Source organism: Ramlibacter sp. Leaf400, assembly GCF_001424545.1.
In the GTDB taxonomy this organism is placed as follows: domain Bacteria; phylum Pseudomonadota; class Gammaproteobacteria; order Burkholderiales; family Burkholderiaceae_C; genus Ramlibacter.
This window is the reverse complement of record NZ_LMQL01000011.1, coordinates 110,663-335,234: the sequence shown is the minus strand read 5'-3', so window position 1 is coordinate 335,234 and position 224,572 is coordinate 110,663. Positions and strand designations below refer to the sequence as shown.

Sequence of the window (224,572 nt, the reverse complement as noted above, 5' to 3'; positions counted from 1 at the left end):
CCGCCAGTTGATGCGCGACTACCTGGACAAGCACGGGGTCGACTACGCACCGGGTCCGCTCAGGACCAAGAAGGAACGCAGGAAGGCGGCTTGAGGGCGGGCGGTTTCCCGTTTCGGACAAGGCGCAGTGCGTGCAGGGGCCGCTCCCCCACGACCGGTAGCAGTGGCGTCAAATTGAAATCCGCAACGCGTGCGGCCAGCGGGCGACCACCGGCTTGAATTACAATCCGGTTAACATCATTGCGCTCCCATGGAGAACAAGACCGCCAGGCTCACCGTCCTGATCGATCCGGCCAAGAAGGCCGCATTCGAGAAGCTCTGCTACTCGCAGGACATGACGCCGTCCCAGGTGATGCGTCGCCTGATCCGCGAGTTCATGGACCACCAGGCCCCGGCCCCGTCCCCCGCCCGCAAGGCTCCCGCGCGCAAGCAGCCCGCGGCGCGCAAGCGCGTCGGCTGAGCCGCGCCTCTTCCCCTCTCCCCTCAGATCCGGCCGTCATCGGCCTGTCACCTCCGGGCGCTGTACTGGCAACTCCGCAAAGGAGGTTCGCCATGCTGCTGCAGAAGACCGACAAGGCGCGCCGGGAACTCGATCCCGGCATGCGCACGCTGGGCCTGCGCGAGCGCAGCCTGCTGCTGTTGGCCGACGGCCGCAAGTCCCTGTCCGACTTCGGGCCGTTGTTCGCCGGTGAGGGCGAACGCATCGTGCTCGACCTGGTCCGCCAGGGTTACCTGGAGCCGGTGCGCGCGACCTGGTGAGTTCAGGCCGGCCGGATGCCGTCGGCGGTGAGCCGCAGCACGCGGTCGGCGCGGATCGCCGCGGCCTGCGAGTGCGTCACCAGCACCAGCGAGGCCTGCTCCGAGCGCGTGCGCTCGATCAGCACGTCCAGCACCTGTTCGGCCGTCGACGGGTCGAGGTTGCCGGTGGGCTCGTCTGCCAGCAGCAGGGGCGGCGAGTGGACCAGCGCGCGCGCGATCGCCACGCGCTGCAGCTGCCCGCCGCTGAGCTGCTGCGGCAGCCGCGGCCCCAGTCCGGCCAGGCCCACGGCGTCCAGCATCGCCTGCACGCGTTGCGCGTCCGGGCGTCCGAGCAGCAGCAAAGGCAGGCCGACGTTCTGCGCCACGTCCAGGTGCGGCAGCACGTGGAAGGCCTGGAACACGAAGCCCACCTGGCTGCGCCGCAGCAGCGCGCGGCGGGTGTCGTCCAGCGCGGCCAGGTCGTGCCCGGCCAGCGCGATGCGGCCCTCGTTCCAGTCGTCCAGGCCGGCCAGGCAGTTGAGCAGCGTGGACTTGCCCACGCCCGATTCGCCCACGATGGCGACGAACTCCCCGCGTTCGACCTGCAGCGACACGTTGCGGAACACGTGCACGTCGCCGTAGTGCTTGCCCAGCCCCTCGACCGTCACCAGCGGCGCGGCGTCGCTCACCGAAGCACCTCGAGCGCCAGGGCCACCACCTGTTCGCGGGCATCGGGTGCGTCGCAGGCGATCACGCGGCGTTCCATGCCGCGCAGCCAGGTGAGCTGCCGCTTGGCCAGCTGGCGGGTGGCGAAGATGCCCCGGTCGCGCAGTTCGGCCGGCGGCCAGCCTTCGTCCAGCGCCTGCCAGGCTTGGCGGTAGCCCACGGCCCGCATGCTGGGCAGGCCGGGATGCAGGTCCCCCCGCGCGCGCAGGCGCCGCACCTCGTCCAGGAAGCCCGCGGCCAGCATCGCATCGAAGCGATCGGCGACACGCTGGTGCAGCCAGGCGCGGTCGGTCGGCTCCAGCGAGAGCAGGGCTGCGGGGCGCAGGCCGCCGGCGGAGGCGCCGCGCTGGAATTCGCTGAGCGGCCGGCCCGTGCCGCGCCAGACCTCCAGCGCGCGCTGGATGCGCTGGCTGTCGTTGGGCGACAGGCGCGCCGCAGTGGCGGAATCGGCCTGTGCCAGGTCGGCATGCAGCGCCGGCCAGCCGCGCTGCTGCGCCTCGGCCTCGATCTGGCGGCGAAGGTCCGGATCGGCCGGCGGCATGGCATCCAGGCCTTCGAACAGCGCCTTGAAGTACAGCATGGTGCCGCCCACCAGCAGCGCGACGCGGCCGCGCGCGTTGATCTCGCCGACCAGGCGCTGGGCGTCGGCGGCGAACTCCGCGGCGCTGTAGGCCTGCGTGGGGTCGCGGATGTCGATCAGGTGATGCGCAACGGCGGCGCGTTCGGCCGCCGTGGGCTTGGCCGTGCCGATGTCCATGCCGCGGTAGACCAGGGCGGAGTCGACGCTGACGATCTCGCAGGGGATGCGTGCGGCCAGGGCCAGCGCGGCTCCCGTCTTGCCCGAGGCGGTGGGGCCGGCAAGGGCCAGCAGGCGGGGGGCGGTCGGCATCGCGGCCGAGCCTAGCAGAACGACCGCGAGCCGCGCCGCGCGTGGTCAGCGCAGGCTGAACAGCTGCCGGATCGCCTCGCGGTAGCGGCCCTGGCCCACCCACATGGTGCTGTGGTGCGAGCCGCCTTCCACCAGCAGGAAGTGCTTCTTGCCCGTGGCCGCCTCGAACAGGCGCTGGCCGAGCTCGGAGCGGATCAGCGTGTCGTTGGTGCCGTGCACCACCAGCAGCGGCGAACCGATCCTGCCGACCTTGTCGATCGAGGAGAAGCGCTGCGTGATCAGCGGCCCGATCGGCAGCCAGCCCCACTTGAAGCTGCTGGCCACGTCGGGGATGGAGGTGAAGGTGCCTTCGACGATGGTGCCGCGCTCGTCCTCCACGCGGGAGGCCAGGTCGATGGCGACCGCGCCGCCCAGAGAATGGCCGAACACGTAGCGCGGCCGGTCCGGGAACCGTTCGCCCAGCCAGTCCCAGGCGCGGCGGGCGTCCTCGTAGGCCATCTCTTCCGAAGGCAGGCCGGGGCTGCTCTTGCCGAAGCCGCGGTAGTCGATGGCCAGCACGGAAAAGCCCATGTCCTGCATGCGGCGCATGCGGCCCGACGAGCCCATCACGTTCCAGCGGGCGCCGTGCAGGTACAGCATCACGGGCGTATGGGGCCCCGCGTTGTCGGCCTCCAGCCAGAGCGCGTGCAGCCTGGCCGGCTGGCCGGTCACCCGGGAGTTGAACTCGATCCAGACGTCCTCCATGCCCTCGGCGTAGCTGGCGCTGCCGCCCCAGGCGCGGTCACTGGGCTGGAAGATCCATTCGCGCTGCTTCTCGTCGAGCGTGGAGCAGCCGACCGCGGTGGTGATGGCCAGCACGATGCTGGCGGAGACGGCGAGGAGTCGGCGGACCATGGCCATGGCAGAGTCGCGACGAAGCGTCGAAGTTCCGCGGTTTACGTTTTCAGCGACCGCGCAGGAACAGCGAATCCAGCTCCCGCACCGACAGCTGCCGCCAGGTGGGGCGGCCGTGGTTGCACTGGTCGGAGCGCTCGGTCTGCTCCATCTGGCGCAGCAGCGCGTCCATTTCCTCCAGCGTGAGCCGGCGGTTGGCGCGCACGGCGCCGTGGCAGGCCATGGTGCCCAGCAGTTCGTTTCGCGCCCGCTGCACCACCGTGCTGGCGTCGTGCTGCGACAGCTCGGCCAGCACGCTGCGCGCCAGTTCCACCGGGTCGCCGTGCGCCAGCGTGGTGGGCACGGCGCGCACGGCCAGCGTCTTGGAGGAGAACGGCGTGATCTCCAGGCCGAGCGTCTGCAGCGCGTCGGCGCAGGCTTCGGCGGTGGCGACCTCCTGCGGCGTCGCGGCGAAGGTGGCGGGGATCAGCAGCGGCTGGCGCGAGATGGCCTGCGCGCCGGCATCGCCGTCCAGCTGGGCCTTGAGCCGCTCGTAGACGATGCGCTCGTGCGCCGCGTGCATGTCGACGATCACCAGGCCGTGGCGGTTCTGGGCCAGGACGTAGATGCCGTGGAGCTGGGCGAGGGCGCGGCCCAGAGGCAGGTCGTCGTCGGGCGCGGCTCCCGTTCTGGCTGAGCTTGCCGAAGCCCCGGTGCCCAAGCCATCGAGAGGCTCCGGCCGAACGGGTGCAGCGAAGAATTGGTCGATGGCCTCGGGCCGAGCGGAGGAGGGCGCCGGCCCCGGTTGCCACAGCGCGCCCAGTTCCGACACCCGGTGCCCCACCGGCGCGTCAAAGGCCATGCGCGGCTGCGTCCACGAGGGCGCTGCCGGGGAGAACGGCTCCGGCGCGAGCGAAGCTGGTGCGACCTCCGCCGCCTGTCCCGCGCGCGGAGCCGCCAGCGCCGCTTCCACCGCGCGCCGCACGGCCTGGTGCACCTCGCGGCTCTCGCGGAAGCGCACCTCGATCTTGGTCGGGTGCACGTTCACGTCGACGCGGGTCGGGTCGATCTCCACGTACAGCGCGTACACCGGCTGCCGCTGGCCGTGCAGCACGTCCTCGTACGCGCTGCGGGCCGCATGCGTCAGCACCTTGTCGCGCACGTAGCGGCCGTTGACGTAAGAGAACTGCTGGTCGGCGCGCGCGCGGGCCGCGTCGGGGATGCCGGCGCGGCCGGTCACGCGCACCGGGCCGGCGGCGTAGTCCACCGCGATGCTGCTGGAAAGGAAATCGTCGCCCAGCACGTCGGCCAGGCGCTGGTCGCGCGTGCCGGGGCGCCACTGCTCCACCAGCCGGCCCTCGTGCCACACGGCAAAGCCGATCTCCGGCCGCGCCAGCGCATGGCGGCGCACCGCCTCGATGCAATGGGCGAGTTCGGTGGCATCGGTCTTGAGGAACTTGCGGCGCGCCGGCGTGCTGAAGAACAGCTCCTTGACTTCCACCGTGGTGCCGGTGGCGCGCGCGGCGGGTCGCAGCTCGCCGCTGCGCGCATCCAGCAGGAAGGCACTGGCCTGGCCCGGGCAGCGCGAGAGCAGGCTCATCTCCGACACCGAGGCGATGGCGGCCAGCGCCTCGCCGCGGAAACCCATGGTGCCCACCGATTCCAGGTCGGCCAGGCTGCCGATCTTGCTGGTGGCGTGGCGGCGCAGGGCGATGGGCAGTTCCTCGCGCGGGATGCCGCCGCCGTCGTCCTCGACGCTGACCAGCCGCACGCCGCCCGCGAGCAGCCGCACCGTCACCTGCGTGGCGCCGGCGTCGAGCGCGTTGTCGACCAGTTCACGGACGACGGACGCGGGTCTTTCCACCACCTCGCCGGCCGCGATCTGGCTGATAAGCTCATCGGGCAGCTCCCGGATGGGCCGGCGCGGATGGTCCGAATGGAGCACGGCGTTCACGAGCGGCATTCTAGGTGGCCCCCGATAATCGCCCCCCAATGGAACTAGTCTCCTTCCTCATCGACTTCATCCTGCACGTGGATGTCCACCTCGAGACGTTCGTGCGCAACTACGGTGCGTGGGTTTACGCGCTCCTGTTCATCATCGTCTTCGTCGAGACCGGCGTGGTGGTCATGCCGTTCCTGCCGGGCGACTCGCTGCTGTTCGTGGCCGGCGCGCTGGCGGGCCTGGGCTTCATGGACTACGGCACCACCTGCCTGGTGCTGGTGGCCGCGGCCGTGCTGGGCGACCAGTCCAACTACATGATCGGCCGCTACCTGGGGCCCAAGGTTTTCCAGTGGGAACAGTCGCGCTTCTTCAACCGGCGCGCCTTCGACCAGGCCCACGCTTTCTACGAGAAGTACGGCGGCATCACCATCATCCTGGCCCGCTTCGCGCCGTTCCTGCGCACCTTCGCGCCCTTCGTGGCGGGGGTGGCGGAGATGACTCGCACCAAGTTCAGCTCGTACAACGTGGTGGGCGCGCTGATCTGGGTGTTCGGCATCGTCACCGCGGGCTATTTCCTCGGCGGCCTGCCGTGGGTCAAGGCCAATCTGGACAAGATCATCTGGGCGATGATCATCATTCCGGGATTGGTGGTGCTGGCGGGTGCGTGGAAGGCCCGCCGCTCCGAGGCGGCCCGGCTGGCCTGACGCCTGGGTTCGTCGTCCTCGCGAAGGCGGGGACCCAGGGCTTCCCGACAGTCCGTGGAAGCGGATGCACTGGATTCCCGCCTCCGCGGGAATGACGGGAAAAAAGCGCGGGAATGTCGGGACGCTACTGCCCCGCGGTCAGCTTGTGCACCAGGTCGGCCGTCGTGTTGGCCTTGTACTTGCGCATCAGGCGCGCGCGGTAGATCTCCACCGTGCGGTGGCTGATGACCAGCGCCTTGCCGATCTCCTTGGACGTCATGCCGTCCAGCAGCCGCGCCGCCACCTCGCGCTCGCGCGCCGTCAGTTCCGCCTTCACCGGCCGCTGCGAACTCAGGTCCTCGAACGACCAGATGCCCGACTCGTGCGGCGCGTCGCGGTTGAGCGCGCGGCCGGTCACGTGGCACCAGAACACCTCGCCGCTGGCCCGCTTCATGATGCGGTCGTCGGCGTAGTGGCCCTTGGCATTGAGGATGGGCGCCATGCGCGCGCCCAGCCGTTCGTATTCGTCGGCGCTGGGGTAGAGCGTCATGAACGACTGCCCGATGAGCACCTCGCGCGAGAAACCGAACATCTCGCACAGCTGGCGGTTGCAATCGACAATCGAGCGGTTGCGCGAGAGGCACAGGCCGATGGGGGCCATGTCGAATGCCTGCCGGTAATCGACGTCCATCGGGCTAACCTTTACGAGTAACTACGTAACGCATTAAGTAGTATCGTACCCCGGTTTTCCGGCGCTCCGCCGGCCTGCAAGAGGAGACCTCCCCCGTGAACAAGCTCTTTCCCAACGCCGCGGCCGCGCTCGACGGCGTGGTGCGCAGCGGCCAGCTGATGGCCGTGGGCGGCTTCGGCCTGTGCGGCATCCCCGAGGCGCTGATCGACGCCTTGCGCGACAGCGGCGTCAAGGACCTGACCGTCATTTCCAACAACGCGGGCGTCGACGACTTCGGCCTGGGCAAGCTGCTCACCACGCGCCAGATCAAGAAGATGGTCTCGTCGTACGTGGGCGAGAACAAGGAGTTCGAGCGCCAGTACCTGGCCGGTGAACTGGAGCTGGAATTCACGCCCCAGGGCACGCTGGCCGAGAAGCTGCGCGCGGGCGGCGCCGGCATCCCGGCTTTCTTCACCAAGACCGGTGTCGGCACCATCGTCGCGGAAGGCAAGGAGCTGCGCGAGTTCGACGGCGAAACCTACGTCATGGAGCGCTCGCTGGTGCCCGACGTCGCGCTGGTCAAGGCCGCGGTCGCCGACAAGAGCGGCAACCTGCGCTTCAACCTCACCGCGCGCAACTTCAACCCCGCCTGCGCGATGGCCGGCAAGGTCTGCATCGTGGAAGTGGAGAAGATCGTGGAAGTGGGCGAGCTCGCCCCGGACGACATCCACCTGCCCGGCATCTACGTGCACCGCCTGGTGCTCAATGCCACCCCGGAAAAGCGCATCGAGAAGCGCACCACCCGCCCCGCCTGAGGAGATCGACATGCCCTGGACCCAAGACCAGATGGCCGCGCGCGCGGCGCAGGAACTCGAGGACGGCTTCTACGTGAACCTCGGCATCGGCATCCCCACGCTGGTGGCCAACTTCACCGGCGACAAGGAGGTGTGGCTGCAGTCGGAGAACGGCATGCTGGGCATCGGCCCGTTCCCCACCGAAGCCGAGGTCGACGCCGACCTCATCAACGCCGGCAAGCAGACCGTCACCACCATCAAGGGCTCGTCGATCTTCGGCAGCCACGACAGCTTCGCCATGATCCGCGGCGGCAAGATCAACCTCTCGATCCTGGGCGCCATGCAGGTCAGCGAGAAGGGCGACCTGGCCAACTGGATGATCCCCGGCAAGATGGTCAAGGGCATGGGCGGCGCAATGGACCTGGTGGCCGGCGTCAAGCGCGTCATCGTGCTGATGGAGCACGTCGCGAAGAAGAAGGACGGCACCGAGGACATGAAGGTGCTGCCCCAGTGCACCCTGCCGCTCACCGGCGTGGGCGTGGTCGACCGCATCATCACCGACCTGGGCGTCATGGACGTCACGCCCAAGGGCCTCAAGGTGGTCGAGCTGGCGCCCGGCGTGAGCTTCGAGCAGATCCAGTCCAAGACCGGCGTCAAGCTGCAGCAGTAGCGCTGCACTCCTTCACCGCGCTCACAACTCGCAACCCGCTGCCGGCCGTGGCTGACAGCGGGTTGTGCTTTTGGCTGGCTTGCTCAGCCGTGTCGAGGCTCGACCATCCGGCCAGCGATGCCGACGGTTCGGCGTGCGGGAGGTGTCATGCATTCCAAGAAAGCCCTGATGGCCGCCCTCGCGGCGCTGGCGGCCGGCCCCGCGCTGGCCTGCTTCACGGTCTACGACCGCAACAACCTGGTGGTCTATAACGCGCTGGAGGCGCCGGTGGACATGAGCAGGCCGCTGCACGAGACCCTGCCGCAGAAGTACCCCGGCGGGCACCTGGTGTTCGACAACACCGCCGACTGCCCGACCGCCGCGCCCCAGCGCCAGATGCGCGTGGCGTCCACGCCCGGCCGCTCGCCGCTGCTGATGGACATCGCCACCGCCGAGAAGCTCGGGCTCAAGCACACGGTCATCGCCGACGGCGTGGCCATGGTCCCGGACCGGCCCGACAACATGCAACCCGGCGTGGTGCTGGCCGAATCGGGCCTGCCCGCCGCGGCCGGCCCCGACACCCGGATGATGGGTGCCGGCCCGGCCCGCCCGAACACCGCGACCCAGGGGCCCGCCGCCCGAGCGGGTCAGCGCAACAGCCCGGTCATCACCGAGATGCACAACCCGCCGCTGACGGCAGTCCAGCCCGGCCCCTACCGCGCGCGCTGAACGGTAGACGAACTCAGCCGAAGCGACGGCTGAGGTAACGCGAGCCGGCCTCGCCGAAGCGCCAAGGCAAGTCCATCGCCTTGCTGATGCCGATGCGCGGCCCGGCGACCACCTCCACCCCATGCGGCGGCGCGATCACCTGGAAGGGCTTGCGGTCCAGGCGGTGGCCGTTGAGCGCATGCGTGATGCCCAGCGCTTCCCCCACCCGGCCCGGACCGGAGCAGAGCAGCCGCGGGTCTTCCAGCCCGCGCCTCTCGCGCATCAACGCCAGGCCTTCGGTGGGTTCGATCGCGCGGATCAGCACCCCCGCGCCGTGCCCGGCTTCGCGGCAGACGAAGTTCAGGCACCAGTGGATGCCGTACGAGCGGTAGACGTAGGCGCGCCCCGGCGGGCCGAACATCGAGGCATTGCGCGCGGTCGGCCCCGAGAAGCTGTGCGAGGCCGGGTCCTCGCGGTCGTAGGCCTCGGTCTCCACGATGCGCCCGCCCACGCCATTGACCAGCAGCACGGCGCCGATCAGGGCGCGTGCGACCTCGTGGGAGTCGCCGGCGAAATCTGCGGGCGCCAGCGTGGCGTGCCTAGACAAGCAGCCGCCCTCCGCCGAGGGCCGTGGCCAGCGCATGGACGAGAGCGAGCTCCTTCATGCCGAGCGTGGCGGCCTTGACGTGCCGCCAGTTGCTCTCGTAAAGGGACAACGCTTCCTGCGGGCTGACTTCCTCCACGCCCTGCAACTGCCAAGCGAGTTTGTTCAGCTGCGGGTAGTCGGCCAGGCGGATGCGGTCGGGCAGGGTGGTTGCCGCAGTGGGGGCGTGCGGGTCCAGGAGGTTCACTTGCAATCCCAGCGCGGCTGCGGCTGCGGCCCAGGCCCCGATCGTCACGCTGGGTTCGCCTCGTTCGATGCGGTGCAGCGTCACGCGCGACAGGCCCGCGGCCTCGGCCGCCGCCGTGGCCGAGATCCGCTGCTCCTTGCGGTGCTGCCGCAGCCGCTCGCCCATGCGCGCGAGTTGCGCGGAAGTGGCGGCGGCTAGCGGCGGAGGAAGGGATGGCATGTTTCTCATTTTGGTCAAAAACACATATTTGTCAAGAATGAGAAACAAAGTATCGCCCTTCCAACTCTGGCTGCGTGGGCGAGTCAGCCGAAAACGCACAGACGAGGCCAGCACTTTACTGTATAAATTGACAGTACTTTCTGCCCTTCCCATTCCCTGCTTTTCCACCCATGCAGTCCGCTGCGGTCCTGGCCATCCCCCACGTCTGGCGCGTGCCCGACCTCGCGCACGAGGAGAGCGTGCTCGCCAGCGGCCACCCGGTGCTGGACGAGCAGCTCCCCGGCGGCGGCTGGCCGGTGGGGAGCCTGGTCGAGCTGATCCAGGCCCGGCCCGAGGCCCATGTCTGGCAGCTGGTGCTGCCGGCGCTGGCGCAGGCCACCGGGGAGAAGGCGGGGCCCGTCGTGCTGGTCGGCGCGCCGCATCCGCCCTTCGGTCCCGCGCTGGCGGCGCAGGGCCTGTCGGCCGAAAGGCTGCTGTGGATCCGCACCGACAAGGCCGCGGCGCGCCTGTGGGCGAGCGAGCAGGCGCTGCGCTGCGCCGACGTGGTGGGACTGGTTGCCTGGCTGCCGCAGGCGCGCGCGCAGGAGTTGCGCCGCCTGCACCTTGCCGCGCGCCAGCACCGCAAGCTGCTGTTCGTGCTGCGCGGCCTGCCGGTGCTGGCCCAGGCCAGCCCGTCGCCGCTGCGGCTACTGCTGGAAGGGGTGGAGGACCTGCAGGTGCGCATCGTCAAGCGCAAGGGGCCGCCGCTGGAGCAGCCGCTGCACCTGCCCGCCATCCCCGCCCGCCTGCAGGCCCTGCTGAACTCTCGCCGGCGCAGCGTGGAGCTGCCCGTTCCCGTCATCGAAAGGAGATCGCATGTACTGGATCGCCTTGTCACCGAATCTTGAAAACGAACGGCTGGCCTGGAGCTGGTGGGCGCTGCGCTTCACGCCCCGCGTGGCCTGGGTCGAGGAGACGCTGCTGCTGGAAGCCTCGTCCAGCCTGCGTCTGTTCGGCGGCCGCAGGGGCCTGCTGGAACTGCTGCTGTCCTCGCCGGACGACCTCGGCGCGGCCACCTGGGCGGTCGGCCCCACGTCGCTGGTGGCGCTGGCGCTGCTGCGGTGCAAGCAGCGCGACGTGCCCGCGCCCAGGCCCTGGCCCGAAAGCCTTCCGCTGGACCTGCTGAGCGCCGCGCTGCCGCACGTCGCGCTGCTCGAACGCACCGGCATCCGCACCTGGGGCCAGCTGCGGGCGCTGCCGCGCGGCGGCCTGTCGCGGCGCTTCGGCGCCGGGCTGCTTGCCGCGCTGGATGCCGCTTTCGGCGAGCGCCCCGAGCAGTACGCCTGGGAGGTGCTGCCCGAGGTCTTCGACATGAACGTGGAACTGGCCAGCCTGGCCACCACCGCCCCCGACCTGATGCTCGCCGCCGAGCACCTGCTGCGCCGCCTGCAGCAATGGCTGCAGGCCCGCAACCGCGGCGTGCTGGCGCTGGAACTGGAATGGACGCTGGACCTGCGCCGCCTGAACGGCGTGCGGCTGCCGCCGAAGGAGCAGCTGCAGGTTCGCACCGCCCAGCCCACCCAGGAGATGGCGCACCTGCGCCGCCTGGTGCGCGAACACCTGGACCGGGCCTCGCTGGCGGCGCCGGCCAACCACCTGCGGCTGCGGTCGATCGAGACGCTGCCCTGGGCCGGTGCCACCACCTCGCTGCTGCCGCAGGACCGCGTGGAAGGCGAGCGCCTGCACCAGCTGGTGGAGCGCCTGTCGGTGCGCCTGGGCGAGGAGTGCGTGCTGGTGCCGCAGGCGCAGGAAGACCACCGCCCCGAATCCAAGCAGGCCTGGGTGGCCGCACGCGGCCATGAGGCCACGGCCTGCGCCGATGCGGACGCGCTCTATCCGACGTGGCTGCTGCCCCAGCCCGTGAAGCTGAAGATGAAGGGCGAGACGCCGTGCTTCGGCGGACCGCTGCGCCGGCTGGCGCGCATGTACCGGGTGGAAACCTCGTGGTGGGACGCATCGGGCCCGGCGCTGCGCGACTACTTCATCGCCCGCAGCCCGCAGGCCGGCCTGGTGTGGGTCTACCGCGAGCGACCGCCCAACCTGGCGCAGGACCTCGCGGCCTCCGGCCAGTTCGACTGGTACCTGCAGGGCCTGTATGCCTGAGACGCAAATCAAGCCCAAGCCGTTGCTGGACGAGGAGCGGCTGCCGCCCGTGCTGGGCAGCGGCCCGGACGTGCTGCCGCGCTACGTGGAGCTGCACTGTCTGTCCAACTTCAGCTTCCAGCGCGGCGCCTCGCATCCGCAGGAGCTGGTGCGGCGGGCCTACGACCTGGGCTACGAAGCGCTGGCCATCACCGACGAATGCTCGGTGGCCGGCGTGGTGCGCGCGGGGTCGGGGCTGCGCGACTACCTGGAATTCATCGAGCGACTGGAAGAGGCCTACCCCGACCAGCCGCGCAAGCGCCCCTTCCGCCTGCTGTACGGCGCCGAGTTCGATTTCGGCGAGGGCCGCCTCGTCGCCCTGGCGCGCAACCTGCACGGCTGGGGCGGCCTGTGCGAGTTCATCACCGCCGCCCGCACCACCGCGCCCAAGGGCAGCTACAGCGTGGGCTGGGACACCAGCGACCTGCGGCTGCTGCAAGGCTGCGAAGTGCTCTTCGTGCCTCGGCGCACGCCGGGGCAGCCGGTGGATGCGGGAGCGTTGACCGAGCGGCTCACCCGCCTCAGGCAGCTGTATGGCGACAGCCTCTGGCTGGCCGTCAACCTGCCGCACCTGCTGGACGACGACCTCTGGCTGGCCGACCTGCGCCAGGCCGGCGAACGCAGCGGCGTGCCCCTGGTCGCCACCGGCGACGTGCACATGCACGCGCGATCGCGCAAGCGCCTGCAGGACGTGATCACCGCCGTGCGACTGGGCCGGCCGGTCGACCAGTGCGGCCTGGCGCTGCAGGCCAATGCCGAACGCCACCTGCGCCAGCGCAAGCGCCTGGCCGAGCTGTACCCGCGCGAACTGCTGGACCGCACCTGGAAGCTCGCGCAGCGCTGCGACTTCCAGCTGGAGGAGATCCGCTACGACTACCCGCTGGAGACGGTGCCGCCCGGCATGACGCCCCTGCAGCAGCTGCGGCGCCTCACCTACGAAGGCGCGCAGGCCCGCTACCCCGAGGGCATCCCCGACCGCGTGAAGGAGCTGCTGGAAAAGGAACTGCCGCTGATCGAGCGCTGCCGCTACGAGATGTTCTTCCTCACGGTGCACGACATCGTGAAGTTCGCCGAATCGCGCAGCATCCTGTGCCAGGGCCGCGGCTCGGCCGCCAACTCGGTGGTGTGCTTCTGCCTGGGCATCACCGCCATGGACCCGATGCTGTCCAAGCCGCTGCTGGAGCGCTTCATCAGCGACGACCGCCGCAACGAGCCGCCCGACATCGACGTGGACTTCGAGCACGAGCGGCGCGAGGAGGTGATCCAGTACATCTACGGCAAGTACGGCCGCGAGCGCGCCGCCATCGCCGCGGTGGTCATCAGCTACCGCATGCGCAGCGCCATCCGCGACGTGGGCAAGGCGCTGGGCGTGGGCGAGCCGCTGGTGGACGCCTTCGCCAAGGACCACTTCTGGTTCGACCACGAGCTGGCCACGCACAAGCTGCAGGACCTCGCGACGACGTGCGGCGTGACGCTGCATCCGCACCAGGCCGCCCTGTGGCTGGAACTCACCGAACAGCTCATGGGCTTTCCCCGCCACCTGTCGCAGCACGTCGGGGGCTTCGTGCTCACGCAGACCCGGCTGACCCGCCTGGTGCCGGTGGAGAACGCCAGCATGAAAGACCGCTCCATCATCCAGTGGGACAAGGACGACCTGGAGGACATGGGCCTGATGAAGGTGGACGTGCTGGCGCTGGGCATGCTCACCGCCATCCGCCGCTGCATCGACCTGGTGGCGCTGCGGCGCGGCGCGCCCTTCACCCGCTACGACATCCCCGACGAAGACCCGGCCACCTACGAAATGGTGCGCCGCGCCGACACGGTGGGCGTGTTCCAGATCGAGAGCCGCGCGCAGATGTCGATGCTGCCGCGCCTGAAGCCGCGCACCTTCTACGACCTGGTGGTGGAGGTGGCCATCGTGCGGCCCGGCCCCATCACCGGCGGCATGGTCCATCCCTACCTGAAGGCGCGCGAGCGCCAGTCCCGCAATGAGGAGATCGTCTACGAGCGTTCCCGCTACGACACCGGCGAGCCGCGGCTGAAGAAGGCGCTGGAGCGCACGCTGGGCATCCCGATCTTCCAGGAACAGGTGATGGAGATCTCCATGATCTGCGCCGGCTTCTCGGCCACCGAGGCGGATGCGCTGCGCCGCGCCATGGCCGCCTGGAAGCGCAAGGGCGGGGTGGACAAGTTCGAGGCGCGCCTGAAGGGCGGCATGAAGGTCAACGGCTACAGCGACGAATTCGCCTCGCGCATCTACGAGCAGGTGAAGGGCTTCGGCGACTACGGCTTCCCCGAAAGCCACGCCTACAGCTTCGCCCTGCTGGCCTACAAGAGCAGCTGGCTCAAGTGCCACGAGCCGGCCTGCTTCCTGGCCGCGATGCTCAACTCGCAGCCCATGGGCTTCTACGGGCCCTCGCAGCTGATCCAGGATGCGCAGCGCCACGGCGTGCAGGTGCTGCCGCCGGACGTGTCCTCCAGCGACTGGGACTGCACGCTCGAAGGCGCGATGGACGCCCCCGCGGTGCGGCTGGGCCTGCGCCTGGTGGGGAGCCTGCGGGAGGAGGCCGCGCGCCGCATCCCCACGGCCCGGGAACAGGGCGCCTTCGCCGACACCGAGGACCTGGCCCTGCGCGCCAACCTGGACGTGCAGGACCTCGCCGCCCTGGCCGCCGGCGACGCCCTGCAGTCCCTGGCCGGCCACCGCCGCCAGCAGGTGTGGGAGGCCTCGGCCCAGCGCCGCGCGCCCGAGCTGCTGCAGCAGGCGCCGATCCGCGAGGAGCCTCTGGCGCTGCCGGAAGCCCACGAAGGCGAGGAGATCGTCTTCGACTACGCCTCGATGGGGCTCACCTTGCGGCGCCATCCGCTGGCGCTGCTGCGGCCCAAGCTGTCGCGGCTGCGCTACCGCACCGCCGAACAGCTGGGCCAGCTGCCCGACGGCCGGCGCGCCTCGGCCTGCGGCATGGTCACCGTGCGCCAGCAGCCCGCCACCGCGGGCGGCACCATCTTCGTGACGCTGGAGGACGAGACCGGCCCGGTCAACGTGATCGTCTGGAAGCGGGTGCGCGAGGAACAGCGCGAACCGCTGCTGCATGCTCGGCTGCTGGCGGTGCACGGCACCTGGCAGCGCGACGAGGCCAGCGGCGGACGGGTCTGCCACCTGCTGGCCGAGCGCCTGGAGGACCTCACGCCCCTGCTGGGCCGCCTGGGCCGCGACAGCCGCAGCCGCGACTTCCACTGAAACCACGGCCGAGCCTTCCACGCGACCGCGTCCGACATCCGCCTTTCGCGGCCTCGCGCAGGATGTCGCCCTGGAGCCCTGCCATGCTGGAAAAACTGCCCGAAGCCCTTGGCCACGCGCTGCGCGACCTTCGCGCCGGGCTGGACAAGATCGTCTTCAACACCTGCGGCATGCGCTCCGGGCTGGGCATGATCCAGGTGACCAGCCTGGCCTTTGCCGACCATGCGCCCATCCCCGAGCGCTACACCGCCGACGGCGAAGGCCTGTCGCCGCCGATCGACTGGACCGGCGTGCCCGCGGGCGCGCACAGCCTGGTGCTCATCGTCGAGGACGCCGACGCCCCCAAGTCCGACCCGCTGGTCCATGCCATCGTGGTCGACCTGCCGCCGCAGGACGGCTCGATGCACGAAGGCGCGCTCAAGAGCCCGGGCCACGCCGGCGAGGACGACGTGCACTCGGGCCGCAACTCCTACTTCATGGCCGGCTGGATCCCGCCCGACCCTCCGCGCGGGCACGGGCAGCACCGCTACGCCTTCCAGCTTTTCGCGCTGGGCCAGGGCAAGCCGTTCAGCGGCAAGCCCACGCGCGGCGAGGTGCTCAAGGCGATCCAGGAGCGCGGCCTGGCCGGCGGCCTGCTGGTGGGCACGTACACGCGGCCCGACGGCAGCATCAAGGCCGGCGAACCCGCTTCGACCGCCCCGCGCATCGCGGGCTGATGTCCCCGCCCTTGGCGCCGCTTGCGCATGTGTTACGGGTGGTTCCCCGTCGTCGCCCGTGCGTCCTGCGGCGTGTATGGTGGTCGGATCGGCCCCAGGGCCTCACCTTGGAGATGCCATGAACAGAGCAGTACTCGCGGCCGCTGCGGCCGCCTTGATCTCAAGCACGCCGGTGTTCGCGCAGACGTCCGGCCTCGTCAGCATCGAACTGACCGAGGTGTCGTCCAACATGGCCGAGCGGCTGAAGGTGGACGAAGCCAAGATCCCCATGAGCATCATGGTGCCGCCCGAGGTGGCGGCCGAAGCGTGCGGCGTCTCGCCCGGTGCGCCTTCTCCCCAGGTCGCGCGGCGCGGCGACGGCTGCATGGCGCGCAAGTCCACCCCGTTCCTGGACAAGCTGATCACCTCGCGCATGGAAGCGGACGATCCCTCGGCCATGGGCGGCCCGCCCGCGAAGGGTCCCGACGCCGCCAGCCCGCGCTAAGCCGGCCGGCCCGCGGCCTGCGCCTCGGCGCCCGAGCGGGCCTGCAGCAGGCCGACGATCACCAGCACCGGCAGGCCGAGCTCGAGCGGCTCCTCGATGACGGCCTGCAGCGCGTAGACCGATCGGCTGCTGCTCACGCCGAACGACTCGGACAGCACGCCCAGCGAACGGTCCAGCAGCTTGGTGCCCACCAGCACGGCCCCCGCCGTCACCGCGGTGATGGCGGCCGCGCTGGAGCGACGGAAAGCCTGCAGCAACTGCCGGCCGTGCCGCCGCAGCAGGTAGAGCCCGGCGGCCGCCAGCACCCCCACCACGGCCAGTGCGCCCAGCTTGTGCGCGAGCGGCGCGTCGCCCAGGTAGAAGCGCGACTTCAGGATGCTCATGCCCGTCAGCTCGATGTGCCAGTCCAGCTCGCGCGCCGCGCACGCCAGCAGCAGCAGGGCCAGGGCGAGGGCGCTGCCGCGCGTCGTTCGGTCGAACGCGAAGCGGACCAGCGCGACCACGGCGGCGACGACGAACAGCACCGCGGTCGACATCTCGATCGGGCCGTGCTCGGCGGTCCAGTGCAGGATGGCCTCGGCCGGCGCGAAGACCCACACGGCCACCGCCAAGACCAGCATGGCCAGCACGAGCAGGGGCGAGAACGTGGGGCGGTTCAGGGCCGACATCGGGGAAGCCTTGTTGGGGAAGGGTTGCGACATCGGTGCGGCCGGCTTGGACCGTCGTGCGATTCGCTGGGGGCTGGAGCGGGCGATGGGAATCGAACCCACGTCTTGAGCTTGGGAAGCTCAGGTCCTGCCATTGAACGACGCCCGCGGTTCAGCTGCGCATTTTAACTGGATGGGCAAGCGGACGAACGAAGGTGGGCCTACTTCCTGCGTCGTCCCGCGCCTGGTCAGGTTCAACGCACATCCACGCGTTAGACGGCTTCCGGGCTGGCGAACTAGTCGACGTTCAGTGCTGGACGCAGTCTTGGGTGCAGTTTTCGTCGATGAGCGGGCCGGCTGAAGCGATCTGGAGCGGGAAGCGAACTTGCAACCGGCCAGACGGCGTGCACGCGTTCGTGAGGGCAAGTCATGAATGGGAAGGTGCTCACGGAAGCGGACATTCGCACCGACCCGAAGCATGGCGAACCCAACTTGTCGGGCGTCGCGCGCGCAAGATCGCCGCCGCTGCGCCCCGCCAATGGCGCAGCCATGGCACCATGCGTGCAATTCCTGGAGCCGACACGATGGAATCCCTCAGCCTGTCAAACCACGGTCTTGCACATTGGTTGAAGGTCATGGTGCTCGCCATCCTCACCCTTTATCGCGCCGCCATGGCGCTCCTGGCGACGGGCACCCTCTTTCTCATCTGTGCGAGCAGTGCCTGGGCTGCCGCGGGCGACCTGGATTCCACGTTCGGCGGCGACGGCAAGGTGACGACGCCTTTCTTCACCGAAGCCAACGACAGCGCGACCGTGTATGCGATTGCGGTGCAGCCCGATGGCAAGATCGTCGCGGCGGGCAGCGCTTCGCGCTCTCAACAAAGCGGCGCCGGCAGTGGCAGCGAGTTCGCACTCGCCCGCTACAACACCGACGGCAGCCTGGACACCAGCTTCAGCGGCGATGGCAAGGTGACCAAGGATATCGCCGGCGGCCAGGACTACGCATACGGCGTCGTGGTGCAGCCCGACGGCAAGATCGTTGCAGTGGGCTCTGCCAACGTGAACGCAGCGAGCTTTTACACCCGTTTCACGCTGGTTCGCTTCAACCCCGACGGTAGCCCGGACAGCGGTTTCGGCACGGCCGGCGTCGTGAGCACCGATTTCTTCGGCACGGAAAACGTAGCCACCTCGGTAGCGCTCCAGGCCGACGGCCGGATCGTGGTGGCGGGGAGCGCCCACGATGGGATCGGCAGGCGCTTCGCGCTGGCGCGGTACAACGTCGATGGCAGCCTGGACGCCAGCTTCGGCACAGGCGGCAAGGTGACCACGAGTTTCTTCGGCTTCGATGACGGGGCCACGGCGGTCGCGGTGCAAGCGAACGGCAAGATCGTGGCGGTCGGCAGCGCCTACCCCGGGGGCGCCAACAATCAATTTGCGGTGGCGCGCTACAACGCCGACGGCAGCCTGGATGCGAGCTTCGGGACCGGCGGCAAGGTGACGACCGACTTTTTCGGCCGGAACGACCTTGGCCATGCACTCCTCTTGCAGAGCGACGACAAGATCGTGGCCGCAGGCATGGCCTATCCGGTCGTGGGCGGCATCGACGAATATGCGCTGGCCCGCTACAACCCCGACGGCAGCCTTGACAACAGCTTCAGCGGCGACGGCAAGACAACGCTGGTTTTTTCCAGCGCTTATCTCAGGCGCCTGGCAGCGGCTCTTCAGCAAGACGGAAAGATCGTCGCCGTGAGCTGGGGCGTCGATGGGTCGACCGGATTCGACGTATTTTCGCTGGCCCGATTCAACAGCGACGGCGGGCTCGACCTGGACTTCGGGGCCGGAGGCAAGGTGACCACCAACGTCCTGGGGTCCCAGAACCAGGCGTATGCGCTCGCGGTCCAGGCCGACGGCAAGATCGTGGCCGCAGGTTCGGCGTTCGATCCCAGCCGTTCCCACAGTGTCTTCGCGCTGACCCGATACGACGCCGGCGCTGGCGGTTCTCCCGCGGCGGCGCTCTCGTCGCTCCTGGTCGATCCGGGCAGCGTGGTGGGCGGCGTGTCCTCGGCCGGGACCGTGACTCTGACCGCGGCAGCGCCGGCGGGAGGGGCACTCGTCGCCCTTGCCGACGACTCGCCGGCGGCCACCGTACCAGCCAGCGTGAGAGTGCCGGAGGGCGCCACGACGGCGACCTTCAGCGTTGCAACCACGGCGGTGGCGACCAGTACCACTGCGACGTTGACGGGGACCTACAACGGGGTGAGCCGTGCGAGGACCTTGACCATCACCCCGACGACGACGGCGCCGCCGCCGCCGGCGCAGCCCGCGCTCTCCGGCCTGGTCGTCAGCCCGACGAGCGTGACCGGCGGCAGCGCGTCGGTCGCGACGGTGACGTTGACCGGTGCTGCCCCGGCCGGCGGCGCGACGGTCACGCTTGCCGCCAGTTCGCCGGCGACCGTCATTCCCGGCAGCGTCACGGTGCCGGCCGGAGCGACGGCGGCGGCCGTCACCATCACCACGAGCACGGTCGCCGCGCCGAGCGCGTCGACGATCACCGGGTCTTACGGCGGGGCCACGCGAACGGCAACGCTGACCGTGAACCCGGCTCCTGCCGGCGCGACGCTGACGGTGCGGGCCACGGGCCGCAGTGGCGAGAGTGTGGTGTCGAGCCCGGCGGGAATCAATGCGAAGGTCGGGACGACGGCCTCGGCGAGCTTCGCGGTGAACACCGTGGTCACGTTGCGCGCAAGTAACAATCGCGACGTGATCTGGTCCGGCAGCTGTTCCAGCGGCGGCAACAAGGCGAAGAGCTGCACGTTCACGATCAAAGCCAATTCATCGGTGACGGGCAACGTGCAGTAGGGAGGCGAACACCACGCTGCTGCGCTACTCCACGGAGATGCCCGAGCGGCGCACGACTTCGCGCCAGCGGCTGAAGTCCGCCTTCATGAGAGCCGAGACCTTGGGGCCGGAGCGACCAGAGACCTGTCCAGGGTGAAGGCCGAGCCCTGCCATTGAACGACGCCCGCGGTTCAGCTCGGGTTTTTACGCGGCTTTGCCGGTCGGAATGGAAGGGGCCAGGTTCGGTGTGGCAGGCCGAAACTCGTGGAAACGTTCGTCGAGTGACACAATCGCGGGACCTGAACGTTCGCGATCGATGGCAATGATTTCCGTGCCACCGTGCAACGAGGGGAAGTGAGGAAGAGGGACGAATTTTCCGCGAAGGAGCTTGTCCATCATGACCCTCCCGAATCGCAGCGCCTGGGCGAGCCTGCGCGCGCTGTTCGTCACCCTGGCCACGTCGCTGTCGATCGCCGGCGCCTTCGCCCAGTCGCCGACTTTCGCAAGAACGGACTATCCCTTCATCGGGCACCAGGTCGTCGGTGACTTCAATGGTGACGGATTGCCTGACCTGGCAGGGCAAGCCTATCTGGTCCAGGCCGTCGCGGTTCGTTTGAACAACAACAACGGGACGTTCGGCCCGGTGGTCGAATACCCCGTGCCCGTTGCCGCCCAGGCCGTTGCGGCCGGTGACTTCAATGGCGACGGCAGGCTGGATCTCGTCGTCACCCACAACGACCCGAACATCAGTCTCTCCTTGCTGGCGGGCAATGGCGACGGCACCTTCGCCGCGCCGGTGAGCTTCCCGAACACCTCCGGCTTCGACTCGCCGGACATCGTTGCAGCGGACGTCAACAACGACGGAAGGCTCGACCTCCTCATCGCCCACAATGCCGCCTGCTTCACCGCACCTTGCGTGATCGCCGAAACGATCTCCGTGATGCTGGGCAACGGCAACGGCACCTTCCAGCCTTCGCGCGAGATCGTCGTCGGCCGGGGAACCGGCCCCATCGCCGTCGGCGACTTCAACCGCGACGGCTTCAAGGACCTGGCGATCGCCGGCAGCAATGCGCAGGTCTTCCGACTCTTCGGCGTCGGCGACGGAACCTTTGTCCAACAACCCACATTGACGCTGCTCGCCGACACCGGCTTCGTCATCGGTACCGACATCGATGTCGCCGACTTCAACCGCGACGGCATCGAGGACCTGGTGGTGGCCATCGCCACCAATGGCAGCCGGACGGCCGTCCTGTTCGGCAACGGCGACGGCACGTTCCGCACCCCCCTGATCCTCACGGATCCCAATCTCAATATTCCCCAGTACCAGGCCGTCGCCGACTACAACGGCGACGGTTTCCTGGACCTGGCGCTCAGCATGGGAAACGGCCTCCAGGGTTTGATGAACATACGCAACGGCAATGGCGACGGCACGTTCCAGGCGCCGGTGGCCTTTGCCGTGCCGGGCCCGCTGTCGAGTGCCGGTGGTGCCCACATCGTTGCAGCGGACCTCAACGGCGACGGCAAGCCGGACATCGTGCTGGGCCAGGCCGGCGCCTTCCCGGGTTTGCTGGTCCTGGTCAACTCCACGGGCGTCCCAGCCCCTGCGACGCCCGCGGCGCCGACGCTGATCTCCCCGGCAGCCGACGCAACGCCTGGGCAACCGGTGAGTTTCGACTGGACCGACGTGGCCAATGCGACGAGCTACCAGATCCAGGTGGACGACAGCTCGACCTTCTCGGCGCCCTTCAGGGCGGACCAGACCGTCGGCACCTCCCAGGTGAGCATCGGCGGGCTGCCCGCGCAACGCTTGTGGTGGCGCGTGCGGGCGCGCAATTCGGCCGGCGTGTTCGGCCCGTTCTCCAGTGCACGGCGCTTCACGCCGCGGGCCGCGGCGACAGGCCCGGCAACGCTCCAGGCGATCGCGCTCAGCCCGACGAGTGTCGTCGGCGGCACCACCGCGCAGGCCACCGCGACGCTGACGGCCGCTGCGCCCCCGGGCGGAGCGGTCGTGACGCTCTCCAGCAGCAACCTGAGCGTGGCCACGCTTCCTGCAAGCGCCACCGTGGCCGCTGGCGCCACCAGCGTCACGATCACGGTCAGCACGGTGCCGGTCGCCGCGCCGACCCTGGCGACCATCACCGCGGCCTTCGGCGGGGCCACCCGCAGCGCGACGCTGACGGTGACGCCACCGCCGCCACCTCCACCGCCGTTGGGACCGGCTTCCCTGTCCGTGTCCCCCGCGACGGTCGACGGCGGCGCCAGCGCGGTCGGCACGATCTTCCTGTCGTCGGGGGCTCCCGCCGGCGGGCTGGTCGTCGCGCTCACGAGCTCGGACACCACCGCGGCGACCGTCCCGGCAGCGACGACCATCTTCCTGAGCAGCGGCACCTTCCCGATCACGACGCTGGCCGGCGCGACGAACAGGACGACGACCATCACCGCCTCGGCCAACGGTGTCGTGCGGACGGCGACGCTCACCGTGCTCGGCACCGCTGCGCCGCCCTTGCTCTCGGCGCTGACGGTCAACCCGACCAGCGTGACCGGCGGAACCTCCGCGCAAGGCACGGTCAGCCTGACGTCGGCGGCGCCCGCGGGCGGGTTCGCCGTGTCCCTGTCGAGCAGCAACGCCGCGGCGGCGGTGCCGGCCAGCGTGGCTGTGGCGCAGGGGGCGACGAGCGCAAGCTTCGCGATCCCCACCAGCACCGTCACGTTCCCGACGCCGTTGACGCTCACGGCGAGCGCAGCGGGGGTGACGCGAACCGCGTCCCTGACGGTGACGGCTGCGGCGCAGACAGCCACGGTGACGGTGACGGCGACGGGGCGCAGCGGTGAACGGGTCCTGTCGAGTCCGGCCGGTATCAGCGTCAGCGTCGGCAGCAGCGGTTCGTCCTCCTTCACCTCGGGAACCGCGCTCGTGCTGAGCGTCTCGAATGGCCGCGACGCGATCTGGTCCGGAGCGTGTTCCAGCGGCGGCAACAAGACCAGGACGTGTACGTTCACGGTCAACGGCAATGCGTCCGTGGGGGCCAACGTGCAGTAGGCAACTGGCACCTCCCTGCGTTCCGGCCCCTCGGGAAAGCCGCGTAAAATCGCGAGCTGAACCGCGGGCGTCGTTCAAATGTCCCCGAGAATTCCAGACTCCCCCATTTCGCGCCGCGTGGCGTTCCGCGCGGCAGTCGCTGGACTGCTCTTCTGGCTGCCGTGCGCATCGCTTGCCACCGGGCCGGGTTCCACCCCCGTCGCCCGCTGGGGCGACACCCTCGCCGCCTTCGAGCGCTCCGACCGCACCTCGCGCCCCGCCCCCGGCGGCGTGCTGTTCGTCGGCAGTTCCTCTATCCGCCTCTGGCCGCGCATCACCGACGACTTCCGGCAGGTGACGGTGATCAACCGGGGCTTCGGCGGCTCCACGATGGCCGACTGCAGCCAGCTGGCGCGTCAGCTGGTGGTGCAGTACCGGCCGCGGCACGTGATCGTCTACGCCGGCGACAACGACCTGGCCGAGGGCCGCACGCCGCGGCAGGTGCTGGAGAGCTTCCAGGACTTCGTGAACATCGTGCGCTCGGAGCTGCCGGACGCGCGCATCAGCTACATCTCGGTCAAGCCCAGCCCCCTGCGCGAGCCGCTGCTGGACAAGGCGCGCGAGGTCAACGGGCTGATCTCGCGCTACCTGCAGGAGCAGCTGCCCAACGCCAGCTACATCGACGTGTTCACCGCCATGCTGGACGGCGACGGCCGGCCCCGCACCGACCTGTACGGCCCCGACCGCCTGCACATGAACGCAACCGGCTACGCGCTGTGGCGGCAGCTGGTCACCACGCACATCCTGGCGGCGCAAGCCGGGCCCGAAACTATCGCGCCTGCCGTCGGCCCGCCGGCACGCTGACGCCCACCGGCCGCTGCTCCCACCACAGCGTGAGGCGCCCGGCGCCCCACAGGGCGGTGAGGGCCACCGCCAGCAGCGGCAGGTCGATGTGCCAGGGCCGCGTGGTCACGCCGCCGAACAGGCTCAGCACCAGCAGCACGATGACCAGGTGCGCGCAGAACACGGCCAGCGAGGCCGAGCCCATCATCTCCAGCGGTCGCAGGCGCGGCAGCGCGCGGGCCAGCGCGGGCCCGAAGCGCAGCGTCAGGACCAGCAGGGCCGCCAGGTTCAGCAGCCGCAGCGGCCCGAGCTGCCACTTGTCGAACAGCAGGTTCATGCGCTCGTCCGCGCCGAAGGGCGCCTGGCCCTCGACGTGGCGCCACACGAAGCCGATCAGCCCGACGAGCACCGCCACGACCACGACGGCGGGCGGGAAGCGCAGCGACGGCGGATCGTCCTGGTGGCGCGAGGCGCCCAGCCACAGCCCCAGCACCCACGGCAGCTGCCAGGCGAAGCCGTTGAAGGCGCCGGTCTCGGCGTAGGGCACCGGCAGCTTCGTGACGAGGGCCGCGGCGTGGTACAGGCGCTCGGCCAGCCCGAACTGCGCCAGCACCCACAGCGTGACGCTGCCCGCCAGCACCCAGAACCAGCCGTAGCGCATGCCCAGCACGAAGGCCCAGGGGCTGGCCAGCATGAACAGCACGTACATCGGCAGGATGTCCAGCAGCGGCGGCTGGTAGATCAGCAGCAGCCCGCCCGCCAACGCCTGCACCGGGTGCTGCAGGTAGTAGCTCATCAGGTTCTTGACCGCCGGCTCGTCCACCTTGATCCCGATGACCGCGATGACGGTGAACAGGAACAGCAGGGTGGCGGCATGGCAGGCATAGACCAGCAGGGCGCGGCGCCAGAAGGCCCGGCGCGTGGCGGGGATGCCCTGGATGACGGCCAGGCGGCCGTACACCAGGCCGGCCATGTAGCCCGAGAGCAGCACGAACCCTTCGGCGGCCGACACGTAGCCGAAGGGCTGGCCCAGCGGATCGGTCAGACGCGTGGGCAGGTGCGTCAGCGTCATCAGCAGGAGCATCAGCCCGCGCAGGGCGTCGATCTCCCAGCGGCGGCGGGTGGGGGAGTGGTTCTCGGCCATGGGCCGCCCATGGTGGGGCGGCGGCGGGTCGCGTGTTGTAGGACGCGGCTGTGCAAGCAAAGGGGCAGTGGCGGGCGCTCGACGGTCCACTCCGTCATTCCCGCGGAGGCGGGAATCCAGTGCGTCCGCCTTCAGCGGACTGCCGGAAGCCCTGGATTCCCGCCTTCGCGGGAATGACGGGGGCGGGGAGCGGGAATGACGGGGGCTTCTTGTCCCTACGCCACCACCTTCACACTCACCCCCGGATCCTTCTTCAGCACCTCCACCCCCACGCTGCGCTCGTGCCGCGTGAGCATCAGGTCGCAGAAGGCCCCCGGCATGCCCAGGCGCTCGATGCGCAGCCAGTCGATGAAGGGGGGCAGCCGCGGCGTGCGAAGGCTCACGCTCTTGGTCTCGCCGTCGAACTCCAGCCCCAGGCAGGCCTGGATCACGGCGAAGGGGGCGGCGGCGGCCCAGGCCTGGGGCGAGCAGGCCACGGGGTACAGCGTGGGGCCGGCGTCCTGCCGCCGCGGGAAACCGCAGAACAGCTCGGGCAGGCGGTGCAGGTCGAAGTGCAGGCTCGACTCGAACATCGCGGCCATCAGCTTCATCGCGTCCTCGGTGCGGCCGTAGCGCGCCAGGCCCATGGCGGCGATGGCGTTGTCGTGCGGCCAGATCGAGCCGTTGTGGTAGGACATCGGGTTGTAGCGGGCCTCGCCCTCGGCGATGGTGCGCACGCCCCAGCCGCTGAAGAACGCGGGGCCGAGCAGGCCGTCGGCGATGCGCTGGGCGTGCTCGGGCGCGGCGATGCCGCTCCACAGGCAGTGGCCCACGTTGGAGGCCAGCACCTCGCAGCGCCGCTTGTCGCCGTCCAGCGCCAGCGCGTAGCTGCCGCGCTCCTCGGACCAGAAGGCCGACTGGAAGCGCACGGCCAGGTTCTGCGCTTCCTGGGCCAGGCGCTGGGCCAGCACCGTGTCGCCGAAGGCCTCGGCCATCTCCGACAGGGCCAGCTTGCCCTGGTAGACGTAGCCCTGTACCTCGCACAGCGCGATGGGCGCATCGGCCATGCGGCCGTCGCGGTGGAACACCGAGTCGTGCGAGTCCTTCCAGCCCTGCTGCGTGAGGCCGTCGGCGCTCTTGCGCGCGTACTCGACGAAGCTGTCGCCGTCGGCGTCGCCGTACTGGTCGATCCAGCGCACCGCCGCCATCAGGTTGGGCCAGAGCCGCTGCACCGTGGCGCGGTCGCCGGTGCGCCGCCAGTAGGCGCCGGCCAGCACCAGGAAGAGCGGCGTGGCATCGACCGTGCCGTAGTACTGGCCGAAGGGGATCTCGCGCGTGCGCGCCATCTCGCTGGAGCGCGCCTCGTGCAGGATCTTGCCCGGCTCGGCGTCGCGCTCGCGGTCGATGCCGGTGGCCTGGGTGACGGCGAGGAACTCCAGCACGCCGCGGGCCATCGACGGGTCCAGCCACAGGTATTCGAGCGCGGTGAGGATGCCGTCGCGCCCGAACGTGGTGGAGTACCAGGGCACGCCGGCGAAGGGGTAGGGCCCGCTCTTGAGCTGCGTGGTGAGCATGGCCAGGTCCGACACCGAGCGGTCCAGCCACAGGTTGACCAGCGGGTTGGACGAGCGCACGTGGCAGGCGGCCTCGCTCACCTGGCGGCGGGCGGCGTTGTTGGCGCGGAAGGCGTCGATGTAGCTGGCCAGCGGCTGCACCGGCTCGCCCTCGCGCTCGCACGCCACGGTGAAGTAGAAGTGGCGCTCCTCGCCGGGCTTGAGCTGCAGGTCGAAGCGCGCGCGGTGCGGCTCCAGCGCCTGCGGCGGCGGATCGAAGCGCAGGCGGGTGCGGCGGTGCGTGGCGTCCAGCCCGTGGTAGGGCAGGGTGACGCAGTCGGCCGTCACCTCGGGGGGCAGCCGCTCGCCGCGGCGCTGCCGCTCCATGCCGCGCACCTCGAACAGGTCGACGAAGTCGGCGTCGAAGGCCAGCTCGATGCGCACGTTCGCGGGCCGGGTGCCGTGGTGGCTCACGCGCAGGTGCTCGTAGCAGGCGCCCTGCCACAGCAGCTTGGCGCGAAAGAGGTGCAGCTCGCCCTTGGGCAGCACCACCTCGCCGCGCTCCGTCAGGTCCGGGTTCATCAGGTCGATGGCCAGCAGGCTGTTGGCCTCCTGGATCGACGAGCCCAGGTACAGCGGCCGGGCGCCGTTGATGGTGAGCTCCTGGTAGGCCAGGTAGCGCGTGTCCTCGTGGTACAGCCCTTCCTGGCCCGGGGCCAGCACCGAGATGTCGCCGGTGCGGTCGAACATCGCGAAGCAGTGGTCGCTCTTGATGGTCTGGGGGTGTTCTTCGGGCTTGGCGAAAGTGGCCAGCACGTACCACTTGTCGTCGACCCGGATCTTGCGTTCCGCCATGTGTTTTCCTCCTTGCCGTTTCAGGCCGCCTGCCGCTGGTGGATCAGCCCGCGGTACAGCGCCGCATAAGAGGCCGCCATCACCGGCGCGGCGAAGCGGCGCTCGAACTGTTCGCGGCAGGCGCGACGGTCGATCTCGTCAACGCGCCGTGCCGCCGCGATGGCCTGCTCCTGGTCGCGCACGATGAAGCCGGTCACGCCATGGTCCAGCAGCTCCGGCACCGAGCCGTGGCCGTAGGCGATCACCGGCGTGCCGCAGGCCAGCGCCTCGATGATCACCAGCCCGAAGGGTTCGGGCCAGTCGATCGGTGTCAGCAGCGCCCGGGCGTTGCCGATGAAGTCGTTCTTCTCCGCGTCGTCGATCTCGCCGACGAAGGTGATGAGCGGGTGGTCGAGCATGGGCTCGATCGCCTGCTCCCAGTAGGCACGGTCGGTGTCGTCCACCTTGGCCGCGATGTGAAGGGGCGTGTTGCAGGCCAGGGCGATCTCGATCGCGCGGTCGCAGCGCTTTTCCGGCGAGATGCGGCCGACGAAGGCGAAGTAGTCCTGCGCCTGCGGATGGAAGTGGTACAGGCCCAGCGGCAGGCCGTGGTGCACGGTGGCGCTCCAGTGGGCGCGCGGCAGCGGGTCGCGCTGCGCCGTCGAGATGGACACCAGGGGGTGCTGGTGGAAGTGCCTGAACAGCGGCTGCAGGTCCGGCAGGTCCAGCCGGCCGTGCAGCGTGGTCAGGCTGGGCGTTTCGCAGCGCACCGCCATCGGAAGGTGCAGCGAATCGATGTGGAAATGCATGACGTCGAAGGTGCGGCTGAGCTCGAACACCCGGTCGACTTCCAGCGTGTGCCAGATCACGGGATCGGGTTTGGCCGGGTGCAGCCGCAGCGAACGGTCGACCACGGGCACCAGCCGCGCTCGGGTGCGGGAGTCGCCGCTCGCGAACAGGGTGACGTCATGGCCGAGGTCGATCAATGCTTCCGTCAGGTAGTGCACCACTCGCTCGGTGCCGCCATAAGCCCGGGGCGGCACGCTTTCGTAAAGGGGGGCGACTTGTGCGATTCTCATGAGCTGCCGCGGTGCGGCTTCCTCCAACGCTTCGGTGGGCAACGCTACCAAGCAAGGCGACTGTTCGGTGTAGGAGAAGGCTCTCAGCGGCTGCGGGAGCGGGCGCGGCTCCTGTATCGGGCACCAAGGTGGCCCAGCGGGAAGGATTCCACCAAAAGAAAAAGGCCCCGCACTGCGGGGCCTCTTTTGCTGGTCGCCTGTACTTACGGCCGCGTCACGGTCAGGGACATGAAGTGCCGCGTGGCCATGGCGTCGATCGCGACGGACATGTTGGTGCCGGGCAGGTTGCGGATGTAAACCGCGCTGATCGTCTGGCCGGACAGGTTCGAGGGGCCTTCGGCCCGGGAGCGCAGGCCCGGGATCGGGTTGTTCAGCTGGACCGTGTCGATGCGACCGTTGTCGGTGCCGCTGCTGGTGAGCTGTCGCGTCACCGAAGTTTCCGTCGAGGCCGTCACCGTGATGGAGTTGCGGGCAGGCGCACCGGCGAACAGCACGGGTTGGCCGCCGCTCGTCGAGGTCGGCTGGTACAGCTGCGCGATATCCCAGAACTTCGAGATCGACCCCACCGCCTGCGTGTCATTCCTCTGCGGTCGCGTGAGGACGAAATTCGTCTTCAGGAAGCCCGAAGCGGTGTTGCCGGTCGGGTTGTAGGTGCCGAACAGCGTCAGCGCACCGTTGGGTCCGCGGAAGCCGTAGACGAGACCGGTCGTCTGGCCGTAGTTCAGCACCAGGGCGTCACCGGATTGCTGCAGCGAAGCGGCTTCGTCGGTATCGACGACGCAGCTGCTGAAGTTGTTCTGCGCCACGTCGTAGTCGCACACGGTGACCTTGCCGTCGGCGGCGATGTCCATCTCGCCGATCCAGTGCTCGCCTTGCTGCGTTTCGTTGATCCCGCTTTCCAGGAACTCCCATTTGCCCTGCACGGAGGCGAAGCTGTGGGCCTGCACGGGGAAGATGTAGCCGATGCGCTCGCCGTCGCGGATCGCGCCGGCGCCCGACGGGCCGATGACGACGGTCGTCGGCACCGAGCCGTTGGCGAGGAACTCGCAGGGCTGCGTCGAGTTCGCGGTGAGGGTGACCACCTCTTCGCCTGCCGTAAGCGACATGGCGCCGAAGTCGATGTCGACCACGTCAGTCGCGCCAACGTAGTCGAGCAGGCGGTACTTGCCGCTCAGCGCCTGGGGGCAGCCGGCCAGGCTGCCCTTGCTGACGTTGGCCACGACTTCGGTCAGCGTCACCGGTGCCGTCGAGCCCACGGTGCTGGCCACCTGGCTCACCACCTGGGGCAGGGAGGCGACGCTGAGCGTGGTGCCGATCTGGTCGAGCAGCTTGTCGTAGTCGTTGCCGCCGCTGAGGTTGCCGGGGGTCGCGGCGACCAGGGCGGCCTTGAACGGATCGACGCCGCTCAGGTCCACGCCCGCGGCCGTGCCGATGGCCGCCAGGATGTCGGTGGTGGCCTGCGTCAGCGCCGCGGCCGTGACGGCCGTGCCGGTGCCGAAGTTGGTGAACAGGTCCGACGGCAGGGTGCCGCCCGCGCGGGCCAGGATCAGCTCCGTGAGCGGGGTGACGTTGGCGGTCGCCGTCGTCGTCGAGCCGTTGGTGGTGCCGGCTTCGGCCACGGAGTGCAGCGTCACCGCCACGCCGTTGGCGGTGCCGGTCACCTTCACGATGCAGGGCAGGGCGCCGTCGGTGACGGTCACGGTGTAGCTGCCCGCGTCATTGGTCGTCGCCGAGCCGGTGCCGGCCGCGCATTTCACGTCGACCGCGCTGTTGGCCAGGGCCAGGCCGGTGGCGGCCACGCCGGACAGGACCACCCCGGACTGCGCCGGGGTGGCGGTGGCGCTGTCGCCGCCGCCGCCGCCACCACCGCAGGCCGCCACGAGGGCGGCCACCGAGACGGCCACGGCCGTCAAACCTAGTGCTTTGATATTCATTCGAGTCCTCTGCAAAGTCGTTGCGCCGACCACGCGGGTTGGCATGCCATACCGGGTTACGAGACGTTTCCGGCAGCACGCGAGGATCGTTGAAAACCGATGAACTCAGCCATCCCCCATTTGGGGTACCGGGGTCCGAGCCGCGATTCCTGCACGGCCTCGTGGATCAAGTGCAGCAGCGGGTCACCCATTTGGGCGTAGACGAGGTCCGCAGGGATCACTCGTAGACCGCGTTGTGCGGCAGGTGCAGCAGCAGCCGAACCAGCTCCGGCTGTCGATTGGTCGACGTCTTCTGGTAGATCGACTGCAGCTGCTTGCGCACGGTCTCGTGCTGCGTGCCCTGCGCGTCCGCGATCTGCTTGAGCGACAGGCCTTCGGCCAGCAGGGTGGCGATGCGGCACTCGGCGGGCGTGAGGCCGAACACCGCGTACAGCAGGCCCGTGTCCACCGGCGGCGCGGACGACGGGTGGTAGAAGAGCAGCATCACCACGGGCCGCAGCCCGAAGGTGCCCATCACGCTGCCGGGCGACAGCATGCTGTAGAAGGCATAGAGCGCATCGCCCGCGCGGCGCGTGCCCTCGGTGATGCGCAGCGACCGGAACTTCGAGCCCGAGGGCTGGTGCGCCGCGTCGGCGGCTTCGGTGGCATCGGACTGCGCCGTCTTGCGCACCTGCTCCAGGTCGGCGCAGCCCTGGAGCAACTGCTCGAGGTGGGGCTGGGGCAGGCGCAGCCGGCCGTCCTCGATCGTCACCAGCCGCGTGTCGTGCAGCAGGTCGCGCGCGGACTCGTTGGTGTGCATCACGTGGCCGTCCGCCGTCATCAGGATCACCGGCTGGCGCAGCTTGTTCACCAGCATGTGGCCCACCAGCGCCTGGCTCGAATACACGAAGTTCTGCAGGCCGATGCGGCAGGCGCGCTGCAGGTGCGGCATCAGCCGGTCCATGAACGCCAGCGCCTCGCCCGTCAGCGGGCCCTGCGACTGGCTGCTCAGCGTGGCCAGGACGACGGTGGCCTCGCCCGTGTCGACCAGCTTGGTGCCGCTCATGTAGCGGCGGTCGTAGGGCAGCAGGAACTCCTGGTAGAACGGGTGGGTGGCCACCACCGATTCGTCCAGGATCTCGTGGCAGTGGGTCCAGTCGCCCGGGCCGCGCTCCAGGATCACCGGCAGGCGTGGGTCCAGGGTCCGGTAGTGCTGCATGTACGCCAGCTCGCCCTGCACCGGGAGGTTGGCGCCGTCGCTGTACGAGAGGGTGCCATGGCGCTTGTCCAGGGCCAGCATGTGGACCGACTTGACGCCGATGGCCTGCTGCAGTTGCTCGTAGACGCGGCGCCAGTGCTGGGGGTTCTCGACGGCGTCGTAGACGAGACCGATCAGGTGGTGGAAAGACTGATCCGACAAATCCATCTTGGCACTGTTCGTTCTGCTTGGCGCGCGACCCGGCGCGCCGAAGCCCGGCAGTGTAGCGTTGGCATGCCTACGGAAAAGCCTGATCCGCCCCCGGGCCGGATGTGATAGCGGCGCCCTGGGGCGCCGTTTTTGCCGTTGCGCCGGTCGATGCCGGCCTTCTTCAGGTCTCGGTCCGCTGCCGGGGCGTCGAAGGCGTGGGGGACATCGGGTCGCGGCTGTCCTGCGGCCGTGCCGTGCCGGTGCGCGGGCCACCGTCGGTGGGGTACTGCGGGCCGGCGCCGGCCGGGCGTGCACCGCCAGCGCTGCCGCCGCCCGGGCCCGGGTAGGCGCCGCCGCTGGCCGCACCGCCCGCGTAGCCGCCGCCGGACGGGGCGCCACCCTGGTAGCCGCCGGCGACGCTGGCGCCCTGGTAGCTGCCGGCCGAGCTTGCGGCCGATTGACTGCCCGTCACGCTGGCCGCCTGCTGGCGCGCCATGTCGCTGCCCGCCTCGACCGCGTGGGCCAGCTGCGGGCCCTTCTCCTGCGCCTTCGCGTACCACTTGCTCAGGATCTGGCCGGCCGTCTCGCGGCCGCCCAGGCCGAAGGCCAGGCCCAGGCCCAGCGCGATGGCGCCGACGAAGGCCATGAACAGCGTGTTGACCAGCTCGGTCGCGATGCCGATCTGGTTGACCGCGACGACGATGGCGAAGGCCCACACCAGCGCCGAGGCGATCTTGGCCAGCAGGTTGGCGTTGGACAGGCCCGCCTCGCCGGCCGCGCCCCGCACCAGGTTGCTCAGCGCACGGGCGGCCAGGCCACCGATCACCAGCACCACCAGCGCCACGACCACGTTGGGCAGCCACAGGAGCAGCTCGCGCAGCACTTCCGACACCGCGGGCAGGCCCAGCGCGTCGAACGCCACCACCGCCGCGATCAGGCGGACGAACCACTTGGCCACCAGGCCGATCATTCCCGCGGAGTCGATCGCCTGCGAGCGTCCGTGCGCGCCGGCGGGCTGCGGGCCGGCGTTCATCTTGCTCACGAAGCCCGCGAACCCGGACTTGACCGCCAGGTCGTTGAAGCGCACGGCGCGAAGGACCGCGGCCACGCCCTTCTCGACCAGCGAGGAGAGCAGCCAGCCGACCACGAGGATGACGGCGAAACCGATGATCTTGGGAATGGCCGACAGGAACATGGCCAGGGCAGCGGCCAACGACGTCATCATCGCTGCGCTCCAGTCTGATACGGCGGTGGGCATGGGATGAACTCCGGTGTAGGGGATGCGCTGCAATTTGTTCCTCGGCCGCACGGGGCGAGGTCGGCGCAGGACAGCGACTGGTGTAGGAGGGGGCTCCGCGACGGTGGGGCGACCGAAAACGGCTGAGGCACTCGAGCCTCAGCCGCCGCTACTCGTCATTCCCGCGGAGGCGGGAATCCAGTGCTTCCGCCTTTCTGCGCCTGTGTGAGGGAAGCCCTGGATCCCCGCCTTCGCGGGGATGACGGTCGCGGCTTCCGCGGGCGGCGTGCCTACTTCAGCACGTCCCCCAGGCAGAGGTACTTGATCTCCAGGTACTCGTCCATCCCGTGGTGCGACCCCTCGCGCCCCAGCCCCGACTGCTTCACCCCACCGAAGGGCACGTGCTCCGTGGCGATGATCCCGACGTTGATGCCCACCATGCCGTACTCCAGCGCTTCGCCCACGCGGAAGATGCGGCCCACGTCGCGGCTGTAGAAGTAGCTGGCCAGGCCGAACTCGGTGTTGTTGGCCGCCTCGATGGCTTCCTGCTCCGTCTTGAACCGGAACACCGGCGCCAGCGGCCCGAACGTCTCCTCCTTGGCGCAGAGCATGTCGCCCTTCGCCTCCGAGATCACCGTCGGCTGGAAGAACTGGCCTTGCAGTTTGGAGCCGCCCACCACGACCTTGCCGCCCTTGGCCCTGGCGTCGTCCACGTGGCGCTGCACCTTGTCCAGCGCGGCCGGCTCGATCAGCGGGCCCTGCACCACGCCGTCCTCGAAGCCGTTGCCGACCTTCATCGCCCGGACCTTGGCCGCGAACTTCTCGACGAAGGCGTCGTACACGCCGTCCTGGACGTAGAGGCGGTTGGCGCAAACGCAGGTCTGGCCGGCGTTGCGGTACTTGCTGGCGATGGCGCCTTCCACCGCCGAATCGATGTCGGCGTCGTCGAACACGATGAAGGGCGCGTTGCCGCCCAGCTCCAGGCTCAGCTTCTTGACCGTGGGCGCGCTCTGCGCCATCAGGATGCGGCCGACCTCGGTGGAGCCGGTGAAGCTGATGTGGCGCACCGTGTCGCTGGCGCAGAACACCTTGCCGACGGCGATGCTGTTGGCGCCGTCGGCCGTGAGCACGTTGAGCACGCCCGCCGGGATGCCGGCGCGCACGGCCAGCTCGGCGGCGGCCAGGGCGGTGAGCGGCGTCAGCTCGGCCGGCTTGATCACCACCGGGCAGCCGGCCGCCAGCGCCGGCGCGACCTTGCGCGTGATCATGGCCAGCGGGAAGTTCCAGGGCGTGATGGCCGCGCACACGCCGATCGGCTGGCGGATCACCATCAGGCGCCGGTTGTTGTCGAAGGGCGGCAGGGTTTCGCCGTTGACCCGCTTGGCCTCCTCGGCGAACCACTCCACGAAGCTGGCGCCGTAGGCCACCTCGCCCTTGGCCTCGGCGAAGGGCTTGCCCTGCTCGGCGGTCATCAGGCGGCCCAGGTCCTCCTGGTTGGCCATCAGCAGGTCGAACCACTTGCGAAGCAGGATGCTGCGCTCCTTGCCGGTCTTGCCGCGCCAGGCTGGCCAGGCGGCGTTGGCGGCGGCGATGGCCTGCTCGGCCTCCCCGGGGCCCAGGTTGGCGACATCGGCCAGCTTGCGGCCGGTGGCGGGGTCGTTCACGTCGAAGCGGGCGGGGCCCTTGAGCCAGCGGCCGTCGATCAGGGCGTCGGTCTTGAGCAGGGTGGCGTCGTTCAGGGCGGCCAGGGGCGAAGTCTTCATGTCCATCGTCGTCTCCGGGAGGAAGGCGCCCGCGGTCCCGGGCGCAGTGAAAGGATTCTGAACCCCGCCGCAGGGGAGCAAAAGGGCCCGAAACCTATAATCGGCGGCTTCGCCGAGCGCAGCCTGCGCCCCCGGCACCCAGCCCCCGCCGGGCCCTTTCGCCGGCCCCCCGCACCATGACCCAGAAGCCGCACGCCACCGTCGCCGAAATCCGCAAGACCTTCCTGGACTTCTTCGCCAGCAAGGGCCACACGGTGGTCGAGTCCAGCCCGCTCGTGCCGGGCAACGACCCCACCCTGATGTTCACCAACTCGGGCATGGTGCAGTTCAAGGACGTGTTCCTGGGCTCCGACAAGCGCCCGTACGTGCGCGCGGCCTCGGTGCAGGCGTGCCTGCGCGCCGGCGGCAAGCACAACGACCTGGAGAACGTGGGCTACACGGCGCGGCACCACACCTTCTTCGAGATGCTGGGCAACTGGAGCTTCGGCGACTACTTCAAGCGCGAGTCGCTGAAGTGGGGCTGGGAGTTGCTGACCGAGGTCTACAAGCTGCCCAGGGAGCGCCTCTGGGCCACGGTGTACGAAGAGGACGACGAGGCCTACGACATCTGGACCAAGGAGATCGGCCTGCCCGCCGAGCGCGTGGTTCGCATCGGCGACAACAAGGGCGCGCGCTACGCCAGCGACAACTTCTGGATGATGGCCGACACCGGCCCCTGCGGCCCCTGCTCGGAGATCTTCTACGACCACGGCCCGGAGGTCGCGGGCGGCCCGCCCGGATCGCCCGACGCCGACGGCGACCGCTACATCGAGATCTGGAACCACGTGTTCATGCAGTTCGACATGCAGCCCGACGGCAGCGTGAAGAACCTGCCCGCGCCCTGCGTGGACACCGGCATGGGCCTGGAGCGCCTGGCCGCCGTGCTGCAGCATGTGCACAGCAACTACGAGATCGACCTGTTCGACACGCTGATCCGGGCCGCCGCGCGCGAGACCGGCATCCAGGACCTGGAGACCCCGTCGCTGCGCGTGATCGCCGACCACATCCGCGCCACCGCCTTCCTGGTGAGCGACGGCGTGATCCCCAGCAACGAAGGCCGCGGCTACGTGCAGCGCCGCATCATCCGCCGCGGCATCCGCCACGGCTACAAGCTGGGGCGCAAGCAGCCCTTCTTCCACAAGATGGTGCCCGACCTGGTCCAGCTGATGGGCGCCGCCTACCCGCGCCTGAAGGCCGAGGAAAAGCGCATCACCGAGGTGCTCAAGGCCGAGGAGGAGCGCTTCTTCGAGACGCTGGAAAACGGCATGGAGATCCTGGACGCCGCCCTGCCGGAAGGCGCCAAGGTCCTGCCGGGCGAGGTGGCGTTCAAGCTGCACGACACCTACGGCTTCCCGCTCGACCTGACGCAGGACGTCTGCCGCGAGCGCGGCGTGACGGTGGACGCGGCCGGCTTCGACGCCGCCATGGACAAGCAGAAGGCCGCCGGCCGCGCCGCCGGCAAGTTCAAGATGGACCGGATGCTGGAGTACACCGGCTCGGGCCATCCCTTCACCGGCTACGAGAAGCTGGAGGAGCCCGCCACGGTGGTGGCCCTCTACAAGGACGGCACGCCGGCGCAGGAACTGGCCGAGGGCGACGTCGGCGTCGTGGTGCTGGACACCACGCCGTTCTACGCCGAGAGCGGCGGCCAGGTGGGCGACTGCGGCGTGCTCGCGGCCGAGGGCCTGCAGTTCGGCGTGGAGGACACGCAGAAGATCAAGGCCGACGTGTACGGCCACCATGGCGCCCTCACGCAGGGAAAACTGAAGGTCGGTGACAAGGTGCTGGCGCGGGTCGACGTCGCGCGCCGCCAGTCCACCATGCGCAACCACAGCGTGACCCACCTGATGCACAAGGCCCTGCGCGAGGTGCTGGGCACGCACGTGCAGCAGAAGGGCTCGCTGGTCGACGCCGACAAGACGCGCTTCGACTTCACGCACAACACGCCGGTCAGCGAGGACCAGGTGCGCGAGATCGAGCGCCGCGTCAACGCCGAGATCCTGGAGAACCAGCCCACGCAGGCCCGAACCATGGAGATCGAGGCGGCCAAGGCCACCGGCGCGGTGATGCTGTTCGGCGAGAAGTACGGCGACTCGGTGCGCGTGCTGGACATCGGCTCCAGCCGCGAGCTGTGCGGCGGCACCCACGTGCAGCGCACCGGCGACATCGGCCTGTTCAAGATCGTCAGCGAAGGCGGCGTGGCCGCGGGCGTGCGCCGCGTGGAAGCGGTGACCGGCGCCAACGCGCTGGCCTACCTGCAGCAGGTCGAGTCGACGGTGCAGAGCGCCGCGGCCGCTCTCAAGGCGCCGGTGCCCGAGCTGCAGGCCCGCATCGGCCAGGTGCTGGAGCAGGTGCGCTCGCTGGAAAAGGAAGTCTCGCAGCTCAAGGGCAAGCTGGCCTCCTCGCAGGGCGACGAGCTGGTGAACCAGGCGGTGGACGTCAAGGGCATGAAGGTGCTGGCCGCCACCTTGCAGGGAGCGGATGCCAGGACGCTGCGCGACACCATGGACAAGCTCAAGGACAAGCTCAAGACCGCGGCCATCGTGCTGGCGGCGGTGGACGGCGGCAAGGTGCAGCTGGCCGCGGGCGTGACCGCGGACCGCATGGGCCAGGTCAAGGCCGGCGAGCTGGTGAACTTCGTCGCGCAGCAGGTCGGCGGCAAGGGCGGCGGCAAGCCCGACATGGCCATGGCCGGCGGCACCGACGCGAGCAAGCTGCCCGGCGCGCTGAAGTCGGTGCAGCAATGGGTGGCGGACCGGGCCTGATGCGGCGGCGCGTCGTCCTGGGCGCCGCGGCGGCGCTCGCGCTGCCGCTGGCGCGGGCCGCGCAGATCGAGCGCTCGCCCGGCGCGCTGCCCGCGTTCCAGGCGCCCGACATCGAGGCCGCCCGGGCCGCGGTCCCCACGCCGGGACGGGCCACGGTCGTCAACTTCTGGGCCACCTGGTGCCCGCCCTGCCGTACCGAGATGCCGCTGCTGCTGCAGCTGACCGAGCTCTACGGCGACAAGCTGTCGCTGCTGCTGGTGAACTTCAAGGAGCGGCCGGCCACGGTGCAGCGCTACATGAAGGACGCCGGCTGGGCCCGGCCCGTGCTGTTCGATGCGATGGGCGAGGGCGCGGCGGCCTGGGGCGTGAAGACCTTCCCCACCACCTTCGGCTTCGATGCGCAGGGGCGCGCGAAGTGGCGGGTGCGGGGCGAGTACGACTGGAGCAGCGCGGAAGCGGGGCGCCTGGTCGAGGGGCTCTGGCAGGGCTGATTGCTTCGAACACGGAAGCACTGGATTCCCGCCTTCGCGGGAATGTCGAACAAAGATTCCCGCCTTCGCGGGAATGACGAACAAAGATTCCCGCCTTCGCGGGAATGACGACCCAATGAACAACCGACGCGATTTCCTCCTGACGACCTCGGCGGCCGCCGCCGCGTCGGCCCTGGCGCCTCTCTCCGCCCTGGCGCAGGAGCGCCGCTTCGCGCCGCAACCGGCCGGCTGGCGGACCTTCGAGGTGAGCAAGCGCGTCGAGCCGGCGCTGGCGCAGGGCGCGTCGCAGGTGTGGATCCCGATCCCGTCGGTGGACACGGGCTGGCAGCGCTCGCTGGAGAGCCGCATCAGCACCAACGGCCGCGCCGAGCGTGCGGCCGACGGCGTGGACGGCGCGCGCATGCTGCGCGTGTCCTTCGATGCTTCGGTCCCCCAGCCCTTCGTGGAGCTCACCACCCGCGTGCAGACACGCGACCGCGCGGTCGACTGGTCCGCGCGCGCACCGGCACGCGAGGACGCCGCCACGCTGGCGCATGCGCTGCGGCCCACGGCGCTGATCCCCACCGACGGCATCGTGCGCGACACCGCCCGCAAGGTGGTCGGCGACGCGCGCAGCGACGCCGACAAGGTGCGGCGCATCTACGACTGGGTCGTCGGCAACTCCTGGCGCGAACCCAGCGTGCGCGGCTGCGGCGAAGGCGACATCAAGACCATGCTGGAGAACGGCGACCTGGGCGGCAAGTGCGCGGACATCAACGCGCTGTTCGTCGGGCTGTGCCGCTCGACCGGCGTGCCAGCGCGCGACGTCTACGGCCTGCGGCTGGCGCCCTCGGCCTTCGGCTACAAGGAACTGGGCAGCAACCCCGCCAACCTGAAGGCTTCGCAGCATTGCCGCGCCGAGGTGTTCCTGCAGGCCCACGGCTGGGTGGCCATGGACCCGGCCGACGTCGCCAAGGTGATGCGGCAGGAGACGCCCGAGTGGATCAAGACCGTGCGCCACCCCGTCGTGGCGCCGGTGTACCAGGGCCTGTACGGCGGCTGGGAAGGCAACTGGGTCGCCTACAACACCGCGCACGACGTGGTGCTGCCCGGCTCGCGCCATGGGCGCCTGGGGTTCCTGATGTACCCGGTGGCCGAGGACGCGCAGGGGCGCTTCGACTCGTACGCGCCGGACGATTTCCGCTACCAGATCTCGGCGCGGGAACTGGAGGCCTGAGCCTTTCCGTCATCCCCGCGCAGGCGGGGATCTAGTGCTTGCGCCTTGGATGAGTTCGAGTTGAAAGCACGGGATTGCCGCCTTCGCGGGAATGACGGTTGAGGTGGCGGTGCCCGCTGGCGGCCCCACGGCGCCACCCGCCGAGGTAACCTCGGCCTGGTGATGCACCTTATCGGCCGCTTCTTCTCGGCGATCCACGCGATCATCGCCCTGATGTTCACGGGCGCCGCGATCGCCCTGATCCTGACCTCGCTGGGCGTGGCCTCGTCCGCGCTCCATGCCGGCTTCGACCAGGACACGGCGCAGGAGGTGATCGAGGCGCTGGGGCTGCTGGCCGCCGCCGTGGTGGCGCTGCAGTTCGCGCAGACCATCGCCGAGGAGGAGATCGTGCGCAGCGCGGACATCAGCGCGCCGACGCGCGTGCGGCGCTTTACCTCGCGATTCCTGGTGGTGGTGGTGGTCGCCCTGGCCATCGAGGGCCTGGTGGCCACCTTCAAGGCCATCCGCGAGGACTTGTCCCAGCTGACCTACGCCGCCGCCCTGGTGGCCGCCACCGGCGTGCTGCTGGCCTCCTGGGGCGTGTTCATCCGCCTGAACCGCGCGGCCGAGGAACTGGAGCCCGAGGCGATGGCGAAGGCCAAGCGCGAGGACCGCAAGCTCGAGTGAGTCCCGTCATTCCCGCGGAGGCGGGAATGCAGGTGAATCTCGTCATTCCCGCGGAGGCGGGAATCCAGCGCAGCGCGCCTGCGGATGCGGGTTGGAGGCGGAAGCCCTGGATTCCCGCCTTCGCGGGAATGACGGCTCAACGCACCACTTTCCCGTCGGCCGTGATCGTCACCAGGTCGATGGTCCGCACCGAATCGCGCACGCCGGCGCGCAGGTTGATGCGGAAGCCCCCGATGTCGTAGTCGCCCATCCCGGCCATGGCCTTCTGCAGGGCGGCGCGGTCGGCGTTGCGACCGGCACGCCGCACCGACTCGCCCAGCGCCTTGGCCGCGATGAAGCCTTCCAGGCCCTCGTACGAGGCGGTCTGGTCCGAGTTGTCGATCGCCGTCAGGTACTCCTTGACGATGGGCGTGGCCGAGCTGCGCGGCGAGGGCACGACCTGCGAGACCACCACGCCGCTGATCTCCTTGCCCAGCGCGGCGAAGAGCGGATCGATGCCCACCACCGAGAAGTTCATGAACGCGCCCACGTAGCCGGTCTTGCGCATCTTGCGGATGAAGGCGGCGGTGGTGCTGAACAGCGACACCTGGATGATGGCGTGCGGCTGCACCTTGGCCAGCTGCGCCACCGCGGCGTCGACCCGGTCGCTGTTGACCGGCACGATGGCCGAGCCCACCAGCGGGGGCAGCTTCAACTCCTGCAGCGCCTGGTTGACGGCGGCCAGGCCGGCCCGGCCCATGGCGTCGTCCTCGGCCACCACGGCGATGCGGTTCTGGCCGAGGGTGGCGCAGTGCCGCACCATCTTGAAGGCCTCGTCCGCGAGGCTGGGGCGCACGTGGAAGACGTGGTTGACGGACGGATCGCGCAGCGCGTCGGAGGCGGCGAAGGGCGCGAACAGCAGCGCGCCCTGCTCGCGAGCGACCGCGGCGCCGGCTTCGCTGGTGCCGGTGCCCACGAAGCCGAACAGCAGGTCGGCACCGTCGGCCAGCAGCTTCTTCGCGTTGGCCGCGGCCCTGGCCGGGTCGTAGCCGTCGTCCACCTGGCGCAGTTCGAAGGTCCAGCCCGGATTGTTCTTCGCCCCGTTGAACGCGTCGAAGTACAGCTTGGCGCCGGCCGCGAAGGCCAGGCCGATCTGGTCGCCCGCGCCGGTGAGCGGCACCGACTGGCCCAGCACTATCCTGCGGCGCGCCTGCGCCCACGAGGGGGTGGCGGCCAGCAGGGCGAGCGCGCCCATGGCGCCCAGGGCCTGGCGGCGGTCGTTCTTCATCATCTCGGAATCCTCCTCGTCTCTTTCTGCAAGTCCGGTGCCACCGCGCGTCACGCGCGGGTGAACACCACGTCCCACACGCCGTGCCCGAGCCGCAGGCCGCGGTTCTCGAACTTGGTCAGCGGGCGATAGTCGGGCCGCGGCGCGAAGCCTTCGGCGCTATTGCGCAGCCGCGGCTCGTCGCCCAGCACCTGCAGCATCTGCAGCGCGTACGGCTCCCAGTCGGTGGCGCAGTGGATGTAGCCGCCGGGGCGCAGGCGGTCCGCGATCCTGGCCACCAGGGGCGGCTGGATCAGGCGGCGCTTGTTGTGGCGCAGCTTGTGCCAGGGGTCGGGGAAGAAGACATGCACGCCGTCCAGCGTCGCCGGACGCAGCATGCGGTCGAGCACTTCCACCGCGTCGTGCTGCACGATGCGGATGTTCTCCAGCCCGAGTTCGCCGATGCGCTTGAGGAGCGCGCCGACGCCCGGCTCGTGCACCTCGCAGCACAGGAAATTCTTGTGCGGCATCAGCCCGGCGATGTGGGCCGTGGCCTCGCCCATGCCGAAGCCGATCTCCAGGATGGTGGGCGCGTCGCGGCCGAAGGCGGCGGCGAGGTCCAGCGGCACGGGCTGGAAGGGCACGAGGAAGCGCGGGCCCAATTGCTCGAACGCGCGCGCCTGGCCGGTCGTCGTGCGGCCGGCGCGGCGAACGAAGCTGCGGATGGTGCGGGGATGCGGGACGCCTTCGGGCGTGCCGGCGGCGGGAGGCGGGCCGGGTTCAGTCACCCCTGGATTGTAGAAAGGGCCAGCGGGCCACCCAGGCGGCCAGGGCGGCGGCCACGGCTCCCGTCTGGGGCGGCAATCCGAGCACCGCGGCGGCTTCGTTCAGGGCCCGAAGCGGCTCGGCCAGGTCCAGCGGCTGGGCGCCGTTCTGCTTGGACAGCTTCTCGCCGTTGGCCCCCAGCACCAGCGGCGCGTGCAGGTAGGACGGCGTGGCGACCCCGAGCGCGCGCTGCAGCAGCAGCTGGCGCGCGGTGTTGTCGGCCAGGTCCTCGCCGCGCACCACGTGCGTGATGCCCTGGTCGGCATCGTCCACCACCACGGCCAGCTGGTAGGCCCAGAGGCCGTCGGCGCGCAGCAGCACGAAATCACCGACCTCGTGCGAAACGTCCTGCTGCCGTGGCCCCAGGCGGCGGTCCTGCCAGTGCACCACGCCGTCCGGCACGCGAAGGCGCCAGGCGCGCGCCGGCCGGCCGTGCAGGCCGTCGCGGCAGGTGCCGGGGTAGGGCGCCTCCTGGCCGCGCACGCGGGGCCGGCCCTGGGCCGCCAGCGCCTGCTCGATGTCCTTGCGCGAGCAGGCGCAGGGGTAGGCCCGGCCTTGCGCCACCAGCCGGTCCAGCGCCGAGCGGTAGAGGGCACTGCGCGCGGACTGCCACACCGGGGGCGCGTCGGACACCAGCCCGCAGCGCGCGAGCTGCTCCAGGATCAGGCGATCGGCGCCGGGCACGCAGCGCGGCGTGTCCACGTCCTCGATGCGCACGCCCCAGACGCCGCCGTGCCGGCGCGCGTCGAGCCAGCTGGCCAGCGCGGCCACCAGCGATCCCGCATGCAACGGACCGGTGGGCGAGGGCGCGAAGCGCCCGCGGTACGGCGCGCCCATGGTTGGCGAACTCAGGCCGCGGCCAGCGCCAGCTCCAGGCCCGAGACGAAGGCGTTCTCGACGCGGTGGCCCAGGCACCAGTCGCCGCAGGCGCCCAGGCCGATGTGCGCGTCCCACAGGTGCGACTGGCCCAGCGGCGCCAGCGTCTTGGCATGGCGCCAGCGCCGCACCTCGGTGTGGTTGGGCCGGGCGCGGATGCCGGTCACTTCGGCGAAGGCCTTGAGCAGCTTGGCCTCGACGCGCTGTTCGTCGTCGCCCAGGTGCTCGGTCGACCAGGCGGGGCTGGCCTGCACGGTCCAGCGCTCGACCGCGCCGCGTTGCGGCTTGGACGATTCGCGCGCCAGCCAGGCGATGCGGTGGTGCGTGCTCAGTGCGGCGTTCCACTGCGGGCCCAGGTGCGGCAGGCCGGGTTGCACCGCCTGCGGGAAGGCCAGCATCAGCGTCCAGCAGGGCGCGATGTCGACCGCGCGCAGCTTCTGCACGAAGGCCGGCGCCAGGCGCGAGCGCTCCAGCAGGGCGGCGGCCTGCGGCGCCGGGATGGCGAGCAGCACCGCGTCGAAGCCGGGGTGCACCCGCAGCGCGTCGCCGGCGCCGCTGGTTCGCAACTGCCAGCGCTTGGGGTCGAGCGCGTCGGTCTCGATGCGCTCGACCTGCGTGTCGAACTCGACCCGGCCGCCGGCCTTCAGCGGTTCGGCCCACTCGCGCGGCAGCGCATCCATGGACGGCGTGCCGACCCAGTGCCGCTCCGGCTTGGGCAAGGAGGCCTCGGCCACCCGGCCGAGCGGGTCCAGCACGCGGACGGCGTTGGCGCTCCAGGGACGGAAGGACTGCGGCGCCGTGTCCAGCGCCTGCTGGAAGCGCGTGTCGCGCACGGTGAAGTACTGGGCGCCGGCGTCGAAGCTGCCGAAAGTGCTCTGGCGGCTGGTCATGCGCCCGCCCACGGTGCCGGACTGCTCCAGCAGCGTCACCTCGTGGCCGGCCTCGCGCAGGGTGCGGGCGCAGCTGATGCCGGCCAGGCCGGCGCCGACGACGGCGAAGCGTCGGGGGGTGGAAGTCTTCGTCGCGCGGGGGGTGGGCATCGCGCGCATTGTGGCATCAGCCCGTCAGCGCGCTGGTGTGGCGGTCCAACAGGGCGTGGCGGGTGGCCGGGCTCTCCAGCTGCTGCAGCCACCAGCGCAGCCCGCGGCCGGGGCCCAGCGGACCGGTTTCGCGCCACGCGTAGCTGGGACGCAGCAGCCGCGGCGGCCGCTGCACCTGCTTGGCCACCAGCCGCCCCGTCTCCAGGTAGGGGCGGGCCATGGGCTCGGGCAGGAAGCCGGCGCCCAGGCCGCGCAGCTGCGCGTCGAGCTTGGCGACCATGGTGGGCACGGTGAAGACCTCCTGGCCGGCCAGCAGGCCCAGGGTGAGGCCGGTGCCCTGCTGCACCGAGTCGGCCACCGCCACCGCACGGTACTTCTGCATGGTCTCGTCACTGATCGGCTCGGGCAACGCCGCCACCGGGTGGTGCGGCGCGACGGCGAACACGAAGCCGATCTCCTCGAGCGGCCGCGCGTGCAGCCCGCTGGCCGTGCCGTGCTCCACCATGGACACGCCCAGCGCCAGGTCGGCGCCGCCGCTGGTGAGCGCCGCCAGCGTGCCGGAGAGCGCCTCGTCGCGCAGCCGCAGCCGGGTGTGGGGCGCCACCTCGAAGAAGGCCTGCGCCAGCTCCATCACCGTGCCGCAGGAGACGATGGCATCCACCGCGATCGTGAGCTGAGACTCCCAGCCGGTGGCGACGCGGCGCACGCGGCTGGCCACGGCGTCAACTTCCCCCAGCAGCCGCTCGCCTTCGCGCAGCAGTTCGGCGCCGGCCTCGGTGAGCCGCGCCTGGCGCGAGGCGCGGTCGAAGAGCAGGGCGTCCAGGGCGTCCTCGACCTGACGCACCCGGTAGGTGACCGCGCTGGGCACCAGCCCCATCTCGCGCGCCGCGCCGGCGAAGCTGCCGGTGCGCGCCACCGTCTGCAGCAGCGAAAGCGCTTCGGGGGTGAGGACTTCGCGGGGGGTGGGCATGCTTCTCGTCGTCATTCCCGCGGAGGCGGGAATCCAGTGCTTCCGTGTCTGATGGGCTGAGCGCCGCCGCGCTGCGGTGGGTCCCCGCCTGCGCGGGGACGACGGGCGTTCAGTTTTTTTGAATGATGCCATCAAAGCGCGCCGGTGCATGACGCAGGTCAGGCCCCCTACATTGACTCCATCGACGACGTGATCCAGCCAAGGAGCCCAACATGCTGACCCTCCGCAAGTCCCAGGAACGCGGCCACGCCGACCACGGCTGGCTCGACTCCCACCACAGCTTTTCCTTCGCCAACTACCACGACCCCGAGCACATGGGCTGGGGCAACCTGCGCGTCATCAACGAGGACCGGATCGCCCCCGGCACCGGCTTCGGCACCCATGGCCACCGCGACATGGAGATCATCAGCTACGTGCTCCAGGGCAACCTGGCGCACCAGGACAGCATGGGCAACGTCAAGGGCATCCCGCCCGGGGACGTGCAGCGGATGAGCGCGGGCACCGGCGTGCGGCACAGCGAGTTCAACCACGCGGAAGGCCAGACCACGCACTTCCTGCAGATCTGGATCGAACCCGACGTGCGCGGCATCCCGCCCAGCTACGAGCAGAAGACCTTCGCCGACGAGGAAAAGCGCGGCCGGCTGCGCCTGGTGGCTTCGCCCGATGGCGCCGAAGGCTCGGTCAAGGTGCATGCCAGCGCACGGCTCTACGCCGGCCTGTTCGACGGCGACGAATCCGCCGAACTGCAGCTGGCCAGCGGCCGCAAGGGCTACGTGCACCTGGTGCGCGGCGAGCTGCAGGTCAATGGCAAGCCGCTGCGTGCAGGCGACGCCGCCCTGCTCGACAATGAAACCCGGGTGCGCCTGGACCAGGGTCGCGACGCCGAAGTGCTGGTGTTCGACCTGGAGCCCTGACGACCCCGGAGCCGGCGGGAACCGTTTCCGCCGGCTGACTTCCAACCATTCCCATCACCATCCGTTCGGAGAAACGACCATGAGCACCACCAGTACCAGCCCCTACGGCACCAACACCGCCCTCGCCGGCACCACCGGCACGCAGGACGTGGCCACCCTCGTCGGGCGCATCCTGCTGTCCTGGCTGTTCATCCCGTCGGGTTTCTCCAAGATCGCGGGCTTCGCCGGCGTGACGGGCTACATCGCCTCCAAGGGCATCCCGCTGCCCGAGGTCTGCGCCGCCATCGCCATCGTGGCGGAACTGGGCCTGGGCCTGCTGCTGCTGGTCGGCCTGAAGGCGCGCTGGGCCGCGCTGGGCCTGGCGGTCTTCCTGGCCGTCATCACGCCGCTGTTCCACAACTTCTGGGCCATGCCCGAGGCGCAGCAGATGATGCAGAAGCAGGCCTTCTGGAAGAACCTCGCCGTGCTGGGCGGCCTGCTGTTCGTCTACGCGTTCGGCCCCGGCGCCTGGAGCATCGACGGCCGCAAGCGCGTCTGATCGAAGGGCGGGTGCCGGCCGCGAACGCCGGCGCCGCGCCCGGGATTTCTCTTCTTCCACCCCCTTCAGAAGTCACCCGCCACCATGGCCAACATCGCAGTCGTCTACCACTCGGGCTACGGCCACACCCAGCGCCAGGCGCAAGCCGTGGCGGAGGGCGCGGGCGCCCAGCTGATCGCCATCGACGCCGACGGCAACCTGCCCGAAGGCGCCTGGGAGCAGCTGGCCGGGGCGGACGCCATCGTGTTCGGCTCGCCCACCTACATGGGCGGCCCGAGCTGGCAGTTCAAGAAGTTCGCGGACGCCTCGTCCAAGCCCTGGTACGCCTCGGCCTGGAAGGACAAGCTGTTCGCCGGCTTCACCAACAGCGCCAGCACGATCGGCGACAAGACGAGCACGCTGAACTACTTCATCACCCTGGCCATGCAGCACGGCGGCGTGTGGGTGGGCACCGGCATGATGCCCGCCAACGCCAAGGCGTCGACCCGCGACGACCTCAACTGGCTGGGCGTGTGGAGCGGCGCCGCGTCGGTGTCGCCTTCGGACGCCTCGCCCAAGGACATGTTCGAGGGCGACCTGCGGTTCGCCGAGGCCTTCGGGCAGCGCGTCGCGCAGACGGCCGCCCGCTGGACACGCAAGTAGGAAGGAGCCCACCATGGCCGCGCAGCAGCTCTCCGGACACGAGAAGGACCTGGGGGGCGGATTCAAGGTCCGCCGCCTGCTGCCGGCCGCGCGCCGGCGCAGCGTCGGGCCCTTCGTCTTCTTCGACCATTTCGGCCCGGTGACCGAGCACCCGGGCGAGCTGCACGACGTGCGGCCGCACCCGCACATCGGCCTGGCCACGGTGACCTACCTGTTCGAGGGCGCGATGATGCACCGCGACAGCCTGGGCACCGAGCAGCTGATCGAGCCCGGCGCGGTCAACTGGATGACGGCCGGCCGCGGCATCGTGCATTCCGAGCGCAAGCCCGACCACCTTCGCGACCGCAGCTTCGTCAACCACGGCCTGCAGCTGTGGGTGGCGCTGCCCGAGGAGAAGGAAGAGGTCGAGCCGTCCTTCGTGCACGCGGCGGCGGCCGACATCCCCGAAGTCGCCTTCGGGCCCGCGAAGGCGCGCGTGCTGGTGGGCGAGGCGCTGGGCGTGCGTTCGCCGGTGCAGCCGGCGTCGCCCACGCTCTATCTCGACTTCGCGCTGCCCGGCGGCGTGCTGGAGCTGCCGCCCCTGGCGCCGGAACTGGCGGTCTACCCGATCTCGGGCGAGCTGCGCCTGGACGGCGAGGCGATGACGGCGCACCAGATGCTGGTGCTGGAGCCGGGGCGCAGCGTCCGCATCGAGGCGGCCGGCCCGGCGCGCTTCGTCGTGGTCGGCGGCGAGACCGTCGGCCCGCGGTTCATGTACTGGAACTTCGTCTCCAGCCGCAAGGAGCGCATCCTGCAGGCCAGCGACGACTGGGCCGCGCAACGCTTCGATGCGGTGCCCGGGGAGACGGAGTTCATCCCGCTGCCCGCGACGCGCTTCACGCCGCCCGAGCCGATGTCCTGAGCACGGCTCCTATGATGCCGGCATGAACCTGCTCGCCATCCTGTCCCTGGCCGACTGGCTGGCCGCTATCTGGTTCGTGGCCGTGTGGGTGGCCTACGCCTGGTTCTCGCGCCGCGCGAGCCGCAGCGGCTCGACGCTGCTGGCCACCACCAACCGCTGGCGCACCCGCTGGATGCTTCAGGCCACCTCGCGCGACCCGCGCGTGCTGGACGGCATCATCATCCAGAGCCTCTCGTCCAGCCCCTCGTTCTTCGCCTCCGCCACGCTGATCATCATCGGCGGCCTGCTGGCCCTGCTGGGCACCACCGACAAGGCCGCCGAGTTCGTGCGCGAGATCCCGTTCGCCGCCCGCACCACGATGCTGGTGTTCGAGATCAAGGTGCTGTCCGTGATGGCGATCTTCGTGTTCGCCTTCTTCCGCTTCACCTGGTCGATGCGGCAGTACACCTTCGCCGCGCTGGTGCTGGGCTCGATGCCCGAGCCGCGCGCCTTCACGGAGGGCCATGCCGACCGCGAGCACGTGGCCACGCGCGCCGGCAAGCTGGTCGGGATGGCCGCGGAGACCTTCAACGACGGCATCCGCGCCTACTACTTCTCTTTCGCCGCGCTGGCCTGGTTCTTCTCGCCGCTGGCCTTCGCCATCGCGGCGGCGGTGGTGGCCGGCGTGCTGTACGCGCGCGAGTTCAACTCGCACGTGCTGCACGTGCTGCGCGACTAGCCGGCAGGGCCGGTCGTGCCCGGAACGCTGCCCCGCCTCAGGGCCTGCTCGCGGGCCGCAGCAGGACCAGCGTGCCGCCGTCCGCCGTGGCCAGCACGGTGCCGTCGTCCGCGACGGCGATCACCGTCTGCAGCACGCCGGGCCCCGGGCCCGAGAGCCGGTCGTTCAGGTCCAGCATGCCGGTGGCCTCGGTCCACACGAAGGCGTGCGGCACGCCGGTGGCGGTTTCGGCGTTGCCGCCGACCAGCCCGGACGCATTGATCGCCGAGGCGGCGGACGCGCGGCCGCCCAGGGTGCCCAGCGCGCGCATCGCGCCGTCCCGCCAGAGGAAGGCCACCGAGGCGCCGTCCGCCGTGTCGGCCGTGCCCACCACCCAGCCCGAGGCATTGAGCGCGTTGGCCGTCGCGGTCGCACCGCCCAGCGTGCCGAGGTCGCGCATGCCCGTTCCTTGCGTCCAGAGGAAGGCGCGCTCGTTGCCTTGGGCATCGCTGGACTGCCCGGCCACCTGGTCCGCGTCGTTCAGTCCCGCCGGTGCGGACGCCGCGCCGCCCAGCGTGCCCAGGTCCAGCACGTCGGCCGCGCCGGCGCGCCAGAAGGCCGCGTGGACCTGGTCGCCGGGGGCATCCGAAACACCGGCGACGGCGCCGGCCGTGTTGATGAACAGGCCCGTCGAGTTGGCCGGCGGCGCCGGGTCGAGCTCGGCCAGCCCCTGCGGCAGGAACGCTCCGGGCGTCCAGCGGATGGCCGATCCGGGGAGGTTGCGCCGGGCGCTCAGGTTGCCGGTGATGACGCCGCCCGCATTGATCGCCTGGGCGGTCGAGGAGATGTCCGGCGGCGAGCCGAGCCGGGTGTTGGTCGTCGTCTGCGTGCGGGCCTCCCAGCGGAAGAGGTCGGTGTTCGACTCCGACTGGAAGTGGCCCGCCACCTGGCCGGCTTCGTTCACGGCGACGGCGGTGGCCGCCGTGTCCACCAGCTCGTGGACGGCCTGGCCGTCGAAGAAGCGGGCCCGGGGACCCTGGTCGGTAGGGGCGGTGAACGCGAGCAGGCCCGTGCCGGGGCTCAAGCCCTGCCTCGTGGCGCGGCCGTCGGGGTCCGTGAAAGCGACGCTCCAGCGGGGCAGGGTGGCCGCAGCCGTCGCCGGCGGTGGGGTCGGGCCGGAGGCCGTCGGCCCCGTGCCGGACGCCGGGGCGCCGGAACCCGCCGCATCAGGGTTCGAGGTGGCGACGTCGGAACTGCTGCCTCCGCAGGCCACGAGGACGATCGCGAGCAGCAAAGCCCATCTTCTCCGGGGGCGAGCACCCGGAACGATGGAATCCGGACGGATGGTCTGGTCCATGGGACCCTCCTGGCCGCCTGCTCCGTGGGCGCCATGGCCGCGCAGGCGACGGCCGGGGCGCTACGGTCGCTGCGGGCGCAGCGGCGCGCCTGCAACTCCATCCCATTCTGGTGCCGTGGCTTTCCGGTGGACCGCGCGGGTGGTAACCAGGCTGGCGAAGCTGTGACGGCGCCTCGCTGTGCCGGCCGGGCGGCTCAGTCGCGCGCCGGCTTGAGCGAGGCGTCCAGCACCTCGCGCTGGTCGAACACGAAGCACTCGCCTCGGAAGTGGGCGCCGCCGGCTTCCTCGAAGTACTTGAGGATGCCGCCCTCCAGTTGCCACACGTGCTGGACGCCCGCTTCACGCATCGAGAGCGCCGCCTTCTCGCAGCGGATGCCGCCGGTGCAGAAGCTCACCACGGTCTTGCCCTCCAGCTCGCCCTTGCGCGCCTGCAGCTGCGCGGGGAAATCGCTGAACTTGCCCAGGCGCCAGTCGATGGCACCTTCGAAGCTGCCGTGGTCGACCTCGAAGGCGTTGCGCGTGTCCAGCATCACCACCGGCCGGCCTTCGTCGTCGTGGCCCTGGTCCAGCCAGCGGGCCAGGGTGGGGGCGTCCACCGCCGGTGCGCGCCCCTCGTGCGGCACGATCGCCGGCCGGTCCATGCGGATGATCTCGCGCTTGACCTTGACCAGGAGCTTGCGGAACGGCACCAGCGCCGACCAGCTCCGCTTGGCCTCGAAGGCCCGGAGCCCCGGCTGCGCGCGCAGCACCGCCAGGAAATCGTCGACCGCCGCCTCGCGGCCCGCCAGGAACAGGTTGACGCCTTCGTGCGCGACCAGCGCCGTGCCGCGCAGCCCACCCGGGGCCGCGGCAGCGTGAAGCACGTCACGCAGGCCCTGCGGATCGGGCACGTGCGTGAATTGGTAGCCGGAGATGTTGAGCACGTCGTCCACGGGGGCGATTCTAGGGAGCCGAGTCCTGGATTCTGGCTCCCCGCCTTCGCGGGGATGACCGCGGCCCTGCCGCGGCCACTTTCCTACAATCGAGCGCATGTTCGTCCACCTGCGCCTGCACTCCGAGTTCTCCGTCGTCGACGGCACCAACCGCATCGACGATGTCGTGAAGGCGGCGGCGGCCGACGGCCAGCCCGCGCTGGCCATCACCGACCTGAACAACCTGTTCGGCGCGATCAAGTTCTACAAGGCCGCGCGCGGCGCCGGCGTCAAGCCGCTGATCGGCGCCGAGCTGTTCGTGCAGGGCCTGGGCACCGACGCCAACGCGCTGTCGCGCCTGCTGGTGCTGGTGCAGAACCGCACCGGCTACCTGAACCTGTGCGAGCTGCTGGCCCGCGCGTGGACCCGCAACGTGGTGCGCGCGCAGGGCGTGTGCAAGCTGGAGTGGCTGCGCGAGCTGGGCGAGGGCCTGATCGTGCTGTCGGGCGCGCAGGCCGGCCCGGTCGGCCAGGCGCTGGTGCAGGGCGACGCCTCGCGCGCCAGCCAGGTGGCGCTGGAGCTGGCTTCGGTGTTCCCGCACCGCTTCTACGTGGAGATCCAGCGCGCCGGCCGGCCCGAGGACGAGCCGCACGTGGCGGCGGCGGTGCAGCTGGCCGCCAACCTCAAGTTGCCGGTGGTCGCCACCCATCCCGTGCAGTTCACGGTGCCCGACGACTACGAGGCGCACGAGGCGCGCGTCTGCATTTCCGAAGGCGAGATCCTGGGCAACCAGCGGCGCGTGCGCCGGTTCACCCAGGAGCAGTACTTCAAGAGCGCCGAGCAGATGGAGGCGCTGTTCGCTGACGTGCCCTCGGCCGTGGCCAACACGCAGGAGATCGCGCGGCGCTGCAACCTGGTGCTGGAGCTGGGCAAGCCGCGGCTGCCCAACTTTCCCACGCCCGACGGCATGCCGATCGAGGACTACTTCCGGCTGGCCTCGCACGAGGGCCTGAAGGAGCGCATGGCGTACCTGTACCCGGACCCGGCGCTGCGCGACAAGGAGATGCCGCGCTACGTCCAACGGCTGGAGTTCGAGATCAACACCATCCTGAAGATGGGGTTCCCGGGCTACTTCCTGATCGTGGGCGACTTCATCAACTGGGCCAAGGGCAACGGCTGCCCGGTGGGCCCGGGCCGCGGCTCGGGTGCCGGCTCGCTGGTGGCGTACGCGCTGAAGATCACCGACCTGGACCCGCTGCAGTACAACCTGCTGTTCGAGCGTTTCCTCAACCCCGAGCGGGTGTCGATGCCCGACTTCGACATCGACTTCTGCCAGAGCAACCGCGACCGGGTGATCGAGTACGTCAAGCAGAAGTACGGCCGCGATGCGGTGAGCCAGATCGCCACCTTCGGCACCATGGCCGCGCGCGCGGCCATCCGCGACGTGGGCCGCGTGCTGGACATGAGCTACACGTTCTGCGACGGCATCAGCAAGCTCATCCCCAACAAGCCCGGCCAGCACATCACCATCGACGGCGCGATCAAGGTCGAGCCCATCCTGGCCGAGCGCCTGGAGAAGGAGGACGAGGTCAAGACGCTGCTGGGCCTGGCCCAGAAGCTCGAGGGCCTGACCCGCAACGTCGGCATGCACGCCGGCGGCGTGCTGATCGCGCCGGGCAAGCTGACCGACTTCACGCCGCTGTACCAGCAGCCCGGCAGCGAGTCGGCCGTGAGCCAGTACGACAAGGACGACGTGGAGGCGGCCGGCCTGGTGAAGTTCGACTTCCTGGGACTGGCCACGCTCACCATCCTGGAGATCGCCCGCGAGTTCATCCAGAAGCGCCACAAGGGCCGCGAGGACTTCGCGTTCGAGAACATCCCGCTCAACGACGCGGCCACGTACAGGCTGTTCGCCGACGGCAAGACCGAGGCGGTGTTCCAGTTCGAATCGCGCGGCATGCAGGGCATGCTGCGGGACGCCCGGCCCACGCGGCTGGAGGACCTGATCGCGCTGAACGCGCTGTACCGCCCGGGGCCGATGGACCTGATCCCCAGCTTCGTGGCGCGCAAGCACGGCCGCGAGGAGGTGGAGTACCCGCATCCGCTGGTGGCCGAGATGCTCTCCGAGACCTACGGGATCATGGTCTACCAGGAGCAGGTGATGCAGACGGCGCAGATCCTGGGCGGCTACACGCTCGGCGGCGCCGACCTGTTGCGCCGCGCGATGGGCAAGAAGAAGGCCGAGGAGATGGCCCAGCACCGGGAGATCTTCCGCGCCGGTGCGGCCAAGAACGCCATCCCCACGGAGAAGGCCGACGAGATCTTCGACCTGATGGAGAAGTTCGCGGGCTACGGCTTCAACAAGTCGCACGCCGCCGCCTACTCCCTGCTGGCCTACCACACGGGCTGGCTGAAGGTGCACTACACGGCCGAGTTCTTCTGCGCGAACATGACCGTGGAAATGGACGACACCGACAAGCTCAAGGTGTTGTTCGAGGACGCGGTCAAGAACTTCGGACTGTCGTTCGAGCCGCCGGACGTGAACCGCGGCTTCTACCGCTTCGAGCCGATCTCGGACAAGGTGATCCGCTACGGCCTGGGCGCCGTCAAGGGCACGGGCCAGCAGGCGATCGAGGCCATCGTGCGGGCGCGCGAGGAGGGCGGCGCCTTCAAGAGCCTGTACGACTTCTGCGTGCGGGTGGACCGCACCCGCATCAACAAGCGCACGGTGGAAGCCCTGATCAAGGCCGGTGCCTTCGATGCGCTGCACCGCAACCGCGCGGAGCTGGTCGCCTCGATCGACCGCGCCTTCGACTTCGCCAGCGCCTGCGAGGCCAATGCCAACCAGGGCGGCCTGTTCGACATGGGCGATTCGCATGCGGCCAGCACGCAGGAGCCGCCGCTGGTGGAGGCCATGCCCTGGCGCGTGAAGGAGCAGCTCACGCTGGAGAAGACGGCGGTCGGCTTCTACCTTTCGGGCCACCTGTTCGACGAGGTCGCGGCCGAGGTGCGGCGCTTCGCCCGCACGCCGATCGGCGACCTGATCGACAGCCGCGAGCCGCAATTGCTGGCCGGGATCATCACGGACTTCCGCGTGATCAACGGGCAGCGGGGCAAGCTGGCCCTCTTCAAGCTGGACGACAAGAGCGGCACCCTCGAGGCCACGGCCGACGAGAACGTGATCAACACACACCGCAACCTGCTCAAGGACGACGAGCTGGTGATCGTGCAGGCGCGCCTGCAGCCGGACCGCTTCTCGGGCGGGTTCCGGTTGTCGATCCAGCAGGCCTGGGACCTGGCGACGGCGCGTTGCCGGTTCGGCAAGTTCCTGCGCGTGGCGGTCAATGGCAAGGCGCCGGACGTTCAGCGGCTGGTGCGGGAGTTTCCGGCCAGGAGGGAGCAGACGGAGCAGGGGGAGCTTGTTCGCGGGCTTCCGGTGCGACTGGCGGTTCGGCGGGATCAGGCGGTGGCGGAGTTGCAGCTGGGGGAGGCTGCTCGGTTCTTTCCGAGTGATGCGGCGCTGGCGAGCTGGATGGCGCAGGCTGATCAGGGGTTGGCGCAGATCGTTTACGACTGAGTGCTCGTTTTTTTTGCCGCATTGCTGTTCGTGGCCTGCGGCAGGGGGTCCCCGGCGGGGGGCTCATGCTGTGCCTCTCCGCCTGCTTCGCTTTCGCTCGCAGTGCTGCGCGCGTCGCTTGAGTGGTGCGGGCCCTCGCGGAAAAACTCACTGCGCGCTGCGATGCAGCGCTCCGTTCAGACAGTTTCCGCGAGTCAGTGGTTGATCGACGAGCTTCGCCGCTTGCCGCGGCTCGCAGGGCCCGCACCACTGCGCGACGCTCGGCACAGAAATCACCCCCCGCCGGGGACCCCCTGCCGCTGGAAGCGGTGGTGGTTTATTCGGTAGGGCCTAGTCCCAGCAGCGGTTCCCAATCGAGCACCGGGGGTGCCCCCACCCCAGCCCTCCCCCGGAGGGGGAGGGAGCAATACCCCGCGCTCCTTGTCCTCTGCGCCGTTTGGTCCGGGCGAGCCCTTGCCTTTTTCCCTCCCCCTCCGGGGGAGGGCAGGGTGGGGGCGCCCCGGAGCCGAAGCAAGCAGCGCAGTTTGGGTTTGAACCTGCCCACCCCCGCACCCTGCTCCCACGCGGCAGGCGGTGCCTGGCCCGGGCGATTTGTGGGACGAGCCGGGCTTTCCGCGGCCCGGCCGTTGCGAGCCGAAGGCGAGCTTGAAATGAACAACTGACTCGCGGCAGCTGTCTGAACGGAGCGCTGCATCGCAGCGCGCAGTGAGTTCTGCCGCGCAGGCCGGGCCGCGGAATGCCCTGCGAGTTGCGAGCGCGTAGCGCGAGCCAACCGGCCCACCATGAGCCCGGGCCAGGCACCGCCTGCCGCGCGGGCGCGCTGCCAAAACACGCGCCCACAAGACCGCCTACCTCTTCGGCTTCATCTCCACCGGAAAGTCGCTCACATACCTCCCATCCACATCCGCCGGAATCCGCTCACTCCGCTCGATGGCTCGCACCGCGGCCTCATCCCACGCCGCGTTCCCGCTGGAGCGGCTCAGCTTCGCGCTGAGGATCTCGCCGGTCGGCGACACCCGCACCTGCACCACGGCCACCGGATTCCCCGCGATGGTGTCCACCCCACCCGGAAACACCACGTTGCGCTGGAACAGCGCCGACAGCCGACCCGCGTAGCTCGCGCTCGGCCCCGACGAACGCAGGGCGGTGCCCGTGGACTCGCGCGGGCCCGTGGCGCCGGCCATCCCCGCCATGCGCTTCATGTTCTCCTCGCGCATCTGCGCCATGCGCTTGTCCTCTTCCTGCTGCTTGCGCGTGCGGGCCTGTTCTTCCTTGCGCTTCTCGTCGGCCTTGCGCGCCTGCTCCTTACGGGCTTCTTCCTTGCGCGCCTCTTCCTGCTGGCGCTTGCGCTCGGCCAACTGCTTCTGCCGCTCGGCCTCCTCGCGCCGGGCCTTGGCCTCGGCCTCCTTGCGCTCGCGCTCCTTTTCCAGCGCGATCTCGGCGTCGCGCTCCGCCTGGGTGGGCTGTTGCGGCTGCGGCGGGGCAGGAGGTGGGGGCGGCGGGGCGGGCGGGGCCTCGACCGGCTTGGGCGCGGCCTGTTGTGGCGCGTTGGCCCAGAGCTCGGCCTCGGCCGTGACCACGGGGTCGTCGCGCTTCCATTTCACGCCCCAGCTCAGGCCGAGCGCGAGGACCGCGTGGGCCAGCAGCGCCAGCCCGATGGACCGCGTCAGCCCGCCTTCGGTGGGCGGCGTGAATTCAGGACGTTCGGTGGCCTGCATCGTGCCTTCAGCGGGACATCTGGACCGACAGGCCCACGCGCTGCACGCCCGCGCGCTGCAGCGTGTCCATCACCATCACGACCGATTCGTACTTGACGCTGCGGTCGGCGCTGATGACGACCGCGACCGACTCGTTCGGCTGCCCGGCCTGGGCGGCGACCACGGACGCCGCGAGTTCGGCGATCGACAGCGACCGCGACTGGTCGCCCGACTTGAGCACCAGCTTCTCGTCCTTGCCGATCACCACTTCCAGCTTGCGGTCGGGCGAGCGCTTGGCCTTGCCCACGGTGGGCAGGTCGATCAGGCTGGGCGTGATCAGGGGCGCGGTGACCATGAAGATGATCAAGAGCACCAGCATGACGTCGATGAACGGGACCATGTTGATCTCGTTGATGGTGCGGCGGCCCCGGCCGCGGGAGGCGACGGCGGGCATGTCAGAACCTCGACTGCCCGGCCGCCGGGGCGGCGGCCACGGCGCCCAGGTTGCGCTGCAGGATGTTGGAGAACTCCTCGATGAAGGTCTCCAGGCGGATGGCCACCCGGTCGATGTCGCGGGCGAAGCGGTTGTAGGCGACCACCGCCGGGATGGCGGCGAACAGGCCGATGGCCGTGGCCACCAGCGCCTCGGCGATGCCCGGCGCCACCGTGGCCAGCGTGACCTGCTGCAGGCTGGCCAGGCCGGTGAAGGCGTGCATGATGCCCCACACCGTGCCGAACAGCCCCACGTACGGCGAGACCGACCCGACCGAGGCCAGGAAGGACAGGTGCGATTCGACCGCGTCGACCTCGCGCTGGTAGCTGGCGCGCATGGCCCGGCGGGCGCCGTCCAGCACGGTGCCCGGGTCCTGGATGCGGCGCTCGCGCAGCTTCTGGTATTCGCGCATGCCGCTGGCGAAGATGCGCTCCATCGGCCCGGCATTCTTGGCGTTCTGCGCGGCGCTGGCGAATAGCTCGTTCAGGCTGGTGCCCGACCAGAATTCGCGCTCGAAGTCCTCGTTCAGGGACTTCACGCGCTTGAGGGAAAACAGCTTGCCGAAGATGGCGGCCCAGCTGGCGACGGACACCGCCACCAGCAGCGCCATCACGAGTTGCACCACCCAGCTGGCGCCCAGCACCAGCTGGAGGATGGAAAGGTCCTGGTTCATCTGTTCAATGCCTCGAGAATGACGGCCGGGATTCTGGCAGGCCGCAAGGTGGCCGCGTCGACCCAGCCGATGCGGATGATGCCTTCGGCCAGCACGCGGCCGGTGGTGGGTTGAAGAGCTTGCTGGGCGATGGTCATCGAGGCGCGGCCAGTCTCTTGGAGCTGGGCCGTGGCCAGAAGTTCGTCGTCCAGGCGGGCGGGGGACAGGTAGCGCACCTTCGTCTCGGAGACGATGAAGATGCCGCCGGTCTGCTCGCGCAGCCGGTGTTGCTCGATGCCCAGCGAGCGCAGCCACTCGGTGCGGGCGCGCTCGAAGAACTTCAGGTAGTTGGCGTAGAAGACGATGCCGCCGGCATCGGTGTCCTCCCAGTAGACGCGGATCGGGAAGCCGAACGCCATCAGGGCGCCATCTCCCTGAGGCGGTGCACCGCCTCCTGCAGGTGCTCCATGCTGCTGGCGGTGGAAAAGCGCACGAAGCGGCGGGTCTCGGCGCTGCCGAAGTCGCGGCCCGGGGTGACGGCGACGTGGGCGCGCTCCATCGCCGCGAAGGCGAACTCCCAGCTGCCCCGCAGGTCCAGCGCGCGGCACCAGTCGGAGCAGTCGGCCCAGGCGTAGAACGCGCCGTCGGGCACCACCGGCACCGGCAGGCCCAGGCCGTTCAGGGCGGGGATGAACCAGTCGCGGCGTGCCTTGAATTCGGCGCGGCGCCGCTGGTATTCGGCCAGGCTCTCCGGCTCGAAGCAGGCGAGGGCCGCGTACTGCGAGACGGTGCTGGGGCAGATGAAGAGGTTCTGCGCCAGTCGCTCGAGCACCGGCACCAGCTCCTGCGGCGCGACGATCCAGCCCAGGCGCCAGCCGGTCATGCTGAAGTACTTGGAGAAGCTGTTGATGCTGATGACCTGGTCGTCCAGCGCCAGCGCCGACTGGCCGAAGCGCTCGTCGTGGCTCAGCCCCAGGTAGATCTCGTCGACGATGGTGACGCCTCCGCGCGAGCGCACCACGTCGTGGATGCGGCGCAGTTCCTGCGGCTCGATCGAGGTGCCGGTGGGATTGGACGGCGAGGCCAGCAGCACGCCGCGCGTGAGCTCGTTCCAGTTCGCCTCCACGGCCGCGGCCGACAGCTGGAAGCGCTCGGCCGCGCTGGCCGGCACAAGCACGGCGCGGCCGTCGGCGGCGCTGACGAAATGCCGGTTGCAGGGGTAGCTCGGGTCCGGCATCAGGATCTCGTCGCCGGCATCGACCAGGGCCAGGCAGGCCAGCTGCAGCGCCGCCGACGCGCCCGCCGTCACGACGATGCGCGAGGCGGGGACCTCCAGGCCGAAGCGCTGGCGATACCAGCCGCTGATCTTCTCGCGCAGCGCGTCCAGGCCGGTGGCGTGCGTGTACTGGGTGCGGCCGGCGCGCATGGCGCGTTCGGCGGCCTCGCGCACCAGCGGCGGCGCGGTGAAGTCCGGCTCGCCGATGTTGAGGAACACCATCGGCCGGTCGCTGCGCGCGACCTCGCGCGCCAGCTGGTGGGCGGCCTTGGCCACCTCCATGACGTAGAAAGGTTCGATGCGCTCGGCCCGCTGGGCAATCTTCATGGGCGCGCCTTGCCGGAGGCCTTGTCCGCCTCGACCTCGGCCGGGCGCAGGCCGGGCGCCAGGCCGTTGAGCACGGCGTTCACGTACTTGTGGCCGTCGGTGCCGCCGAACTCCTTGGCGAGCTCGACGCACTCGTTGATCACCACGCGCCAGGGCACGTCGGGCGCGTTCTGGAACTCGTAGACGCCGATCCACATCACGGCACGCTCGATCGGGGAGATCTCCTGCAGCTTGCGGTCCAGCAGCGGGACGATCAGCGCGTCGAGCGCCTCGGCGTTCTCGATGCAGCCGTGCAGCAGGGCGTCGTAGTGGACCGAGTCGGCCTTGTGGAAGCCGGCCAGGTCGCGGGTGAAGTGGTCGATGGCCTGGGCCTCGTTGTGGCCGACCAGGTGCTGGTAGAGCGCCTGCAGCGCGAACTCGCGCGCGCGCGAGCGGGCCGACTTGGCCGAGGCCTTGCGGGCGCCGGTGGCGGTGCGGCCGGGCGCCTTGGCGGGGGGGATGCGGTCTTCTTCCATCACACGCCGGCCATCAGGTTGGCCATCTCCACCACGACGCGCGCGGCGTCCACGCCCTTGTCGCTCTGGCGGGCGACGGCCTGCTCGAGGTTCTCGGTGGTCAGGATGACGTTGGCGACCGGCAGCTTGTGGTCCAGCGACACGCGGGTCACGCCGGCGGCCGACTCGTTGGCCACCAGCTCGAAGTGGTAGGTCTCGCCGCGGATCACGCAGCCCAGCGCCACCAGCGCGTGGTAGCGCCGCTTGCCGGCCAGCGCCTGCAGCGCCAGCGGGATCTCCAGCGCGCCCGGCACGAACACCTGGTCGATGTCCTCGGCCTCCACGCCCAGCCGGACCAGTTCGCCCCGGCAGGCCTGCGACAGCGCGTTGGTGATGCTCTCGTTGAAGCGGGCCTGCACGATGCCGATGCGCAGGCCCTTGCCCTGCAGCCCCTGCGCCTTGCCCTTTTCTGCGCCAAACATGAAGTGTTCCTAGTGTTGGGTGGGGGCCAGGTGCCCCGTGATCTCGAGGCCGTAGCCGGCCATGCTGGGCAGGCGGCGCGGCGTGCCCAGCAGCGTCATGCGGTGCACGCCGCAGTCGCGCAGGATCTGCGCGCCGATGCCGTAGGTGCGAAGGTCCATGCGGCCGCGCTCGGGGGCCTGCGCCGCGCGCGCCGTCCCCTCGAACTGCGCGAGCAGCTGGCCGGCCGATTCGCCGCAGTTGAGCAGCACGGCCACGCCCTTGCCGGCGCGCGCGATGTGTTCCAGGCTGGCGTCCAGGCTCCAGGAGTGCATCGACCGCCCGGTCTCCAGGGCGTCCAGCACCGACAGCGGCTCGTGCACGCGCACGCACACCGGTTCGTCGGGGCTCCATTCGCCCAGCACCAGGGCCAGGTGCAGGCCCTGGCTGGGCTTGTCCTGCCAGGCGTGGGCGGTGAAGCGGCCCCATGCGGTGTCCAGCGGGCGGGTGCCCACCTTCTCGACCAGCGACTCGTTGCGGCTGCGGTACTCGATCAGGTCGGCGATGGTGCCGATCTTCAGGCCGTGCTCGGCGGCGAACACCTGCAGGTCCGGCAGGCGGGCCATGGTGCCGTCGTCCTTCATGATCTCGCAGATCACGGCGGCGGGCGTCAGGCCCGCCATCGCGGCCAGGTCGCAGCCGGCTTCGGTGTGCCCGGCGCGCATCAGCACGCCGCCGTCCACCGCCTGCAGCGGGAAGATGTGGCCCGGTTGCACCAGGTCCTCGGACCGCGCTTCGCGCGCCACCGCGGCCTGCACCGTGCGGGCGCGGTCGGCGGCCGAGATCCCGGTGGTGACGCCTTGCGCCGCCTCGATGGAGACGGTGAAGGCGGTGCCCATCTTGGTGCCGTTGCGCGCCACCATGGGCGGCAGGCGCAGGCGCTCGCAGCGCTCGCGGGTGAGCGTCAGGCAGATCAGGCCGCGGCCGAAGCGCGCCATGAAGTTGATGGCCTCCGGCGTGACGTGTTCGGCCGCCAGCACCAGGTCGCCCTCGTTCTCGCGGTCTTCCTCGTCGACCAGGATCACCATGCGGCCGGCCTTGAGCTCGGCGACGATTTCCTGGACCGGCGCGATGTCGCCTCCGGGCTTCATGCCGCCACCTTCGTGGCGCCGGCGCCCAGCATGCGTTCGACGTAGCGGGCGATGAGATCGATTTCCAGGTTGACGCGGCTGCCGGCCTGGAGGGCGTGAAGGGCGGTGTTCTGCACGGTGTGCGGGATCAGGTTGATGCTCAGTTCGCAGCCTTGGGCGGCGTCGCGGACCGAATTGACGGTGAGGCTCACCCCGTTGACGGTGACGGAGCCCTTGTAGGCCAGGTACCGGGCGAGGGAGCCGGGGGCGAGGACGCGCAGCTCGTGGCTCTCGCCCACGGGGGCGAAGTGGCTCACGGTGCCGATGCCGTCGACGTGGCCGGCCACGATGTGGCCGCCCAGGCGGTCGTGGGCGCGCAAGGCTTTCTCGAGGTTGATCGGGCCGGGCTCGGCCAGGCCGCTGGTCTTGTCCAGCGATTCGGCGGAGACGTCGACGGTGAAGTGGCCCTGGGCGGGGTCGAGGCTGGTGACGGTCATGCAGGCGCCGTTGAGCGCGATGCTGTCGCCCAGGCCCACGTCCTCCAGGTAGCCGGCGGGTGCCTCGACGGTGACGCGCTTGCCGTGCTCGCGGCTGGCGCCGAGGTCTCGGACGGCGGCGATGCGCCCCACGCCGGTGATGATTCCGGTGAACATCCGCGCATTTTCGCAGGGAACGCGCGGGGGCCCCGGACCCAGCCCCCTAAAAGCGGTCGCGGCCGGTCACGCGGGCCACCACGCGCAGGTCGACGCCCACCGATTCGGTGGAGACGAACTGCAGCGGCAGGGCCTGGTCCAGGGCGGAAAGCGGCCCGAATCCGGCGATCGGCTGGCCCAGCCCGATCAGCTTGGGCGCCAGGTACAGGAGCAGTTCGTCGACCAGTCCTTCGCGCACCAGCGACCCATTGAGCTTGTGGCCGGCCTCCACGTGGAGCTCGTTCACCTCCCGCATCGCCAGGTCCCGCAGCAGCGCCGCCAGGTCCACCTTGCCGCCCGGGCCGGGGAGGGCGATGACCTCGGCGCCGCGGTCCTCCAGCGCCTGCCACTTCGGCGAGCGGGGCTGGGCGGTGTAGATCCACAGCGGTCGCCCGGGCACGAAGAGGCGCGCGGTGAGCGGCAGCTCCAGCCGGCTGTCCACCAGCGCCAGCGGCGGCTGGCGGGGGGTGGGCGCCAGGCGGACGTCCAGCCGGGGGTCGTCCTGCAGCACCGTGCCGATGCCGGTGAGCAGGGCGCCGGCGCGGGCCCGCCAGGCGTGGCCGTCGGCGCGGGCGCCCTCCGAGGTGATCCACTGGCTGGTGCCGTCCTCCAGGCCGGTGCGGCCGTCCAGCGAGGCGGCCACCTTGAGCCGCACCCAGGGCGTGCCGCGCACCATGCGGCTGAAGAAGCCCAGGTTCAGCTCGCGCGCCTCGGCGGCGCCGGGGCCGGTCTCCACCTCGATGCCGGCCGCCCGCAGCCGCTCGAAGCCGCGGCCGCCCACCAGCGGGTTGGGGTCGCCGACGCTGGCGACCACCTTGCGGATGCCGGCGGTGACCAGCGCCTCGCAGCAGGGGCCGGTGCGCCCGTGGTGGGCGCAGGGCTCCAGCGTGACGTAGGCCGTGGCGCCCCGGACCTCGCGGCCGGCCGCGGCCGCGTCGCGCAGGGCCACGATCTCCGCATGCGGCCCGCCGGCCTCCTGGGTGTGCCCCTGCCCGAGCACGGCGCCGTCGGGGCCGACCAGCACGCACCCGACGCGCGGATTGGGCTCGGACAGGCCCACGGACCGGTGCGCGAGGTCCAGCGCCTGGCGGATGGGGGCATGCGGCGTCGTCATCGGCCGATTCTCGGGGATGCCACGCCCCCGTGCCATTCGCCCGCCACAGCCAACCGGTCATCGGTCTGGGGATGCGGGGCCCCGACGGCTGAGCTAACTTCGGTGCCCGGACCACTAGGAGGGGCGATGCCGCGCACGAGGAATTTGGGCTTCACGCTCATCGAATTGATGATCACCGTGGCGATCATCGCGATCCTCGCGTCCGTGGCCTATCCGTCCTACACCAGCCACACGCGCAAGGCCGCGCGCCGCGCCGCCCAGGCCCAGATGATGGACATCGCCAACCGGCAGCAGCAGTACCTGCTGGCGAACCGGGCCTACGCCACCGCCGTCGCCGACCTGGGCTACTCGATGCCCGCGGAAGTCACCGGCAAGTACACGGCGGGCATCGCCACCAACACCACCGTCTCCCCGGCCACCACGGTGCCGGCGTTCACCGTCACCTTCACGGCGGCCGGGTCCCAGGCCAGCGACGGCAACCTGACCCTGACCAGCGACGGCACCAAGGGGCCGACCGGCAAATGGTGACGCGCCGCCCCCCCGTCGCGCAGCGCGGCGCGACCCTCATCGAGGTGCTGGTCAGCATGGTGATCATCGCCTTCGGCCTGCTCGGCATGGCCGGCCTGCAGGTGCGAATGCAGGTCTCGGAGCTGGAGTCCTACCAGCGCAGCCAGGCGCTGCTGCTGCTCAACGACATGGCCAACCGCATCGCGTCCAACCGCAACAACGCGGTTTCGTACGTCACCGGCACCAGCGCCGTCGGCACCGGGATGTCCTGCCCGACGTCGACCAGCAGCCCGGCGGCGATCGACGCCCGCGAGTGGTGCCTGGCCCTGCAGGGCGCCAGCGTCACGCAGGGCTCGGCCAACAAGGGCGCGATGGTCGGCGGGCGCGGCTGCGTGCAGCAGCTGAGCGCCAACGAATACATGGTGACCGTGGCCTGGCAGGGGCTGACCGGCATGGCCGCGCCGCCTTCATCCGTGGCCTGCGGCGCCGGCGAGTACAACGGCTCGCAGTGCAGCGACGACAAATGCCGGCGCGCAGTCACCACCCTGGTCCGGATCGCCCCGCTGACATGAACACGCGCAACCTCCGTCAAGCCGGCTTCACCCTGGTGGAGCTCATGGTCGGGCTGGCGCTCGGCCTGTTCATCCTGCTCGCGCTGCTGACGCTGCTGGCCAACGTGAGCCGCAGCAACAGCGAGTTGAGCAAGACCAACCGCATGATCGAGAACGGCCGGCTCTCGGTGCACCTGATGCAGTCGGACATCACGCACGCGGGCTTCTGGGGCGGGCTCGTGCCGCAGTTCGACGACCTGACCTCCAGCGTCGTGCCCACCCTGGCCTCGGCCGGTGGCCAGGTGCCCACCGCGCTGCCCGACCCGTGCGCGCCCGACTGGACCAGCAACGAGTACAAGGCCAACGTGATGGGCGTGCCCGTGGCCGCCTACGAGGTCTCCGGTGCGTTCAGCCGCACCGCGGCCGGTTCCGCGCCGGTGTGCAGCGGGATCGTCACCACCCCCGTCGCGGCCACCGACGTGCTGGTGGTGCGCCATGCCGAGCCCTGCATGGCCTCGGCCACCGGCAGCGACGAGTGCGGCCCGGTGCCCGCGTCCACCAACGATGTCTACTTCCAGGCGAGCCGCTGCTCCACGGCCCCCGGCGCCTTCCTCCTGGAGCCGGCCACCACCGGCGCGGCGGGCTTCGGGCTGCTCCAGCGCGACTGCACCGCGGCGGCGCCGGTCTACAAGTACGCCTCCACCCTCTACTACGTGAAGCTGGTCAACGGCGTGCCCACGCTGATGATGTCCCGGGTGAGCAACGGCACCCAGGGCGCCGCGCAGGCCCTGATCGAGAACGTCGAGGCCTTCGTCGTCGAGTTCGGCATCGACAACCGCAGCGACACCGGGGCGGCGCCGAACTTCACCTCCGCGGTGACCTGGACCGGCACCGGCTACGCCTCGCCGGCCAACCGGGGCGACGGCAATGCCGACACCTACGTGCGCTGCACCACCAGCACCCCGTGCACGGCCGCGACGCTGATGAACGCGGTGTCGGTCAAGATCCACGTGCTGGTGCGCACCGACGAGCCCACTGCGGGCGTCACCGACGGCAACCAGTACGAGCTGGGCGCCTCCGCCGACAAGCTGACGCTGGCCGCCGCCAACGACGGCTACCGCCGCCAGCTGTTCACCCAGACCATCCGCCTGCCCAACGTCTCGGGCCGCAGGGAGACGCCATGAACCGCCGTTCGCAGCGAGGCGCCACGCTGGTGGTGTCGCTGATCATGCTGGCGGTGATCACCATGATCGTGATCGCCGGCTTCACCCTCAGCAACGCCAACCTCAAAGCGGTGGGCAACATGCAGATGCAGCAGGAGGCGGTGGCGGCCGGCAACCGCGCCATCGAGGTGGTGGTGGGCTCGGCTTTCACCAGCGCCCCTGTCGCACAGTCCATCAACGTGGACATCAACAACGACGGTACTCCCGACTACACCGTGGCGGTGGCGGCGCCCACCTGCGTCAAGGCGGTGATCGCCTCGACGGCGCCGCCCAGCGGCATCGGCCTGAGCATGGGGTCGAGCAGCGGCACCACCTGGCACACCGACTGGGACGTGGAGGCGACCGTCGACGACGGCGCCACGGGCGCCCGGGCCACGGTGCACCAGGGTGTGCGGGTGCTCCTGGTGGACAGCGAAAAAACGGCGGTCTGTCCGTGATCCCGCAGAGGGGGAGAAAAAAATGACGAGGTTCATCGCCACCGCGCTCCTGGCCCTGATGGCCCTGCTGCGTCCGCTCGGGGCCGCGGCGGAGGACATCGACCTGTTCGTGGGCAACAACGCGGGCGGCGCCGCTGCGCCGAACGTGCTGATCATCCTGGACAACACGGCCAACTGGAACAACGCCTTCGCCAACGAGAAGTCGGCGCTGGTCACGCTGTTCAACAGCCTGCCCGTGAACGCCGACGGCACCGCCAAGTTCAACGTGGGCCTGATGATGTTCTCCGAAACCGATCCCGGGGACTCGAACACAGACGGTGGCTACGTCCGCGCGGCCGTTCGACCGATGAACACCGCCAATCGGGCGCTGTACGCCTCCATGATCAACGCCTTTGACAAGAACGACGACAAGTCGAACGGCGGGAAGGCGTCCCTCGTCATGATGGAGGCCTATCGCTACCTCAAGGGTGAACGCGCCTATGCCAGCCCTGGCAAGAACAAGACGGACTACGCCGGCAACGGCAGCTCTACCCACGGCAAGGCGGTGGACCGGGCCGTTTGGGCGCTCAGCGGCAATGCCTTGGGGTCCTCCAACGGCACGACCTACACCTCGCCGATCAATGCCGAGGTCTGCCCCAAGACCTACATCATCTACCTGAGCAACGGCACTCCGTCGGAAAACACCAGCGACCTGGAGGCATCGCGCATCGCCCTGCGCGATGCCAACGGCGATACCAACCAGATCAGCCTGAACCCCGCCGGCTCGCAGGACAGCTACGTCGACGAATGGGCGCGGTGGTTCAAGAGAAGCTCCATCGGCGCCGCGGTCTACACGCTGGACGTCGACCGGGTCACCAACGGCCAGGGCCCGGGCTGGTCGGCCGCGCTCAAGAGCATGGCCGGACAGAGCGGCGGCAAGTACTTCGCCATCTCCAGCGACGGCTCGGCCGTGCTGGAGACGCTGCAGAACATCTTCTCGGAGATCCAGTCGGTCAACAGCGTGTTCGCCTCCGTCTCGCTGCCCATCAGCGTGAACACCCAGGGCACCTTCCTGAACCAGGTCTTCATCGGGGTGTTCCGGCCGGAGCAGGATTCGCTGCCGCGCTGGTCGGGCAACCTCAAGCAGTACAAGATCGGCCTGAACGACGGGGTGCTGCGCCTGCAGGACGCGGCCAGCGAACCGGCGATCAACACCACCACCGGCTTCATCACCGAGTGTGCTCGCAGCTACTGGTCGCCCACCGCGCTGGACTCCGAATGGGCGAGCCTGCCCAAGGGGGACTGCATCACGATCGCCAACTCCCAGCGGTCCAACTATCCCGACGGCAACGTGGTCGACAAGGGCGGGCAGGCCTACAAGCTGAGGAACACGACCACCGCGCGCAACGCGTTGACCTGCAGCGGCGCCACTTGCACGGGCGCGGTTCCGTTCAACACCACCAACGTCACGCAGGCCATGCTGAATGCCAGCAGCGGCACGGAGCACACCACGCTGGTGGACTGGGCGCTGGGCACCACCGTGCCGCCGCTCGACGCGGCACTGGACAGCCTCAACGCCTCCGGCAAGCGCCTTTCCATGCACGGCGACGTGGTGCACTCGCGGCCGGTCGCCGTGAACTTCGGCAGCCAGACCTCGCCGAGCGTGATGGTGTTCTACGGCGGCAACGACGGCTGGCTGCGTGCCGTCAACGGCAACCGCTCGGCCGACATCGGCACCGGCACCTTCGCCGTGACGGCGGGCAGCGAAGCCTGGTCCTTCATGCCCACCGAGTTCCTTCCCAAGATCAAGCGCCTGTACAACAACACGCCGGCGGTGCAGTACCCGGGCACCACCGTGCCGGGGGCGACGGCCAAGGAATACGGCATGGACGGCCCGATCACGGCCTTCAACGGCACCGTGTCGGGCGTGAACAAGACCTGGCTGTATTCCACGATGCGCCGCGGTGGCCGTTCGATCTATGCCTTCGACGTGACCAGTTCGGCCACCACGCCCAAGAGCCCGACCTTCAAGTGGCGGGCGGGCTGCACCGCCACCGGCACCTGCTTCCCGACCGAGCTGTCGGGCATCGGGCAGACCTGGTCGTCGGTGAAGACCTTCAAGCACGCCAGCTACCTGAGCGGCGCCAAGCCCCTGCTGATCTTCGGCGGCGGCTACGACACCTGCGAGGACTTCGACGCAGGCACCGCCGGGGGCGCCAACCACAACTGCACGTCCTCGTCCAAGGGCCACTACGTCTACGTGCTGGACGCCGACACCGGCGACCACGTCGCCACTTTCGACACCGGCGAGACCCGCGGGATCATCGCCGACGTGCTGGTCGTGCCCGACGCCACCGGCAATGCCCGGTACGCCTATGCCGCCGACCTGGGCGGCAACGTGTACCGGATCAACTTCGCCGGCGCGTCCACCTCGTGGAGCATGTCCAAGATCGCGTCACTGGGCTGCGCCGTCCCGGGCACCTGCACCCCGAACCGCAAGTTCATGTTCGAGCCCAGCGTGATCGAGAACCTCGATGGCAGCTTCAACATCTACCTGGGCTCGGGCGACCGCGAGAAGCCGGTCGTCGCCTACGCATCGTCCAACGCGGTGAGCAACCGGTTTTTCGGGTTCACCGACAAGCCGACGGTCGCCGCCGCCACCTATCCCGGCAACACCGACGGCTGCGGTTCCAACATCATCTGCCTCGGCTCGCTGTTGGGGATCACCGGCAACAACCCGCCGTCGGAAGCTGCGCTCGCGGCGAAGAAGGGCTGGTACATCAACCTCGATTCGACCGAGCAGGTGGTGACCTCCGCGATCACCATCTTCGGCGTGGTCACTTTCAGCACGCACCAGCCCCAGGTCAACACCACGGACAACACCTGCGATTCCGACCTGGGCACCACGCGCGTCTACAACGTCAACTACAAGAACGCGGCTTCGGAGAACGGCACCAACAACCTTTTCCAGGACGTGGCCGGTGACGGCCTGCCGCCCTCGGCCGTGGCCGGGCAGGTGACGCTGGACAACGGCCAGACCGTGCCGTTCTGCATCGGCTGCAGCGCGGATTCGCCCCTGGAAGTGGTGCAGAAGAGCGGTGGCACGAGCAGCAGCCGGCCCAAGTCGCGCCTGTACTGGTACATCAAGAAGTGATGATGCGACCCGGTCACCCGCCGCGCCGGCATGCCGGCTTCACGCTGATCGAGCTGATGGTGACGCTCACCGTGCTGGCTGTCGTGGCCATGATCGCGGCGCCTTCCTTCCAGCAGGCGGCGCTGAGCAGCCGGCTGACCTCGTATGCGAATGCCTTTTCCGCCAGCCTGAAGCTGGCGCGGTCCGAGGCCATCAAGCGCAATGCCACCGTCACGATGTGCCGCTCGGCCGACGGCACCAGCTGCGCAGGCAGCGGCAGCTGGGAGCAGGGCTGGATCGTGTTCAACGACGCCAACGCCAATTCGACGGTGGACGGCACGGAAACCCGCTTCGCCTACGAACCGGCGGCCAGCTCGGACTACAGCATCACCAGCGCCGGCGGCGTGTATGCCCTGAGCTTCAAGGGTTCCGGCATGAGCGCAACCACGGAGACGGTCACGCTGTGCCGGGCCAACCCCACGCCGGGCACCCAGAAGCGCACCATCGGCATCGACGCGACCGGTCGCACCAGCGTCGCCCGCGTGAACGACGCCACCGCCTGCCCCTGACCTCGCGCAGGCGGCCTAGTCAGGTCGCAGGAGCGGGGGCGCCTCCAGGCCCGCAGCGGCAGGGTCGCGCGGCTACCGTGGGCAGATGCCCGCTCCCGGTGCGTCCCGCCTCGATCGCCGCCCTTGCGCCGGCTTCTCGCTCACGGAGTCGCTGGTCATCGTCGGCCTGTGCGCGCTGGCGGCGGCCATCGCCGTGCCGGCCTTCCAGTCCGCCACCAATTCCATGCGGCTGGCCTCCATCACCAATGCCTTTGTCGGCCACCTGCACCTGACCCGCGCCGAGGCGATCAAGCGCAATTCGCGGGTCGTGATGTGCAAGTCGTCCAGCCGGGCCGCCTGTGCGGCGTCCGGCGGCTGGGAGCAGGGCTGGATCGTCTTCCACGACGCCAACAACAACGGCGCGCTCGATGCCGGCGAAGCCGTGCTGGACGGCTACGCCACGCTGCCGGCTGGCTTCCGCCTGAGCGGCAACGGCCCGGTGGCCGCCTACCTGTCGTACACCGGCATGGGCTGGACCCGGTCGGCTTCGGGCGCCTTCCAGGCCGGCACGCTGACGCTGTGCCGCGAGGGCGACCCGTCGCTGCAGGGGCGGGAGATCGTGATCAACATCCTGGGCCGGCCCAGGATCCGCAAGACGACCCTGCCGGCCTGCTAGCCGCGCGCGCCTAGCGCCGGATCTCGTCGACGACGGTCTTGAACTCGTCGATGTCCTCGAAGCTGCGGTAGACGCTGGCAAAGCGCACGTAGCCCACCTTGTCCAGCTTCTTGAGCTCGCGCATCACCAGTTCGCCGATGCGGGCGGAGGGCACCTCGCGCACCCCCAGGTTCAGCAGCTTCTCCTCGATGCGCTCGACGGCGCTGTCGATCTGCTCGGTGCTCACCGGGCGCTTGCGCAGCGCCAGGTTGAGCGAGCCGAGCAGCTTGCCGCGCTCGTAGTCGATGCGGCGGCCGTCCTTCTTGACGACCGCCGGGAAGCTCACTTCCGGCCGCTCGTAGGTGGTGAAGCGTTTTTCGCAGTGCGCGCACTGGCGCCGGCGGCGGATGAAGTCCCCGTCTTCGGACACCCGGGTTTCGACCACCTGGGTGTCGGCGTTGTTGCAGAAGGGGCACTTCATCGGGTGCGGCTACTTGTAGACCGGGAAGCGGCGGGTGAGGGCGTTCACCTTTTCGCGGACCGCGGCGATGTTGTTCGCGTCGCGCGGCTTGTCCAGGACATCCGCGATCAGGTGGGCCGTCTGGCGTGCTTCATCTTCCTTGAACCCGCGCGTGGTCAGGGCCGGCGTGCCGATGCGCACGCCGCTGGTGACCATGGGCTTCTCGGGATCATTGGGGATGGCGTTCTTGTTGATCGTCATGTGGGCGTCGCCCAGCACGGCCTCGGCTTCCTTGCCGGTGATGCCCTTGGCGCGCAGATCGACCAGCATCACGTGGCTCTCGGTGCGGCCGCTGACGATGCGCAGCCCGCGCTCGACCAGCGTCTCGGCGACGACGCGGGCGTTCTTGACCACCTGCTCCTGGTAGGCCTTGAACTCGGGCGTCAGCGCTTCCTTGAAGGCGACCGCCTTGGCGGCGATCACGTGCATCAGCGGGCCGCCCTGCAGACCGGGGAAGATGGCGCTGTTGATCGCCTTCTCGTGTTCGGCCTTCATCAGGATGATGCCGCCGCGCGGGCCGCGCAGGCTCTTGTGCGTGGTGGAGGTCACCACGTCGGCGTGGGGCACCGGGTTGGGGTAGACGCCGGCGGCGATCAGGCCGGCGTAGTGGGCCATGTCCACCATGAAGATCGCGCCGACTTCCTTGGCCACGCGGGCGAAGCGTTCGAAGTCGATGCGCAGGGCATAGGCCGAGGCGCCCGCGATGATCAGCTTGGGCCGCGTCTCGCGCGCCTTGCGCTCCATGGCGTCGTAGTCGATCTCCTCGCGGGCGTCCAGGCCGTAGCTGACGACGTTGAACCACTTGCCGCTCATGTTCAGCGCCATGCCGTGGGTGAGGTGGCCGCCTTCGGCCAGGCTCATGCCCATGATGGTGTCGCCCGGCTTGAGGAAGGCCAGGAACACGGCCTCGTTGGCCTGGGCGCCGGAGTGCGGCTGCACGTTGGCGGCGTCGGAGCCGAAGAGCTGCTTGACGCGGTTGATGGCCAGCTGCTCGGCCACGTCGACGAACTCGCAGCCGCCGTAGTAGCGCTTGCCGGGGTAGCCCTCGGCGTACTTGTTGGTCAGCTGGGTGCCCTGGGCGGCCATGACGGCGGGCGAGGCGTAGTTCTCGCTCGCGATCAGCTCGATGTGTTCTTCCTGGCGGCGGTTCTCGGCGGTGATGGCCGCCCAGATCTCGGGGTCGGTTTGCTCGATGAGGATGTTGCGGTGGTACATGCGGCAGTCCTTACAGACGTGTGGTCCCTGTGATGCACAAGGGCTGCCCAGGCGAACGGCGGATCGCGGGGGAAGGGGCGGCGCCGTGGCGCCATCGCGCGCGGCTCGAGCCGCTTTCCCTCGCGGTACGCTTCCCAGTGGTGTCCCACGTCAGCGCGGGCTGCCCGCTCGGGGCGCCGCGCCTATCGCCAGTCGCGTACGGGGGAAAGTGTAGCCGAGGGCCCGCCTCAGGGCAGCGAGAAGGCCGCGGCGACCTTCTCGGGGTCGGCCGGGCCCTGCGCCGGCCCGGGCGTGGCCGGCAGGGGAGCGACGGTGCGGATGGCCGGGGTCGCCGGGGTGACCAGGGGAACGGGGCGGCCGGACGCGACCTGCTGCAGGCGGCCGTGCTCGGCCAGCACCTTTTCGGCGTAGCCGCCGTCATCGGGCAGGTGGGCGGCGCCCACGTAGAACTTCAGCCCGGCGTGCAGCGAGCCGGCGCGCTGGATGCATTCCTGCAGCACCTTGACGCCCACGCGCAGGTTGGTCACCGGGTCGAAAGCGGCCAGCTTGCCGCCGAACACCTCGTACTTGTCGCTGTGCACGCCGGTCATGACCTGCATCAGGCCCTGGGCGCCCACCGGGCTCTGCGCGAAGGGGTTGAAGCCGGATTCCACGGCCATGACGGCCAGGATCAGGGTGGGGTCGAGCTTGGTGCGCCGGCCGATCTCGTAGGCCTCGGCCACCAGCGCGCTCAGCGGCTCGGGGGCCACGCGGTACTTCTTGCTCAGCCAGTAGGCGACGGCGGCCTGCTGCTTGGGCAGGTCCTTGGGATTGGCGGCCGTGGCGCGGTCGATCGCGTCCAGCTCGGGCACCAGGCCCAGGGCCGCCACCTGGCGGGCCTGCAGCCAGCCCATGAGCTGGGCTTCGCCGGCCTGGCGCAGGTCGGGCCGCGCCGCCAGCGTGGACAGGGCAAGGACGACCGCCACGCCGAGCAGGGCGAGGCCGTTGTGGGTGATCTCGAAGAAACCTTCGCCGACGTCGGCGGTGAAGGTACGCAGGCCCTGGGCCAGCATGGCGGTGCCTCGCACCACTTCTCCTGACGCTGTCATAGCACTTCCTTTCTACGCGCGGGGCCGGGCGGGGACGCTCTCGCGAGCGGCTGGGCCGTCAGGCTCCTCGTTTGGATTGGTACGCCATCGAATGACCGGGGGCTCCTCTCAGGGCCTGCAACAGTGATTCGACTTCGCCGGGTTCGGCAGCGGTTCGGGGGTTGGTCCCTAGGTCAGCACTGGGACGGGCGGATTCTAGGAGCCTGCCAAATAACGAGTCAAGAATAAAGATGTCAGCGCTTATGCAATTTATTGCTGTTTGAAGCCAAAATTTACACCCTGGCTCGGCAGTAGGGCGGTCGGACGGGAGCGTCCACTGTCGTCGGACACTTCGGACAACATGCCGGCCGGTTGTCAAGGCAACTGGCTAAATCACGTCGCCGACAGTCATTGAAAACCAGCGCTTGAAAAGATCGGGGTATCTACCTAACGTGGAGGCACCCGAGCGATCGGGCCCTTGTACCGGGATGTTTGTGCTTCGGCACCCCGTCCCGGTCTATCCTGGGGGCAATCTCTTGCTCCCGGTGCCGTTGGGACCTTCATCCTCCCACGGTACGCCCAGACGGCCGGACTCGCGCCGCCGTCAAGCCCGGCAGACCGGCTTCAGGTCGTCTGCCGGGCTTTCTGTTTTCCGTCGCCGGAACGGTGTTTTGCGCCGCGGCCGGCGCCCGCGCGAATCGCGGCGAGAATACGCGCCGGCCCCCGCGATGCGAGGGCGTGTTTTTTTCAGACCAACGAAGTGACCCAAGCCAGTCTCAAATCCTCCGACACCCACGCGCTGGACACCCTCACCGGCGGCGCCTTCTCGGCGCCCACCTCGGGAGAGCGGGCGGCCCGCGTGCGCGAATGGCTCGCCGCCAATCCCAGCGCCGAGCAGATGCAGGAGGTGTACCGGGAGCTGAGCGCCCGCGACAAGGGTGCCGCCAGGGCGGTGCGCGAGAAGCTCGACGAGCTCAAGCGCGCCCGTGGCCAGGAGGCCATCGCCGCCGAGTGGGCGCAGAAGGCCCAGGCGCTGCTGGAGCCGCCGCGGCTGAACATCGCCGACGCCATGGCCTGGCAGCGCGACGCCGCCAAGGCCGGCGCCCCGCTCAGCCGCGAGCCGCTGGCCGGCCTGAAGGCGAAGCTGGGCGATCGCATCAAGGGCATCGAGGACCTCCAGCACCGGGTGCAGGTGCAGCGCGAGGCCGCGGTGCTGCTGGCCCAGCGCATCGAGGTGCTCTCCACCAAGTCCTGGCGCGACGCACAGGCGGCGGCCGATTCGCTGCGCGCCGACGTGCCCGAATGGCAGGCCCAGGCGCAGGCGCTGGTGGAAGACACCAACTGGGCCAGCGTGGATGCGCGCTTCCCGCCGCTGCTGGACGCCTCGCGCTCCCAGCTGCAGGTGGTCTGGGACGCCTTCCAGAGCGCACTGGCCCAGGCGATCGCGGCCGACGCCGACGCGGCCGCGCCGCTGCCCCCGGTGCCGGTTTGGGCCGATGAACTGCGCAGCGCGCGCGGCGTGCCCGTCGAGGCGCCGCCCGCACGGCCGGCCAGGCCCAAGGTCGACCCGGAACTCAAGGCCAAGGCCGCCGAGGCGGTGGCCGCGGCGATCACCCGGCTGGAGCAGGAAGTCGCCCAGGGCCATGGCAAGGGCAGCGCCAGCGCCGGCGCCGCCCTGCGTTCCGCGCTCAAGGAGCACGGCAAGCTGATCGACGACAAGCTGGAGAACCAGGCCCATGCGCTGCTGGCGTCGGCCGGCGAGCTGGAAGGCTGGCAGCGCTGGCGCGCGGACCAGCTGCGCCAGGAGCTGGTGGCCAAGGCGGAAGCGCTGTTCGAGACCGAGCGACCGGCTGGAACCCGTGCGCCGGCCCCTGCCCGGGGCAAGGCTCCCGCCGAGGCTGCTGCACCCGTCGAGGCCGCTGCTCCCATCGAGGGTGCTCCCACGGAGACCGTTCCCACGGAGGCGGCCGCAGCCCCCATCGAGGCTGCTGCGCCGGCCGAGGCTGCAGCTGCTGCCGATGTCGCTGGCCCGACCGAGGCCGCAGCGTCCACCGAGGCCGCGGCCCCCGTGGAGGCCTCGGTCCCCACCGAATCCGCAGCTCCGGCTGAAGCCGCGACGCCCGCCGCTGCCCCCGCGGAACCGGCCGCCCCGGCCGGACCGGCCATCCGCAAGCCCAAGTACGGCGGCCGAAAGATGCAGGAACAGTTGCGTTCGCTGCGGGAGCAGTGGAAGCAGGTCGACCAGGGCGGCCCGCCCAACCACGCGCTGTGGAAGCGTTTCGACGAGGCCTGCAACGAGGCCTACAAGGTGGTCGAGGCCTGGCTGGACAAGATGAAGTCGGAGGCGGCCGACCACCGCAACCAGCGCCTGGCGCTGATCGCGGAACTGCAGGCCTGGGCCGGGCAGAACACCGGCGCGCCGGGCGGCGACTGGAAGTCGTTCAACCGCGCCATCCACCAGTTCGAGACCCGCTGGCGCGAAGCGGGCCACCTGAGCGAGAAGGCCTTCGCCGAGATGCAGCCGCAGTGGAAGCAGGCGCTGCAGGCCGCCGAGGCGCCGCTGGCCGCGGTGCAGAAGCAGAGCCTGGAGCGTCGCCACGCGATGATCGACGAGGCCAAGGCGCTGGGCGCCGCGCCGCAGCTGCGCATCGACGCGGTCAAGGCGCTGCAGCAGCGCTGGCAGGCCGAGGCGCAGACGGTGCCGCTGGACCGCAAGCACGAGCAGAAGCTGTGGGACGCGTTCCGCAAGCCGATCGACGAAGCCTTCAACCGCAAGACCGAGGAGCGCGAACGCGCCGCGTCGGCGCTGAGCGATCGGGATCGCGCGGTGCTGGAAGCGTCCAAGGCGCTGGAAGCCGCCAATGCCGGCGGCGACGCGCACAAGATCCGTGCCGCCATGGCGCAACTCGACGCCGCGCTGAGGGGCCAGGCGCAAGCCCAGGCCGACAAGGCCCGGGCCGATGCCCAGCCGGCCGAGTCGGCGCCCGCCGCCGCCGCGGAGGCCGCCCCGGCCGCTGCTGAAGGCGCCGAGGCCTCGGCCGAAGCGGAAACCGCCGCCGAAGGCACGGAGGCAGCGGAGCCCACGCCGGCGCCCGCCCCTGCGAAGGCGCCGCCCAAGCCGGTCATCGCCATGCGCGGCGACGACCGTCCGGGGATGCGCAAGACCGAGCCGGCGGCGCCCGGCCGCGGCGGCAAGTTCGGCGACCGGCGCGGCGCGCCCGGTGCCGGCGGCTTCGGTGGCCGCGGCCCCGGTGCCGGAGACCGGATGGGCCGGGACTCGCGCGGCAGCGGCCGCTTCGGCGACCGCGCGCCGGAAGACCGCGGCCCGCGCCTGGGCGACGTGGCCTTCCGCGCCCAGCGCGACGCGCTGGAGCACGCGCAGCAGACGCTGCGCAAGCTGGCCGCGCAGGCCCACGGCGAGGCGCTGACCCAGCTGCTCTCGGCCTGGGAGGAGCGCTCCGCCGAACAGGTGCCCAGCCAGAGCGAGCTGGGCCGCGCGGTCACGCCGGCGGTCCGTGGTAGCTGGGTCAAGGCCCTGCAGTCCGCGCCTTCGGGCGATGCGGGCGATGCGTTGCTGCGGCTGGAGATCGCGGCCGAAGTGCCGACGCCGGCCGACCAGCTGGACGCGCGACGCCGGATGCAGCTGCACCTGCTGACGCGCCGCAACGATCCTTCGCCCGCGCAGACCTGGGGCGAGGACACGGCGCGCGTGCTGGCCACCGCCCACCAAGAGGGCGCGGCGCGCCGCCTGCAGAACGTGCTGAAGGTGCTGCTGCGCTGATGCGCTGATGCGAAGCGGTGGCTAGGCCGCCGGCTGGAAGAAGCCGTCGAACAGCGCCAGCAGCGCCGGGAAACCGGCGCCGAAGGCGCTTCGGTTGACGAAGTAGGCTTCCCCGGCCACCGCGAAGAACTCGCCGATGTTCTCGGCGCCGTAGGGGTCGAGCCAGGTCGGTTCGCCGCCGAAGCGCTCGGCGATCACCACCTGTTCGCGAAAGCGCTCGTACTCGGCCTGCATCGCCGACCGCCAGGCCTTGCGCAGCCGCGCCGGCATCGGCGGGCAGCCGTCCGGTTGACCGTCGCGCATGTCGATCTTGTGGATGAACTCGTGGACGACCACGTTGTAGCCCTGGGCGGCGGCCTCGCCGGCCTGCTGCACGTCCTGCCAGCTGAGCATCACCGGGCCGCGCTCCATCGCCTCGCCGGCCAGCACCTCCTCCCACTCGTGCACCACGCCCACCTCGTCCTGCGAGGTGCGCCGGGCCACCACCTGGTCGGCGTGCACGACGATGCCGACGAAGTCGTCGTACCAGTCCAGGCCCAGGTGCAGCACGGGCAGCACGGCCTGCGCCGCGATCGCGACCGCCATCGCGTCGGTGATGGCCAGGCCCTGCGCGCCGTGGAATTCCTTGTCCTGCAGGAAGCGGGCGGCCAGCTCGCGCAGGCGCGCCAGTTCCGCTTGGGGACGCTCGCGCAGGAAGGGGTAGGCCGAGAGCACGTCCTGCCAGAGCGGCTCGGGGATGGGGCGCGTCGCGCGCCGGCGCCACCAGCCGAACATCAGGCCAGCGGAACGCGACGCGCGCGGCCTTCGACGGAAAGCCGCAGCGCTTGGGCGCGCGGAGGTTGCGCCTGCAGGTCCCAGTCGGTCAGGACCACGCGCCGAAGGCCGTCGCCCAGGTCGTGTTCGGCCGGGCGGTGCGTGTGGCCGTGGACCAGCACGGTCGCGCGCGCTGCGGCCAGCCAGGCCCGGGCCGCGTCGGTGTCGACGTCGGCGTAGGTCGCGCCCGAACGCTTGCGGCCCTCGCTCTTCGCGCGCAGCGAGCGGGCCAGGGCCTGCCGTTCGGCGAGGGGCCGCGCCAGGAGGGCGCGCTGCCATTTCGGGTCGCGCACCTGCTCGCGAAAGCGCAGGTACTCGACGTCGCCCAGGCACAGGGCGTCGGCGTGGCTGAGCAGCCAGCGTTGCCCGCCGAACGCGAGCACGGTGGGATCCGGTAGCAGCTGCACGCCGGTGGCCTGGGCGAAGGCCTCGCCCACCAGGAAGTCGCGGTTGCCGTGCATGAAGAAGACCGGGCGTGCGGCCGACGCGGCCCGCAGCACGGCGGCGCAGTCGGCGGAAAAGCCCGGCACCTGCAGCACGTCGTCGCCCGGCCAGGCCTCGAACAGGTCCCCGAGGATGACGATCGCATCGGCGCCGGGCGAGGCCAGGTAGCGCCGCCAGGCCTCGAAGGTGGCGGGTTCGCTGTCCTGCAGGTGCAGGTCGGAGATCAGGTCGACCGAGCGCCAGGAGGGCTCGGCCGCGAGTTCGTGGACGGGCGGCAGCGCCACCGGGCGGCGCGTCAGCCGGCCACGACGGCCTTCTCGATGACGACGTCCTGCTGCGGCACGTCGTCATGGAAGCCCTTGCGACCGGTCTTCACGCCCTTGATGCGGTCGACGATGTCCTGCCCGGCGACCACCTTGCCGAACACCGCGTAGCCCCAGCCCTGCGGGCTCGGCGAGGAGTGGTTGAGGAAGTCGTTGTTGGCCACGTTGATGAAGAACTGCGCCGTGGCGGAGTGGGGCGCGTTGGTGCGCGCCATGGCCACGGTGTACTCGTTGTTCTTCAGGCCGTTGGAGGCTTCGTTCTCGATCGGCGCGTCGGTGGGCTTCTGGGTCATGCCGGGCTGGAAGCCGCCGCCCTGGACCATGAAGTTGCCGATCACGCGGTGGAAGATCGTGCCGTCGTAGTGGCCCTTGCGGACGTAGTTCAGGAAGTTCTCGACCGACTTGGGCGCCTTGTCCTGGTCCAGCTCGAGGGTGATGGTGCCGTAGCCGGCGATCTGCAGGTCGACCTTGGGATTGGCCATGTTGTTGTTTCCTTTACTTGGCTGGCGTGACCGACTTGATCACGACCGGCGTGGTGGGGACGTTCTGGTGCGGCCCGCGCGAGCCCGTGGCCACACCCTTGATCTTGTCGACCACGTCCATGCCGGAAACCACCTTGCCGAAGACGGCGTAGCCGTGTCCGTCCGGCATCGGGGCGTTCAGGTTGGGGTTGTCGACCACGTTGATGAAGAATTGCGCCGTCGCCGAGTTCGGGTTGGCGGTGCGTGCCATCGCGAGCGTGCCGCGATCGTTCTTCAGCTCCGGACGAGTCTCCAGGGGGATCGGCGTGCGGGTGGGTTTCTGCTGCATGTCCTGGCTGAAGCCTCCGCCCTGGATCATGAAGCCGTCCATCACGCGGTGGAAGATGGTCCCCTCGTAGTGCTTGTCGCGCACGTACTGGAGGAAGTTCTCGACCGTCTTGGGCGCCTTGTCGGGATAGACCTCGACGACGAAATCGCCGGCGCTGGTGCTGAACTTCACCCGGGGTGCTTCCTGCGCCCAGGCGGCGCCGCAGGCGGCCAGGCCGAGGACGAGGGCTGCCGCCGCGCGGCGCGTCACTGCTGGGATCAACCGATCACTCCTTCGTAAAAGATCTTCCACTGCCCCCCGGTGCGCATCCAGTACTGGCGCTTGACCGCGCCCGTGCGCGCGCCCTGGGGGACCTCGCCAAAGGTTACCACCATGGTGTCGGACGAGTCGGTCCAGCGCAGGAAGGACACGTCCTTGAGCTGCACCTCGCGCCCGCGTGTTCGCTGCAATTCGGTGCGCAGCTGCGGCGTCCATTCGGCCACGCTCTTGCCGGCCGCCACCGAGTCGGGCGTGTAGAAGGTCAGGACCCGGTTGACGTCGCCGCTGGAGCGCGCGGCCCGCCACGCGGCCAGGGCCTCGCCGAAAGGCCGGGCCTCGGCCTGCAGCTGCTGCGGCGCCACCCATTGCAGCGCCGACGCGATCACCACCGGCGTGCTGCGCACCTCGACCGTGCGGATGATGCGTTCCAGGTCCGGGTTGGCCAGCACCACGCAGCCGTCGGTGGCCTTGGGCGCGCGCGAGAACTGGTTGGGCGGCGTGCCGTGCAGCCAGATGCCGCTGCCGGTCTTGCCACGGCGCGCGTCGTAGGGGTTGGGGTAGTTGATCGGCAGCGCGCCGACGCCGTAGAAATCCTTCAGCGTCTTCGGGTCGAGGTTGCTGGTGACGTAGTAGACGCCCAGCGGCGTGCGCAGGTCGCCTTCGGCGTTCTTCTCGATGCCCGACTTGCCCACCGAGATGTAGTAGTCGGCCAGGAGCTTCAGGCCCGAGGCGGTGTTCTCGAACAGGTACAGGCGCGCGCGCGAGGTGTCGACCGCGATCGCATGGCGGCTGCGCGGCGACAGCTGCAGGAACTGCGCGGGCACGGTGCCCGGCAGCGGGCGCTCGCGCAGCGCGCGGATGCGCAGCTGCGATTCCTCGCGCAGTTCGGCCAGCAGCTGCGCGCCGGCTGCGCCGGCCGCCTCGGGCACGTCGCCCAGCCCGCGCACGGGCCGCGCACGCGAGGCCAGCAGGTCGCCGTAGACCAGCTGCGCCAGCTGGAAGTTGGGGTGGTCGCGCACCAGCGTCTCGGCCTCGGCCAGCGCCTCGCGCACCTGGCCGGCGCCGACGCGGCGGTAGACCGAAAGCAGGCGCGCCTCGGCCTGGCCGTCCTGCACGACCGGGCGCGCGGCCGGGGGGCGGTCCTTGGGCTTGCGCGGAGCCGAGTTCGCGGCGCCGGACCAGGCCAGCGCCAGGCAGGCGCAGGCGGCGAGCACCCGGAGGGGGCGCGACCGGAGGGACGGGAGGCGAAGGTTCAAGACTGCGGGACCTTGGGCGCCCAGGGCGCGTCGCGCTGCGGCGTCAGGCGCCGGCGTTCTCGCGCACGATCAGCCAGCGGTCGCCGACCTTGTGCAGCTCCAGCGTCTTGCGGCCGGTGACGTTCAGGCTGTCGGCACTGTAGGCCTGGCGGAACCGGGCCGTGGCCTTGTCGCCCTCGACGCTGACCGACAGGTCGGACAGGCGCACCGAGATGCGCGACTTGCCGACGATGCGGTCGCGGCGCTCTTCTTCCCAGGCCTTGCGCGACTGGTTGCCGGGCGGATCGAACGCCTTGCCGTAGGCGCCCAGGTAGGCGCCCATGTCCTTGGACGACCAGGCCGTGGCCCAGGCGTTGACGGCGGTCTCGACCTCGCGCGCGGCGCCGGCGGAGGCGGCCGGGGCGGCAGCAGGGGCGGGCGCCGCCGCGGGTGCCTTTGCAACCGTGGCCGGCGCGGAAGCCGCAGCCGCGGGAGCGGCGGCAGGAGCCGGTGCGGGCGCAGCCGCCGCGGCCTTGGCCACCGTGGTCGCGGGCGCCGGGGCAGCGGCGGGCGCGGGTGCCGGGGTGGGAGCCTTGGCCACGGTCGTGGCCGGCGCTGCAGCCGGTGCGGCCGCGGCCGGCGAGCCGGGCTTGACGCCGCGCGCGCCCGGCGCGAACAGCTCGCGGATCAGCGCCAGCTTGGGCTGCACCGCGGTGTTGCCGGCATCGAGCTGCAGCGCCTTGCTGTAGGCCTGGCTGGCCAGCTTGGCGTACACGTCGCCCAGGTTCTCATGCGCCGTGGCGTAGCTCGGGTTGGTGCGGATGGCCATCTCGAGCGCGGCGCGCGCCTTGTCGAACTGGCTCTGGCCCGCGTACAGCACCGCGAGGTTGTTGTACGGCTCGGGCAGCTCGGGGTAGTCCTCGGTGAGCTTGACGAAGGCGGTGATGGCGTCGTTGGCGCGGCCGGACTCGGTGAGGATGACGCCGCGCAGGAAGCGCATCTGCGGGTCGCGCGGCTTGGCGGCCAGGTACTGGTCGGCCTTGGCGAGCGCGTCGGCATGCCGGCCGTTGCGCAGCAGCTGGCCCACGTCGCCGTAGTCGTCGGCCTGCGCGAACGCGGGCACCGCCAGCGCGGCCACCAGGGCGATCAGGCGCAGCGAGCGCGGAAGATGGGGGCGTGCGAGCGACATGGGAGCCTCGATAAAGCGCGTGCAGGGCGGCCCGGACAGGGCTATATACTGCGGGCCGATTGTACCGGGCACCTCGACCGCAAGCCCGGGAAAAAGACTCCCACAAGCGACCCCGACCTCGCGCCGCCCAAGCAGCGCAGGTGCTCTTCGAAGATCCATGAGCCTGCGCATCTACAACACGCTGACGCGTGCCTTGGAGGACTTCGCCCCGCTGGAAGCGGGCCACGTGCGCATGTACGTGTGCGGCATCACCGTCTACGACCTGTGCCACGTCGGCCATGCCCGCGCCAACGTCGCTTTCGACATCGTGCAGCGCTGGCTCAAGGCGTCCGGGCTGCGCGTCACCTTCGTGCGCAACATCACGGACATCGACGACAAGATCATCCGCCGCGCGGTGGAGAACGGTGAGCCGGTGCGCCAGCTCACCGACCGCATGACGGCCGAGATGTACCGCGACTTCGACGCCCTGGGCATCGAGCGGCCCACGCACGACCCGCGCGCCACCGACTACGTGCCCCAGATGCTGGACATCGTGCGGCGCCTGGAAGGCAAGGGCCTGGCCTACCGCAGCGGCGGCGACGTCAACTACGCCGTGCGGCGCTTCCCCGGCTACGGCAAGCTCTCCGGCAAGTCGCTCGACGAGCTGCACGCGGGCGAGCGCGTCGCGGTGCTGGAAGGCAAGGAGGATCCGCTGGACTTCGTGCTGTGGAAGGCCGCCAAGCCCACGGAGCCGGCCGATGCGCAATGGGACAGCGACTACGGGCCCGGCCGCCCGGGCTGGCACATCGAGTGCTCGGCCATGTCCTGCGCATTCCTGGGCGAGACGTTCGACATCCACGGCGGCGGCGCCGACCTCACTTTCCCGCACCACGAGAACGAGATCGCCCAGAGCGAGGGCGCCCACGACAAGCCGCTGGCCCGCTTCTGGATGCACAACGGCTTCGTCAACATCGACAACGAGAAGATGTCCAAATCGCTGGGCAACTTCTTCACCATCCGCGACGTGCTGCAGAAGTTCGACGCGGAGACGATCCGTTTCTTCATCGTCCGCGCCCACTACCGCAGTCCGCTGAACTACAGCGACGTCCACCTGGACGACGCCCGCGGCGCGCTGCGGCGGCTGTACACGGCGCTGGGCTCGACCGCCCCGGCCGACGTGGGCATCGACTGGGCCGACCCCTACGCCGCCCGCTTCAAGGCCGCGATGGACAACGACTTCGCCACGCCCGAGGCGGTGGCCGTGCTGTTCGACCTGGCCGCGGAGGTGAACCGCAGCCGCTCTGCCCGGCACGCCGGCCTGCTCAGGGCGCTGGGCGGTTGCCTGGGCCTGCTGCAGGGCGACCCGCAGGCCTTCCTGCGCAGCGGCGCGACGCTGGACGAAACCACGATCCTGCAGCGCATCGAAGAGCGCGCCGCCGCCAAGAAGGCCCGCGACTTCGCGGCCGCCGACCGCATCCGCGCCGAGCTGCTGGCCCAGGGCATCGTGCTCAAGGATTCGCCCACCGGCACCACCTGGGAGGCGGCAACGTGAGCGACGCCGGCGGCTCGCCCGTCGAATTCGCGCGCCCGGACTACTGGCCGGACGCCTGCAAGCACCTGTCCAAGCGCGACCGGGTGATGAAGCGCCTGATCCCGCAGTTCGGCGACGCCTGCCTGCAGTCGCGCGGCGACGCCTTCACCACGCTGGCGCGCAGCATCGTGGGCCAGCAGATCTCGGTGAAGGCGGCGCAGACGGTGTGGGACCGCTTCGCCCACCTGCCGCGCAAGATGACGGCGGCCAACGTGCTCAAGCTCAAGGTCGACGACATGCAGGCCGCGGGCCTGTCGGCGCGCAAGATCGAGTACCTGGTCGACCTGGCGCTGCACTTCGACTCGGGCGCCATCCACGTGAACTCGTGGAAGGAGATGACCGACGAGGAGATCATCACGGAGCTGGTGGGCATCCGCGGCATCGGCCGCTGGACCGCCGAGATGTTCCTCATCTTCCACCTGATGCGGCCCAACGTCCTGCCGCTGGACGACATCGGACTGATCAACGGCATCAGCCGCAACTACTTCTCGGGCGACCCCGTCAGCCGCAGCGAGGCACGCGAGGTGGCTCAGGCGTGGGAGCCGTTCTGCAGCGTCGCCACTTGGTATATTTGGCGGTCGCTCGACCCGCTGCCCGTCGAATACTGACGGGCCAGAAGAAGCAAAAGATAGGAGCCATCCCCTTGGCCAAGAAGACCTTCCTCGATTTCGAGCAGCCGATCGCCGAACTCGAGACCAAGATCGACGAGCTGCGTTACGTCCAGACCGAATCCGCGGTCGACATCTCCGAGGAGATCGACCAGCTCTCGCGCAAGAGCCTGCAGCTCACCAAGGACATCTACAGCCAGCTCTCGCCGTGGCAGATCACCAAGATCGCGCGCCACCCGGAGCGGCCCTACACGATGGACTACGTCGGCGAGCTCTTCACCGACTTCATCGAACTGCACGGCGACCGGCACTTCGCCGACGACCTCTCCATCGTGGGCGGGCTGGCCCGCTTCAACGGCAGCCCCTGCGTGGTGCTGGGCCACCAGAAGGGCCGCGACACCAAGGAGCGCGCGGCGCGCAACTTCGGCATGAGCCGGCCCGAGGGCTACCGCAAGGCCCTGCGCCTGATGAAGACGGCTGAGAAGTTCAAGCTGCCGGTGTTCACCTTCGTCGACACGCCCGGCGCCTATCCCGGCATCGACGCCGAGGAGCGTGGCCAGTCCGAGGCGATCGGCCGCAACATCTACGAGATGGCCCAGCTGGAAGTGCCCATCATCACCACGGTGATCGGCGAGGGCGGCTCCGGCGGCGCGCTGGCCATCGCGGTGGCCGACCAGGTGCTGATGCTGCAGTACTCGATCTACTCGGTGATCAGCCCCGAAGGCTGCGCGTCCATCCTCTGGAAGACGTCGGACAAGGCGCAGGACGCCGCCGACGCCATGGGCATCACCGCGCACCGGCTCAAGGCCATGGGCCTGGTCGACAAGATCGTCAACGAGCCGGTGGGCGGCGCGCACCGCGACCACAAGCAGATGGCCGCCTTCCTCAAGCGCGCCTTGAACGACGCCTGGCGCCAGGTCGCGGACCTCAAGTCGCGCGAGCTGCTGGACCGGCGCTACGAGCGGCTGCAAAGCTATGGCCGCTTCACCGACACCAAGGCCGAGTCCCGCTGAAGCGGGGGCCGACGTTGTCCTGGCGCCCCTGGGGGCGCTGAATCCCCCGCTCCCCCTGGGCGTCGCCTTCAGCGGCGGCGCCGATTCCTCGGTGCTGCTGGCCGCCGCCGCGCGGCTGTGGCCGGGCGCGGTGCAGGCGATCCACGTTCACCACGGGCTGCAGGCGGCGGCCGATGCCTTCACCGAACACTGCGAGCGGGCCTGCGCGGGCCTGGGCGTCCCCCTGCACGTGCGGCGGCTCGATGCGCGGCACGCGCCCGGCGAGAGCCCGGAAGACGCCGCGCGCCGTGCGCGCTACGAGGCGCTGGCCGCGTCGGCGCAGGAACAGGGCCTCGCCTGCGTGCTGCTCGCCCAGCATGCCGACGACCAGGCCGAGACCCTGCTGCTGGCCCTGAGCCGCGGCGCCGGCCTGCCCGGGCTGGCCGCGATGCCGGCGCGCTTCGAGCGGCACGGCGTGGCCTTCCTGCGTCCGCTGCTGGGCGTGCCTGGTTCCGAGCTGCGCCGCTGGGCTCGCGAGCAGTCCATCGTTTTCGTCGAGGACCCGACGAACGCCGACACGCGCTACACGCGCAACCGCATCCGCCACGAGCTGCTGCCCGCGCTGGAGAGCGCCTTCCCGTCGTTCCGCGAGACCTTTGCCCGCTCCGCCCGCCACGCGGCGCAGGCCAAGGGCCTGCTCGATGAAGTCGCGGCGACGGACCTGGCCGCCATGGACGGCGAACCGGACATCGCGCAGCTGCAAGCCCTGTCGCCCGCGCGCCAGGCCAACCTGCTTCGCCACTGGCTGAAGACGTTGCACGCCCAGCAGCCCAGCGCCGCGCAGCTCGATGAGTTGCTCGCCCAGGTGGCCGACTGCACCACGCGCGGCCACCGACTGCAATTGAAGGTGGGCACCGGGCACGTCCTCCGGGATGGTCCCCGGTTGCGCTTTGCGCCCGGCTGACCGAAGAATGCCGGGCACAACCACCAGGAGACAGACGATGGGCATTTCCCGGCGCACGGCTCTCAGACGGATCGGCGGCGTCTCCGCCGCGTTCGTGGCCTTCCCCTCACTGGCGCAGCAAGGCTGGCCGAACAAGCCGATCCGCTACATCGTGCCGTTCGCGCCGGGGGGCACCACCGACATCCTGGCGCGCATCGCCTCCGAGCGGCTCACGCCGGTGCTGGGGCAGCCGGTGGTGGTGGAGAACAAGGCGGGGCAGGGCGGCTCCATCGGCGCGGCCGAACTGGCCAAGGCGGCGCCCGACGGCTACACCATCGGCGGCGGCACCATCAGCTCGCACGCGATCAACGCGTCGCTGTACTCCAGGCTGTCGTACGACCCGGTCACCAGTTTCGCGCCGATCACGCTGTACGCGACCCAGCCCAACGTGCTGCTGGTGCACCCCAGCGTGCCGGCGCAGTCGCTGGCCGACTTCATCAAGCTGCTCAAGGCCAATCCGGAGAAATACTCGTTTGGTTCTGCCGGCAGCGGCACCTCGCAGCACATCTCGGGCGAGCTGTTCAAGAGCATGGCCGGCGTGAAGATGCAGCACGTCCCGTACAAGGGCAGCGGCCCGATGATGACGGACCTCCTGGGCGGCAACCTGCTGGCGGCGGTGGACAACATCGCCACCGCGATCCCGCACATGAAGGCCGGCAAGCTGCGCCCGCTGGCCGTCACCACCGTGACGCGATCGCAGGCCGCGCCGGACGTGCCGACCTTCGCCGAGCAGGGCCTGCAAGGCTATGAGCTCAGCTCGTGGCAGGCCGTGTTCGCGCCGGCGGGAACGCCCCAGGCCATCGTCGATCGGCTGCACGCGGAGATCAGCAGGTTCCTCAAGACGCCCGAGATCCAGAAGCGCTTCGCCGACCTCGGGCTCGACCCCAGCGGCATGCCGCCGCAGGAGCTGGCCGCCCTGATCAAGGCCGACGTGCCGCGCCTGGGCAAGGTGGTGCGGGACAGCGGCGCCAGGGCGGACTGAAGGCCGCGCGCCGCGCGATCGGCGCGCCATGGCAGAGCTGCCGCTTCCGCGGCAGTTAAAATGCGGGATTCCCCTAGGTGGCCGAAGCCGGCGCAACGCCGGCCTGGCCCTTCTTTTCGCATCTTCCATGGCATTGATCGTTCACAAGTACGGCGGCACGTCGATGGGCTCCACCGAGCGCATCCGCAACGTTGCCAAGCGTGTCGCCAAATGGGTGCGGGCCGGCCACCAGCTGGTGGTGGTGCCCAGCGCCATGAGCGGCGAGACCAACCGCCTGCTCGGCCTGGCCAAGGAGCTGGCGCCCGCCAAGCCGGGTGACGCCTACCTGCGCGAGCTGGACATGCTGGGCTCCACCGGCGAGCAGGTGTCGGTCGGACTGCTGTCCATCGCGCTGCAGGCCGAAGGCATGGAGGCCGTCAGCTACGCCGGCTGGCAGGTGCCCATCCGCACCAATGGCGCCTACACCAAGGCGCGCATCGAATCCATCGACGACAAGAAGGTCCGCGGGGACCTCGAGGCCGGCAAGGTGGTCATCATCACCGGCTTCCAGGGCGTGGACGACGGCGGCAACATCACCACCCTGGGCCGCGGCGGCAGCGACACCTCGGCGGTGGCCGTGGCCGCCGCGATGAAGGCGGCCGAGTGCCTGATCTACACCGACGTGGACGGCGTCTACACGACCGACCCGCGCGTGGTGCCGGAGGCGCGCCGCCTGCACACGGTGAGCTTCGAGGAGATGCTGGAGATGGCCTCCATGGGCTCCAAGGTGCTGCAGATCCGCTCGGTGGAGTTCGCCGGCAAGTACAAGGTGCCGCTGCGCGTGCTCTCGAGCTTCACCCCCTGGGACATCCCGATCGAGGAAGAGGCCAAGTCCGGCACCCTGATCACATTCGAGGAAGACGAACAAATGGAACAAGCCGTCGTTTCAGGCATCGCGTTCAACCGCGACGAGGCCAAGGTGTCGATCCTGGGCGTGCCCGACAGGCCGGGCATCGCCTACAACATCCTGGGCGCGGTGGCCGACGCCAACATCGAGGTCGACGTCATCATCCAGAACATCTCCAAGGAAGGGAAGACCGACTTCAGCTTCACCGTGCACCGCAACGACTATGCGCGCACGGTGGACCTGCTCAAGTCCAAGGTCCTGCCGACCCTGGGCACCGACACCATCGAGGGCGACACCCGCATCTGCAAGGTGAGCATCGTGGGCATCGGCATGCGCAGCCACGTGGGCATCGCCAGCAAGATGTTCCGCGCGCTGTCCGAGGAGGGCATCAACATCCAGATGATCTCCACCAGCGAGATCAAGACCTCGGTCGTGATCGACGAGAAGTACATGGAGCTGGCCGTGCGCGCGCTGCACCGCGCGTTCGACCTGGATCAGCCGGCGACCTGAAAGGGCTACCGCACTCGACTGCAGAGTGAAATGCTTGGGGCATAATGCCCCTCTTGCTGGAGACGTGACCGAGAGGCCGAAGGTGCTCCCCTGCTAAGGGAGTATGCGGTGTAGAGCCGCATCGAGGGTTCGAATCCCTCCGTCTCCGCCAGACAGTAAGCAGTGACGCGCCGCAAGGCGCGTTTTCTGCTTTTACATACCCAAAAGCATGCCCAATGCTTGGGGCAGCCCCCTGCTGGGACGTGGCTTGGGTCGGCGAAAACGGCCTAGGTGCTCTCGGAGCCGGCGCGCAGAGTCCGGCCAAGGTACTGCGCAGCATTACTGGTTGCGAACGTTGTGCCTCGTCCGCGGCAGGCCCCCCGCCACCACCGGAACTCCCCGCCAGGCGCAATCCAGCGACCCCACCGTACCCCCACCCCTCGAAATGGCTGGATGGGACCCAATGCATGGGCGAACACGGATTGGCGGGCGGAACTATCAACAACTGGATTTGCATGTCCAACTTTGGATCAGCAGGCATTTTGCTGACCGCGTGGACATCGGGCTCCCGCGTTAGTCGGCCATCGAACGCGCGCCAGCCACTCGGGGCACCGCTATGGGGTCTCCGGAGCACCGGTGGTACAAACGCAGATCGACGCCGGTCGCGCGTCGGCCTTGGTGCGTAGAAGGGGGAAACAGCAGTGCGCAGGCGGTCTTCACCATGAACCGGTCCGGCTTCACAGCCGCCCAGCTCGCGGCTATCAATCACGTTGCCGGCAATCTTCAGCTCATCGCGTGCGCCGGCTCTGGTAAGACAGAGGTCGTCGCGCAGCTTGTCGTGAGCTTGCTACGCCCGTTGGCCGACGGCGGCGCGGGATGCAGGCCAGAGAACATCGTGGCGTTCACCTTCACGGAGAAGGCGGCCGCCGAACTGAAGGAGCGAATTCACGCCCGCTGCCATGAACATCTTGGCGACGTCACCGGTTTGGCCGAGATGTACGTCGGCACGATCCACGGCTACTGCCTCGAGCTGCTGAAGTCCGAGGTGCCGGTGTTCATGAAGTACGAGGTGCTCAACGAAGTGCAGCAGTCACTGTTCGTCGATCGGCACTCGAAGGTCTCTGGGCTCACCCAGTGCACCACACTTACCGGTCAGCCGCTCAAGCGATACACGGACACGCGCCATTTCATCGCGGCGATGGGGATTCTTCGCGAAGATGTGACTGTGGCGCCCGAGCAGCTCGTCGGCAACTCGGTCGTTGCACAGCTCCCTGCCTACGAAGGCCTGCTGCGCCAGCGGGCCTATTTGGACTACTCCGGCATCCTGAAGGGCGCTGTCGACGAGCTGGAGGGAAATCCCGGGCTTCGGGAACGGTTGGCCGCCCGCGTCAGGCACGTGATCGTCGATGAATACCAGGACGTCAATCCGGTCCAGGAGGCGGTTGTCGCAGCACTGAACCGACTTGGCGCCGACGTCTGCGTGGTCGGCGACGATGACCAGACTGTCTACCAGTGGCGCGGCAGCGACGTCCGCAACATACTGACCTTCGGAGAACGATATTCCCGGGTCGATCAAGTGCGCTTGGAGGAGAACTTCCGCTCCAGCGAAGGCGTGGTGGCTGTCGCGCGCGATTTCATTCGCCAGATCGTTCGCCGCCTGCCGAAGGAGATGAAGCCCACAGAGGCGCAGGTATACGAAGCTGGCGACATCACCGCGTTGCCCTTCGATACGCCCCAGGATGAAGCCCGGCACATTGCCCGTACCTGCCAAGCACTGCGTGGCGTCGCGGTGCGCGAGGACAGGAACGAGCGCGGCGTCTCGTGGTCCGACATGGCCATCCTGCTCCGGTCGGTGCGGCGGGACGGTGACCCGTTCATCGCGGCGCTGGACGAAGCGCAGGTGCCGTATGTGATCACGGGCATGGACAATCTGTTCCAGACCGCAGAAGCGGAAGCGGCGCGTCAGCTTTTCTATTTCTTGGCGGGCGACGTGGATGCCGCCACAGTTCGCGCCGCATGGCAGGATGCCGATCTGGGTATCTTGCCCGCCGCACTCGATCGGGCGGTCGGTTTAGCCGCGCAGGCCCGGGTGGATATGCCGCGGGCCGACATTGGCCAGTTCAAGGTCTACAACCTTCAGCGCCAGTTCATCGCGTTCATTGAGAACACTGGTCTGCGTGAGGAGCAGGTTCCTGGCGCGCGCGGCGAGGTGGTGTTCTACAACTTGGGCAAGTTCAGCCAAGCGATCTCGGATTTCGAGAGCATCCACTTCCATTCGAAGCCGGTCGAGAAGTACGTCAGCTTCGCCGGCTTCCTGCGCTACCACGCCGAGAGCGCCTACCCCGAAGGATGGCAGGAAAACACGTTCGTTAGCCCCGACGCGGTGCGGATCATGACGGTGCACCAAGCCAAGGGGTTGCAGTGGCCAGTCGTCTTCGTCCCGCAACTGGTGCGCAACCGCTTTCCGTCGCGCGCAGCCGGCGGCCGCACGGCTTGGCATCTCATCCCAGAGGCCGCATTTGATAACGCGGCCCGCTATCGCGGCGGGCTAGATGATGAGCGCCGGTTGTTCTACGTCGCGGTCACGCGGGCGCAGAAGTTCCTCCATTTGAGCTGGGCGCCGCATGCCGGCAACAAGACGGCGCAGGCGCCGTCTGAATTCTTTACCGAGGTCCTGGCGTCGAAGTACGTCAAGCGCCGGCCTCCTGACTACACCGCGCGCAAGCGCCTGGATCCGCGGCCGAAATCGTCGGTGGCCAACGTTACGCTCTCGTTCTCGGACCTGAAGTACTTCTTCGAGTGCCCTTACCAGTTCAAGCTGCGAATCTTGTACGGCTTCAATGCGCCACTGGATGAAGCGCTGGGCTTCGGTAAGTCGTTGCACGATGCGTTGGCCGAAGTGCATGCCCGCGCACTCCACGGAGAAGACGTGGATCCCGGCGAAGCAGCCACGCTCGTCATGCGCCATCTGCGCGCGCCGTACGCCTACCCTGCGCTGCGCGTCAAGCTCGAGCAGGCTGCTCGCCGAGTAATCGAGGCCTACATCCGCAAGAACGCCGCGGAGTTCAAGAACCTTGAGTTTTCCGAGAAAGCGATCGAGATCGCGCTGGGGGACGGCGTGTCGGTGGCTGGCCGCATCGATCTGGTCCGCAGAATCGACAGCGGCGAAGTGACCATTGTGGACCTGAAGTCGAACGACCGCGCGCAGGCAGAGGCCGTCACTGAGACGCAACTGCACATCTACGCGCTGGGGTATCAGGAACTGACTGGACGGCCGGCTGACTACGTGGAGATCTACGAGCTCGACGAGCAGAAGCAGAAGCGGCGCTCCGTGGACGACGACTTCATCGGTGATGTGAAAAGGGACGTGCGCGCCGCCGCGCAAGCGCTGCGCCAGAACGATTTGCCGCCTCGACCCAGCGCCAAGACTTGCGCCCAGTGCGACTACTGCAACCTGTGTTCCGCCTCGGCGGCGAAATAACCAAGACGAAGAAGAGGATGGGGATGAACCTGAAGCGAGTGGTGCTTGACCTGCTGATGCCCGAGCAGCTCAAAGAGCTGTGTGCTGAACTCGAACTGGAAGCCGATCGCCGATCTCGAGAATCGATGGTGGCCACTCTGGCCAGCGCGAAGCGAGCGAAGCCCGAGACGTTGGTCGAGGGCCTCACTGTCGCGCAATTGCGAGACGCTTTAGGTCAGTTTGAGCAGCCCACTCAGGGCAAGCGCGATGAACTCGTGCAGCGCCTGATGGCGGCAGGCGGGCGCGCCTGGCCGGTGCCGGGCTCGCGCGAGCTTGAGGCTGGCGACTTAAAGAGCGAGACCGCGGCAGCCCGCGTTGGACGTGCCGGCTTGGACGCGACCGAGCAGTACCGCCATCCGGACCAGGTAGTGCAGCGCCCCGACGCCGGCCTGCAGGACCAATTTCAAGCGCGGAAGCCGCCGAAGACCTACCGATACGACAGCTCTCTGGATCCGGCACTCTCGTGGGATCAGCAGCGCGAACGGGACTTAGGTGAATGGCTGCTGGGACTCATCGTGCGTGCGGGCAAGGAGGGGGAGAAGTCGGTCTTCTCGGAGCCGAAGGAGTGGAAGGGCGGAGGCGTTCGCATCACATCCACTGCAGATGCCGCCCAGATGCTGCAGCAGATCAGCAAACCGTTCCTGAACTGGGCAGGCAAGGCCGAGCGACACCAAATCCAGATCCCGACATCACCACTGTTCGTGCACGAACGGCATTCGACAAAGGCGATCCTCGACGGCATTCGACACCGCAAGGCGAGAGGACAGACGTTGGACCTATTCGGGGACTCAGGGATGGACATCCGCGAGAACCTCGAGGCATACGAGCACAAGGGGCCGTGGCAGAACCGCATGGTTCTTGGAGACTCGTTAGCAGTGATGAACTCGCTGCTCGAGTTCGAAGGCATGGCCGGCCAAGTGCAGATGATCTACATCGACCCGCCATATGGGGTGAAGTTCGGCAGCAATTTCCAGCCCTTCGTGCGGAAGAAGGAGGTCAAGCACGGCGCGGATGACGAGATGACGCGGGAACCAGAGATGGTGAAGGCGTACCGCGACACATGGGAACTGGGGCTGCATTCATATTTGACATACCTGCGCGATCGATTGCTGGTGGCGCGGGAGCTGCTGCACCAAAGCGGCAGCGTTTTTGTGCAGATTTCAGATGACAACGTGCACCACGTCCGTGAAGTGCTGGACGAGATCTTTGGGGCATCAAACTTCCGGGCGCTGATCGCCTTCAAGAAGACGGCTGGCCTTGGCACGCAGGGCCTTGCGTCAGTTGCGGACTATCTGCTTTGGTACGCGCGCGATATCTCGCTTCTCAAGGAGCGCACCCTGTACGAGCGGCAAGACTTCAGCGACGACCCAAACTATGTGTGGCTGATGAACGCCGCGGGTGACAAGCGCCGGATTACCGCCGAAGAGGCTGCCGCTGATTCGCTCCCGACAGGTTGGCGACTCTTTCGCCATCAAATCTTCCTTGCAGCGGGGCGAACCGAGAGTTGCATTTACGACCTGGAGTTCGGCGGGGCTTCGTTCAAGCCGACGGCCGGGGCAAGTTGGAAAACCAACACTGCTGGAGCAAAGCGACTGATCGAGTTGAAGCGTTTGACCAAAAACGGCAACACGGTGAACTACGTGCGCTTCGCCGACGACTTCGGCTTCCAACCGCTGAACAACTTCTGGCCGGATGGTGCCTCCGGGGTCGGCATGCAGAAGGTTTACGTCGTTCAAACCAATACGAAGATCATCCAACGGTGCCTTCTTATGAGCACCGATCCAGGAGACTTGGTGCTGGACCCGACCTGTGGCTCCGGCACGACAGCGTTCGTCGCGGAGCAATGGGGGCGACGCTGGATCACGATGGATACGTCGCGCGTGCCGCTCGCACTGGCGCGCCAACGGCTGCTGACTGCCACGTTTCCTTACTACGAGCTCAAGTCTCCGCAGGTCGGCCCCTCCGGCGGGTTCGTCTACAAACGAAAGCAGAACCGCAAGGGCGAAGAGATTGGCGGACTTGTTCCGCACGTCACGCTGAAATCCCTTGCCAAGGATGAGCCCGCTGTCATGGAGGTGCTGGTGGACCGCCCCGAAGAAGTGGGCGGCGTAACCCGTGTGGCCGGCCCTTTCGTCTTCGAGGCCGCTATAGCCCCAGTGCAACCGCTCGAGTCGGCGGGCGACGGCGAGGCTGTGGTTCCAGACGACGACGTGTCAACCCATATCCAGCGGATGACCGAGGTGTTGCGCCAGTCCAAGACGCTGCGGCTTCCTGGCAACCGGGAACTCACATTGGCAGGTGTGCGCAGCACCGTGGAGACAGAGTACCTGCATGCGGAGGCGAAGGAGGGTGATAGGCGCGTGGCAATTGTCTTTGGCCCGCCTGACGGCGCGGTATCGGCGTCGCTTGTCTACGAGGCCGGACGTGAAGCGCATTACTTGAAGTACGACCGACTCTACTTCTTCGGCTTTGCGGTCGAGCCCAATGCGCGGGCAATGATCGAAGACGAGAAGAAGTTGCGCATCCCTGCGGCATACGTGGCCGTGACGCCTGACGTGGCGATGTCGGATCTACTAAAGACGACACGCGCTTCGCAGATTTTCTCCGTCACGGGCCTTCCCGACGCGACGATACGCTCCCTGAGGAAGAGAGGCCCGGAGGGCCAGCCGCTGTACGAGGTGGAGCTACGTGGCCTCGACCTGTTCGACCCTGAGTCACTCGACACCGATTCGGTCGGGGGTGAGAACGTACCTTGCTGGATGCTCGACACCGACTACGACGGCCTTTCGTTCTACGCAACTCAGGTCTTCTTCCCGAGGACCAGCGCCTGGGATAATCTGCAGCGCTCTCTGAAGGGCAGCTTCGAGGAATCGATCTGGTCACACTTGGCGGGCACGGTCAGCGAGCCATTCGCCCTGGGTGATCGAAGGCAGGTGGCCGTGAAGGTGATCGATGAGCGCGGCAATGAACTGATGCGCGTGCTCGACGTCACGGAGTAGCGGGCGATGACTCAGCAGATCAACGCCGTCTCCAACCCGATCATCAACTCCCCTTACCAGGAGCCGCGCCGCCACTGGCACATCGAAGAGGGGCAGCCGCCATCACTTCAGGATGGACGACGTCCGGCGAGCTACTTCCTACGCGTACCTCAAGGCGCGGCCCGAGGCCGGCGCGGTGCGGGCCAGGATGAGATGTTTGACGAGGACTTGAAAGGTAACGAGTACCTTCTGGACCTTGCCAATCTGCTCCGTCAACGGGTTCAGGAGTGGCGCGATCGTCAATACCAGGGTGCAACCAAAGTCACCCGGGAGCTGATTGAGTTGTGGCGCGCGCCGGACCGGCTGCACCCGCTGTTTTACGCGCAGCTCGAGGCCGCGGAGGCGGCGATCTTCCTCATTGAAGGGCCCGCCGATTTGCTCCAAGGCATTGATGTGCCCGTCGACGAGCCCGGACCGGCAGCCAAGAAAGACGGCTTCAAGGCCTTCCAACGAGTCGCGTTGAAGATGGCGACCGGGTCTGGCAAGACCACGGTGATGGGCATGCTCGCCGCGTGGTCCATTCTCAATAAGGTTGCCGACCCGCAGAATGCGGCCTACTCAGACACGGTTCTGATCGTCTGTCCGAACGTTACGATCCGGGACCGTCTGCAGGAACTCGATCCCGCGCGCGACGAGCTTTCGCTTTACCGTATGCGGGACTTGGTCTCGGCGCACCGGATGCCTGAGCTGCGCCGGGGCGAGGTGTTTGTGACCAACTGGCACAACCTCGAGCGGCGCGAGATGCGTGAAGTGAACGGCCAAGGTGCGCGCGTCGTTAAGCGCGGGCAGCCCGTGGACAAGATCCGCACCATCAAGGTAACGGCTGCGGCTACTGCAGAGAATATCCGCCATCAGGCCACCGTCGGCGCGTTCGAAGTTCTAGGCGTCGAGAGTAAGCGCGACGGCACCCTCAAGGCGGTAACCGTCAGGGAGACCCAGTACCTGGAAAGTGATGCCGCCTTCCTTAAGCGCGTGCTCGGTGGCCGGAAGGGACGTAGCTCGGCCATCCTAGTCATGAACGATGAGGCGCACCACGCTTACCGACGGGGCAGCATCGAGCAGGCCGATCCATTCGGTGAGGAGGACGAGACAACAGAAGCCAACGTCCGTGAGGCCACGGTTTGGATCGAGGGCTTGGATCGCATCAACAAGGCGCTCGGCGGGCGTGGCAATGGCATCCGGCTCTGCGTGGATCTTTCCGCCACTCCCTTCTATATTCAGGGCAGCGGCAACGAGGTCGGGAAGCCATTCCCATGGGTGGTATCTGACTTCAGCCTGCTCGAGGCTATCGAGGCCGGGCTCGTGAAGGTTCCGCAATTGCCGACAGAAGACGGCTCGGGAGAGGAAGTGCCGCGCTACTTCAACGTTTGGCGTTGGGTGCAGAAGCAGGCGCAGGGGGACGGTCTGATCGGTCCAGTGACGGTGGCCGAGGTCATGCGCTACGCCACTGCTCCCATTGTCACATTGGCCTCTAGCTGGCGGGAGACACTGGCCACCTGGCGTCGGCACTTCGCCGAAGGAAACCGGCGCCACGACGTGCCTCCCGTGTTCATCATTGTCTGTCGCGACACGACTATTGCCAAGTCGATGTACGCCTGGCTCGCTGAAGGCGATGCGCAGCACGGAGCTGGTGTGCCCGAGTTCCGCAATGCGCCTGGCGCTGAGATGACGATCCGCATCGATAGCAAGGTGGGCGAAGATATCGCCGCCGGTGGCACGAGCGACGAGACGCGGCGCCTGCGCTTCGTGCTGGAGACGATTGGCAAGACCGAATGGCCCGGGCGTAAGGTTCCGGAGGAGTACGCGGCGCTCGTTGAGCGCCACAACCGGAAGGCGCTTGAGGATGAGGGAAGCGGCCTCGTGGCGATCAACCCGGACGTGCCGCCGGGACGTAACGTGCGTTGCATCATCTCGGTGGCCATGCTCTCTGAAGGCTGGGACGCAACGACTGTCACGCACGTCGTCGGTCTGCGGCCATTCGGATCGCAGTTGCTGTGCGAACAGGTCGTGGGGCGCGCGTTGCGGCGGACGTCATACACCGTTGTGCCTGAAACGGGGCTATTCGCGGAGGAAACGGCGCAGATCTTCGGCGTACCCTTCGAGCTGATCCCGTTCAAGGTGGAGGGCGGCAAGCCGCAGCCCCCGTCGCCGCCAGCGAATCACGTCTACGCCGAGGCGGATCGTGCCGAGTACGAAATTGAGATCCCAGTCGTTGAGGGTTACCAGGACCCGGGAATCGTGCAGATCAAGGTGAACTGGGATCGCGTGGGCGAACTGGTGCTCGACTCCGAAGAGGTGCCTGACGACGTTCTGCTGCGGGGCCTGACGACACACGACGGGCGGCTGATCGCCTTTGGACCGGGGGCCCCGGCGCGCGTCAATCTGCAGGCGTGGCGCGCGGGCGTGCGTGTGCAGCAGGTTGCGTTCGAGTTGGCCAAAGTGCTGGCCCGGAAGTGGCAGGAAGATCGTGGAGACGCGATACCGACTCATCGACTCTTCCCGCAGACGCTGGACGTGGCAACCCGTTTCATTGCAGGGCACGTCACGCCGGTAGGGTCGAGAGCGAAGCAGGACTTGGCTATCAATCCGTACTTCGTGAAGGCGGTCGCGATGCTGGTCAACGCGATGGAGGCGGTCGATCGGGGTGGCGCCAGTCAGGAGAAAGCGGTGTTCGCTCCGGGAGCTGCCGGTATGCGCTCTACCCGCATGGTGGACTTCCACACCGGCAAGCCGCTGCACGATGTTCGTCGCTGCCATCTCAATGCGGCGGTGTTCGACTCCGACTGGGAGCGCCAAGCGGCCGAAGTGCTCGGCTCGCATCCAGCTGTTGTCTCGTGGGTCAAGAATGACAGACTCGGGCTCGTGATTCCTTACCGAAAGGAAGGTACGCCCAGGAAGTACCTCCCCGATTTCGTTGTCGAACTGGTGAATGGGGATCTGCTTGTGGTCGAAATCAAGGGGCAGATCGGCGATGCGATGATCAAGAAGGCGGCGGCGGAACGCTGGTGCACGGCTGTCAGCAACAGCACTCGGTTCGGGCGCTGGTCTTACCGGCTTTGCTTCGGCTCGGGTGACCTGAAGTCCTCACTCGACAAATTCGCGTCGAGCGTCGGCGCAATGCCGGCCTGACTCTTGGCGGCAGCGCAGCTCCCGCAGTTGGGCGGGGCTACGCCTGCCCTGGGCGCGGACCTATATCGAAGGGCGAGGGCGCAAACTTGTGACTGCAGACCTCAGCGATCTCGCGTGCCTTGCGCATGAAAGGATCGTTGAGGCCAGACCAGTTCGCACCAACGCAGTCCAGGTCGGGAGTGTCCGGAGCGATTTTGTGCGCGATCGATCGTGCATTGAAGATTAACCCGTGCCCTGAAGAAATCGGGCCCGCCTCAAGCACTACGCGGCGGCTAGCGATGACGAGGAGGAAGCGGTGAAACCTACCGCTATCACGGACGTCGGCATCACAGTAGTAGGTTGCCTTGACCGCGATCCGCGGTACGAATCGAACCCAAAGCTTCGGGTCGGTTCCGAGAAAAAATGCGAGTAGCTGGTCGGTTTGGTCGATGTGCGGCATGGCGGCTGCTCCAAGGGTGGGCCCTGAAAGGTACAAGTCCGCTGCGCAACCGGAGAAATCCTTGTGGCCTTGCGGGCGAGCGTGTTTTTCGCTAGCGAGCAAATGGGGCGCTGCGCGCGGCGGGCACGCCCTGAAGCCATTACCACGACAATTTGCGCAGGAAGCTGCCTGTGCGGCCAATGCTCGCGGGCAACGGCGAGCACGCGCCGTTCTCGCACTCGGACTGGATCTTCGAGATCAAGTACGACGGCTACCGCATGCTGGCGGAGTTCGTGGCAGGGCAGGTTCGGCTGCGCACGCGGCAGGGCCAGAACTGCACCAGTCTGGTTTCCAGAGACCACTCTCGTGCCTTGAGCACGTTCGAAGGCGGCCCTTTCCGTGTAAACGGCGGTGTGTGCGTTCTTGACGACCTCGGGCGCTCAGCCTTCAACCGCCTCCAGGCCCGCGCGCGGAGAAAGTGCCGCTACCCCTGGCGGGACCCGGTGACCTACTGCATTTTGACCTTCTGCATGCGGGGCGTGCGCTGTTGACCTTGCCCCTGGTGCTGTGGAAGGGGCTGCTCGGAAGGGGCTGCTCGCGCAGCTATTCACGCCCAAGCCGACTCACGATCTGCTGGTCGTCGAGAGCATTCCAGACTGCTGGCCCGGACCTCTATTCGGCAGCGTTGAAGCTGGAACTGGAGGGACTTGTCGCCGAGCGGTGCGACAGCTCCTACCTGCCCGGTGAACGATCCCACAGGTGGCGCAAGCTGAAAGACCCGGCGCGGTACCGGCGGAGCGCTTCGCGAGCAAGCGGCAACGGCTGACCTGACCTGTCCATTGTCTGGTGTGGCGCCAAGCCAGAGCTTGCGGTGGATGCTGTATGAACGTACAGTGTCAACCATGGACGAGAGAACCTACACCGTTGCCCTCCTGGCAGAAGGCGTGCCGGCCAGCGAGAGGATTGCCGCCGAATTGCGCTTCATCGGGGCGCTAGAACGGGCCCTGGGCGCTCCGGAGACCGTCGCCGACACCTACAACGCGTGGATTGCCGCCAGCGAGTCCCAGGCTGACGAGATCGACAAGCACACCGCCGAGTTGGCCGTCCGCTGGCCCCAGGTCTACCAAGCAGCGGCGCAGGCCGGCCTCCGTGGAGTGAAGGGCGTCCAAGAGGCCCATTTCGAGCTGCGGCTCGCGCGTGGCGCGTGAGTGTTCGCCAAGGTGCACTTCGGGTACCGCGACGGGGTGCCACTGGCAAGCGGCCATGCTGCCCCACCGGTCTACGGCAAGATGATCAGTGAGCGCGTCCGCGGTATCCAGGCGGTCAAGCTGTGGCCACACAACTTCCCCATGAACGCCAGGACGAAGCATAGCGAGCCGTTGGCGGCGCTGTGGCGCCCCGAGGCCAGTTGCTTTCTCGAAATGGAGTTCGGGCTGACCGGGCTGGTGCGCATGGCGAAGGGGCAATCGGTTGCCCAGCGCTGGCATGAAGTTCGCTGACAGCGAGCGCGAGCGCGGTCAGGCGCGAACGCAGCGCGGATAGCAGCGTCCTGCTCTCGAAGTGGGCAAGGCTCGGCTCCGTGCGAGACTTCAGTCCATGACAGCCCCGAGCGACGAAACTCCTGTCGCCACCCGCGCGCTAGACCAGCCACCCGCCCGCCCCGACCTCGAAGTCGGCGTGGAGGTCCGCCGAATTCGCAAGTACCTACGCCACTACAGCGCCCGGTCGGTGGTGGCCTTGGCGCTTGACGAGCTGTGGACCGATCGCGGCTCGAAGATGGAGAACCTGCGTTCGGCACCTTGGATCACGCTGCTGCTGGTGAAGTGGGCGCTGCAAGATCGCACGATCAGCATGAAAGTCGGCCAGCGTATGCCCGCGGCGGTTTTTGATGCGCTGCGGCAGCAACTCTGGGAACTGCCCGCATGGCGTGGACGCCCGGACCGACCGCTTCGCCTTGCCGCCATGATTCGCCCCATGCTGCAGCAGCAGCTTGAATATCAGCGGGCGCACGGCTGGGGCTTCTTGCGCTGGCCTGCCCTGATCGCGCGGTTGCCGGTTGGTGCCAGATTGGCGCAGCATTTCCGGGAGACGCTGGGTATGGACCCAGACACCTACATCGACCTGTCATTCGCCCTGTACGCGAGCGTGGTGAATGGCGAGCAGTCCATCCCGAGCCACTACTTGTACCCCCTGCGTCAAAATTACGGTGGTGCGGTCGACCGCCTGCTGGAATTATTTGTGCGTGATCTGCCAGCGCTGCGGGATGAACTGCAGAAGCCAGAGGCGCAACAGGTCCGCGGTCGCGCGGAACTTTACGAGTTCGCCTACTTGCGCCGCTTCCCATTCGTGCGGCTGAAATCTGGTGTCATCACGTGTTGGCACCCTATGGTGCTCGCACGTGGACTGGAGGACGCCGTTCACCTGCGGCTGTCGGACCGCGGCGAACAGTACACCCGGCCATTCAGCCGCCTGTTCGAGGCCTACGCGACCGAGTTGGCGGTGGAAGCTGCTCCGCAGGTTGTCACCGAGGTCGAGTACGAGGGCGCGATGGGAAGTGAGGCACCGAAAGTCGAGGCCGTCATCCAGGAGGACGGGTGCAACGTGCTGGTGGAAGCGAAGATGGCTCTTTTTGCTGACCCCGTTCTAGTCACGGACGATGCGGACACGATGTACCGAAAAACGAAGCGGGTGTACGAGGCCGTGCACCAAGGCTGGAAGGTAACGCGCGCGCTGGGCCAGTCTACAAACCCCTTCCACCGTGCTGGCGTGGTCAACTATCTTCTGGTGGTCACCAGCCGACAACTGCACCTGGGTCACGGTGGCAACCTGACCAACCTTTATCCCACCGACAAGTTGGACTACCCCGATGAGAACGCGGCCGCGCGGCTGCCGCTGAACAACGTGTTCATCCTGTCCATCGAGGAGTTCGAACGCACGATGGGTGCGGTTCAAGCCGGCGACGTGAAGCTGCCGGACCTGCTGCGCAAGGCCGCCCGTGACAACGGCGATCCAGTCGAGGGCCGGATGTACTTCTCCCACTACCTGGAGCAGCACGTCAAACGGTACCAGACGCCGGTGCTTATTGCTGACGCAGTGGAGCGGTCGAAGGAGAGGCTGGCGGCAATGAAGGACGCTTGACTCGATCCAGTAGAGGACGAGGCTGGAACAGGGACAAGTGCACTGGCCCCGCGCTCACCACCACGACGTGAGCCCGAAGGCGCGCACGCGCTCCATCGGCGAACCCGGGAGAACGGCGGACGCGCAGGTCCGGGGCTGCTATGCACTTCCCTCGGGCACCGCGGTGCACTCGAGCGCGACTGAACTTGCGCGATTCGCCTGACACCGATCAGCGCGTCGTGACGCGCTGGGACTTCATGGCACGCTGGGCTTTCGTAGGTTTTGGTGGTGATCCCCCCGCCCGGCCTAGCAAGGAACTTTCCCGAATGAGGGGAGGAAGGCACCATCAAAACCAACGAAACGTGGGCGGCAGTGGTGGACGAACGCTGCCCCGCGGTTGTGCGTGGTCGCACGACGATTCCGATATCGACCTGAGAGCTCGTGGATTGCGCCGATCTTCAAGGGCCGCGATGCTACAGCGGGCAACGTAAATGTGCGTTGGCCGGCTATGACATGACCTTTGACTGAGTGCCGAAGAAGTGAAAGCAGATGCTGAGCGGCCAACCCGCAAGCTAGGATTCGCGTACTTTGCCGATGGAAATTCTCTCGTGGGTCGCAACAAGTTCCTCTTCTCGCCGTCTGCCCGGCTTTATCAGCAGTCGGAAAACTTGGCCAGCTTTCTGCTGGAGAGCTATTTAGACGACGATGCCCCCTTGGCCGAGCCGGCGGCTGTTCTAGTCAGGACTGAAGCATCGCGACTGACAGATGAGTGCGCCCGCAAGAGAGCGGTTGAAGTTGCATGGAACCACTTGGTGGCAGTCGGAAGCGCCCTTGACCCCCGGTCAGTCGTACCAGGGCTGCTTGAGGCAATCGAGCAGTACTACTATGGCATGGGCCCGATCAAGGATGCCGTTCCGTGGCTCGGCCCAGCCTTGAAGACGGCGACGAGCGTGATATGGGCGAATCAGACCGTCATAGGGCCCAGCACGAAGGCGCACAACCAAGTCCGGCGGCTGGTGGCGGCTGCTGCCGCGTGGGAACAACTGGCCCTCTATGACGCACAGGCGCGCGCACTAGAACTTGGCCCGGCGGAATTTCTTCCCTCGGGAATCCGGGTAGTGCGGGAGGAGGACAGAGAAGTTAGGAAAGCATGGAGAGCCTCGGCGCTCGCACGCGGCCTTGCACACCGAACCTTGCAGAACTCCAGAGACGTAATTTGGAACGACGTCAGCCAATTCATGGAAGCGGTGGCCGCAGTGCTGGGTGGCGAGCAGCCTTCTCGCATCCCCCTATTCCAGGGCACGGTCTTTGAGCAGATCGAACCTCAGCCGAATTTCTGGCTTGGTCTTTCTGTCCGCCTTCATCTGTTGGCGCACGCTATGCAGTTTCGTCGCCTAGGCCGACCCGACAGCACGCCCGGGATTTCGCTCTTCGAGCCCTTCGCGTCCACGTCCAGCTTCATCGGCGAGGATCCAGAGACAGTCAATGCCGCCGTCCGAGCAATGTTTTGGCAGCGTGAGTGGCATAGAGGACGCTTGGCGAGGCGCGATTCCCTATCCAATATGGTCGTGGAGAGACCAGCGATGCGGATTGACGATCGGACCTTTGCGGTCGCAATGACGCACATTGGCGATTCAATCAATGGCTTCGTTGAGCATTCGGTCCTTGGCTACACAGGATATGGCGGCGTGCCGGTGTCGCAAGAGGCTTTCCGGCGGTTTGTGTCCCAGCCGTTCGAAGACCGTGTTATCGCGTACTTCAGCGAGCGAGGCTGGAAGGCCGACCACATCTCGGAGGGCGGCGCATGGTCAGGAGCTAGGCTCTGCCACTTGGCTGGCCAGCGGATTCCGGGTGAAGTCGACGTACTCGCGAAACACCCCCGGGCTCGTATGGCGATCTTGGTCGAGTGCAAGGTGCTTGCGTTGCCATTCAACGCCACGAAGCTCTTGAACGTGGCGCAGAAGCTCGGTCACGTCGATGCGGAGGGCTTCCACCGGAAATTGGAGATGAAGGCCGAATGGCTGCGAGGTACACCAGACTTTGCCGACGTCCAAGTGATACCGATGCTGGTTGTTGACGATTGGGCATTTCTTGGAAGTACCGGACCTAATCCAGTGGTTGACGTGGACGCTTTGCCAGGACTAATTGATGAGTGCGGGCGCCATGGATGACGACCCGCGTTAAGTGAGAAGGGGCTAGCTCCGGACATTCTGGTCCCGAAACCAATGCGGACCGCCGCGCATTTTTGCCCGGGGCCATCATCCGCACCAGTTTGTGGAACACTGCCATGAGCAGCGGTCAAGAAGAAGGAAGCAGAAAGAATGCAGGCGAACGAGTTGGAACTCAGGTCGGTGGAGACACTGCGGGCGGAAACGTTCATCGTCCCCGCTTACCAGCGTGGTTACCGCTGGACTCGGCAGCAGGTGGTTGAATTGCTGGAGGACGTCTGGGAGTTCGCGCGAAGGGGGGGAAGGGCTCGTGGCGAGTTCTACTGCCTCCAACCGGTGGTAGTCGCGGCGAGTCCCGAGGGAGGATGGGAAGTTGTTGACGGTCAGCAGCGGCTGACCACGTTGCATCTGCTGCTCTCACATTTCAATGAAAGAAAGGCAGAGAAGTACCGGTACAAGTCTTTCGAGATGTCCTACAAAACCAGGCCTGCCAGCGCCAAGTTCCTCCAACGTGTCCGCCCGGAGGATGCCGCGGAAAACATCGACTTTTTCTACATGGCCGAGGCTGCAGCCGCGATTGAGGCATGGTTCGAGGAGCGCTCCAGCATTGTCGAGGATTGCGAGTCGACGTTCCGAAATGACGTCAAGGTGATCTGGTACGAAATCACCGGCGACGTTAGGCCTACCGACGTGTTCCGACGGCTGAACGTGGGCAAGATACCGCTCGCAGACGCTGAGCTGGTGAAAGCTCTCTTTCTGCGGGCGAGCAACTTCAAGGGTGAAGACGGGCGGCTGCAGCAGATGCGGCAACTGCAGATCGCCTCTGAGTGGGATGCGATCGAACGGCGCTTACAAGACGACGATTTCTGGTACTTCCTGACCAACTCCTCTCGCGAGTCAAACCGCATCGACCTTATTCTCCGGCTTTGCGCAGATTCTCAGCCTGCAGCGAAGGGCTCGGCACCTTGGAACGAGGATTCCATCTTTCACGCATTCGATCACCGGCTCCGGCGCGAGGGCTCCAATGCATGGCAGGAGTGGGCACAAGTCAAGCGGGTGTTTCTCACCCTGGTCGAGTGGTTTGAAGATCCGGTGCTGCATCACCTGGTCGGCTTCGTGGCCACCCAGTCGAGGGTTCGTTCGCATGACGCGGTCTTGGAAGTGACTCAACTGGCCGAAAGGGCGGGGAGTAAGCAGGAATTTCGCGCGTTGCTAAAGCAGGGAATTCGCGCGCTGCTCTTTCGACGCTCTTGGAAGTCAGGCTCTGGCGAACCCCTGCGCGACTTTATCCGTGAGGACCTCGCCGGCCTAGAGTACTCGCCCGACCGCGTACGGATACGTGCCGTACTACTCCTCTTCAACCTTGTCACGCTGATGGCAAGCGGATCGAACATGCGTTTCCCGTTCGGCGCCTACAAGCGTGAGAGATGGGACATCGAGCATATCCGCTCCGTGGCTTCTCGGATGCCCGAGCGTGTCGATGAACAGAAGGCTTGGCTCGCGAGGGTAGTCGACTTCTTCGGGGGGGCTAACCGCGGGAACCTGCTAATCGACCGCGCAGACGCCCTTGTCCGGGCCGAGAAGTTCGATGGCCCGGCGTTCCGCGACCTGTTTGAGAAGCTCCGCGAGCAGCATGATCCCGGACAGGACGTGGACGTGGATAACAGTATCGGCAACCTCACGCTGCTCGATGCGGAGACTAATCGAAGTTACGGCAACGCAATGTTCCCACTTAAAAGACGGCGTGTGATCGAGCGCGACAGGACCGGCGGCTTCGTTCCCCTGTGCACCAAGAACGCCTTTCTCAAGTACTACAGCACGGACGTGGATCGCATGCTGATGTGGAATAAGACGGACAGCCAAGCACATGCCGAGGCCATAGTGGAGCGACTGGCCACGTTTTTCGAGGAAGGGCATTTGGCGTGAGCAACGGCCAACAGCATACTTTTGCAAGCCTGATGGTTGACGTGGATTTCATCGAGATTCCCATCCTCCAGCGCGACTACGCACAGGGCTCCCAGGCGGCTGCGGAGATCCGGGATGCCTTCCTCGACAACTTGCGCAGCGCGCTCACCGGTACCGCCGCGCCGCTCGACTTGGATTTCATTTACGGCAGCATCCAGGGTAGGACGCTGTCCTTGCTTGACGGCCAGCAGCGGCTCACGACTCTTTTTTTGCTCCATTGGTATCTCGCCCATCGTGACGGCGAGGCCGAGGACTTCCGGCGGCGGTGGGTTTCGGCTTCGGAGGGGCGCTCTCGCTTTTCTTACGCCACGCGCCCGAGTGCAACTGAGTTCTTCGACGCGATTGCAACACGATCGTTTTCGCTTCCGACCGCGGGACGACTGTCTGAGACACTGCAGGACGAGAAGTGGTTCTTCGACACATGGTTGCGGGACCCAACCGTACGCTCCGCGTGCGTCATGCTTGACGCCATCGATCACTATTTCGGCGAACACACGGGGCTATACGGCAAGCTCGTCGACGAGCGGCTAATAACGTTCCACTTTCTTGAGCTCCGTAACTTCGGCTTGTCCGACGACCTCTACATCAAGATGAACGCTCGGGGCAAGCCACTCACGCCCTTCGAAAATCTGAAGGCGTGGCTGGTGGAGCGCGTCGCTGGAAAGCCGTGGGCGAACGACTTCGATACCAAGCTGGACCAGTCCTGGACAGACTTCTTCTGGACCTTGGCGCGCCGCGGGGGGGCGCAGCATCGAGCGACGTTTGACGAGCTGTTCCTGCGATTTTTCTATGTCGCGGCATTTCTCCAGGCATGCGAGATGGTGCCCGGAAGCTTTTACGCACTGCCCGCGGACGGCAGGAACTGGATCACTACGTTACGTGACGTGCCTGCGCAAATACCGCTGCGTGAGCTCGAATCGCACGGAGCCCTGTCCGCTGACGCGCTGGGCGATCTGATGTGTTCGCTGGATCACTTCGCGAGCAAAGAAGGAGCACATCACGTCCCGCTTTTGCGGAGTGTATTGGTCCAACGGCCGGAGTACGACGACCTATTGAAGCTTCACGCTCTAATCGTCTTCCGGCGGAAGGTCGCCAATTCGCAACCTGACCTCTCGCTAGCACCCGCGCAACTCGACGCATGGCTTCGAGTGACTACCAATCTCATCCGCAACAGCCGCATCGAGGAGCCGGGGGCCGCCGTGCAGGCTGTGAGAGGGTTGACGACGCTATCGGGCCATGCGCTGTCGCTGTACGAGCATTTATCGCAAGGCGTGCCGGCCGGCCTTGGATTCTCGCGTGAGCAGGTGGAGGAGGAGGTACGCAAAGCGGCGTTGATCGTGGCGGATCCATCTTGGGAGCCATTGCTCCTGCGCGCCGAAAGTCACTGGTATCTCCAGGGGCGCATTGGCTTTCTCTTAGAACTCGCTTCCGTTTCGGCGTCGGCTCCCCCGGATCCGTCAAGCTTCGAAAAGTACGCGTCGGCTTTGGCCGATGTTCTCACCAGGGAAAATTTGACGTCGCGCGACTTCATCCTCCAACGCGCTCTGCTCTCGTTGTACGACTTCATGCCTGCGGCATCCGGCGGCAACCACACGTTCTGCATTGCCAATGCCACGTCGTACCGCGATCGGCTTGAAAACTGGCTGCCTGTCGTCCAAGACAAGCGCTTTCGTCAACTGCTGGACGTCGTCGTGCGTCGTGGGGCGGACGCGCTCCCGCACTTGGTAGAGAACAGTGGCGCCTCTGACTGGCGCGCCTACCTGATTTCGAATCCTGCGTTGATGAGTTATTGCGGCGCTCGAATGGTCCGCCACTCCGGAGCGGGCGACATCTTGCTATTGACGAAGACACGGCTTACCGGCTTCCACGCCGAACTTCGTAGCCTCGCTCTCAATGAGGAACTCCGGCGGCGGCTCAAGCAAGGCGAACTCGACGGCGTACAGGACGTGCGCTACCGTGATGTTCATGGTGACGACCGGCCCGAGCTAATCCTTCGCGCAGGCGCCGATTACAGGATCAGTTGGTCTGGCGGCATCTGGAAGTGCTCTCGCGAGACAGGCGAGGCTGCGCCATTGCCGGAGGCTGTCGTGGCCATCGCCGCGGGCTACGCAGCCTGAGAGGATCTCATCCATCGGTAGGGCCTGCGTCTACCTTGACGAGAACACCGGCCGTTAACGCCGGGGCCGCGGGCACCCACGCCCGAACAGACCAAGGTGCCGAGCGAGATATTCCAGATGCTTGATCCTTTTGGCGGCTGCGCGGTGCGCCCCCCGGACGGCCTTGGTCTCCTGGCCATGAGTGGTTCTGGTCGCGGCGCACTTCTCGAGGCCGGCCTGCGTACGTGGCCCGGTGGACTTGCCCCCGTGAAACTTGCACACCAGCTTGCCCTTCATGGCGGGCGCCCGACACTGGTTCCCGGTTCGCTTCGAGCGGGCTTGACATTGCGCGCAGGTGATGCGGTCACCCATGGTGGTCATCACGGCGGATCTAGGTGTTGGTGGGATGGACATGGCGGTGAACAGTTCCAAGGGGAGCGGCGGCGAGCCGCGGGTGCTTTTTTCGCAGGACCTCATGGACGCGGCGCGCTGCAGGGTGGTTTCGTAGGTTTTGATAGTTACCCCCTACTGCGTTTTGCGTCAGTCTCGACCTTTCCGTGCCGCTACAAGGGTGGGGGGCGCCATCAAAACCTACAAAAGGTCGGCCGAGATGCCGGCGGCGATCAAGTACCTGGTCGTCGGCCGGCCACCGCCGGGCTTCCGGTCATCGTGCTCGATCAGCCAGCCGAGTTCCACGAGCGCGTCCAGGGCGGCCTGCATCTGTTCATCTCGCCCTAACCCCGACCAACATTTCTGCTTCAGCGTCCGGCGGCTGAAGCCAGTTGCAATGGCGCCGTTGAGCAGCTTCTCGGCGAGCACGCGTGCCGCGCCGTAGTCGTGGCCGTACATCGAGCCGTACACCCGGTGTGCGTGCGCCTTCAAGTAGCTGGCGAAGCCGATGGCCCTCTCGGTGCAGCAACGGCATACCTTCCCCGGCTGGCAGTCCAGCAGATGGAAAAGGAGCGCGAGTGCGGGTACCAGACTGCGGTACTTCGCGAAATGGCTTTGCCGCGACGAGTCCAGCCTGCCCGACTTCACCAGTTTTTCGTTGGCCAAGTACCAGACGTTGAACGTCTGCTGGGCATCTCCCGCGAAGTGAACCATCGTCGGCTGGTCCCCGGCTTCGCCATTCACGTGCATCGTGTTGCCGGTCGCGCGGTGCAGGTCGTCCATGGCTCGGTGGTAATTGCCCATGGCTTGAGCGTCGGGTGACCGGTCCACCAACTGAAATTCGCCAGTGCAGTCCGGCCACACCAGGAGCTGGAACCGCTGCAGTAGCCCGTCGCTCTTTTCTCCCCGCTGCGCCTCACGCACGTACGACTTCATCAATTCCGGCTGGAAGCCACCGAACATCGTTAACGAGTAGCGGGGCAGCACGATCGCGCCGCGACCGATTCGGTCGAAGCTGTACCCGGAGTTGCCGCCCCAACCGGTTAGGAAGAAGCCACGGGCGGCCTCTTGACCGGGCGCGTCGAGCCCCCGTAGCAGACCCGACAGCTCGTCTGCCAGGGCGAGAACGCCGCGAGGGTTGTCCGCCAAGATCTGGCCGAGGGCCTGGTAGGTCGTATCGTGCACCACAATGCGCTGTAGCTTCGGCTCGGGCGGCGGGCCGACGGGCGCCTCACCGGCCTTGTCTTTCTTCCACGCCTCGAACGCCTTGTCGTACTGCGCCTTCTCGGCTTTGTAAAGCTTGTACTCCAGCCCGAATTTTTCGCGCGCACGCTCTTCGAGGTGCCGCAGCGGAACGTGGGCGACCTGCATGGCGGGCGTCTTCTTCGTCCCGGGGTCGCCGACGATGGCTCCCCAGAGTGCCGGGAACACGGTCCACGTTTCGTCCTTGGCCATCGGCCAGATGCCGAGCCGGTTTCCCACGATTGCTCCGGCGGCGGTGAGCATCGACACGGCGAGGTAGTCAGCTGGGCACTGCAGGCGTTCAGCCGCGTCGACAACCGCTGGGGCGATGGCTCTCGGGAGAAGGTCGGCCGACAGATGCGGAACGGGCTTGAGCGCGGGCGGCAGCTTCTGGGGCCCAGCCGGCGGTGAAGCTGTCGGCGGGGCCGATTGGTTTTCTACGAGGTCACGCAAGGCGTGCCAGTCGCGCCCGGTGCAACTGTCGTGGAAGCACTTGAATCCGAGTCGCCCTTCCTGGCCGCGGTAGACGGCAGATTTCTTGGGCCCGTGCGCCGGGTCAAAGGGGCAGCGGTCCAGGTGGAGCCACTCATTGCCGTCGGTCTTCCGCTCGAGGGTGAACGGAATGCCCAGCTTCGCCATGAACGCGTCAAGGTCAAATCCCGCGCCCGCCGCCATCGATCGGGCTTCACCGTTCTGCAGCCAGGTCGGCATCGGCCCAAGCGGCCACGGCCGCGAGGACGGGCCGGCGAGTTGCATGAGTGCTTCTGACGGAACGACCCGACTTTGCTCGGGCACGCGGAGCACCCTTGCCCGCCGGTGGGGCGTGGCAGGCGTGTCGGCCCCCTTGTTTGCGACCGTGCCGTACAGCTTGATGATCCGCCCGGCGTTACCCATCGACTTGTCGATCTTGACGCTGCCGGTGCTGAACTTGACGTCGAGCGAATGCAACCCAGCCTCGACGAGCCTGCGCGATTCGTCATCGTTCGGCAGATCGATCGAGTACAGCAGGTGTACGCCGTTGCCAGAGGCGCATTCGATCGGATCAGGCCATCCGCGGGCAGAGAGATATGCCTTGATAGTTTTGCCGAGCTCCTCGGCTTCTCGCAATTGCGCGTCAGTGGCCGATGTGTCGGCGGGCCTGGCGGGATCGAGGTCGATCGGGAAGAACTCGCGTTTCTCTATCGAGCTGTTGCCAACGAGGCCGGTCGGCGACCGCTCCAACTGGTTTACCGCGGCATGGTTGTGGTCGTTTCGAATCGGGTTGAGGTTGACGTACACCGCCCGCCCGCCGGCATTCCGCTCCAAGGCGAGGGCGATCATCTCGCCCAGGTGCGCTCGATCGAAGAGCCCCGCGTCGACAAACGTCCGGCCCTGCCTCTTGTGCAGGAGGCGGAGCTCGAAGCGGCTGCGGTTACCCCAGAGAAGATCGATCGCGCGCCGAATTTCCTGCGCCTCTGGCACCGCCGCCAGCGAAGCCTCTCCATACTCGTGCTCAATCATCACGAACTCCCGAGGCATCGTCCCAGTCGGGCGCGCTTTTCTCGGCGACTTTCAATCGCTCCACGATGTGATCGAGCTCGCCCACGTTCTCCTTCCGAGTAATCAGGTACCCACGCGTGGCCGGCAAGCCGCCACAGGCGTCGTGGCCACCACAGTATGGAGAAAGCCTGATCGGCAGATCGGCAATCACAAAGCCAGCTGCAACGAGTGCGAGGCGCTGGTCCGGCTCCACGTGGGAGTAGCTCTCGTTCAGCAGAAACTCCGCCCCTGTGCTGCTGACGCATAGACTGCATTTTTCTAGGTAGACAATGTCAAGCAACCTTTCGCAGAACTTGAGCTTCGCCTTGCGTCGGTAAATCGGCTGAAGCTCTGCAGCGTCGAAGAACAGAACGGCCCGGCGCTCTCGAACCAGCACCTCCAGGCATCGGTGATCCTCAGGCTGTCGAAAACGGCGTGCAGTGCGACTCGAGGTCGTGTGAAGCCCGAAGTACGTGTAGTTCTCGTAGAAACGGGCTGGATGGGCCGCTTCGATCAAGATGTAATCTCGCTTGATCGCCCCACAGGAGGCGCGGTACGGCGGGCCGTAGCGAAGAAGCTTTCTCACTTCACGGCCCCCTTCCTGGGATAAGGTGCTTGCGCGAAACCGGCTGGATCGCTGGCCCAGCGGCGCACTTCACCAAGGCGCCAAGCCGTGATGTTGGCCGAGACCTTCACCGGAGCGGGAAACTTGCCTGATCGGCACTTTCGCCAGTGGGTGGGCGCTGACCAGGGAACGAGCCCGCTCGAAATGAGCAGGGCCAGGCGGACAAGAGCGTCGTCGGGGAGATGGTCAATCCCCGGTGCTTGCAGTGAACTCACGTTGCACCCTCATGGAAATTCATGAGGCATTGTTGGATGCAGACGGCCCGCTACGCGCGCCTGCAGCTAGCACTGCGCGATCGCCCTGCTAGCAAACCGCGCGGCTCACTTTTGTCGTTGAGCGCGATACAGGGTGATCTGCCTGCGCGCCCAAGAAGGAGCGCGACCGAGGCCCCGAATTGCTTTCACTGCGTCGGCTGCGCAGAGGTCGAGCCGCCCTGGGTACCGGGGGAGGTTCTTGTCCAGCCAAGCGAAGAGGAGCTGCTGCTTCTCGTCTGCTTGCGCTCTCGCGCGCTCCCGCGACTTCCCCTGGTTGGCCAGCGCGCGCATTGACTTCGCATGATCAATCGTGAAAACGACCAGTTCGAAAAGAACTTCAGTTGTGATCTGGCGGCGCAAGGCTTCGTCGATCTCCTGCTCTTGCAGCACGTGCCGGTAGAGCCGGGTCGCGACGTTCCGCGCCTTACCGTCCCCTCCATGATTGCCGCCGACGTCATCGCGAAGAATCGCAGAGCTACGACTGGTCATGCTGCATCCCTCCGCAGGCTGGCAACCTTGGTGCTGGCGAGAGCACTCGGGCGGTCCAGGAAGTTCGCCCACTCGGTCATCATCTGGCGGCGCTTCTCGAGCAAGTCGGTGCGTTCGTACGCTTCCTTCACCCGATCGCCGACGGCGTGGCCTGACGCTGCCTTCCGAATGTCGTCGGGGTACCTCGTGCGCTCGGCTGCCCAGTCGCGGAAAGTGCTCCTGAACCCATGTGGCACCGCGTCGACAGGCAATTCGCCCCGTTCGCGCATTCCCCGCATGAGCTGGGAAAGAGCCATGTCGGAGAGAGGACCGCCGCGCGGACTCGGGAAGATCACATCCTGGCCGGCAATGCGAGGCACCGCCTTCAAAAGCTCGATCGCCTGCCGAGGCAGTGGAACGCGGTGCTCCTGCCTGGTCTTGGTATGGGCGGCAGGGATGATCCAGAGCTTTTGGCCGAAGTCGATCTCCTGCCAGCACGCAGCCCGCACCGAGCCAGACCGCACCGCGGTCACGATCAAGAATTCCAGGGCTCGCGCGCTGATGCTGTCATTCGCCCTCAGCTTCGGCATGAAGTCGCCCACCAGCGAGTAGGGCAGGGCCGGGTGGTGGGTGGCTTCCTGCAGCTTGCGCGGGGAGGGCAGTTGGGTGTCGAGGTAGCCCTTCCAGGTTGCCGGGTTGTTGCCGGTGCGGTACTCGTTGACCGTCGCGTAATCAAGGACCGCCTTCAAGCGGCCGAGCAGTCGGTTTGCGGTTTCGCTCTTGACGTACCAGAGCTTGCCCGGCTCTCCGTCTGGGCACTCGGTCTGCTGCAGCAGCACATCGAGCACATCGCGCATGGTGACTTCGGCGACGAGCATCTGGCCGATCACCGGGTACGCGTACGTCTGAAGCGTCGCAGCCCACTGCTTTCGGTGCTTGTCGTTCGAGTAGTCCCGGCTGTGGGCCTCCATGTAGGCTTCGGCGCATTCCGTGAAGGTCTTGCTCCTGGCGGCTGCCGCGATTGCAGCACTGCGCTGCGCGCGCTTCTTGGCGCGGAGATCGACACCCTGGCGGGCTTCAGCGACCAACTTCTTGGCCGCTTCGCGCGCCTCGGCCAAGGAAACTTGCGGGTAGGGGCCCAAGCCAACCACCTGCCGCTGCCCGGCAACCCGAACGCGCAGAACCCAGGAACGTGGCGTGGGCGCACCCATCTGCGCAGGCGCCCGAATCTGCAGCAGCAGACCCGCCACACCCCCCACAGCGTGCCAGCCGACCATCCGGAGTCGATTTACTTCGACCGGGCTGAGCAGTTTCGCGATCTTGGGCATAGCGCACCCACCTACATATCCAAACATGCATTGTCGCGTTGCGTGCCATGATTCACCGTGACGCAACGGTCTCACCTGTTTCAGAGGGAAAAAACGAGAGTTCGATGCGTAGTGGAGCTTCCTGACCCCCTACATGGGCGGACTCCGTCTCCGCCAGCAACCCCAAGAAAGCGGCCTTCCGGCCGCTTCTTTCTTTTCAGGCGCCGTTGCGCCTACGGGCGCCGCCGGATCCGCGCCGCCACCTGCTCGAGCATCTCCGCAGCCCTGGCATCCGACCCGACGGGCCACGTCTCCACCAGAACGGCGCAACGCTCCCTCTCGATGGCGATGATCTCGGCCGCGATCAGGTTCACCTGCTCGTTGCCGTAGGGCGGGGGGCCGCCTACCGGTTGATGGGTTGCCCCGGCGTTCTCCTGCTGGACAGCGCGGGCTGCAGCTTCGTCCTCGGCGTGGCGCCGCCAGCGTTCGTTGGCGGCCTTGGTGTGCTGCGTGTCCATGATGGCGCCTCCTGGGCTGCTGCTCGCAGCCGGCTCGTCAACGCGAGTGTGCGCGCCTGGCGGCTCTTGCGCAGCGCGGGCACAAAAAGTTTCCAGTGGCCGCGCCGCGCTCGCCTTGCCTCAGCGCAGAGGGGCTAGATTTCCCTGCAGTCCTGCACTGGAGAACGCCATGGCCCTGACCACTGAACGGCGTGCCGCGCTCGCCTTCGCCTGCCTGCTTCTCCTCGTCGGCGCGGGCGTGCTGGCGTGGTTCCTCCTCGCGTCGGCCCGCGCCACCGCCTACGAGATCCGCACCGGGGACGCGGTCTCGGGCCTCATCGCGGGGGCGCCCGTCGAGTTCCATGGGGTCGAAGTCGGCCACGTCACGAACGTCGCGCTGCTCGGGCCGGCGGCGGTGCGCATCCGCATCGAGGTCGACCGCAAGACCCCCATCAGTTCGGCCACGGTGGCCATGGTGTCCAGCCGCGGCCTCGCGGCCCGGGGCTTCACCGGCTACGTCTACATCAGCCTGGACGACCGGGGTCCCGCCGGCGCGCCGCTGCACCGCGCCGGCGACGGTCCGGCGGTGATCGCCACCGGGCCTTCGCAATCGGCCAGCCTGGACACCGTCATCGTCGACATGAACCGGGCCGTGCAGGCCACGTATGCCACGCTGCGCGAAGCCCTGGACGCCGAGACGGTCGCCGACCTCAAGCAGACCACGCGCTCGCTTCGCCGGCTGACCGAGACCCTGGCCGCCGACCGCGGCCGGCTGGAAGCGATCCTGGCGAGCACGGAGGCCACGAGCCGCCGCCTGCCCGCGCTGCTGGACCGGGGCAACGCGCTGGCGGCCCGGCTGGAGTCCGAAACGCTGCCGCGCACCGTGCTCACGCTGGAGGCGATCGACCGCGCGTCGACTTCGATCGGCGGGCGCATGGAAACCTTCATGGACCGGACGCAGCAGGCCGGCAGCCGCATCGAGCCGCTGCTGGTCACCAGCGGCGAAGTGGCCCGTTCGCTGCAGGCCGACCTGCTGCCCCAGGCCGACCGGACGCTGCGGCGCCTGGAGCGGCTGTCGCTCACTCTGGACGAGACGGCCACCACGCTGCGCCGGGATCCTTCGGTGCTGCTGCGGGGGCCGTCGCCACCCGCGCTCGGCCCTGGCGAGGAGCAGTGACCGTGCGGCGTGTTGCCGCAAGGCGGGCGCGATTCGCGATGACGTTTGCGGTCGTGGCCCTGGCGGGTTGCCTTCGTGCGCCGCCGGCGCAGGTCCACCTGGCCCTGCTGGACAGGGTGCCCACGGAGGTGGTCCGGGCCGCGCCCCTCGCGCAGGCGCTGCTGGTGCACCGGCCCGAGGCCCGGCCGCTGCTGGACACGGTGCAGATCGCCTACCGCACGCGTCCGCACGAGGTGGCCTACTTCGCGCTGAACCGCTGGGCCGAACGACCCACGGAGATGCTGCACCCGCTGCTCGTGCGCACCCTGGAGCGCGGCGGCCGCTTCGCCGCGGTGCTGGTTCCGCCCGGCGGCGGGAACGCCCGGTTCTCGCTGCGGACCGAGGTCGTCGAGCTGGTGCAGGACTTCAGCGTGGCGCCGCCGGTGCTGCGCCTGGCGATCGGCGTGCGCCTGACGGAGGAGCCCGGTGGCAAGGTGCTGGTCGCCCGCGAGATCCGCCGCACGCAGGCCATGGAGCGGGGCACGCCGGCGGCCGGCGTGGCCGCCGCGAATCAGGCGGTCTCCGATGCGCTGGCGGAGCTGGCGCGGCTGGTGGCGGAGTCCACCTCGTAGCGTCCGGGCAGCATGCGCCGCAGCGAGTCGTCGCGCAGCACGAAGTGGTGCCGCAGCGCCGCGGCCGCGTGCACGGCGACCAGCAGCGCGAAGGCGTAGGCGAGCCACTGGTGGACGGCCACCCAGGCGTGGAAGTGCTGTTCGTTGACCGGCACCAGCGCGGGCAGGTCGAACAGGCCGAGCACGCTCACCGGGTAGCCGCCGGCCGAGGACATCAGCCAGCCGCTGAGGGGGATGGCGACCATGAAGCCGTACAGGCACAGGTGGGCCAAGCGGGCCGCGAACCGCTGCCACTCGGGCAGCCCCGCGGCCAGGTGCGGCAGCGGGTTGGCCGCGCGCCAGGCCAGGCGCAGGGCAACCGCGATCAGCGCGGCGACGCCCACGGCCTTGTGCAGCAGGATCCAGGTGATCTTCGTGCGATCGAAACCGACATCGGGAAGCCCGACCATCCAGACGCCCGAGACGAACAGCGCGAGCAAGGCGAGGGCCATCGCCCAGTGCAGGACGATGGCCACCCAGCCGTAGCGTGTCGCGGTGTTCATGAAGGCGGCGGGTTGCGGCCGGTCCATGGATCGCAGGATAGGGGAGGCGGGGAGGGCGGCAAGGACAGCCGTGGCCAGGACGCCGATCCCGCGCAAGAGAGATCAGGGAAGCACTGGATCCCGCCTTCGCGGGAATGACGGGGTCCGTGCGTGCGACCGTCAGTTCGCGGTGCGCCAGATCTCCGGCGTGATCACTTCCGGACAGGGCGATTGCCGCACGTCCGTGGCGATCGACTTGAGCGCGGCGGCGGCCTGGCGGATCGGGGCGTCGTTGGCACCGTCGTTGTTGTGGGCGCGGGCCATGGCCGCCATCCCGCAGAACGACCAGGCCTGGGCGTTGGCGGGATCGCTCTGGGCTCGCTGCAGGTAGCCCTGGGCGATGGGCTCGAACTTCCTGTAGTCGCCGCTGCTGGCGGGCGCGGCGGTCCGCGTGCCGGTGTTGCCCGCGGCGGCGGGCGCGGCGCTCACCAGCGACAGCTTCGTGCCCGGCTGGCCGCTGCCCGGCTTGAAGGCTTCCAGCGTCTTCGCGTCCACGACCTTCAGGCCGTAGCGGATGTTGTTGGTGGGGTTGGTGAACTCGTAGACGCCGGGGCCGGTGCTGCGGTACTCCGACTGCTTGTTCGGCTCGACCACCGTCAGCGAGTTGCCGCCGAACCGGACGTCGATGGAGTAGCCGGTGCCGGTGCTGTAGGTGCCGCTGGTCTGGGCCAGAGCGGCCCCGGCGGCCAGGGCGATCGTCGCCACGCAGGCGATGCGGTGGATGGAGCGCATGGTCTTTCCTCTTCGAGTGGTGCGCCGCCCCCTCGGCGGCCCCGCCACTCTAGCCTCAGCCGGTGCGCCCGCCGGATCGGCCGTTTGGGGGACCGCGTGCACAAAAGCAAAGAGCCGCCCTCGGGCGGCTCTTGAGCGTGGCGCGATCGAACGCGCCGTGACTATGCTTTGCGCGAGCTGTTGGTCAGCGCCAGCGTTGCATGCTTGAGCGGCTGGGTCGCGGCCACCTTGCCGGTGACGCCCTGGCTGCCGGTTCGCCCGGCGATGCCGGGCGGCAGCTGCAGGCCATACGAGGCCGCCGTGACCGCCAGGATCACCGGCATGCGCTGGAGCATCGAACTGGTCTTGCGTTCTTGCATCGAACTCCTCTTGTGTTTCTGAGCCCTCGAGTATCGGCCGGGATCGTGGCGGTCTCGTGACGAAATGCTGCGCTCTACAGCAGCTCGCGGCGCGGGCCGACGCTGCTGTCGGAGCTGTCCGACAGCAGCGTCGCGTCACGTCATGTCACGCCGGCCAGTCGCGCGTTCACCTGCTTCCAGGCCGCGAGCTGGCGCAGCAGAACGGGCACCACCATCGCGGCGCCCACCAGCGTCACGATCAGGCCGGGCGCGATCAGCAGCAGCGCCGCGGCCACGCAGACCAGCTGCTCCCAGCGCTTCATCTCCACCAGGAAGAACTTGCTCAGCGCCGCGGCCAGCACGGTGATGCCCAGCACGCAGCCGATGAACGTCACGCTGAAGTCGTACCAGGTGAAGCCCTTGGCCACCAGCAGGAGCGACGGCGAGAACACGAACACGAAGGGCACCAGCACCTTGGCCAGGCCGAGCCGGAAGGCCATGTTCCCGGTGCGGAAGGGATCGCCGCCGGCCATGCCCGCCGCGGCGTACGCGGCCAGTGCCACCGGCGGCGTGATGTCCGCCAGCACGCCGTAATAGAAGACGAAGAAGTGCGCCACCAGCGGCTCCACGCCCAGCTGCACCAGCGTGGGCGCGGCCACCGTGACCATGATGATGTAGTTGGCCGTGGTCGGGATGCCGCAGCCCATGAGGATGCAGACCACGCCCGTCATCACCAGCGCCGCGAACAGCGTCAGCGAGCGGGTGTCGGCCAGGAAGGCGGGCACCACGGTCGACAGGCCGCCCGCGATGGTCTGCGCCCAGGCGGTGATGATGTAGCTGATCTTGAAGCCCACGCCGGTGAGCGTTACGACGCCGATCACGATGCCCACCGTGGCCGCGGCGGCGCCGACCGCCAGCGCGTACTTGGCGCCGGTCTCGAAGGCCTCCACCAGCACGCCGTGGCGGATGCGGCCGGTGACGCCGGCGAACTTCCACGCGGCCAGCGCCAGCACGGTGCCGGCGGCGAAGATCGCCAGCTTGATCTCCTCGCCGCTGGAGCCGAAGTCGCCGAAGGCGATCAGCGCCAGCAGCGCATGCAGCACCACCAGCATCGCCCAGTTCTTGATGCCGTTGCCGCTGACCTGGGTGGTCAGGCCGACGATGGCGCAGGAGGCGATGCCGGTGAAAGCCGCCAGGTACGGCGTGCGTCCGGACACCAGGATCCAGATCAGCAGCACCAGCGGGATCAGCGTGGGCCAGCGCTGGCGCAGCGATTGGCGCAGCCTGGGCATCTCCTCCTCGGTGAGCCCTCGCAGCCCGAATCGCTTGGCCTCGAAGTGCACCTGCATGAACACGCCGAAGAAGTGCATGAAGGCGGGGATGACGGCGGCCGCGATGATGGTCTGGTAGGAGACGTCCAGGAACTCGATCATCAGGAAGGCCGCGGCGCCCAGCACCGGCGGCGTGATCTGGCCGCCGGTGGAGGAGGCCGCTTCCACCGCGCCGGCGAACTCTCGCTTGTAGCCCACGCGGATCATCGCGGGGATGGTGAGCGAGCCCACCGTCACGGCGTTGGCCACCGAGGAGCCCGAGAGCATGCCGAACATCGCCGAGCCGAACACGCTGACCTTGGCCGGGCCGCCGGCGTAGCGGCCGGCCACGGTGGAGGCGATGTCCAGGAACAGCTGCCCCAGCCCGATGCGCGTGGCCATCACCCCGAACAGCACGAAGTGGAAGACGTAGGTCGCCACCACGCCCACCGCCACGCCGTAGATGCCCTGGCTGGTGAGGTACTGGTGGTTGATCATCTGGCTCCAGCTGGCGCCGGCGTGCTTGAGCAGGCCGGGGAAGTACGGGCCCGCGAGCGCGTAGGCGGTGAAGCCGATGGCGATCAGCGGCAGCGGCCAGCCCATGGAGCGGCGCGTGGCCTCCAGCAGCGTGAGGAAGAGGATGGAGCCGAACACCACGTCGGCCAGGCCAGGGTTGCCGACCCGGAACGCCAGGTCGTCGAACACCCAGGGGATGTAGAGCACGCTGGCCGCGCAGGCCAGGCCCAGCGCCCAGTCCGACAGCGGCACGCCGCCGGGCGACAGCCAGGTCGACCTGAGTTCGCGGTCGTGCGCCTTCTTGCTGGCCGCGAACACCAGGAAGATCAGCCCCAGCACGAAGGCCAGGTGCACGCCGCGGTGCGTGGTCTCGCGCAGCAGGCCGAAGCCGGCCGTGTAGAAGTGGAAGCACGACAGCGTGATCAGCAGCCACTTCACGATCACCGAAGCGGGCGGGACCGTGGGCCGGAAACGCATCTCCGGGTCGAACTTCTCCTCCAGCTCCTGCAGCTTCCTGTCGTCCAGCGTCGTCGTGATCGTCATGGGGACCGCCCCTCCCGCGGTGATGCGCCAATAAAAAAGGGAGGGCGCGCCCTCCCTGGTGGGAAACCGCGCCCGCTTACTTCAGCAGGCCGGCTTCCTTGTAGAACTTCTCGGCGCCCGGGTGGAACGGGATGCCGACGCCCTGGATCGCATTTTCCTTGGTGATCAGCTTGCCCTTGGCGTGGCCGGCCTGCAGCGCCTTCTGGGTGGCGTCGGAGAACAGCGACTTGGTGATCTGGTAGACGGTCTCGGTGTCGGCCTTGGCGCTGGTCACCCACTGGGCGCCCACGGCCAGGGTCTGCACGGCGGCCACGTCCTTGTAGGTGTTGGCGGCGATGCTGTCGGTGGCGAAGTAGGGGTTGGCCTTGCGCAGGCCTTCGGCTTGCGGGCCGGTCAGCGGCACCAGTTCGATGCCCGTGCCGCCGGAGGCCAGTTCGGCGATGGCGCCGGCCGGCGCGCCGCCGACGAAGAAGAAGGCGTCGAGCGCGCCGTCCTTGAGCTTGTCGCCGGCCTGGTTGGGCTTGATGTATTCGGGCTTGATGTCCGCTTCCTTCACGCCGTAGGCGGCCAGCACCATGCGGGCGTTGATCAGCGTGCCCGAGCCCGGCTCGTCCAGCGCCACGCGCTTGCCCTTGAGGTCGGCCACGGACTTGATGTTCGAGCCCTTCTTGACCACCAGGTGGATGCTCTCGGGGTACAGGTTGGCGATCATGCGCAAGTCGGCGATCTTGGGCTTGCCCTCGAAGGCGCCGGTGCCGGTGAAGGCCCAGGTGGCCACGTCCGACTGCGAGAAGCCCGATTCCATGGCGCCGCCGGCGATGGCGTTGACGTTGGCCAGCGAGCCGTTGCTGGCCTGGGCCGTCACCACGATCTTGCCGGGCTGGCTGACATTGTTGGCGATCATCCCGCCCACCGGGTAGTAGGTGCCCGACGTGCCACCCGTGCCGATGCGGAAGAACTGCTGCGCCTGCGCGGCCCCGGCAAAGGCGAGGGTGGCCGCGACGGCCGCGGCGAAGTGTTTGAGGGTCATGGATGGAGCTCCTGTGGTTCTGCGCGAAAGCGGTCAGTACACCACGCCATGCATGAACCGGGCCATAGTGAAACCCCGGGAGGCGGACACCGCGCGGCCGTCACTTGGAGCCCCTCATTCCCGCGAAGGCGGGAATCCAGTGCTTGCGCCTACTAGTCGTCGTCGATCGACGCGCTCCACCGGTCGCCCCAGCCCTTCTGGGCTTCGTCCAGCTCGCGCCGGCCCCGCTTGGTGGGGCGGCCATGTTCGATGGACAGCGCCGGCTCGCGCGCATAGCGGCGCTGCTGCGCGGCGTCCTCGCGGGCCTTCAGGCTCTCGGCGGTTTCCTCGTACAGCTGCTGCGCCACCGGCGCCGGCCCGCGCAGGTTCGACAGCCCCTTGACCACGACGGTGCGGGTGACCGAGTCGCGCCGCACGGCCACCGTGTCGCCGACCTTCACCTCGCGCGCGGCCTTGGCTGGCTGGCCGTTGACCTCCACCCGGCCCTTGCCGATATCTTCCGCCGCCAGCGTGCGCGTCTTGAAGAAGCGCGCGCTCCACAGCCACTTGTCGATCCTGAGGCGTTCCATTCGCCTCCATTGTCGCCGGTGTGGTCCGGCCGGCCAGCGCGGCGCTACCATCCCAGCCCATGCAAGAAGACATGCTGCCGCGCGACGGCCAGCGCATCCTGGAGCTGGCGGCGCGGTCGATGTTCGACCTGTTCGCCACCGCCAGCGAAGGCATGCTGCTGGTCGACCGGGACGCCCGCGTCGTCTGGATCAACGACCAGTACAAGCGCTTCCTGCCGGCGCTGGGCTTCGAGCGGGTGGAGGACTTCGTCGGCCACCCGGTGTCGGAGGTGGTGCACAACACCCAGATGGACCGCGTGATCCGCACCGGCAAGCCGATCCTGATCGACCTGCTGTCCAACCGCGCCGGCACCTTCGTGGTCAGCCGCATCCCGCTGCGCGACGAGGGCGGCCAGGTGATCGGCGCGCTGGGCATCGTCCTCTTCGACCATCCGGAGACCACGCTGCAGCCGCTGATCCAGAAGTTCGCCAATTTGCAGCGCGACCTGGACGACGTGCGGCGCGAGCTGGCCACGCAGCGCCGCACCAAGTACACGCTGGGCAGCTTCATCGGGTCGAGCCCGCCGGCGGTGGAGGTCAAGCGCCAGGCGCGCCGGGCGGCGGCCTCGTCCAGCCCGGTGCTGCTGCTGGGCGAAACCGGCACCGGCAAGGAACTGCTCGCGCACGCCATCCATGCCGGCTCGTCGCGGGCCAAGGGGCCCTTCGTCAGCGTCAACATCGCGGCCGTGCCCGACACGCTGCTGGAGGCCGAGTTCTTCGGCGTCGCGCCCGGTGCCTTCACCGGCGCCGACCGGCGCGGCCGCGACGGCCGGTTCAAGCTGGCCGACGGCGGCACGCTGTTCCTGGACGAGATCGGCGACATGCCCCCCAGTCTGCAGCCCAAGCTGCTGCGCGCGCTGCAGGAAGGCGAGATCGAGCCGCTCGGCTCCAACAAGGTGGTGCCGTTCGACGTTCGCGTGATCGCGGCGACCTCGCGCGACCTGGGCGCGCTGGTGCGCGAAGGGCGCTTCCGCGAGGACCTCTACTACCGGCTCAACGTGCTGCCGATCCGCGTGCCGCCGCTGCGCGAGCGCCGCGCCGACATCCCGGCCCTGGTGGAGGCGCTGGGCGAGGACATGGCGCTGCGCAACGGCACGTCGGCGCCCGAGCTCAGCGCCCAGGCCATGGCCCTGCTGGCGGCGCAGTCCTGGCGCGGCAACATCCGCGAGCTGCGCAACGTGCTGGAGCAGTCGGCGATGCGCAGCGATTCGCCGCGGCTGGAGGCCGGGCAGGTGGAGGAGGTGCTGCGCGCGGCCGGCATCGAGCACATCGCGCCGCCGGCGCTGCCGGCCGATCCGGCCGTCGAGTCCGAGCCGCAGCTGCTGCGGCCGCTGGCCGAGCAGGTGGCCCGGCTGGAGCGCGCGGCCATCGCCGCCGCCATGGCCGCGACCGGCGGCAACAAGGTCGCGGCGGCCCGGATGCTGGGCATCTCCCGGGCCAAGCTCTACGAACGCTTGATGTCTGACGATCAGGCAATTGCCTGATCGTCAGACAGTGAATTTGTCTTGTAATCAGACAATATCGAGGTTGCGGCTGTAGGCTGCCTTTGAAATCAAGCACTTACGTGCTGGCACGGGCCGTGCAACCGCCAGCCCGGGTTTGCAGTTCAACAGGAGACAAGCAAATGCAACGACGCACCTGGGTCGCACTCGCCGCGCTGGCCACCACGGCCTTCGCCACCCCCTTCACGCTCGCCCAGTCCAAGGGCGACATCAAGATCGCCCACATCTACAGCCGCACCGGCCCGCTCGAGGCCTACGGCAAGCAGACCCAGACCGGCCTGCTGATGGGCCTGGAGTACGCCACCGGCGGCACCATGACGGTCAACGGCCGCAAGATCACGGTGATCGAGAAGGACGACCAGGGCAAGCCGGACGTGGGCAAGAGCCTGCTGGCCACCGCCTACAGCGACGACAAGGTCGACCTGGCCGTGGGCCCGACCTCCAGCGCCGTGGCGCTGGCCATGCTGCCGGTCGCCGAGGAATACAAGAAGGTGCTGCTGGTCGAGCCCGCCGTGGCCGACGCCATCACCGGCGACAAGTGGAACAAGTACATCTTCCGCACCGGCCGCAACAGCTCGCAGGACGCGGCCAGCAACGCCGCGGTGGCCGACCAGGACGGCGTGTCCATCGCCACGCTGGCACAGGACTACGCCTTCGGCCGTGACGGCATCAAGGCCTTCAAGGAAGCGCTGAAGAAGGCCAAGGTGGTCCACGAGGAGTACCTGCCGCCCAACACCACCGACTTCACCGCCGGCATCCAGCGCGTGGTCGACCAGCTCAAGGACAAGCCCGGCCGCAAGTTCGTGGCCGTGGTCTGGGCCGGCGCCACGCCGCCGTTCAACGCGCTCGCCGCGCAGAACCTCAAGCAGCGCTACGGCATCGACGTGGCCACCGGCGGCAACATCCTGCCGGCCATGGTGTCGTACAAGCAGTTCCCCGGCATGGAAGGCGCCACCTACTACTACTTCGGCATCCCGAAGAACCCGGTGAACGAAGCGCTGGTCGCGGCCCACTACAAGCAGTTCAAGTCGCCGCCGGATTTCTTCACCGCGGGCGGCTTCTCGGCGGCCATGGCCATCGTCACCGCCCTGAAGAAGACCAACGGCGACACCGACACCAACAAGCTGATCACCTCGATGGAGGGCATGAGCTTCGACACGCCCAAGGGCAAGATGACCTTCCGCAAGGAAGACCACCAGGCCATGCAGAGCATGTACCACTTCAAGATCAAGTCCGACCCGGCCTTCGCCTGGGGCGTGCCGGAGCTGGTGCGAGAGATCAAGCCGGAAGAGATGAACATCCCGGTGCGCAACAAGCGCTAAGGCGACCATCGGCGGGCGCCGTCGGCGCCCGTCCTTTTCTCCCCCTCATTTTTTTCAAGGGCTGTCCGTGCGAACGGACAGGCTTGGCGCTCGCTCACCCTGGATGACCATGAGCCGACTCGAAACCCGCGACCTGACGATCCGCTTCGGTGGCCACGTGGCGGTCAATGCCGTCTCGTGCAGCTTCGAGCCCGGCACCCTCACGGCCATCGTGGGGCCCAACGGCGCGGGCAAGACCACCTACTTCAACCTGATCTCCGGGCAGCTCAAGGCCAGCAGCGGCAGCGTGAGCCTGGGCGGCCGCGACCTGTCGGGCCTGTCGGCCTCGGAGCGCACGCACGCCGGCCTGGGCCGGGCGTTCCAGCTGACCAACCTGTTCCCGCGCCTGACGGTGCTGGAGAACGTGCGGCTGGCCGTGCAGGCCACCCGCGAGGGGCCGCACCGCCGCGGCCTGAACCTCTGGAGCGTGTGGAGCGACCACCGCTCGCTGCTGCAGCGCGCCGACGAGATCCTGGCGTCCATCGCGCTGAAGGACAAGGAGCACGAACTGGTGGCCAACCTGCCGCACGGCGACCAGCGCAAGCTGGAGGTCGCGCTGCTGATGGCGCTGGAGCCGCAGGTGTTCATGTTCGACGAGCCCACGGCCGGCATGAACGCCGCCGAGGCGCCGGTGATCCTGGACCTGATCCGCCGGCTGAAGGCGGACCGCAGCAAGACCATCCTGCTGGTGGAACACAAGATGGACGTGGTGCGCGAGCTGGCCGACCGCATCATCGTCCTGCACAACGGCAGCCTGGTGGCCGACGGCGAGCCGGCCGAGGTGATCGCCTCGCCCGTGGTGCAAGAGGCTTATCTCGGCGTGAGCAAGGAGGCCGCATGAACAAGGACAACCTGCTGGCGCTGGAAGGCGTCCACACCCACATCGGGGCGTACCACATCCTGCACGGCGTGGACCTGCAGGTGCCGCGCGGGCAGCTCACCATGCTGCTGGGGCGCAATGGCGCGGGCAAGACCACGACGCTGCGGACCATCATGGGCCTGTGGAAGGCCTCGCGCGGGCGCATCGCCTTCAACGGCCAGGACATCACGGCCGCGCCGACGCCGCAGATCGCCGGCCGCGGCGTCGCCTACGTGCCGGAGAACATGGGCATCTTCGCCGACCTCACCGTGCGAGAGAACATGCTGCTGGCCGCGCGTTCGGCCAAGCACGCCGGGCAGATCGACGAGCAGCGCCTCAAGTGGATCTTCTCGCTCTTCCCCGCGGTGGAGAAGTTCTGGAACCACCCGGCGGGCAAGCTCTCGGGCGGGCAGAAGCAGATGCTGGCGGTGTCGCGCTCCATCGTCGAGCCGCGCGAGCTGCTGATCATCGACGAGCCGAGCAAGGGCCTGGCGCCCGCGATCATCAACAACATGATCGAAGCCTTCGGCGAGCTCAAGCGAAGCGGCGTGACCATCCTGCTGGTGGAGCAGAACTTCAACTTCGCCAAGCGGCTGGGCGACACGGTGGCGGTGATGGACAACGGCCAGGTCGTGCATGCCGGCGGCATGAAGGAACTGGCAGAGGACGAGGAACTGCAGCACTCGCTGCTGGGGCTGGCGCTATGAAGAACCTGGATTTCGACTGGAAGCCGCTGGCCCTGGTGCCGCTGCTGGCGCTGCTGGTGCTGCCCTTCATCGGCTCGGGCTCCACCTGGGTCACGCTCACCATCGCCGGGCTGGCGATGGGCATGATCATCTTCGTCATCGCCTCGGGCCTGACGCTGGTGTTCGGCCTGATGGACGTGCTGAACTTCGGCCACGGCGTGTTCATCGCGCTGGGCGCCTTCGTGGCCACCAGCGTGCTGGGCGCGATGGGCGACTACACCGGCTCGGCCAGCCTCTGGCAGAACCTCATGGCGGTGCTGCCGGCCATGGTGATCGCGATGCTGGTGGCGGCGGCCATCGGCCTGGCGTTCGAGCGCTTCATCGTGCGGCCGGTGTACGGCAACCACCTCAAGCAGATCCTGATCACCATGGGCGGGATGATCATCGGCGAGGAGCTGATCAAGGTCATCTGGGGCCCGCTGCAGATCCCGCTGCCGCTGCCCGAGGGCATGCGCGGAATGATCCTGCTGGGCGATGCCGCGGTCGAGAAGTACCGGCTGCTGGCCGTGGTGGTCGGGCTGCTGGTGTTCGGCCTGCTGCTGTGGACGCTCACCCGCACCAAGCTGGGTTTGCTGATTCGCGCCGGCGTGCAGGACCGCGAGATGGTGGAGTCGCTCGGCTACCGCATCAACCGGCTCTTCGTCGGCGTCTTCGTCGCCGGCAGCGCGCTGGCCGGGCTGGGCGGCGTCATGTGGGGCCTGTACCAGCAGACCGTGGTGCCGCAGATGGGCGCGCAGGTCAACGTGCTGATCTTCATCGTGCTGATCATCGGCGGCCTGGGCTCGACCACCGGCGCATTGATCGGCGCGCTGCTGGTGGGGCTGATGGCCAACTACACCGGCTTCCTGGTACCCAAGGCGGCGCTGTTCTCCAACATCGCGCTGATGATGGCCATCCTGCTGTGGCGGCCGCAGGGCGTGTACGCCCTGAGCAAGTGAGGACCCCATGCTCGCCCGACTGCTTTCCAACGACTTCCCGCGCAACCGGGTGCTGGCCGTGCTGCTGGTGCTGGTGCTGCTGACCCTGGCCCTCACGCCCTTCGTGGTGCCCGGCATCAAGGCGCTGAACGTCGCGGCCAAGGTGCTGGTGTTCATCGTGCTGGTGGCCAGCTTCGACCTGCTGCTGGGCTACACCGGCATCGTGAGCTTCGCCCACACCATGTTCTTCGGCATCGGCGCGTACGGCGTGGCGATCGCCTTCACCCGGCTGGGCCCGACGTGGACGGCGCTGGGGGCAGGGGTGGCCGGGGCGCTGGCGCTGTCCTTCGTGCTCGCGCTGGCCATCGGCCTGTTCTCGCTGCGGGTTCGCGCGATCTTCTTCTCGATGATCACGCTGGCGGTCGCCGCCGCGTTCCAGACGCTGGCCTCGCAGCTGTCGGAGATCACCGGCGGCGAAGACGGCCTGAGCTTCAAGGTGCCGGAGCTGCTGTCGCCGAGTTTCGAGTTCGCAGCGCAGCCTTTCCTGGGCGTCAGCCTGGACGGCCGGCTGCTGTGCTACTACCTGCTGTTCTTCACCGCCCTGGTGCTGGTGCTGGCGCTGCTTCGCATCGTCAACTCGCCTTTCGGGCGCGTGCTGCAGGCGATCCGCGAGAACGAGTTCCGGGCCGAGGCCATCGGCTACCGCGTCGTGGTCTACCGCACCACGTCGGCCATCCTGTCGGCGCTGTTCGCGACGTTGGCCGGCGCCATGCTGGCGCTCTGGCTGCGCTACAACGGGCCGGACACCTCGCTGTCGTTCGAGATCATGCTGGACGTGCTGCTGATCGTGGTGATCGGCGGCATGGGCACCATCTACGGCGCGGCCATCGGCTCGGGCCTCTTCGTGGTGGCGCAGAGCTACCTGCAGGACCTGCTGCGCCTGGGCAGCGAGGCCACCTCGGGCCTGCCGTGGCTGTCGGCGCTGCTGTCCCCGGACCGCTGGCTGCTGTGGCTGGGCCTGCTGTTCGTGCTGTCGGTCTACTACTTCCCCACCGGCATCGTCGGCAAGCTGCGCGCGATGCGCGCGGCGGCGGCCAAGCGGCCGCCCTCGGCCGGCGAGCCGCGGCCCATCCCCGTGCTCAAGTAGATCCCGCGCCTCGACACGAAAGGCCCACCATGGTCCCGACCTCGAACTACGTCACCTGCGCCGGCCGCGAGATCCACTACATGGAGTGGGGCGCGGGCAACGCGGCCACCGTCATCGCCTGGCACGGCCTGGCGCGCACCAGCCGCGACATGGACGAACTGGCCGGGCACCTGGGTGACCGCTACCGCGTGATCTGCCCCGACACCCTGGGACGCGGCTTCTCGCAGTGGAGCCCGCAGCCGCAGGTCGAGTACACGCTGGCCTTCTACTCGCAGCTGGCCGCCGAGCTGTTCGACCGGCTCGGCATCGACAGCGCGCACTGGGTGGGCACCTCCATGGGCGGCGCCATCGGCACCGTCTGCGCAGGCGGGCTGTCGCAGCCCCGGCTCAAGGGCCGCATCCGCAGCCTGGTGCTCAACGACAACGCGCCGCGGCTGGCGCAGGCGGCGGTGGACCGCATCAAGGCCTACGCCGGCAATCCGCCGGCCTTCGCCACCATGGCGGAACTGGAGGCCTTCTTCCGGCAGGTCTACAAGCCCTACGGCTGGCTGAGCGATGCCCAGTGGCGCCGCCTCACCGAGACGTCGGCGCGGCGCCTGCCCGATGGCCGGATCACGCCGCACTACGACCCCGCGATGGTCCGCCAGTTCATCGACCATCCGCGCGACTACGACCTCTGGCAGCACTACGACGCCATCGAGGCGCCGGTGCTGTGCCTGCGCGGCGCCGAGTCCGACCTGGTGCTGCCCGATGCGCTCGACGAGATGAAGCGCCGCGGTCCCGGTGCTCGGGGCCGCCTGCGCGTGGTGGAAGTGCCCGGCTGCGGCCACGCGCCGGCGCTGAACGTGCCCGAGCAGCTGGAGCTGGTGGCCGGCTTCATCGAGGACTGCGAGCGCGCCTTCCAGGCCGCCCGCCTGGTCACCGCGTAGCGCCCGCCGCCATCGCCGCCTGGCGCGAACGCTCCTGCGCCTGGGCATCGGGCGCGGCCTGCGTGGGCCAGCCCGACAGGTGGCGTGCGGTGATCTCGCCCAGGGCACGGATCCACTTCGGCTCGGCGTTCAGGCAGGGGATGTAGCGCAAGTCCTTGCCGCCGGTGGTGAGGAAGGCGTGAAGGCCTTCCTGCGCGATCTCCTCCAGCGTCTCCAGGCAGTCGCTGGTGAAGCCGGGGCAGGCCACGTCGACCCGCTCCACGCCCTTGCGCGCCAGCTCGCGAAGCGTGGGCTCGGTGTAGGGCTCCAGCCATTTGGCGCGGCCGAACCGCGACTGGAACGCCACCGTGTAGTCGCCCTCGGACAGACCGAGCCGGCCCGCCAGCAGGCGTGCGGTCTTGCGGCATTCGCAGTGGTAGGGGTCGCCCAGGTGCAGCGTGCGTTCCGGCACGCCGTGGAAGCTCATGACGAAATGGCCGGGCCGGCCGTGCTCGCGCCAGTAGTCGCCGATGCGGTGCGCCAGGGCGTCGATGTAGCCGCCATCGTCGTGGTAGCGCTGGACGAAGCGAAGCTCGGGTACGTTGCGCACCGTGCGGGCCCAGGCGGTGACGTCGTCCACCACGCTGGCCGTGGTGGTGCCGGAGTACTGCGGGTAGGCGCTGACCACCAGGATGCGGGTGGCGCCCTCGGCCTTGAGCGCATCGAGCTGCGAGGCGATCGACGGGTTGCCGTAGCGCATCGCATGCCGCACATTCACCCGATGCCCGGCCTCGCCCAGAGCGCCCTGCAGCAGCGTGGCCTGGCGCTGCGTCCACACCTGCAGCGGCGAGCCCTCGGGCGTCCAGATGCTGGCGTACTTGGCCGCCGACTTCGAGGCGCGAAAGGGCAGGATCAGCCCGTGCAGCAGCGGCCACCAGAGGATGCGGGGGATCTCCACCACGCGCGGGTCGGAGAGGAACTGGCGCAGGTAGCGGCGCACCGCGGGCGGCGTCGGCGCGTCGGGCGTGCCCAGGTTGCACAGCAGCACGCCGGTGGCCGGGGCCTGGCCATGGGTGAACGCGGGCTCGGCGCGGTAGCGGGAGGGCAGGGGCATGCGGTTATTCTCGCCGGATGCTCGACACCCGGAAGGTCAGGGCCATCAGCCTGGACCTGGACGACACCCTCTGGCCGATCTGGCCCACCATCGAACGCGCGGAGAAGGTCCTGCACGACTGGCTGGTGGCGCATGCGCCCATGGCCGCCGCCTTGTTCGCCAACCCCGCGGCCCTGCGCGAGATCCGCAACCACGTGGCCGACCAGCGGCCCGAACTCAAGCACGACCTGAGCGCGGTGCGGCGCGAGTCGATCCGCCTGGCGCTGTACCGCGCGGGCGAGGACCCGCTGATGGCCGAGGCCGCCTTCGACGCCTTCTTCGCGGCACGCCAGCAGGTGGAGCTGTTCGAGGACGTGCGGCCGGCGCTGCAGAAGCTGTCGGAGCGCTTCCCGCTGGTGAGCCTGTCCAACGGCAACGCCGACCTGGAGCGGGTCGGCCTGGCGGCCTACTTCCGCGCCGCGGTGTCGGCGCGCGAGTTCGGCGTGGGCAAGCCGGACGCGCGCATCTTCCTGGCCGCCGCCGGCGCGGTGGAGGTGATGCCGCAGGAGGTGCTGCACGTGGGCGACGACGCCACGCTGGACGTGCTGGGCGCGCTCAACGCCGGCATGCAGGCCGTGTGGGTCAACCGCGGCGACCACGCGTGGCCGCATCCGCAAGAGCCGCACGCAACGGTGACGACGCTCACGCAGCTGTGCGAGCTGCTGGCGGACTGAGGCGCTCGACCGCCGCCAGGGCCGAGCGCACCGCCCCTTCGATCGTCGCCGGGTAGGGGCCTTCCACGTAGTCGCCGCAGGCCAGCAAACCCTCGGCCACGCCCACCGGCGGCCGGACCAGCCCGGGCAGGCAGGCGAAGGTGGCGCGCTTTTCGACCACGGTCTTGAGCGGCCGCACGCTCCAGCCCAGCGATGCGGCCTGCGCGGTCACGTGTTGCTCGATCGCCTGCGCCTCGCGCGGGCTGGCGCTGACGACGAAGGCGAGCACGCCCGCGGGCCCGCCGAGCTGGGCCCGGTCGAACACGAACTGCGCGGGCGCGTCGGGGCCGGATTCCAGGGACAGCATCGGCAGGGGCAGGGCGGGCCCGCCTTCGGCGTAGACGGTGGCGATGGGCTCGTGCGAGAGGCCGCGCGCGGCGGCCAGCCAGGCCGGAGCATCGATGCCGCTCTCGCCAACCAGGCGCTCGGCTTCCCAGGGCGGGCAGGCCAGCAGCACGGCGTCGAAGGGTTCGCCGTCGACGGCCCAGCCGGCGCCTGCACGCCGCAGTGATTGGACGCGTGCGCCCAGACGAAGCTGCGCCCCCCGCGTCTGCAGCCACGCTGCCGCGGCTTCGGGGAAGACCCGGCCCAGGTCGAGCCGCGGGATCAGCAGGTTGGAAGCATTCCAGCCGTCCTGCGCCGGCCCGAACAAGCCGTCCTCGAGCACGCGCAGGAACACCGCGCCGCTGGCCCGCTTCGCGGGCGTGTTGAGCGCCGCAACGCACAGCGGCTCCACCAGGTCGCGCATCACGGCCGGCCGCAGGCCCTCGCACAGCTGCTGCACCGTCAGCGCCTCTTGGCAGCGAAAGCGTCGCAGTTGCCACTGCAGGGCGTGCCGCAGCAGCGATAACTTGTCGCGCCAGCTCCAGCCGCGCGCGCTGGCGATGCCCCAGGCCGCATCGAGCGGCGTGGGCCAGTCGGGCAGCGCCAGCCCGTTGCCGGCCGGGGACCGCAGCGTCAGGGGCAGCCGCAGCAGCGCCTGTGCGGGATCGACGCCGACTGCGCGCATCAGCCCGAGCGTCTCGCGGTAGGCGCCGATCATGATGTGCTGGCCGTTGTCCAGCAGCGCGGTGCCGCCGCCGGGCAGCTTCAGCTCCAGCGAGCGCGCGCGGCCGCCCCACTGGCGCGAGGCTTCATGGACCACGACGTCGTGCCCGGCCTGCGTGGCGCGCACGGCGGCGGCCAGGCCGGCCCAGCCTGCGCCGACGATGGCCAGCTTCACAGCCGGCCCAGCGCCTGGACCTTCCAGGCCAGCCAGAGCTTGCGCAGCGGCGTGAGGCTGACGCGCTGGTTCAGCACCTGGAAGCCGTCGGCCTCGATCTCGCGCAGCAGCGTGCGGTAGATGCTGGCCATCATCAGGCCCGGCTTCTGGCTGCGCCGGTCCTGCGGGGGCAGCAGGGCCAGCGCCTCGTCGTAGAGGCGGTGCGCCCGCTGCGCCTGGAAGCGCATCAGCGCCACGAAGCGGTCGGAGTACTTGCGCTGCAGCACCTCGTGCGCCTTCACGTCGAACTGCTGCAGCTCGTTGATCGGCAGGTAGATGCGGCCGCGCAGCGCGTCCTCGCCGACGTCGCGGATGATGTTGGTCAGCTGGAAGGCCAGCCCCAGCTTGTGGGCGTATTCGGTGGTCTGGTCCTGGCTCTGGCCGAAGATGCCCGCCGCCACCTCGCCCACGATGCCGGCCACCAGGTGGCAGTAGCGCTCCAGCGCCGGGAAGTCCAGGTAGCGGGACTGCTCCAGGTCCATGCGGCAGCCCTGGACCACGGCCTGCAGTTGCCGCTCCTCGATGGCGAACTCGGGGGCCAGCGGCATCAGCGCGCGCATCACCGGATGCTGCGGATCGCCGGCGAAGGCGCGCGCGACCTCGGTCTGCCACCACGCCAGCTTGGTCTGCGCCACGCCGGGGTCCTCCACCTCGTCGACGACGTCGTCGACCTCGCGGCAGAAGGCATAGAACGCGGTGATGGCGGCGCGCCGCCTCGCGGGGAGGAAGAGGAAGGCGTAGTAGAAGCTGCTGCCCGAACCTGCCGCCTTCTCCTGGACGTATTGCTCCGGGGTCATCGGGCGATTGTCACATCCGCACCATGCGAGTCGCGACCACCAGCGCATCGAACGGTCCGAGCTTGGGGCGGTGGTGGAAGGTGTCGAAGCCGAGCGCCTCGACCCGGTCCAGGATGCGCAGGCCGCCCTGCACCACGCCACGCAGCTCCCAGCCGGCGCGGCCCGGAACCCGGCGCACCAGCGGCGCGCCTTCGAGCATCAGGCCGCGCGCCCACTCGCACTCCTCGCGGATCAAGGCTGTCCGCTGCAGCGCGGGGGCCGACCCGGGCGCCGCCGGATCGACGCCGTGCGAGGCGCAGTCGGCCTCGGGCAGGTAGCGGCGGCCGCGGGCCAGGTCCTGGCCGACGTCCTGCCAGAAGTTGATCAACTGCAGTGACGTGCAGATCGCATCGCTTCGCGCGATGGAAGCCGCGTCGTCCACGCCGTACAGGTGCAGCATCAGCCGGCCCACCGGGTCGGCCGAGCGGCGGCAGTAGTCCAGCAGCTCCGCCCGGTCGGCATAGCCGGCCCCGTCGCGGGTCTTGGCCACGTCCTGTTCGAAGGCGCTGAGCAGGTCCTGCAATGCGGGCAGGGGCAGGCGCCACTCCGTCATCGCGCGGGCCAGCGGGAAAAACACGCGGGGCCAGCGGTCCGACACGAGCCGGCCGGCCGCGGCCGCGTGCAGGTCCGCCCGGTACGCGGCCAGGTCGTCCAGCCTCTTCGGGGGCGGCGCATCGCCCTCGTCGGCGATGTCGTCGGCCGTCCGTGCGAACCAGTAGATGGCCGCGACGGCGGGCCTCAGCCGGGGCGGGCAGAGCCAGGAAGCAACCGGAAAGTTCTCGTAATGGTCGACGCGCGGTGCGCTGTGCAGGGCAGTCACGGCCCGGATTCTCGCTTGACAAGCCGGGGCGCTTACAATTAGATTACTAACCGGTCAGTCATTAGCGTCCGCCAATCCAATCCGGTCTTCCTCGGGGTTTCCACCATGCGCCTGTTTCCTGCCCGCCCGCGGCTGCTCCTGCCGCTGCTCCTCGCAGCCACCCTCGCAGCATGTTCCAAACCCGAGCCGGCGCCCGAGCCGATCCGCTCGGTCAAGGTACTGACCGTCGGTGCGAGCACCTTCGGGTCGGCCCACGAGTTCGCGGGCGAGGTGCGCCCCCGGCTGGAATCGCGCCTGGGGTTCCGGGTCGCCGGCAAGATCGTCCAGCGGCAGGCCGAGGTGGGGCAGCGAGTGAAGCCGGGCCAGGTGCTGGCGCAGCTCGATCCGCAGGACTACCGCCTGGCCGCCGAAGCCGCACGGGCGCAGGTCGCTGCCGCCAGCACCAACCGCGACCTGGCGGCGGCGGACTTCAAGCGCTTTTCGACCCTGCGGGACCAGAACTTCATCAGCGGCGCCGACCTCGAGCGCCGTGAGACGGCGCTGAAGGCGGCCCAGGCGCAACTTGAGCAGGCCCAGGCGCAGCTGGCCACCCAGTCCAACCAGGCCGGCTACACGCGGCTGGTGGCCGACGTGTCGGGCGTGATCACCGCCATCGAAGCCGAGCCGGGCCAGGTGGTGACCGCCGGTGCGCCGGTGGTGCGCATCGCGCAGGACGGGCCGCGCGACGTGGTGTTCGCCGTGCCCGAAGACAAGGTGGCCGCGATCCGGCCGAACTCCGACGTGGACGTTCGGGTCTGGGCCAACGGTGCCACGGTGGCAGGAAAGGTGCGCGAAGTGGCGGCCAGCGCCGATCCCGTGACCCGCACCTATTCGGTCAAGGTGTCGCTGGAGCCCTCCGTGCAGCCGCCCCTGGGCGCCACGGCCTACGTCGCGCCGCAGTCGCTCAGCCAGGCCGGCGCCCAGGTCATCAAGCTGCCCACCAGCGCGCTGCGCCAGGACGGCAACGCCACCGCGGTGTGGGTGCTGGACAAGGCTTCCATGACCGTGCGCTCGCAGCCGGTGCAGATCGCCACGGCCGACGGCAACGAGGCCGTGATCGCGCGCGGGGTGGAGCCGGGCATGCTGGTCGTGGCCGCCGGCGTGCATGTGCTTGCACCAGGCCAGAAGGTGCGCATCTACGAGGAACGCGTGGGTTCGCCGAACGGCGTGGCCACGCCCAAGGACGCCAACGGCGCCATCTCCGCGGCGGCGGTGCAACCGGTCGCCGCCGGCAAGTGAGGGCCGCCATGCGCGACGACGACACGCCCGCCCGCGGCTTCAACCTTTCCCGCTGGGCGCTGGAGCACCCGGCGCTCACGCGCTACCTGATGGTGGTGCTGATGGTGCTGGGCTTCGCGGCCTACTTCCAGCTGGGGCAGGACGAGGACCCGCCCTTCACCTTCCGCGCGATGGTGGTGCGCACGAACTGGCCGGGCGCCACCGCGCAGCAGGTGGCCGAGCAGGTCACCGACAAGATCGAGCGGACGCTGCAGGAGGTGCCGTACGCCGACGTGATCCGCAGCTACTCCAAGCCGGGCGAATCGCAGATCATCTTCCAGATCAAGGACTCGTCGAAGCCTTCCGAGGTCGCCAACGTCTGGTACACGGTGCGCAAGAAGGTCGGCGACATGCGCGCCACGCTGCCGCCCGGCATCCAGGGCCCGTTCTTCAACGACGAATTCGGTGACGTCTATGGCGTCATCTACGCGCTGAAGGCCGACCCGGGCTTCAGCTACGCCGAGCTCAAGACCTTCGCCGACGACGTGCGCCAGCAATTGCTGCGCGTGCCCGACGTGGCCAAGGTGGAGCTGTTCGGCGTGCAGGACGAGAAGCTGTTCGTCGAGGTGTCGCAAAAGCGCCTGGCGCAGCTGGGGCTGGACCTGAACCAGGTGCTGGCCCAGCTCGGCCAGCAGAACGCGGTGGAGTCGGCCGGCGCGGTGCAGACGCCGCTGGACGTGGTGCAGGTGCGCGTGGGTGGGCAGTTCGAGGCGGTGGAACAGCTGGCCGCGATGCCGATCCGCGGCAGCTCGGGCAACCAGCTCAAGCTGGGCGACATCGCCGAGATCCGGCGCGCCTACGTCGATCCGCCGCTGGTGAAGGTGCGGCACGACGGGCGCGAGGTGATCGCGCTGGGCGTGTCCATGACCAAGGGCGGCGACATCATCGAGCTGGGCCAGTCGCTGCGCAGCGCGTTCAACCGGATCGAGGACGGCCTGCCGGCCGGCGTCCGCCTGGTGCAGCTGCAGGACCAGCCCAAGGCCGTGGCCACCTCGGTCAACGAGTTCGTGCGCGTGCTGATCGAGGCCGTGGTGATCGTGCTGGCGGTGAGCTTCATCAGCCTGGGCCTGCACAAGCGGCCCGACGCCGCGGCATTGCCGCTGTGGAAGCGCTGGTACGTGGACATGCGGCCCGGCCTGGTGGTGGGCATCACCATCCCGCTGGTGCTGGCCGTCACCTTCCTGGCCATGCACTACTGGGGGATCGGGCTGCACAAGATCTCGCTGGGCTCGCTGATCATCGCGCTGGGCCTGCTGGTGGACGACGCCATCATCGCCGTGGAGATGATGGTGCGGAAGATGGAGGAGGGCTACGACAAGGTCCGCGCCGCCACCTTCGCCTACGAGGTGACCGCGATGCCCATGCTCACCGGCACGCTGATCACGGCCACCGGCTTCCTGCCGATCGGCATGGCCAGGTCCACCGTCGGCGAATACACCTTCGCCATCTTCGCGGTGACGGTGGTCGCGCTGGTGCTCAGCTGGCTGGTGTCGGTCTATTTCGTGCCCTACCTGGGCACGCTGCTGCTCAAGCCCAAGCCCGTCTCCAGCGAGCACCACGAGCACTTCGACACGCCGTTCTACCGGCGCTTCCGCCGCACCGTCGACTGGTGCGTGGAGCACCGCTGGCTGACGATAGGCGCGACGCTGGTGGTGTTCGCCCTCGGCATCGCCGGCATGGGCAAGGTGCAGCAGCAGTTCTTCCCCGATTCGAGCCGGCCGGAGGTCCTGGTGGCGCTGTGGTCGCCCGAGGGCACGTCGTTCACGGCGAACGAGGACGTGGCGCGCCGCGTGGAGGCGCGCCTCAAGCGCGAGGCGGGCGTCACCTCCGTCAGCACCTGGGTGGGCTCGGGCGTGCCGCGCTTCTACCTGCCGCTGGACCAGGTGTTCCCGCAGACCAACGTGTCGCAGCTGATCGTGATGCCGCAGGACCTGAAGACGCGCGAGACGCTGCGCGTGAAGCTGCCCGGCCTGCTGGCGGCGGAGTTCCCCGAGGTGCGCGGCCGCGTGACGCTGCTGCCCAACGGGCCGCCGGTGCCTTACCCCGTGATGTTCCGCGTGGTGGGCCAGGATCCCGCGACGCTGCGCGGCTACGCCGACCAGGTCAAGCAGGTGGTGCGCGCCAGCCCCAACACGCGCGGCGTCAACGACAACTGGAACGAAGCGGTCAAGGTGCTGCGCCTGGAGATCGACCAGGCCAAGGCGCGCACGCTGGGCGTGACCAGCCAGTCCATCGCGCAGGCCTCGCGCACCATCCTGGCCGGCACGCCGGTCGGGCAGTACCGCGAGGGCGACAAGCTGATCGACATCGTGCTGCGCCAGCCGCTGGACGAGCGCAACGCGATCACCGACCTGGGCAACGCCTACCTGCCGACGGCTTCGGGCAGGTCGATCCCGCTGACGCAGATCGCCAAGCCCGTGTTCACCTGGGAGCCGGGCGTGATGTGGCGCGAGAACCGCAGCTACGCGATCACGGTGCAGGGCGACATCGTCGAAGGCCTGCAGGGCGCCACGGTGACGGCGCAGTTGCTGCCCAAGCTGCGCGAGCTCGAGGCGAAGTGGACGCCGGGCTACCAGATCCAGGTGGCCGGCGCGGTGGAGGAGAGCTCCAAGGGCTCGTCCTCGATCTCGGCCGGGGTGCCGGTGATGCTGTTCATCACCTTCACCCTGCTGATGCTGCAGCTGCACAGCTTCAGCCGCGCGATGCTGGTGTTCCTGACCGGGCCGCTGGGCATCGCCGGCGTGGCGGGCGCGCTGTTGCTGCTGGACCGGCCGTTCGGCTTCGTGGCGCTGCTGGGCGTGATCGCGCTCATGGGGATGATCCAGCGCAACTCGGTGATCCTGATCGACCAGATCGAGCAGGACCGCGCGCGCGGCGTGCCGGCCTGGGAGGCGATCGTGGAATCGGCGGTGCGCCGGCTGCGGCCCATCGTGCTGACCGCCGCCGCGGCCGTGCTGGCCATGATCCCGCTCTCGCGCTCGGTGTTCTGGGGGCCGATGGCGGTGGCCATCATGGGTGGCCTGATCGTGGCCACCGTGCTGACGCTGTTGGCGCTGCCGGCGATGTACGCGGCCTGGTTCCGGGTCAAGCGGCCGGGCGCGCAGGCGGCTGAGCCGGCCGCTCCCGCGGAGCCGGTGCCGGTCTAGATTAAAATCGTGGACTGACCGAATTCGGGCGGGCGGCCGGTGTTCAATCCCGGCCGCCCGCCCTGCTTTTGGACCGCGCGGGTGGCGAAATTGGTAGACGCACCAGGTTTAGGTCCTGACGCCTTCACGGGCGTGTCGGTTCGAGTCCGACCCCGCGCACCACGATTGAAACCTCGAAGAGAACCACCATGGCCGTGACCGTTGAAACCCTCGACAAGCTGGAACGCAAGATCACGCTGACGCTGCCCGCCGACGCGATCAAGTCCGAAGTCGATTCCCGCCTCAAGCGCCTGGCGCGCACCGTCAAGATGGACGGCTTCCGGCCCGGCAAGGTGCCGATGAACGTCGTGGCCCAGCGCTACGGCTACTCGGTGCACTACGAGGTGATGAACGACAAGGTGGGCGAGGCTTTCGCCCAGGCCGCCAACGAGGCCAAGCTGCGGGTGGCCGGCCAGCCCAAGATCACCGAGAAGGAAGAGGCGCCCGAGGGCCAGCTGGCCTTCGACGCGGTATTCGAGGTGTTCCCCGAGGTGAAGATCGGCGACCTGGCCACGGCCGAGGTCGAGAAGCTTGCCGCCGAGGTGAGCGACGCCGCCATCGACAAGACCCTGGACATCCTGCGCAAGCAGCGCCGCACGTTCGCGCAGCGCGCGCAGGACGCCGCGGCCCAGGACGGCGACCGCGTCACCGTGGACTTCGAGGGCAAGATCGACGGCGAGACGTTCCAGGGCGGCAAGGCCGAGGACTTCCAGTTCCTGGTCGGCGAAGGCCAGATGCTCAAGGAGTTCGAGGACGCCGTGCGCGGCATGAAGTCCGGCGAGAGCAAGACCTTCCCGCTGGCCTTCCCGGCCGACTACCACGGCAAGGACGTGGCCGGCAAGACGGCCGACTTCATGGTGACGGTCAAGAAGATCGAGGCGGCCAAGCTGCCCGAGGTCAACGAGGACCTGGCCAAGTCGCTGGGCATCGCCGAAGGCACGGTCGAGGCGCTGCGCGCCGACATCAAGAAGAACCTGGAGCGCGAGGTCAAGTTCCGCCTGCTGGCCAAGAACAAGCAGGCCGTGATGGACGCCCTGGTGTCCAAGGCCGAACTGGACCTGCCCAAGAGCAGCGTGCAGGCCGAGATCGACCGCATGATCGAGGGCCAGCGCGCCGAGCTGAAGCAGCGCGGGCTGAAGGACGCCGACAAGCTGCCGATCCCCGAGGACATCGTGCGCCCGCAGGCCGAGCGCCGCGTGCGCCTGGGCCTGGTGGTGGCCGAACTGGTTCGCTCCAACAGCCTGCAGGCCAAGCCCGAGCAGATCCGCGCCCACGTGGAAGAGCTGGCCGCCAGCTACGAGAAGCCGGCCGAAGTCGTGCGCTGGTACTACGGCGACAACCGCCGCCTGGCCGAGGTCGAGGCCGTGGTGATCGAGAACAACGTCACGGAGTTCGTGCTCGCCAAGGCCCAGGTCAAGGACAAGCCGGTGTCCTTCGACGAGCTGATGGGGCAGGGCTGACGAGGGCGGCCCGAGGGCCGTTCGCTCCCAGGGGCCTGGTGCCGGGACTTGCAGTCCGGCGCGCAGGCCCCATGTCTTTTTTGGCTACAGTAAGAGCCGCACTTCCCGAGAAATTAATGAGCGCACTTGACACCCAGGCCCTCGGCATGATCCCGATGGTCATCGAGCAGTCCGGCCGCGGCGAGCGGTCCTACGACATCTATTCGCGCCTGCTCAAGGAGCGGGTGGTGTTCCTGGTGGGCCCGGTCAACGACCAGACCGCCAACCTGGTCGTGGCGCAGCTGCTGTTCCTGGAGAGCGAGAACCCCGACAAGGACATCTCGTTCTACATCAACTCCCCCGGCGGCAGCGTGAGCGCCGGCATGGCGATCTACGACACGATGAACTTCATCAAGCCGGACGTCTCCACGCTGTGCACCGGCATGGCCGCCAGCATGGGCGCCTTCCTGCTGGCCGCCGGCGCCAAGGGCAAGCGCTTCTCGCTGCCGCACTCCAAGATCATGATCCACCAGCCGCTGGGCGGCATGCAGGGGCAGGCCACGGACATCGAGATCCACGCCAAGGACATCCTCAAGACCCGGGCGATCCTGAACAGGATCCTGGCCGAGAAGACCGGCCAGCCGCTCGAGCGGATCGAGCGCGACACCGAGCGCGACTACTTCCTGTCCGCCGACGAGGGCAAGGAATACGGCCTGGTCGACCAGGTCATCGCCAAGCGGCCCTGAGCGCCGCCGACCCCCGTTGCGCACGACTTCTGCCGCCTTGCGGTTGCGGTGGGACAACGGCATCCCCACTGACAGGGGCTGCCGGGGTCCGTTTGGTTATCATTGAAAATCCACGCGACGGAAAGCGCATCCATGGCCGACAAGAAGGGCTCATCCAGCGAGAAAACGCTCTATTGCTCGTTCTGCGGCAAGAGCCAGCACGAGGTCAAGAAGCTCATCGCAGGGCCTTCGGTTTTCATCTGCGACGAGTGCATCGACCTGTGCAACGAGATCATCCGCGACGAGCTGCCCGCGGGTGAGGAGCAGCGCGAGGCGCGCGGCGACCTGCCCACGCCCAGCGAGATCAAGGCCAACCTGGACAACTACGTCATCGGGCAGGAGGCGGCCAAGCGCGCCCTCTCGGTGGCCGTGTACAACCACTACAAGCGCCTGCGCCACAAGGAAAAGGCCAAGAAGGACGACGTCGAGCTCACCAAGAGCAACATCCTCCTGATCGGCCCCACCGGCTCGGGCAAGACCCTGCTGGCCCAGACCCTGGCGCGCATGCTCGACGTGCCCTTCGTGATGGCCGACGCCACCACGCTGACCGAAGCCGGCTACGTCGGCGAGGACGTCGAGAACATCATCCAGAAGCTGCTCCAGAGCTGCAACTACGAGGTGGAGCGGGCCCAGCGCGGCATCGTGTACATCGACGAGATCGACAAGATCTCGCGCAAGTCCGACAACCCCAGCATCACGCGCGACGTGTCGGGCGAGGGCGTGCAGCAGGCCCTGCTGAAGCTGATCGAAGGCACCATGGCCAGCGTGCCGCCGCAGGGCGGACGCAAGCACCCGAACCAGGACTTCCTGCAGATCGACACGACCAACATCCTGTTCATCTGCGGCGGCGCCTTCGCCGGGCTGGAGAAGGTGATCGAGCAGCGCACCGAAGGCTCGGGCATCGGCTTCGGGGCGGCGGTCAAGAGCAAGGCCCAGCGCAGCCTGACCGACGTCTTCCGCGAGGTCGAGCCGGAGGACCTGATCAAGTTCGGCCTGATCCCCGAGCTGGTCGGCCGCATGCCGGTGGTGGCCACGCTGGCCGAGCTGTCGGAAGACGCCCTGATCCAGATCCTGACCGAGCCGAAGAACGCCATGGTCAAGCAGTACGCCAAGCTGCTGGCCATGGAAGGCGTGGACCTGGAGATCCGGCCCAGCGCGCTTCGCGCCATCGCCCGCAAGGCGCTGGCCCGCAAGACCGGGGCCCGGGGCCTGCGCTCCATCCTGGAGCAGTCGCTGATCGACACCATGTTCGAGCTGCCCAACACCTCGAACGTCGACAAGGTCGTGGTGGACGAGTCCACCATCGAAGAGAACAAGCCGCCGCTGCTGGTCTACCGGGAAGCGGCCAAGAAGGCCTGACACCCGACCGTTTCCTGGTGATTCCCCGCAGTCTTCCCGTCCCCCGCGCCCCGCGTGCGGCCGGACGGGTTGAAAATGCCTCCTTCCGTGCCATCTAAGCCCGGTAACACAAGGATTTTCATGTCCGGACACATCCCGCTCCCCGCCACCCCGATCGACCTGCCGCTGCTGCCGCTGCGCGACGTGGTGGTGTTCCCCCACATGGTGATCCCGCTGTTCGTCGGCCGGCCCAAGAGCATCAAGGCGCTCGAGGCCGCGATGGAGGCCGAGCGCCGCATCATGCTGGTGGCGCAGAAGGCCGCGGCCAAGGACGAGCCATCGGTCAACGACATGTTCGAGGTCGGCTGCGTCTCCACCATCCTGCAGATGCTCAAGCTGCCGGACGGAACGGTGAAGGTGCTGGTCGAAGGCCAGCAGCGCGCCCGGGTGAACAAGATCGAGGAGGGCGAGGCCCACTTCGTCGCCAACGTCACGCCGGTGGATGCGGCCGAGCACGAGTCCAAGTCGAGCGAGATCGAGGCGCTGCGCCGCGCGGTGATGCAGCAGTTCGACCAGTACGTGAAGTTGAACAAGAAGATCCCGCCGGAGATCCTCACTTCCATCTCGAGCATCGACGACGCCGGCCGCCTGGCCGACACCATCGCCGCGCACCTGCCGCTGAAGCTGGACAACAAGCAGATCGTCCTGGACCTGGCCGACATCAAGGGCCGCCTGGAGAACCTGTTCGAGCAGATCGAGCGCGAGGTCGACATCCTCAACGTCGACAAGAAGATCCGCTCGCGCGTCAAGCGCCAGATGGAGAAGAACCAGCGCGACTTCTACCTGAACGAGCAGGTCAAGGCCATCCAGAAGGAGCTGGGCGAGGGCGAGGAAGGGGCCGACATCGAGGAGATCGAGAAGAAGATCAAGTCGGCCAAGATGCCCAAGGACGCCCTGAAGAAGGCCGAGGGCGAGCTCAAGAAGCTCAAGCTGATGTCCCCCATGTCGGCCGAGGCCACCGTGGTGCGCAACTACATCGACGTGCTCACCGGCCTGCCGTGGAGCAAGCGGACCAAGATCAAGCACAACCTGACGCATGCCGAGGACGTCCTCAACGAGGACCACTACGGCCTGGAGAAGGTCAAGGACCGCATCCTCGAATACCTCGCGGTGCAGCAGCGCGTCGACAAGGTGAAGGCGCCCATCCTGTGCCTGGTCGGCCCGCCCGGGGTCGGCAAGACCTCGCTGGGGCAGTCGGTGGCCAAGGCCACCGGCCGCAAGTACGTCCGCATGGCGCTGGGCGGCATGCGCGACGAGGCGGAGATCCGCGGCCACCGCCGCACCTACATCGGCGCGCTGCCGGGCAAGGTGCTGCAGTCGCTGTCCAAGGTGGGCACGCGCAACCCCCTGTTCCTGCTGGACGAGATCGACAAGCTGGGCACCGACTTCCGCGGCGACCCGTCCAGTGCTCTGCTGGAGGTGCTGGACCCCGAGCAGAACCACACCTTCAGCGACCACTACGTCGAAGTCGACTTCGACCTGTCGGACGTGATGTTCGTGGCGACGTCCAACTCGATGAACATCCCGCCGGCGCTGCTGGACCGGATGGAAGTGATCCGCCTCTCGGGCTACACCGAGGAGGAGAAGGTCAACATCGCCATCAAGTACCTGCTGCCCAAGCAGCTGAAGAACAACGGCGTCAAGAGCGAGGAGCTCGAGGTGGCCGAGGACGCCATCCGCGACATCGTGCGCTACTACACGCGCGAGGCCGGCGTTCGCTCGCTAGAGCGCGAGCTGTCCAAGATCTGCCGCAAGGTGGTCAAGGGCCTGCAGCTCAAGAAGATGAAGCCCCGGGTGATCGTCAATGCGGAGAACCTCAACGACTTCCTCGGCGTTCGCAAGTTCACCTACGGCCGTGCCGAGAAGCAGAACCAGGTGGGCCAGGTGGTCGGCCTGGCCTGGACCGAGGTGGGCGGCGACCTGCTGACCATCGAGGCCGCGCTGATGCCGGGCAAGGGCGTCATCCAGCGCACCGGTTCGCTGGGCGACGTGATGAAGGAGTCGGTGGAAGCCGCGCGCACCGTCGTGCGCAGCCGCTCGCGCGTGCTGGGCATCAAGGATGAAGTGTTCGAGAAGAAGGACATGCACATCCACGTGCCCGACGGCGCGACGCCCAAGGACGGCCCGAGCGCCGGCATCGCGATGACGACGGCCATCGTCTCGGCGCTCACCGGCATCCCGGTGCGCAGCGACGTCGCCATGACGGGCGAGATCACGCTGCGCGGCGAGGTGACGGCGATCGGCGGCCTGAAGGAGAAGCTGCTCGCGGCGCTGCGCGGCGGCATCAAGACGGTGCTGATCCCCGAAGAGAACGCCAAGGACCTGCAGGACATCCCGGACAACGTGAAGACGGGCCTGGAGATCGTGCCGGTCAAGTGGATCGACCGCGTGCTGGAAGTGGCGCTCGAACGCCAGCCGACGCCGCTGGAAGAAGAGGCCGCGGCCGCTGCCGCGGCGCCCGACGTCGCGCCCGCGGTGCCGGTCTCGGTGAAGCACTGAAAATTTTCTGTCGAGCTGCGAGGGAGGCGATTTTTTCCCCCTATAATCGTGGACTCACGCGGGAGTAGCTCAGTTGGTAGAGCGCAACCTTGCCAAGGTTGAGGTCGCGAGTTCGAGACTCGTCTCCCGCTCCAACTACTCGAAAAAGGGAAGCCCAGGCTTCCCTTTTTCACTCGAGATGCTGGCGCGTTAGCAAAGCGGTTATGCAGCGGATTGCAAATCCGTTTAGATCGGTTCGACTCCGGTACGCGCCTCCAGCTGTGCAGCCCCGCCTCGGCGGGGCTGTTTCCTTTTTGGCGTACATTGAGCCGCGCGCCTCGATGGTGAAATTGGTAGACACAGCGGACTTAAAATCCGCGGCTCGCTGAAAGGCGGCGTGCCGGTTCGACCCCGGCTCGAGGCACCACGAGCGGCGGGACGGGCCCGCGGCAGGCGCGCCCCCAGAGGCAGACGGACATGGCCAATTACGACAACGCCCCCTTCGAGATCCACGTCCACGGCGACGTGCCGCTGCGCGCCGACGTCAGCTACGCGCAGCTGCAGGAGGCGCTCAAGCCCTTGTGGAAGTACGCCGGGGCCCGCTCACTGGCCGACGGCGCCGAGAGCGCCTACGAGGAAGAGCCCGGCATCAAGTTCGACGCCCAGGAGCACCTGCTCACCATGTGCTGGACCGTCGGCGGCGACATGGACTTCCGCCAGTCGCTCGACGACATGTGCATGAGCCTCAACGAACTGGCCGAGCAGGGCGCCGCCATCGAGGTCACCTTCTACGACGCCGAGTTCGACGAGGAAGAAGAGCCGCCCGAGGCCGAATCGCGCGACGACTTCGTCATGCTCTTCGTCGGCCCCACGCCCGCGGCCATCATGCAGGTGCAGCGCGACCTGCTGGTGGAGGACGTTGTCAACCTGATGGAACGCCACTTCGACAGCCAGGAGCTGGGCGGCGTGGTGGCCGAGATCGACAAGCTGTTCTCCCAGCGCTTCGACGCGCTGGTCAGCTCCCTGGAGATCGGCAAGCCGCCCCGCGGAGGCGGTGGTGGCGGTGGGCACGGCGGCGGGCGGCGACCGCGCCACCTGCATTGAGGCGAACGACACGCGGCCCCCAAGGCCGCGTTTTCACTGGAGGAGGGCGGCAATGGCCTTGTTCCCGCAGGACGCGCTGAATCCCGGCGTGCGCAAGCGCGAGGTGTTCGGCTGGGCGATGTACGACTTCGCCAACTCGGGCTACACCACGGTCGTGATCACGGCGGTGTTCGCGGCCTACTTCGTCGGCGGCATCGCGGGCAAGGCGCCCTGGGCCACCTTCGCCTGGACGGCGGCGCTGTCGATCTCCTATGCGATCGTGATGCTCACCATGCCCAGCCTGGGCGCCTGGGCCGACCTGCGCGCAGCCAAGAAGACGCTGCTGATGGTGGTCACCGCCGCGTGCGTCGTCAGCACCGCGGCGCTGGCGCTGGCGCAGCCGGGATCGGTCGCGATGGCGATGCTGCTGATCATCGTCTCCAACACCTTCTTCAGCTATGGCGAGTCGCTGACGGCGTCCTTCCTGCCCGAGCTGGCCCGGCCCCACGCGCTGGGCAAGGTCAGTGGCTGGGGCTGGGGCTTCGGCTACTTCGGCGGCATGCTGGCGCTGGGCATCTGCCTGGCCTACGTGCTGTGGGCGCAGAAGCAGGGCATCCCCGCGCAGGAGTTCGTGCCGGTCACCATGCTGGTGACGGCGGCGATCTACGGCCTGGCCTCGCTGGTCACCTTCCGGCTGCTGCGCGAGCGCGCCCAGCCCGACCCCAAGGCCCTGCGGCAGGGCGGCCTGAGCGCATCGCTGCAGCAGCTGCGCCAGACCTTCCGCCAGGCGCGCCGCTACCGCGACTTCATGTGGCTGATGGCGTGCGCCGTGTTCTACCAGGGCGGCGTGGCGGTGGCCGTTGCCTTGGCCGCGATCTACGCGGAGCAGGTGATCGGTTTCGAGCCGCAGGAAACCATGGTGCTGATCTTCGTGCTCAACCTCGCGGCCGCGGGCGGAGCCTTCGCCTGGGGCTACCTGCAGGACCGCATCGGCCACAAGCTGGCGCTGGGCAGCACGCTGGTGGGCTGGATCGCCACCTGCGTGATCGCGGCGCTCACCACCACCAAGGGCGGCTTCTGGTGGGCCGCGGCCATCGCCGGCCTGTGCATGGGGTCCAGCCAGTCCGCGGGCCGCGCGATGGCCGGCATGTTCGCCCCGAGGAAGCAGTCGGCCGAGTTCTTCGGCCTGTGGACCTTCGCGATCCGTGCCGCCAGCATCGTGGGGCCGCTCACCTACGGCGCGATCACCTGGGCCACCGGCGGCAACCAGCGCACGGCCATCCTGTCGACGACCGCGCTGTTCGTCGTCGGGCTCGTGCTGCTGGCCAAGGTGGACGTGCAGCGCGGCCGGCAGGCCGCGTCGGACGCCGACGAAGCGGCGCTGCCCGAAGGGCGGCTCGCGCCCGCCTGAGCGTCCCCGTCAGGCCGCGGCCACGGGGATGTTCTTGAACTCCCCGGTGGCGATGCGCTTGCTCCACTCGGCCGGGCCGGTGATGTGGGCGCTGGTGCCGCCGGCGTCCACCGCCACCGTCACCGGCATGTCGACCACGTCGAACTCGTAGATCGCTTCCATGCCCAGGTCCTCGAAGCCGACCACGCGAGCCTGCTTGATCGCCTTGCTCACCAGGTAGGCGGCGCCGCCCACCGCCATCAGGTAGGCGGAGCGGTGCTTCTTGATCGCCTCGATCGCCGTCGGGCCGCGTTCGGCCTTGCCGATCATCGCGATCAGGCCGGTCTGCGACAGCATCATGTCGGTGAACTTGTCCATGCGCGTGGCGGTGGTGGGGCCGGCCGGGCCCACGGCCTCGTCGCGCACCGGGTCCACCGGGCCCACGTAGTAGATCACCCGGTTGGTGAAGTCCACCGGCAGCTTCTCGCCCTTGGCCAGCATGTCCTGGATGCGCTTGTGCGCAGCGTCGCGGCCGGTGAGCATCTTGCCGTTGAGCAGCAGCGTCTCACCGGGCTTCCAGCTCGCCACTTCCGCGGGCGTCAGGGTGTCCAGGTTCACTCGACGGCTCTTCTGCGTGTCGGGCATCCACTCCACCTGGGGCCACAGGTCGAGGCTGGGCGCCTCGAGGTAGACCGGGCCGGAGCCATCCAGCACGAAGTGCGCGTGGCGCGTGGCCGCGCAGTTGGGGATCATCGCCACCGGCTTGCTGGCGGCGTGCGTCGGGTACATCTTGATCTTGACGTCGAGCACGGTCGTCAGGCCGCCCAGGCCCTGCGCGCCGATGCCCAGCGCATTGACCTTCTCGAACAGCTCCAGCCGCATCTCCTCGACCTGCGTGAGCTTCTCGCCCTTCGAAGCCTTGGCCTGCAGCTCGTACATGTCCAGGTCGTCCATCAGGCTTTCCTTGGCCATCAGCACCGCCTTCTCGGCGGTGCCGCCGATGCCGATGCCCAGCATCCCGGGAGGGCACCAGCCCGCACCCATGGTCGGCACGGTCTTGAGCACCCAGTCGACCACCGAGTCGCTCGGGTTGAGCATCACCATCTTGCTCTTGTTCTCGCTGCCGCCGCCCTTGGCCGCGACCGTGACGTCCACCTTGTCGCCGGGCACCAGCTCCGTGAAGATCACCGCCGGCGTGTTGTCCTTGGTGTTCTTGCGGGCGAATTGGGGGTCGGCCACCACGCTGGCGCGCAGCGTGTTGTCCGGATGGTTGTAGCCGCGGCGCACGCCTTCGTTGACCGCGTCTTCCAGGCTGCCGTCGAAGCCTTCAAATCGCACGTCCATCCCGATCTTCAGGAACACGTTGACGATGCCGGTGTCCTGGCAGATCGGCCGGTGGCCGGTCGCGCTCATCTTGCTGTTGGTGAGGATCTGCGCGATGGCGTCCTTGGCCGCGGCGCTCTGTTCGCGCTCGTAGGCGCGGGCCAGGTGGGCGATGTAGTCGGCCGGGTGGTAGTAGCTGATGTATTGCAGCGCGGCCGAGATGGATTCGATGAGGTCGGCGGCTTTGAGGGTGGTCGTCATGTCTGTTGAGCAGGCGTTGCTGGCGCAGCCTGCGATTATCCCATCCGCACCGCGCCGACCCTGGTAGCGTGCCTTGACGCCCCTCGACGGCGCGCCGCATCATCCTTGTTCCGCGGCACCGTCCGCTCCACGAGAGGAGATGACCATGACCCTTCGCATCAACGACGTGGTGCCCAACTTCAAGGCCGAAACCACGAAGGGCCCGATCGACTTCCACGAGTGGATCGGCGACGGCTGGGCCATCCTGTTCTCGCACCCCAAGGACTTCACGCCCGTGTGCACCACCGAGCTGGGGTACATGGCGCGCATCGAGCCCGAGTTCACCAAGCGCAATGCCAAGCTGATCGGCCTGAGCGTCGACCCGGTGGACAGCCACCAGAAATGGCTGGGCGACATCGAGGAGACGCAGGGCGCCAAGGTCAACTACCCGATCATCGCGGACCGCGACCTGGCCGTCTCCAAGCTCTACAACATGCTGCCCGCCGAGGAGCCCGGCAGTTCCGACGGCCGCACCGCCGCCACCAACCAGACGGTGCGCACGGTGTTCGTGGTCGGCCCCGACAAGCGCATCAAGATGATGCTGGCCTACCCGATGACCACGGGCCGCAACTTCGACGAGATCCTGCGCGTGATCGATTCCATCCAGATGACCGCCAAGCACCGGGTGGCCACGCCGGCCAACTGGAAGCAGGGCGATGACGTGATCATCGCCGGCTCCGTGACGGACGAAGAAGCCAAGAAGCTGTTCCCGGGCGGCTGGAAGACCGTCAAGCCCTACCTGCGCGTGGTCAGCCAACCGCGCTGACGCGGGGCGGCGCCATGCTGTTCGAGCAGATCGCCACCGGCGGCTGCCGTTCCTACCTGGTCGGCTGCCAGGCGACCTGCGCGGCCGCAGTGGTCGACCCCGAGGTGAGCCAGATCGACCGCTACCTCGCGCTGGCCGCGCGCGACGGCCTGCGCATCCGCTACGTCATTGACACCCACACGCACGCGGACCACTTCTCGGCCAGCAAGCAGCTGGCGCGCAAGGTGGACGCGCCCGTCGTCATGCACCGCGAAAGCACCGTGCCCACGGTGGACATGCGCGTGGACGACGGCGACATGGTGGTGGTGGGCAAGCTGCGCCTGCAGGTGCTGCACACGCCGGGCCACACGCGCGACTCGATGTGCCTGCATGTCGAGGACCGGGTCTTCACCGGCGACACCCTGCTGATCGGCGGCACCGGCCGCACCGACCTGCCGACCGGCGATTCGTCGGCGCTGCACGACAGCCTGTTCGGCAAGCTGCTGCGGCTGGACCCAGCCACGCTGGTGTTCCCGGCGCACGAGTACAAGGGCCGGGACCACACCACGCTGGGCGAGGAGCTGGCCGGCAACCCGCGCCTGCAGGTGCGCGACCGCGACGAGTTCGTGGCGCTGATGGCCAGCCTCAACCTGGACATGCCGACCCACATCACCGAGGCGCTGCGCACCAACCTCAGTGGCGGCAAGACGGTGGCGCAGATGCTGGCCGAGGCGGCCGCGTCCGTGCCCTTCATGTCCATGGCGCAGCTGCGCGACCGCATCGCCGCCGGCGACACCGAGCTGGTGGTGCTGGACGTGCGCGAGCGCGAGGCCTGGGAGGCCGGCCACATCCCCAGCGCCAAGCTGCTGCCGCGCGGCCAGCTGGAGCTGCGGGTGAACGAGGAACTGCCCGATCCCACCCGCCACATCGTCACCTGCTGCGAATTCGGCCGCATCTCCACCCTGGCCGCGGCCACGCTGCGCGAGATGGGGTTCCAGCGCGCGGTGGCGCTCGATGGCGGGATGAAGGCCTGGCGCGAGGCCGGCTACCCGCTCGAAGCCGCGCCGCCTCGGCACTGACGACAAGCCCGCCCCGACTCTGGTACGGTGGACTCACCGTCCCTCCACCATCGAACCGCCATGCCTGCCACCCGCACCGAGAAAGACACCTTCGGCCCGATCGACGTGCCGGCCGAGCGCCTCTGGGGCGCGCAGACGCAGCGCTCGCTGCAGAACTTCGACATCTCCGGGGAGCGCCAGCCCCGCGAGATCATCCGCGCGCTGGTGCAGGTCAAGCGGGCCTCGGCCGTGGCCAACCACCTGCTGGGCCTGATGGACGACCGCAAGGCGTCGGCGATCATCGCGGCGGCCGACGAGGTGCTGGCTGGCCGGCACGACGAGGAGTTCCCCCTGGTCGTGTGGCAGACCGGTTCGGGCACCCAGACCAACATGAACGTCAACGAGGTGCTGGCCAACCGCGCGAGCGAGCTGCTGGGCGGACCGCGCGGCGAGGGCCGCCTGATCCACCCGAACGACGACGTGAACCGCAGCCAGTCGTCCAACGACGTCTTTCCCACCGCCATGCACGTCGCGGCGGTGGAGGGCATCCGCAACCGCCTGCTGCCCGCCTTGCAGAAGCTCAAGGGCACGCTGGCGGAGAAGCGCGAAGCGTTCCGCGACATCGTCAAGATCGGCCGCACGCATCTTCAGGACGCGACGCCGCTCACGCTGGGGCAGGAGTTCTCCGGCTACGTGGCGCAGCTCGAACAGGCGGACCGCCACCTGCATGCCAGCCTGCCGCACCTGTGCGAGCTGGCGCTGGGCGGCACGGCGGTGGGCACCGGCCTGAACGCGCCGCCGGGCTACGCCGAGAAGGTGGCGCAGGAGCTGGCCCGCCTCACGGGGCTGCCCTTCGTGAGCGCGCCCAACAAGTTCGAGGTGATGGCGGCGGCCGATGCCATCGTCCACGCGCATGGGGCGCTCAAGACGCTGGCCGCCAGCATGATGAAGATCGCCAACGACATCCGCTGGCTGGCCAGCGGGCCGCGCAGCGGCATCGGCGAGCTCTCCATCCCCGAGAACGAGCCGGGCTCGTCGATCATGCCCGGCAAGGTCAACCCGACCCAGAGCGAGGCGGTGACCATGCTGTGCTGCCAGGTGTTCGGCAATGACGTCGCCATCAACTTCGGCGGCGCCTCCGGCAACTTCGAGCTCAACGTGTTCCGGCCGATGATGGCCCACAACTTCATGCAGAGCGTGCGGTTGCTGGCCGACGGCATGAGGAGCTTCAATGACCACTGCGCCGCGGGCATCGAGCCCAACCGCGAGCGCATCGCCGAGCTGGTGGACCGTTCGCTGATGCTGGTGACGGCGCTCAATCCGCACATCGGCTACGACAAGGCGGCGCAGATCGCCAAGAAGGCGCACAAGGAGGGCACGACCCTGCGCGAGGCGGCCCTGGCCACCGGTTTCGTCACCGGCGAGCAGTTCGACCAGTGGGTGCGGCCCGGGGACATGGTCGGGCCGCGGTGACGCACCGCTAGGCCGCGGCGGCGGGGTGCCCGCGCCGGCGCCGCCGCCACCAGCCCAGCGCGACCGCGGCCACGGCCGTCACGGCCAGGAGGCCGATCGCGCCCGCGCCCCAGAGGATGATCAGCGCGACCGGCACGATCCCTTCGAGCCAGCCGGCCGAACCCTGCAGCGTGCGCATCAGCCACTCGAGCAGGGGCGCCATGGCGCCCAGCCACTCGCGCCAGGCGTCGCCCAGCCAGAGTTCCAGCAGCGGCGGCAGCTGGATGCTGCGCGCGGCTTCGGCGGCCTGCGACCAGGGCAGGGCGGCCAGCATCGTCCAGCCCAGGTACGCCACCCACATCGAGGCGCTCCACAGCACCAGCAGCAGCAGGCCCACGGCCCAGACGGCGATCAGCATGGCGTTCTCTCGGTTGTGTGCAACAGGTCATGGACCGGCCGGGCGCGACGGGGTTCCCGCGATCGATGGAAATGAAAACGGCGCCCGAAGGCGCCGTTGAATTGCGAAGCGGGAAACGTCCCGATCAGAGCGTGTCGATGAACGAGCGCAGCTTGTCGCTTCGGCTCGGATGCTTGAGCTTGCGCAACGCCTTGGCCTCGATCTGGCGGATGCGCTCGCGCGTCACGTCGAACTGCTTGCCGACCTCTTCCAGCGTGTGGTCGGTGCTCATCTCGATGCCGAAGCGCATGCGCAGCACCTTGGCCTCGCGCGGCGTCAGCGAATCGAGGATGTCCTTGACCACGTCGCGCAGGCCGGCCTGCATGGCCGCTTCGATCGGCGCGGTGTTGCCGGTGTCCTCGATGAAGTCGCCCAGGTGGCTGTCGTCGTCGTCCCCGATCGGCGTCTCCATGGAGATCGGCTCCTTGGCGATCTTCATGATCTTGCGGATCTTGTCCTCGGGGATCTCCATCTTGGCCGCCAGGATGGACGCATCGGGCTCGAAGCCGAACTCCTGCAGGTGCTGGCGCGAGATGCGGTTCATCTTGTTGATCGTCTCGATCATGTGCACCGGGATGCGGATGGTGCGGGCCTGGTCCGCGATGGAGCGGGTGATGGCCTGCCGGATCCACCAGGTGGCATAGGTCGAGAATTTGTAGCCGCGGCGGTATTCGAACTTGTCCACCGCCTTCATCAGGCCGATGTTGCCCTCCTGGATCAGGTCCAGGAACTGCAGGCCGCGGTTGGTGTACTTCTTGGCGATGGAGATCACCAGGCGCAGGTTGGCCTCGATCATCTCCTTCTTGGCGTCGCGCGACGAAGCCTCGCCCTCGTTCATGCGCTTGTTGATCTCCTTGAGCTCGACCAGCGGCACCACAACGCGCGACTGCAGGTCCATCAGCTTCTGCTGCAGTTCCTGGATCGGCGGGATGTTGCGGGCGATCACCACGCTCCACGGCTTGCCGGCGGCGGCCTGCTTTTCCACCCACTTCAGGTTCAGCAGGTTGGGCGGGAACTCCTTGATGAAGGTTTCCTGCGGCATGCCGCACTTGTCCACGATGATGCGGCGCAGCTCGCGCTCCTTCTTGCGCACGTCGTCGACCTGGCCGCGCACCATGTCGCACAGCTTCTCGATGGTCTTGGCCGTGAAGCGGATGGTCATCAGCTCCTCGGACAGGGCCTTCTGGCACTTCATGTAGCTCGGGGTGCCGTAGCCTTCCTTGTCGTAGACCTTGTGCACCTTCTCGAACAGCTCGGCGATGCGCGCGAAACGCTCCAGCGCCTGCGACTTGAGCTCCTCGAGCTTCTTGGTCAGCGCCTTGGAGCCGCCGTTGCCGTCATCGTCGTCGTCCGCGTCGAACTCGTCGAAGTCCTCCTCGGCCACGTAGTCGTCGGCCTCGTTGGGGTTGGAGAAGCCGTCGACGATGGTGGAGATGACGACCTTGCCCTCGCGGATGTCCGCGGCCAGGCGCAGGATCTCGGCGATGGTGGCGGGCGACGCGGAGATCGCCTCCATCATGGCCTGCAGGCCGCCTTCGATGCGCTTGGCGATCTCGATCTCGCCCTCGCGCGTGAGCAGTTCCACCGTGCCCATCTCGCGCATGTACATGCGAACCGGGTCGGTGGTGCGGCCGAACTCGCTGTCCACGGTGGACAGGGCGGCTTCGGCTTCCTCTTCCGCTTCCTCTTCGGTGGCGGCGGTGGGGCCGGTGTTGGTCAGCAGCAGCGTCTCGGCGTCCGGCGTCTGCTCGTACACGGCCACGCCCATGTCGTTGAGCATGGAGACCACGACCTCGAGCGTCTCCGCGTCCACCAGCTTCTCGGGCAGGTGGTCGGTGATCTCCGCGTGCGTGAGGTAGCCGCGGGTCTTGCCCAGCTTGATCAGCGTCTTCAGGCGCTGGCGGCGCTTGGTCATCTCCTCTTCGGTGAGGATGGTCTCGTCCAGGCCGAATTCCTTCATCAAGGCCCGTTCCTTGGCCTTGCTGATCTTCATGCGCAGCGGCTTGACCTTCTCGGTCGTGGTCGTCTCGGCCGGCTGTTCCTCGGCGAATTCGGCCTCGATGTCCGACAGGTCCTCGTCCTCACCGCCGGCCTCGGGCTTGTCGGTGGCGGACTTGGGCTTGCGGCCGCGCTTGGCGCCGGTGGTGGTCTTGGCGGGCGCGGAGCTTTCGGCGGCGGCGGCCTTGGGCGGGCGGCCGGGCTTCTTCTTGACCGGCTCCTCGACGGCCACGGTGGTCTTGGCCTTCTTCGGCTCTTCCTTGGCAGCGGCTTTGTCGGTCTTGGCGGTCGTGGTCTTGGTACTGCTGGGCACGGGCTTGGCTTTCGTGAGAGAGGGCTTCGGTTCCTGGGCCGGGGACGCGGAAGGCTTGACGACCTTCAGCGGGGCCTTGGCGGCCGTCGAAGCGGGTTTGACCGGTTTCTTGGCGGCGGGTTTCGCGGGCAGCTTTGCAGGCTTCTGTGCGGGCATGGACGACCTCGTGCAACGGAAACGAAAAGAAGCGCCACTACTACCCGGCGCGGGCGACGAAGGCGGAACGCAGGGCGGGCCGGCCAGGGCCGGGAATCCGCAAGGCGCGCGCCTCCAGTGGGCAAGATGGGTGGGCGAACATTTGGGGTGCAGTCCTTGCGGTTTGTTGGCGCTGTCGTGCCCGCTGTGGGTGCACGGTCGGCCGGCCCGGAGGTGCTGCTGTCGCTCTTGCCGCTAGCAAACCCTAAATTATATCGTTTCCGAAGGTTTTCAAGACCTGAGCGACTGCTTGTGCTGTAGAAGCTGGTGCTGCCTGCGGCTGAGCTCCATCAGGCGGTCGACCCGCGACGGCTCGCTCTGCGGCAGCTGGCTGGCCTGCTCGATCGCGCCGCCCACCAGGTCCAGGTGGATCTCCACCATGGAAAAGCGCAGGTCGCGCTCGGTGGTGTCGATGTCCTCCACCACCCGGCTGAGCGGCTGGCTGCCGTCGTAGGCCATCAGCTCCGCCGCCTTGGGCTCGAACGCCTGGCCCTGCAGGCCGACCTCGAGCGCGGCCCAGGGCTGGCCGCCGTGCTCATGGGTGGTGGCGTCGATCCAGGAGAACAGGTCGCCCAGCGGCGGCTGCAGGCCGCACAGCACCTCGTGGTCGTCGTGGGCCAGCAGCTCCCAGGCGCCCGAGTGGCGCAGGACCAGCCGGGCCACCGTCTCGGCGAAGGCCACGGTCTTGGGCTTGACCGGCTGGCGCAGGCCCGTGCCGTAGGCGCGCGGGGCGCCGCGGCCGCCGGATGAGCCGGACCGCTCGCGGCGCTCACGCCCCGTGCGCTCGTGCCCGGGGACCTTCCACAGCTGCGCCAGCTCGCGCGGACCGACCTGCGATCGCTCGGCGATGCCGGCGAACAGCTGGCTCTTGAGCGCGCCGTCGGGCAGCAGCGTCCACAGCGGGTGGGCCACGGTCAGCATGCGCGACCGGCCCTCGGCCGTCGACAGGTCGCAGTCCTCGGATGCCGCCTCCAGCAGGAACACGCTCAGGGGCACGGCCTGGCGCACGTAGCGCTGGAACTCCTCGCGGCCGAACTCGCGGATGAAGCTGTCCGGATCGTGTTCCGCCGGCAGGAACAGGAACTTCACCGTGCGCACGTCGCTGGCGTAGGGCAGGGCGCCCTCCAGCGCCTTGCGGGCGGCGCGCCGGCCGGCGGCGTCGCCGTCGAAGCTGAAGACCACGCTGTCGGTGAAGCGGAACAGCTTGTGCACGTGCTCCGGCGTGCAGGCCGTGCCCAGCGTGGCCACGGCGTTGGGAAAGCCCAGCTGCGCCAGGGCCACCACGTCCATGTAGCCCTCGGTGACCAGCACGTAGCCGGCCTCGCGCACCGAGTTGCGCGCCTCGTACAGGCCGTACAGCTCGCGCCCCTTGCTGAACACCGGCGTCTCGGGCGAGTTGAGGTACTTGGGCTTCTCGTCGCCCAGCACCCGCCCGCCGAAGCCGATGCACTCGCCCTTGACGTTGCGGATCGGGAACATCACGCGGTCGCGGAAGCGGTCGTAGCGCTTGCCGTCCTCCTCGTTCACGATCACCAGGCCGCTTTCGGCCAGCAGAGGGTCGTCGTATTCGGGAAAGACGCTGGCCAGGCTGCGCCAGCCCTGCGGCGCGTAACCCAGGCCGAACTGCCGGGCGATCTCGCCCGAGAGGCCGCGGCCCTTGAGGTAGTCGACCGCGCGCGGCGACGACTTGAGGTGCTTGCGATAGGCCTGGCCGGCCTTCTCCAGCACGTCGGCCAGCGTCGCCTGCTTCTGGCGCTGCTGCGCGGCCCGCTCGCGGTCCTCGGGCGAGCGCTCGTCCTCCGGCACTTCCAGGCCGTACTCGCCGGCCAGGTCCTTCACCGCGTCGATGAAGCCCATGCCGGCGTGCTCCATCAGGAAGCCGATGGCGTTGCCATGCTTGCCGCAGCCGAAGCAGTGGAAGAACTGCTTGGTGGGGCTGACGGTGAAGGAGGGGCTCTTTTCCGAGTGGAACGGGCACAGCCCCGAGAAGTTGGCGCCGGTCTTCTTCAGCTGGACATGGCGGCCGACGATCTCGACCACGTCCGCGCGGGCCAGCAACTCCTGGATGAACGTCTGGGGGATGGCCATCGTCTCGGTATTCTTACTTAATGTTCGCGCGACTCGGCCGGGCGTACGCTTGTGCCTGCCCCCGATCGAAGAACACCAGGAGACACCGCATGGCCACCATTTTCGACCAGGACCTGCCGCGCAATGCGGCCAACTTCGCGCCGATCACGCCGCTGTCGTTCCTGGAAAGGTCGGCCGAGGTCTATCCGCAGCGGCTGGCGGTCGTGCATGGCGAGCTGCGGCGCACCTGGGCGGAGGTCCATGCCCGCTGCCGGCAGCTGGCCTCGGCGCTGCGGCGCCGCGGCATCGGCAAGGGCGACACGGTGGCCGTGATGCTGCCCAACACGCCGCCGATGGTGGAGGCGCACTTCGGCATCCCCATGGCCGGGGCGGTGCTCAATGCGCTGAACACGCGGCTCGATCCGGAGACCGTCGCCTTCATGCTGGACCACGGCGAGGCCAAGGCGTTGATCGTCGATCCCGAGTTCGCGCCGGCGATGAAGAAGGCGCTGGCGCTGCGCACCCGCACCACGCCGCTGCTGGTGATCGACGTGGAGGACCCGCTGTTCACGGGGCCGGCCGAGCGCATCGGCGAGATCGCCTACGACGCCTTCGTGGCACAGGGCGATGCCGCCCAACCCTGGGAGCCGCCCGCCGACGAGTGGGACGCGATCGCGCTCAACTACACCAGCGGCACCACCGGCAATCCCAAGGGCGTGGTCTACCACCACCGCGGCGCCGCCACCAACGCGGTGTCCAACATCCTCGAGTGGGACATGCCCAAGCACGCGGTGTACCTGTGGACGCTGCCCATGTTCCACTGCAACGGCTGGTGCTTCCCGTGGACGGTGGCCGCGCGCGCGGGCGTCAACGTGTGCCTGCGGCGCGTCGAGGCCAAGGCCATCATCGAGGCGATCCGCCAGCACGGCGTGACGCACTACTGCGGCGCGCCCATCGTGCACGGCATGCTGGTCAACGCGCCCGACGAGATGAAGCAGGGCCTGCCGCGCGGCGTGAAGGCCATGGTCGCCGGCGCCGCGCCGCCGGCGTCCATGATCGAAGGCATGGAGCGAATGGGCTTCGACCTCACGCACGTCTACGGCCTGACCGAGGTCTACGGCCCCGCGACGGTCTGCCCCAAGCACGACGAGTGGGAGCAGCTGGACATCGGCGAGCGCGCCCGGCTCAACGCGCGCCAGGGCGTGCGCTACCACCTGCAGCAGGGCGCACGGGTGATGGACGCCGAAACCATGCAGCCCGTGCCCTGGGACGGAGAGACCATGGGCGAGATCATGTTCCGCGGGAACATCACCATGAAGGGCTACCTCAAGAACGCGGCCGCCACGCAGGAGGCTTTCGCGGGCGGCTGGTTCCACACCGGCGACCTCGCGGTGCAGTACCCGGACGGCTACATCAAGATCAAGGATCGCAGCAAGGACATCATCATCTCGGGCGGCGAGAACATCTCGTCGATCGAGGTGGAGGACGTGCTGTACCGGCATCCCGACGTGCTGGCCGCCGCCGTCGTCGCGCGGCCCGATCCGAAGTGGGGCGAGACGCCTTGCGCGTTCGTCGAGCTCAAGCCGGGCGCGGCCACCAAGGCCGAGGACATCGTCGCCCACTGCCGCAAGCACCTGGCCGGCTTCAAGGTGCCCCGGGCCGTGGTGTTCGGCGAACTGCCCAAGACGTCCACCGGCAAGATCCAGAAGTTCGAGCTGCGCAAGCAGGCCGGCAGCGCGGCGGCGATCGACATCTGAGCTGGCGCGCTCAGGTCTTCATCGCCAGCCCGAGCCGCTCGATGATCTGCTTTTCCTTCTGGAACTGCTCGCGCATGAACTTCGTGTAGTCCTCGGTGTTCATGTAGATCACCGACTGGTCGTACTTCTCGAAGCTGGCCAGCACCGCGGGGTCCTCGATCGATTTCCTGAAGGCGTCGTGCAGCCTTCGCGTGACAGCGGGCTCCATGCCCTTGGGTCCGCCGACGCCGAAGGGCGAATCGGACACGGTGTCGTAGCCCAGCTCGTTGAGCGTGGGCACGTTGGGCCAGCGCTTGGTTCGCCTGGATCCATAGGTGGCCAGCAGGCGGCATGTGCCGGCGTCCACGTGCGGCCCCCAACCGGTGGCGTCGCTGTGCGACATGACGTGGCCGCCCAGCAGGGCCTGCATGCCGTCGGCATTGCCCTTGAAGGGCACGTGCTGCAGCTTGATGCCGGCCTTCATCGCGAACTCCTCCACCGCCAGGTGCGGCGTGGTGCCGTTGCCGGTGGAGCCGAAGCTGAACTGGCCGGGGTTGGCCTTGGCGTAGTCGACCAGGTCCTTGACCGACTTGATCGGCGAGTCCGCCCGCACCACCAGCCCGAAGGTGTAGCCGGTCAGCAGGGCGATGTAGGTGAAGTCGGCCATTGGGTCGAACTGCATCTTCTGCATGTGCGGCAGCCGCACCACGCCGATGGTGAGCTGCGAGAGCGTGTAACCGTCGGGCCGGGCCGTGACCAGCTCGTTGGGGCCCAGCATGCCGCTGGCGCCGGCCTTGTTCTCCACCACCATCTGCCCGCCCAGCGCCCTGGCCGTGCTGTCGGCGATGGACCGCATGACGGCATCGGTCGAGCCGCCGGCCGGCCACGGACAGATCAGCCGGATCGGCCGCGCGGGGAAAGCCTGGGCGAAGGCCAGCCGCGGGGCGGCGATGGCGGCGGCGCCGGCGGCCAGCGCCTGGTGGAAGCCGCGGCGGGTGGGTCGGTTGAGGCTCATGGGCGGTCTCCTGGAAGGGTGAGCTCAATCTAGACCGCGTGCCCAGCCTGAACCATGGGACAAGCCCGATCCGGGCAAGCCCTGTAACAGCGGCGCCCCGCGCACCGGTCGGCGTCCCATACTGGATTCATGAGCATGCTCAGTCCGGCCGCCGCCCACGTGTTCGCCCACCCCGGGGAGTTCCTGCGGCTGGTGCTGCGCAACTTCGTGCGCAACCAGGGCCTGCTGCTGGCGGGCGCCGTGGCGTACTACGCGCTGCTCTCGGTGGTGCCGCTGCTGATCCTCACGGTGGTCGGCCTGTCGCACTTCGTCGACCAGGGGCTGCTGCTGGACACCTTGTCCCGCTACCTGGAGTGGCTGATGCCGGGACAGTCGCGGGCGGTGGTGGGGGAACTGGCCGCGTTCGTCACGCACCGCGACGTGGTGGGCTGGGTCCTGCTGGTCACCATGCTTTTCTTCAGCTCACTGGCGTTCACCGTGCTGGAGAAGGCGATGTCCGTCATCTTCCTGCACCGCGTGGTGATCCGAAGGCGCCACTTCATGGTGTCGGCGCTGCTGCCGTACTGCTACATCGTCTGCCTGGGGGTGGGCCTGCTGGTGGTCACCATCGTCTCGGGCAGCCTGCAGGCGCTGGGCGACGAGAGCCTGGCGGTCGCGGGGCGGGAGTGGTCGCTCAGCGGCCTCTCGGGCGTGCTGCTGTACCTGCTCGGGTTCACCGGGGAGGTGTTCCTGCTCACCTCGGTCTACATGGTGATGCCGGTGGGCAAGCTCACCTGGCGGCATGCGCTGCCGGGGGGGGCGACGGCGGCGGTGCTGTGGGAGCTCACGCGGCATGGGCTGGTCTGGTACTTCAGCACGCTGTCGCAGGTGAGCGTGGTCTACGGCTCGCTGACCACCGCCATCGTGGTGCTCCTCAGCCTGGAGATCGCCGCCACCTTCCTGCTGCTGGGCGCGCAGGTGATCTCGGAGTACGAGCGGATCGACCGCAAGGAGGCGCAGGCCGGGGCCGCCCCCTGAGGGCGGCCGCCGGGATCAGTCGCCCATCACCACGCCTTCGCGGCGCGGGTCGGCGCCGCCGAACCAGAACAGCTCGCCGTGGGCCTGGCCGCGCGTGATCGCCTGCAGGCCGCTGGTCATCGCCTGCTCACGCACCTCGGCGCCCCGCGCGCGCAGGGCTTCGACGGTGGGCGCCGGGAAGCGCTTTTCCTCCAGCAGCGTGGGGCCGTTCAGCGACGCGAAGTTGGGCAGGTTGATCGCCTGCTGCGGCGTCATGCCCCAGTTGAGAGTGCCGTAGAGCGTCTTGGCCGTGAAGTGGATGATGAGCGCGCCGCCGGGGCTGCCGCCGCTCATCACCAGGTCGTTGGTGGACTTGTCGAACACCAGGGTCGGCGCCATCGAGGACCGCGGCCGCTTGCCCGGCTGCACCCGGTTGGCGATCGGCTGGCCCTGCGCATCGGCGGGCGCGAAGCTGAAGTCGGTGAGCTCGTTGTTCAGCAGGAAGCCGCGCACCATCTGGCGCGAGCCGAACTGGTCCTCGATGGTGGTGGTCATCGCGACCGCGTTGCCGAAGGCGTCGACGATGCTGATGTGCGAGGTGCCGTACTCGGGCTGGTCCGGCATGGGCGCATGGCCGCTGCGCACCGCGCCGGGCGTGCCGGGCTGTGCGACCTTCATGCTCTGCGCGCCGATCAGCTTGGCGCGCTGCGCCAAATAACCGGGGTCCAGCAGCGACATCCAGTTGCCGCCGGGCGGTTGCACGAAGTCGGGATCGCCCACGAACTGAGCGCGGTCGGCGAAGGCCAGCCGCGCGGCCTCGGTATAGAGGTGCAGCCAGTCCGCGCCGGGCAGGCCGTCGGCCAGCGGCAGCGTGCCCGCATTCGTGTTCGACAGGATGCCCAGGATCTGGCCCACCGCGATCGCACCCGAACTCGGCGGCGGGAAGCCGCAGACCCGATAAGACTTGGTCTGAGCCTGGTAGTCGTGGCACAGGGGCGAGCGCTTCTTCGGCTGGTAGCCGGACAGGTCGGCCAGCGTCAGCTTGCCGGGGTTGCCGGGATGCTTCTGCACCTTGTCGACGATGGCCTGCGCGATCTCGCCCTCGTGCAGGGCCTTGGAGCCGTCAGTGGCGATGCGCCTCAGGACGGCCGCGAGTTCCGGGTTGCGGCGCACGGAGCCGACGTCGATCGGCTCGCCGTCCGGCTTGTAGAAGTAGGCGGCCGCGACCGGGTCCTTCTTCAGGTGGGCCTCGGCCTTGAGCAGCGTGTTGAGGCGCGGGCTGACGCGAAAGCCCTGTTCCGCCAGCGTGATGGCCGGCTGGAACAGCGTGGCCCAGGGCAGCCGGCCATGCTGCTTGTGCGCCATCTCCAGCATGCGCACCGTGCCCGGAACGCCCACCGAGCGGCCGCCGACCACGCCCTCGTAGAAGGGCAGGGGCTTGCCGTCGGCGCCCAGGAACAGCTTCTCGTCGACGCCGGCCGGTGCGGTCTCGCGGCCATCGAAGGCCTCGACCTCGCGGCCCTTGGCGTGCAGCAGGAAGGCGCCGCCGCCGATGCCGCTGGACTGCGGCTCAACCAGCGTGAGCACCATCTGCACCGCCACCGCCGCATCGATCGCGGAGCCGCCGGCCTTGAGCACCTGGTAGCCCGCATCGGTGGCCAGCGGGTTGGCCGCCGCGACCGCGTACTTCCTGGTCGCCCAGCCGGGCTTCTCGGTGTAGCCCGAGGGCGCTTCCGGCAGGACCGGCGGCTGGTAGGAGAAGTTGGGGGCTGTGGCGGCGCAGCCGGCCAGCAGCGCGGCCAGGGCGAGGGCAGTGAGCCTGGGGTTCATGGCGTCTCCCGTTTGTTCGGAAGGCGCATCCTAAACCCCGGCTGCAGGGCCGAAGGTCAGCGGGGCGCGAGCCGGATCGCGCCGTCCAGGCGGATCACCTCGCCGTTGAGCATGTCGTTCTCGAAGATGTGCTTGGCCAGCTTGGAGTAGTCCTCCGGCGTGCCCAGGCGCGAGGGGAAGGGCACGGCCGCGGCCAGCGAGTCCTGCACCTCCTTGGGCATGCCGAACATCATCGGCGTGCCGAAGATGCCGGGCGCGATCGTCATGTTGCGGATGCCGCTGCGCGCCAGGTCGCGGGCGATCGGCAGCGTCATGCCGACCACGCCGCCCTTGGAGGCGCTGTAGGCCGCCTGGCCGATCTGGCCGTCGTAGGCCGCCACCGAGGCGGTGGACACGATGCAGCCGCGCTCGCCGGTCGACTCCGGCTCGTTCTTGCTCATGGCGTCGGCGGCCAGGCGCGTCATGTTGAAGGTGCCGATCAGGTTCACCGTGATGCACTTGGTGAACACCGCCAGGCTGTGCGCACCGGTCTTGCCGACCGTCTTCTCCGCGGGTGCGATGCCGGCGCAGTTGACCAGGCCCATCAGCTTGCCCATGGACACGGCCTTGGCCACCACCGCCTGGCCGTCCGCCTCCTGGCTGACGTCGCACTTCACGAAGGCGCCGCCGATCTCCCTGGCGACGGCCTCGCCCTTCTCGACCTGCATGTCGGCGACGACGACCTTGCCGCCCGCGGCCGCCAGCATGCGCGCCGTGCCTTCGCCGAGGCCGGAAGCGCCGCCGGTGACGATGAAGACCTTGCCCTTGATGTCCATGAGTTGCTCCAGTGTGGTTGACGTGTACGTCAATTATCGGGTCAAGCAAAAGGGCCGCTTTCGCGGCCCTTCTGGGGGGATGACGCAAGGGGCGCGACTGGCGCCCTGCATCTCACTTAAAGCCGACGCGGTCCAGCATCTGCTGCACCTTGACCTGGTTGGCGCCCACGGCGGCCAGCGGGATGGTCTCGGCCTTGAACTCGCCGCCGCCGCTCATGGACTGCAGGGCGGGGTTGTTCACCTTCACGCCCTTGGCGGTGGGCCACTCGTTGTTGCCGTTGGCGAAGTAGTTCTGCGCTTCGGCGCTGGCCAGGTACTCGAGGAACTTGACCGCGGCCGCGGTGTTCCTGGCGTTCCTGGCCACCGCGCCGCCGGCGATGTTCAGGTGCGTGCCCCAGGTCTGCTGGTTGGGGAACACGATGCCGACCTTCTCGGTCACGGCGCGGTCCTCGACCTTGTCCGAGCGCAGCAGGCGAGCGATGTAGTAGCTGTTGCTCACCGCGATCTGGCATTCGCCGGCGGCCACGGCCTTGATCTGGTCGGTGTCGCCGCCCTTGGGGTCGCGCGCCAGGTTGGCCTGCAGGCCCTTGATCCAGTCCTGCGCCTTGGCTTCGCCCAGGTGCTCGGTCACGGCGCCGAAGAGCGACAGGTTGTACGGGTGGGAGCCCGAACGGATGCAGATCTTGCCCTTGTTCTTGGCGTCGGCCAGTTCCTCGTAGGTGTCCACGTCCTCGCGCTTGACCTTGTTCTTGTCGTACACCACCACGCGGGCGCGGGTGGAGAAGCCGAACCAGGGCGTGCCTTCCGCCGAGGCGGTGCCGCGGTACTGCGCCGGGATCGCGTCTTCCAGCACCTTGGACTTGACCGGCTTGAACAGGCCGTCGACCTCGCCCTTGTACAGGCGCGCGGCGTCCACCAGCAGGATCACGTCGGCGGGCGAAGCCGCACCTTCGGCCTTCAGGCGCGCCAGGATGCCCGCGTCATCGGCGTCGACCCGGTTGATCTTGATGCCGGTGGCCTTGGTGAAGTTGTTGTACAGGGCCTCGTCGGTCGAGTAGTGCCGCGCGGAGTAGAGGTTCAGCACCTGCTCCTGGGCGAACGAGGAGGAGGCGAGGGCGGCCAGCGCGAAGGCGGCAAGGGCTTTGCGGGACATGCAGGGGCTCCTATGGATGAGATCCGGGTCGGTGTGGCGTAGATGATAAACCAAACACGAATCATTCTCAGTTGCAAGGCGCACGCTGGCCCCGAAACGAAGGAAGCCCAGGGCCATTTCAGCCGGGCAATAAAAAAGCCCCAGCCTTGTGAGCTGGGGCTAAGGATCCCTGAACCCGAAGGTGTCGAAAGGACCCGAGGAGACAACCTGAAGAACTCTCGGTCGATCACGAGAGTGTCCTATAGAGGCTCCGTGATGGGTAGAGTTCCGACTCCAGTCACTTGCGGGCCGGAACCCCCGTTTCAAGGTTGCTCAGCGCTTGGCGCGGGCGGTCGTCTTGCCGGCGTTCACGGCCGTGTTGGCGACGGCGTTGAAGTTGGCTTCGGCCACTTCGGTGGCTTGCTTGACGGCCTTCTGCACCGACTCCAGGGCGTTGTTGCCGGCGGCAACGGCGCTCTTGAACACGGCGACGGCGGTCTCGGAACCGGCGGGCGCGTTCTTGGCGGCGTTGTCCACGACGGCCAGGAACTTCTTCTGCGTTTCAGCGGCCTGGCTCTCGAAAGCCTTGCCGAACTCGGCGCCGGTACCGGCGGCGATGTCGTACAGGTGACGGCTGTAGGCGGCGGTCTTCTCGGCCAGGGGCTGGAACAGGGAGGCCTGCAGGGCCAGCAGTTCCTGGGCGTCCTTGACGCTCAGCAGCGACTGGGTGGTGCCGGCGGCTTCGGTCAGCGCGGCCTTGGAGGCGGTCAGGTTCAGCTCGACGAGCTTCTCGACGCCTTCGAAAGCCTTGTTGGTCAGGCCGAAGAGGGTTTCGACGGTGGCTTTCTGGGAAGCCAGGACTTGTTCAGCGGTCAGCATTGCAAATATCTCCAGGAGTGAGGGGCGAAAGGACGCTGCTCTGTGGCCCGAAGCCTATGTTGCAGTGCAGCATGGGTCCAATTATAGGGAGGCCGGACGCGAGCGCAAGCATTTTTTGTTGCGCCGCAACATTCTAGGCCGCGACCCCTAGAACCCCGCCAAACGCGCCGGCCGGGACAATCGGCCCCATGCAGGTCTTCTACGCGACCCAGTTCGTGCTGCCGCTGCCGCCGGGCCACCGCTTCCCCATGGCCAAGTACCAGCTCTTGCGCGACCGCCTCGCCGCCGAGCTGCCCGCGATCCAGCTCATGCAGGCCTTGCCGGCCACCGATGGCGAACTGGCCCTGGCCCACACGCCCGGCTACATCCAGGGCATCAGCGACGGCAGCGTCGACCCGGCCATCCTGCGAGAGATCGGCTTTCCGTGGAGCCCCGCCATGGCCGAGCGGGCCCGCCGCTCGGTCGGCGCCACCATCTCCGCCTGCCGCGCCGCGTTCGCCGAAGGCGTGGCCGCCAACATCGCCGGCGGCACCCACCACGCCAGCGCCGACCGCGGTGGTGGCTTCTGCGTGTTCAACGACGCCGCCGTGGCCGCCCGCCTGATGCAGGCCGAGCAGGCCCGCCGCGGACGCCGGCTGCGTGTCGCCGTCGTGGACCTGGACGTCCACCAGGGCAACGGCACGGCCCGCATCTTCCGCGGCGACGACAGCGTCTTCACCCTGTCGATCCACGGTCAGAAGAACTTTCCCTTCCGCAAGGAGCCGTCGGACCTCGATGTCGACCTGCCCGACGGCTGCGTCGACGACGAGTACCTGCACGCGCTGGAAGGCGCGCTGTCCGAACTGGAGCGCCGCTTCGACCCGGGCCTGGTGATCTACCTGGCCGGCGCCGACCCGCACGAGGGCGACCGCCTGGGCCGGCTCAAGCTCACCTGGGACGGCCTGGAGGCGCGCGACCGCCGCGTGTTCGACTGGGCCTGGGAGCGCGGCCTGCCGCTGGCCTTCGCCATGGCGGGCGGCTACGGCCGCCGCCTGGAAGACACGGTGCAAGCCCAGGTCAACACCTTCGGCGTGGCGATGGCGTACTGGCAGCGCTGGCAGAATCGCCGGCGATGAGCGACAGCCCCGCCGCCCCCGCCCGGCCCCAGCCCGAACCGCGCAGCGCCTACAAGGCCTTCCGCACGATCAGCACCCGCTGGATGGACAACGACGTGTACGGCCACGTCAACAACGTCGTCTATTACAGCTGGTTCGACACCGCGGTGAACGCCCACCTGATCGAGCACGGCGCGCTCGACGCCCACGGTGGCCCCACCATCGGCCTGGTGATCGAGACCCAGTGCAACTACTTCGCCCCGCTGGCTTTCCCGCAGACGGTCGAGGCCGGCATCCGGGTGGCGCAGCTGGGCAGCTCCAGCGTCCGCTACGAGGTGGGCCTGTTCGCCGCCGGCGCCCCGGTCACGGCGGCCCGGGGCCATTTCATCCACGTCTATGTCGACCGCGCGACGCGCCGTCCCGTGCCCCTGCCGGCGCGGCTGCGCTCGGTCCTGGAGGAACTCCGATGAGCACGACCAGCAACCACCGGCCCCGCGTGGCCGATGCCACCAGCGTCGAGACCGCGATCGAGACGCGCTTTTCCGCGCGCGCCTTCCTGCCCAAGCCGGTGCCGCGCGAGACCATCGAGCGCCTGCTCGAACTGGCCGCCCGCGCGCCCTCGGGCACCAACACCCAGCCCTGGAAGGTCTACGTGCTGCAGGGCGCGAGCCGCGACGAGCTGGTGCGCAAGGTCTGCGCGGCGCACGACGCGCTCTACGCCGACCCGGCCCTGGCCGCGCAATACCGCGAGGAATACGACTACTACCCCGAGAAGTGGGTGTCGCCCTACATCGACCGGCGGCGCGAGAACGGCTGGAGCCTCTACGGCCTGCTGGGCATCGCCAAGGGCGAGAAGGACAAGATGCACGAGCAGCACCAGCGCAACTTCCGCCTGTTCGACGCGCCCGTGGGCCTGATGTTCACGCTGGACCGCGTCATGGGCCGCGGCTCGCTGGTGGACTACGGCATGTTCCTGCAGAACCTGATGGTGGCGGCCCGCGCGCACGGCCTGCACACCTGCCCGCAGGCGGCCTGGAACGGCTTCGCCCGGATCATCCTGCCGCACGTGGGCGCGGGCGACAACGAGATGCTGGTCTGCGGCATGTCGCTGGGCTACCTGGACGAGGAAGCGCGCGTGAACAGCTTCCACACGCCGCGCGAGCCGGTGGCCAGCTTCACGCACTGGCTGGAATAACCGCCCGCGAAAAAAGAAAGAGGGCGCGGCCCCGGTGCCTCGGTGCCGCGCCCTTGCATGAAGAGCCGCCCCGCCGGACGGGCTCCCGCGATGGCCGCTGTCCGGACGGCCACCGAATCCACTTCGCGCTCAGGATCCGTCGAAACGGTAGTCCGGGTTGCGCTGCTCGAAATCCTTCACCTGCCGGTTCGCTTCTTCCTTGGCGATGCCGTGCCGCTCCTGGATGCGGCCGAGCAACTGGTCGCGCCGGCCGGCGATCACGTCGAGGTCGTCGTCCGTGAGTCGGCCCCAGCGCTCCTTGAGCTGGCCCTTCCACTGTTTCCACTGGCCCTGGACACGGTCGTTGTTCATCGCGGTTCGGAATGACGCACTGGCTTCGAAACCACTTTAGGTCGCGCGCCTTTGACCGGCGGTAGGAAGGCCGGCCCAGCGCCCGTAGGCCGCCTGCCTACAGCCGAGCTCGGGCCTGGCGGGTTGGTATGCTCGGCGGTGGCCGGGCACACCGGCCGTGTTCGAGGAGACTCCCCTGAAATCCGCACGCTCCATCGCCATGGGGCTGGGCCTCCTGGTGCCCCACCTTGCCATGGCCGCCGAATTCGACGGTCGCCAGCTCTCGCCCGCCTGGGGCGTGCCGTTCGCCGGCATCCTGCTGTCGATCGCGCTCATGCCGCTCCTGGCGCCGGCCTTCTGGCACCACCATTTCGGCAAGGTGGCGGCGGCGTGGTCGCTCGCCTTCCTGGTGCCCTTCGCCTTCGCCTTCGGGCCCGGCGTCGCGGGCTCGGCCTTCGTGCACGCGCTGGTGGGCGAGTACATCCCCTTCGTCATCCTGCTGACGGCGCTGTTCACTGTCGCGGGCGGCATCTACATCCGCGGCAACCTGCACGGCAGCCCCGCGCTGAACACCGGCATCCTGGCGATCGGCGCCGTGCTGGCCAGCGTCATGGGCACGACCGGGGCGTCGATGCTGCTGATCCGCCCGCTGATCCGCGCCAACGACAACCGCCGGCACAAGGCCCACGTGGTCGTCTTCTTCATCTTCATCGTCTCCAACGCCGGCGGCTCGCTCACCCCGCTGGGCGATCCGCCGCTCTTCCTGGGCTTCCTCAAGGGCGTGGACTTCTTCTGGACCGTGAGCCACATCTTCCCGGAGACGCTGTTCCTGGTCGGATCGCTGCTGGTGCTGTTCTACCTGCTGGACAGCTGGTACTACCACCGCCGCGAGGAACTGCAGCCGGTCGACCCGACGCCCGACACCACCCGGCTGGGCTTCGACGGCGCGCGCAACTTCTGGCTGCTGGGCGTCATCGTCGCCCTGGTGCTGCTGTCCGGGCTGTGGAAGACCTCCATCGCCTTCGACCTCGCCGGGACCGAGGTGGGCCTGCCGGGCCTGGTGCGCGACGTCGGCCTGGTGCTGGTCACGCTGGTCTCGCTCAAGATCACGCCGGCCGCCGTGCACGCGGACAACCAGTTCGCCTGGGCGCCGATGCAGGAGGTGGCCAAGCTCTTCGCCGGCATCTTCCTGACCATCATTCCCGTGATCGCCATGCTGCGCGCGGGCATCGACGGTCCGTTCGGGGCGGTGATCGCCGCCGTGACGCGGCCCGACGGCTCGCCCGATCCGGCGATGTATTTCTGGGCCTCCGGCCTGCTCAGCTCTTTCCTGGACAACGCGCCGACCTACCTCGTGTTCTTCAACACGGCGGGCGGCGATCCCCAGGTGCTGATGACGACGATGGCGGCCACTTTGGCCGCGATCTCGGCCGGCTCCGTCTTCATGGGCGCGAACAGTTACATCGGCAACGCGCCCAATCTCATGGTCAAGGCGATCGCCGAGGACCGGGGCGTGAAAATGCCCAGCTTCTTCGGCTACATGGCCTGGTCGGTGGGCATCCTGGTCCCGCTGTTCGCCGTCATGACCCTCATCTGGTTCCGCTAGCTCCCCTTTCGCATGAACAAGCCTTCCATCCTCATCGCCCGGGCCGTCTTCCCCGAGGTGATCGCGCGCCTGCAGCAGCATTTCGAAGTCGAGCAGAACGACTCGGACGAGCCGCTCTCCCGTGACCAGCTCCTGGCCCGCCTCCAGGGCAAGGCCGGCGTCTTCACCACCGGCGGCGAGCGCATCGACGCGGCGCTGCTGGCCGCCTGCCCGCAACTGCGCATCTGCGCCAACATGGCCGTGGGCTACAACAACTTCGACCTGCCGGCGATGACGGCGGCCAAGGTGCTGGGCACCAACACGCCCGACGTGCTCACGGAAACCACCGCCGACTTCGGCTTCGCGCTGCTGATGGCCACGGCCCGGCGGCTGACCGAGAGCGAGCATTTCCTGCGCGCCGGCCAGTGGACCAAGTGGTCCTACGACCTTTTCGCCGGCGCCGAGGTGCACGGCAGCACGCTGGGCATCCTGGGCATGGGCCGCATCGGCCAGGGCATCGCGCGGCGCGGCGCCCACGGCTTCGGCATGAACGTGATCTACCACAACCGTTCCCGGCTCACGCCCGAGCTGGAGCAGGAGTGCAAGGCCCGCTACGTGGGCAAGGAAGAACTGCTGCGCGAGGCCGACCACCTGGTGCTGGTGCTGCCGTACTCGCCCGAGTCCCACCATGCCATCGGGGCCGCCGAGCTGGCGCAGATGAAGCCCACGGCCACCCTGGTCAACGTGGCGCGCGGCGGCATCGTCGACGACGTGGCGCTGGCCAAGGCGCTGCGCGAGCGGCGCATCGCGGCGGCGGGCCTGGACGTGTTCGAAGGCGAGCCCAAGGTCCACCCCGACCTGCTCACCGTGCCCAACGTGGTCCTCACGCCGCACATCGCCAGCGGCACCGTGAAGACGCGCCTGGCCATGGCCAACCTGGCGGCCGACAACTTGATCGGCTACCTGGTGCACGGCAAGCCGGTGACCCCGCTCAATCCCGAAGCGGTGGGGTCCTGACGGTGCAGGGTTCGGTGGGGGTGCCGCCGGTCGCGACCGGCATGGTGGGGCTGCTCGTCGCGGCCGCGGTCCTGATCCTCGTGGGCGTGGTGGCCGGGTGGTGGCTGGCCCGCCGTTCGGCCGGCGCGCAGATCGAGGCGGTCACCGCCCAGGTGCGGGCCGAGGCGTCGGTGGAAGTCGCCACGCTGGCGGAGCGGGCCCGCAGCCTGGAGGCCGAGCGCCACTCGCTGGCCACGGAACTGCATGAGGCACGCGGCCAGTCGGCCGTGCTGCGCGACGCGCTGGACAGCTCCCGCGACGAACGCGCCCAGCTCGGCGAGCGGGCGGCCCGGGTCGCGGTGCTCGAGGCCGAGATGGCCGCCGTCGTGGTGCGCGCCGAGAAGCTGGCGCAGGACCTCTCCGGCGTCGAGCGCCGCGCGGCCGCGCAGGAAGCGTCGCTGCGGGCCGAAACGGAAGCCCTGGAAGTGCTGCGCCGCGAGCTCGCCGTGACCGCCGAGGCCCGCGAAGGCCTGCGCCACCAGGCCGGCGAGCTGGGCCGGCAGGTGGCCGAGCTCACCACGCAGCTCAACGCGGAACGCTCGCAATCCCAGGAAAAGCTGGCGCTGCTGACCAACGCGAAGGACGAGCTCTCCAACCAGTTCAAGGCCCTGGCCAACGACATCCTGGAGGAGAAGTCCCGCAAGTTCTCCGAGCAGAACCAGGCCAGCCTGGGCCAGCTGCTGGATCCGCTGCGCCTGCGGCTGCAGGAATTCCAGGGCCGCGTGGAGAAGCTGTACGACACCGAGGGCAAGGAGCGCTCGGCGCTGGCCCAGCAGGTGCTGCAACTCCTCGAACTCAATCGCACGCTGGCCGACGAGGCCAAGAACCTGACGTCGGCGCTCAAGGGCTCGGCCAAGGTGCAGGGCAACTGGGGCGAGCTGATCCTGGAGCGGGTGCTGGAGGGCTGCGGCCTGCGCAAGGGCGTGGAGTACGAGACCCAGGCCAGCGTGAACCGGGAGGAGGGCGGCCGGGCCCAGGCGGACGTGGTGATCCGCCTGCCCGAAGAGCGCAACCTGGTCGTCGACGCCAAGGTGTCGCTGGTGGCGTACGAGGAATACGCGAGCACCGACGACGACGACGTGCGCGTGGCCGCCCGCAAGCGCCACCTGGAGTCCATCCGCGCCCACGTCAAGGGCCTGTCCGAGAAGAACTACCAGCTGCTGTACGGGCTCAAGTCGCTCGATTTCGTGCTGATGTTCGTGCCCATCGAGCCGGCCTTCATGCTGGGCATCACGGACGACTCCGGCCTCTTCATGGAGGCGTGGAACAAGAACGTGCTGCTGGTCAGCCCCTCGACGCTTTTGTTCGTGCTGCGCACCGTGGCCCACCTGTGGCGCCAAGAGGCCCAGAACCGCAACGCGCAGGAGATCGCCCGGCGCGGCGCCGAGCTGTACGACCGCCTGACGGCCTTCGTGTCCGACCTCGAAAAGGTGGGCCGCAACATCAAGCAGGCCAGCGACGCGTACGGCGAAGCCTTCGACAAGCTCACCAAGAACAAGGGCAACGTCATCCGCCAGGCCGAGATGCTGCGCAGCCTCGGGGTCAAGCCCACCAAGTCGCTGCCGGCCCCCCTGGTGGCCGATGCCATCGGCGACAGCGACAGCGAAGGTGACAGCAGCCAGGCCTAGTTCCGGAATGTCGGGCGAGCTCGCCCGGCTGATCACCGGCCACATCTTCCTGCACGCCAGCATGGCCGGCATGCGGCTGGCCACGCCCCTGCTCGCGCTGCGCAGTGGCTACAGCGAAGCCGCGGTCGGCGTGCTGCTGGCGCTGTTCGCGCTGACCCAGGTGTTCCTGGCGCTGCCGGCCGGCCGCTACGCCGACCGCCACGGCCTGCGGCGTCCCTTCGGATGGGCCTCGCTGGCCGCCACCGTGGGCTGCAGCCTGGCGGTGGCGTTCCCCATCTTCCCCGTGCTGTGCGTGGCCGCGCTGCTCACCGGCGGCGCGACCGGTGCGGCCTCCATCGCGCTGCAGCGCCACGTGGGCCGCGCCGCCGAGGGGCCGACCCAGCTCAAGCAGGTGTTCTCCTGGCTGGCCATCGGGCCGGCGTTCTCCAACTTCCTGGGCCCGTTCGCCGCGGGCGTGGCGATCGACAGCGGCGGCTTCCGGGTCGCCTTCCTGCTGATGTCGGTGCTGCCGGTGATCGCCTGGTTCTGGGTGCGCAATGCCAAGGAGCTGCCGCCGGTGGAGCGGCCGCCCGGCACCCGGGAAGCGGCGGCCTGGGACCTGCTGCGCGACCAGGGCTTCCGCCGGCTGCTGCTGGTCAACTGGTTCCTGTCGTCCTGCTGGGACGTCCACACGTTCGTTGTGCCGGTGCTGGGGCACGAGCGCGGGCTGTCGGCCTCGGTGATCGGCACCATCCTCGGGGCCTTCGCCATCGCGGCGGTGGTGGTGCGCGTCATCATGCCGGCCGTGGCCGCCTACCTGCGCGAATGGGCGGTGCTCACCGGCGCGCTGGCGTGCACGGCGGTGCTGTTCCTCATCTATCCGCTGCTGGATTCGGCCCTGGCGATGGGCCTGTGCTCGGTGCTGCTGGGCATCGCGCTCGGCTCGGTCCAGCCGATGATCATGAGCACGCTGCACCAGATCACGCCGGAGCACCGGCACGGCCAAGCTCTGGCCCTGCGCCTGATGGCCATCAACGCCTCCAGCGTGGCCATGCCCATCCTGTTCGGCGCGGCCGGCGCCGTGATCGGGATCTCGGGTGTGTTCTGGGCGACGGCGCTGCTCGCCGTGGGCGGCACGCGCCTGTCGATGCGGCTTTCCAGCCCGGCCGGGCCTCAGAGCCGGTAGAAGGCCTTGATCGCTTCCCAGGCCGTTTCGGCGTCGTCGGCGTAGCTGAACAGCTCCAGGTCGGCCGGCGAGATCACGCCTTCCTCGATCAGCACGTCGAAGTTGATCAGCCGCTTCCAGTACTCGGAGCCGAACAGCACGATGGGCACCTGCTTGGACTTGCGGGTCTGCACCAGGGTGATCACCTCGAACAGCTCGTCCAGCGTGCCGAAGCCGCCGGGGAAGGCCACCAGCGCCTTGGCGCGCATCATGAAATGCATCTTGCGCAGCGCGAAGTAGTGGAACTTGAACGACAGCGCCGGCGTGACGTACGGGTTGGCCGCCTCTTCCATCGGCAGCGCGATCGCCAGGCCCACGCTGATGCCGTCGCCTTCGTAGGCGCCGCGGTTGGCGGCCTGCATGATGCCGGGCCCCCCGCCGGTGCAGATGAAGAGCATGTCGCGCGGTTCCTTGCCGGCGCTGTACTGCGCCACCAGCTTGCCGAACGCCCGGGCCTTTTCGTAGTAGTGGGCGTTGCGGGCCAGCGCCTTGGCGCGGCGGATCACCGCCTCGTCGCCGCCGGCCTCGGCTGCCGCCACCAGCGCCACCGCCTCCTCTTCGCTGCGAAAGCGGGCGCTGCCGAACACCACGATGGTGTTCTCGATGCCGTGGGCCTGCTGCTCCAGGTCGGGCTTGAGCAGCTCGAGCTGGAAGCGGATGCCGCGGGTCTCGCGGCGCAGCAGGAACTCGGGGTCGGCGAAGGCCAGCCGGCTGGCGTCGGGGTCCAGCGGGAGACCGGCGTCGGAATGGGATTTCAGGGTGGCCCAGGCGTCGGCCAGGCGCTTGTCGTGGAGGTCGCGGTTCGAAGACATGAACCGATTTTGCGGGCAAAGGCCCGGGTCGGGGCAGGACGGAGGCAGCGCCTCTTCGCTAGCCCCCCGGCAAAGCGATCGCCAGCCCCAGGGGCACGAACAGCACGGCCACGGCATTCCCCAGCAGGATCATCGCGGCCACGCGTTCGGGCTCCTGGCCATAACGCTCGGCCAGCAGGAACTGCATGATGGCCGGCGGCAGCGCGCCGAACAGGATCAGTTGCGCCCGCGCCGGCCCACCGAGGTCCAGGGCCCAGGCCATCGGCACCGCCAGCAGCATGCCGATCACCGGCCGCGCCACCGCGCCCAGCAGGCCCTTGGGCAGGTCCTCGAGCCGCAGCGTGGTCAGCCGCACGCCCAGCGCGAACAGCATCAGCGGCAGCATGGCCTCGCCCAGCAGCCGCATGCCGGTCATCAGCATGTCGGGCGGACGCACGCCCGTGGCCGCGCTGGCGAAGCCCAGGGCGGACGAGATCATCAGCGGGCTGAGCAGCAGGTCGCGCGTGCGTGCATGCGCGCTGGTGACGCGCGCGCCCAGCGAGAAGTGGATCAGGTTGCTGACCGAGAACAGCGCCACCGCCGCGCCCAGCTGGGCCGGCCCAAAGGCCAGCAGCGCGAGCGGCAGGCCCATGTTGCCGCAGTTGTTGAACATCACCACCGGCACCAGGGTGCGCGGCTGGACGTGCAGGGCCCGCGCCAGGGGCCAGGCCAGCAGCCCGCAGGCGACGATCAGCAGCGCGCCGGCCATCAGCAGCGTGCCGTGGTCCTGCAGGCGGAACTCCTTGCCGGCCAGGGCCGTGTAGACCAGCAGCGGCGACAGGATGTCCAGCACGATGCGGTTGAACCACGTCATGTCGGGCCGCACCCGGCGCGCGTAGAGGAAGCCGATCGCGACGATGAGGAACACCGGCACGATGACCTGCGCGATGCGAAGCAGCAGCTCCATCAGGCCGCCGTCCCGGCCAGCCAGCGCAGCAGCGGCTCGCGCGCGGGCGCCAGGCCCTTATAGACCAGCACCGCCGGCGTCATCGAGGCCAACGCATCGTGCAGGCGCGCGGCCTTGGCGGGGGTGTCCACCACTTCGGCCAGCGGCGCGAGCATCACGCGGATGGTGAACACCGCCTGCCGCGTGCCCTGGCCCACCGGCAGGAAGGTCTGGCGCTCGGCGCGGAACCAGCACTGGCGCGCGAATCCATCCGTGTCGTCCGCCGCGGCCGGCCAGGGCGTGCGGGCATGGCGGCGCGGATGCTGGTCGTGGCGCGGCGAAGGGCTGACGGTCCACACGTGACGCTCCCAGCGGTCGCCCGACGTGGCCAGTCGCACCAGGTGCGGCGCGGCCGCCAGCAGCGTCGTGGCGTCGGCCACCGGCGCATGCACGGCGGCGAACGGCAGGCCCAGCTTGTCCTCGGGCGCCCAGTGCGAGGGCACGCAGACGCTCAGCCAGGGCAGGGCGCCGGTGTCGCCGTCGAGGATGGCGAAGTCCTCTTCGAAAGCCAGTTCGAGCGAGCCGGGGTCGAAGGCCGGGTGCCCCTCGCGCCGGGCCTGCGCGGCGATGGCCGCCAGGGCGGGCGCGGGGTCGAAGCCGGGCACCTGCAGCCGCGAGCCGCCGGCCTGCACCACCGCCAGCTTCTCCCGGTACAACGCGCTGTCCGTGCCCAGCGGGGTGAGCTGCGGCTCATCCGGCCCGAGCTTGCGCAGCCCCGGCTGCATCCGGAACGGCGCGGCGATCAGCTCGAAGTCGAAGTCCACGGTAGGGCCGGCGAAGGATCTTGGCGAGGCGAAAAAAAGGCTCCTCGCGGAGCCTCGTCGGAAAGCGCTGCCGCTCAGACGCGGCGGCGGTATTCCCCGGTGCGGGTGTCGATCTCGACCTTGTCGCCCTGCGCGACGAAGATCGGCACGCCGATCTCGAAGCCGGTGGCGATCTTGGCGGGCTTGAGCACCTTGCCCGAGGTGTCGCCCTTGACGGCCGGCTCGGTCCAGGTGATCTCGCGCTCGACGCTGGTGGGCAGTTCCACCGAGATCGCCTTGCCTTCGTAGAACACCACCTCGGCGGGCATGCCTTCCTCGAGGTAGCTCAGGGCGTCGCCCATGTTCTCGGCCTCGACCTCGTACTGGTTGTACTCGCTGTCCATCCAGACGTACATCGGGTCGGCGAAGTAGGAGTAGGTGCAGTCCTTCTTGTCCAGGACGATCTGGTCCATCTTGTCGTCGGCCTTGAAGACGACTTCGGTGCCCTGGTTGGACAGCAGGCTCTTGAGCTTCATGCGGACGGTGGCGGCGTTGCGGCCGCCGCGGGCGTATTCCGTCTTGAGCACGACCCAGGGGGCGGCGTTCTGCATGATCACGTTGCCGGCGCGGATTTCTTGAGCGATTTTCATCGGTAGCTTGAGCGAAAGTAGGCCGCGGGGCGCTGGCGTCGAGCGCGGGAGGGCGGCGGAAGGGCGCGAAGGCCGGCTTCGAAAGCCAACCCGCGCAAAGCCTTGAATTTTACTTCGAAACCATTGCCCGTCCCGGGAGAGCGGACAGATTCCGGGCGAAGCGCTGCAGTTGGCCGGTCAGGTCCGGCAGAGCCGCCAGGCGCCGGTGCGCCCCCTGCGCGCAAGCCTGCCAGGGGCGCAGGTCGGCCGGCAGCACCGGCTCGCCCCCCTCGTTCCAGGCCGAATGGAAGGCGCGCAGGTCGGGCGGGGCGTCCAGCCAGACCAGGAAAGCGTCGAGCTTGGCCAGGTGCGCGTCGTCGTGCTGGGGGTAGATGTGCCACACCGCCGGCCGGCCGGCCCAGAGCGCCCGCGCCAGCGAATCCTCGCCACGCACCAGGTTGAGGTCGCAGGCCCAGAGCAGGTGGTCGAACTCCCGCTGGGGCATCAGGGGCAGCCAGTGCAGGCGCAGCGCGCCGGGGTCGAAACCACTGGCGAGCAGGCCCCGGACCGCCGCTTCGGCGCGGCCGGAGGTGACCAGCAGGCGGGTGGCCTGACCGTCGCGCGCGAGCTGCGCCAGGAAGGCGGCCAGGCCGGGCGGTTCGTAGCAGAACAGGCTGACCACGCGGCCGCCGTCCGCTTCGATGCCGCGCTCGCCCAGCCACGCGGCGCGATCGAAAGCCTGCTGCCGAGCCAGCAGGTCGGGCTCGCGGATCAAGCCTCCGGTGGCCGGGGTGAAGCCGGGATAGAAGAAGTGCTTGCTCAACCCCGCGCCCGGGCCGCTCATCACCGGCGAGGGCAGGGCGTGGCAGCGCTCCACCCAGGGCTCGGCGGACAGGTATTCGAGGTTGATCCAGGCCGGTTGCATGCCGGTGGCTTTCGTGCGCGCCGCGATCGCCGCGATGAAGGCCGGCTCCAGTTCGCAACCGAAGGCTTCGACCACCCCGTCGCCCGGCTCGGCCCCGATGCAATCGCCCCAGGGCAGGGCCTGGACGCCGGGGTGGCCGTGCGGCGCCATCCAGGCCAGTGCACTCCCGTCGTCGACCCACAGCCGCACGGTGTCGCCGCGCCCGGCGAGGTCGGCGGCGAGGCGCCAGCACACGCCGATGTCGCCGTGGTTGTCGATGACCTTGCAGAAGATGTCCCAGAGCATGCCGGGATAATACGAAGCGATGTCCGCCGTGCATTCCGACCAACTGCTGGCCGAGGTGGCCGCGCTCCCGCAGCTGCCCGGCGTGTACCGCTACTTCGATGCCGAGGGCGGCGTGCTGTACGTGGGCAAGGCGCGCAACCTGAAAAAGCGCGTCTCCAGCTACTTCCAGAAGAACCACGGCGGCACGCGCATCGGCCACATGATCTCCCGCATCGCGCGCATGGAGACCACCGTGGTGCGCTCCGAGGCCGAGGCGCTGCTGCTCGAGAACAACCTCATCAAGGCGCTCGACCCCCGCTACAACATCCTGTTCCGGGACGACAAGAGCTACCCGTACCTCAAGATCCACGGCGCGCCGGACAAGGTCGGCTTCGACGATCCGGGTGCGGGGCAGGGCGGGCATTCGGCGGCCGACTTCCCGCGGGTCGCTTACTACCGCGGCTCGGTGGACCGCAAGCACCGCTACTTCGGCCCGTACCCCAGCGCGTGGGCGGTGAAGGAGTCGATCCAGCTGCTGCAGAAGGTGTTCCGCCTGCGCACCTGCGAGGACACCGTGTTCGCCAACCGCACGCGGCCCTGCCTGCTCTACCAGATCAAGCGCTGCTCGGGGCCCTGCGTGAACCTGGTGTCGCCGCAGGACTACCGCGAGGACGTGCGCAACGCCGAGGCCTTCCTGCGCGGCGAGACGCAGGCGGTGCTGGCGCAGCTGGAGGCGCGGATGGTGCAGCATGCGCAGAAGCTGGAATTCGAGCAGGCGGCCGAGCTGCGCAACCAGATGTCGGCGCTGTCCAAGGTGCTGCACCAGCAGTCGGTGGACACCGGCTCCGACAAGGACGCGGACGTCCTGGCCGTGAAGGTGCAGGGCGGCAAGGCCTGCGTCAACCTGGCCATGGTGCGCGGCGGCCGCCACCTGGGCGACCGGCCGTACTTCCCCTCGCACGTCGAGGACGCGGCCGCGGTGCAGGACTTCGACGACGCGCAGGACGCCGCGCCGGCGCAGCCGGTCGAGGTGCAGATCCTGGAGGCCTTCATCGCGCAGCATTACATCGGCGTGCCCGTGCCGCCCACGCTGATCACCAGCGTGGCGGTCAGCCGGCCGCTGGTTGCCGCGCTGTCCGAGCAGACCGGCGTGAAGATCAACGCCGTCCACCAGCCGCGCGAGCAGCGCCGGCTGTGGCTGGAGATGGCCGAGAAGAACGCCGGCCTGCAGCTGGCCCGCCTGCTGGCCGAGGAGGGCTCGCAGCAGGCCCGCACCCGTGCCCTGGTGGAGTCGCTGCACCTGGAGCCCGACGAACTGGACGCCTTCCGCGTCGAATGCTTCGACATCTCGCACACGGCGGGCGAGGCCACGCAGGCCTCGTGCGTGGTGTTCCACCACCACCGGATGCAGAACGGCGAGTACCGCCGCTACAACATCGACGGCATCACGCCGGGTGACGACTACGCCGCGATGCGCCAGGTGCTCACCCGCCGCTACGCGCGGCTGGCCGAGGCCGGGCGCGATTCGCCGGAGGCGGCGCCGCCCATCGGGCAGGAGGAGGCGCCCCCGCCGGAGGCCGAAGACGCTTCGAGCGAGGAGCCGCTTGCCCTACCGACCGCTGAAACAGGAGAAGCCCCGCGCAGGAAGCCGTCCACCCGTGGCGGCGGCGCGCCGCGCCTGCCGGACTTGGTGCTGGTCGACGGCGGCCGGGGCCAGGTGAGCATGGCGCGCGAGGTGTTCGCCGAACTGGGACTGGATTTGTCGGTCATCGTCGGCGTGGAGAAGGGCGAGGGCCGCCGCGTCGGGCTGGAGGAACTGGTGTTCGCCGACGGCCGCGAGAAGGTGTACCTGGGCAAGGACTCGGCGGCGCTGATGCTGGTGGCGCAGATCCGCGACGAGGCGCACCGCTTCGCCATCACCGGCATGCGGGCCCGGCGCGCCAAGGTGCGCGTGGGGGGGAGCAAACTGGAGGAGATCCCGGGCATCGGTGCCAAGAAGCGGGCCCGCCTGCTGCAACGCTTCGGCGGGATCCGCGGCGTGGCTTCCGCGGGTGTGGACGACATCGCCTCGGTGGAAGGCATCGGGCGAGAACTGGCGGAGGAAATCTATCGTGCGCTTCATTAAGACCCTGTCCTGTGCCTGGGCCGGCCTGCTGGCCGCCTGCGGCGCGCCCGGCCCCGCGTCGACGACGGCCAGCGTCGCTTCGCCCGGGGCGCAACCGGCCACGGTGGCTGGCACGGGCATCCCGATCCCGTCGTCGTCCGCCCGCGCGCGCGAGTGGAGCGACTACAAGCTGCGCGCGGCCCAGCGGATCCACGCCGCCAATCCGGGCGAGACCTTCGCCGGTCCCTTGCCCGACCCGCTGCAGTCGATCCCCGTGCTGCAGGTCCACCTGAACCGCGACGGCTCGGTGCGCGACATCACCGTGCTGCGCACACCCAAGCAGTCGCCGCAGACGCTGGAGATGGCGATGCGCGCCATCCGGCGTGCCGCGCCCTTCGGCCCGGTGGGCCACCTGCCGCGCCCCTGGCAGTTCAACGAGACCTTCCTGTACAACGAGGACCTCAAGTTCCAGCTTCGCTCGCTGGTGGAAGCCACGCCCTGAAGGACCTGCGAGCCGCTCCCTGGGGCGCCATGACAGAATCGCGCCCATGTTTTTCACCGTCCCCACGATCCTGACCTGGACGCGCATCGTCGCGATCCCCTTGATCGTCGGGGTGTTCTACCTGCGCACGCCGCCCGAGTCGTTCCAGAACCTGGTGGCCACGGTGATGTTCATCGTGTTCGCGCTCACCGACTGGCTGGATGGCTACCTCGCCCGCCGCCTGAAGCAGACATCGGCCTTCGGCGCCTTCCTCGACCCGGTCGCCGACAAGTTCCTGGTCTGTGCCTCGCTGCTGGTGCTGGTGCACCTGGGACGGGCCGACGTGTTCGTGGCGCTGATCATCATCGGCCGCGAGATCGCCATCTCCGCCCTGCGCGAGTGGATGGCGCAGATCGGCGCGTCGCGCAGCGTGGCCGTTCACATGCTGGGCAAGGTCAAGACCACCGTGCAGATGGTGGCCATTCCGTTCCTGCTGTACGACGGCCCGCTCTTCGGCCTGTTCCACACCGGCGTGTGGGGCCACTGGCTGATCTGGGGCGCGGCCATCCTGACCGTCTGGTCGATGGTGTACTACCTGCAGAAGGCCCTGCCCGAGATCCGCAAGCGGGTGAAGTGAGCGCCATGACCGATTCCGACCGGCAGGACCTGCTGGTGCGGGCCATGCCCGTCGTCTTCGTCCTGATCTGGGCCACCGGCTTCATCGTCGCGCGCTATGGCATGCCGCACGCGCCGCCGATGAAGTTCCTGGCGATGCGCTACGTGCTGTCGGTCGCCTGCTTCCTGGCCTGGGCCGCGTGGGCCCGCGCCGCCTGGCCCCGGGGCCGGACGCAATGGGGCCACCTGGCCGTGACCGGCATCCTCATGCACGCAGGCTACCTCGGCGGCGTCTGGGCAGCGGTGAAGGACGGCATGGGCGCGGGGCTTGCGGCGCTGCTGGTGGGCCTGCAGCCGGTGCTGACCGCGTTCTGGGTGTCGGGGCGCGGCGGCGACGTCGGCCGCCGGCAGTGGATGGGCCTGGGGCTGGGGCTGGCGGGGCTGCTGCTGGTGGTCTGGCAGAAGCTGGGCATGGGCGAGGTCCATGCGCGCAACCTGATGTTCGCCCTCGTCGCGCTGCTGTCGATCACGGCCGGCACGCTCTACCAGAAGCGGTTCGTCAAGCCCTGCGACGTGCGCACGGCCAACCTGGTGCAGCTGGCGGCCGCGTTCCTGGTCACCTTGCCGCTGGCGCTGGCCGAAGGCGAGGGCATGCGCTGGACCACGGCCACGGGCGGCGTCAACGCCGAACTCGTGGGCGCGATGGCCTGGTCGGTGCTCGGCCTCACGCTGGGGGGCAGTTCGCTGCTGTACCTGCTGATCCAGCGCGGCGCCGCGACCACGGTGACCAGCCTCATGTACCTGGTGCCGCCCACCACGGCGCTGATGGCCTGGGCGCTGTTCGGCGAACCCATCACCGCCGCCATCGTGGCCGGCGTGGCGCTCACCGCCGTGGGCGTGAGCCTCGTGGTGCGGCCGGTGCGGGGCTGAACCGCCAGGGCTCGCCGCGGAAGCGCTCGACCAGGAAGTCGACCAGGAGGCGGATCCGCCTGGGTGTCGTGGGCGTGTGCGGCGCCAGCCAGTGGATGTCGGCATCGGTCATCGCATAGGCAGGCAGCACGCGCACCAGCTCGCCCGAAGCCAGCGCGCCGGCGATGTCCCAGAGGCTGCGCAGCATGATGCCGTGGCCGGCCAGGCACCAGTCGCGCACCAGCTCGCCGGAATTGCTCGAGAGCGGCCCGCCCACCCGCACCCGCACTTCGCTGCGGTCCCGCTCGCGCTGCAGGCGCCAGACGTCGAAGCGCTCGTTCTCGCGCACCACCAGGCAGCGGTGCGCCGCCAGGTCGTCGATGCCGGCCGGCGTGCCGTGCCGGCCCAGGTAGTCGGGCGCGGCCACCAGCACGCGCTGGTTGCGCGCCAGCCGCCGGGCCGTCCATTCGGTGGCGCGCGGGCCGCGCACCGCCCACAGCCACACCGCGCCGTCGAACCCTTCGACGGCCAGGTCGGGCAGCTGCTCGGTCAGCTGCAGCTGCACCTCCAGCTGCGGATGGCGCTGCTGGAACTCGGCGATCGCCGGGCCCAGCCACGTGCGGCCGAAGCCGAAGGTGGCCGCCAGCCGGATGCGGCCCACCGGGTCCTTGTGGCGCTCCCGCAGCTCGGCCTCCATGGCCTGGAAGCCGGCCAGCAGGCCGGTGGCCCGCTCGCACAGGCCTTCGCCCTCGGCGGTGGGAACCACCCGGCGCGTGGTGCGCTGGAACAGCTTCAGGCCCAGCCGCGCTTCCAGCGCGGCCAGCCGCTTGGTGACCACGGAAGGCACGACGTCCGCGGCCGAGGCGGCGCCGGCCAGGCTGCCGTGCTCGCGGATCGAGAGCAGCAGCTCGAGGTCGGCGCGGTCCAGGCTGGGCTTCATTGCTGCTCGAATGGAAAGAATGGCTTGCCGGATTATTGCTGTTTCGCTCCGCCCGCGAGTGCCAGAATCGGTCCCATGCTGGAAGGCTTCTCAAGCGAGCGCATCGAGCGCGACGGCGTCACGATCAACGTGCGCCGGGCGGGGCAGGGCGCGCCCCTGCTGCTGCTGCACGGCCATCCGCAGACGCACGCGATGTGGCATCGCGTGGCGCCGCGGCTGGCCGAGCAGTTCGAACTGGTGCTGATGGACCTGCGCGGCTACGGCGACTCCGGCCGGCCGCCGGCCGGCGACCAGTCGGCCCGGTACGCCAAGCGCGAGATGGCGCTGGATGCGATCGAAGCCATGCGCCGGTTCGGGCACGAGCGCTTCCAGGTGCTGGCGCACGACCGCGGCGCCCGGGTGGCGCACCGCCTGGCACTGGACCATCCCGACGCGGTCGAGCGCCTGCTGCTGCTGGACATCGCGCCGACGCTGGCCATGTACCGCAACACCAGCGAGGCTTTCGCCCGCGCCTACTGGCACTGGTTCTTCCTGATCCAGCCGCCGCCCCTGCCCGAAGCGCTGATCGCGTCGGACCCGCGCCGCTTCGTGCGCAGCGTGATGGGCGGGCGCCATGCCGGCCTGGCCGCCTTCGCACCGGAGGCGCTGGCCGAGTACGAGCGCTGCGCGGCGATCGCCGGCAACGCGGAGGCGATCTGCGCCGACTACCGGGCCGGCGCCGGCATCGACCTGGCGCACGACCAGGCCGACCAGGACGCCGGCCGGCGTCTCACGCAGCCGCTGCGCGTGCTGTGGGGCGAGCACGGCGCGGTGGGCCGCTGCTTCGACGTGCCCGCGCTCTGGCGCGCGGCCGCCACCGATTTCTCCGGCCGCAGCCTGCCCTGCGGCCACTACATCGCGGAAGAGGCGCCGGCCCTTCTGCTCGACGAAACCCTCGCCTTCTTCAGGAGCAACCCGTGAGCAAGAAACGCATCGCAGTCATCGCCGGCGACGGCATCGGCAAGGAAGTCATGCCCGAGGGCATCCGTGTCATGGAGGCCGCCGCCCGCAAGTTCGGCATCGACCTGGCCTTCGACATCTTCGAATTCGGCTGCTGGGACTACTGCGAGAAGCATGGCAAGTACCTGCCGGACGACTGGAAGGAGCGCATCGGCGGCCACGACGCCATCTTCTACGGCGCGGTCGGCTGGCCCGACAAGATCCCCGACCACGTGTCGCTGTGGCAGTCGCTGCTGCTGTTCCGCCGCGAGTTCGACCAGTACGTGAACCTGCGGCCCGCTCGCCTGATGCCCGGCATCATCGCGCCGGTGGTGCGCCGCGACGGCAGCCCCCGCCAGCCCGGCGAGATCGACATGTACATCGTGCGCGAGAACACCGAGGGCGAGTACTCCGCCATCGGCGGCCGCATGTACCCGGGCACCGAGCGCGAGATCGTCATGCAGGAGACGGTGATGTCCCGCGTGGGCGTCGACCGGGTGCTGAAGTTCGCCTACGAGCTGGCCAGGTCGCGCCCGAAGAAGCACCTGACGAGCGCCACCAAGTCCAACGGCATCGCCATCACCATGCCGTACTGGGACGAGCGCGTGGCCGAGATGGCCAAGGCCTATCCCGACGTGAAGACCGACAAGTTCCACATCGACATCCTCACCGCCCACTTCGTGCAGCGGCCGGACTTCTTCGACGTGGTGGTGGCCAGCAACCTGTTCGGCGACATCCTCAGCGACCTGGGGCCGGCCTGCACCGGCACCATCGGCATCGCGCCCAGCGCCAACCTGAACCCGGACCGCAAGTTCCCCTCGCTGTTCGAGCCCGTGCACGGGTCGGCGCCGGACATCGCGGGCCGCAACATCGCCAACCCGATCGGCCAGATCTGGTGCGGCGCGATGATGCTGGAGTTCCTGGGCCACAAGGAGGCGCACGACGCGGTGCTGCGCGCGATCGAGCAGGTGCTCGATCCCCAGTCCGGTGCGCCGCGCACCGCCGACATCGGCGGCAAGGCCTCGACAACGGACGTGGGCAAGGCCATCGCAGCGGCCTTGTGAGGCTCGTTCCGGCGCCCCTTCGCGTGACAAAGTTCGTGGCCCCGCGGCCCGGAAACCCGCGCCACGCAAGGCTTGCGCCTAGAATCCGCCCCCGGCTGTTGTAAAGCTGCGAGCCTTGTTGACACGGTTTGTCACCGTGGCTTTAATCGGCGGCAGTGGCCTGCGGCTGCTCAAAAAGTCTCCCTCCTCCTGGCAACGGCACCGCGACCGGCGGGCAACCAGGAGCGGGAGACGAAAATTTTTAAGAGACGACCTGTCCAAACTCTTACTCTGAACGAGGGGCTCCTGTGAACAAAACCGAACTGATCGAGCACATCGCGAAGCATGCCGACATCTCGAAAGCGGCAGCTACGCGTGCGCTGGAATCGATGATCGGCGCCGTCAAGACGACGCTGAAGAAAGGCGGCTCCGTGTCGCTGGTGGGCTTCGGCACCTTCGCCGTCGGCAAGCGCGCCGCCCGCAGCGGCCGCAATCCCCGCACCGGCGCGCAGATTAAAATCAAGGCTGCCAAGGTGCCCAAGTTCCGTCCCGGCAAGGCGCTCAAGGATGCGCTGAACTGATGACTGGCTGCCGGTGGGGTGCTTAGCTCAGCTGGTAGAGCGGCGCCCTTACAAGGCGTAGGTCGGCGGTTCGATCCCGTCAGCACCCACCAACCCCAGCGAAGGCGAACGGAATGTTCGCCTTTCGTTTTTTCCGGGCCTCGCGTTCATTGATTGAGAGTCGCTGATGTTTGATTTCGTCCGCAAGCACAACAGGATCATGCAGGTGCTGCTGTTCATCCTGATCGTGCCTTCGTTCGTGCTGTTCGGCCTGGAAGGCTACAACCGCTACCAGGAGCGCGGCGCCACTGTCGCCAAGGTCGACGGCCGCGCCATCACGCAGTCCGACTGGGACAACGAGCACAAGAACCGCATCGACCGCCTGCGCGAGCAGATGCCCACCCTCGACGCCAAGCTGGCCGATTCGCCGCAGGCCCGCTTCGCCACGCTGGAGCAGATGGTGCGCGACCGCGTGCTGGTCGCCGCCGCGGCCAAGGGCCGGCTGACCGCCAGCGACCAGCGGCTCGCGCGCGAGCTGCAGGGCAACGAGGTGATCGCCTCGCTGCGCGGCCCCGACGGCCGCCTGGACATGGACGCCTACAAGCAGATGCTCGGCCGCCAGGGCCTCACGCCGCAGATGTTCGAGGAGCAGGTGCGCGAGGAGATCGCGCAGCGCCAGGTGCTGGGCGGGGTGACGGGCACCGGCCTGGCCACGCCGGCGCAGGCTTCCGTGTCGCTGGGCGCCTTCTTCGAGCGCCGCGAGGTGCAGGTGGGCCGCTTCGACGCTTCCGCCTACCAGTCCAAGGTGAACCCCACGCCGGCGGAGATCGAGGCCTTCTACAAGGAGAACCCGCAGCTGTTCCAGGCGCCCGAGCAGGCCGCCATCGAGTATCTGGTGCTGGACCTGGCCTCGGTGCAAAAGAGCATCGCGGTCAACGAGCAGGACCTCAAGACCTACTACGAGCAGAACGCCGCGCGCATGGCCGGCCAGGAGGAGCGCCGCACCAGCCACATCCTGGTGCAGGTGCCCAAGGGCGCGCCGGCCGCCGAACGCGAGAAGGCCAAGGCCCGCGCGCAGGAGCTGCTGGAAGCCGCGCGCAAGTCGCCGCAGGCCTTCGCCGAGCTGGCCAAGAAGAACTCCGCCGACACGGTGTCGGCGGCCAACGGCGGCGACCTGGACTGGTCGGCGCGCGGCGGCTACGCCAGCAAGGCGCTGGAAGACGTGGTGTTCGGCCTGAAGAAGGGCGAGCTGGGCCTGGCCGAGACCGAGTTCGGCTGGCACGTGGTGACGGTGACCGACGTGCGCGCACCGCAGCAGCGCACCTTCGAGCAGATGCGGCCCGAGCTGGAGACGCAGCTGCGCAAGGAGCAGGCCCAGCGCAAGTTCGCCGAGTCGGCCGACGCTTTCAGTAACGCGGTCTACGAAGCGTCCGACGGCTTCAAGTCCGTGGCCGAGCGCTTCAAGCTGGAGGTGCGCAGCGCCGCCAACGTGGCGCGCACGCCGGCGCCGGGCGCCAGCGGCCCGCTGGTCAATCCCAAGTTCCTGGGCGCCGTCTTCTCGCCCGACAGCGTGGAGAAGAAGCGCAACACCGAGGCGGTGGAGATCGCCCCGGGCCAGCTCGCCTCGGCCCGCATCACGCAGTACAGCCCGGCGCGCACGCGTCCGCTGGCGGAAGTGCAGGACGAGGTGCGCCAGCGCCTGGTCGCCACCCGTTCCGCCGAGATGGCCAAGAAGGAAGGCCAGGAAAAGCTTGCCGCCTGGAAGGCCGCCCCGGCCGGCGCCAACCTGTCCGCGCCCACCGTGGTCTCGCGCTCCGAGCAATCGCAGTTGCCGCCGGAAGTGGTGGAGGCCGCCCTGCGCGCCGACCCGGCCGCGCTGCCGCAGCTGACCGGCGTCGACCTGGGGCCGCAAGGCTACGCGGTGGTGAAGGTGAACAAGTCGCTCCCGCGCGAGGCGCCCGCCGCGCCGGTCGCCCAGCAGGAAGTGGCGCAGTACACCCGCCTGTGGACGTCGGCCGAAGGGCTGGCCTACTACAACCTGCTGCGCGAACGCTTCAAGGCACAGATCTTGGTGCCCCGGCCCGCGCCGGAGACCGGAGCCACCGCGCAGCGCTGAACCGGAAGGCCCGCACCGCGGGCTATAATCTCGGCCTTCGACGGTGGCTGTAGCTCAGTTGGTAGAGTCCCAGATTGTGATTCTGGTCGTCGTGGGTTCGAGTCCCATCAGCCACCCCAGACACCCATGAAGAAAAGCCGGCAGCCCACGCTGCCGGCTTTTTTCTTTGGCGCGCCCGTCCTCAGTTCACCATCACCAGCTTGCCCTTCACGCCGCGCGAACCCATGTGCGCGTAGGCTTCCTTGAGCTGCGCCATCGGCATGGTGCGGTCGATCACCGGCTTGACCTTGCCTTCGGCGTACCACTGGGCCAGCTCGCCCATCATGTCGGCGTTGGCCTTGGGCTCGCGGCGGGCAAAGTCGCCCCAGAACACGCCGACCAGCGACGCGCCCTTGAGCAGCGGCAGGTTGAGCGGCAGCGAGGGGATGGGCCCGGAGGCGAAGCCCACCACCAGGTAGCGGCCGCGCCAGGCGATGGAGCGGAAGGCCGGCTCGGCGTACTCGCCGCCCACCGGGTCGTAGACCACGTCGGGGCCCTTGCCGTCGGTGGCGGCCTTGATCGCGTCGCGCAGGCTGCCCTGGCTGTAGTTGATGGTGGCGTCGGCGCCGATGGACTTGCACAGCTCGCACTTCTCGTCGCTGGACGCCGCGGCGATGACCCGTGCACCCTTGGCCTTGGCGATCTGGATCGCGGCCGTGCCCACGCCGCCGGCCGCGCCCAGCACCAGCACCGTCTCGCCGGGCTTGAGCTGCGCGCGGTCCACCAGCGCATGGTGCGAGGTCGCGTAGATCATGATGAAGGCGGCCGCGTCCACCGCGGGAAAGCCGGGCGGCAGCGGCATGCACAGCGCCGCCGGGGCTAGCGTGTGGGTGGCGAAGCCGCCGGTGCCCGAGAGGCAGGCGACGCGCTGGCCCACCTTCAGCTGCGTGACACCTTCGCCCACCGCCTCGATCAGGCCCGCGTACTCCGACCCCGGCACGAAGGGCAGCGGCGGCTTGATCTGGTACTTGTTCTGCACGATCAGCAGGTCGGGGAAGTTCAGGCTCGCCGCCTCGATGCGCACCAGCACCTGGCCGGCCTGGGGCCTGGGCGTGGGCAACTCCTTCCACTGCAGCGCGTCGACGCCGACGGGGTTCTCGCATAGCCAGGCGTGCATGCCGGTCTCCTTGTTGCGCAAAGCGGACCATCATAGGCACCGCGCCCGCGCCGGGCAGTCCCAGCGGCGACCCCACCCCTACAATGGCCGCAGGCTGCCCCGCATGAAGATCCTCCTGTCCAACGACGACGGCTACCAGGCCCCCGGCCTGGTGGCCCTGCACGAAGCGATCCGCGACCTCGCCGATGTCGAGGTGGTCGCCCCGGAGCACAACAACAGCGCCAAGTCCAACGCGCTCACGCTGCATTCGCCGCTGTACGTGCAGGAAGGCGCCAACGGCTTCCGCTACGTGAACGGCACGCCGGCCGACTGCGTGCACATCGCGCTCACCGGCCTGCTCGACTGGCGGCCCGACCTGGTGGTCAGCGGCATCAACAACGGCGCCAACATGGGCGACGACACCATCTACTCGGGCACGGTGGGCGCGGCGATGGAGGGCTACCTGTTCGGCATCCCCGCCATCGCGTTCTCGCAGGTCGAGAAGGGCTGGGGCCACCTGGACGCGGCCGCGCGCAAGGCGCGCGAACTGGTGCAGAGCGTGCTGGAGCAGGGGCTGGATGCGGAGCGTCCCTTCCTGCTCAACGTGAACATCCCCAACCGCGCGCAAGGCGAGCTCGGCCCCTTCGAGGTCTGCCGGCTCGGCCGGCGGCACGCGGCCGAGAAGGTGATCCCGCAGCCCAGCCCGCACGGCCAGACCATGTACTGGATCGGTGGCGCCGGCCTGCCCAAGGATGGTGCCGACGGCACCGACTTCCATGCCACCGCGCAGGGGCGCGTGTCGGTCACGCCGCTGAAGGTGGACCTCACCGACCACGCCGGCCTGGCCGACTGGTCCGCGCGCGTGGGCCGCTTCGCGGGTGGGCGATGACCCGCCGCCCTGGATTTCCCGCGCAACTCGGTCCCTCGCAGGCGAAGCCGCAGCAGCCGCAACGGGCCGTCTCGGCGCGCACGGGCGTGTCGTCGGTGACGCCGCTGCGCCCGCAGGGCGTGGGCCTGGATTCCGAAGCGGTGCGCACGCGCATGGTGACGCGGCTGGCGGGGCAGGGCGTGGCCGATCCGCGCGTGCTGGGCGCGCTGGGCCGCGTGGAGCGGCACCGCTTCGTCGACAGCGCCCTGGTCAACCAGGCCTACGAGGACACCAGCCTGCCGATCGGCCTGGGCCAGACCATCTCCAAGCCCAGCGTGGTGGCGCGGATGGTCGAGCTGCTGCTGGGGACGACGCCCGGGGGCGCGCGCCTGGGTCGTGTGCTGGAGATCGGCACCGGCTGCGGCTACCAGGCCGCCGTGCTCGCGCAGGTGGCCACCGAGGTGTACAGCATCGAGCGCCTGCGCGGCCTGCACGACAGGGCGCGCGAGAACCTCAGGCCCCTGCGGCTGGCCAACGTGCACCTGCTGTTCGGCGACGGCATGGAAGGTTTCGCCAAGGGCGCGCCCTACGCCGGCATCATCGCGGCCGCTGGAGGCGAAGCGGTCCCTCGCGCCTGGGTCGATCAGCTCGCCGTCGGCGGGCGAATCATCGCGCCCACTGTCGTGCCGGGCGGAAGGCAGTCGCTGATGCTGCTGGAGAAGACGGCCACCGAAGTGCGGCGAAGCATTCTTGAGACGGTTCACTTCGTCCCCCTAAAATCCGGCATCGCTTGAAGGAACTGGAACGATGAAGGGCATGGCCTGGCACGCGGGCAAAGGTGTGGCGCTGGTGTTGGCGGCGTTGGTGCTCGCCGGCTGCGCGTCGCGCGCGCGTTCGCCTGCGCCGGTGGTGGATCGCAGCAGCGGGCAGCCGCCCGTCTCCGCGGTGGTCGCCCCCGATCCCGCCCTGCGCCCCCTGCCAGGTGCCGAGAACGCGGGCAAGCCGGGCTACTACACGGTGCGTCCCGGCGACACGCTGATCCGCATCGGCCTGGACAGCGGCCAGAACTGGCGCGACATCGCGCGCTGGAACGGCATGGACAACCCCAACGTGCTCGAGGTGGGGCAGGTGATCCGCGTGACGCCGCCGCCCGAGTCGGCGATCGTGCGGCCGGTGGCATCGTCCACCGTCGCGGCCGCGCCCGTGGCGGCCCAGCCGGCCAGTGCGGCGTCGGCGCCGGCCGGCGCGGCGTCCACGCCGGTGTCGGCCGCCTCCGCGCCGCTCGCAGCGGCTTCGTCGCCCACGGCCTCGGCCAGCGCGCCGCGCGCCACCGTGACGGCCGCCGCACCGGGGCCCGATGCGTCGCAGCCGCCCATCCCGGCCGGCGACGAGATCGCGTGGGCCTGGCCCGCGCCCGGCAACACGGCGGTCGTGGGCACCTTCGACGAGGTGCGCAACAAGGGCCTGGACATCAGCGGCAAGGCGGGCGACCCGGTGCTGGCCGCGGCCGATGGCCGCGTGGTCTACGCCGGCGCCGGCCTGCGCGGCTACGGCAACCTCATCATCCTCAAGCACAACAACACCTACCTCACGGCGTACGCCCACAACCAGGCGCTGCTGGTCAAGGAAGACCAGTCGGTTCGCAAGGGACAGAAGATCGCCGAGATGGGTTCCAGCGACACTGACAGGGTGAAGCTGCATTTCGAGATCCGCCGGCAGGGCAAGCCTGTCGATCCCGCCCGCCTGCTGGCGCCGAGGTAGCCATGGCCAAGCGCAACGGAAAGGGCACGACACCTGATCCGGGCGCGATGGGACAAGGCGTGCCCCCCGATCCTGCCGAGGCGCCGGCGGAGCCGGAAGCGGTGGTCCCCAATGGCCGCGAGCTCAGGACCGACGTCGCCGGCGAGTCCAGCGACACGCTCACGCTCTACCTGCGCGACGTGCGGCGCACCGAGCTGTTCACCGCCGAGGAGGAGTTCGCCGCCGCCACCCGCGCGCGCGCCGGCGACTTCCAGGCCCGCCAGTCCATGATCGAGCACAACCTGCGGCTCGTGGTCAGCATCGCCAAGGGCTATCTCGGCCGCGGCGTGCCGCTGTCCGACCTGATCGAGGAGGGCAACCTCGGCCTGATGCACGCCATCGACAAGTTCGAGCCGGAGCGGGGCTTCCGCTTTTCCACCTATGCGACCTGGTGGATCCGGCAGTCCGTCGAGCGCGCGGTGATGAACCAGGGCCGCGTGATCCGCCTGCCCGTGCACGTGGTGCGAGAGCTGCAGCAGGTGCTGCGGGCGCGCCGCACGCTGGAGAACGATCCCGCCTTCCAGGCCGCGCGCGTGGGCATCGGCGGCGACGGCGTGCGGGTGGAGGACGTGGCCGCGCTGCTCGGGCGCAACGTGCAGGACGTGGCCGACCTGCTGGCCATGGCCGAGGCGCCGCGCTCGCTGGACGCGGCGCTGGACCGCTCGGACGACGAGCACACGCTGGGCGACTCGCTGGCCGACGAACTGGCGGCCGATCCCACCGGCGTCACCCAGAACCACGAGGTCGAACGCCTCCTGGCCACCTGGATCGACACGCTGTCGCAGCGCGAGAAGGAAGTGCTGGAAGGCCGCTTCGGCCTGAAGGACCGCGAGCCCGAGACGCTGGAAGTCCTGAGCGAGCGCCTGGGCCTCACGCGCGAGCGGGTGCGCCAGATCCAGAACGAGGCGCTGCTCAAGCTCAAGCGCCAGATGACGCGCAGCGGCATCAACCGGGAAGCGCTGTTCTGAGCGAACCCTCCCCCTCCGGGGCGGGCGGGGTGGGGGCTCCTGAAGCCGCAGCGGGCCGACTCATGAAGGGCACTGCTAAAGTGCCCTTCATGAGTTGGCCTGTCCTAGTCTTCGACATCGAATCCATCCCCGACGTTTCGGGCCTGCGGCTGCTGCGCGATTCGCCCGCCGAGAGCAGCGACCAGCAGGTCTACGAGGCCTGGGTCGAGGAGCGGAAAGTCCGGGGCCAGAGCGACTTCATGCCGCTCCACCTGCAGCGCGTGCTGGTCATCAGCTGCGTGTTCCGCAACGCCGAAGGGCTGCGCGTGCACTCGTTCGTCGACCGCGACGGCGCGAGCGAAGGCAAGGTGGTGCAGAACTTCTTCAACAGCATCGACAAGCACGTGCCGCAGCTGGTCAGCTGGAACGGCGGTGGCTTCGACCTGCCGGTGCTGCACTACCGCGGGCTGCGGCACGGCGTGGTGGCCGACAAGTACTGGGACCTCGGCGACGACGACCGCGAGTTCAAGTGGAACAACTACATCAGCCGCTACCACATGCGGCACCTGGACCTGATGGACCTGCTGGCGATGTACCAGCCGCGCGCCAGTGCGCCGCTGGATGCCATGGCCAAGCTGTGCGGCTTCCCCGGCAAGATGGGGATGGACGGCTCGCAGGTGTTCCAGGCCTACCAGGACGGCAAGCTGGAGGACATCCGCCGCTACTGCGAGACCGACGTGATGAACACCTACCTGGTGTATTGCCGCTACCAGAAGATGCGCGGCGGCCTCACCGAGGCCGAGTACGAGCAGGAGGTCGCGATGGTGAAGAACGCGCTGGCCGAACTGGCCGGCGCCGAGCCGCACTGGCGCGAGTACCTGGACGCCTGGCGTTGAAGCGCGTTCAGGCCGCGGGCTGCAGCAGCTCGTCGTAGCCGCGGCCGCGCAATTCCAGCAGGTCCAGGCCGTGGCCGAAGGGGTCGGCCAGGTTGGCCATGCGGCCCCAGCGCCGGTCCTGCACGGGGCGCTCCAGCTTCGCACCCTGGTCCACCAGCCGCTTCACGGCGGCGTCGACATCGTCGACCACGAAGTCCAGGTGCACCGGCGTCCAGTGCCGCTGGTAGTCGCGGCGCTGGGGATGGGCCTCGCCCAGGGGCGCGGTGCCGGACGCGTTCGCGAGCAGGTCGATCGTGCTGCCGCCGCCCAGCAGCTCGGCCCAGTCGTCGCCCAGGCGCCGGCCCGGGCGCAGGCCGAGGCCGGCCGTGTAGAAGGCGATGGCGCGTTCCAGGTCGGGCACGTCGATGCAGATGCGGATGTCCATGGCGTCCTTTCGGCGGGCCGCCAGTATGGCCTGAGACAATCGAGGGATGACAGGAGAGAACGAGAGCGCCGCACCCGAGCTGCCGGAAGGCTGGCTCCGCGTGGACGCGCTGGACATCGAGGCGCAGGGCGTGGCCCGCCGCGCCGACGGCAAGGTGGTGTTCATCGACGGCGCGCTGCCCACCGAGGTGGTGAGCGCCAAGGTGACCCGCCGCAAGAACAACTGGGAGCAGGCCCAGCTCATTGAGATCCACAGCGAATCGTCGCAGCGCGTGCGGCCGCGCTGCCCGCATTTCGGCCTGCACGAGGGCGCCTGCGGCGGCTGCAAGATGCAGCACCTGCACGCTTCCTCGCAGGTGGCGGTCAAGCAGCGGGTGCTGGAGGACAACCTCTGGCACCTGGCCAAGGTGAAGCCCGAAAGGGTGCTGCGCCCGATCGAGGGCCCGGCCTGGAACTACCGCTGGCGCGCCCGCTTCTCGGTGCGGCACGTGCGCAAGAAGGGCACGGTGCTGATCGGCTTCCACGAGCGCAAGAGCCGCTACGTGGCCGACATGCGCGAATGCCACGTGGTGCCGCAGCACGTCAGCGACCTGCTGCTCCCGCTGCGGGCGCTGATCGGTTCCATGGACGCGATCGAGACCTGCCCGCAGATCGAGCTGGCCTGCGGGGACGAGGTCACGGCGCTGGTGCTGCGCCACCTGGAGCCGCTGAGCGAGGGCGACCTCGCCAGGCTGCGCACTTTCGCCCTCGAGCATCCTGGCGTGCAGTGGTGGCTGCAGCCCAAGGGGCCGGACACCGTGCGCCTCCTGGACGAGGGCGGGCCGGAACTGGCCTACGCGCTGCCGGAGTTCGGCATCACCATGCCTTTCCGGCCGACCGATTTCACCCAGGTCAACCCGCACATCAACCGCGTGCTGGTGGACACGGCGCTTCGGCTGCTGGACGTGCGTTCCGACGACCGGGTGATCGACTGGTTCTGCGGCCTGGGCAACTTCACCCTGCCGCTGGCCACCCGCGCGCGCGAGGTGCTGGGCATCGAGGGCAGCGAGGTGCTGGTGGCGCGGTCGCGCGAGAACCTGGCGCGCAACGCGGCCCGGCGGCCGCTGGCGCCGGTGACTTTCGCGGCCCGCAACCTCTTCGAGATGACGCCGCAGCAACTGGTGCAGGACGGCGATGCTCAGAAATGGCTGGTGGACCCGCCGCGCGAAGGCGCCTTCGCGCTGGCCAAGGCGATGGCCGACCTGCACCAGCAGCCCGAGCTGGCCGGGGGCTGGCGTGCGCCGCAGCGCATCGTCTACGTGAGCTGCAACCCGGCGACCCTGGCGCGCGACGCCGGCCTCCTGGTGCACCAGGCCGGCTACCGCTGCAGCGCGGCCGGCGCGGTGAACATGTTCCCGCACACGGCCCACGTGGAGAGCATCGCGGTGTTCGACCGCGACGACTGAAGGCGCGAACGGCCAATGAAAAAGGGCGCCGAGAGCGCCCTTTTTTCGTTGGAGCCGGAGCCCTCAGTCGGAGCTGCCGCCGATGCCGAAGATGGCCAGCAGGCTCTGGAAGATGTTGTAGAGGCTCAGGTACACGCCCAGGGTGGCGGTGATGTAGTTGGTCTCCTCGCCGTCGCGCACGCGCTTGAGGTCGTACAGGATGAAGAACGAGAAGATGCCGATCACCAGCACCGACAGGGTGATCATCAGCGCGCTGCTCTGCAGGAACACGTTGGCGATGCCCGCCACCAGCACCAGGACGGCGCCGATGAACATGAACTTGGCCATGCTCGACAGGTCGCGCTTGACGAGGGTGGACATCGTCGCCATGCCCAGGAAGATCGCGCCGGTGCCGGCGAAGGCCGTCATGATCAGCCCGGTGCCGTTGGCCAAGCCGAGCACCATGCCCAGCAGGCGCGAGAGCATCAGGCCCATGAAGAAGGTGAACGCCAGCAGGATCGGCACGCCGGCCGCGGAGTTCTTGAACTTCTCGATGGCGAACATGAACCCGAACGCGCCCACCAGGAAGACGACCAGGCCGACGCCCGGCGACATCGCGCGGGTGATGCCGGTGGCCACGCCCAGCCAGGCGCCCAGCACCGTGGGCACCATGGACAGCGCCAGCAGCCAGTAGGTGTTGCGCAGCACACGGTTGCGCTCCTGCAGCGAGGGCAGGGCATAGCCGCCGTAGCCGGAAGGGGTGGTCACATGTTGGTTCATTTCCTGAGCTCCTTGGCCTCAACAGGCCCGTTAGACGGAACGATTCTAGGTTGGTTCCGCGACAGTGGCGCCCGAATAGCCCCTCGCGCCGGCCGTTATGCTTCGGGCTCATTTTTTCCCTGCAAGCACCATGAACACCAAGCCTGCCCTCGAACTGTCCGACATCAAGAAGATCGCCGCCGCCGCCGAAGCGGAGGCCCTCAAGCACCAGTGGGCCGTGTCCATCGCCATCGTCGACGACGGCGGCCACCTGCTGTGGCTGCAGCGCCTGGACGGCGCGGCGCCGATCTCGGCCCAGATCGCGCCCGCCAAGGCCAACACCGCCGCCCTGGGCCGCCGCGAGAGCCGCGTCTACGAGGAGATGATCAACGGCGGCCGGGTGTCCTTCCTGAGCGCGCCGCAGCTGCGCGGCATGCTGGAAGGGGGCGTTCCGATCCTGAAGGACGGCCAGTGCCTGGGCGCGGTGGGCGTGAGCGGCGTCAAGTCCACCGAGGACGCACAGATCGCGCGCGCCGGCATCGCCGCCATCGGGCTTTGATGAACTGGATCCCCGCCTGCGCGGGGATGACGCTGGCTGTGAACTGGATCCCCGCCTGCGCGGGGATGACGCTTCGCGTCACTTGGTCAGGATGAGCTTGCCGGTGCGGGTGGCCTGCAGCCGGTAGAGCTCGCCGTTGTGGTGGATCTCCACCGCACGATGCCCCTGGAACAGCTGGCTGCTGTCCACCAGCGGCGGTCGCACAGGCACGCGGGCCTCGGCCGCGCCGGCCGCCGCCTCGGGTTGCGCGTGCGGATGCGAAACCGGCCGGCCCGGGCTCATTGCGCCGCCTTCGGTTCGGTGATGAAGCCGATCTTGCGCAGGCCCGACTGCTGCGCCGCCGCCATCGCCTGCGCCACGCGCTCGTAGCGCACGTCCTTGTCGCCGCGGATGTGCAGTTCGGGCTGCGGCTCGCGCGCGGCCTCGGCCCGCAGCAGCCGGGGCAGGTCGGCGTCGGTCACCTGGCCCTCGTTCCACCAGTAGGCGCCGGAGGCGTCCACCGACAGCCGGATGGTCTGCGGCTTGGGGTCCTGCGGCTGGTTGGTGGCGCGCGGCAGGTCGATGTTGACCGAGTGCTTCATCACCGGGACGGTGATGATGAAGATGATCAGCAGGACCAGCATGACGTCCACCAGGGGCGTCATGTTGATCTCGTTCATCACCTCGTCGGTTTCGTCCTGGGTGCCGAAGGCCACGTCAGGCTCCCTTCTTCATCGGCACCACGCGGGTCGTGCCATTGGCGGTGGACACGCGGGCGCCCGTCACCAGGTAGGCGTGCAGGTCATGTGCGAAGCGGTTCAGGCGGAACAGCACCGACTTGTTGCCGCGCACCAGGGCGTTGTAGCCCAGGACGGCGGGAATGGCGACCGCCAGGCCCAGCGCCGTCATGATCAGCGCCTCGCCGATCGGGCCGGCCACCTTGTCGATGGTGGCCTGGCCGGCGGCGCTGATCGCCAGCAGCGCGTGGTAGATGCCCCAGACCGTGCCGAACAGTCCCACGAAGGGCGCGGTGGAGCCGACCGAGGCCAGCACCGCCAGCCCCGCCTGCAGCCGCGCGGTGGACTCGTCGATCGAGTTGCGCAGGCTGCGCGTGAGCCACTCGCTGGCGTCCAGCGAGTCGTGCAGCTGCGGCTGCGCGTGGTGGTGCGCGGCAGCCTCGCGGCCCTCCAGCGCCAGCGTGCGGAACGGGTTGGCCGGGTCGGTGCCCAGCTTGTTCAGGCCGTCGGCGAAGTCGGCGGCGTGCCAGAAGCTCTCGATGCGGCGCGCCTGCGAGGCGTAGCGGCGCAGGTCCAGCGCCTTGATGATGATCACCATCCACGAGGCCAGGGACATGCCGAGCAGGAGCAGCGCAACGCCCTTGGTGACGATGTCGCCCTGCTGCCAGAGGTTCACGAGTCCGAACTGGGAATCCATCTTCTTCTCACTCCAAAACGAAATTGATCGGCACGTTGAACCACATGGTCTCGGGCACGCCGCCGCGCTTGCCGGGCACGTAGCGCCACTTCAGCACGGCGTTCAGCGCGGCCTGGTCGAGCCGCTCGAACCCGCTGGAGCGGCTGACCTGGGCCTGCTGCGCGGTGCCGTCGGCGCCGATCAGCACGCGCACCATGACCTGGCCCTGCTCGCCCAGGCGGCGGCTCATCGCCGGGTAGGCCGGCGGCGGGTTCTGCAGGTAGTCGGCGCTGCTGGAGGGCAGTTCGATGCGCGGTGGTGCGGGCGGGGCCGGCGGCGCAGGTGGCGCCTCGGTCACGGGGGCCGCGATCGGCGGTGCGGGCGGTTGCGGCGTGGTCACGCCCACGGGCGCCTGGGGCGACGGGGCGGGGGAAGGGACCGCGACCGGCTGCGGCGGTGGGGGCGGCTGCACCTTGCGCACCGGGGCGGGCTTGGGCGGCGGGGCCGGCGCGGGCGGCTCGGGCCTGGGGGCCGGCGGCTCGACCTTGGGCTGGGGCGGCTCGACGATCTGGGCCAGGATCTCGACCGGCACGATCACCTCGACGGCGCGGCGCAGCAGCCCGGATTGCAGGGCCCACAGGGCGGCCACGTGGAACAGCACCACCCCGGCGGCGATGGCCGTGTTGCGGTGGGTGCGGGACGCGGGCACGGGAAGGGAAGCGGCGGGGGGGCCCATAGTTTAGGAACGGCCCTGCGGACCCTTGCCGCGGAGGGCCCAGCAGGCGGCGACGACGACCAGGATCAGGCAGCCGCCCAGGGTGACGACGAATTCCATGCCGGGCTCTCCGAGATGCGGGGGGCGAGCTGGATGGCGGCGACCGGGGCGGTGGCGCTGCATTGGGCGACCACGTCGCGGGCGCAGCTCTCGCATTGCCCGCACTGGGTCGCCACCCCCAGCTCCAGCTGGATGTCGCTGAAGTCCATGCCGGCGCGGACGTGGCGGGCGATGTCCCGGTCGGAAACGCGGTGGCAGACGCAGACGATCATGGCTCGGAGAGGGTTTGGCTGGCGGTTGAGGATCGGGGTGACTGGCTCGCAGTATAAATGCGAATCGATCGCATTTGCAATAACTATGATGACGGTCGGGCTTCAGCGCGACGGTCGATCCCGGCTCAGGTGTCGGCCCACATCCTCAGGAGGTTGTGGTACGTGCCCATCAGCGCGACGGTGGCGGGGCTTTCGCCCGCGCCCTGCCGCACTTCGGTCAGGGCCAGGTCGAATTCGTGCAGCAGGCGGCGCTGCTCGTCGGTGCGCACCAGGCTCTCGACCCAGAAGAAGGCCGCCATGCGGGCTCCGCGCGTGACCGGCGAGACCTCGTGCACGTGGGTGCCGGGGTAGAGCACGGCGTGCCCGGCCGGCAGCTTGAAGCGGCGCTCGTCGCCCGGCTCGTGGATGACCAGCTCGCCGCCGTCGTAATCCCCGGGATCGGACAGGAAGACGGTGCAGGAGATGTCCGTGCGCACGCGCTGGCCGTTCTCGCCGAAGCGGATCGACCCGTCCACGTGCCGCCCGTACGCGTTGGTCGCGCCCGAGTAGCGGTTGATGCGCGGCGGGAACACCTTGCGCGGCAGGCAGGCCGAGAGGAACCGCGGCGAGCGGTCGAGCGCACCGAGGACGATCGCCCCGATGCTGCGCGCGGCCTCGCAGTCGGCCGGCAACTGCTCGTTGTTCTTGGCCTGCACGGCCTGCGAACCGGCGCCGATGCGCCCGTCGGCCCAGGGGGCTTGCGCCAGCAGGCGCCGGGCGAGCGCGAGTTCGTCTTCGGTCAGCAGGTCGGGCAGGGTCAGGAGCATGGCGGCGGCTGTGCTGGGGACAGGTGGATCAGAACCTGGCGGACAGGGCCACCTGCAGCAGGCGGCCGGCGCCGGGCACGTAGTGGCCGCGGTAGAGCGACTCGCCGTAGAGCTTGTCCGTGATGTTGGACAGGTTGGCCTTGACCATCATCGAGGAGCTGATGGCGTACTCGGCCATCAGGTCGGCCGTCACGAAGCCTGGCGCTTCCCAGGCCGGCGCGGTCACGTCGGCGGGCGACTGCTCGCTGCGGAAATTCAGGCCGCCCCCCACGCGCCACTTCGGCGTGAGCTGGTAGGTGCTCCACACGGTGCCGCTGTGCTTGGGCGTGAGGCCCGGGCGGTCGCCCACCCGGTTGCCCACGGTCGTGGCGGTGGAAGCGGCCTCGTCGACCTTGGCGATCGGCATCCACATGTACGAGCCGTAGACCTCCCACTTGGGCGTGAGGCGGCCGACCACGTCGACTTCCACGCCCGCCGTGTGGCGCTTGCCCGAGAGCAGCAGCCGGTCGGCGGCGGTGTCGGGGTCGGTGTTGCGCTCGTTCTTCTTGGTCGAGCGGAACAGGGCCAGGCGGGTGGAGTAGCGTTTGTCGGCCGAGTCCAGCTTGGCGCCGACCTCGATGTTCTCGCTCTGCTCGGGCGGCGTGTTGGCGCTCTGGGCGTTGTACGAGTAGGTGTCGCCCGAGGTGTTGAACGAGGTGCCGTAGGAGAAGTGGAAGGAGCGCAGGGCGTCGGGCTGGTACAGCAGGCCCACTCGCTTGCTCACCTCGGAGATCTTCTGCGCGAAGTTCACGGCCGTCACCGGGCCGGCGGCGTTGGTGGGGAGGTTGAACTGGTCATAGCGGCCGTCCAGGCTGTCGTAGCGCAGGCCGCCCAGCACCTTCCAGTGCGGCGCCACCTGCACCAGGTCCTGCACGTAGGCGCCCCAGCCCTTGGCGGTGAACTGGTTGCCCAGGCGCAGCACGCGGCGCGACTCGTCGATGGACGCGCCGTCGTCGGGCGTGCCGGCCAGCGTGGTCGGCTTGACCAGGTCCACGCCCCCCTGCGCCGCCGAACGGGCGGCGAAAACGGTCTTCTCCTCGCGCGCGGCGTCGATGCCGGTCTGCAGCTCGTGCTGGAGGCCCAGCGCCTGGAACTTGCCCGAGTAGTCGCTCTGCACGTGCAGGGTGTCGACGTCCTGGATCTTCAGGCTGGTGCCGCGGGTGAACACGGTGCCCGGGCCGAAGTTGCCCAGGTCCGCGGCGGCGCGTCCGGGCTGCGCGGCGGCGGGCGCTAAGCGGATCGCGCTGGCTCGCAGGTCGCGCTCGAACTCGCCCTTGCGCAGCTGGGTGCGCAGTTCGCCGCCGTTGTCGAAACGGTGGATGTGGCCGAAGCTGGCGATCTTGGCGCCGCCGTTGTTGCGGTCGCTGGCCATGCCGTAGTAGGAGCTGGGGTCCAGCCCGGGGATGATGGTGTTGGAGGCGCTCGTGTCGGTGGCGCGTGGGCGGATCCACGGCAGTCCGTAGTTGATGCCGTTGTCGTTGTCCAGCCAGTAGAGGCTGGCCAGGAACTCGTCGCGCCGCCCGATGCCCCAGCGGAACGAGCCGGCCGCGCCGTACTTGTCGAGGCTGCTGCCCGAGCCGTTGTTGTCGGCGCGGGTGCGCATCAGGTTCACGCGCAGGGCCGCGTCTTCACCGGTGTGGAAGTTGAAGTCCCCCGTGATGCGCCCGTACTGGTGGTTGCCCACCGTGGTCGTCACCTCGTGCTCGTTGATCAGGCGCGGGACCTTGCTCACCTGGTTGACGGCGCCGCCGGTGGAGCCGCGGCCGAACAGCATGGACGCCGAGCCGCGCAGCACCTCCATGCGGTCGAGGTTGAAGGTGTCGCGGTCGTAGAACGCGGGGTCGCGCATCCCGTCCAGGAAGATGTCGCCGGTGCCGGCCAGCGAGAAGCCGCGCAGGCGGATGTCCTCCTCGCCGCCTTCGGCCGCCAGGAAACTGACGCCGGCCGTGCTGCGCAGCGCATCCTTGACGGTGTCGAGGTTGCGGTCGTCCATCAGCTTCTCGGTGACGACGGTCAGCGATTGCGGGATGTCGCGCAGCTGCTGCGTGCCGCGGCCGATGTGGGTGGTGGTGGCGCGCAGCGCCTCCTTGCCCTCGGGCGCCTCGGCCTGTTCCTTCACCACCACGGGGGCGAGGCTGCGGGTTTCGGTCGGTTGCGCCGACTGGGCCCAGGCGCCGGCCGAAGCGGCGAACAGCAGGGCGCCCAGCGGCAGCAGGGCGGGGGACGGATTCGAGTTTTCTTGTGCCAAGGCGGCCTCCAGGGTGTGCCCGCTCGTGCGGGCGTTCTTTGGGGAGGCTGGCTGGAGGCGCGCCGCAGGACGGGCGCGCAGGCTTGGCTGGCCGGGATCGGCCGCGATTCTAGCTCAAATGCGAATCAGTCGCATTCGCGCGGACGGACGCTCACTCGGATGCGGGTTCGCCCATGGCCGACTGCAGGTAGTTCTGCAGGCCGACCTTGCCCAGCAGGTCGAGCTGGGTCTCGAGGTAGTCGATGTGCTCCTCGGTGTCCTCGAGGATGCGCTCCAGGATCTCGCGCGAGATGTAGTCGCGCACGGCTTCGCAATGCGCGATGCCTTCCTTGACCGTGGCCTGCGCGCCGCGCTCGCTGCGCAGGTCGCACTCCAGGATCTCCGGCACGTTCTCGCCGACCATCAGCTTGCCCAGGTCCTGCAGGTTGGGCAGGGCGTCCAGGAACAGGATGCGCTCCATCAGCCGGTCGGCGTGCTTCATCTCGCCGATCGACTCCTCGTACTCCTTCTTCGCGAGGCGGTCGAAGCCCCAGTGCTTGAGGATGCGGTAATGCAGGAAGTACTGGTTGGTGGCTGTCAGCTCGTTCTTCAGCTGCGCCTGCAGGTGCTGGATGACGCCGGGATCGCCTTGCATTTTCTAGTTCTCCTGGAGCGGAAAGTGACGCTTCATTCTCGCGCCATTTCCGCTCCGCCAGAACATCAGGCCGCCACCGGCGCCGGGCTGCGGATCAGGTGGTCGAAGGCCCCCAGCGCGGCCTTGGCCCCGTCGCCGGCCGCGATGATGATCTGCTTGAACGGGACCGTGGTCGCGTCGCCCGCCGCGAACACGCCGGGGATCGACGTCTGCCCCTTGGCATCGACCACGATCTCGCCGTGCCGCGACAGCTCGAGCGTGCCCTTGAGCCACTCGGTGTTGGGCACCAGGCCGATCTGCACGAACACGCCTTCCAGGTCCACGCGCCGGCTCTCGCCCGAAGCGCGGTCCTGCCAGACCAGCCCGTTCACCTTCTGGCCGTCGCCCGTCACTTCGGTGGTCTGGGCGTTGAGGATCGTGGTCACGTTGGGCAGGCTGGCCAGCTTGCTTTGCAGCACCGCGTCGGCACGCAGCTGGTCGCCGAACTCGATCAGCGTCACGTGGCTCACGATCCCCGCGAGGTCGATCGCCGCTTCCACGCCGGAGTTGCCCCCGCCGACCACCGCCACGCGCTTGCCCTTGAACAGCGGGCCGTCGCAGTGCGGGCAGTAGGCCACGCCCTTGTTGCGGTACTGCTCCTCGCCAGGCACGCCCAGCTTGCGCCAGCGGGCGCCGGTCGACAGGATCACGCTGCGCGCCTTGAGGGCCGCGCCGTTCTCCAGCTCCACCTCGATCAGCCCGGATCCCGGCTTGAGCGCCTTGGCGCGCTGCAGGTTCATGATGTCCACGTCGTAGTGGCGCACGTGTTCCTCCAGCGCCAGCGCGAACTTGGGGCCTTCCGTCTCCTTGATGGAGACGAAGTTCTCGATGCCCAGCGTGTCCAGCACCTGCCCGCCGAAGCGCTCCGACGCGATGCCGGTGCGGATGCCCTTGCGCGCCGCGTACACCGCGGCCGCGGCGCCGGCGGGGCCGCCACCGACGATCAGCACGTCGAACGGGTCCTTGCCCGAGATCTTCTGCGCTTCGCGCTGGCCGGCATTGGCGTCCACCTTGGCGACGATCTCCTCCAGCGTCATGCGGCCGTTGCCGAACATGGTGCCGTTCAGGAACACCGTGGGCACGCCCATGATCTGGCGCTGCTCGATCTCGTCCTGGAACAGGCCGCCTTCGATCATGGTGGTCCTGATGCGCGGGTTCTGCACCGCCATCAGGTTGAGCGCCTGCACCACGTCCGGGCAGTTGTGGCAGGTCAGGGACACGTAGACCTCGAACTCCAGGTCCTGGTCGATCGCGCGGATCTGCTCCAGCAGCTCCTGCTCCACCTTGGGCGGGTAGCCGCCCACCTGCAGCAGCGCCAGCACCAGCGAGGTGAACTCATGGCCCATCGGCAGGCCGGCAAAGCGCGGGCCGTGGTTCTGGCCAGGGCGGTTGACGGCGAACGAGGGCGCGCGGTGCGGACCGGCATCGCGTGTCTCCACCACCCGCATCAGCGGCGAGGCCTCGGCGATGTCCTTGAGCAGCGCCTGCATCTCGCGCGAGGCGGGCGAGTCGTCCAGCACCGCCGTGATCTCCACCGGCTGCGAGATGCGCTCCAGGTAGGCGGCCAGCTGGGTCTTGAGTTGGGCGTCGAGCATTCGGGGGCTCCCTTCGGGATGTGTTCTTGGGGTTCGGAAAAAGCAAAGGCCCGGGTGCGCAAGGGCACACCCGGGCCTTGGGGGGCGCGGCCACCGCCGAACCGGCTTTGCCGGGCCGCTGGTGGCGCCCCTTGAGGGGAGGCGCCGAAGGCGCTTCGGGGTGGTCCTAGTTCTTTAGATCTTGCCGACCAGGTCCAGCGAGGGCTTGAGCGTCTCGGCGCCTTCGCTCCACTTGGCGGGGCAGACTTCGCCCGGGTGCGCGGCCACGTACTGGGCGGCCTTCAGGCGGCGCAGCGTTTCCTTGGCGTCGCGGCCGATGCCGTTGTCGTGCACCTCGATGGTCTTGATGCGGCCTTCCGGATCGATGATGAAGGTGCCGCGCAGCGCCAGGCCGGTGTCCTCGCCCTCGGTGATCAGCACCTGGAAGAAGCGGGCCAGCTGGTGGCTGGGGTCGCCGATCAGCGGGTACTGCACCTTCTTGATGGTGTCGGACGTGTCGTGCCAGGCCTTGTGGGTGAAGTGGGTGTCGGTGGACACGCCATACACCTCGGCGCCCAGCTTCTGGAACTCGGCGTAGTTGTCTGCCAGGTCGCCCAGCTCGGTCGGGCACACGAAGGTGAAGTCGGCCGGGTAGAAGACCACGACGGACCACTTGCCCTTGAAGTTGTCCTGCGAAACCGGGACGAACTTGCCCTTGTGGTAGGCGGTGGCCTGGAAGGGGACGACTTGCGTGTTGATCAGGGACATTTGTGCTTTTCCTCTTTGAAGTTGCCGATGGCTCGTTGGAAGTCGATAGGTTAGGGCCGCCGGGTCAATTAAGCCAATTCATTGACTCAATTCAACTCATGGCTTTTGGCTATTGAAAGCCGCCATGGCCGAGCCAGACCGGCCCGATCGGAGCCGGGCCATTGACAGGGTTGCGGCGAATCCGGCGACTTCAAGGCCGCCGTCGGCCGGGCCGGCTTTCAGTACTCGAGCCGTTCCGGCCGGATCTCCTGCAGGATCGTGGTGGCGATCTCTTCGATCGACTTGGTGGTCGTCGACAGCCACCGGATGCCGGCGCGCCTCATCATGGCCTCCGCCTCGGCCACCTCCATGCGGCAGTTCTCCAGCGCGGCGTAGCGCGACTTGGGCCGGCGCTCGTTGCGGATCTCGGAGAGCCGCTCGGGCTGAATGGTCAGGCCGAAGATCTTCTTGCGGTGCGGCACCAGCGCGCCGGGCAGCTGCTGGCGATCGAAGTCCTCGGGGATCAGCGGGTAGTTGGCCGCCTTCAGGCCGTGCTGCATCGCCAGGTAGAGCGAGGTCGGCGTCTTGCCGCTGCGGCTGACGCCCACCAGGATCACGTCGGCCATGTCGAGGTCGCGGTTGCTCTGGCCGTCGTCGTGCGCCAGGCTGAAGTTGATCGCCTCGATGCGGTCGTGGTACTCCTTGCTCTTGCTCACGTCGGAGAAGCGCCCCACGCGGTGGTTGGACTTCATGCCCAGCTCGATCTCCAGCGGCCGCACGAAGGTGCCGAACATGTCCAGCAGCATGCCCTTGCAGCCGTCCTCGATGACCTGCAGGATCTCCACGTTTACCAGCGTGGTGAAGACCACCGGCCGCCGGCCCTCGACCTCGGCCACGTGGTTCACTTGCCGAACCACCTGGTGCGCCTTGTCCACCGTGTCGATGAAGGGCAGGCGCACGTGCCGCGGCTTGAATTCGAACTGGGCCAGGATGGCGTTGCCGAAGGTCTCGGCCGTGATGCCGGTGCCGTCCGAGATGAAGAACACGGTGCGGGTGTGCTGCGAGGCCATGTGATGCTTTCAGACCAGTGCCAGGCCGCGGTACCCCCCGCGTGCCTACAATGGCCGGCAATTATCAGCCGCCTGTCATGAAGCGTTTTGGCCCATTCGAACAAGCACAAAGCCGAACCGACGGACATGGCCGCTCGCGCCGCTGGAGCGCAGACCCGGTTTCAACTTCTGGAGTTTTCCCATGTCTGCCCTTTTCAGCCCGACCGCCCTGGTCGTTCCGTTTGAGAACCTGAGGATGACCGATGTCGAGGCGGTCGGCGGCAAGAACGCCAGCCTCGGCGAAATGATCTCGCAGCTGCCCCAGGGCGTGCGCGTGCCCACCGGCTTCGCCTCCACCGCCCACGCCTTCCGCCAGTTCCTTGCCCACGACGGCCTGGCCGATCGCATCCAGAAGCGCCTGTCGACGCTCGACACCGAAGACGTGCGCGCGCTGGCCGCGGCCGGCGCGGAGATCCGCCGCTGGATGGAGGCGCAGCCCTTTCCCGCGGACCTGGAGCGCGAGATCCGCACTGCGTTCGAGAAACTGAGCGCCGGCAACAACCAGGCCAGCTTCGCCGTGCGTTCCTCGGCCACGGCCGAAGACCTGCCCGATGCATCGTTCGCCGGGCAGCAGGAGACCTTCCTGAACGTGGTCGGCATCGACGACGTGCTGCACAAGATGAAGGAAGTGTTCGCCTCCCTCTACAACGACCGGGCGATCAGCTACCGCGTGCACAAGGGCTTCGCGCATTCGGACGTGGCGTTGTCGGCGGGCGTTCAGCGCATGGTGCGCAGCGACCTCGGCGCGGCCGGCGTCATGTTCACCATCGACACCGAATCGGGCTTCTCGGACGTGGTGTTCATCACCTCCAGCTACGGCCTGGGCGAGACGGTGGTGCAGGGTGCGGTGAACCCGGACGAGTTCTACGTCCACAAGCCCATGCTCAAGGCCGGCAAGCGCGCCGTAATCCGCCGCAACCTCGGCTCCAAGCTGATCCAGATGGTGTTCAGCAGCGCGCAGGAAAAGGCCGCCAGCGGCAAGCTGGTCAAGACGACCGAAGTGCCGCTGGAGCAGCGCAACCGCTATTCGCTGACCGACGCCGACGTGGAGCTGCTGGCCAAGTACGCGCTGGTGATCGAGGACCACTACGGCCGCCCGATGGACATCGAGTGGGGCAAGGACGGCGTGGACGGCCAGCTCTACATCCTTCAGGCCCGTCCCGAGACGGTGAAGAGCCAGCAGCAGGGCAAGGCCGAGACCCGCTACAAGCTCAAGGGCAAGGGCAACGTGCTGGCCGAGGGCCGCGCCATCGGCCAGAAGATCGGCACGGGCCCGGTGCGGCTGGTGCACAGCATCTCGGAGATGGACAAGGTGCAGGCCGGCGACGTGCTGGTCACCGACATGACCGACCCGAACTGGGAGCCGGTGATGAAGCGCGCCAGCGCCATCGTCACCAACCGCGGCGGGCGCACCTGCCACGCGGCCATCATCGCGCGCGAGCTGGGCATCCCGGCCGTGGTGGGCTGCGGCGACGCCACCTCGCAGCTGAAGGACGGCACGCTGGTCACGGTGAGCTGCGCCGAGGGCGACACCGGCTTCATCTACGACGGCCTGCTCGAGACCGAGGTCACCGAGGTGCAGCGCGGCGAGATGCCGCCCATCCGCACCAAGATCATGATGAACGTGGGCAACCCGCAGCTGGCCTTCGACTTCGCGCAGCTGCCCAACGACGGCGTGGGCCTGGCGCGCCTGGAGTTCATCATCAACAACAACATCGGTGTGCACCCCAAGGCCATCCTCGACTACCCCAACGTCGACGGCGACCTGAAGAAGGCGGTGGAGTCGGTGGCGCGCGGCCATGCCTCGCCGCGGGCGTTCTACGTCGACAAGGTGGCCGAAGGCGTCGCCACCATCGCCGCGGCCTTCTGGCCCAAGCCGGTGATCGTGCGGCTGTCGGACTTCAAGAGCAACGAGTACCGCAAGCTGATCGGCGGCAGCCGCTACGAGCCGGAAGAAGAAAACCCCATGCTGGGATTTCGCGGTGCGGCGCGCTACGTGAGCGGCGAGTTCTCCGAAGCCTTCGCCATGGAGTGCGAGGCTCTGCGCCGCGTGCGCAGCGAGATGGGCCTGACCAACGTGCAGGTGATGGTGCCCTTCGTGCGCACCCTGGGCCAGGCCGACCGCGTCACCCAGCTGCTCGCCCAGCATGGCCTCAAGCGCGGCCAGGACGAGCTCAAGGTGATCATGATGTGCGAGGTGCCCAGCAACGCCATCCTGGCCGACGAGTTCCTCAAGTTCTTCGACGGCTTCTCGATCGGCTCCAACGACCTGACCCAGCTCACCCTGGGCCTGGACCGCGACTCCGGCCTGGAGCTGCTGGCCGCCGACTTCGACGAGCGCGATCCGGCCGTGAAGGCGCTGCTCTCGCGCGCCATCGCCGCCTGCCGAGCGCAGAACAAGTACGTGGGCATCTGCGGCCAGGGCCCCAGCGACCACCCGGACTTCGCGCAGTGGCTGGCCGACGAGGGCATCGCTTCGATCTCGCTCAACCCCGACAGCGTGATCTCCACCTGGCAGCAGCTCGCGCAGCGTTGAAGCGCCTGAGGGAATCCCTAACCGCGGCGGGGCGCCGCGGTGAGAAGATTCCCCGATGAGTTCGCCGCGCCAGGAATCCCACAAACCTCAGGTCCTGGCGCTCAAGGCCGGCCTGCTGGTGGTGTGGGCGCTGGTGAGTTTCGCGGCTTGCTTCTTCGCCCACGAACTGCAGTTCTCCATCGGCCCCTGGCCCTTCTTCTACTGGCTGGCCGCGCAGGGCGCGCTGATCGTCTTCATCGCCATCGTCGTGGTCTACGCCTGGGCGATGGACCGCCTGGACCCCGAGGAAGAGGACCGGCCCCATGCCTGAGGCCCGCGAGTACGCGGACTACAAGCGCCGGCTGCACCTGATGCTGGCCATCTACGTGACCGGCGTGGTCACGGTGCTGGCGCTGCTGGCGTGGGCGGAGCAGGCCGGGCTGTCGCGGTTCTGGCTCGGTCCCATCTTCATCTTCGTCAGCGTGATGTCCTATGCGGCCATCGGCATCTCGCGGCGCACCAGCGAACCCGAGGAGTACTACGTCGCGGGCCGGCGCATCCCCGCCATGTACAACGGCATGGCGGCGGCCGCCGACTGGATGAGCGCGGCCTCCTTCATCAGCCTGGCCGGTGGCCTCTATCTGCAGGGGTTCAGCGGCTCGGAGACGCAGACGGGCGGGCTGGCCTACCTGCTGGGCTGGACCGGCGGGTTCTGCCTGGTGGCGCTGCTGGTGGCGCCGCACCTGCGGCGAATGAACCTGCACACCGTGCCCGACTACTTCGGCGAGCGCTACGGCGGGCGCTGGCCGCGGATCATCGCGGCGCTGTCCGCGGTGCTGTGCTCGTTCACGTACGTCGTGGCGCAGATCTACGGCATCGGCCTGATCGCCTCGCGGCTGACGGGCGTGCAGTTCGAGATCGGCATCCTCCTGGGCCTGGGCGGCGTGCTGCTCTGCTCGTTCCTGGGCGGCATGCGCGCCATCACCTGGACGCAGGTGGCGCAGTACGTGGTGCTGCTGCTGGCTTTCCTCATCCCGGTGTCGTGGCTGGCGTACAAGCAGCTGGGCAACCCGCTGGCGCCCCTGGTCTACGGCTCGCAGGTCGCCAAGATCAGCGAACTCGAACGCAAGCTCGCGCAGGACCCGGCCGAGCGCGAGGTGGCCGCGATCCACCTGCAGCGGGCCCGCGAGTACGAGCGCAAGCTGCAGAACATCCCGAAGGCGCTGCGGGAGGACCGTGCGGCGGCGCAGGCGCGCGTGCGCCAGCTCAAGGCCCAGGAGGCCGACTCCGACCTGATCGTGCGGGCCAACCGCGCGCTGGCCGCGCTGCCGAAGGACGAGCAGATCGCGCGCGAGCAGTGGACGCGGGCGATGCAGGAGAACTACGACCGGGCCCGTCCCCTGGGTGGCGTGCCGCGCCATGCGCAGCCCTTCACCGGTGATCCCGCGGGGGACGAAGAAGCGCGCAAGACCTTCAGCGAATCGCGCATGAACTTCCTGGCCCTGATGTTCTGCCTGATGGTGGGCACGGCCGGACTGCCGCACCTGCTCACGCGCTACTACACGACGCCCACCGTCTCGGAGGCGCGTAAGTCGGTGGCCTGGTCGCTGTTCTTCATCGTGCTGGTCTACATCAGCGTGCCGGCCCTGGCGGTGCTGGTGAAGTTCGAGGTCATGAACAACCTGGTGGGCAGCAGCTTCGATGCGCTGCCCTCGTGGATGGCGCAGTGGTCGCGGCTTGACGCCTCGCTGCTGTCGGTGGAGGACGTCAACGGCGACCGCGTGCTGCAGTGGGGCGAGATCCGGCTGGCGGCCGACATGATCATGCTGGCCACGCCCGAACTCGGCGGGCTGCCCTATGTCATCTCGGGGCTGGTCGCGGCCGGCGGACTGGCGGCGGCGCTGTCGACTGCGGACGGCCTGCTGCTCACGATCAGCAACGCGCTGGTGCGCGACATCTACTGCCACGAGATCCGGCCCACGGTGCGGCCCGAGCACCGCGTGATCCTCTCGAAGTTCGCGCTGCTGGCGGTCGCCCTGGTCGCGGCGGTGGTGGCGTCGCTCAAGCCGGCGGAGATCCTTCCCCTGGTGGCCGCGTCGTTCTCGCTCGCGGCTTCGGCCTTCGTGCCGGCCATGGTGCTGGGCATCTTCTGGCGGGGCGCCACGGGGCCGGGCGCGGTTGCGGGCATGGTCGTCGGCCTGTCGCTGACCATCTGCTACATGGCGATCAACGCGCCGGCGCTGCGGGCCTTGCTGTCCCTGGCCCCGGGCCCGGACCTGTGGTTCGGCATCCAGCCGATCTCGGCCGGCGTGTTCGGCGTCCCGGCGGGCGTCGTGGTCACGGTCCTGGTCAGCCTCTTGTGGCGGCAAAAGCCGGTTTCCTAGGGTTATCACCGAGGCTTTGGTCTTTTTGACGTCAGCCTGACGTCAGTGGGGCTGCGAAGACTCGCAGGACCCCAACCACAAGGAGACAAGTCATGTCGACAGCGACTGCTGGCAAGGCGCCCAAGGCGTCCTCCCAGCCGATGACGAGAGAGGAAAAGAAGGTCATCTTCGCCTCGTCGCTCGGCACGGTGTTCGAGTGGTACGACTTCTACTTGTACGGGTCGCTGGCGGCGATCATCGCCCGGCAGTTCTTCGCCGGCCTGGATCCGACCTCCGCGTACATCTTCGCGTTGTTGGCCTTCGCGGCGGGCTTCCTGGTCCGTCCGTTCGGCGCCATCGTGTTCGGCCGACTGGGCGACATGATCGGGCGCAAGTACACCTTCCTCGTGACGATCCTGATCATGGGCGCGTCGACGTTCATCGTCGGCCTGCTGCCCGGTTATGCCTCCATCGGCGTGGCCGCCCCGGTGATCCTGATCGCCTTGCGCCTGCTGCAGGGCCTGGCCCTGGGCGGTGAGTACGGCGGTGCCGCGACCTACGTCGCCGAGCACGCGCCGCACGGCAAACGCGGTGCGTACACCTCGTGGATCCAGACGACGGCCACGCTGGGCCTGTTCCTGTCGCTGCTGGTGATCCTGGGCGTGCGCAACTTCCTGGGCGAGAAGGACTTCGGCGACTGGGGCTGGCGCATTCCGTTCCTGCTGTCGATCGTGCTGCTGGGCATCTCGGTGTGGATCCGGCTGTCGCTGAACGAGTCGCCGGCCTTCCAGAAGATGAAGGCCGAGGGCAAGACTTCCAAGGCGCCGCTGTCCGAGTCGTTCGGCGAGTGGAAGAACCTGAAGATCGTCATCCTGGCGCTCCTGGGCCTGACCGCCGGCCAGGCCGTGGTCTGGTACACGGGCCAGTTCTACGCGCTGTTCTTCCTGACGACGATCGCCAAGGTGGACGTGACGACGGCCAACCTGCTGATCGCCGCCTCGCTGCTGATCGGCACGCCGTTCTTCATCGTGTTCGGCGCGCTGTCCGACCGCATCGGCCGCAAGCCGATCATCATGGCCGGCTGCCTGCTGGCCGCGCTGACCTACTTCGCCGTCTTCCCGATGCTGCTGAAGTACGCCAACCCCGCCCTGGTGGAAGCGCAGGCCCGCACCCGCGTGACCATCACGGCCGACCCGAAGGAATGCTCGTTCCAGGGCAGCCCGATCGCGCGTGACATCGACTTCCGCACCTCGTGCGACATCGCCAAGCGCGCGCTCACCCAGGCCTACATCCCGTACGAGAACAAGGCGGGCACCGGCCCGGCGACCATCTCCATCGCCGACAAGGTGCTGACCGCGCCCAGCGCCACGCTGAACGACAAGCGTGACGCGTTCTCGCCGGACAGCGCCAAGACCCTGGCCGAATTCCGCAAGCAGCTGGGCGACACGGCCAAGGCCAACGGCCTGATGCAGGGGGCGGACACGGCCAAGATGGACAAGGTCATGGTGCTGGTGATCCTGGTCTACCTGGTCATCCTGGTGACCATGGTGTACGGCCCGATCGCCGCGATGCTGGTGGAGCTGTTCCCGACCCGCATCCGCTACACCTCCATGAGCCTGCCGTACCACATCGGCAACGGCTGGTTCGGCGGCCTGCTGCCGACCACGGCCTTCGCGATGGTGGCGGCCACCGGCGACATCTACTACGGCCTGTGGTACCCGGTGATCGTCGCGGCCGGCACCTTCATCATCGGCCTGCTGTTCGTGCGCGAGACCAAGGACGTGGACATCTACGCCCGCGACTGAGATCGGACCGATCGCATTTCGCAAAGCCCGCTTACGGCGGGCTTTTTTGCTTAGAGCGCCGTCGGGAAAGGCCCAATGCAGGCTCGCGTACGGCTGTGCCATCCTGAATCGCAGCGGAAGACTCGACGGCCGCGATGGAGGGCACATGATCGTTGTGAAGACGGAGCTGGGATCCAGGGTGGTCCAGGACCGCTCGGTCCCGCTGACGCCGCGCCAGCGCTCGGCACTGATCCTGGTGGACGGCAAGCGCACCGTCGCCGACCTCCACGCCGCCATGGCCGTGGCCGGCATCGACCGGCAGGAACTGGTGCGGCTCCTCGAGCTGGGCCTGGTGCGCGACATGGCGCCCGAGGCGACCGCGGCCGAGCTTTCCGCCGCCCGCGCGGCCGAGTCGGCGGCCCAGAAGCACAGGCAGCGGACTCCCCAGGAACGCTACGCCCAGGCGTATCCCATCGCGACCAAACTGACGGCGGCCCTGGGTTTGCGCGGATTCCGGCTCAACCTCGCGGTCGAGGCGGCCACCAGCTACGAGGACCTGGCCCAGCTGGCCCCGCGCATCCGCGACGCCGTGGGGGCTGACCGCTACTCGCCCCTGGAGAGCGCCCTGAGCGACCGGTAGCGCCCGGCTGCTATAATCATCGGCTTTGCCTTGCCACACCGCCGTTTCGGGCGCCTTTTTGCGCCTCGGGGCAGCGACCTTCCGGGTCGCGACGCAGCGGGTGGCTGATCCACAAGGAGAGTCCATGCGTCATTACGAAATCGTGCTGCTGATCCACCCGGACCAGAGCGAACAGGTTCCGGCCATGCTGGAGCGCTACAAGGGCATGATCACCGCCGGCGGCGGCAAGGTGCACCGTGTCGAGGACTGGGGCCGCCGCCAGCTGGCCTACCAGATCAACAAGCTCGCCAAGGCGCACTACCTGTGCGTGAACATCGAGGCCGACCAGAACGTGATGGGCGAGCTCGAGCACGCCTTCCGCTTCAACGACGCCGTGCTGCGTCACCTGACGGTCCAGAAGAAGAAGGCCGACACCGGCCCGTCTTCCATGATGAAGACCGTCGAGCGCGAGGAAGCGCGCAAGGCCCAGCAGGCGGAGTACCAGTCGTAAGTCGCCTGCCGTTGCGGCCCGTCCGCCGGTGAACCAGGTCAGCCTGTCCGCCCGCATCGCCGAGACCAGCGCACTGCGCTACACCCCGGCGGGGCTCCCGGCCCTGGACTTGAGGCTCGAACACGAGTCCGAAGTCCTCGAAGCCGGCCAGGCCCGGCAGGTGAAGGCGGCGGTCAAGGCGGTGGCGATCGGAAGCGTGGCGGAAGGCATCGTCCGCCAACCGGTCGGCAGCGCCTGGTCCTTCCGGGGATTCCTGGCCACACCACGCAACGGCAAGCACACGGTGCTCCACATCCAGTCGTTCGAACCCGTTTAGAGAAAAGAGGCACACCATGGCCACGTTCAAGAAATTCAACAAGGACAAGCGTCCGAAGCGCAACACCCAGTCGCTGCTGTTCAAGCGCAAGCGCTTCTGCCGCTTCACCGTCGCCGGCGTCGAGGAGATCGACTACAAGGACGTCGACACGCTGCGTGACTTCGTCGCCGAGAACGGCAAGATCATCCCGGCGCGCCTGACCGGCACCCGCGCGATCTACCAGCGCCAGCTCAACACCGCCATCAAGCGCGCTCGCTTCCTGGCCCTGGTCCCGTACAGCGACCAGCACCGCATCTGAGGAGCCAAGGACCATGCAAGTCATTCTTCTGGACAAGGTCGTCAACCTCGGCAGCCTCGGCGAGATCGTCAAGGTCAAGGACGGCTACGCCCGCAACTTCCTGATCCCGTCCGGCCGCGCCCGCCGCGCCACCGAGGCGAACAAGGCCGAATTCGAAGCCAAGCGCGCCGAGCTGGAGAAGGTCGCCGCCGCCAAGCTGAAGGAGTCGCAAGGCCAGGGCGAGAAGCTCTCCGGCACCACGCTCAAGCTGACGCAGAAGGCCGGCGTCGACGGCCGCCTGTTCGGCTCGGTCACCAACTTCGACATCGCCGAGGAGCTGGGCAAGCAGGGCTACAAGGTGAACAAGTCGCAGGTGCGCATGCCCAACGGCCCGATCAAGACGGTGGGCGATTCCACCGTCAGCGTGGCGCTGCACACGGACGTGGTGGTGGACATCAACATCACGGTCTACGGCGAGACCGCTTAAACCGCAGAAACCGCTTCGCTCCAGAGACGAAACAAGGCTGCTGCGCAGCCTTGTCCTTCGGATAGAAAAAGACCGGTCCGCACCGGTCTTTTTCTTTTTGGGCTTCGCGCAATCCACAGGCTCCGCCCATTCATCCACAGGTTCTCAACGCGATCTTCCCAGCGTTGTGCCTCGACCTTTTTCAGCGTGGCCCCTAGCATTCGGGCCGAGGAGAACCCCATGTCCGCCGTCCTGACGCCCGTGAACGACGAATTCCCGCGGGACCGGCAGGTCGCGCAGCTGCGCGTGCCGCCCAATTCGATCGAAGCCGAGTCCAGCGTGCTGGGCGGCCTGCTGATCGACAACGGCGCCTGGGACCGGGTGGGCGACCTGCTCGCCGACGCCGACTTCTACCGCTACGAGCACCGCCTGATCTACGCGGGCATCGGCGCGCTGATCAACGCCAGCCGGCCGGCCGACGTGGTCACCGTCTACGAGCACCTGCAAAGCCTGGGCAAGGCCGAGGAGATCGGCGGCCTGGCGTACCTGAACTCGCTGGCGCAGTACGTGCCCAGCGCCAGCAACATCCGGCGCTACGCGGAGATCGTGCGGGAGCGCTCCATCCTGCGCAAGCTGGTGTCGGCCTCCGACGAGATCGCCACCGCCGCCTTCAGCCCGCAGGGCAAGGCGGTCGACCAGATCCTGGACGAGGCGGAGCAGAAGATCTTCAACATCGGCGAGGAAGGCTCGCGGATGAAGCAGGGCTTCCAGGGCATGGACAGCCTGGTGGTCCAGCTGCTGGACCGGGTCCAGGAGATGGCGGACAACCCGAACGACATCACGGGCGTGCCCACCGGCTTCTACGACCTGGACCGCATGACGTCGGGGCTGCAGGCCGGCGACATGGTGGTGCTTGCGGCGCGGCCCTCCATGGGCAAGACGGCCTTCGCCATCAACATCGCGGAGCACGTGGCGCTCAACGAGGGCCTGCCGGTGGCGGTGTTCTCGATGGAAATGGGCGCCTCGCAGCTGGCCGTTCGTATCGTGGGCTCGATCGGCCGCATCGACCAGGGCCACCTGCGCACCGGCAAGCTCACCGACGACGAGTGGCCGCGGCTGACCGAGGCGATCGAGAAGCTGCGCAACGTCTCGCTGCACATCGACGAGACCCCGGGCCTCACGGTGAGCGAGCTGCGCGCCAACGCGCGTCGCCTGGCCCGCCAGTGCGGCGGCAAGCTCGGCCTGATCGTGATCGACTACCTGCAGCTGATGAGCGTGTCCTCGGGCATGAGCGACGAAAACCGGGCCACGGCGGTGGGCGAGATCTCGCGTGGCCTGAAGATGCTGGCCAAGGAGCTGGGCTGCCCGGTGATCGCGCTGTCGCAGCTGTCGCGCGGCGTGGAGTCGCGCACCGACAAGCGGCCGATGATGAGCGACCTGCGCGAATCGGGCGCCATCGAGCAGGACGCCGACGTCATCATGTTCATCTACCGCGACGACTACTACAACAAGGACTCCAAGGAGCCCGGCGTCACCGAGATCATCATCAGCAAGCAGCGTAACGGCCCCACCGGCACGGTGAAGCTGGCCTTCCTCAAGAACCTGACCAAGTTCGAATCGCTCGCCAACGGCGGCGGCAGCGACTTCTGAGCGGGTCTCAGTAGGCCCAGAAAGGTCCGGGCCCGTTGGGCGCGGCGTAGCCGACGAACACCGACCGCCCGAAGAAGAACGGCAGCCCGTAGTCGAAGCTGCCCGGGATGCCGTTGGTGCCGCCGATGTGGGCCGCGGCCGCGCCGGGCCGGATCGCCGTGATGCTGTCGATGAAGAAGTCGACCGGGGCGGACAGGCCGCTGGCCGACGTGTTGGTGGCGGTCAGCGAAAGCGGTGTCGTGCCCGGGCAGTAGAAGTCGCCGCACGAGGGCAGCGCAGCGTCGTTGAAGAACAGCCCGTTCGAGCCGCTGTCCAGGAAGCTGGCGGGGAAACTGACGCCCTTGTAGGTGGTCGTGAAGAACCCCTGCGCGTCCGCGGAGAAGATCGTCGCGCCCGCCAGCTGGTTGTTCGCCTGCGTGGCCACGCCCAGGATCAGCGAGCCGGTCGCTTCGCCGGCGCCTCCGGTCGGGACGGGCGGCATGACGACCACCACGCCGTTGTTGTTGGCGCCGAAGGAGATCACCGGGTTGCTCACCTGGTTGGCCAGGGCCAGCCGGCTCGGCGTGCAGGCGCCGCCGCCGGTGCAGCCGTAGTAGAAGTTGGGCGCACCCGGCACGCCGACGTCGCAGGCCGAGCCGCAGTCCTCCTTGAAGAAGCCCACGCCGAGGATGCCGTTGGCGCCGCGGCCCGAACCGATGTTGGGCCCGGTGGACGAGCAGGACGCCGGCACCTGCGAGTAGGGCGCGGCCGGATCGTTCACCACCTGGATCGGCAGGCTGCTCGCGACCTCGCCGCCCATGCGCACGTCGGCCACGCGCACCGAACCCCACGAGAAGCCGCTGGCGAACTGGGCGCACTGGCCGACCGCATTGCCGTCGGAGTTGGTGATGGGAGCGAGGGCGAAACCGGCGGGCAGGGCCGACGCCGCGACGCGCAAGCCCGAAGAACCGGTGTCGAGCACGACGTGGTCGATATCCGCGCAGGTGGTCGTGCCCGGCTGGCAGACGCGCACCGTCACGAAGGGCGTGTTGATCGAGGTGCCGTCGGTGCCGGTGTCGACCAGCACCTGCAGCACGTTGGCGCCCGGCACGAAGGGCGTGGACACGCTGGAGGTGCCGCTGCCCGCGCCGCGCATCGCCGTCGCGTTGTCGCCGCCCCCGCCGCCGCCGCAGCTGGCGAGCAGGGCGAACCCGCAGGCCGCCAGGCCCAGCATCGCCTTGTCGATCCAGGAAGAAGTGCGGGCGTTCATGGCACGGCGCGGGGGTCGAAGCCCGCGGGAAGCTGGCGGGGCAGCCACGCCCGGCCCTGGAAGGCGCCCATGCGCCCACCGGACAGGATGGCGACCTCCGGCCGCTGGATGCTGACGGCCGAAGCACGGCCCACGCCGGACGCATGCTCTTCGAGCGCCGCGAAGTGGGTCCCCAGCAGCGCGCGCAGGTCGGGCAGGAAGGGACCGCTCCACGACACCGCGAACACCGTGCCTGCGGCATCCGCGTATTCGCGCACCTCGGTGCCGGACTCCAGTCTGCGCGTCAGCTGCGTGTAGCGCGCGCCCGCCGGCGTCTGCGCCGTGACGCTGGTGGTGCCGGCCACGCGCGCGAGCGCCGCCGCGGGCTCGCCCAGGGCGGCCCAGCAGGAGCCCGAAGCGGCCACCAGGGCCGCGGCCAGGCACCGTCTGGTCGGAAGTGAAGGAGTCATTGCCGGCAAGCTTAGCCGGGTGTGCCCGCTTGGGGGCGTCTTCGCAACCGGACGCTACAGCCGCGCTGGGCGGCCGTGCGCCGGAACGATCAGAGCACTTCGCTGGCGAAGTCGGCCAGGCGCGAACGCTCGCCGCGCGCCAGCGTGATGTGGCCGCTGTGCGGCCAGCCCTTGAACTTGTCGACCGCGAAGGTGAGGCCCGATGAGCCTTCGGTGAGGTAGGGCGTGTCGATCTGCGCCAGGTTGCCCATGCAGATGATCTTGGTGCCCGGGCCTGCCCGCGTGATCAGCGTCTTCATCTGCTTGGGCGTCAGGTTCTGCGCCTCGTCCAGGATGACGTACTTGTTGAGGAAGGTGCGGCCGCGCATGAAGTTCATGCTCTTGATCTTGATGCGGCTGCGGATGAGCTCGTTGGTGGCCGCGCGGCCCCATTCGCCGGCGCCGGTGTCGGTCTTGGCCAGCACCTCCAGGTTGTCGTCCAGCGCGCCCATCCAGGGGCCCATCTTTTCCTCTTCCGTGCCGGGCAGGAAGCCGATGTCCTCGCCGACGCTCACGGTCGCGCGGGTCATGATGATCTCGGTGTAGCGGCGATCGTCCAGCACCTGCGTGAGGCCGGCGGCCAGCGCCATCAGCGTCTTGCCGGTGCCGGCCGTGCCGGTCAGCGTGACGAAGTCGACCTCGGGGTCCATCAGCAGGTTCATCGCGAAGTTCTGCTCGCGGTTGCGCGTGGTCACGCCCCAGACCGCGTTCTTCAGGTGCCCGTAATCCTTCAGTGTGCGCAGCACGGCGGTCTTGCCGCGGATCTCGGTCACGCGCGCGTACAGGCTGGGCTCGCCCGGCGCCTCGAAGTACACGAACTGGTTGATCATCAGGCTGGGCACGATCGGCCCGGTCACCCGGTAGAAGGTGGTCTGGCCGCTCTGCCAGCTCTCCACAGTCTTGCCGTGCTTGGCCCAGAAGTCCGGCGGCAGCGCCAGCGCGCCGGAGTACATCAGCTCCAGGTCGTCCAGCGTCTTGTCGTTTCGGTAGTCCTCGGTCGCCAGGCCCAGCGCGCGGGCCTTGACCCGCATGTTGATGTCCTTGGAGACCAGCACCACGTCGCGCGGCGAATGCTGCTCGCGCAGCGCCTGCACCACGCCCAGGATCTGGTTGTCCGCCTTGCCCTGCGGCAGGCTGGGCGGCAGGTGGTTGGCCAGCGCCTGGGTCTGGAAGAAGAGGTTGCCGCCGGCTTCGGTGTGGCCGGTCGACTCGAGCTTCAGGCCCGCGCTGATGTCCGCGCCCTGCGCGCCCGCGAGGGCATCGAGCGAGCGGCTGGCCTGGCGTGCGTTCCGGGCGACCTCGGTGGTGCCCTTCTTGTGGCCGTCCAGCTCCTCCAGCACGATCATCGGCAGGAAGATGTCGTGTTCCTCGAAGCGGAACAGGCACATCGGGTCGTGCATCAGCACGTTGGTGTCCAGCACGAACAGCTTGGTGGGGCCGGTCGTCTTGGGCTTGCGGCGGCCGGCGGGCTCGGCGGCGGGACGCTTGCGCGCCTGCTGCGGCCTTTCGGCGACGGGGGCTTCGTCCTGGAAGGCGACGGGATGCGCGGTCTCGCGCTCGCCACCGCCGCGCGGGTCGAAGTCCTCGGCCTGCGGGCGTTCAGCCAGCGGGTTTTCCGCGCCGGCAGCCTCCGATTTTCGAGCAGCCTTGTGCGAGGACCGGGCCGGGGCGTCGTAGGCCTCGGGCGGGAGCAGGGCGGCGCGTTTCGTGGGGGCGGGGGGCAGCGGCATAGGGCAGGACGTTCCTGGATGAAGCAGGGGTCATGAAACGAAAAAGCCGCCTGGCGAGCCCGGCGGCTTTTCCTTCGGATGCGGTGTCGACGCGAAGCGCCGTGATCAACTGCATGAGCCCATTATGCACAAGGCCCGTGAAGCGACCACCTCGGTGCGGCGCCTGTTGCTGACAGGCGTCACGGACGGATCAGGCGGCCTTCTTGAGCAGCTTGACGGCCTTCAGGACCTCGTCGACGTGGCCGGGCACCTTCAGGCCGCGCCACTCCTGCTTGAGGATGCCGTCGGCGCCGATCAGGAAGGTGCTGCGCTCGATGCCCTTGACCTTCTTGCCGTACATGATCTTGTTCTTGACCACGCCGAACATGTGGCACATCTTTTCCTCGGTGTCGGCGATCAGCTCGAAGGGCAGCTCGAGCTTGGCCTTGAAGTCGTCATGCGACTTCATGTTGTCGCGCGACACGCCGAAGACGGTGGCCCCGGCCTTCACGAAGTCCTTGTACTTGTCGCGGAACTGCATGGCCTCGGTGGTGCAGCCCGGGGTGTTGTCCTTGGGGTAGAAGTACAGCACCAGGATGTGGCCGAGGTGGGACGTATTGCTGACCTTCAGGCCGCCCGTGGCGTTCGCTTCGAATTCGGGGATGGGCTTGTTGACAACGATCGCCATGGATTTTGTACTCGTGTGACAGGAAAAGTGCCCAGGGAGACCGCGCGCGCGAGGCCGGCTGGCAACACGAGATTTTACCCGAAAGGGGCGACGCGCGCCGCTCAGTCGCCCGACTCCAGCAGCAGAGCCACGGCGACCTGCCGACCTTCCTGGGCCAGGATGTTGTAGGTGCGGCAGGCCGCGGCCGTGTCCATGGTCTCCAGGCCGATGCCCCGCTCGGCCAGCGGACGCAGCCAGGCCGGCCGGGGAAAGCGGATGCGCGCGCCGCTGCCGAAGATGACCACTTCCGCCTGCAACTCGGCCAGCCGCACGAAGTGCTGCGGCCCCAGGTCCTCGTAGGAGCCCGCGGCCCAGTCGATGCGTTCGCCGCGCGAGCTCAGGATCACGCTGTGGGTGATCCGGTCGCTGCCCACGCCCACCCAGCCGGGGCCATAGCCGGTGATGGCCTGCACGTCGAAGCGGTCGGGTTGGAGCTTCATGGAAAAAGGGGAGGGATTCGAGGGAATCGAGCGGGCGGCAGCCCATCCGATCTATGGTCAAATTATAGGTTTCACCCTTGACAACGCCGCCGCAGGAGGGGCTTTGAAGACCGTCCAAAAATCCGCCAAGCTGGCCAACGTGCTGTACGACATCCGCGGGCCGATCATGGACGCGGCCCGCCACATGGAGGAAGAGGGCCACAAGGTCATCAAGCTCAACATCGGCAACCTCGCCCTGTTCGGCTTCGACGCGCCCGAGGAGATCCAGCAGGACATGATCCGCAACCTCGGCAATTCGGCGGGGTACTCGGACAGCAAGGGCATCTTCGCCGCGCGCAAGGCGGTGATGCACTACACCCAGCAGCAGGGCATCCAGGGCGTCGCGCTGGACGACGTCTACCTGGGCAACGGCGCCAGCGAGCTGATCGCCATGGCCACCAACGCGCTGCTGAACGACGGCGACGAGCTGCTGCTGCCTTCGCCCGACTACCCGCTGTGGACCGCGGCCACCAGCCTGTCGGGCGGCACGCCGGTGCACTACCGCTGCGACGAGTCCAACGGCTGGATGCCCGACCTGGACGACCTGCGCGCCAAGATCACGCCGCGCACCAAGGGCATCGTCGTCATCAACCCGAACAACCCGACGGGGGCGCTGTACTCCGACGCGCTGCTCAAGGACATCGTGGCCATCGCGCGCCAGCACGGGCTGGTGCTCCTGGCCGACGAGGTCTACGACAAGGTGTTGTACGACGGCGTGAAGCACACCGCCATCGGCAGCCTGTCGGACGACGTGCTCACGCTCACCTTCAACTCGCTGTCCAAGAGCTACCGCTCCTGCGGCTACCGCGCCGGCTGGATGGTGGTGTCGGGCGACAAGCGCGACGCGGCCGACTACATCGAGGGCCTGACCATGCTCTCGAACATGCGCCTGTGCGCCAACGTGCCCGGCCAGTACGCGATCCAGACCGCGCTGGGGGGCTACCAGAGCATCAACGAGCTGATCGGCGCCGGCGGGCGCCTGCGCCGCCAGCGCGACGTGGCCTACGAGCTGATCACCGCCATCCCCGGCGTCAGCTGCGTCAAGCCGCAGGCGGCGCTGTACATGTTCCCCAGGCTCGACCCCAAGGTCTACCCGATCGCCGACGACCGCCAGTTCTTCCTGGAGCTGCTGCAGGAGACGCGCGTGATGCTGGTGCAGGGCTCGGGCTTCAACTACCCGGACAACAACCATTTCCGCATCGTCTTCCTCCCGCACGAGGACGACCTTCGCGAGGCCATCGGCCGCATCGCGAAATTCCTAGACCACTACCGCAAGCGTCATTCCTCATGAAAGCCATCCAGGTCGGCCTGCTCGGCATCGGCACCGTCGGCAGCGGCGTCTTCAACGTCCTTCGCCGCAACCAGCAGGAGATCCAGCGCCGCGCAGGCCGCGGCATCGAGATCGCGATGGTCGCGGACCTCGACACCGCGCGCGCCCAGTCCATCGTCGGCAGCGCCGTCAAGGTGGTGAAGGACGCGCGTGAAGTCATCGCCAACCCCGAGATCGACATCGTCATCGAGCTGATCGGCGGCTACGGCATCGCGCGCGAGCTGATGATGGAAGCGATCGCCGCCGGCAAGCACGTGGTCACGGCCAACAAGGCGCTGCTGGCGGTTCACGGCACCGAGATCTTCGCGGCTGCCCACCAGCGCGGCGTGATGGTGGCCTTCGAGGCCGCGGTCGCCGGGGGCATCCCCATCATCAAGGCGCTGCGCGAAGGCCTGACCGCCAACCGCATCGAGTGGATCGCCGGCATCATCAACGGCACCACCAACTTCATCCTGTCGGAGATGCGGGACAAGGGCCTGGACTTCGACGTGGTGCTCAAGGAGGCCCAGCGCCTGGGCTACGCCGAGGCCGACCCCACTTTCGACATCGAAGGCGTGGACGCGGCGCACAAGGCCACGATCATGAGCGCCATCGCCTTCGGCATCCCGGTGCAGTTCGACAAGGCCTACGTCGAGGGCATCACCAAGCTGGCCGCGCAGGACATCCGCTACGCCGAGCAACTGGGCTACCGCATCAAGCTGCTGGGCATCACCAAGCGCGTGCCGCAAGGCATCGAGCTGCGCGTGCACCCCAGCCTGGTGCCGGCCCGGCGCCTGATCGCCAACGTCGAAGGCGCGATGAACGCGGTGGTGGTGCAGGGCGACGCCGTCGGCACCACGCTGCACTACGGCAAGGGCGCGGGCAGCGAGCCCACCGCCAGCGCGGTGATCGCCGACCTGGTGGACATCACCCGCCTGCACACGGCCGACGCCGCGCACCGCGTGCCGCACCTGGCCTTCCAGCCCGACCAGATGAGCGGCGAGGTGGTGCTGCCGATGGACGAGGTCGTCACCAGCTACTACCTGCGGCTGCGCGTGGCCGACCAGGCCGGCGTGCTGGCGCAGGTGACGGGCCTGCTGGCCGCGCAGGGCATCTCGGTCGACGCCATGCTGCAGCGCGAAGCGGGCGAGGGCGAGAAGCAGACCGACCTGATCATCCTCACCCACAGCGTGCGCGAGGGCACCATGAACGGCGTGCTGGCGCAGATGCAGGCCCTGCCCACCGTGCTCGCGCCCATCGTGCGCATCCGCAAGGAAGAACTGGCCTAGAAACATGAGCCCCCACGTTCACTTCGTTCTCTGCCCCCCGAGGGGGCTATCGCCCTTCGGGCGGCCGGGCGGGCGATGACTCCCGTGCTGTACGTCTCGACGCGGGGCCATCCCGACCGCAAGCACTTCTGCGAGATCCTGCTCGAGGGCCTGGCGCCCGACGGCGGCCTCTACCTCCCCGAGCACTATCCGCAGGTCGACGCGGCCACGCTGGACCAGTGGCGCGGGCTGCCGTACCACGAGCTCGCCTTCGAGATCCTCTCGCTCTACATCGACGACATCCCGGCGGCCGACCTGCGCGCGATCTGCGCCAAGACCTACACGCCCGAGGTGTTCGGCACGAAGGCGATCGTCCCGCTGCGCAAGCTCGAGGACGGCCTGTACCTCCAGGCCCTGTCCAACGGACCGACGCTGGCCTTCAAGGACATGGCCATGCAGCTGCTGGGCAACCTGTTCGAGTACGAGCTGGCCCGCCGCGGCGAAGAGCTGAACATCCTGGGCGCCACCTCCGGCGACACCGGCAGCGCCGCCGAATACGCGATGCGCGGCAAGAAGGGCGTGCGGGTCTTCATGACCTCGCCGCGCGGCCGCATGAGCCCCTTCCAGCAGGCCCAGATGTTCAGCCTGCAGGACGCCAACATCCACAACCTGGCGATCGAGGGCGTGTTCGACGACTGCCAGGACATCGTCAAGGCGGTCAGCAACGACCTGGCGTTCAAGCGCCGCTACCGCATCGGCACGGTCAACTCGATCAACTGGGCCCGGCTGATGGCCCAGGTGGTCTATTACTTCGCGGGCTACTTCCAGGCCTCTGCGCAGAAGGTCGACTTCGCGGTGCCCTCCGGCAACTTCGGCAACATCTGCGCGGGCCACGTGGCCCGCATGATGGGCCTGCCGATCGGCCGCCTGGTGCTGGCCACCAACGAGAACGACGTGCTGGACGAGTTCTTCCGCACCGGCGTGTACCGCGTTCGGTCAGGCGCCGACACGCACGAGACGTCCAGCCCCTCGATGGACATCAGCAAGGCCAGCAACTTCGAGCGCTTCGTGTTCGACCTGCTCGGCCGCGACGCCGCCCGCACCCGCGCCCTGTTCGCCGACGAGCTGCCGCGCACCGGCCGCTTCGACCTCGGCCGCGACCCGGCCTTCGCGCAGGCCCGTGAGCGCTTCGGATTCGTCAGCGGCAAGAGCACCCACGCCGACCGCGTCGCCACCATCCGCGACACCTGGGAGCGCCTGCACGCGATGGTGGACACGCACACGGCCGACGGCCTGAAGGTGGCGCGCCAGCACCTGCAGCCGGGCGTTCCGATGGTCGTGCTGGAAACGGCGCTGCCGGTGAAGTTCGCCGCCACCATCGTCGAGGCGCTGGGCCGCGAGCCCGAGCGGCCGGCCCGCTTCGAAGGCATCGAGAGCCTGCCCCGGCGGGTGACGGTGCTGCCGGCCGACGTGGCCCGGGTGCAGACTTACATCGCCGCCCAGTGCGGTTGACCGCATGAAAGTCGTCGGCTTCGCCGGGTACTCCGGCT

The 224,572-nt window shown here is 68.7% G+C and carries 201 protein-coding genes, 8 tRNA genes and 1 pseudogene (2 of these 210 cut by a window edge); 115 read left to right on the top strand and 95 right to left on the bottom strand.

The features are described 5' to 3' along the window. The 3 genes from ASG30_RS15200 to ASG30_RS15190 form a co-directional block, all read left to right on the top strand. Positions 1-94: the final stretch of a ribbon-helix-helix protein, CopG family gene (locus tag ASG30_RS15200; RefSeq protein WP_442965692.1), read on the top strand. The gene continues 140 nt to the left of window position 1, outside the view; only the last 94 of its 234 coding nucleotides appear in the window; its start codon lies off the left edge, out of view; its stop codon occupies positions 92-94. Between the two features lie 156 nt (positions 95-250). Further along, positions 251-460 carry a hypothetical protein gene (locus ASG30_RS15195; RefSeq protein WP_055898360.1) on the top strand — a complete coding sequence of 70 codons (210 nt, stop codon included), beginning with the start codon at positions 251-253 and terminating at the stop codon, positions 458-460. A gap of 92 nt (positions 461-552) precedes the next feature. Next, complete coding sequence (locus ASG30_RS15190; protein WP_200947304.1) at positions 553-759, top strand: hypothetical protein; 207 nt, start codon at positions 553-555, stop codon at positions 757-759. Between the two features lie 2 nt (positions 760-761). On the opposite strand, the gene ASG30_RS15185 is transcribed toward ASG30_RS15190, so the two are convergent. Genes ASG30_RS15185 through mutL form a run of 4 tightly spaced genes read right to left on the bottom strand, consistent with a single transcriptional unit; the run spans position 762 to position 5,189 of the window. After that, complete coding sequence (locus ASG30_RS15185) at positions 762-1,427, bottom strand: ABC transporter ATP-binding protein (protein WP_156385566.1); 666 nt, start codon at positions 1,425-1,427, stop codon at positions 762-764. After that, positions 1,424-2,353, bottom strand: coding sequence for a tRNA (adenosine(37)-N6)-dimethylallyltransferase MiaA (gene miaA, locus ASG30_RS15180; RefSeq protein ID WP_055898358.1), 930 nt, complete (start codon positions 2,351-2,353; stop codon positions 1,424-1,426). Before miaA ends, ASG30_RS15185 begins: the two co-directional genes overlap by 4 nt. Positions 2,354-2,398: 45 nt before the next feature. After that, positions 2,399-3,247, bottom strand: coding sequence for an alpha/beta hydrolase (locus ASG30_RS15175; RefSeq protein ID WP_055898739.1), 849 nt, complete (start codon positions 3,245-3,247; stop codon positions 2,399-2,401). Positions 3,248-3,296: 49 nt separating this feature from the next. Next, positions 3,297-5,189: a DNA mismatch repair endonuclease MutL gene (gene mutL, locus ASG30_RS15170; RefSeq protein ID WP_055898355.1), complete on the bottom strand. Its 1,893-nt coding sequence runs from the start codon at positions 5,187-5,189 to the stop codon at positions 3,297-3,299. 29 nt (positions 5,190-5,218) lie between these two features. On the opposite strand from mutL, the gene ASG30_RS15165 reads away from it, so the two are divergent. Then, complete coding sequence (locus tag ASG30_RS15165; protein WP_055898352.1) at positions 5,219-5,872, top strand: DedA family protein; 654 nt, start codon at positions 5,219-5,221, stop codon at positions 5,870-5,872. A gap of 124 nt (positions 5,873-5,996) precedes the next feature. Here the strand turns inward: ASG30_RS15165 and ASG30_RS15160 are convergent, their stop codons facing one another. After that, a complete protein-coding gene (locus tag ASG30_RS15160) occupies positions 5,997-6,542 on the bottom strand; it encodes a PAS and helix-turn-helix domain-containing protein (protein WP_055898349.1) in 546 nt (181 codons plus the stop codon). Positions 6,543-6,637: 95 nt separating this feature from the next. Between ASG30_RS15160 and ASG30_RS15155 the strand changes: the two genes are divergently transcribed. The 3 genes from ASG30_RS15155 to ASG30_RS15145 all read left to right on the top strand — a co-directional run bounded on the left by ASG30_RS15155 (position 6,638) and on the right by ASG30_RS15145 (position 8,693). Beyond that, positions 6,638-7,336 carry a CoA transferase subunit A gene (locus tag ASG30_RS15155; RefSeq protein WP_055898346.1) on the top strand — a complete coding sequence of 233 codons (699 nt, stop codon included), beginning with the start codon at positions 6,638-6,640 and terminating at the stop codon, positions 7,334-7,336. Positions 7,337-7,346: 10 nt separating this feature from the next. Continuing rightward, positions 7,347-7,985: a 3-oxoacid CoA-transferase subunit B gene (locus ASG30_RS15150; protein ID WP_055898337.1), complete on the top strand. Its 639-nt coding sequence runs from the start codon at positions 7,347-7,349 to the stop codon at positions 7,983-7,985. A 147-nt stretch (positions 7,986-8,132) separates the two neighbouring features. Next, on the top strand, positions 8,133-8,693 hold the full coding sequence (locus ASG30_RS15145) for a hypothetical protein (protein WP_156385565.1): 561 nt from the start codon (positions 8,133-8,135) through the stop codon (positions 8,691-8,693). 13 nt (positions 8,694-8,706) lie between these two features. Here ASG30_RS15145 and ASG30_RS15140 read toward each other — a convergent pair whose 3' ends face one another. After that, positions 8,707-9,315, bottom strand: a complete 609-nt coding sequence (locus tag ASG30_RS15140; protein ID WP_082522125.1) for a DNA-3-methyladenine glycosylase — start codon at positions 9,313-9,315, stop codon at positions 8,707-8,709. Then, a complete protein-coding gene (locus ASG30_RS15135; protein WP_055898331.1) occupies positions 9,272-9,742 on the bottom strand; it encodes a helix-turn-helix domain-containing protein in 471 nt (156 codons plus the stop codon). Before ASG30_RS15135 ends, ASG30_RS15140 begins: the two co-directional genes overlap by 44 nt. A gap of 170 nt (positions 9,743-9,912) precedes the next feature. Here ASG30_RS15135 and imuA point away from each other — a divergent pair, with 170 nt between their 5' ends. The 5 genes from imuA to ASG30_RS15110 all read left to right on the top strand — a co-directional run bounded on the left by imuA (position 9,913) and on the right by ASG30_RS15110 (position 16,364). Next, complete coding sequence (imuA, locus tag ASG30_RS15130) at positions 9,913-10,629, top strand: translesion DNA synthesis-associated protein ImuA (RefSeq protein ID WP_055898328.1); 717 nt, start codon at positions 9,913-9,915, stop codon at positions 10,627-10,629. Further along, positions 10,598-11,884, top strand: coding sequence for a hypothetical protein (locus ASG30_RS15125; protein ID WP_055898325.1), 1,287 nt, complete (start codon positions 10,598-10,600; stop codon positions 11,882-11,884). The genes imuA and ASG30_RS15125 overlap by 32 nt, the downstream gene beginning before the upstream one ends. Beyond that, positions 11,877-15,164, top strand: coding sequence for an error-prone DNA polymerase (locus tag ASG30_RS15120; protein ID WP_055898313.1), 3,288 nt, complete (start codon positions 11,877-11,879; stop codon positions 15,162-15,164). Before ASG30_RS15125 ends, ASG30_RS15120 begins: the two co-directional genes overlap by 8 nt. Positions 15,165-15,247: 83 nt before the next feature. Then, positions 15,248-15,880: a YbhB/YbcL family Raf kinase inhibitor-like protein gene (locus tag ASG30_RS15115; protein WP_055898312.1), complete on the top strand. Its 633-nt coding sequence runs from the start codon at positions 15,248-15,250 to the stop codon at positions 15,878-15,880. A gap of 118 nt (positions 15,881-15,998) precedes the next feature. After that, positions 15,999-16,364 carry a hypothetical protein gene (locus ASG30_RS15110; RefSeq protein ID WP_156385564.1) on the top strand — a complete coding sequence of 122 codons (366 nt, stop codon included), beginning with the start codon at positions 15,999-16,001 and terminating at the stop codon, positions 16,362-16,364. Here ASG30_RS15110 and ASG30_RS15105 read toward each other — a convergent pair. Both ASG30_RS15105 and ASG30_RS15100 read right to left on the bottom strand, forming a co-directional pair. Then, positions 16,361-17,065: a hypothetical protein gene (locus ASG30_RS15105; RefSeq protein WP_156385563.1), complete on the bottom strand. Its 705-nt coding sequence runs from the start codon at positions 17,063-17,065 to the stop codon at positions 16,361-16,363. The genes ASG30_RS15110 and ASG30_RS15105 overlap by 4 nt on opposite strands. A 41-nt stretch (positions 17,066-17,106) precedes the next feature. Further along, positions 17,107-17,180 (bottom strand) — tRNA-Gly (locus tag ASG30_RS15100). A 415-nt stretch (positions 17,181-17,595) separates the two neighbouring features. Here ASG30_RS15100 and ASG30_RS15095 point away from each other — a divergent pair. Next, complete coding sequence (locus ASG30_RS15095; protein WP_162243742.1) at positions 17,596-19,869, top strand: delta-60 repeat domain-containing protein; 2,274 nt, start codon at positions 17,596-17,598, stop codon at positions 19,867-19,869. A gap of 183 nt (positions 19,870-20,052) precedes the next feature. Here the strand turns inward: ASG30_RS15095 and ASG30_RS22605 are convergent, their stop codons facing one another. Next, a complete protein-coding gene (locus tag ASG30_RS22605; RefSeq protein WP_235579812.1) occupies positions 20,053-20,247 on the bottom strand; it encodes a hypothetical protein in 195 nt (64 codons plus the stop codon). Between ASG30_RS22605 and ASG30_RS15090 the strand changes: the two genes are divergently transcribed. Both ASG30_RS15090 and ASG30_RS15085 read left to right on the top strand, forming a co-directional pair. Further along, positions 20,246-22,888, top strand: coding sequence for an FG-GAP repeat domain-containing protein (locus ASG30_RS15090; protein WP_055898300.1), 2,643 nt, complete (start codon positions 20,246-20,248; stop codon positions 22,886-22,888). The genes ASG30_RS22605 and ASG30_RS15090 overlap by 2 nt on opposite strands. 117 nt (positions 22,889-23,005) lie before the next feature. Next, entirely contained in the window at positions 23,006-23,731 is a 726-nt protein-coding gene (locus ASG30_RS15085; protein WP_327212929.1) for an SGNH/GDSL hydrolase family protein, read from the top strand. Here ASG30_RS15085 and opgC read toward each other — a convergent pair. The 7 genes from opgC to ASG30_RS15050 form a co-directional block, all read right to left on the bottom strand. After that, on the bottom strand, positions 23,697-24,854 hold the full coding sequence (opgC, locus tag ASG30_RS15080; RefSeq protein WP_055898294.1) for an OpgC domain-containing protein: 1,158 nt from the start codon (positions 24,852-24,854) through the stop codon (positions 23,697-23,699). The two genes, ASG30_RS15085 and opgC, sit on opposite strands and share 35 nt — an antisense overlap. Before the next feature lie 215 nt (positions 24,855-25,069). Next, complete coding sequence (locus ASG30_RS15075; protein ID WP_055898293.1) at positions 25,070-27,241, bottom strand: amylo-alpha-1,6-glucosidase; 2,172 nt, start codon at positions 27,239-27,241, stop codon at positions 25,070-25,072. 20 nt (positions 27,242-27,261) lie between these two features. Further along, positions 27,262-28,299 carry a glycosyltransferase family 4 protein gene (locus ASG30_RS15070; protein ID WP_055898290.1) on the bottom strand — a complete coding sequence of 346 codons (1,038 nt, stop codon included), beginning with the start codon at positions 28,297-28,299 and terminating at the stop codon, positions 27,262-27,264. A 203-nt stretch (positions 28,300-28,502) separates the two neighbouring features. After that, the gene (locus ASG30_RS15065; RefSeq protein ID WP_156385560.1) at positions 28,503-30,233 is read right to left on the bottom strand and encodes a hypothetical protein; all 1,731 of its coding nucleotides are present in this window, start codon (positions 30,231-30,233) and stop codon (positions 28,503-28,505) included. A 217-nt stretch (positions 30,234-30,450) separates the two neighbouring features. After that, on the bottom strand, positions 30,451-31,638 hold the full coding sequence (locus ASG30_RS15060; RefSeq protein WP_055898285.1) for a helix-turn-helix transcriptional regulator: 1,188 nt from the start codon (positions 31,636-31,638) through the stop codon (positions 30,451-30,453). Between the two features lie 163 nt (positions 31,639-31,801). After that, positions 31,802-32,845 carry a mechanosensitive ion channel family protein gene (locus tag ASG30_RS15055; RefSeq protein WP_235579811.1) on the bottom strand — a complete coding sequence of 348 codons (1,044 nt, stop codon included), beginning with the start codon at positions 32,843-32,845 and terminating at the stop codon, positions 31,802-31,804. Positions 32,846-33,147: 302 nt separating this feature from the next. Then, positions 33,148-34,626: an NAD-dependent succinate-semialdehyde dehydrogenase gene (locus ASG30_RS15050; RefSeq protein ID WP_055898282.1), complete on the bottom strand. Its 1,479-nt coding sequence runs from the start codon at positions 34,624-34,626 to the stop codon at positions 33,148-33,150. Between the two features lie 170 nt (positions 34,627-34,796). Here ASG30_RS15050 and alaS point away from each other — a divergent pair, with 170 nt between their 5' ends. The 4 genes from alaS (at position 34,797) to ASG30_RS15030 (ending at position 39,797) form a co-directional block, all read left to right on the top strand. Next, positions 34,797-37,424: an alanine--tRNA ligase gene (gene alaS / locus ASG30_RS15045; protein WP_055898278.1), complete on the top strand. Its 2,628-nt coding sequence runs from the start codon at positions 34,797-34,799 to the stop codon at positions 37,422-37,424. After that, positions 37,424-37,915: a TlpA family protein disulfide reductase gene (locus tag ASG30_RS15040; protein ID WP_162243741.1), complete on the top strand. Its 492-nt coding sequence runs from the start codon at positions 37,424-37,426 to the stop codon at positions 37,913-37,915. Before alaS ends, ASG30_RS15040 begins: the two co-directional genes overlap by 1 nt. A 115-nt stretch (positions 37,916-38,030) precedes the next feature. Then, on the top strand, positions 38,031-39,131 hold the full coding sequence (locus ASG30_RS15035; RefSeq protein ID WP_055898275.1) for a transglutaminase-like domain-containing protein: 1,101 nt from the start codon (positions 38,031-38,033) through the stop codon (positions 39,129-39,131). Between the two features lie 162 nt (positions 39,132-39,293). Continuing rightward, a complete protein-coding gene (locus ASG30_RS15030) occupies positions 39,294-39,797 on the top strand; it encodes a hypothetical protein (protein WP_055898272.1) in 504 nt (167 codons plus the stop codon). A 136-nt stretch (positions 39,798-39,933) separates the two neighbouring features. Here the strand turns inward: ASG30_RS15030 and ASG30_RS15025 are convergent, their stop codons facing one another. From ASG30_RS15025 to ASG30_RS15005, 5 genes are read right to left on the bottom strand one after another with little or no spacing between them, the layout of a single operon-like run. Then, entirely contained in the window at positions 39,934-41,067 is a 1,134-nt protein-coding gene (locus ASG30_RS15025; RefSeq protein ID WP_327212928.1) for an ABC transporter substrate-binding protein, read from the bottom strand. Between the two features lie 47 nt (positions 41,068-41,114). Beyond that, on the bottom strand, positions 41,115-41,831 hold the full coding sequence (trmB, locus tag ASG30_RS15020; protein ID WP_055898266.1) for a tRNA (guanosine(46)-N7)-methyltransferase TrmB: 717 nt from the start codon (positions 41,829-41,831) through the stop codon (positions 41,115-41,117). Further along, positions 41,824-42,705, bottom strand: coding sequence for a tRNA glutamyl-Q(34) synthetase GluQRS (gluQRS, locus tag ASG30_RS15015; RefSeq protein WP_055898264.1), 882 nt, complete (start codon positions 42,703-42,705; stop codon positions 41,824-41,826). Before gluQRS ends, trmB begins: the two co-directional genes overlap by 8 nt. A gap of 11 nt (positions 42,706-42,716) precedes the next feature. Then, positions 42,717-43,784, bottom strand: coding sequence for an NAD(P)/FAD-dependent oxidoreductase (locus ASG30_RS15010; protein ID WP_235579809.1), 1,068 nt, complete (start codon positions 43,782-43,784; stop codon positions 42,717-42,719). Positions 43,785-43,800: 16 nt separating this feature from the next. Then, entirely contained in the window at positions 43,801-44,754 is a 954-nt protein-coding gene (locus ASG30_RS15005; protein ID WP_055898259.1) for a LysR family transcriptional regulator, read from the bottom strand. A 212-nt stretch (positions 44,755-44,966) separates the two neighbouring features. On the opposite strand from ASG30_RS15005, the gene ASG30_RS15000 reads away from it, so the two are divergent. The 5 genes from ASG30_RS15000 (at position 44,967) to ASG30_RS14980 (ending at position 48,467) form a co-directional block, all read left to right on the top strand. After that, positions 44,967-45,668 (top strand): pirin family protein, encoded by a 702-nt coding sequence (locus ASG30_RS15000; protein ID WP_055898256.1) that lies wholly within the window; start codon positions 44,967-44,969, stop codon positions 45,666-45,668. A 79-nt stretch (positions 45,669-45,747) separates the two neighbouring features. Then, complete coding sequence (locus ASG30_RS14995) at positions 45,748-46,206, top strand: DoxX family protein (protein WP_055898254.1); 459 nt, start codon at positions 45,748-45,750, stop codon at positions 46,204-46,206. An 84-nt stretch (positions 46,207-46,290) separates the two neighbouring features. Then, complete coding sequence (locus tag ASG30_RS14990) at positions 46,291-46,848, top strand: flavodoxin family protein (RefSeq protein ID WP_055898251.1); 558 nt, start codon at positions 46,291-46,293, stop codon at positions 46,846-46,848. A 13-nt stretch (positions 46,849-46,861) separates the two neighbouring features. Beyond that, the gene (locus ASG30_RS14985; RefSeq protein ID WP_055898248.1) at positions 46,862-47,749 is read left to right on the top strand and encodes a pirin family protein; all 888 of its coding nucleotides are present in this window, start codon (positions 46,862-46,864) and stop codon (positions 47,747-47,749) included. A 22-nt stretch (positions 47,750-47,771) separates the two neighbouring features. Next, positions 47,772-48,467: a DUF599 domain-containing protein gene (locus ASG30_RS14980; protein ID WP_055898245.1), complete on the top strand. Its 696-nt coding sequence runs from the start codon at positions 47,772-47,774 to the stop codon at positions 48,465-48,467. Between the two features lie 37 nt (positions 48,468-48,504). Here ASG30_RS14980 and ASG30_RS14975 read toward each other — a convergent pair whose 3' ends face one another. Both ASG30_RS14975 and ASG30_RS14970 read right to left on the bottom strand, forming a co-directional pair. Further along, the gene (locus ASG30_RS14975; RefSeq protein ID WP_055898241.1) at positions 48,505-49,530 is read right to left on the bottom strand and encodes a hypothetical protein; all 1,026 of its coding nucleotides are present in this window, start codon (positions 49,528-49,530) and stop codon (positions 48,505-48,507) included. Between the two features lie 467 nt (positions 49,531-49,997). Beyond that, complete coding sequence (locus ASG30_RS14970) at positions 49,998-50,735, bottom strand: sulfurtransferase (protein WP_235579808.1); 738 nt, start codon at positions 50,733-50,735, stop codon at positions 49,998-50,000. Between the two features lie 97 nt (positions 50,736-50,832). On the opposite strand from ASG30_RS14970, the gene dnaE reads away from it, so the two are divergent. Next, positions 50,833-54,291 (top strand): DNA polymerase III subunit alpha, encoded by a 3,459-nt coding sequence (gene dnaE / locus ASG30_RS14965; RefSeq protein WP_055898239.1) that lies wholly within the window; start codon positions 50,833-50,835, stop codon positions 54,289-54,291. An 848-nt stretch (positions 54,292-55,139) separates the two neighbouring features. Here dnaE and tolA read toward each other — a convergent pair. From tolA to ribD, 10 genes and pseudogenes are all read right to left on the bottom strand, one after another. Next, entirely contained in the window at positions 55,140-56,009 is an 870-nt protein-coding gene (gene tolA / locus ASG30_RS14960; protein ID WP_055898237.1) for a cell envelope integrity protein TolA, read from the bottom strand. Between the two features lie 7 nt (positions 56,010-56,016). Continuing rightward, complete coding sequence (locus ASG30_RS14955; RefSeq protein ID WP_055898235.1) at positions 56,017-56,442, bottom strand: biopolymer transporter ExbD; 426 nt, start codon at positions 56,440-56,442, stop codon at positions 56,017-56,019. 1 nt (position 56,443) lies between these two features. Further along, positions 56,444-57,154, bottom strand: coding sequence for a protein TolQ (tolQ, locus tag ASG30_RS14950; protein ID WP_055898232.1), 711 nt, complete (start codon positions 57,152-57,154; stop codon positions 56,444-56,446). Next, entirely contained in the window at positions 57,151-57,552 is a 402-nt protein-coding gene (ybgC, locus tag ASG30_RS14945; RefSeq protein WP_055898229.1) for a tol-pal system-associated acyl-CoA thioesterase, read from the bottom strand. The genes tolQ and ybgC overlap by 4 nt, the downstream gene beginning before the upstream one ends. Further along, the gene (locus ASG30_RS14940; protein WP_055898226.1) at positions 57,552-58,736 is read right to left on the bottom strand and encodes a pyridoxal phosphate-dependent aminotransferase; all 1,185 of its coding nucleotides are present in this window, start codon (positions 58,734-58,736) and stop codon (positions 57,552-57,554) included. The genes ybgC and ASG30_RS14940 overlap by 1 nt, the downstream gene beginning before the upstream one ends. After that, positions 58,733-59,249: pseudogene (nusB, locus tag ASG30_RS14935) on the bottom strand (transcription antitermination factor NusB); the annotation flags it as partial. The pseudogene nusB and the gene ASG30_RS14940, both read right to left, overlap by 4 nt. Position 59,250: 1 nt before the next feature. Then, positions 59,251-59,712, bottom strand: coding sequence for a 6,7-dimethyl-8-ribityllumazine synthase (gene ribH / locus ASG30_RS14930; protein WP_055898220.1), 462 nt, complete (start codon positions 59,710-59,712; stop codon positions 59,251-59,253). Between the two features lie 9 nt (positions 59,713-59,721). Further along, on the bottom strand, positions 59,722-60,840 hold the full coding sequence (ribBA, locus tag ASG30_RS14925) for a bifunctional 3,4-dihydroxy-2-butanone-4-phosphate synthase/GTP cyclohydrolase II (protein ID WP_055898217.1): 1,119 nt from the start codon (positions 60,838-60,840) through the stop codon (positions 59,722-59,724). Further along, complete coding sequence (locus ASG30_RS14920) at positions 60,837-61,472, bottom strand: riboflavin synthase (protein WP_055898214.1); 636 nt, start codon at positions 61,470-61,472, stop codon at positions 60,837-60,839. The genes ribBA and ASG30_RS14920 overlap by 4 nt, the downstream gene beginning before the upstream one ends. A gap of 46 nt (positions 61,473-61,518) precedes the next feature. Further along, positions 61,519-62,625 carry a bifunctional diaminohydroxyphosphoribosylaminopyrimidine deaminase/5-amino-6-(5-phosphoribosylamino)uracil reductase RibD gene (gene ribD, locus ASG30_RS14915; protein WP_055898211.1) on the bottom strand — a complete coding sequence of 369 codons (1,107 nt, stop codon included), beginning with the start codon at positions 62,623-62,625 and terminating at the stop codon, positions 61,519-61,521. A 126-nt stretch (positions 62,626-62,751) separates the two neighbouring features. Between ribD and ASG30_RS14910 the strand changes: the two genes are divergently transcribed. The 7 genes from ASG30_RS14910 to ASG30_RS14880 all read left to right on the top strand — a co-directional run bounded on the left by ASG30_RS14910 (position 62,752) and on the right by ASG30_RS14880 (position 69,679). Next, complete coding sequence (locus tag ASG30_RS14910; protein ID WP_055898209.1) at positions 62,752-63,153, top strand: type IV pilin protein; 402 nt, start codon at positions 62,752-62,754, stop codon at positions 63,151-63,153. After that, positions 63,147-63,704 carry a type IV pilus modification protein PilV gene (gene pilV, locus ASG30_RS14905; RefSeq protein WP_055898206.1) on the top strand — a complete coding sequence of 186 codons (558 nt, stop codon included), beginning with the start codon at positions 63,147-63,149 and terminating at the stop codon, positions 63,702-63,704. Before ASG30_RS14910 ends, pilV begins: the two co-directional genes overlap by 7 nt. After that, positions 63,701-64,867 carry a PilW family protein gene (locus tag ASG30_RS14900; protein WP_055898204.1) on the top strand — a complete coding sequence of 389 codons (1,167 nt, stop codon included), beginning with the start codon at positions 63,701-63,703 and terminating at the stop codon, positions 64,865-64,867. Before pilV ends, ASG30_RS14900 begins: the two co-directional genes overlap by 4 nt. Then, on the top strand, positions 64,864-65,343 hold the full coding sequence (locus ASG30_RS14895) for a pilus assembly PilX family protein (RefSeq protein ID WP_055898201.1): 480 nt from the start codon (positions 64,864-64,866) through the stop codon (positions 65,341-65,343). The genes ASG30_RS14900 and ASG30_RS14895 overlap by 4 nt, the downstream gene beginning before the upstream one ends. Positions 65,344-65,365: 22 nt before the next feature. Continuing rightward, positions 65,366-68,476 carry a pilus assembly protein gene (locus tag ASG30_RS14890; protein WP_055898198.1) on the top strand — a complete coding sequence of 1,037 codons (3,111 nt, stop codon included), beginning with the start codon at positions 65,366-65,368 and terminating at the stop codon, positions 68,474-68,476. Continuing rightward, positions 68,476-69,024 (top strand): GspH/FimT family pseudopilin, encoded by a 549-nt coding sequence (locus ASG30_RS14885; RefSeq protein WP_235579807.1) that lies wholly within the window; start codon positions 68,476-68,478, stop codon positions 69,022-69,024. The genes ASG30_RS14890 and ASG30_RS14885 overlap by 1 nt, the downstream gene beginning before the upstream one ends. An 85-nt stretch (positions 69,025-69,109) precedes the next feature. Next, positions 69,110-69,679 (top strand): GspH/FimT family pseudopilin, encoded by a 570-nt coding sequence (locus tag ASG30_RS14880; protein WP_055898193.1) that lies wholly within the window; start codon positions 69,110-69,112, stop codon positions 69,677-69,679. A gap of 10 nt (positions 69,680-69,689) precedes the next feature. On the opposite strand, the gene nrdR is transcribed toward ASG30_RS14880, so the two are convergent. The 3 genes from nrdR to ASG30_RS14865 all read right to left on the bottom strand — a co-directional run bounded on the left by nrdR (position 69,690) and on the right by ASG30_RS14865 (position 72,481). Further along, complete coding sequence (gene nrdR, locus ASG30_RS14875; RefSeq protein WP_055898190.1) at positions 69,690-70,139, bottom strand: transcriptional regulator NrdR; 450 nt, start codon at positions 70,137-70,139, stop codon at positions 69,690-69,692. A 9-nt stretch (positions 70,140-70,148) separates the two neighbouring features. Then, positions 70,149-71,393: a serine hydroxymethyltransferase gene (gene glyA / locus ASG30_RS14870; protein ID WP_055898188.1), complete on the bottom strand. Its 1,245-nt coding sequence runs from the start codon at positions 71,391-71,393 to the stop codon at positions 70,149-70,151. A gap of 227 nt (positions 71,394-71,620) precedes the next feature. Beyond that, positions 71,621-72,481, bottom strand: a complete 861-nt coding sequence (locus ASG30_RS14865; RefSeq protein ID WP_055898185.1) for a lytic transglycosylase domain-containing protein — start codon at positions 72,479-72,481, stop codon at positions 71,621-71,623. A gap of 739 nt (positions 72,482-73,220) precedes the next feature. Here ASG30_RS14865 and ASG30_RS14860 point away from each other — a divergent pair. Further along, entirely contained in the window at positions 73,221-76,241 is a 3,021-nt protein-coding gene (locus tag ASG30_RS14860) for a DUF349 domain-containing protein (protein WP_055898182.1), read from the top strand. Positions 76,242-76,262: 21 nt separating this feature from the next. On the opposite strand, the gene ASG30_RS14855 is transcribed toward ASG30_RS14860, so the two are convergent. The 6 genes from ASG30_RS14855 to ASG30_RS14830 are packed head-to-tail and all read right to left on the bottom strand — an operon-like array spanning position 76,263 to position 81,313. Beyond that, complete coding sequence (locus ASG30_RS14855; protein WP_055898180.1) at positions 76,263-77,015, bottom strand: zinc-dependent peptidase; 753 nt, start codon at positions 77,013-77,015, stop codon at positions 76,263-76,265. Beyond that, positions 77,015-77,782, bottom strand: a complete 768-nt coding sequence (locus tag ASG30_RS14850) for a UDP-2,3-diacylglucosamine diphosphatase (RefSeq protein ID WP_055898177.1) — start codon at positions 77,780-77,782, stop codon at positions 77,015-77,017. Before ASG30_RS14850 ends, ASG30_RS14855 begins: the two co-directional genes overlap by 1 nt. 11 nt (positions 77,783-77,793) lie before the next feature. Further along, positions 77,794-78,303, bottom strand: a complete 510-nt coding sequence (locus tag ASG30_RS14845) for a peptidylprolyl isomerase (protein WP_055898174.1) — start codon at positions 78,301-78,303, stop codon at positions 77,794-77,796. A 13-nt stretch (positions 78,304-78,316) separates the two neighbouring features. Beyond that, entirely contained in the window at positions 78,317-78,892 is a 576-nt protein-coding gene (locus ASG30_RS14840; protein WP_156385558.1) for a peptidylprolyl isomerase, read from the bottom strand. After that, complete coding sequence (locus ASG30_RS14835) at positions 78,889-80,145, bottom strand: L,D-transpeptidase family protein (RefSeq protein ID WP_055898169.1); 1,257 nt, start codon at positions 80,143-80,145, stop codon at positions 78,889-78,891. The genes ASG30_RS14840 and ASG30_RS14835 overlap by 4 nt, the downstream gene beginning before the upstream one ends. A 43-nt stretch (positions 80,146-80,188) precedes the next feature. Continuing rightward, entirely contained in the window at positions 80,189-81,313 is a 1,125-nt protein-coding gene (locus ASG30_RS14830; protein ID WP_055898166.1) for a nuclear transport factor 2 family protein, read from the bottom strand. Between the two features lie 157 nt (positions 81,314-81,470). On the opposite strand from ASG30_RS14830, the gene cysS reads away from it, so the two are divergent. The 10 genes from cysS (at position 81,471) to ASG30_RS14780 (ending at position 97,530) form a co-directional block, all read left to right on the top strand. Further along, the gene (cysS, locus tag ASG30_RS14825; RefSeq protein ID WP_055898163.1) at positions 81,471-82,844 is read left to right on the top strand and encodes a cysteine--tRNA ligase; all 1,374 of its coding nucleotides are present in this window, start codon (positions 81,471-81,473) and stop codon (positions 82,842-82,844) included. Further along, entirely contained in the window at positions 82,841-83,491 is a 651-nt protein-coding gene (locus ASG30_RS14820) for a DNA-3-methyladenine glycosylase family protein (RefSeq protein WP_055898160.1), read from the top strand. Before cysS ends, ASG30_RS14820 begins: the two co-directional genes overlap by 4 nt. Before the next feature lie 35 nt (positions 83,492-83,526). Continuing rightward, positions 83,527-84,504, top strand: a complete 978-nt coding sequence (locus ASG30_RS14815; protein ID WP_055898157.1) for an acetyl-CoA carboxylase carboxyltransferase subunit alpha — start codon at positions 83,527-83,529, stop codon at positions 84,502-84,504. Next, positions 84,467-85,447, top strand: coding sequence for a tRNA lysidine(34) synthetase TilS (tilS, locus tag ASG30_RS14810; RefSeq protein ID WP_055898154.1), 981 nt, complete (start codon positions 84,467-84,469; stop codon positions 85,445-85,447). Before ASG30_RS14815 ends, tilS begins: the two co-directional genes overlap by 38 nt. A gap of 37 nt (positions 85,448-85,484) precedes the next feature. Then, the gene (locus ASG30_RS14805) at positions 85,485-86,468 is read left to right on the top strand and encodes a Bug family tripartite tricarboxylate transporter substrate binding protein (protein WP_055898151.1); all 984 of its coding nucleotides are present in this window, start codon (positions 85,485-85,487) and stop codon (positions 86,466-86,468) included. 127 nt (positions 86,469-86,595) lie between these two features. Continuing rightward, complete coding sequence (locus ASG30_RS14800; protein WP_055898149.1) at positions 86,596-87,864, top strand: aspartate kinase; 1,269 nt, start codon at positions 86,596-86,598, stop codon at positions 87,862-87,864. A gap of 58 nt (positions 87,865-87,922) precedes the next feature. Further along, a tRNA-Ser gene (locus ASG30_RS14795) sits at positions 87,923-88,015 on the top strand. Positions 88,016-88,564: 549 nt separating this feature from the next. Continuing rightward, positions 88,565-91,324 carry an ATP-dependent helicase gene (locus tag ASG30_RS14790; RefSeq protein ID WP_055898146.1) on the top strand — a complete coding sequence of 920 codons (2,760 nt, stop codon included), beginning with the start codon at positions 88,565-88,567 and terminating at the stop codon, positions 91,322-91,324. Between the two features lie 23 nt (positions 91,325-91,347). Further along, complete coding sequence (locus tag ASG30_RS14785) at positions 91,348-94,362, top strand: DNA methyltransferase (RefSeq protein ID WP_235579806.1); 3,015 nt, start codon at positions 91,348-91,350, stop codon at positions 94,360-94,362. Positions 94,363-94,368: 6 nt separating this feature from the next. Further along, a complete protein-coding gene (locus ASG30_RS14780) occupies positions 94,369-97,530 on the top strand; it encodes a BPTD_3080 family restriction endonuclease (protein ID WP_055898143.1) in 3,162 nt (1,053 codons plus the stop codon). Between the two features lie 37 nt (positions 97,531-97,567). On the opposite strand, the gene ASG30_RS22600 is transcribed toward ASG30_RS14780, so the two are convergent. Continuing rightward, positions 97,568-97,969 carry a hypothetical protein gene (locus ASG30_RS22600; RefSeq protein ID WP_156385557.1) on the bottom strand — a complete coding sequence of 134 codons (402 nt, stop codon included), beginning with the start codon at positions 97,967-97,969 and terminating at the stop codon, positions 97,568-97,570. 179 nt (positions 97,970-98,148) lie between these two features. Between ASG30_RS22600 and ASG30_RS14775 the strand changes: the two genes are divergently transcribed. From ASG30_RS14775 to ASG30_RS14750, 7 genes are all read left to right on the top strand, one after another. Beyond that, complete coding sequence (locus tag ASG30_RS14775; protein ID WP_055898140.1) at positions 98,149-98,499, top strand: ATP-dependent DNA ligase; 351 nt, start codon at positions 98,149-98,151, stop codon at positions 98,497-98,499. Positions 98,500-98,850: 351 nt separating this feature from the next. After that, positions 98,851-99,156 carry a hypothetical protein gene (locus ASG30_RS14770; protein WP_055898137.1) on the top strand — a complete coding sequence of 102 codons (306 nt, stop codon included), beginning with the start codon at positions 98,851-98,853 and terminating at the stop codon, positions 99,154-99,156. Continuing rightward, on the top strand, positions 99,157-99,447 hold the full coding sequence (locus tag ASG30_RS14765) for a hypothetical protein (RefSeq protein WP_055898134.1): 291 nt from the start codon (positions 99,157-99,159) through the stop codon (positions 99,445-99,447). A 97-nt stretch (positions 99,448-99,544) separates the two neighbouring features. After that, entirely contained in the window at positions 99,545-101,086 is a 1,542-nt protein-coding gene (gene gapS1, locus ASG30_RS14760; RefSeq protein ID WP_055898131.1) for a GapS1 family protein, read from the top strand. 518 nt (positions 101,087-101,604) lie between these two features. Next, a complete protein-coding gene (locus tag ASG30_RS22595) occupies positions 101,605-103,236 on the top strand; it encodes a hypothetical protein (protein ID WP_162243740.1) in 1,632 nt (543 codons plus the stop codon). A 150-nt stretch (positions 103,237-103,386) separates the two neighbouring features. Beyond that, a complete protein-coding gene (locus ASG30_RS14755) occupies positions 103,387-105,159 on the top strand; it encodes a DUF262 domain-containing protein (protein ID WP_055898128.1) in 1,773 nt (590 codons plus the stop codon). Then, on the top strand, positions 105,156-107,315 hold the full coding sequence (locus tag ASG30_RS14750) for a DUF262 domain-containing protein (RefSeq protein ID WP_055898125.1): 2,160 nt from the start codon (positions 105,156-105,158) through the stop codon (positions 107,313-107,315). The genes ASG30_RS14755 and ASG30_RS14750 overlap by 4 nt, the downstream gene beginning before the upstream one ends. 54 nt (positions 107,316-107,369) lie before the next feature. Here the strand turns inward: ASG30_RS14750 and ASG30_RS23210 are convergent, their stop codons facing one another. From ASG30_RS23210 to ASG30_RS14730, 6 genes are all read right to left on the bottom strand, one after another. Continuing rightward, complete coding sequence (locus ASG30_RS23210; RefSeq protein ID WP_442965693.1) at positions 107,370-107,666, bottom strand: HGGxSTG domain-containing protein; 297 nt, start codon at positions 107,664-107,666, stop codon at positions 107,370-107,372. A gap of 219 nt (positions 107,667-107,885) precedes the next feature. Then, a complete protein-coding gene (locus tag ASG30_RS14745) occupies positions 107,886-110,426 on the bottom strand; it encodes a YfjI family protein (RefSeq protein ID WP_162243739.1) in 2,541 nt (846 codons plus the stop codon). Beyond that, entirely contained in the window at positions 110,419-111,030 is a 612-nt protein-coding gene (locus tag ASG30_RS22590) for a hypothetical protein (RefSeq protein WP_156385555.1), read from the bottom strand. The genes ASG30_RS14745 and ASG30_RS22590 overlap by 8 nt, the downstream gene beginning before the upstream one ends. A gap of 359 nt (positions 111,031-111,389) precedes the next feature. Further along, complete coding sequence (locus ASG30_RS14740; RefSeq protein WP_156385554.1) at positions 111,390-111,812, bottom strand: hypothetical protein; 423 nt, start codon at positions 111,810-111,812, stop codon at positions 111,390-111,392. Further along, positions 111,809-113,119 carry a tyrosine-type recombinase/integrase gene (locus ASG30_RS14735; RefSeq protein ID WP_055898116.1) on the bottom strand — a complete coding sequence of 437 codons (1,311 nt, stop codon included), beginning with the start codon at positions 113,117-113,119 and terminating at the stop codon, positions 111,809-111,811. The genes ASG30_RS14740 and ASG30_RS14735 overlap by 4 nt, the downstream gene beginning before the upstream one ends. 212 nt (positions 113,120-113,331) lie before the next feature. Further along, positions 113,332-113,616 carry a hypothetical protein gene (locus ASG30_RS14730; protein WP_055898113.1) on the bottom strand — a complete coding sequence of 95 codons (285 nt, stop codon included), beginning with the start codon at positions 113,614-113,616 and terminating at the stop codon, positions 113,332-113,334. Positions 113,617-113,785: 169 nt separating this feature from the next. Between ASG30_RS14730 and ASG30_RS14725 the strand changes: the two genes are divergently transcribed. Beyond that, entirely contained in the window at positions 113,786-114,772 is a 987-nt protein-coding gene (locus tag ASG30_RS14725) for an MlaD family protein (protein WP_055898110.1), read from the top strand. Between the two features lie 38 nt (positions 114,773-114,810). After that, positions 114,811-115,383, top strand: a complete 573-nt coding sequence (locus ASG30_RS14720) for an ABC-type transport auxiliary lipoprotein family protein (RefSeq protein ID WP_055898107.1) — start codon at positions 114,811-114,813, stop codon at positions 115,381-115,383. Here the strand turns inward: ASG30_RS14720 and ASG30_RS14715 are convergent. The 6 genes from ASG30_RS14715 to ASG30_RS14690 all read right to left on the bottom strand — a co-directional run bounded on the left by ASG30_RS14715 (position 115,323) and on the right by ASG30_RS14690 (position 121,002). Next, on the bottom strand, positions 115,323-115,952 hold the full coding sequence (locus tag ASG30_RS14715; RefSeq protein WP_055898105.1) for a cytochrome b: 630 nt from the start codon (positions 115,950-115,952) through the stop codon (positions 115,323-115,325). The two genes, ASG30_RS14720 and ASG30_RS14715, sit on opposite strands and share 61 nt — an antisense overlap. 132 nt (positions 115,953-116,084) lie before the next feature. Beyond that, the gene (locus ASG30_RS14710; protein WP_055898102.1) at positions 116,085-116,696 is read right to left on the bottom strand and encodes a hypothetical protein; all 612 of its coding nucleotides are present in this window, start codon (positions 116,694-116,696) and stop codon (positions 116,085-116,087) included. A gap of 161 nt (positions 116,697-116,857) precedes the next feature. Next, positions 116,858-117,055 (bottom strand): hypothetical protein, encoded by a 198-nt coding sequence (locus ASG30_RS14705; RefSeq protein WP_055898099.1) that lies wholly within the window; start codon positions 117,053-117,055, stop codon positions 116,858-116,860. Between the two features lie 140 nt (positions 117,056-117,195). After that, complete coding sequence (locus ASG30_RS14700; protein ID WP_055898096.1) at positions 117,196-119,403, bottom strand: TRAP transporter permease; 2,208 nt, start codon at positions 119,401-119,403, stop codon at positions 117,196-117,198. A gap of 76 nt (positions 119,404-119,479) precedes the next feature. Beyond that, positions 119,480-120,433, bottom strand: a complete 954-nt coding sequence (locus ASG30_RS14695; protein WP_055898093.1) for a TAXI family TRAP transporter solute-binding subunit — start codon at positions 120,431-120,433, stop codon at positions 119,480-119,482. 152 nt (positions 120,434-120,585) lie between these two features. Continuing rightward, entirely contained in the window at positions 120,586-121,002 is a 417-nt protein-coding gene (locus ASG30_RS14690) for an RNA-binding S4 domain-containing protein (RefSeq protein WP_055898084.1), read from the bottom strand. Between the two features lie 59 nt (positions 121,003-121,061). Here ASG30_RS14690 and ASG30_RS14685 point away from each other — a divergent pair, with 59 nt between their 5' ends. The 7 genes from ASG30_RS14685 (at position 121,062) to ASG30_RS14655 (ending at position 128,502) form a co-directional block, all read left to right on the top strand. Next, positions 121,062-122,525, top strand: a complete 1,464-nt coding sequence (locus tag ASG30_RS14685) for a sigma-54 interaction domain-containing protein (RefSeq protein WP_055898082.1) — start codon at positions 121,062-121,064, stop codon at positions 122,523-122,525. 140 nt (positions 122,526-122,665) lie between these two features. Further along, positions 122,666-123,865 carry a substrate-binding domain-containing protein gene (locus ASG30_RS14680; protein WP_055898078.1) on the top strand — a complete coding sequence of 400 codons (1,200 nt, stop codon included), beginning with the start codon at positions 122,666-122,668 and terminating at the stop codon, positions 123,863-123,865. A 109-nt stretch (positions 123,866-123,974) separates the two neighbouring features. Then, positions 123,975-124,745 (top strand): ABC transporter ATP-binding protein, encoded by a 771-nt coding sequence (locus ASG30_RS14675; RefSeq protein ID WP_055898075.1) that lies wholly within the window; start codon positions 123,975-123,977, stop codon positions 124,743-124,745. Further along, positions 124,742-125,470 carry an ABC transporter ATP-binding protein gene (locus tag ASG30_RS14670; RefSeq protein ID WP_055898072.1) on the top strand — a complete coding sequence of 243 codons (729 nt, stop codon included), beginning with the start codon at positions 124,742-124,744 and terminating at the stop codon, positions 125,468-125,470. The genes ASG30_RS14675 and ASG30_RS14670 overlap by 4 nt, the downstream gene beginning before the upstream one ends. Further along, positions 125,467-126,447 carry a branched-chain amino acid ABC transporter permease gene (locus ASG30_RS14665; RefSeq protein WP_055898069.1) on the top strand — a complete coding sequence of 327 codons (981 nt, stop codon included), beginning with the start codon at positions 125,467-125,469 and terminating at the stop codon, positions 126,445-126,447. The genes ASG30_RS14670 and ASG30_RS14665 overlap by 4 nt, the downstream gene beginning before the upstream one ends. Positions 126,448-126,454: 7 nt before the next feature. Next, a complete protein-coding gene (locus tag ASG30_RS14660) occupies positions 126,455-127,573 on the top strand; it encodes a branched-chain amino acid ABC transporter permease (RefSeq protein ID WP_055898066.1) in 1,119 nt (372 codons plus the stop codon). A gap of 29 nt (positions 127,574-127,602) precedes the next feature. Beyond that, positions 127,603-128,502: an alpha/beta fold hydrolase gene (locus tag ASG30_RS14655; RefSeq protein WP_055898063.1), complete on the top strand. Its 900-nt coding sequence runs from the start codon at positions 127,603-127,605 to the stop codon at positions 128,500-128,502. Here ASG30_RS14655 and hemH read toward each other — a convergent pair. Beyond that, a complete protein-coding gene (gene hemH / locus ASG30_RS14650) occupies positions 128,492-129,589 on the bottom strand; it encodes a ferrochelatase (protein WP_055898723.1) in 1,098 nt (365 codons plus the stop codon). The genes ASG30_RS14655 and hemH overlap by 11 nt on opposite strands. Positions 129,590-129,612: 23 nt before the next feature. On the opposite strand from hemH, the gene ASG30_RS14645 reads away from it, so the two are divergent. Next, on the top strand, positions 129,613-130,308 hold the full coding sequence (locus tag ASG30_RS14645) for an HAD family hydrolase (protein ID WP_055898061.1): 696 nt from the start codon (positions 129,613-129,615) through the stop codon (positions 130,306-130,308). On the opposite strand, the gene hpnE is transcribed toward ASG30_RS14645, so the two are convergent. From hpnE to hpnC, 3 genes are read right to left on the bottom strand one after another with little or no spacing between them, the layout of a single operon-like run. Further along, entirely contained in the window at positions 130,277-131,569 is a 1,293-nt protein-coding gene (gene hpnE, locus ASG30_RS14640) for a hydroxysqualene dehydroxylase HpnE (protein ID WP_055898058.1), read from the bottom strand. The genes ASG30_RS14645 and hpnE overlap by 32 nt on opposite strands. Then, positions 131,566-132,405 carry a presqualene diphosphate synthase HpnD gene (gene hpnD / locus ASG30_RS14635; protein ID WP_055898053.1) on the bottom strand — a complete coding sequence of 280 codons (840 nt, stop codon included), beginning with the start codon at positions 132,403-132,405 and terminating at the stop codon, positions 131,566-131,568. The genes hpnE and hpnD overlap by 4 nt, the downstream gene beginning before the upstream one ends. Positions 132,406-132,415: 10 nt before the next feature. Continuing rightward, complete coding sequence (gene hpnC / locus ASG30_RS14630) at positions 132,416-133,273, bottom strand: squalene synthase HpnC (RefSeq protein WP_055898050.1); 858 nt, start codon at positions 133,271-133,273, stop codon at positions 132,416-132,418. A 96-nt stretch (positions 133,274-133,369) separates the two neighbouring features. On the opposite strand from hpnC, the gene ASG30_RS14625 reads away from it, so the two are divergent. The 12 genes from ASG30_RS14625 to ASG30_RS14570 all read left to right on the top strand — a co-directional run bounded on the left by ASG30_RS14625 (position 133,370) and on the right by ASG30_RS14570 (position 146,360). Next, positions 133,370-134,542, top strand: a complete 1,173-nt coding sequence (locus ASG30_RS14625) for an efflux RND transporter periplasmic adaptor subunit (RefSeq protein WP_055898047.1) — start codon at positions 133,370-133,372, stop codon at positions 134,540-134,542. Positions 134,543-134,550: 8 nt separating this feature from the next. Continuing rightward, positions 134,551-137,727 carry an efflux RND transporter permease subunit gene (locus ASG30_RS14620; protein WP_055898045.1) on the top strand — a complete coding sequence of 1,059 codons (3,177 nt, stop codon included), beginning with the start codon at positions 134,551-134,553 and terminating at the stop codon, positions 137,725-137,727. A 75-nt stretch (positions 137,728-137,802) separates the two neighbouring features. Then, positions 137,803-137,889: transfer RNA gene (locus ASG30_RS14615), tRNA-Leu, on the top strand. Positions 137,890-137,915: 26 nt separating this feature from the next. After that, positions 137,916-139,226: a trigger factor gene (gene tig / locus ASG30_RS14610; protein ID WP_055898042.1), complete on the top strand. Its 1,311-nt coding sequence runs from the start codon at positions 137,916-137,918 to the stop codon at positions 139,224-139,226. Positions 139,227-139,342: 116 nt separating this feature from the next. Further along, a complete protein-coding gene (gene clpP, locus ASG30_RS14605; RefSeq protein WP_055898040.1) occupies positions 139,343-139,951 on the top strand; it encodes an ATP-dependent Clp endopeptidase proteolytic subunit ClpP in 609 nt (202 codons plus the stop codon). 132 nt (positions 139,952-140,083) lie between these two features. Then, complete coding sequence (gene clpX, locus ASG30_RS14600; protein ID WP_055898037.1) at positions 140,084-141,349, top strand: ATP-dependent Clp protease ATP-binding subunit ClpX; 1,266 nt, start codon at positions 140,084-140,086, stop codon at positions 141,347-141,349. A gap of 120 nt (positions 141,350-141,469) precedes the next feature. Then, positions 141,470-143,887, top strand: coding sequence for an endopeptidase La (gene lon / locus ASG30_RS14595; RefSeq protein WP_055898035.1), 2,418 nt, complete (start codon positions 141,470-141,472; stop codon positions 143,885-143,887). A 58-nt stretch (positions 143,888-143,945) separates the two neighbouring features. Continuing rightward, positions 143,946-144,021 (top strand) — tRNA-Gly (locus ASG30_RS14590). A gap of 49 nt (positions 144,022-144,070) precedes the next feature. After that, positions 144,071-144,144 (top strand) — tRNA-Cys (locus ASG30_RS14585). A 57-nt stretch (positions 144,145-144,201) separates the two neighbouring features. Then, a tRNA-Leu gene (locus ASG30_RS14580) sits at positions 144,202-144,293 on the top strand. Positions 144,294-144,343: 50 nt separating this feature from the next. Further along, positions 144,344-144,970, top strand: coding sequence for a DUF6806 family protein (locus ASG30_RS14575; RefSeq protein WP_055898031.1), 627 nt, complete (start codon positions 144,344-144,346; stop codon positions 144,968-144,970). Positions 144,971-145,022: 52 nt separating this feature from the next. Then, a complete protein-coding gene (locus ASG30_RS14570; protein ID WP_055898027.1) occupies positions 145,023-146,360 on the top strand; it encodes an MFS transporter in 1,338 nt (445 codons plus the stop codon). Between the two features lie 9 nt (positions 146,361-146,369). Here ASG30_RS14570 and ASG30_RS14565 read toward each other — a convergent pair whose 3' ends face one another. Further along, positions 146,370-147,923, bottom strand: coding sequence for a fumarate hydratase (locus tag ASG30_RS14565; RefSeq protein WP_055898024.1), 1,554 nt, complete (start codon positions 147,921-147,923; stop codon positions 146,370-146,372). Between the two features lie 145 nt (positions 147,924-148,068). On the opposite strand from ASG30_RS14565, the gene ASG30_RS14560 reads away from it, so the two are divergent. The 3 genes from ASG30_RS14560 to fumC are packed head-to-tail and all read left to right on the top strand — an operon-like array spanning position 148,069 to position 151,238. Beyond that, complete coding sequence (locus ASG30_RS14560; RefSeq protein WP_055898021.1) at positions 148,069-148,728, top strand: peroxiredoxin; 660 nt, start codon at positions 148,069-148,071, stop codon at positions 148,726-148,728. A 14-nt stretch (positions 148,729-148,742) separates the two neighbouring features. Continuing rightward, positions 148,743-149,786 carry an MBL fold metallo-hydrolase gene (locus ASG30_RS14555; protein ID WP_055898018.1) on the top strand — a complete coding sequence of 348 codons (1,044 nt, stop codon included), beginning with the start codon at positions 148,743-148,745 and terminating at the stop codon, positions 149,784-149,786. Between the two features lie 60 nt (positions 149,787-149,846). Continuing rightward, positions 149,847-151,238 (top strand): class II fumarate hydratase, encoded by a 1,392-nt coding sequence (fumC, locus tag ASG30_RS14550; protein ID WP_055898015.1) that lies wholly within the window; start codon positions 149,847-149,849, stop codon positions 151,236-151,238. A gap of 7 nt (positions 151,239-151,245) precedes the next feature. Here the strand turns inward: fumC and ASG30_RS14545 are convergent, their stop codons facing one another. The 3 genes from ASG30_RS14545 to dnaG all read right to left on the bottom strand — a co-directional run bounded on the left by ASG30_RS14545 (position 151,246) and on the right by dnaG (position 156,268). Then, a complete protein-coding gene (locus tag ASG30_RS14545; protein ID WP_055898012.1) occupies positions 151,246-151,635 on the bottom strand; it encodes a hypothetical protein in 390 nt (129 codons plus the stop codon). A gap of 124 nt (positions 151,636-151,759) precedes the next feature. Further along, positions 151,760-154,141 (bottom strand): RNA polymerase sigma factor RpoD, encoded by a 2,382-nt coding sequence (gene rpoD, locus ASG30_RS14540; protein ID WP_055898008.1) that lies wholly within the window; start codon positions 154,139-154,141, stop codon positions 151,760-151,762. 270 nt (positions 154,142-154,411) lie between these two features. Further along, positions 154,412-156,268: a DNA primase gene (dnaG, locus tag ASG30_RS14535; protein WP_055898005.1), complete on the bottom strand. Its 1,857-nt coding sequence runs from the start codon at positions 156,266-156,268 to the stop codon at positions 154,412-154,414. Between the two features lie 89 nt (positions 156,269-156,357). On the opposite strand from dnaG, the gene ASG30_RS14530 reads away from it, so the two are divergent. Beyond that, positions 156,358-158,004: an acyl-CoA synthetase gene (locus tag ASG30_RS14530; protein WP_055898002.1), complete on the top strand. Its 1,647-nt coding sequence runs from the start codon at positions 156,358-156,360 to the stop codon at positions 158,002-158,004. Between the two features lie 10 nt (positions 158,005-158,014). Here the strand turns inward: ASG30_RS14530 and ASG30_RS14525 are convergent, their stop codons facing one another. Continuing rightward, positions 158,015-158,998, bottom strand: a complete 984-nt coding sequence (locus ASG30_RS14525; protein ID WP_055897998.1) for a tripartite tricarboxylate transporter substrate binding protein — start codon at positions 158,996-158,998, stop codon at positions 158,015-158,017. A gap of 129 nt (positions 158,999-159,127) precedes the next feature. On the opposite strand from ASG30_RS14525, the gene ASG30_RS14520 reads away from it, so the two are divergent. Beyond that, on the top strand, positions 159,128-160,015 hold the full coding sequence (locus ASG30_RS14520) for a YihY/virulence factor BrkB family protein (protein WP_055897996.1): 888 nt from the start codon (positions 159,128-159,130) through the stop codon (positions 160,013-160,015). A gap of 15 nt (positions 160,016-160,030) precedes the next feature. On the opposite strand, the gene ggt is transcribed toward ASG30_RS14520, so the two are convergent. The 4 genes from ggt to phaP form a co-directional block, all read right to left on the bottom strand. Continuing rightward, a complete protein-coding gene (gene ggt / locus ASG30_RS14515) occupies positions 160,031-161,824 on the bottom strand; it encodes a gamma-glutamyltransferase (RefSeq protein ID WP_055897993.1) in 1,794 nt (597 codons plus the stop codon). Positions 161,825-161,880: 56 nt separating this feature from the next. Next, entirely contained in the window at positions 161,881-162,639 is a 759-nt protein-coding gene (locus ASG30_RS14510; RefSeq protein WP_055897990.1) for a 3-hydroxyacyl-CoA dehydrogenase, read from the bottom strand. A 112-nt stretch (positions 162,640-162,751) separates the two neighbouring features. Continuing rightward, positions 162,752-163,792, bottom strand: a complete 1,041-nt coding sequence (locus ASG30_RS14505) for an extracellular solute-binding protein (RefSeq protein WP_055897987.1) — start codon at positions 163,790-163,792, stop codon at positions 162,752-162,754. Positions 163,793-164,104: 312 nt separating this feature from the next. Then, positions 164,105-164,650 carry a TIGR01841 family phasin gene (gene phaP, locus ASG30_RS14500; protein WP_055897983.1) on the bottom strand — a complete coding sequence of 182 codons (546 nt, stop codon included), beginning with the start codon at positions 164,648-164,650 and terminating at the stop codon, positions 164,105-164,107. Between the two features lie 188 nt (positions 164,651-164,838). Between phaP and ASG30_RS14495 the strand changes: the two genes are divergently transcribed. The 3 genes from ASG30_RS14495 to ASG30_RS14485 are packed head-to-tail and all read left to right on the top strand — an operon-like array spanning position 164,839 to position 166,939. Continuing rightward, positions 164,839-165,765, top strand: a complete 927-nt coding sequence (locus ASG30_RS14495; protein WP_055897981.1) for a histone deacetylase family protein — start codon at positions 164,839-164,841, stop codon at positions 165,763-165,765. After that, positions 165,762-166,214, top strand: a complete 453-nt coding sequence (locus tag ASG30_RS14490; protein ID WP_055897979.1) for an acyl-CoA thioesterase — start codon at positions 165,762-165,764, stop codon at positions 166,212-166,214. The genes ASG30_RS14495 and ASG30_RS14490 overlap by 4 nt, the downstream gene beginning before the upstream one ends. Then, complete coding sequence (locus ASG30_RS14485; protein ID WP_055897977.1) at positions 166,211-166,939, top strand: nitroreductase; 729 nt, start codon at positions 166,211-166,213, stop codon at positions 166,937-166,939. The genes ASG30_RS14490 and ASG30_RS14485 overlap by 4 nt, the downstream gene beginning before the upstream one ends. A 129-nt stretch (positions 166,940-167,068) precedes the next feature. Here ASG30_RS14485 and ASG30_RS14480 read toward each other — a convergent pair whose 3' ends face one another. Continuing rightward, positions 167,069-167,290 carry a CsbD family protein gene (locus ASG30_RS14480; protein ID WP_055897974.1) on the bottom strand — a complete coding sequence of 74 codons (222 nt, stop codon included), beginning with the start codon at positions 167,288-167,290 and terminating at the stop codon, positions 167,069-167,071. Between the two features lie 199 nt (positions 167,291-167,489). On the opposite strand from ASG30_RS14480, the gene ASG30_RS14475 reads away from it, so the two are divergent. Genes ASG30_RS14475 through ASG30_RS14460 form a run of 4 tightly spaced genes read left to right on the top strand, consistent with a single transcriptional unit; the run spans position 167,490 to position 172,703 of the window. Further along, positions 167,490-168,875: a sodium:proton antiporter gene (locus ASG30_RS14475; RefSeq protein ID WP_055897971.1), complete on the top strand. Its 1,386-nt coding sequence runs from the start codon at positions 167,490-167,492 to the stop codon at positions 168,873-168,875. A gap of 12 nt (positions 168,876-168,887) precedes the next feature. Beyond that, positions 168,888-169,871, top strand: coding sequence for a 2-hydroxyacid dehydrogenase (locus ASG30_RS14470; RefSeq protein WP_055897968.1), 984 nt, complete (start codon positions 168,888-168,890; stop codon positions 169,869-169,871). Positions 169,872-169,891: 20 nt separating this feature from the next. Then, positions 169,892-171,538 carry a DNA recombination protein RmuC gene (gene rmuC, locus ASG30_RS14465; protein WP_235579805.1) on the top strand — a complete coding sequence of 549 codons (1,647 nt, stop codon included), beginning with the start codon at positions 169,892-169,894 and terminating at the stop codon, positions 171,536-171,538. A gap of 7 nt (positions 171,539-171,545) precedes the next feature. Further along, positions 171,546-172,703 (top strand): MFS transporter, encoded by a 1,158-nt coding sequence (locus ASG30_RS14460; RefSeq protein WP_055897966.1) that lies wholly within the window; start codon positions 171,546-171,548, stop codon positions 172,701-172,703. Here the strand turns inward: ASG30_RS14460 and ASG30_RS14455 are convergent. The 5 genes from ASG30_RS14455 to earP all read right to left on the bottom strand — a co-directional run bounded on the left by ASG30_RS14455 (position 172,691) and on the right by earP (position 177,121). Then, the gene (locus ASG30_RS14455; protein ID WP_055897964.1) at positions 172,691-173,554 is read right to left on the bottom strand and encodes a TIGR00730 family Rossman fold protein; all 864 of its coding nucleotides are present in this window, start codon (positions 173,552-173,554) and stop codon (positions 172,691-172,693) included. The two genes, ASG30_RS14460 and ASG30_RS14455, sit on opposite strands and share 13 nt — an antisense overlap. Positions 173,555-173,612: 58 nt before the next feature. After that, positions 173,613-174,500: an AEC family transporter gene (locus tag ASG30_RS14450; RefSeq protein ID WP_055897961.1), complete on the bottom strand. Its 888-nt coding sequence runs from the start codon at positions 174,498-174,500 to the stop codon at positions 173,613-173,615. Beyond that, positions 174,500-175,303 (bottom strand): heme-dependent oxidative N-demethylase subunit alpha family protein, encoded by an 804-nt coding sequence (locus ASG30_RS14445; protein WP_055897958.1) that lies wholly within the window; start codon positions 175,301-175,303, stop codon positions 174,500-174,502. Before ASG30_RS14445 ends, ASG30_RS14450 begins: the two co-directional genes overlap by 1 nt. Positions 175,304-175,377: 74 nt before the next feature. Further along, a complete protein-coding gene (gene efp, locus ASG30_RS14440) occupies positions 175,378-175,932 on the bottom strand; it encodes an elongation factor P (RefSeq protein WP_055897955.1) in 555 nt (184 codons plus the stop codon). A 109-nt stretch (positions 175,933-176,041) separates the two neighbouring features. Next, on the bottom strand, positions 176,042-177,121 hold the full coding sequence (earP, locus tag ASG30_RS14435) for an elongation factor P maturation arginine rhamnosyltransferase EarP (protein ID WP_055897952.1): 1,080 nt from the start codon (positions 177,119-177,121) through the stop codon (positions 176,042-176,044). A 19-nt stretch (positions 177,122-177,140) separates the two neighbouring features. Between earP and uvrC the strand changes: the two genes are divergently transcribed. Genes uvrC through ASG30_RS14415 form a run of 4 tightly spaced genes read left to right on the top strand, consistent with a single transcriptional unit; the run spans position 177,141 to position 181,230 of the window. After that, on the top strand, positions 177,141-179,225 hold the full coding sequence (gene uvrC, locus ASG30_RS14430; protein ID WP_055897949.1) for an excinuclease ABC subunit UvrC: 2,085 nt from the start codon (positions 177,141-177,143) through the stop codon (positions 179,223-179,225). Beyond that, positions 179,212-179,706, top strand: coding sequence for an energy transducer TonB (locus ASG30_RS14425; RefSeq protein ID WP_055897944.1), 495 nt, complete (start codon positions 179,212-179,214; stop codon positions 179,704-179,706). The genes uvrC and ASG30_RS14425 overlap by 14 nt, the downstream gene beginning before the upstream one ends. Positions 179,707-179,752: 46 nt before the next feature. Beyond that, complete coding sequence (pgsA, locus tag ASG30_RS14420; protein ID WP_055897941.1) at positions 179,753-180,322, top strand: CDP-diacylglycerol--glycerol-3-phosphate 3-phosphatidyltransferase; 570 nt, start codon at positions 179,753-179,755, stop codon at positions 180,320-180,322. A gap of 5 nt (positions 180,323-180,327) precedes the next feature. Further along, complete coding sequence (locus ASG30_RS14415) at positions 180,328-181,230, top strand: DMT family transporter (protein ID WP_055897937.1); 903 nt, start codon at positions 180,328-180,330, stop codon at positions 181,228-181,230. Here the strand turns inward: ASG30_RS14415 and ASG30_RS14410 are convergent. Next, a complete protein-coding gene (locus ASG30_RS14410; protein WP_235579804.1) occupies positions 181,184-182,149 on the bottom strand; it encodes a LysR substrate-binding domain-containing protein in 966 nt (321 codons plus the stop codon). The genes ASG30_RS14415 and ASG30_RS14410 overlap by 47 nt on opposite strands. Before the next feature lie 75 nt (positions 182,150-182,224). Between ASG30_RS14410 and ASG30_RS14405 the strand changes: the two genes are divergently transcribed. The 6 genes from ASG30_RS14405 (at position 182,225) to ASG30_RS14380 (ending at position 186,965) form a co-directional block, all read left to right on the top strand. Continuing rightward, the gene (locus ASG30_RS14405) at positions 182,225-183,109 is read left to right on the top strand and encodes an alpha/beta fold hydrolase (protein WP_055897935.1); all 885 of its coding nucleotides are present in this window, start codon (positions 182,225-182,227) and stop codon (positions 183,107-183,109) included. Beyond that, positions 183,106-184,191 carry a tartrate dehydrogenase gene (locus ASG30_RS14400; RefSeq protein ID WP_055897933.1) on the top strand — a complete coding sequence of 362 codons (1,086 nt, stop codon included), beginning with the start codon at positions 183,106-183,108 and terminating at the stop codon, positions 184,189-184,191. Before ASG30_RS14405 ends, ASG30_RS14400 begins: the two co-directional genes overlap by 4 nt. A gap of 287 nt (positions 184,192-184,478) precedes the next feature. Further along, a complete protein-coding gene (locus ASG30_RS14395) occupies positions 184,479-184,751 on the top strand; it encodes an HU family DNA-binding protein (protein ID WP_013901776.1) in 273 nt (90 codons plus the stop codon). A gap of 16 nt (positions 184,752-184,767) precedes the next feature. Then, positions 184,768-184,843, top strand: a tRNA-Val gene (locus ASG30_RS14390). A gap of 74 nt (positions 184,844-184,917) precedes the next feature. Then, complete coding sequence (locus ASG30_RS14385; protein ID WP_055897930.1) at positions 184,918-186,846, top strand: SurA N-terminal domain-containing protein; 1,929 nt, start codon at positions 184,918-184,920, stop codon at positions 186,844-186,846. Positions 186,847-186,889: 43 nt separating this feature from the next. Next, positions 186,890-186,965 (top strand) — tRNA-His (locus tag ASG30_RS14380). A gap of 62 nt (positions 186,966-187,027) precedes the next feature. Here the strand turns inward: ASG30_RS14380 and ASG30_RS14375 are convergent. Then, complete coding sequence (locus ASG30_RS14375; RefSeq protein WP_055898714.1) at positions 187,028-188,002, bottom strand: NADPH:quinone oxidoreductase family protein; 975 nt, start codon at positions 188,000-188,002, stop codon at positions 187,028-187,030. A 103-nt stretch (positions 188,003-188,105) separates the two neighbouring features. Between ASG30_RS14375 and surE the strand changes: the two genes are divergently transcribed. The 5 genes from surE to ASG30_RS14350 all read left to right on the top strand — a co-directional run bounded on the left by surE (position 188,106) and on the right by ASG30_RS14350 (position 192,492). Then, the gene (surE, locus tag ASG30_RS14370; protein WP_055897927.1) at positions 188,106-188,870 is read left to right on the top strand and encodes a 5'/3'-nucleotidase SurE; all 765 of its coding nucleotides are present in this window, start codon (positions 188,106-188,108) and stop codon (positions 188,868-188,870) included. Then, complete coding sequence (locus tag ASG30_RS14365) at positions 188,867-189,643, top strand: protein-L-isoaspartate(D-aspartate) O-methyltransferase (protein WP_055897924.1); 777 nt, start codon at positions 188,867-188,869, stop codon at positions 189,641-189,643. Before surE ends, ASG30_RS14365 begins: the two co-directional genes overlap by 4 nt. 13 nt (positions 189,644-189,656) lie before the next feature. Continuing rightward, a complete protein-coding gene (locus ASG30_RS14360; protein WP_235579803.1) occupies positions 189,657-190,610 on the top strand; it encodes a peptidoglycan DD-metalloendopeptidase family protein in 954 nt (317 codons plus the stop codon). A gap of 2 nt (positions 190,611-190,612) precedes the next feature. After that, a complete protein-coding gene (gene rpoS, locus ASG30_RS14355; protein ID WP_082522117.1) occupies positions 190,613-191,617 on the top strand; it encodes an RNA polymerase sigma factor RpoS in 1,005 nt (334 codons plus the stop codon). Between the two features lie 89 nt (positions 191,618-191,706). Continuing rightward, positions 191,707-192,492, top strand: a complete 786-nt coding sequence (locus ASG30_RS14350) for a 3'-5' exonuclease (RefSeq protein ID WP_055897918.1) — start codon at positions 191,707-191,709, stop codon at positions 192,490-192,492. Between the two features lie 7 nt (positions 192,493-192,499). On the opposite strand, the gene ASG30_RS14345 is transcribed toward ASG30_RS14350, so the two are convergent. Then, complete coding sequence (locus ASG30_RS14345; protein ID WP_055897916.1) at positions 192,500-192,916, bottom strand: VOC family protein; 417 nt, start codon at positions 192,914-192,916, stop codon at positions 192,500-192,502. Positions 192,917-192,962: 46 nt separating this feature from the next. Between ASG30_RS14345 and rlmD the strand changes: the two genes are divergently transcribed. Continuing rightward, positions 192,963-194,360, top strand: a complete 1,398-nt coding sequence (gene rlmD, locus ASG30_RS14340; protein ID WP_055897914.1) for a 23S rRNA (uracil(1939)-C(5))-methyltransferase RlmD — start codon at positions 192,963-192,965, stop codon at positions 194,358-194,360. A 63-nt stretch (positions 194,361-194,423) separates the two neighbouring features. Here rlmD and ASG30_RS14335 read toward each other — a convergent pair whose 3' ends face one another. Further along, positions 194,424-195,119, bottom strand: coding sequence for a Bax inhibitor-1/YccA family protein (locus ASG30_RS14335; protein WP_055897913.1), 696 nt, complete (start codon positions 195,117-195,119; stop codon positions 194,424-194,426). Positions 195,120-195,249: 130 nt separating this feature from the next. Here ASG30_RS14335 and ASG30_RS14330 point away from each other — a divergent pair, with 130 nt between their 5' ends. Beyond that, the gene (locus ASG30_RS14330; RefSeq protein ID WP_055897910.1) at positions 195,250-195,657 is read left to right on the top strand and encodes a GlcG/HbpS family heme-binding protein; all 408 of its coding nucleotides are present in this window, start codon (positions 195,250-195,252) and stop codon (positions 195,655-195,657) included. Between the two features lie 78 nt (positions 195,658-195,735). On the opposite strand, the gene hemP is transcribed toward ASG30_RS14330, so the two are convergent. The 11 genes from hemP to ppsR form a co-directional block, all read right to left on the bottom strand. Then, complete coding sequence (gene hemP / locus ASG30_RS14325; protein WP_055897908.1) at positions 195,736-195,939, bottom strand: hemin uptake protein HemP; 204 nt, start codon at positions 195,937-195,939, stop codon at positions 195,736-195,738. After that, positions 195,936-196,352 carry an ExbD/TolR family protein gene (locus tag ASG30_RS14320; RefSeq protein ID WP_055897904.1) on the bottom strand — a complete coding sequence of 139 codons (417 nt, stop codon included), beginning with the start codon at positions 196,350-196,352 and terminating at the stop codon, positions 195,936-195,938. Before ASG30_RS14320 ends, hemP begins: the two co-directional genes overlap by 4 nt. Position 196,353: 1 nt before the next feature. Continuing rightward, a complete protein-coding gene (locus ASG30_RS14315; RefSeq protein ID WP_055897901.1) occupies positions 196,354-197,070 on the bottom strand; it encodes a MotA/TolQ/ExbB proton channel family protein in 717 nt (238 codons plus the stop codon). Positions 197,071-197,077: 7 nt separating this feature from the next. After that, positions 197,078-197,785: an energy transducer TonB gene (locus tag ASG30_RS14310; RefSeq protein ID WP_055897898.1), complete on the bottom strand. Its 708-nt coding sequence runs from the start codon at positions 197,783-197,785 to the stop codon at positions 197,078-197,080. Between the two features lie 65 nt (positions 197,786-197,850). Then, complete coding sequence (locus ASG30_RS14305) at positions 197,851-198,096, bottom strand: (2Fe-2S)-binding protein (RefSeq protein ID WP_055897895.1); 246 nt, start codon at positions 198,094-198,096, stop codon at positions 197,851-197,853. Between the two features lie 125 nt (positions 198,097-198,221). Continuing rightward, positions 198,222-198,902 carry a Fe2+-dependent dioxygenase gene (locus tag ASG30_RS14300; RefSeq protein WP_055897893.1) on the bottom strand — a complete coding sequence of 227 codons (681 nt, stop codon included), beginning with the start codon at positions 198,900-198,902 and terminating at the stop codon, positions 198,222-198,224. 28 nt (positions 198,903-198,930) lie between these two features. Continuing rightward, the gene (locus ASG30_RS14295; protein WP_055897890.1) at positions 198,931-201,189 is read right to left on the bottom strand and encodes a TonB-dependent receptor; all 2,259 of its coding nucleotides are present in this window, start codon (positions 201,187-201,189) and stop codon (positions 198,931-198,933) included. A 151-nt stretch (positions 201,190-201,340) separates the two neighbouring features. After that, positions 201,341-201,823 (bottom strand): bacterioferritin, encoded by a 483-nt coding sequence (gene bfr / locus ASG30_RS14290; RefSeq protein WP_055897887.1) that lies wholly within the window; start codon positions 201,821-201,823, stop codon positions 201,341-201,343. A 65-nt stretch (positions 201,824-201,888) separates the two neighbouring features. Continuing rightward, positions 201,889-203,457 carry an alkyl hydroperoxide reductase subunit F gene (gene ahpF, locus ASG30_RS14285; protein ID WP_055897885.1) on the bottom strand — a complete coding sequence of 523 codons (1,569 nt, stop codon included), beginning with the start codon at positions 203,455-203,457 and terminating at the stop codon, positions 201,889-201,891. 174 nt (positions 203,458-203,631) lie between these two features. Next, positions 203,632-204,204 carry an alkyl hydroperoxide reductase subunit C gene (gene ahpC, locus ASG30_RS14280; RefSeq protein ID WP_055897882.1) on the bottom strand — a complete coding sequence of 191 codons (573 nt, stop codon included), beginning with the start codon at positions 204,202-204,204 and terminating at the stop codon, positions 203,632-203,634. A gap of 218 nt (positions 204,205-204,422) precedes the next feature. After that, positions 204,423-205,253 (bottom strand): posphoenolpyruvate synthetase regulatory kinase/phosphorylase PpsR, encoded by an 831-nt coding sequence (gene ppsR / locus ASG30_RS14275; RefSeq protein WP_055897878.1) that lies wholly within the window; start codon positions 205,251-205,253, stop codon positions 204,423-204,425. Positions 205,254-205,434: 181 nt separating this feature from the next. On the opposite strand from ppsR, the gene ppsA reads away from it, so the two are divergent. From ppsA to dnaB, 10 genes are all read left to right on the top strand, one after another. Beyond that, positions 205,435-207,828, top strand: coding sequence for a phosphoenolpyruvate synthase (gene ppsA / locus ASG30_RS14270; protein WP_055897875.1), 2,394 nt, complete (start codon positions 205,435-205,437; stop codon positions 207,826-207,828). Positions 207,829-207,883: 55 nt separating this feature from the next. Further along, positions 207,884-208,138 carry a DUF4212 domain-containing protein gene (locus ASG30_RS14265; RefSeq protein ID WP_055897873.1) on the top strand — a complete coding sequence of 85 codons (255 nt, stop codon included), beginning with the start codon at positions 207,884-207,886 and terminating at the stop codon, positions 208,136-208,138. Then, on the top strand, positions 208,131-210,191 hold the full coding sequence (locus tag ASG30_RS14260) for a VC_2705 family sodium/solute symporter (RefSeq protein ID WP_055897870.1): 2,061 nt from the start codon (positions 208,131-208,133) through the stop codon (positions 210,189-210,191). Before ASG30_RS14265 ends, ASG30_RS14260 begins: the two co-directional genes overlap by 8 nt. Positions 210,192-210,283: 92 nt before the next feature. Next, positions 210,284-211,975, top strand: a complete 1,692-nt coding sequence (locus ASG30_RS14255) for an MFS transporter (RefSeq protein WP_055897867.1) — start codon at positions 210,284-210,286, stop codon at positions 211,973-211,975. Positions 211,976-212,120: 145 nt separating this feature from the next. Then, positions 212,121-212,594 carry a hypothetical protein gene (locus ASG30_RS14250; RefSeq protein WP_055897866.1) on the top strand — a complete coding sequence of 158 codons (474 nt, stop codon included), beginning with the start codon at positions 212,121-212,123 and terminating at the stop codon, positions 212,592-212,594. A gap of 124 nt (positions 212,595-212,718) precedes the next feature. After that, the gene (rpsF, locus tag ASG30_RS14245; protein ID WP_027099875.1) at positions 212,719-213,084 is read left to right on the top strand and encodes a 30S ribosomal protein S6; all 366 of its coding nucleotides are present in this window, start codon (positions 212,719-212,721) and stop codon (positions 213,082-213,084) included. A 28-nt stretch (positions 213,085-213,112) separates the two neighbouring features. After that, positions 213,113-213,400 (top strand): primosomal replication protein N, encoded by a 288-nt coding sequence (priB, locus tag ASG30_RS14240; RefSeq protein WP_055897863.1) that lies wholly within the window; start codon positions 213,113-213,115, stop codon positions 213,398-213,400. Between the two features lie 16 nt (positions 213,401-213,416). After that, positions 213,417-213,698, top strand: a complete 282-nt coding sequence (gene rpsR, locus ASG30_RS14235; protein WP_013901741.1) for a 30S ribosomal protein S18 — start codon at positions 213,417-213,419, stop codon at positions 213,696-213,698. 13 nt (positions 213,699-213,711) lie between these two features. Further along, on the top strand, positions 213,712-214,164 hold the full coding sequence (gene rplI, locus ASG30_RS14230) for a 50S ribosomal protein L9 (protein WP_055897861.1): 453 nt from the start codon (positions 213,712-213,714) through the stop codon (positions 214,162-214,164). Between the two features lie 219 nt (positions 214,165-214,383). Beyond that, on the top strand, positions 214,384-215,793 hold the full coding sequence (dnaB, locus tag ASG30_RS14225) for a replicative DNA helicase (RefSeq protein ID WP_055897859.1): 1,410 nt from the start codon (positions 214,384-214,386) through the stop codon (positions 215,791-215,793). Positions 215,794-215,800: 7 nt separating this feature from the next. Here dnaB and ASG30_RS14220 read toward each other — a convergent pair whose 3' ends face one another. The 5 genes from ASG30_RS14220 to ASG30_RS14200 form a co-directional block, all read right to left on the bottom strand. Then, a complete protein-coding gene (locus ASG30_RS14220) occupies positions 215,801-217,042 on the bottom strand; it encodes a DUF3443 family protein (protein WP_055897854.1) in 1,242 nt (413 codons plus the stop codon). Continuing rightward, the gene (locus tag ASG30_RS14215; protein ID WP_082522116.1) at positions 217,039-217,491 is read right to left on the bottom strand and encodes a DUF2844 domain-containing protein; all 453 of its coding nucleotides are present in this window, start codon (positions 217,489-217,491) and stop codon (positions 217,039-217,041) included. Before ASG30_RS14215 ends, ASG30_RS14220 begins: the two co-directional genes overlap by 4 nt. Before the next feature lie 89 nt (positions 217,492-217,580). Then, on the bottom strand, positions 217,581-219,260 hold the full coding sequence (locus tag ASG30_RS14210) for a PhoH family protein (RefSeq protein ID WP_055897849.1): 1,680 nt from the start codon (positions 219,258-219,260) through the stop codon (positions 217,581-217,583). Positions 219,261-219,450: 190 nt separating this feature from the next. Beyond that, positions 219,451-219,927 carry a peroxiredoxin gene (locus ASG30_RS14205; protein WP_055897846.1) on the bottom strand — a complete coding sequence of 159 codons (477 nt, stop codon included), beginning with the start codon at positions 219,925-219,927 and terminating at the stop codon, positions 219,451-219,453. Positions 219,928-220,028: 101 nt separating this feature from the next. Further along, positions 220,029-220,406: an Mth938-like domain-containing protein gene (locus tag ASG30_RS14200; protein ID WP_055897843.1), complete on the bottom strand. Its 378-nt coding sequence runs from the start codon at positions 220,404-220,406 to the stop codon at positions 220,029-220,031. Positions 220,407-220,509: 103 nt separating this feature from the next. Here ASG30_RS14200 and ASG30_RS14195 point away from each other — a divergent pair, with 103 nt between their 5' ends. The 4 genes from ASG30_RS14195 to mobB all read left to right on the top strand — a co-directional run. Continuing rightward, positions 220,510-221,736 (top strand): pyridoxal phosphate-dependent aminotransferase, encoded by a 1,227-nt coding sequence (locus ASG30_RS14195; RefSeq protein WP_055897841.1) that lies wholly within the window; start codon positions 220,510-220,512, stop codon positions 221,734-221,736. After that, the gene (locus ASG30_RS14190; protein WP_055897839.1) at positions 221,733-223,043 is read left to right on the top strand and encodes a homoserine dehydrogenase; all 1,311 of its coding nucleotides are present in this window, start codon (positions 221,733-221,735) and stop codon (positions 223,041-223,043) included. The genes ASG30_RS14195 and ASG30_RS14190 overlap by 4 nt, the downstream gene beginning before the upstream one ends. Before the next feature lie 84 nt (positions 223,044-223,127). Further along, positions 223,128-224,534, top strand: coding sequence for a threonine synthase (gene thrC / locus ASG30_RS14185; RefSeq protein WP_055898709.1), 1,407 nt, complete (start codon positions 223,128-223,130; stop codon positions 224,532-224,534). A gap of 4 nt (positions 224,535-224,538) precedes the next feature. Further along, positions 224,539-224,572, top strand: the 5' end (the start) of a protein-coding gene (mobB, locus tag ASG30_RS14180) for a molybdopterin-guanine dinucleotide biosynthesis protein B (RefSeq protein ID WP_055897836.1). 500 nt of this gene lie beyond the right edge of the window; 34 of the gene's 534 nt are visible here — the first part of the coding sequence; its start codon is at positions 224,539-224,541; the stop codon falls past the right edge of the window.

What these genes read in the sequence shown, in the direction of transcription:
- ASG30_RS14780 (WP_055898143.1), top strand. Translation starts at nt 94,369, where the DNA reads ATGACTCAGCAGATCAACGCCGTCTCCAACCCGATCATCAACTCCCCT.
- ASG30_RS15025 (WP_327212928.1), bottom strand. Translation starts at nt 41,067, where the DNA reads ATGATGAAGAACGACCGCCGCCAGGCCCTGGGCGCCATGGGCGCGCTC.
- ASG30_RS14315 (WP_055897901.1), bottom strand. Translation starts at nt 197,070, where the DNA reads ATGGATTCCCAGTTCGGACTCGTGAACCTCTGGCAGCAGGGCGACATC.
- ASG30_RS14995 (WP_055898254.1), top strand. Translation starts at nt 45,748, where the DNA reads ATGAGCACCACCAGTACCAGCCCCTACGGCACCAACACCGCCCTCGCC.
- ASG30_RS14310 (WP_055897898.1), bottom strand. Translation starts at nt 197,785, where the DNA reads ATGGGCCCCCCCGCCGCTTCCCTTCCCGTGCCCGCGTCCCGCACCCAC.
- ASG30_RS14520 (WP_055897996.1), top strand. Translation starts at nt 159,128, where the DNA reads ATGAGCATGCTCAGTCCGGCCGCCGCCCACGTGTTCGCCCACCCCGGG.
- ASG30_RS14745 (WP_162243739.1), bottom strand. Translation starts at nt 110,426, where the DNA reads ATGATTGAGCACGAGTATGGAGAGGCTTCGCTGGCGGCGGTGCCAGAG.
- opgC (WP_055898294.1), bottom strand. Translation starts at nt 24,854, where the DNA reads ATGGCCGAGAACCACTCCCCCACCCGCCGCCGCTGGGAGATCGACGCC.
- ASG30_RS15115 (WP_055898312.1), top strand. Translation starts at nt 15,248, where the DNA reads ATGCTGGAAAAACTGCCCGAAGCCCTTGGCCACGCGCTGCGCGACCTT.
- ASG30_RS14545 (WP_055898012.1), bottom strand. Translation starts at nt 151,635, where the DNA reads ATGCTGATCGCCGTCTGGGCCGTGGGCCTGCTGCTGCTGGTGCTGTGG.
- pilV (WP_055898206.1), top strand. Translation starts at nt 63,147, where the DNA reads ATGGTGACGCGCCGCCCCCCCGTCGCGCAGCGCGGCGCGACCCTCATC.
- ASG30_RS22600 (WP_156385557.1), bottom strand. Translation starts at nt 97,969, where the DNA reads ATGCCGCACATCGACCAAACCGACCAGCTACTCGCATTTTTTCTCGGA.
- ASG30_RS14680 (WP_055898078.1), top strand. Translation starts at nt 122,666, where the DNA reads ATGCAACGACGCACCTGGGTCGCACTCGCCGCGCTGGCCACCACGGCC.
- ASG30_RS14345 (WP_055897916.1), bottom strand. Translation starts at nt 192,916, where the DNA reads ATGGACATCCGCATCTGCATCGACGTGCCCGACCTGGAACGCGCCATC.
- fumC (WP_055898015.1), top strand. Translation starts at nt 149,847, where the DNA reads ATGCCTGCCACCCGCACCGAGAAAGACACCTTCGGCCCGATCGACGTG.
- ASG30_RS14220 (WP_055897854.1), bottom strand. Translation starts at nt 217,042, where the DNA reads ATGAACGCCCGCACTTCTTCCTGGATCGACAAGGCGATGCTGGGCCTG.
- lon (WP_055898035.1), top strand. Translation starts at nt 141,470, where the DNA reads ATGTCCGGACACATCCCGCTCCCCGCCACCCCGATCGACCTGCCGCTG.
- ASG30_RS14525 (WP_055897998.1), bottom strand. Translation starts at nt 158,998, where the DNA reads ATGAGCCTCAACCGACCCACCCGCCGCGGCTTCCACCAGGCGCTGGCC.
- ASG30_RS14555 (WP_055898018.1), top strand. Translation starts at nt 148,743, where the DNA reads ATGCTGTTCGAGCAGATCGCCACCGGCGGCTGCCGTTCCTACCTGGTC.
- ASG30_RS15000 (WP_055898256.1), top strand. Translation starts at nt 44,967, where the DNA reads ATGCTGACCCTCCGCAAGTCCCAGGAACGCGGCCACGCCGACCACGGC.
- ASG30_RS15075 (WP_055898293.1), bottom strand. Translation starts at nt 27,241, where the DNA reads ATGGCGGAACGCAAGATCCGGGTCGACGACAAGTGGTACGTGCTGGCC.
- ASG30_RS14405 (WP_055897935.1), top strand. Translation starts at nt 182,225, where the DNA reads ATGCTGGAAGGCTTCTCAAGCGAGCGCATCGAGCGCGACGGCGTCACG.
- ASG30_RS14645 (WP_055898061.1), top strand. Translation starts at nt 129,613, where the DNA reads ATGCTCGACACCCGGAAGGTCAGGGCCATCAGCCTGGACCTGGACGAC.
- ASG30_RS14940 (WP_055898226.1), bottom strand. Translation starts at nt 58,736, where the DNA reads ATGAAGATTGCCCAGCGGGCCGAGCGCATCGAACCTTTCTACGTCATG.
- ASG30_RS15190 (WP_200947304.1), top strand. Translation starts at nt 553, where the DNA reads ATGCTGCTGCAGAAGACCGACAAGGCGCGCCGGGAACTCGATCCCGGC.
- ybgC (WP_055898229.1), bottom strand. Translation starts at nt 57,552, where the DNA reads ATGGCGTTCGGCTTCCCGATCCGCGTCTACTGGGAGGACACCGATGCC.
- ASG30_RS14460 (WP_055897966.1), top strand. Translation starts at nt 171,546, where the DNA reads ATGTCGGGCGAGCTCGCCCGGCTGATCACCGGCCACATCTTCCTGCAC.
- ASG30_RS15095 (WP_162243742.1), top strand. Translation starts at nt 17,596, where the DNA reads ATGGAATCCCTCAGCCTGTCAAACCACGGTCTTGCACATTGGTTGAAG.
- surE (WP_055897927.1), top strand. Translation starts at nt 188,106, where the DNA reads ATGAAGATCCTCCTGTCCAACGACGACGGCTACCAGGCCCCCGGCCTG.
- tolA (WP_055898237.1), bottom strand. Translation starts at nt 56,009, where the DNA reads ATGCAGGCCACCGAACGTCCTGAATTCACGCCGCCCACCGAAGGCGGG.
- ASG30_RS14980 (WP_055898245.1), top strand. Translation starts at nt 47,772, where the DNA reads ATGAACCTGCTCGCCATCCTGTCCCTGGCCGACTGGCTGGCCGCTATC.
- ASG30_RS14990 (WP_055898251.1), top strand. Translation starts at nt 46,291, where the DNA reads ATGGCCAACATCGCAGTCGTCTACCACTCGGGCTACGGCCACACCCAG.
- ppsA (WP_055897875.1), top strand. Translation starts at nt 205,435, where the DNA reads ATGTCTGCCCTTTTCAGCCCGACCGCCCTGGTCGTTCCGTTTGAGAAC.
- ASG30_RS14770 (WP_055898137.1), top strand. Translation starts at nt 98,851, where the DNA reads ATGGACGAGAGAACCTACACCGTTGCCCTCCTGGCAGAAGGCGTGCCG.
- rpoS (WP_082522117.1), top strand. Translation starts at nt 190,613, where the DNA reads ATGGCCAAGCGCAACGGAAAGGGCACGACACCTGATCCGGGCGCGATG.
- ASG30_RS14735 (WP_055898116.1), bottom strand. Translation starts at nt 113,119, where the DNA reads ATGCCCAAGATCGCGAAACTGCTCAGCCCGGTCGAAGTAAATCGACTC.
- ASG30_RS14210 (WP_055897849.1), bottom strand. Translation starts at nt 219,260, where the DNA reads ATGCCGCTGCCCCCCGCCCCCACGAAACGCGCCGCCCTGCTCCCGCCC.
- rplI (WP_055897861.1), top strand. Translation starts at nt 213,712, where the DNA reads ATGCAAGTCATTCTTCTGGACAAGGTCGTCAACCTCGGCAGCCTCGGC.
- ASG30_RS14410 (WP_235579804.1), bottom strand. Translation starts at nt 182,149, where the DNA reads ATGAAGCCCAGCCTGGACCGCGCCGACCTCGAGCTGCTGCTCTCGATC.
- ASG30_RS14200 (WP_055897843.1), bottom strand. Translation starts at nt 220,406, where the DNA reads ATGAAGCTCCAACCCGACCGCTTCGACGTGCAGGCCATCACCGGCTAT.
- ASG30_RS14575 (WP_055898031.1), top strand. Translation starts at nt 144,344, where the DNA reads ATGGCCAATTACGACAACGCCCCCTTCGAGATCCACGTCCACGGCGAC.
- imuA (WP_055898328.1), top strand. Translation starts at nt 9,913, where the DNA reads ATGCAGTCCGCTGCGGTCCTGGCCATCCCCCACGTCTGGCGCGTGCCC.
- ASG30_RS14920 (WP_055898214.1), bottom strand. Translation starts at nt 61,472, where the DNA reads ATGTTCACCGGAATCATCACCGGCGTGGGGCGCATCGCCGCCGTCCGA.
- ASG30_RS14265 (WP_055897873.1), top strand. Translation starts at nt 207,884, where the DNA reads ATGAGTTCGCCGCGCCAGGAATCCCACAAACCTCAGGTCCTGGCGCTC.
- ASG30_RS14775 (WP_055898140.1), top strand. Translation starts at nt 98,149, where the DNA reads ATGCTCGCGGGCAACGGCGAGCACGCGCCGTTCTCGCACTCGGACTGG.
- ASG30_RS14255 (WP_055897867.1), top strand. Translation starts at nt 210,284, where the DNA reads ATGTCGACAGCGACTGCTGGCAAGGCGCCCAAGGCGTCCTCCCAGCCG.
- ribH (WP_055898220.1), bottom strand. Translation starts at nt 59,712, where the DNA reads ATGTTTGGCGCAGAAAAGGGCAAGGCGCAGGGGCTGCAGGGCAAGGGC.
- ASG30_RS14705 (WP_055898099.1), bottom strand. Translation starts at nt 117,055, where the DNA reads ATGCAAGAACGCAAGACCAGTTCGATGCTCCAGCGCATGCCGGTGATC.
- ASG30_RS14695 (WP_055898093.1), bottom strand. Translation starts at nt 120,433, where the DNA reads ATGACCCTCAAACACTTCGCCGCGGCCGTCGCGGCCACCCTCGCCTTT.
- cysS (WP_055898163.1), top strand. Translation starts at nt 81,471, where the DNA reads ATGAGCCTGCGCATCTACAACACGCTGACGCGTGCCTTGGAGGACTTC.
- ASG30_RS15120 (WP_055898313.1), top strand. Translation starts at nt 11,877, where the DNA reads ATGCCTGAGACGCAAATCAAGCCCAAGCCGTTGCTGGACGAGGAGCGG.
- dnaE (WP_055898239.1), top strand. Translation starts at nt 50,833, where the DNA reads ATGTTCGTCCACCTGCGCCTGCACTCCGAGTTCTCCGTCGTCGACGGC.
- ASG30_RS14865 (WP_055898185.1), bottom strand. Translation starts at nt 72,481, where the DNA reads ATGACAGCGTCAGGAGAAGTGGTGCGAGGCACCGCCATGCTGGCCCAG.
- alaS (WP_055898278.1), top strand. Translation starts at nt 34,797, where the DNA reads ATGACCCAGAAGCCGCACGCCACCGTCGCCGAAATCCGCAAGACCTTC.
- ASG30_RS14495 (WP_055897981.1), top strand. Translation starts at nt 164,839, where the DNA reads ATGCAGGTCTTCTACGCGACCCAGTTCGTGCTGCCGCTGCCGCCGGGC.
- ASG30_RS14365 (WP_055897924.1), top strand. Translation starts at nt 188,867, where the DNA reads ATGACCCGCCGCCCTGGATTTCCCGCGCAACTCGGTCCCTCGCAGGCG.
- clpP (WP_055898040.1), top strand. Translation starts at nt 139,343, where the DNA reads ATGAGCGCACTTGACACCCAGGCCCTCGGCATGATCCCGATGGTCATC.
- rpoD (WP_055898008.1), bottom strand. Translation starts at nt 154,141, where the DNA reads ATGCCCGCACAGAAGCCTGCAAAGCTGCCCGCGAAACCCGCCGCCAAG.
- ASG30_RS14335 (WP_055897913.1), bottom strand. Translation starts at nt 195,119, where the DNA reads ATGAACCAACATGTGACCACCCCTTCCGGCTACGGCGGCTATGCCCTG.
- ASG30_RS14655 (WP_055898063.1), top strand. Translation starts at nt 127,603, where the DNA reads ATGGTCCCGACCTCGAACTACGTCACCTGCGCCGGCCGCGAGATCCAC.
- ASG30_RS15125 (WP_055898325.1), top strand. Translation starts at nt 10,598, where the DNA reads ATGTACTGGATCGCCTTGTCACCGAATCTTGAAAACGAACGGCTGGCC.
- ASG30_RS14665 (WP_055898069.1), top strand. Translation starts at nt 125,467, where the DNA reads ATGAAGAACCTGGATTTCGACTGGAAGCCGCTGGCCCTGGTGCCGCTG.
- ASG30_RS14530 (WP_055898002.1), top strand. Translation starts at nt 156,358, where the DNA reads ATGGCCACCATTTTCGACCAGGACCTGCCGCGCAATGCGGCCAACTTC.
- ASG30_RS14800 (WP_055898149.1), top strand. Translation starts at nt 86,596, where the DNA reads ATGGCATTGATCGTTCACAAGTACGGCGGCACGTCGATGGGCTCCACC.
- ppsR (WP_055897878.1), bottom strand. Translation starts at nt 205,253, where the DNA reads ATGGCCTCGCAGCACACCCGCACCGTGTTCTTCATCTCGGACGGCACC.
- ASG30_RS15060 (WP_055898285.1), bottom strand. Translation starts at nt 31,638, where the DNA reads ATGGATTTGTCGGATCAGTCTTTCCACCACCTGATCGGTCTCGTCTAC.
- ahpC (WP_055897882.1), bottom strand. Translation starts at nt 204,204, where the DNA reads ATGTCCCTGATCAACACGCAAGTCGTCCCCTTCCAGGCCACCGCCTAC.
- ASG30_RS15165 (WP_055898352.1), top strand. Translation starts at nt 5,219, where the DNA reads ATGGAACTAGTCTCCTTCCTCATCGACTTCATCCTGCACGTGGATGTC.
- pgsA (WP_055897941.1), top strand. Translation starts at nt 179,753, where the DNA reads ATGTTTTTCACCGTCCCCACGATCCTGACCTGGACGCGCATCGTCGCG.
- ASG30_RS14305 (WP_055897895.1), bottom strand. Translation starts at nt 198,096, where the DNA reads ATGATCGTCTGCGTCTGCCACCGCGTTTCCGACCGGGACATCGCCCGC.
- ASG30_RS14730 (WP_055898113.1), bottom strand. Translation starts at nt 113,616, where the DNA reads ATGGACACGCAGCACACCAAGGCCGCCAACGAACGCTGGCGGCGCCAC.
- ASG30_RS15110 (WP_156385564.1), top strand. Translation starts at nt 15,999, where the DNA reads ATGAACAGAGCAGTACTCGCGGCCGCTGCGGCCGCCTTGATCTCAAGC.
- dnaG (WP_055898005.1), bottom strand. Translation starts at nt 156,268, where the DNA reads ATGGCCATCCCCCAGACGTTCATCCAGGAGTTGCTGGCCCGCGCGGAC.
- glyA (WP_055898188.1), bottom strand. Translation starts at nt 71,393, where the DNA reads ATGTACCACCGCAACATCCTCATCGAGCAAACCGACCCCGAGATCTGG.
- ASG30_RS15005 (WP_055898259.1), bottom strand. Translation starts at nt 44,754, where the DNA reads ATGCCCACCCCCCGCGAAGTCCTCACCCCCGAAGCGCTTTCGCTGCTG.
- ASG30_RS15150 (WP_055898337.1), top strand. Translation starts at nt 7,347, where the DNA reads ATGCCCTGGACCCAAGACCAGATGGCCGCGCGCGCGGCGCAGGAACTC.
- ASG30_RS15175 (WP_055898739.1), bottom strand. Translation starts at nt 3,247, where the DNA reads ATGGTCCGCCGACTCCTCGCCGTCTCCGCCAGCATCGTGCTGGCCATC.
- ahpF (WP_055897885.1), bottom strand. Translation starts at nt 203,457, where the DNA reads ATGCTCGACGCCCAACTCAAGACCCAGCTGGCCGCCTACCTGGAGCGC.
- dnaB (WP_055897859.1), top strand. Translation starts at nt 214,384, where the DNA reads ATGTCCGCCGTCCTGACGCCCGTGAACGACGAATTCCCGCGGGACCGG.
- ASG30_RS14330 (WP_055897910.1), top strand. Translation starts at nt 195,250, where the DNA reads ATGAACACCAAGCCTGCCCTCGAACTGTCCGACATCAAGAAGATCGCC.
- ggt (WP_055897993.1), bottom strand. Translation starts at nt 161,824, where the DNA reads ATGAACCCCAGGCTCACTGCCCTCGCCCTGGCCGCGCTGCTGGCCGGC.
- ASG30_RS15140 (WP_082522125.1), bottom strand. Translation starts at nt 9,315, where the DNA reads ATGCGCTGGCCACGGCCCTCGGCGGAGGGCGGCTGCTTGTCTAGGCAC.
- rpsR (WP_013901741.1), top strand. Translation starts at nt 213,417, where the DNA reads ATGGCCACGTTCAAGAAATTCAACAAGGACAAGCGTCCGAAGCGCAAC.
- ASG30_RS14740 (WP_156385554.1), bottom strand. Translation starts at nt 111,812, where the DNA reads ATGACCAGTCGTAGCTCTGCGATTCTTCGCGATGACGTCGGCGGCAAT.
- ASG30_RS14510 (WP_055897990.1), bottom strand. Translation starts at nt 162,639, where the DNA reads ATGGACATCAAGGGCAAGGTCTTCATCGTCACCGGCGGCGCTTCCGGC.
- ASG30_RS14360 (WP_235579803.1), top strand. Translation starts at nt 189,657, where the DNA reads ATGAAGGGCATGGCCTGGCACGCGGGCAAAGGTGTGGCGCTGGTGTTG.
- hemP (WP_055897908.1), bottom strand. Translation starts at nt 195,939, where the DNA reads ATGAGCCCGGGCCGGCCGGTTTCGCATCCGCACGCGCAACCCGAGGCG.
- uvrC (WP_055897949.1), top strand. Translation starts at nt 177,141, where the DNA reads ATGTCCGCCGTGCATTCCGACCAACTGCTGGCCGAGGTGGCCGCGCTC.
- phaP (WP_055897983.1), bottom strand. Translation starts at nt 164,650, where the DNA reads ATGCTGACCGCTGAACAAGTCCTGGCTTCCCAGAAAGCCACCGTCGAA.
- ASG30_RS14565 (WP_055898024.1), bottom strand. Translation starts at nt 147,923, where the DNA reads ATGACGACCACCCTCAAAGCCGCCGACCTCATCGAATCCATCTCGGCC.
- tig (WP_055898042.1), top strand. Translation starts at nt 137,916, where the DNA reads ATGGCCGTGACCGTTGAAACCCTCGACAAGCTGGAACGCAAGATCACG.
- ASG30_RS14880 (WP_055898193.1), top strand. Translation starts at nt 69,110, where the DNA reads ATGCCCGCTCCCGGTGCGTCCCGCCTCGATCGCCGCCCTTGCGCCGGC.
- ASG30_RS14260 (WP_055897870.1), top strand. Translation starts at nt 208,131, where the DNA reads ATGCCTGAGGCCCGCGAGTACGCGGACTACAAGCGCCGGCTGCACCTG.
- ASG30_RS14895 (WP_055898201.1), top strand. Translation starts at nt 64,864, where the DNA reads ATGAACCGCCGTTCGCAGCGAGGCGCCACGCTGGTGGTGTCGCTGATC.
- ASG30_RS14485 (WP_055897977.1), top strand. Translation starts at nt 166,211, where the DNA reads ATGAGCACGACCAGCAACCACCGGCCCCGCGTGGCCGATGCCACCAGC.
- ASG30_RS14985 (WP_055898248.1), top strand. Translation starts at nt 46,862, where the DNA reads ATGGCCGCGCAGCAGCTCTCCGGACACGAGAAGGACCTGGGGGGCGGA.
- efp (WP_055897955.1), bottom strand. Translation starts at nt 175,932, where the DNA reads ATGAAAATCGCTCAAGAAATCCGCGCCGGCAACGTGATCATGCAGAAC.
- clpX (WP_055898037.1), top strand. Translation starts at nt 140,084, where the DNA reads ATGGCCGACAAGAAGGGCTCATCCAGCGAGAAAACGCTCTATTGCTCG.
- ASG30_RS15090 (WP_055898300.1), top strand. Translation starts at nt 20,246, where the DNA reads ATGACCCTCCCGAATCGCAGCGCCTGGGCGAGCCTGCGCGCGCTGTTC.
- tilS (WP_055898154.1), top strand. Translation starts at nt 84,467, where the DNA reads ATGGCCGCTTCACCGACACCAAGGCCGAGTCCCGCTGAAGCGGGGGCC.
- ASG30_RS14490 (WP_055897979.1), top strand. Translation starts at nt 165,762, where the DNA reads ATGAGCGACAGCCCCGCCGCCCCCGCCCGGCCCCAGCCCGAACCGCGC.
- ASG30_RS14215 (WP_082522116.1), bottom strand. Translation starts at nt 217,491, where the DNA reads ATGACTCCTTCACTTCCGACCAGACGGTGCCTGGCCGCGGCCCTGGTG.
- ASG30_RS14720 (WP_055898107.1), top strand. Translation starts at nt 114,811, where the DNA reads ATGACGTTTGCGGTCGTGGCCCTGGCGGGTTGCCTTCGTGCGCCGCCG.
- ASG30_RS14885 (WP_235579807.1), top strand. Translation starts at nt 68,476, where the DNA reads ATGATGCGACCCGGTCACCCGCCGCGCCGGCATGCCGGCTTCACGCTG.
- ASG30_RS14250 (WP_055897866.1), top strand. Translation starts at nt 212,121, where the DNA reads ATGATCGTTGTGAAGACGGAGCTGGGATCCAGGGTGGTCCAGGACCGC.
- ASG30_RS14560 (WP_055898021.1), top strand. Translation starts at nt 148,069, where the DNA reads ATGACCCTTCGCATCAACGACGTGGTGCCCAACTTCAAGGCCGAAACC.
- ASG30_RS14670 (WP_055898072.1), top strand. Translation starts at nt 124,742, where the DNA reads ATGAACAAGGACAACCTGCTGGCGCTGGAAGGCGTCCACACCCACATC.
- ASG30_RS15105 (WP_156385563.1), bottom strand. Translation starts at nt 17,065, where the DNA reads ATGTCGCAACCCTTCCCCAACAAGGCTTCCCCGATGTCGGCCCTGAAC.
- ASG30_RS14890 (WP_055898198.1), top strand. Translation starts at nt 65,366, where the DNA reads ATGACGAGGTTCATCGCCACCGCGCTCCTGGCCCTGATGGCCCTGCTG.
- gluQRS (WP_055898264.1), bottom strand. Translation starts at nt 42,705, where the DNA reads ATGGGCGCGCCGTACCGCGGGCGCTTCGCGCCCTCGCCCACCGGTCCG.
- ASG30_RS14805 (WP_055898151.1), top strand. Translation starts at nt 85,485, where the DNA reads ATGGGCATTTCCCGGCGCACGGCTCTCAGACGGATCGGCGGCGTCTCC.
- ASG30_RS14715 (WP_055898105.1), bottom strand. Translation starts at nt 115,952, where the DNA reads ATGGACCGGCCGCAACCCGCCGCCTTCATGAACACCGCGACACGCTAC.
- ASG30_RS15010 (WP_235579809.1), bottom strand. Translation starts at nt 43,784, where the DNA reads ATGCCCACCCCCCGCGCGACGAAGACTTCCACCCCCCGACGCTTCGCC.
- ASG30_RS14660 (WP_055898066.1), top strand. Translation starts at nt 126,455, where the DNA reads ATGCTCGCCCGACTGCTTTCCAACGACTTCCCGCGCAACCGGGTGCTG.
- ASG30_RS14855 (WP_055898180.1), bottom strand. Translation starts at nt 77,015, where the DNA reads ATGTTCGGCTGGTGGCGCCGGCGCGCGACGCGCCCCATCCCCGAGCCG.
- ASG30_RS14725 (WP_055898110.1), top strand. Translation starts at nt 113,786, where the DNA reads ATGGCCCTGACCACTGAACGGCGTGCCGCGCTCGCCTTCGCCTGCCTG.
- ASG30_RS14830 (WP_055898166.1), bottom strand. Translation starts at nt 81,313, where the DNA reads ATGTCGCTCGCACGCCCCCATCTTCCGCGCTCGCTGCGCCTGATCGCC.
- ASG30_RS14475 (WP_055897971.1), top strand. Translation starts at nt 167,490, where the DNA reads ATGGGGCTGGGCCTCCTGGTGCCCCACCTTGCCATGGCCGCCGAATTC.
- ASG30_RS14690 (WP_055898084.1), bottom strand. Translation starts at nt 121,002, where the DNA reads ATGGAACGCCTCAGGATCGACAAGTGGCTGTGGAGCGCGCGCTTCTTC.
- ASG30_RS15030 (WP_055898272.1), top strand. Translation starts at nt 39,294, where the DNA reads ATGCACCTTATCGGCCGCTTCTTCTCGGCGATCCACGCGATCATCGCC.
- ASG30_RS14790 (WP_055898146.1), top strand. Translation starts at nt 88,565, where the DNA reads ATGAACCGGTCCGGCTTCACAGCCGCCCAGCTCGCGGCTATCAATCAC.
- ASG30_RS15195 (WP_055898360.1), top strand. Translation starts at nt 251, where the DNA reads ATGGAGAACAAGACCGCCAGGCTCACCGTCCTGATCGATCCGGCCAAG.
- ASG30_RS14415 (WP_055897937.1), top strand. Translation starts at nt 180,328, where the DNA reads ATGACCGATTCCGACCGGCAGGACCTGCTGGTGCGGGCCATGCCCGTC.
- bfr (WP_055897887.1), bottom strand. Translation starts at nt 201,823, where the DNA reads ATGCAAGGCGATCCCGGCGTCATCCAGCACCTGCAGGCGCAGCTGAAG.
- ASG30_RS14480 (WP_055897974.1), bottom strand. Translation starts at nt 167,290, where the DNA reads ATGAACAACGACCGTGTCCAGGGCCAGTGGAAACAGTGGAAGGGCCAG.
- ASG30_RS14710 (WP_055898102.1), bottom strand. Translation starts at nt 116,696, where the DNA reads ATGCGCTCCATCCACCGCATCGCCTGCGTGGCGACGATCGCCCTGGCC.
- ASG30_RS14755 (WP_055898128.1), top strand. Translation starts at nt 103,387, where the DNA reads ATGCAGGCGAACGAGTTGGAACTCAGGTCGGTGGAGACACTGCGGGCG.
- ASG30_RS14910 (WP_055898209.1), top strand. Translation starts at nt 62,752, where the DNA reads ATGCCGCGCACGAGGAATTTGGGCTTCACGCTCATCGAATTGATGATC.
- hpnD (WP_055898053.1), bottom strand. Translation starts at nt 132,405, where the DNA reads ATGACCCCGGAGCAATACGTCCAGGAGAAGGCGGCAGGTTCGGGCAGC.
- ASG30_RS15040 (WP_162243741.1), top strand. Translation starts at nt 37,424, where the DNA reads ATGCGGCGGCGCGTCGTCCTGGGCGCCGCGGCGGCGCTCGCGCTGCCG.
- ASG30_RS14385 (WP_055897930.1), top strand. Translation starts at nt 184,918, where the DNA reads ATGTTTGATTTCGTCCGCAAGCACAACAGGATCATGCAGGTGCTGCTG.
- ASG30_RS14685 (WP_055898082.1), top strand. Translation starts at nt 121,062, where the DNA reads ATGCAAGAAGACATGCTGCCGCGCGACGGCCAGCGCATCCTGGAGCTG.
- ASG30_RS14300 (WP_055897893.1), bottom strand. Translation starts at nt 198,902, where the DNA reads ATGCTCCTGACCCTGCCCGACCTGCTGACCGAAGACGAACTCGCGCTC.
- ASG30_RS22605 (WP_235579812.1), bottom strand. Translation starts at nt 20,247, where the DNA reads ATGATGGACAAGCTCCTTCGCGGAAAATTCGTCCCTCTTCCTCACTTC.
- ASG30_RS23210 (WP_442965693.1), bottom strand. Translation starts at nt 107,666, where the DNA reads ATGGGTGACCGCATCACCTGCGCGCAATGTCAAGCCCGCTCGAAGCGA.
- ASG30_RS15050 (WP_055898282.1), bottom strand. Translation starts at nt 34,626, where the DNA reads ATGGACATGAAGACTTCGCCCCTGGCCGCCCTGAACGACGCCACCCTG.
- ASG30_RS15055 (WP_235579811.1), bottom strand. Translation starts at nt 32,845, where the DNA reads ATGATGACGTCGTTGGCCGCTGCCCTGGCCATGTTCCTGTCGGCCATT.
- ASG30_RS14900 (WP_055898204.1), top strand. Translation starts at nt 63,701, where the DNA reads ATGAACACGCGCAACCTCCGTCAAGCCGGCTTCACCCTGGTGGAGCTC.
- ASG30_RS15065 (WP_156385560.1), bottom strand. Translation starts at nt 30,233, where the DNA reads ATGAATATCAAAGCACTAGGTTTGACGGCCGTGGCCGTCTCGGTGGCC.
- ASG30_RS14375 (WP_055898714.1), bottom strand. Translation starts at nt 188,002, where the DNA reads ATGCACGCCTGGCTATGCGAGAACCCCGTCGGCGTCGACGCGCTGCAG.
- ASG30_RS14455 (WP_055897964.1), bottom strand. Translation starts at nt 173,554, where the DNA reads ATGTCTTCGAACCGCGACCTCCACGACAAGCGCCTGGCCGACGCCTGG.
- rlmD (WP_055897914.1), top strand. Translation starts at nt 192,963, where the DNA reads ATGACAGGAGAGAACGAGAGCGCCGCACCCGAGCTGCCGGAAGGCTGG.
- ASG30_RS14845 (WP_055898174.1), bottom strand. Translation starts at nt 78,303, where the DNA reads ATGGCCAATCCCAAGGTCGACCTGCAGATCGCCGGCTACGGCACCATC.
- rpsF (WP_027099875.1), top strand. Translation starts at nt 212,719, where the DNA reads ATGCGTCATTACGAAATCGTGCTGCTGATCCACCCGGACCAGAGCGAA.
- earP (WP_055897952.1), bottom strand. Translation starts at nt 177,121, where the DNA reads ATGCTCTGGGACATCTTCTGCAAGGTCATCGACAACCACGGCGACATC.
- ASG30_RS14570 (WP_055898027.1), top strand. Translation starts at nt 145,023, where the DNA reads ATGGCCTTGTTCCCGCAGGACGCGCTGAATCCCGGCGTGCGCAAGCGC.
- ribD (WP_055898211.1), bottom strand. Translation starts at nt 62,625, where the DNA reads ATGACGACGCCGCATGCCCCCATCCGCCAGGCGCTGGACCTCGCGCAC.
- ASG30_RS14350 (WP_055897918.1), top strand. Translation starts at nt 191,707, where the DNA reads ATGAGTTGGCCTGTCCTAGTCTTCGACATCGAATCCATCCCCGACGTT.
- ASG30_RS14625 (WP_055898047.1), top strand. Translation starts at nt 133,370, where the DNA reads ATGCGCCTGTTTCCTGCCCGCCCGCGGCTGCTCCTGCCGCTGCTCCTC.
- ASG30_RS14505 (WP_055897987.1), bottom strand. Translation starts at nt 163,792, where the DNA reads ATGTCCCGCAAAGCCCTTGCCGCCTTCGCGCTGGCCGCCCTCGCCTCC.
- ASG30_RS15160 (WP_055898349.1), bottom strand. Translation starts at nt 6,542, where the DNA reads ATGGACGTCGATTACCGGCAGGCATTCGACATGGCCCCCATCGGCCTG.
- ASG30_RS15145 (WP_156385565.1), top strand. Translation starts at nt 8,133, where the DNA reads ATGCATTCCAAGAAAGCCCTGATGGCCGCCCTCGCGGCGCTGGCGGCC.
- ASG30_RS14190 (WP_055897839.1), top strand. Translation starts at nt 221,733, where the DNA reads ATGAAAGCCATCCAGGTCGGCCTGCTCGGCATCGGCACCGTCGGCAGC.
- ASG30_RS15035 (WP_055898275.1), top strand. Translation starts at nt 38,031, where the DNA reads ATGAACAACCGACGCGATTTCCTCCTGACGACCTCGGCGGCCGCCGCC.
- miaA (WP_055898358.1), bottom strand. Translation starts at nt 2,353, where the DNA reads ATGCCGACCGCCCCCCGCCTGCTGGCCCTTGCCGGCCCCACCGCCTCG.
- nrdR (WP_055898190.1), bottom strand. Translation starts at nt 70,139, where the DNA reads ATGAAGTGCCCCTTCTGCAACAACGCCGACACCCAGGTGGTCGAAACC.
- tolQ (WP_055898232.1), bottom strand. Translation starts at nt 57,154, where the DNA reads ATGAACCAGGACCTTTCCATCCTCCAGCTGGTGCTGGGCGCCAGCTGG.
- ASG30_RS14205 (WP_055897846.1), bottom strand. Translation starts at nt 219,927, where the DNA reads ATGGCGATCGTTGTCAACAAGCCCATCCCCGAATTCGAAGCGAACGCC.
- ASG30_RS14675 (WP_055898075.1), top strand. Translation starts at nt 123,975, where the DNA reads ATGAGCCGACTCGAAACCCGCGACCTGACGATCCGCTTCGGTGGCCAC.
- mutL (WP_055898355.1), bottom strand. Translation starts at nt 5,189, where the DNA reads ATGCCGCTCGTGAACGCCGTGCTCCATTCGGACCATCCGCGCCGGCCC.
- ASG30_RS14785 (WP_235579806.1), top strand. Translation starts at nt 91,348, where the DNA reads ATGAACCTGAAGCGAGTGGTGCTTGACCTGCTGATGCCCGAGCAGCTC.
- ASG30_RS14700 (WP_055898096.1), bottom strand. Translation starts at nt 119,403, where the DNA reads ATGACGATCACGACGACGCTGGACGACAGGAAGCTGCAGGAGCTGGAG.
- ASG30_RS15135 (WP_055898331.1), bottom strand. Translation starts at nt 9,742, where the DNA reads ATGCCATCCCTTCCTCCGCCGCTAGCCGCCGCCACTTCCGCGCAACTC.
- gapS1 (WP_055898131.1), top strand. Translation starts at nt 99,545, where the DNA reads ATGACAGCCCCGAGCGACGAAACTCCTGTCGCCACCCGCGCGCTAGAC.
- ASG30_RS14450 (WP_055897961.1), bottom strand. Translation starts at nt 174,500, where the DNA reads ATGGAGCTGCTGCTTCGCATCGCGCAGGTCATCGTGCCGGTGTTCCTC.
- ASG30_RS15070 (WP_055898290.1), bottom strand. Translation starts at nt 28,299, where the DNA reads ATGAGAATCGCACAAGTCGCCCCCCTTTACGAAAGCGTGCCGCCCCGG.
- ASG30_RS14470 (WP_055897968.1), top strand. Translation starts at nt 168,888, where the DNA reads ATGAACAAGCCTTCCATCCTCATCGCCCGGGCCGTCTTCCCCGAGGTG.
- ASG30_RS14955 (WP_055898235.1), bottom strand. Translation starts at nt 56,442, where the DNA reads ATGCCCGCCGTCGCCTCCCGCGGCCGGGGCCGCCGCACCATCAACGAG.
- ribBA (WP_055898217.1), bottom strand. Translation starts at nt 60,840, where the DNA reads ATGAAGCCCGGAGGCGACATCGCGCCGGTCCAGGAAATCGTCGCCGAG.
- ASG30_RS14620 (WP_055898045.1), top strand. Translation starts at nt 134,551, where the DNA reads ATGCGCGACGACGACACGCCCGCCCGCGGCTTCAACCTTTCCCGCTGG.